The sequence below is a fragment of the Prevotella pectinovora genome, from assembly GCF_041323955.1.
GTDB lineage: Bacteria > Bacteroidota > Bacteroidia > Bacteroidales > Bacteroidaceae > Prevotella > Prevotella pectinovora.
Genome location: NZ_JBGLIV010000001.1, coordinates 461,372 through 692,057 on the forward strand (window position 1 = coordinate 461,372; position 230,686 = coordinate 692,057).

At 48.5% G+C, this 230,686-nt stretch carries 173 protein-coding genes, 1 tRNA gene, 1 other RNA gene and 8 pseudogenes (2 of these 183 cut by a window edge); 98 read left to right on the plus strand and 85 right to left on the minus strand.

All coding sequences use genetic code 11. The features are described from left to right. From ACDC99_RS01770 to ACDC99_RS01785, 4 genes are all read right to left on the minus strand, one after another. A protein-coding gene (locus ACDC99_RS01770) for a DUF6298 domain-containing protein (protein WP_370755583.1) crosses the window boundary here: on the minus strand, positions 1 to 50 show its beginning. The gene continues 3,037 nt to the left of window position 1, outside the view; the window shows 50 of its 3,087 coding nt (coding positions 1-50); it begins with the start codon at positions 48 to 50; its stop codon lies beyond the left edge, outside the window. Positions 51 to 309: 259 nt separating this feature from the next. Further along, positions 310 to 603, minus strand: a complete 294-nt coding sequence (locus ACDC99_RS01775; protein ID WP_288592191.1) for a helix-turn-helix domain-containing protein — start codon at positions 601 to 603, stop codon at positions 310 to 312. A 7-nt stretch (positions 604 to 610) separates the two neighbouring features. Next, positions 611 to 793, minus strand: a complete 183-nt coding sequence (locus ACDC99_RS01780) for a winged helix-turn-helix transcriptional regulator (protein WP_370755585.1) — start codon at positions 791 to 793, stop codon at positions 611 to 613. Positions 794 to 984: 191 nt separating this feature from the next. Further along, the gene (locus ACDC99_RS01785; protein ID WP_289064492.1) at positions 985 to 1,176 is read right to left on the minus strand and encodes a hypothetical protein; all 192 of its coding nucleotides are present in this window, start codon (positions 1,174 to 1,176) and stop codon (positions 985 to 987) included. Between the two features lie 86 nt (positions 1,177 to 1,262). On the opposite strand from ACDC99_RS01785, the pseudogene ACDC99_RS01790 reads away from it, so the two are divergent. The 7 genes and pseudogenes from ACDC99_RS01790 to ACDC99_RS01820 all read left to right on the plus strand — a co-directional run bounded on the left by ACDC99_RS01790 (position 1,263) and on the right by ACDC99_RS01820 (position 9,392). After that, positions 1,263 to 1,761: pseudogene (locus ACDC99_RS01790) on the plus strand (hypothetical protein). Between the two features lie 598 nt (positions 1,762 to 2,359). Then, a complete protein-coding gene (gene trxA / locus ACDC99_RS01795) occupies positions 2,360 to 2,656 on the plus strand; it encodes a thioredoxin (RefSeq protein WP_042519526.1) in 297 nt (98 codons plus the stop codon). A 151-nt stretch (positions 2,657 to 2,807) separates the two neighbouring features. After that, a complete protein-coding gene (locus ACDC99_RS01800) occupies positions 2,808 to 5,303 on the plus strand; it encodes an FAD-dependent oxidoreductase (protein ID WP_370755590.1) in 2,496 nt (831 codons plus the stop codon). A 46-nt stretch (positions 5,304 to 5,349) separates the two neighbouring features. Continuing rightward, positions 5,350 to 6,276 (plus strand): LysR substrate-binding domain-containing protein, encoded by a 927-nt coding sequence (locus tag ACDC99_RS01805; RefSeq protein WP_042519528.1) that lies wholly within the window; start codon positions 5,350 to 5,352, stop codon positions 6,274 to 6,276. Positions 6,277 to 6,488: 212 nt separating this feature from the next. Continuing rightward, complete coding sequence (locus ACDC99_RS01810; RefSeq protein WP_278841028.1) at positions 6,489 to 6,695, plus strand: DUF4492 domain-containing protein; 207 nt, start codon at positions 6,489 to 6,491, stop codon at positions 6,693 to 6,695. A gap of 11 nt (positions 6,696 to 6,706) precedes the next feature. Further along, a complete protein-coding gene (locus ACDC99_RS01815) occupies positions 6,707 to 8,278 on the plus strand; it encodes a cytochrome ubiquinol oxidase subunit I (RefSeq protein WP_370755593.1) in 1,572 nt (523 codons plus the stop codon). A 28-nt stretch (positions 8,279 to 8,306) separates the two neighbouring features. Then, a complete protein-coding gene (locus tag ACDC99_RS01820; protein WP_287073488.1) occupies positions 8,307 to 9,392 on the plus strand; it encodes a cytochrome d ubiquinol oxidase subunit II in 1,086 nt (361 codons plus the stop codon). A 60-nt stretch (positions 9,393 to 9,452) separates the two neighbouring features. On the opposite strand, the gene ACDC99_RS01825 is transcribed toward ACDC99_RS01820, so the two are convergent. Continuing rightward, entirely contained in the window at positions 9,453 to 13,913 is a 4,461-nt protein-coding gene (locus tag ACDC99_RS01825) for an AAA domain-containing protein (protein ID WP_370755595.1), read from the minus strand. Between the two features lie 286 nt (positions 13,914 to 14,199). Here ACDC99_RS01825 and ACDC99_RS01830 point away from each other — a divergent pair, with 286 nt between their 5' ends. Both ACDC99_RS01830 and ACDC99_RS01835 read left to right on the plus strand, forming a co-directional pair. Beyond that, positions 14,200 to 15,066 (plus strand): Rpn family recombination-promoting nuclease/putative transposase, encoded by an 867-nt coding sequence (locus ACDC99_RS01830; RefSeq protein ID WP_370755596.1) that lies wholly within the window; start codon positions 14,200 to 14,202, stop codon positions 15,064 to 15,066. A 38-nt stretch (positions 15,067 to 15,104) separates the two neighbouring features. Then, complete coding sequence (locus ACDC99_RS01835; RefSeq protein ID WP_370755598.1) at positions 15,105 to 15,323, plus strand: hypothetical protein; 219 nt, start codon at positions 15,105 to 15,107, stop codon at positions 15,321 to 15,323. A gap of 278 nt (positions 15,324 to 15,601) precedes the next feature. Here the strand turns inward: ACDC99_RS01835 and ACDC99_RS01840 are convergent, their stop codons facing one another. Both ACDC99_RS01840 and ACDC99_RS01845 read right to left on the minus strand, forming a co-directional pair. Continuing rightward, entirely contained in the window at positions 15,602 to 15,931 is a 330-nt protein-coding gene (locus ACDC99_RS01840; protein WP_370755600.1) for a HipA N-terminal domain-containing protein, read from the minus strand. Positions 15,932 to 16,116: 185 nt separating this feature from the next. After that, positions 16,117 to 17,403, minus strand: coding sequence for an IS1380-like element ISBf11 family transposase (locus tag ACDC99_RS01845; protein ID WP_346712761.1), 1,287 nt, complete (start codon positions 17,401 to 17,403; stop codon positions 16,117 to 16,119). Positions 17,404 to 17,542: 139 nt separating this feature from the next. On the opposite strand from ACDC99_RS01845, the pseudogene ACDC99_RS01850 reads away from it, so the two are divergent. Further along, positions 17,543 to 19,333: pseudogene (locus ACDC99_RS01850) on the plus strand (efflux RND transporter permease subunit); the annotation flags it as partial. A 12-nt stretch (positions 19,334 to 19,345) separates the two neighbouring features. Here ACDC99_RS01850 and ACDC99_RS01855 read toward each other — a convergent pair. Beyond that, positions 19,346 to 20,551 (minus strand): ISL3 family transposase, encoded by a 1,206-nt coding sequence (locus tag ACDC99_RS01855; protein WP_042517111.1) that lies wholly within the window; start codon positions 20,549 to 20,551, stop codon positions 19,346 to 19,348. A gap of 109 nt (positions 20,552 to 20,660) precedes the next feature. Between ACDC99_RS01855 and ACDC99_RS01860 the strand changes: the two genes are divergently transcribed. Next, a complete protein-coding gene (locus ACDC99_RS01860; RefSeq protein WP_370756897.1) occupies positions 20,661 to 22,019 on the plus strand; it encodes an efflux RND transporter permease subunit in 1,359 nt (452 codons plus the stop codon). Between the two features lie 139 nt (positions 22,020 to 22,158). Here the strand turns inward: ACDC99_RS01860 and ACDC99_RS01865 are convergent, their stop codons facing one another. Beyond that, entirely contained in the window at positions 22,159 to 22,362 is a 204-nt protein-coding gene (locus ACDC99_RS01865) for a helix-turn-helix transcriptional regulator (RefSeq protein ID WP_044066096.1), read from the minus strand. A 361-nt stretch (positions 22,363 to 22,723) separates the two neighbouring features. On the opposite strand from ACDC99_RS01865, the gene ACDC99_RS01870 reads away from it, so the two are divergent. The 3 genes from ACDC99_RS01870 (at position 22,724) to ACDC99_RS01880 (ending at position 24,939) form a co-directional block, all read left to right on the plus strand. Next, positions 22,724 to 23,416, plus strand: a complete 693-nt coding sequence (locus ACDC99_RS01870) for an NUDIX hydrolase (protein WP_370755602.1) — start codon at positions 22,724 to 22,726, stop codon at positions 23,414 to 23,416. Positions 23,417 to 23,438: 22 nt separating this feature from the next. Beyond that, positions 23,439 to 24,263: an ADP-ribosylglycohydrolase family protein gene (locus ACDC99_RS01875; RefSeq protein WP_370755603.1), complete on the plus strand. Its 825-nt coding sequence runs from the start codon at positions 23,439 to 23,441 to the stop codon at positions 24,261 to 24,263. Positions 24,264 to 24,456: 193 nt separating this feature from the next. Next, entirely contained in the window at positions 24,457 to 24,939 is a 483-nt protein-coding gene (locus ACDC99_RS01880) for a C-GCAxxG-C-C family protein (protein WP_022317015.1), read from the plus strand. Between the two features lie 133 nt (positions 24,940 to 25,072). Here the strand turns inward: ACDC99_RS01880 and ACDC99_RS01885 are convergent, their stop codons facing one another. Genes ACDC99_RS01885 through ACDC99_RS01895 form a run of 3 tightly spaced genes read right to left on the minus strand, consistent with a single transcriptional unit; the run spans position 25,073 to position 32,122 of the window. Next, a complete protein-coding gene (locus ACDC99_RS01885) occupies positions 25,073 to 27,289 on the minus strand; it encodes a RagB/SusD family nutrient uptake outer membrane protein (protein WP_288745200.1) in 2,217 nt (738 codons plus the stop codon). Between the two features lie 30 nt (positions 27,290 to 27,319). After that, positions 27,320 to 30,619, minus strand: a complete 3,300-nt coding sequence (locus tag ACDC99_RS01890) for a SusC/RagA family TonB-linked outer membrane protein (RefSeq protein WP_303221840.1) — start codon at positions 30,617 to 30,619, stop codon at positions 27,320 to 27,322. 48 nt (positions 30,620 to 30,667) lie between these two features. Next, positions 30,668 to 32,122, minus strand: a complete 1,455-nt coding sequence (locus tag ACDC99_RS01895; RefSeq protein ID WP_370755605.1) for a DUF4992 family lipoprotein — start codon at positions 32,120 to 32,122, stop codon at positions 30,668 to 30,670. Positions 32,123 to 32,276: 154 nt separating this feature from the next. Here ACDC99_RS01895 and ACDC99_RS01900 point away from each other — a divergent pair, with 154 nt between their 5' ends. Next, positions 32,277 to 33,563, plus strand: coding sequence for an IS1380-like element ISBf11 family transposase (locus ACDC99_RS01900; RefSeq protein ID WP_346712761.1), 1,287 nt, complete (start codon positions 32,277 to 32,279; stop codon positions 33,561 to 33,563). 553 nt (positions 33,564 to 34,116) lie between these two features. Here the strand turns inward: ACDC99_RS01900 and ACDC99_RS01905 are convergent. The 5 genes from ACDC99_RS01905 to ACDC99_RS01925 form a co-directional block, all read right to left on the minus strand. Beyond that, entirely contained in the window at positions 34,117 to 34,638 is a 522-nt protein-coding gene (locus ACDC99_RS01905; protein ID WP_022317011.1) for a prolyl-tRNA synthetase associated domain-containing protein, read from the minus strand. Positions 34,639 to 35,247: 609 nt separating this feature from the next. Then, a complete protein-coding gene (locus ACDC99_RS01910; RefSeq protein WP_370755607.1) occupies positions 35,248 to 37,842 on the minus strand; it encodes a glycoside hydrolase family 2 protein in 2,595 nt (864 codons plus the stop codon). A gap of 93 nt (positions 37,843 to 37,935) precedes the next feature. Beyond that, entirely contained in the window at positions 37,936 to 41,748 is a 3,813-nt protein-coding gene (locus ACDC99_RS01915; protein ID WP_370755609.1) for a family 78 glycoside hydrolase catalytic domain, read from the minus strand. A gap of 486 nt (positions 41,749 to 42,234) precedes the next feature. Further along, a complete protein-coding gene (locus tag ACDC99_RS01920) occupies positions 42,235 to 42,888 on the minus strand; it encodes a protein kinase family protein (protein ID WP_288762730.1) in 654 nt (217 codons plus the stop codon). 24 nt (positions 42,889 to 42,912) lie between these two features. After that, positions 42,913 to 44,385: an ATP-binding protein gene (locus ACDC99_RS01925; protein WP_370755611.1), complete on the minus strand. Its 1,473-nt coding sequence runs from the start codon at positions 44,383 to 44,385 to the stop codon at positions 42,913 to 42,915. A 66-nt stretch (positions 44,386 to 44,451) separates the two neighbouring features. Here ACDC99_RS01925 and ACDC99_RS01930 point away from each other — a divergent pair, with 66 nt between their 5' ends. Both ACDC99_RS01930 and ACDC99_RS01935 read left to right on the plus strand, forming a co-directional pair. After that, positions 44,452 to 45,063, plus strand: a complete 612-nt coding sequence (locus tag ACDC99_RS01930) for a master DNA invertase Mpi family serine-type recombinase (RefSeq protein ID WP_302749402.1) — start codon at positions 44,452 to 44,454, stop codon at positions 45,061 to 45,063. Positions 45,064 to 45,167: 104 nt separating this feature from the next. Continuing rightward, positions 45,168 to 45,944, plus strand: a complete 777-nt coding sequence (locus ACDC99_RS01935; RefSeq protein ID WP_370755613.1) for a TaqI-like C-terminal specificity domain-containing protein — start codon at positions 45,168 to 45,170, stop codon at positions 45,942 to 45,944. Here the strand turns inward: ACDC99_RS01935 and ACDC99_RS01940 are convergent. From ACDC99_RS01940 to ACDC99_RS01960, 5 genes are all read right to left on the minus strand, one after another. Further along, a complete protein-coding gene (locus tag ACDC99_RS01940) occupies positions 45,919 to 49,767 on the minus strand; it encodes an Eco57I restriction-modification methylase domain-containing protein (protein ID WP_370755615.1) in 3,849 nt (1,282 codons plus the stop codon). The two genes, ACDC99_RS01935 and ACDC99_RS01940, sit on opposite strands and share 26 nt — an antisense overlap. A gap of 42 nt (positions 49,768 to 49,809) precedes the next feature. Continuing rightward, on the minus strand, positions 49,810 to 52,998 hold the full coding sequence (locus ACDC99_RS01945) for a helicase-related protein (RefSeq protein WP_370755617.1): 3,189 nt from the start codon (positions 52,996 to 52,998) through the stop codon (positions 49,810 to 49,812). Positions 52,999 to 53,179: 181 nt separating this feature from the next. Further along, the gene (locus tag ACDC99_RS01950; protein ID WP_370755619.1) at positions 53,180 to 53,395 is read right to left on the minus strand and encodes a helix-turn-helix transcriptional regulator; all 216 of its coding nucleotides are present in this window, start codon (positions 53,393 to 53,395) and stop codon (positions 53,180 to 53,182) included. Between the two features lie 440 nt (positions 53,396 to 53,835). Then, complete coding sequence (locus tag ACDC99_RS01955) at positions 53,836 to 55,275, minus strand: glycoside hydrolase family 140 protein (protein ID WP_370755621.1); 1,440 nt, start codon at positions 55,273 to 55,275, stop codon at positions 53,836 to 53,838. A gap of 37 nt (positions 55,276 to 55,312) precedes the next feature. Continuing rightward, positions 55,313 to 57,784, minus strand: a complete 2,472-nt coding sequence (locus ACDC99_RS01960) for a glycoside hydrolase family 95 protein (protein WP_370755623.1) — start codon at positions 57,782 to 57,784, stop codon at positions 55,313 to 55,315. 480 nt (positions 57,785 to 58,264) lie between these two features. Between ACDC99_RS01960 and ACDC99_RS01965 the strand changes: the two genes are divergently transcribed. Further along, on the plus strand, positions 58,265 to 59,599 hold the full coding sequence (locus tag ACDC99_RS01965; RefSeq protein WP_370755625.1) for an ATP-binding protein: 1,335 nt from the start codon (positions 58,265 to 58,267) through the stop codon (positions 59,597 to 59,599). 488 nt (positions 59,600 to 60,087) lie between these two features. On the opposite strand, the gene ACDC99_RS01970 is transcribed toward ACDC99_RS01965, so the two are convergent. After that, a complete protein-coding gene (locus ACDC99_RS01970) occupies positions 60,088 to 61,662 on the minus strand; it encodes an ATP-binding protein (protein WP_288745452.1) in 1,575 nt (524 codons plus the stop codon). 443 nt (positions 61,663 to 62,105) lie between these two features. On the opposite strand from ACDC99_RS01970, the gene ACDC99_RS01975 reads away from it, so the two are divergent. Further along, positions 62,106 to 62,555, plus strand: coding sequence for a hypothetical protein (locus tag ACDC99_RS01975; RefSeq protein WP_370755627.1), 450 nt, complete (start codon positions 62,106 to 62,108; stop codon positions 62,553 to 62,555). A 120-nt stretch (positions 62,556 to 62,675) separates the two neighbouring features. Here ACDC99_RS01975 and ACDC99_RS01980 read toward each other — a convergent pair whose 3' ends face one another. The 12 genes and pseudogenes from ACDC99_RS01980 to ACDC99_RS02035 form a co-directional block, all read right to left on the minus strand. Continuing rightward, positions 62,676 to 63,158 (minus strand): hypothetical protein, encoded by a 483-nt coding sequence (locus ACDC99_RS01980; RefSeq protein ID WP_308008470.1) that lies wholly within the window; start codon positions 63,156 to 63,158, stop codon positions 62,676 to 62,678. Positions 63,159 to 63,462: 304 nt separating this feature from the next. After that, complete coding sequence (locus ACDC99_RS01985) at positions 63,463 to 64,167, minus strand: hypothetical protein (protein ID WP_308008468.1); 705 nt, start codon at positions 64,165 to 64,167, stop codon at positions 63,463 to 63,465. Between the two features lie 50 nt (positions 64,168 to 64,217). After that, a pseudogene (locus tag ACDC99_RS01990) lies at positions 64,218 to 64,691 on the minus strand (DNA-methyltransferase); the annotation flags it as partial. After that, complete coding sequence (locus tag ACDC99_RS01995) at positions 64,678 to 64,899, minus strand: hypothetical protein (RefSeq protein WP_308008466.1); 222 nt, start codon at positions 64,897 to 64,899, stop codon at positions 64,678 to 64,680. The gene ACDC99_RS01995 and the pseudogene ACDC99_RS01990, both read right to left, overlap by 14 nt. Before the next feature lie 9 nt (positions 64,900 to 64,908). Next, positions 64,909 to 65,202, minus strand: coding sequence for a hypothetical protein (locus ACDC99_RS02000; RefSeq protein WP_308008463.1), 294 nt, complete (start codon positions 65,200 to 65,202; stop codon positions 64,909 to 64,911). A gap of 10 nt (positions 65,203 to 65,212) precedes the next feature. Continuing rightward, positions 65,213 to 65,425 carry a hypothetical protein gene (locus tag ACDC99_RS02005; RefSeq protein WP_308008462.1) on the minus strand — a complete coding sequence of 71 codons (213 nt, stop codon included), beginning with the start codon at positions 65,423 to 65,425 and terminating at the stop codon, positions 65,213 to 65,215. Next, positions 65,422 to 66,195, minus strand: coding sequence for a DpnI domain-containing protein (locus tag ACDC99_RS02010; protein WP_370755630.1), 774 nt, complete (start codon positions 66,193 to 66,195; stop codon positions 65,422 to 65,424). The genes ACDC99_RS02005 and ACDC99_RS02010 overlap by 4 nt, the downstream gene beginning before the upstream one ends. A gap of 3 nt (positions 66,196 to 66,198) precedes the next feature. Continuing rightward, a complete protein-coding gene (locus tag ACDC99_RS02015; RefSeq protein ID WP_308008459.1) occupies positions 66,199 to 67,020 on the minus strand; it encodes a KilA-N domain-containing protein in 822 nt (273 codons plus the stop codon). Between the two features lie 2 nt (positions 67,021 to 67,022). Continuing rightward, positions 67,023 to 67,889, minus strand: coding sequence for a DNA adenine methylase (locus ACDC99_RS02020; RefSeq protein ID WP_370755632.1), 867 nt, complete (start codon positions 67,887 to 67,889; stop codon positions 67,023 to 67,025). 12 nt (positions 67,890 to 67,901) lie between these two features. Further along, complete coding sequence (locus ACDC99_RS02025) at positions 67,902 to 68,105, minus strand: helix-turn-helix transcriptional regulator (protein ID WP_308008456.1); 204 nt, start codon at positions 68,103 to 68,105, stop codon at positions 67,902 to 67,904. A gap of 444 nt (positions 68,106 to 68,549) precedes the next feature. Next, positions 68,550 to 69,434, minus strand: coding sequence for an IS3 family transposase (locus ACDC99_RS02030; RefSeq protein ID WP_042517742.1), 885 nt, complete (start codon positions 69,432 to 69,434; stop codon positions 68,550 to 68,552). Between the two features lie 32 nt (positions 69,435 to 69,466). Beyond that, positions 69,467 to 69,907 (minus strand): hypothetical protein, encoded by a 441-nt coding sequence (locus ACDC99_RS02035; RefSeq protein ID WP_052484576.1) that lies wholly within the window; start codon positions 69,905 to 69,907, stop codon positions 69,467 to 69,469. 141 nt (positions 69,908 to 70,048) lie between these two features. Here ACDC99_RS02035 and ACDC99_RS02040 point away from each other — a divergent pair, with 141 nt between their 5' ends. Next, entirely contained in the window at positions 70,049 to 71,608 is a 1,560-nt protein-coding gene (locus ACDC99_RS02040; RefSeq protein WP_370755634.1) for a TonB-dependent receptor, read from the plus strand. Positions 71,609 to 71,683: 75 nt separating this feature from the next. Here the strand turns inward: ACDC99_RS02040 and ACDC99_RS02045 are convergent, their stop codons facing one another. Further along, positions 71,684 to 73,516: a DNA polymerase III subunit gamma/tau gene (locus tag ACDC99_RS02045; protein ID WP_370755636.1), complete on the minus strand. Its 1,833-nt coding sequence runs from the start codon at positions 73,514 to 73,516 to the stop codon at positions 71,684 to 71,686. A 114-nt stretch (positions 73,517 to 73,630) separates the two neighbouring features. Between ACDC99_RS02045 and ACDC99_RS02050 the strand changes: the two genes are divergently transcribed. The 5 genes from ACDC99_RS02050 (at position 73,631) to ACDC99_RS02070 (ending at position 78,000) form a co-directional block, all read left to right on the plus strand. Continuing rightward, positions 73,631 to 73,966, plus strand: a complete 336-nt coding sequence (locus ACDC99_RS02050) for an FtsB family cell division protein (RefSeq protein WP_042520063.1) — start codon at positions 73,631 to 73,633, stop codon at positions 73,964 to 73,966. After that, positions 73,950 to 74,378 carry a hypothetical protein gene (locus ACDC99_RS02055; RefSeq protein ID WP_022316125.1) on the plus strand — a complete coding sequence of 143 codons (429 nt, stop codon included), beginning with the start codon at positions 73,950 to 73,952 and terminating at the stop codon, positions 74,376 to 74,378. The genes ACDC99_RS02050 and ACDC99_RS02055 overlap by 17 nt, the downstream gene beginning before the upstream one ends. 164 nt (positions 74,379 to 74,542) lie before the next feature. Then, positions 74,543 to 75,355 (plus strand): DUF4369 domain-containing protein, encoded by an 813-nt coding sequence (locus tag ACDC99_RS02060; protein ID WP_370755638.1) that lies wholly within the window; start codon positions 74,543 to 74,545, stop codon positions 75,353 to 75,355. Positions 75,356 to 75,432: 77 nt separating this feature from the next. Continuing rightward, positions 75,433 to 76,809 (plus strand): dihydroorotase, encoded by a 1,377-nt coding sequence (locus ACDC99_RS02065; protein WP_370755640.1) that lies wholly within the window; start codon positions 75,433 to 75,435, stop codon positions 76,807 to 76,809. Positions 76,810 to 76,824: 15 nt separating this feature from the next. After that, on the plus strand, positions 76,825 to 78,000 hold the full coding sequence (locus ACDC99_RS02070; RefSeq protein WP_370755642.1) for a metallophosphoesterase: 1,176 nt from the start codon (positions 76,825 to 76,827) through the stop codon (positions 77,998 to 78,000). 304 nt (positions 78,001 to 78,304) lie between these two features. Here ACDC99_RS02070 and ACDC99_RS02075 read toward each other — a convergent pair whose 3' ends face one another. Continuing rightward, positions 78,305 to 78,811: a histidine phosphatase family protein gene (locus ACDC99_RS02075; protein WP_370755644.1), complete on the minus strand. Its 507-nt coding sequence runs from the start codon at positions 78,809 to 78,811 to the stop codon at positions 78,305 to 78,307. 353 nt (positions 78,812 to 79,164) lie between these two features. Here ACDC99_RS02075 and ACDC99_RS02080 point away from each other — a divergent pair. From ACDC99_RS02080 to ACDC99_RS02090, 3 genes and pseudogenes are all read left to right on the plus strand, one after another. Next, positions 79,165 to 80,070: pseudogene (locus tag ACDC99_RS02080) on the plus strand (glycoside hydrolase family 43 protein); the annotation flags it as partial. Next, positions 80,053 to 83,301, plus strand: coding sequence for an MGH1-like glycoside hydrolase domain-containing protein (locus tag ACDC99_RS02085; RefSeq protein WP_370756898.1), 3,249 nt, complete (start codon positions 80,053 to 80,055; stop codon positions 83,299 to 83,301). The pseudogene ACDC99_RS02080 and the gene ACDC99_RS02085, both read left to right, overlap by 18 nt. Before the next feature lie 100 nt (positions 83,302 to 83,401). After that, a pseudogene (locus ACDC99_RS02090) lies at positions 83,402 to 84,691 on the plus strand (alpha/beta hydrolase family protein); the annotation flags it as partial. A 139-nt stretch (positions 84,692 to 84,830) separates the two neighbouring features. On the opposite strand, the gene ACDC99_RS02095 reads toward ACDC99_RS02090, so the two are convergent. Both ACDC99_RS02095 and ACDC99_RS02100 read right to left on the minus strand, forming a co-directional pair. Next, positions 84,831 to 85,532: a ComF family protein gene (locus ACDC99_RS02095; protein ID WP_022316139.1), complete on the minus strand. Its 702-nt coding sequence runs from the start codon at positions 85,530 to 85,532 to the stop codon at positions 84,831 to 84,833. Positions 85,533 to 85,568: 36 nt separating this feature from the next. Further along, entirely contained in the window at positions 85,569 to 86,057 is a 489-nt protein-coding gene (locus ACDC99_RS02100; protein WP_022316140.1) for a 3'-5' exonuclease, read from the minus strand. A gap of 240 nt (positions 86,058 to 86,297) precedes the next feature. On the opposite strand from ACDC99_RS02100, the gene ACDC99_RS02105 reads away from it, so the two are divergent. The 13 genes from ACDC99_RS02105 to queF all read left to right on the plus strand — a co-directional run bounded on the left by ACDC99_RS02105 (position 86,298) and on the right by queF (position 98,098). Next, positions 86,298 to 86,483, plus strand: coding sequence for a hypothetical protein (locus ACDC99_RS02105; protein ID WP_370755647.1), 186 nt, complete (start codon positions 86,298 to 86,300; stop codon positions 86,481 to 86,483). A 329-nt stretch (positions 86,484 to 86,812) separates the two neighbouring features. Next, on the plus strand, positions 86,813 to 87,337 hold the full coding sequence (locus ACDC99_RS02110; RefSeq protein WP_330071856.1) for a nitroreductase family protein: 525 nt from the start codon (positions 86,813 to 86,815) through the stop codon (positions 87,335 to 87,337). A gap of 61 nt (positions 87,338 to 87,398) precedes the next feature. After that, on the plus strand, positions 87,399 to 88,187 hold the full coding sequence (locus ACDC99_RS02115; RefSeq protein WP_370756900.1) for a Rossmann-like and DUF2520 domain-containing protein: 789 nt from the start codon (positions 87,399 to 87,401) through the stop codon (positions 88,185 to 88,187). 85 nt (positions 88,188 to 88,272) lie between these two features. Then, entirely contained in the window at positions 88,273 to 88,791 is a 519-nt protein-coding gene (locus ACDC99_RS02120; protein WP_044064701.1) for a KdsC family phosphatase, read from the plus strand. Positions 88,792 to 89,030: 239 nt separating this feature from the next. Next, positions 89,031 to 90,002 (plus strand): lipoate--protein ligase, encoded by a 972-nt coding sequence (locus ACDC99_RS02125; protein ID WP_288767960.1) that lies wholly within the window; start codon positions 89,031 to 89,033, stop codon positions 90,000 to 90,002. Between the two features lie 55 nt (positions 90,003 to 90,057). Next, positions 90,058 to 91,137, plus strand: a complete 1,080-nt coding sequence (gene gcvT, locus ACDC99_RS02130) for a glycine cleavage system aminomethyltransferase GcvT (protein ID WP_044079450.1) — start codon at positions 90,058 to 90,060, stop codon at positions 91,135 to 91,137. Positions 91,138 to 91,210: 73 nt separating this feature from the next. Further along, positions 91,211 to 91,600 carry a glycine cleavage system protein GcvH gene (gcvH, locus tag ACDC99_RS02135; RefSeq protein WP_022316147.1) on the plus strand — a complete coding sequence of 130 codons (390 nt, stop codon included), beginning with the start codon at positions 91,211 to 91,213 and terminating at the stop codon, positions 91,598 to 91,600. Between the two features lie 40 nt (positions 91,601 to 91,640). After that, positions 91,641 to 92,954 (plus strand): aminomethyl-transferring glycine dehydrogenase subunit GcvPA, encoded by a 1,314-nt coding sequence (gene gcvPA, locus ACDC99_RS02140; RefSeq protein ID WP_370755649.1) that lies wholly within the window; start codon positions 91,641 to 91,643, stop codon positions 92,952 to 92,954. A 16-nt stretch (positions 92,955 to 92,970) separates the two neighbouring features. After that, positions 92,971 to 94,389 carry an aminomethyl-transferring glycine dehydrogenase subunit GcvPB gene (gcvPB, locus tag ACDC99_RS02145; RefSeq protein WP_044064704.1) on the plus strand — a complete coding sequence of 473 codons (1,419 nt, stop codon included), beginning with the start codon at positions 92,971 to 92,973 and terminating at the stop codon, positions 94,387 to 94,389. A gap of 6 nt (positions 94,390 to 94,395) precedes the next feature. Beyond that, positions 94,396 to 95,715 carry a dihydrolipoyl dehydrogenase gene (lpdA, locus tag ACDC99_RS02150; RefSeq protein WP_370755651.1) on the plus strand — a complete coding sequence of 440 codons (1,320 nt, stop codon included), beginning with the start codon at positions 94,396 to 94,398 and terminating at the stop codon, positions 95,713 to 95,715. 136 nt (positions 95,716 to 95,851) lie between these two features. After that, on the plus strand, positions 95,852 to 96,727 hold the full coding sequence (locus ACDC99_RS02155) for a tetratricopeptide repeat protein (RefSeq protein ID WP_370755652.1): 876 nt from the start codon (positions 95,852 to 95,854) through the stop codon (positions 96,725 to 96,727). Positions 96,728 to 96,927: 200 nt separating this feature from the next. After that, positions 96,928 to 97,617: a queuosine precursor transporter gene (locus ACDC99_RS02160; RefSeq protein WP_370755653.1), complete on the plus strand. Its 690-nt coding sequence runs from the start codon at positions 96,928 to 96,930 to the stop codon at positions 97,615 to 97,617. Between the two features lie 10 nt (positions 97,618 to 97,627). After that, positions 97,628 to 98,098: a preQ(1) synthase gene (gene queF / locus ACDC99_RS02165; protein WP_022316152.1), complete on the plus strand. Its 471-nt coding sequence runs from the start codon at positions 97,628 to 97,630 to the stop codon at positions 98,096 to 98,098. A 51-nt stretch (positions 98,099 to 98,149) separates the two neighbouring features. On the opposite strand, the gene ACDC99_RS02170 is transcribed toward queF, so the two are convergent. Further along, complete coding sequence (locus tag ACDC99_RS02170) at positions 98,150 to 98,302, minus strand: hypothetical protein (RefSeq protein ID WP_022316153.1); 153 nt, start codon at positions 98,300 to 98,302, stop codon at positions 98,150 to 98,152. A 168-nt stretch (positions 98,303 to 98,470) separates the two neighbouring features. Between ACDC99_RS02170 and ACDC99_RS02175 the strand changes: the two genes are divergently transcribed. Beyond that, on the plus strand, positions 98,471 to 99,943 hold the full coding sequence (locus tag ACDC99_RS02175) for a DUF1846 domain-containing protein (RefSeq protein WP_022316154.1): 1,473 nt from the start codon (positions 98,471 to 98,473) through the stop codon (positions 99,941 to 99,943). Positions 99,944 to 100,193: 250 nt separating this feature from the next. Here ACDC99_RS02175 and ACDC99_RS02180 read toward each other — a convergent pair whose 3' ends face one another. Further along, positions 100,194 to 100,952, minus strand: coding sequence for a lysophospholipid acyltransferase family protein (locus ACDC99_RS02180; RefSeq protein WP_022316155.1), 759 nt, complete (start codon positions 100,950 to 100,952; stop codon positions 100,194 to 100,196). An 18-nt stretch (positions 100,953 to 100,970) separates the two neighbouring features. Beyond that, complete coding sequence (locus ACDC99_RS02185) at positions 100,971 to 101,720, minus strand: polyprenol monophosphomannose synthase (RefSeq protein WP_370755655.1); 750 nt, start codon at positions 101,718 to 101,720, stop codon at positions 100,971 to 100,973. Between the two features lie 272 nt (positions 101,721 to 101,992). Here ACDC99_RS02185 and mfd point away from each other — a divergent pair, with 272 nt between their 5' ends. From mfd to rd, 3 genes are all read left to right on the plus strand, one after another. Continuing rightward, complete coding sequence (mfd, locus tag ACDC99_RS02190; protein ID WP_370755657.1) at positions 101,993 to 105,436, plus strand: transcription-repair coupling factor; 3,444 nt, start codon at positions 101,993 to 101,995, stop codon at positions 105,434 to 105,436. Positions 105,437 to 105,441: 5 nt separating this feature from the next. Continuing rightward, positions 105,442 to 106,872 carry a sodium:solute symporter gene (locus tag ACDC99_RS02195; protein ID WP_370755659.1) on the plus strand — a complete coding sequence of 477 codons (1,431 nt, stop codon included), beginning with the start codon at positions 105,442 to 105,444 and terminating at the stop codon, positions 106,870 to 106,872. A 240-nt stretch (positions 106,873 to 107,112) separates the two neighbouring features. Continuing rightward, positions 107,113 to 107,274 (plus strand): rubredoxin, encoded by a 162-nt coding sequence (gene rd / locus ACDC99_RS02200; protein ID WP_022316159.1) that lies wholly within the window; start codon positions 107,113 to 107,115, stop codon positions 107,272 to 107,274. A gap of 154 nt (positions 107,275 to 107,428) precedes the next feature. On the opposite strand, the gene ACDC99_RS02205 is transcribed toward rd, so the two are convergent. After that, positions 107,429 to 108,382, minus strand: a complete 954-nt coding sequence (locus ACDC99_RS02205) for a hypothetical protein (RefSeq protein WP_370755661.1) — start codon at positions 108,380 to 108,382, stop codon at positions 107,429 to 107,431. 387 nt (positions 108,383 to 108,769) lie between these two features. Here ACDC99_RS02205 and ACDC99_RS02210 point away from each other — a divergent pair, with 387 nt between their 5' ends. Together ACDC99_RS02210 and ACDC99_RS02215 are read left to right on the plus strand one after the other, a co-directional pair. After that, a complete protein-coding gene (locus ACDC99_RS02210; RefSeq protein WP_042519051.1) occupies positions 108,770 to 109,375 on the plus strand; it encodes an HdeD family acid-resistance protein in 606 nt (201 codons plus the stop codon). A gap of 459 nt (positions 109,376 to 109,834) precedes the next feature. Further along, complete coding sequence (locus ACDC99_RS02215; protein ID WP_042517114.1) at positions 109,835 to 110,860, plus strand: IS110 family RNA-guided transposase; 1,026 nt, start codon at positions 109,835 to 109,837, stop codon at positions 110,858 to 110,860. A 68-nt stretch (positions 110,861 to 110,928) separates the two neighbouring features. Here the strand turns inward: ACDC99_RS02215 and ACDC99_RS02220 are convergent, their stop codons facing one another. Next, positions 110,929 to 112,071 carry an MraY family glycosyltransferase gene (locus tag ACDC99_RS02220; protein ID WP_022316731.1) on the minus strand — a complete coding sequence of 381 codons (1,143 nt, stop codon included), beginning with the start codon at positions 112,069 to 112,071 and terminating at the stop codon, positions 110,929 to 110,931. 372 nt (positions 112,072 to 112,443) lie between these two features. On the opposite strand from ACDC99_RS02220, the gene ACDC99_RS02225 reads away from it, so the two are divergent. After that, positions 112,444 to 113,919 carry a glycoside hydrolase family 28 protein gene (locus ACDC99_RS02225; RefSeq protein ID WP_462686418.1) on the plus strand — a complete coding sequence of 492 codons (1,476 nt, stop codon included), beginning with the start codon at positions 112,444 to 112,446 and terminating at the stop codon, positions 113,917 to 113,919. Between the two features lie 50 nt (positions 113,920 to 113,969). After that, positions 113,970 to 115,322, plus strand: a complete 1,353-nt coding sequence (locus tag ACDC99_RS02230; RefSeq protein WP_231565998.1) for a glycoside hydrolase family 28 protein — start codon at positions 113,970 to 113,972, stop codon at positions 115,320 to 115,322. 106 nt (positions 115,323 to 115,428) lie between these two features. Here the strand turns inward: ACDC99_RS02230 and ACDC99_RS02235 are convergent, their stop codons facing one another. Continuing rightward, positions 115,429 to 116,541 (minus strand): porin, encoded by a 1,113-nt coding sequence (locus ACDC99_RS02235; RefSeq protein ID WP_042519048.1) that lies wholly within the window; start codon positions 116,539 to 116,541, stop codon positions 115,429 to 115,431. A 369-nt stretch (positions 116,542 to 116,910) separates the two neighbouring features. Here ACDC99_RS02235 and ACDC99_RS02240 point away from each other — a divergent pair, with 369 nt between their 5' ends. Continuing rightward, complete coding sequence (locus ACDC99_RS02240; RefSeq protein WP_287071600.1) at positions 116,911 to 117,834, plus strand: IS982 family transposase; 924 nt, start codon at positions 116,911 to 116,913, stop codon at positions 117,832 to 117,834. 433 nt (positions 117,835 to 118,267) lie between these two features. Here ACDC99_RS02240 and ACDC99_RS02245 read toward each other — a convergent pair whose 3' ends face one another. The 4 genes from ACDC99_RS02245 to ssrA all read right to left on the minus strand — a co-directional run bounded on the left by ACDC99_RS02245 (position 118,268) and on the right by ssrA (position 121,736). Further along, positions 118,268 to 119,434 (minus strand): FprA family A-type flavoprotein, encoded by a 1,167-nt coding sequence (locus tag ACDC99_RS02245; protein WP_042519044.1) that lies wholly within the window; start codon positions 119,432 to 119,434, stop codon positions 118,268 to 118,270. A gap of 25 nt (positions 119,435 to 119,459) precedes the next feature. Next, positions 119,460 to 120,416, minus strand: a complete 957-nt coding sequence (locus ACDC99_RS02250; protein WP_288772843.1) for an Rpn family recombination-promoting nuclease/putative transposase — start codon at positions 120,414 to 120,416, stop codon at positions 119,460 to 119,462. Between the two features lie 71 nt (positions 120,417 to 120,487). Then, positions 120,488 to 121,270: a DNA alkylation repair protein gene (locus ACDC99_RS02255; protein ID WP_370755666.1), complete on the minus strand. Its 783-nt coding sequence runs from the start codon at positions 121,268 to 121,270 to the stop codon at positions 120,488 to 120,490. 66 nt (positions 121,271 to 121,336) lie between these two features. After that, positions 121,337 to 121,736: a transfer-messenger RNA gene (gene ssrA, locus ACDC99_RS02260) on the minus strand. Positions 121,737 to 122,743: 1,007 nt separating this feature from the next. Here ssrA and ACDC99_RS02265 point away from each other — a divergent pair. The 9 genes from ACDC99_RS02265 (at position 122,744) to ACDC99_RS02305 (ending at position 134,023) form a co-directional block, all read left to right on the plus strand. After that, positions 122,744 to 123,331 (plus strand): sugar transferase, encoded by a 588-nt coding sequence (locus ACDC99_RS02265; RefSeq protein WP_042519065.1) that lies wholly within the window; start codon positions 122,744 to 122,746, stop codon positions 123,329 to 123,331. 44 nt (positions 123,332 to 123,375) lie between these two features. Next, complete coding sequence (locus ACDC99_RS02270) at positions 123,376 to 125,964, plus strand: SLBB domain-containing protein (RefSeq protein ID WP_042519029.1); 2,589 nt, start codon at positions 123,376 to 123,378, stop codon at positions 125,962 to 125,964. Positions 125,965 to 126,082: 118 nt separating this feature from the next. After that, complete coding sequence (locus ACDC99_RS02275) at positions 126,083 to 127,402, plus strand: lipopolysaccharide biosynthesis protein (protein WP_370755668.1); 1,320 nt, start codon at positions 126,083 to 126,085, stop codon at positions 127,400 to 127,402. A gap of 37 nt (positions 127,403 to 127,439) precedes the next feature. After that, the gene (locus tag ACDC99_RS02280; RefSeq protein WP_370755670.1) at positions 127,440 to 128,687 is read left to right on the plus strand and encodes a glycosyltransferase; all 1,248 of its coding nucleotides are present in this window, start codon (positions 127,440 to 127,442) and stop codon (positions 128,685 to 128,687) included. A 58-nt stretch (positions 128,688 to 128,745) separates the two neighbouring features. Then, positions 128,746 to 129,792: a Wzz/FepE/Etk N-terminal domain-containing protein gene (locus tag ACDC99_RS02285; protein WP_370755672.1), complete on the plus strand. Its 1,047-nt coding sequence runs from the start codon at positions 128,746 to 128,748 to the stop codon at positions 129,790 to 129,792. Between the two features lie 19 nt (positions 129,793 to 129,811). Beyond that, entirely contained in the window at positions 129,812 to 130,969 is a 1,158-nt protein-coding gene (locus ACDC99_RS02290; RefSeq protein WP_370755674.1) for an EpsG family protein, read from the plus strand. Between the two features lie 11 nt (positions 130,970 to 130,980). Beyond that, positions 130,981 to 132,018 (plus strand): glycosyltransferase family protein, encoded by a 1,038-nt coding sequence (locus tag ACDC99_RS02295; protein WP_370755676.1) that lies wholly within the window; start codon positions 130,981 to 130,983, stop codon positions 132,016 to 132,018. Then, a complete protein-coding gene (locus ACDC99_RS02300) occupies positions 132,018 to 132,833 on the plus strand; it encodes a glycosyltransferase family 2 protein (RefSeq protein WP_370755678.1) in 816 nt (271 codons plus the stop codon). The genes ACDC99_RS02295 and ACDC99_RS02300 overlap by 1 nt, the downstream gene beginning before the upstream one ends. Before the next feature lie 17 nt (positions 132,834 to 132,850). After that, positions 132,851 to 134,023, plus strand: a complete 1,173-nt coding sequence (locus ACDC99_RS02305) for a glycosyltransferase family 4 protein (protein ID WP_370755679.1) — start codon at positions 132,851 to 132,853, stop codon at positions 134,021 to 134,023. A 119-nt stretch (positions 134,024 to 134,142) separates the two neighbouring features. On the opposite strand, the gene ACDC99_RS02310 is transcribed toward ACDC99_RS02305, so the two are convergent. From ACDC99_RS02310 to ACDC99_RS02330, 5 genes are all read right to left on the minus strand, one after another. After that, positions 134,143 to 134,598 (minus strand): lipocalin-like domain-containing protein, encoded by a 456-nt coding sequence (locus ACDC99_RS02310; RefSeq protein WP_022316750.1) that lies wholly within the window; start codon positions 134,596 to 134,598, stop codon positions 134,143 to 134,145. Positions 134,599 to 134,661: 63 nt separating this feature from the next. Beyond that, a complete protein-coding gene (locus ACDC99_RS02315; protein WP_044075255.1) occupies positions 134,662 to 136,248 on the minus strand; it encodes a capsule assembly Wzi family protein in 1,587 nt (528 codons plus the stop codon). 20 nt (positions 136,249 to 136,268) lie between these two features. After that, complete coding sequence (gene udk, locus ACDC99_RS02320) at positions 136,269 to 136,880, minus strand: uridine kinase (protein WP_022316752.1); 612 nt, start codon at positions 136,878 to 136,880, stop codon at positions 136,269 to 136,271. A 20-nt stretch (positions 136,881 to 136,900) separates the two neighbouring features. Beyond that, positions 136,901 to 137,410, minus strand: a complete 510-nt coding sequence (locus ACDC99_RS02325; RefSeq protein WP_370756901.1) for a uracil-DNA glycosylase family protein — start codon at positions 137,408 to 137,410, stop codon at positions 136,901 to 136,903. Positions 137,411 to 137,661: 251 nt separating this feature from the next. Next, on the minus strand, positions 137,662 to 138,720 hold the full coding sequence (locus ACDC99_RS02330) for an endonuclease/exonuclease/phosphatase family protein (protein WP_462686419.1): 1,059 nt from the start codon (positions 138,718 to 138,720) through the stop codon (positions 137,662 to 137,664). 211 nt (positions 138,721 to 138,931) lie between these two features. Between ACDC99_RS02330 and ACDC99_RS02335 the strand changes: the two genes are divergently transcribed. The 8 genes from ACDC99_RS02335 to trxB all read left to right on the plus strand — a co-directional run bounded on the left by ACDC99_RS02335 (position 138,932) and on the right by trxB (position 148,199). After that, positions 138,932 to 141,514 (plus strand): TonB-dependent receptor, encoded by a 2,583-nt coding sequence (locus ACDC99_RS02335; RefSeq protein ID WP_308008414.1) that lies wholly within the window; start codon positions 138,932 to 138,934, stop codon positions 141,512 to 141,514. Positions 141,515 to 141,529: 15 nt separating this feature from the next. Then, entirely contained in the window at positions 141,530 to 142,516 is a 987-nt protein-coding gene (locus ACDC99_RS02340) for a DUF5689 domain-containing protein (RefSeq protein WP_302749889.1), read from the plus strand. Positions 142,517 to 142,567: 51 nt separating this feature from the next. Beyond that, positions 142,568 to 143,980 carry a carbohydrate binding domain-containing protein gene (locus tag ACDC99_RS02345; protein WP_278840235.1) on the plus strand — a complete coding sequence of 471 codons (1,413 nt, stop codon included), beginning with the start codon at positions 142,568 to 142,570 and terminating at the stop codon, positions 143,978 to 143,980. An 87-nt stretch (positions 143,981 to 144,067) separates the two neighbouring features. Then, the gene (locus ACDC99_RS02350) at positions 144,068 to 144,637 is read left to right on the plus strand and encodes a four helix bundle suffix domain-containing protein (RefSeq protein WP_370755685.1); all 570 of its coding nucleotides are present in this window, start codon (positions 144,068 to 144,070) and stop codon (positions 144,635 to 144,637) included. A gap of 295 nt (positions 144,638 to 144,932) precedes the next feature. Continuing rightward, positions 144,933 to 145,184, plus strand: coding sequence for a type B 50S ribosomal protein L31 (locus ACDC99_RS02355; RefSeq protein ID WP_022316759.1), 252 nt, complete (start codon positions 144,933 to 144,935; stop codon positions 145,182 to 145,184). Positions 145,185 to 145,417: 233 nt separating this feature from the next. Beyond that, on the plus strand, positions 145,418 to 146,383 hold the full coding sequence (locus tag ACDC99_RS02360) for a DNA/RNA non-specific endonuclease (RefSeq protein WP_370755687.1): 966 nt from the start codon (positions 145,418 to 145,420) through the stop codon (positions 146,381 to 146,383). Positions 146,384 to 146,683: 300 nt separating this feature from the next. Next, positions 146,684 to 147,232: a glutathione peroxidase gene (locus ACDC99_RS02365; protein WP_022316761.1), complete on the plus strand. Its 549-nt coding sequence runs from the start codon at positions 146,684 to 146,686 to the stop codon at positions 147,230 to 147,232. Positions 147,233 to 147,266: 34 nt separating this feature from the next. Then, positions 147,267 to 148,199: a thioredoxin-disulfide reductase gene (trxB, locus tag ACDC99_RS02370; RefSeq protein ID WP_044079499.1), complete on the plus strand. Its 933-nt coding sequence runs from the start codon at positions 147,267 to 147,269 to the stop codon at positions 148,197 to 148,199. Positions 148,200 to 148,507: 308 nt separating this feature from the next. On the opposite strand, the gene ACDC99_RS02375 is transcribed toward trxB, so the two are convergent. Then, positions 148,508 to 149,473 carry a hypothetical protein gene (locus tag ACDC99_RS02375; RefSeq protein ID WP_370755689.1) on the minus strand — a complete coding sequence of 322 codons (966 nt, stop codon included), beginning with the start codon at positions 149,471 to 149,473 and terminating at the stop codon, positions 148,508 to 148,510. A 237-nt stretch (positions 149,474 to 149,710) separates the two neighbouring features. Between ACDC99_RS02375 and ACDC99_RS02380 the strand changes: the two genes are divergently transcribed. Continuing rightward, positions 149,711 to 149,950: a helicase associated domain-containing protein gene (locus ACDC99_RS02380; protein ID WP_022316764.1), complete on the plus strand. Its 240-nt coding sequence runs from the start codon at positions 149,711 to 149,713 to the stop codon at positions 149,948 to 149,950. Positions 149,951 to 151,778: 1,828 nt separating this feature from the next. Here ACDC99_RS02380 and ACDC99_RS02385 read toward each other — a convergent pair. From ACDC99_RS02385 to ACDC99_RS02415, 7 genes are all read right to left on the minus strand, one after another. Continuing rightward, entirely contained in the window at positions 151,779 to 153,068 is a 1,290-nt protein-coding gene (locus ACDC99_RS02385; RefSeq protein ID WP_022317640.1) for an MFS transporter, read from the minus strand. 16 nt (positions 153,069 to 153,084) lie between these two features. After that, positions 153,085 to 156,906 (minus strand): DUF4922 domain-containing protein, encoded by a 3,822-nt coding sequence (locus ACDC99_RS02390; protein ID WP_370755691.1) that lies wholly within the window; start codon positions 156,904 to 156,906, stop codon positions 153,085 to 153,087. 35 nt (positions 156,907 to 156,941) lie between these two features. Further along, positions 156,942 to 157,730: an NAD(+) diphosphatase gene (gene nudC / locus ACDC99_RS02395; protein WP_022317642.1), complete on the minus strand. Its 789-nt coding sequence runs from the start codon at positions 157,728 to 157,730 to the stop codon at positions 156,942 to 156,944. A gap of 31 nt (positions 157,731 to 157,761) precedes the next feature. Beyond that, positions 157,762 to 159,501, minus strand: coding sequence for a bifunctional metallophosphatase/5'-nucleotidase (locus ACDC99_RS02400; RefSeq protein WP_370755693.1), 1,740 nt, complete (start codon positions 159,499 to 159,501; stop codon positions 157,762 to 157,764). Between the two features lie 66 nt (positions 159,502 to 159,567). After that, on the minus strand, positions 159,568 to 159,693 hold the full coding sequence (locus ACDC99_RS02405) for a hypothetical protein (protein WP_262503099.1): 126 nt from the start codon (positions 159,691 to 159,693) through the stop codon (positions 159,568 to 159,570). 244 nt (positions 159,694 to 159,937) lie between these two features. After that, the gene (locus ACDC99_RS02410) at positions 159,938 to 160,639 is read right to left on the minus strand and encodes a hypothetical protein (RefSeq protein ID WP_370755695.1); all 702 of its coding nucleotides are present in this window, start codon (positions 160,637 to 160,639) and stop codon (positions 159,938 to 159,940) included. 428 nt (positions 160,640 to 161,067) lie between these two features. Then, on the minus strand, positions 161,068 to 162,756 hold the full coding sequence (locus ACDC99_RS02415) for a transposase (protein ID WP_042517040.1): 1,689 nt from the start codon (positions 162,754 to 162,756) through the stop codon (positions 161,068 to 161,070). Between the two features lie 439 nt (positions 162,757 to 163,195). On the opposite strand from ACDC99_RS02415, the gene rlmN reads away from it, so the two are divergent. The 9 genes from rlmN to ACDC99_RS02460 all read left to right on the plus strand — a co-directional run bounded on the left by rlmN (position 163,196) and on the right by ACDC99_RS02460 (position 171,659). Next, positions 163,196 to 164,239, plus strand: a complete 1,044-nt coding sequence (gene rlmN, locus ACDC99_RS02420) for a dual-specificity RNA methyltransferase RlmN (RefSeq protein ID WP_042518752.1) — start codon at positions 163,196 to 163,198, stop codon at positions 164,237 to 164,239. A 45-nt stretch (positions 164,240 to 164,284) separates the two neighbouring features. After that, a complete protein-coding gene (pdxA, locus tag ACDC99_RS02425) occupies positions 164,285 to 165,400 on the plus strand; it encodes a 4-hydroxythreonine-4-phosphate dehydrogenase PdxA (protein WP_370755698.1) in 1,116 nt (371 codons plus the stop codon). Positions 165,401 to 165,424: 24 nt separating this feature from the next. Next, the gene (locus ACDC99_RS02430) at positions 165,425 to 166,420 is read left to right on the plus strand and encodes a lysylphosphatidylglycerol synthase transmembrane domain-containing protein (protein ID WP_288772293.1); all 996 of its coding nucleotides are present in this window, start codon (positions 165,425 to 165,427) and stop codon (positions 166,418 to 166,420) included. Between the two features lie 68 nt (positions 166,421 to 166,488). Further along, positions 166,489 to 167,742 (plus strand): sigma-54 interaction domain-containing protein, encoded by a 1,254-nt coding sequence (locus ACDC99_RS02435; protein ID WP_044079493.1) that lies wholly within the window; start codon positions 166,489 to 166,491, stop codon positions 167,740 to 167,742. Positions 167,743 to 167,812: 70 nt separating this feature from the next. Then, positions 167,813 to 168,310, plus strand: coding sequence for an LptE family protein (locus ACDC99_RS02440; RefSeq protein ID WP_044064789.1), 498 nt, complete (start codon positions 167,813 to 167,815; stop codon positions 168,308 to 168,310). 70 nt (positions 168,311 to 168,380) lie between these two features. Beyond that, positions 168,381 to 169,136 (plus strand): hypothetical protein, encoded by a 756-nt coding sequence (locus ACDC99_RS02445; protein ID WP_044064760.1) that lies wholly within the window; start codon positions 168,381 to 168,383, stop codon positions 169,134 to 169,136. A gap of 9 nt (positions 169,137 to 169,145) precedes the next feature. Beyond that, a complete protein-coding gene (gene secG, locus ACDC99_RS02450) occupies positions 169,146 to 169,550 on the plus strand; it encodes a preprotein translocase subunit SecG (RefSeq protein WP_022317651.1) in 405 nt (134 codons plus the stop codon). 92 nt (positions 169,551 to 169,642) lie between these two features. Beyond that, positions 169,643 to 169,716 (plus strand) — tRNA-His (locus ACDC99_RS02455). A 281-nt stretch (positions 169,717 to 169,997) separates the two neighbouring features. Continuing rightward, positions 169,998 to 171,659, plus strand: coding sequence for a putative transporter (locus ACDC99_RS02460; protein WP_303221677.1), 1,662 nt, complete (start codon positions 169,998 to 170,000; stop codon positions 171,657 to 171,659). 251 nt (positions 171,660 to 171,910) lie between these two features. Here the strand turns inward: ACDC99_RS02460 and ald are convergent, their stop codons facing one another. The 3 genes from ald to ACDC99_RS02475 all read right to left on the minus strand — a co-directional run bounded on the left by ald (position 171,911) and on the right by ACDC99_RS02475 (position 175,643). Next, entirely contained in the window at positions 171,911 to 173,017 is a 1,107-nt protein-coding gene (gene ald, locus ACDC99_RS02465) for an alanine dehydrogenase (RefSeq protein ID WP_042518741.1), read from the minus strand. Between the two features lie 244 nt (positions 173,018 to 173,261). Next, entirely contained in the window at positions 173,262 to 175,244 is a 1,983-nt protein-coding gene (locus ACDC99_RS02470) for a sensor histidine kinase (RefSeq protein WP_370755702.1), read from the minus strand. 15 nt (positions 175,245 to 175,259) lie between these two features. Next, on the minus strand, positions 175,260 to 175,643 hold the full coding sequence (locus ACDC99_RS02475; RefSeq protein ID WP_370755704.1) for a response regulator: 384 nt from the start codon (positions 175,641 to 175,643) through the stop codon (positions 175,260 to 175,262). A 1,158-nt stretch (positions 175,644 to 176,801) separates the two neighbouring features. Between ACDC99_RS02475 and ACDC99_RS02480 the strand changes: the two genes are divergently transcribed. Next, positions 176,802 to 179,540, plus strand: a complete 2,739-nt coding sequence (locus ACDC99_RS02480; protein ID WP_370755705.1) for a substrate-binding domain-containing protein — start codon at positions 176,802 to 176,804, stop codon at positions 179,538 to 179,540. A gap of 957 nt (positions 179,541 to 180,497) precedes the next feature. Here the strand turns inward: ACDC99_RS02480 and ACDC99_RS02485 are convergent. Then, positions 180,498 to 181,523: an IS110 family RNA-guided transposase gene (locus tag ACDC99_RS02485; protein WP_042517114.1), complete on the minus strand. Its 1,026-nt coding sequence runs from the start codon at positions 181,521 to 181,523 to the stop codon at positions 180,498 to 180,500. Positions 181,524 to 182,012: 489 nt separating this feature from the next. Between ACDC99_RS02485 and ACDC99_RS02490 the strand changes: the two genes are divergently transcribed. The 4 genes from ACDC99_RS02490 to gluP all read left to right on the plus strand — a co-directional run bounded on the left by ACDC99_RS02490 (position 182,013) and on the right by gluP (position 186,222). After that, entirely contained in the window at positions 182,013 to 182,879 is an 867-nt protein-coding gene (locus tag ACDC99_RS02490) for a DNA/RNA non-specific endonuclease (RefSeq protein ID WP_370755706.1), read from the plus strand. A gap of 254 nt (positions 182,880 to 183,133) precedes the next feature. Continuing rightward, positions 183,134 to 183,919, plus strand: a complete 786-nt coding sequence (locus tag ACDC99_RS02495; protein ID WP_022317658.1) for a Nif3-like dinuclear metal center hexameric protein — start codon at positions 183,134 to 183,136, stop codon at positions 183,917 to 183,919. Between the two features lie 7 nt (positions 183,920 to 183,926). Beyond that, the gene (locus ACDC99_RS02500; RefSeq protein WP_044064767.1) at positions 183,927 to 184,778 is read left to right on the plus strand and encodes a zinc ribbon domain-containing protein; all 852 of its coding nucleotides are present in this window, start codon (positions 183,927 to 183,929) and stop codon (positions 184,776 to 184,778) included. Between the two features lie 196 nt (positions 184,779 to 184,974). After that, entirely contained in the window at positions 184,975 to 186,222 is a 1,248-nt protein-coding gene (gene gluP / locus ACDC99_RS02505; protein ID WP_022317660.1) for a glucose/galactose MFS transporter, read from the plus strand. Positions 186,223 to 186,374: 152 nt separating this feature from the next. Here the strand turns inward: gluP and ACDC99_RS02510 are convergent, their stop codons facing one another. The 3 genes from ACDC99_RS02510 to ACDC99_RS02520 form a co-directional block, all read right to left on the minus strand. Further along, a complete protein-coding gene (locus ACDC99_RS02510; protein WP_022317661.1) occupies positions 186,375 to 187,259 on the minus strand; it encodes a carbon-nitrogen hydrolase in 885 nt (294 codons plus the stop codon). Between the two features lie 390 nt (positions 187,260 to 187,649). Continuing rightward, positions 187,650 to 188,684, minus strand: coding sequence for an agmatine deiminase family protein (locus ACDC99_RS02515; RefSeq protein ID WP_042518729.1), 1,035 nt, complete (start codon positions 188,682 to 188,684; stop codon positions 187,650 to 187,652). Between the two features lie 31 nt (positions 188,685 to 188,715). Further along, positions 188,716 to 189,249: a peptidase associated/transthyretin-like domain-containing protein gene (locus ACDC99_RS02520; protein ID WP_370755709.1), complete on the minus strand. Its 534-nt coding sequence runs from the start codon at positions 189,247 to 189,249 to the stop codon at positions 188,716 to 188,718. Positions 189,250 to 189,297: 48 nt separating this feature from the next. Here ACDC99_RS02520 and ACDC99_RS02525 point away from each other — a divergent pair, with 48 nt between their 5' ends. Continuing rightward, entirely contained in the window at positions 189,298 to 189,480 is a 183-nt protein-coding gene (locus tag ACDC99_RS02525) for a hypothetical protein (protein WP_370755711.1), read from the plus strand. A 379-nt stretch (positions 189,481 to 189,859) separates the two neighbouring features. Here ACDC99_RS02525 and ACDC99_RS02530 read toward each other — a convergent pair whose 3' ends face one another. The 7 genes from ACDC99_RS02530 to ACDC99_RS02560 form a co-directional block, all read right to left on the minus strand. After that, entirely contained in the window at positions 189,860 to 191,902 is a 2,043-nt protein-coding gene (locus tag ACDC99_RS02530; protein WP_288745321.1) for an alpha-amylase family glycosyl hydrolase, read from the minus strand. Between the two features lie 12 nt (positions 191,903 to 191,914). After that, on the minus strand, positions 191,915 to 193,843 hold the full coding sequence (locus ACDC99_RS02535; protein WP_370755713.1) for a glycoside hydrolase family 13 protein: 1,929 nt from the start codon (positions 193,841 to 193,843) through the stop codon (positions 191,915 to 191,917). Between the two features lie 69 nt (positions 193,844 to 193,912). Continuing rightward, a complete protein-coding gene (pulA, locus tag ACDC99_RS02540) occupies positions 193,913 to 195,802 on the minus strand; it encodes a type I pullulanase (protein ID WP_197065787.1) in 1,890 nt (629 codons plus the stop codon). 37 nt (positions 195,803 to 195,839) lie between these two features. Beyond that, positions 195,840 to 197,939, minus strand: a complete 2,100-nt coding sequence (locus ACDC99_RS02545) for a glycoside hydrolase family 97 protein (protein WP_370756902.1) — start codon at positions 197,937 to 197,939, stop codon at positions 195,840 to 195,842. Positions 197,940 to 198,078: 139 nt separating this feature from the next. Then, on the minus strand, positions 198,079 to 200,748 hold the full coding sequence (locus ACDC99_RS02550) for a 4-alpha-glucanotransferase (RefSeq protein WP_370755715.1): 2,670 nt from the start codon (positions 200,746 to 200,748) through the stop codon (positions 198,079 to 198,081). A gap of 58 nt (positions 200,749 to 200,806) precedes the next feature. Beyond that, positions 200,807 to 202,123: an MFS transporter gene (locus tag ACDC99_RS02555; RefSeq protein ID WP_044064775.1), complete on the minus strand. Its 1,317-nt coding sequence runs from the start codon at positions 202,121 to 202,123 to the stop codon at positions 200,807 to 200,809. Between the two features lie 42 nt (positions 202,124 to 202,165). Next, the gene (locus tag ACDC99_RS02560; RefSeq protein ID WP_042518717.1) at positions 202,166 to 203,191 is read right to left on the minus strand and encodes a LacI family DNA-binding transcriptional regulator; all 1,026 of its coding nucleotides are present in this window, start codon (positions 203,189 to 203,191) and stop codon (positions 202,166 to 202,168) included. Between the two features lie 420 nt (positions 203,192 to 203,611). Between ACDC99_RS02560 and ACDC99_RS02565 the strand changes: the two genes are divergently transcribed. Next, on the plus strand, positions 203,612 to 203,842 hold the full coding sequence (locus tag ACDC99_RS02565; protein ID WP_370755718.1) for a hypothetical protein: 231 nt from the start codon (positions 203,612 to 203,614) through the stop codon (positions 203,840 to 203,842). Beyond that, positions 203,776 to 204,540 (plus strand): annotated as a pseudogene (locus ACDC99_RS02570) (DNA-methyltransferase); the annotation flags it as partial. The gene ACDC99_RS02565 and the pseudogene ACDC99_RS02570, both read left to right, overlap by 67 nt. Before the next feature lie 56 nt (positions 204,541 to 204,596). Here ACDC99_RS02570 and ACDC99_RS02575 read toward each other — a convergent pair. Continuing rightward, on the minus strand, positions 204,597 to 205,802 hold the full coding sequence (locus ACDC99_RS02575; RefSeq protein WP_042517111.1) for an ISL3 family transposase: 1,206 nt from the start codon (positions 205,800 to 205,802) through the stop codon (positions 204,597 to 204,599). A gap of 402 nt (positions 205,803 to 206,204) precedes the next feature. Here ACDC99_RS02575 and ACDC99_RS02580 point away from each other — a divergent pair, with 402 nt between their 5' ends. From ACDC99_RS02580 to ACDC99_RS02595, 4 genes are all read left to right on the plus strand, one after another. After that, entirely contained in the window at positions 206,205 to 209,222 is a 3,018-nt protein-coding gene (locus ACDC99_RS02580) for a SusC/RagA family TonB-linked outer membrane protein (protein ID WP_370755720.1), read from the plus strand. Between the two features lie 169 nt (positions 209,223 to 209,391). Then, entirely contained in the window at positions 209,392 to 211,101 is a 1,710-nt protein-coding gene (susD, locus tag ACDC99_RS02585; protein WP_370755722.1) for a starch-binding outer membrane lipoprotein SusD, read from the plus strand. 54 nt (positions 211,102 to 211,155) lie between these two features. Next, entirely contained in the window at positions 211,156 to 212,343 is a 1,188-nt protein-coding gene (locus tag ACDC99_RS02590) for a SusF/SusE family carbohydrate-binding protein (RefSeq protein WP_370755723.1), read from the plus strand. A 142-nt stretch (positions 212,344 to 212,485) separates the two neighbouring features. Further along, positions 212,486 to 213,943, plus strand: a complete 1,458-nt coding sequence (locus tag ACDC99_RS02595; protein ID WP_288745552.1) for an Outer membrane protein SusF domain-containing protein — start codon at positions 212,486 to 212,488, stop codon at positions 213,941 to 213,943. A 594-nt stretch (positions 213,944 to 214,537) separates the two neighbouring features. On the opposite strand, the gene ACDC99_RS02600 is transcribed toward ACDC99_RS02595, so the two are convergent. The 4 genes from ACDC99_RS02600 to ACDC99_RS02615 form a co-directional block, all read right to left on the minus strand. Then, complete coding sequence (locus tag ACDC99_RS02600) at positions 214,538 to 216,016, minus strand: L-fucose/L-arabinose isomerase family protein (RefSeq protein WP_370755725.1); 1,479 nt, start codon at positions 216,014 to 216,016, stop codon at positions 214,538 to 214,540. A 266-nt stretch (positions 216,017 to 216,282) separates the two neighbouring features. Beyond that, on the minus strand, positions 216,283 to 217,323 hold the full coding sequence (locus tag ACDC99_RS02605; protein ID WP_022315645.1) for a type I phosphomannose isomerase catalytic subunit: 1,041 nt from the start codon (positions 217,321 to 217,323) through the stop codon (positions 216,283 to 216,285). A 124-nt stretch (positions 217,324 to 217,447) separates the two neighbouring features. Further along, on the minus strand, positions 217,448 to 218,023 hold the full coding sequence (locus ACDC99_RS02610; RefSeq protein ID WP_370755727.1) for a 7-carboxy-7-deazaguanine synthase QueE: 576 nt from the start codon (positions 218,021 to 218,023) through the stop codon (positions 217,448 to 217,450). Beyond that, entirely contained in the window at positions 218,020 to 218,361 is a 342-nt protein-coding gene (locus ACDC99_RS02615) for a 6-pyruvoyl trahydropterin synthase family protein (protein ID WP_042518701.1), read from the minus strand. The genes ACDC99_RS02610 and ACDC99_RS02615 overlap by 4 nt, the downstream gene beginning before the upstream one ends. Positions 218,362 to 218,614: 253 nt before the next feature. Here ACDC99_RS02615 and ACDC99_RS02620 point away from each other — a divergent pair, with 253 nt between their 5' ends. Both ACDC99_RS02620 and ACDC99_RS02625 read left to right on the plus strand, forming a co-directional pair. Next, positions 218,615 to 219,652 carry a TerC/Alx family metal homeostasis membrane protein gene (locus ACDC99_RS02620; RefSeq protein WP_042518699.1) on the plus strand — a complete coding sequence of 346 codons (1,038 nt, stop codon included), beginning with the start codon at positions 218,615 to 218,617 and terminating at the stop codon, positions 219,650 to 219,652. A gap of 120 nt (positions 219,653 to 219,772) precedes the next feature. After that, positions 219,773 to 219,919 (plus strand): annotated as a pseudogene (locus ACDC99_RS02625) (LysO family transporter); the annotation flags it as partial. Positions 219,920 to 220,003: 84 nt separating this feature from the next. Here the strand turns inward: ACDC99_RS02625 and ACDC99_RS02630 are convergent. Both ACDC99_RS02630 and ACDC99_RS02635 read right to left on the minus strand, forming a co-directional pair. Continuing rightward, entirely contained in the window at positions 220,004 to 220,696 is a 693-nt protein-coding gene (locus ACDC99_RS02630) for a porin family protein (protein ID WP_022315649.1), read from the minus strand. Positions 220,697 to 221,583: 887 nt separating this feature from the next. Then, on the minus strand, positions 221,584 to 222,447 hold the full coding sequence (locus tag ACDC99_RS02635) for an Rpn family recombination-promoting nuclease/putative transposase (protein ID WP_042518695.1): 864 nt from the start codon (positions 222,445 to 222,447) through the stop codon (positions 221,584 to 221,586). A gap of 655 nt (positions 222,448 to 223,102) precedes the next feature. Between ACDC99_RS02635 and ACDC99_RS02640 the strand changes: the two are divergent. From ACDC99_RS02640 to ACDC99_RS02650, 3 genes and pseudogenes are all read left to right on the plus strand, one after another. Next, positions 223,103 to 223,318, plus strand: a pseudogene (locus ACDC99_RS02640) (Fic family protein); the annotation flags it as partial. A gap of 210 nt (positions 223,319 to 223,528) precedes the next feature. After that, positions 223,529 to 223,918, plus strand: a complete 390-nt coding sequence (locus tag ACDC99_RS02645; RefSeq protein ID WP_370755730.1) for a hypothetical protein — start codon at positions 223,529 to 223,531, stop codon at positions 223,916 to 223,918. Between the two features lie 2 nt (positions 223,919 to 223,920). Continuing rightward, a complete protein-coding gene (locus tag ACDC99_RS02650) occupies positions 223,921 to 224,142 on the plus strand; it encodes a GmrSD restriction endonuclease domain-containing protein (RefSeq protein ID WP_370755732.1) in 222 nt (73 codons plus the stop codon). Between the two features lie 24 nt (positions 224,143 to 224,166). Here ACDC99_RS02650 and ACDC99_RS02655 read toward each other — a convergent pair whose 3' ends face one another. Further along, positions 224,167 to 224,622: an Hsp20/alpha crystallin family protein gene (locus ACDC99_RS02655; protein WP_370756903.1), complete on the minus strand. Its 456-nt coding sequence runs from the start codon at positions 224,620 to 224,622 to the stop codon at positions 224,167 to 224,169. 340 nt (positions 224,623 to 224,962) lie between these two features. Here ACDC99_RS02655 and ACDC99_RS02660 point away from each other — a divergent pair, with 340 nt between their 5' ends. Continuing rightward, on the plus strand, positions 224,963 to 226,402 hold the full coding sequence (locus ACDC99_RS02660) for a C69 family dipeptidase (RefSeq protein WP_370755734.1): 1,440 nt from the start codon (positions 224,963 to 224,965) through the stop codon (positions 226,400 to 226,402). Between the two features lie 681 nt (positions 226,403 to 227,083). Here the strand turns inward: ACDC99_RS02660 and ACDC99_RS02665 are convergent. Continuing rightward, positions 227,084 to 227,533 (minus strand): type I restriction enzyme HsdR N-terminal domain-containing protein, encoded by a 450-nt coding sequence (locus ACDC99_RS02665; RefSeq protein WP_370755736.1) that lies wholly within the window; start codon positions 227,531 to 227,533, stop codon positions 227,084 to 227,086. Between the two features lie 356 nt (positions 227,534 to 227,889). On the opposite strand from ACDC99_RS02665, the gene holA reads away from it, so the two are divergent. The 3 genes from holA to ACDC99_RS02680 form a co-directional block, all read left to right on the plus strand. Continuing rightward, positions 227,890 to 228,921 (plus strand): DNA polymerase III subunit delta, encoded by a 1,032-nt coding sequence (holA, locus tag ACDC99_RS02670; protein ID WP_022316944.1) that lies wholly within the window; start codon positions 227,890 to 227,892, stop codon positions 228,919 to 228,921. A gap of 899 nt (positions 228,922 to 229,820) precedes the next feature. After that, entirely contained in the window at positions 229,821 to 230,303 is a 483-nt protein-coding gene (locus ACDC99_RS02675) for a helix-turn-helix domain-containing protein (protein WP_288592178.1), read from the plus strand. A gap of 156 nt (positions 230,304 to 230,459) precedes the next feature. Continuing rightward, positions 230,460 to 230,686, plus strand: the start of a protein-coding gene (locus ACDC99_RS02680; RefSeq protein WP_044073665.1) for a dihydroorotate dehydrogenase electron transfer subunit. 550 nt of this gene lie beyond the right edge of the window; only the first 227 of its 777 coding nucleotides appear in the window; the start codon lies at positions 230,460 to 230,462; its stop codon lies off the right edge, out of view.

Sequence of the window (230,686 nt, forward strand, 5' to 3'; positions counted from 1 at the left end):
AGCGTAGCGCACAGAATAGTGGTGGTCAGGATGGTCCTCGTTATTTTCATTATCGTATTTGGAATTTTGTTGTTGTCATTTTATTGTCGGATTTGTATGGCGGCAGTATTCTGCCACCTTAAGATTCAGACGCTCTTTGCGCCTTATTGTAACCTGTATCCGCACTTGAACCTGTATGTATTTTGTTAGAGCCTGTAAATCAAAAGGAACTTTACGACATCAAGCGTAAATGATACCATAAAGTTCCCTTTGCTCGCAAGAAATCAATCTTGCTTTATTTCCTCCTGAAGACGAATTGTTTGCTATAAATTAGTGATTTACATCCATTAACTTGGATTTGGCGGTTTCAATGGCTGTAAGTTTCAATTCATCTTCATCCTCCAAAGCATCCAAAACCTTGTCGGCAAGCCAAAGGGTGAGCATTTCTTTTTCGTCCACTTTGAAATATGTTGCCATTTGAATTACTTGGCTTCTCTTTGCTCGCCTGTCCCCACGTTCAATCTTACTGAACATGGGTGTGTCTATTTCTAAGTATGCAGCCACTTGACGCTGCAATATTCCTTGTTCGTCTCTTAGAGACCTTATCTTGTTTCCTAATAACATATCCGTTTTATTCTTTGTCTAATATTGCGATTTCCCAATAGCTTCCATATTTACCACCAGTTCGTTTTATTATACCTAATTCACGAAGTTTACGTATTTGCTTCTCAACTCCTCGTGAAGACATATTCAATTGCATTGCGATTTCAGCGGCTGTTATATGTGGGTCTTGTTTTATAATATCTATAATCAAGTCCTTTGTTTCCGAACTTCTTTCCGAACTTTTCGTTTTTGTTTCCGAACATCTTTCCGAACTGTTGCTATTAGTTTACGCTATAATTGGTCGCTTTCGCTATAAATTCTGTTGAATTACGACGAATTTGAAACCATTTCGACGAATTTTCGACGGAATTACGTCATTTTCGTCGAATTTCGACGGTTCTTTCACTGAAGAAACCAATTCCGTCCATCAGTTTTTATCAGTTCTTCCATTTTCATGGCTTTTAGTAAATCTCCAAGCATGCGCAACTGCTGCTCTTCCGTCTTGTTGGCAGGTAGCACATCTTTGAGGTATTCGTATATACTATCTCGCTTGGCACCTTCATCTCCTGCATTGCCGAGATATTGTAGTACCATTTGACGCAACCTCTCCTTGTCCAATCCTTACCCGTTGGCGGAATTAATTTAAGTTGATAAATATGTGTAGAAAGTTGTACAGATAGCTGATTTTTAGTAACTTATTGGTGGCCAAAACATTAAGTTCAAACCGTCGTATGTACATCCTTTACACAAAATTCGTCAAAATACTTGAGATATGCAAGCAATTCTCTGAAAATCTCGTCAATGAATCGGGTAATGTTCCACACCGTGGTCATGTTCCCAAATTTTCTGACTTGGAAGTAGTGGCACTATCCCTGACGGCTGAGGCCGAGAACATTGATAGTGAGAAGTGGTTGTTCGACTATAAATTTCAAGAGAACAAGGACAGCATTCCTAATCTCATACCAAGGAGACAATTCAATGACCGCAAAGACAAGAAAGAGGATTGAGACAATATTCCCACAACTTACAGACCTGTTCTTGGTCATCAGGAACTATGCGAAAATAACGAATGGTTTGTTTGCCAGAATCAATGGCAAAATTAGTGCACTTACCATTCTGCAATACGTAAACTTCATTAACGACAAGCCCATTGGCAGAATTAAGTATGCACTAAATTAATTCCGCCAACAGGTTCGCTATGAATCTTGTTTGTCATCAAAAATCAGTCATAGTATCATTTTCCTCCTTAATGAAGCCACTAAATCGCTATAGACTAATGACTTGACTCAATGATACTTTTCTGAATGCTTTACAGAAAAGTATCATTAAAGTATCATTAAAGTATCATGGAAAGTAAGCTTAACACTATCATCGCGGATGCGCTTTCAATTATCAGATGACATCAACTTATTGGGCAACCGCCTGGCATAAATTCTGCCCAACAGGGGCAAGCACCTTGCCCCTGTTGAGAAAGCACCTTGCCCCACATGGGCAAGCATCGTGCCCATTTTAGGGCATAAAGCTGTTGAAGCTCAAGTATCTCGTTCTGTATTGGAGATAGGTAAAAGCATGGGGTTTCTGCTGGTTTAAAACAAAATGATCATTAGGACTTGTTTGTATTTTGTTTATTCTAATTTGGGTAGACCGATTTAAGTTTATGATAGTCGTAGTCTATTATGATATAGATGTGCTCATTTGTTTGTCTATAAAAGAAGCCGTATCTTTGCATCGTCAAAATTGATGACAGACCAAGTATTAACCAATAAAAATAAAAGATATGGAAAAGCTTTCAGATATAATAAAGAGCGGTCAACTGACTCTCGTTGACTTCTTTGCCACATGGTGTGGTCCGTGCAAGACAATGCATCCCGTTTTGGAACAACTGAAGAAAGAACTCGGCGACAGCATACGCATAGTGAAAGTTGACGTAGACAAAAACGAAGCCATAGCCATGCAGATGCGCATCCAGTCCGTTCCCACCCTGATGGTTTTCAACGGAGGAGAGATGAAATGGCGACAGAGCGGTGCCATGTCGGCAAACGAACTGAAGCAAGTGATAGAGAGCGTGAAGTAGAAAAGACAGCAAACAGTAATAAAATACCCAATTGAGTAAAGGTAAAACAATAACTTGACCGACAAAAATACAGGTCAAAATTTGATCAAGTTATTCTTTCACCATTACTGAACGTCCTAATGACCGTTTGGGAAGTAAATATTTATCGGCCATGACAGCAAACAAGAAAAAATTCCTCATAGTGGGTGGAGTGGCAGGTGGAGCTACTGCAGCCGCACGCATCAGACGAATGACAGAAGATGCGGAAATCATACTCTTTGAAAAAGGAGAACATATCTCATACGCCAACTGCGGATTGCCATATTATATCGGTGGAGTGATAGAAGACCGCGACCGTCTGTTTGTGCAGACTCCAGAAGCTTTCGGCAGACGTTTCAATATCGACGTGCGCACAAGGAGTGAAGTGACGGCGATAGATGCGGCAGCCAGACAAGTGACCGTGCGCACCGCCGGCGGCAAGGAATATAGCGAATGCTACGACAAACTGTTGCTCTCACCGGGAGCGTCGCCAGTGGTGCCGCCTCTCGATGGCATCGACAGCGAAGGAATCTTCACGCTGAGAAACGTGAGCGACACCGACCGCATCAAGCGTTATATGAACGACCACAAGGTGAGGCGAGCTGTCATTGTGGGAGGCGGATTCATCGGTCTGGAGATGGCAGAGAATCTGAAGCACGCCGGCGCACAGGTGGCAGTGGTGGAGATGGCAAACCAGGTGATGGCGCCTATCGACTATTCGATGGCGGCTCTCGTTCACGACCATCTGCAGCAACAGGGCGTGAAACTGTATCTGGAACAGGCTGTGGAAGGCTTCTCTCAGGATGGAGAAGAACTGGAAGTGCATTTCAAATCAGGCATCAGTCTCAAGGCAGACCTGGTGTTGCTGAGCATCGGTGTGAGAGCGGAAACACGACTGGCACAGGCAGCAGGACTGAAACTTGGCGACATGCGCGGCATTTGGGTGAACGAGTATCTGCAGACATCAGACGAGAACATTTATGCCGTAGGCGACGCCATAGAATATCCTCATCCCATCACCGGCAAACCGTGGCTTAACTTCCTGGCAGGACCCGCCAACCGTCAGGCACGCATCGTGGCAGACAATATGGTGATGGGCAACAATGAGAGATACGAAGGGGCAATCGGCACGGCAATAGCCAAAGTGTTCGACATTACCGTGGCATCTACCGGTCTGCCGGCAAAGCGACTCAAGCAGATGGACATCCCTTATCTCTCAGCCACTATACATAATGGCGCCCACGCCGGATACTATCCCGGCAGTATGCAGATGGACATTAAGATAACCTTCTCGCCTGAAGACGGCAGACTCTATGGTGCTCAGATCGTGGGCTACGACGGGGTGGACAAGCGCATCGACGAATATGCCATGGCGATAAAGAACGGAGCCACAGTAGACGACCTCACCCGTCTGGAGCATGCCTACGCACCGCCATTCTCTTCAGCCAAAGATCCCGTGGCGATATCAGGCTATGTGGCAGGCAATATACTGAGCGGAAAGATGACTCCACTATATTGGCGCGAGTTGAAAGATATTGATACTACGAAGGTGACGCTCATCGATGTGCGCACAGCCGATGAATATGCTCTGGGGACAATAAATGGAGCCATAAACATCCCGCTGGACGATATGCGCGACAGGCTGTCTGAGATACCGAGAGACAAGCAGATATGGCTGTTCTGCGGAGTGGGACTCCGTGGCTATCTGGCTTCCAATATTCTGAAAGCCAACGGATATGAAGATGTGCGCAATCTGATAGGAGGATACAAGACATACAAGGCTGCCACTGCAAAGATAAACACGCCGGAAGGATTCGACGAAGCAGCAGATAATAGTCAGGCGAACGCTTCAGAAACGTCAGGATGCAGCGCTGATGCTCCGTCGTGTTCCGCAGACAAAGAGGTGATAAAGGTAGATGCGTGTGGCATTCAGTGTCCCGGACCAATCATGAAGATGAAACAGGCGATGGACGCATTGAGTGCAGGCCAGCAGTTGGAAATCCGTGCCACAGACGCTGCCTTCCCAAGAGATGCAGAGGCATGGTGTAATACAACAGGAAACAAGTTTCTGGGCAAACGGTCGGAGGCTGGCATACACATAGCTCTCATAGAGAAAGCCACACCATGCGCCATAGAAGCAGCCAAGCCTCAGACCAACGATTTGGGAAAGACGTTGATACTCTTCAGCGACGATCTCGACAAGACGCTCGCCACATTCGTTCTCGCCAACGGGGCGGCAGCAACAGGAAAGAAAGTCAGCATATTCTTCACGTTCTGGGGACTGAATGCAATAAAGAAGACTCACAAGCCAAAGGTGAAGAAAGACATTTTCGGACGGATGTTCAGTTGGATGCTCCCTTCAGACTCTTCCAGACTGGCACTTTCGAAGATGAACATGATGGGTATGGGCGCCAAGCTGATGCGCTATCTGATGAACAAGAAGGGAGTGGACTCTCTGGAGTCGCTTCGCCAGCAGGCAATCGACAATGGAGTGGAGTTCATAGCCTGCCAGATGTCGATGGATGTGATGGGAGTGAAGCGCGAGGAACTGCTCGACAATGTCACCGTCGGAGGTGTGGCAAGCTATATGGAGCGTGCAGACAGGGCAAACGTGAATCTTTTTATATAAGAAGAAACAGTCAACAATGTATATGCCCATTCACTAACACCGCATTATGAATCTACAACAACTCAGATACATAATCGCCGTCAACCGCTTCCGCAATTTTGCGAAAGCGGCTGACTCGTGTAATGTATCGCAGCCAACGCTCAGCGCCATGCTGCAGAAACTGGAAGAAGAACTCGACATCAGAATCTTTGACCGCACCAACAGATCGGTGACGCCTACCACCGCCGGCGAAAAGATAATCCGTCAGGCAGAGAATGCGCTGATGGAGATTGAGCGCATCGGCGAGATAGTTTCTGAAGACAAAGGACAAATAGGCGGCGGGTTCAGATTGTCGGTAGGTCCCACGATAGCGCCATACATACTGCCGAAGTTCATCAGACACTATCGGGAGATGTATCCCACAGTGGAATTGTCGATACAGGAAATGAAAGTGAACTTCATGATAGAGGCGCTGCAGCGAGGCGAACTGGATGCCGGAATGGCGATATCGGGCAATGTGTGCGATGGGGTGCTTGAGATTCCGCTCTATGCAGAGAAATTCATGGTATATCTTGCCGAGAGCTGCTGGCGCAAGTTGCCCGTATTCAAACCGGAGAATCTGGAACACGAGAACATGTGGATAATGAAGGATGCCCAGTGTCTGAGAGACAGCGCTTTCTCTTTCTGTAAAGCACGGAGCAAGGGAACCCATATCTATGAGGCTGGCAGCATCACCACCCTTGTGCATATCGTCGACGAGAATGGCGGTTTTACCATCATTCCGGAGATGCACCTTCCGTTTCTCAACGACAGGCAGCGGGAGAACGTGCGCCCGATAGAAGGCGACTATCTCTCGCAAAGGCGAGTGTCGCTGTATGTCAAGGAGGATTATGTGAGAGAGCGTATGCTCAACACCATTACCGACACCATGAAGACATTCATGCCCGCAGGGATGATAGGCGAGGGGATAATGAAATACGGCATCAGACTATGACCGTTTTGAAAAATATAGTTGCCAAAAAACAAAATCCAAGCAGCCCTGATGGCTTTTAAAGATGACAAAATCCCGTGCTGAAAAGATATTCTCTATCACGGGATAGATATTTACAATTGTTCACATGTAGAAGGAATAGTATCTTTGCAAAACTATATTATGACAACAACTCCCAACGTTCAATAGCCCGTTGGGGAGGATAAAGCAAAGATATGGAGAAATTGCGTAAAATATACCTCTTCTATTATGAAGGCTTCAGGGGGATGACGGTCGGCAAGACGCTGTGGACCATCATCCTCATAAAGCTCTTCATAATGTTTGCCGTTCTCCGCATATTCTTTTTCCAGCCCGCCCTTTCGGGCACCGACGAGGAGAAAGCAGACAAAGTGAGGGAAAATCTGATAACAACGAAACCTTAATAAAATAGCGTATGGATATAATCAACGTAGTAGAATGGTCAAGGGCACAGTTTGCCCTTACCGCATGTTACCATTGGCTTTTCGTTCCTCTGACATTGGGATTGGGAATAATAGTAGCCGTGATGGAGACAGTGTATTACCGCACCCGCAAGCAGGAATGGCTCAGTCTCACCAAGTTCTGGATGACGCTCTTTGGCGTAAACTTCGCCATCGGAGTAGCCACGGGTATTATACTGGAATTCGAATTCGGTACCAATTTCTCCAACTATTCATGGTTCGTGGGCGACATCTTCGGTGCTCCGCTTGCCATTGAGGGCATCTTTGCCTTCTTCTGCGAAAGCACTTTCTTCGCCGTGATGTTCTTTGGGTGGAAGAAGTTTTCTGCCGGCCAGCATCTCGCCGCCACCTGGCTCACTGCCTTTGGCGCGAGTCTGAGCGCATGGTGGATTCTCGTTGCCAACTCATGGATGCAGTATCCTGTGGGCATGGAGTTCTCTGCCGACCAGATGCGCAATGTGATGGTCAGCTTCCGGGATGTGGCTCTGTCGCCGGTAGCGGTAAACAAGTTCATCCATGCCGTCACCAGCGGATGGTGTCTCGCCGGTGCCTTTGTCGTATGCGTCAGCGGATGGTTCCTGATGAAGAAGCGCAACGTAGACTTTGCCGTCAAATCCATCAAGGTAGGCGGCGCAGTAGGTCTTGCAGGCATCCTGTTGTGTATGTTCTCCGGCGACGGCAGTGCTGTTGAGGTGACAAAGGTGCAGCCCATGAAGCTCGCTGCCATGGAGGGTCTGTATGAGGGCAAGGAAGGCACGTCCCTTGTGGGCTTTGGCATACTGAATACGGAAAAGCAGTGGAATGACGACAAGGATCCGATGCTGTTTGAGATAGCCATACCAAAGGGATTGAGCATACTGGGACGCCACGACGCCAATGCCTTTATTCCGGGCATCAAAGACATTATTGAGGGCAAAGACATTGTGGATGGAAAGATGGTCAATACCGTTCCGTATGCCGAACGCATCAAGCGCGGCAAGGCAGCCCAGAAGGCTCTGGCGGCATACAACGAGGCTAAGAAGGCAGGCAACGCTGCCGGAATGGCAAAGGCGGAAAAGGAACTGAAGCCAGACTACAAGTATTTTGGCTACGGCTACTTCAACGATGTGAAAGAAGCAATCCCCGATGTGGCAATGGTGTTCTATCCTTTCCATATCATGGTCGCCGTAGGCGGATGGCTGTTGGTGTTCCTCGCCGCAACGGTGTTCCTGTCGTTCAAGAGACGCGGATGGCTGAGCTGCAGATGGAAGAACATAAGTATATTCCCGCTTTTGGCATTTGTCACTTTGCCTCTGGCATATCTCTGCTCCCAGTGTGGCTGGATAGTAGCCGAAGTGGGTCGTCAGCCATGGGCAATCCAGGATATCATGCCAGTGCAGGCAGCCGTGTCAAGTCTGTCGGTAGGTCAGGTCGTCACCACATTCGTCATCTTCGGCTTGTTGTTCACCATCCTGCTGTGTGCTGAGATAAACATTATGATAAAGCAGATAAAGAAGGGTCCCGAAGTGCAGGAACACGTAAACTAATTTTGTTAAACCCACAAATATATACACTATGAACTATCAATTATTACAAGAATACTGGTGGCTTTTGATTTCCGTCTTGGGATCACTGTTGGTCTTCATGCTCTTCGTTCAGGGCGGACAGTCGATGATACCCCAGATGAAGGAGGAGCAGCGTGAGGACATGATATATACCATTGCCCACCGTTGGGAACTAACCTTCACCGTGCTCGTCACCTTTGGCGGAGCCTTCTTCGCTTCGTTTCCGCTGTTCTATTCCACCTCCTTCGGTGGAGCATACTGGATATGGATGCTTATACTCTTCGGCTTCGTCGTGCAGGCGGTGAGCTTCAAATACCGTCTTTCCGACGGAAACATCCTCGGCCGCAAGCTATATGACATCTTCCTTTTCATCAACGGCATTCTTGCGCCGCTGCTCTTGGGCGGTGCGGTGAGCACATTCTTCTTCGGAAGCGATTTCACGGTAGAGAAGACAAATCTCACAGACGCCGCAGCTCCCGTGATATCGCAGTGGGGAGACTGGCATGGACTCGAAGTCCTTCTGGATTGGCGTGTGGTGATGTTCGGATTGATGGTATTGTTCCTCACAAGGGTGCAGGCCAACCTGTGGTTTCTCAATCAGGTGAAAGACGAGAACACGGCAGAGTGGAACAGAAAACAGCTCCGTGTCAATGCTCCGGTATTTGTCGTTCTCTTTCTTGCCACAACGGCAGTATTGCTTACGACCGGCAGTTACGAAACTACCGGCCTGCATGAGTTCCAGTGGGTAGACAACAAATATCTCAACAATTTCATAGCCATGCCGGCGGCGCTCATAAGCTTCCTCTTGGGCACACTCATGGTGCTCTATGCAGTCTTTGCCGCTCTGTTTAGAAAGAGTCGCAAGGGAATATGGTTCTCCGGTTTTGGAACGGTGCTTGTGGTTCTGTCGCTCTTCTGGGTGGCAGGCTATAACGACACGCCTTACTATCCGTCTTATGCCGATATGGAGTCGTCGCTGACAATCTACAATTCGTCATCATCAGAGTTCACCCTGAAGACCATGAGTGTCGTCAGCCTTGCCATTCCGTTCGTGTTGGCATACATCGCATGGGTGTGGTATAAACTCACGAAATAAGCGGGAGATTTATATGCCCCATTGAGTCTGACCCCAAGCGGCGCTGATGGCCGTTTGGGGTTATTTTGACTTCCATATTTCATAGCAGAACGGAGGAGTCTTGGGATTTCCTTCCTGTTCATGGCTGATGGCTGAACGCTCAGTCTTTATCGTTTCCACATATTGTTCCAGCATATTCTTGAAGACAAGGAAAGAACGTATCTTCGTGTCGTGGTCTGAATGCTGGATGATGAAAACATAACGGTTTAGCGGATGCTTCCGCATCACGCTGACAATCCTGTCTGCCAGGTTTTCTGTGAAGGTGCAGTCTACATTTGAGAAGAAATACGACATATTGAAAACCACGAGGTTTGGCACTTCAGACACGGAAGTCCAATATCTGTCGTCCAATTCCATGAATGAAGTCTTGAAATCCATCAGCATCCTGTCGCCGGTAGTTTCTCCCAGCAGTTTTTCCGCCATTGCCTTCATCGCCGCAGAGATGTCAATGCCAGTATAATGAATGCCCGGAAACAGCCCCGCCATTTGCTCTGCAAACGCGATGCCGCAGGTGGCAGGTCCGCATCCGATGTCTATAAACCTTATTCTTCCGCTCATATTCTTTGCCATGGCCGACAACCAGTTGCTGTAAGACTGATACAGTCTTTTCGCACTGCGATAATACCTCTGCATGATGTAATGACAGTATAGCAATACCTGGTCGTCGGCATTCATTATCAGGTTGGCATTCAATTCCGTGCTGAATAGCGACGAGTCATTCGAGAAGTCCGACCGTCCGTAGTTGATGAGCGACATGTTGGCATCCGTCGTATTGCCGAGGATTATCTCGTGTCCTCTTGTGCGCGAATCATTTTTTATCGCATCCACGACATGCTTGCTGAATGCGGCGGCGAATCGGGATGACATGCCCGATGTTTCCTCAGCCATTGTCGTTTCATAGGCGTCAACCGTTTCGCTTACTTCAAAGTTTCCCTTGCAATAATCATCCGGAGCTACATCAAAGTATCCACCCTTGCTCCTCACGAACTCCATCAGTTTGTAGAAAGTGAAGTTCTCGTTGAGAAGAACAGGGTTTCCGATGAGAATCAGGTTCAGTCTTGCTCTGGTCATGGCAACATTCAGTTTGCGGTCTATCACCAGTCCGTCCTCTTCAAACACATTGCTCGTAAGGAAGTTGAGCTGATACGGCTGTTGGATGGTGAAACCATATATGATATAGTCACGCTGACTGCCCTGATAGCGCTCCACGGTGTCTATCGTGATGTCATGAAGACAGGGAATGCCGAACTTGTCTATCTCGTTTCTCACCGTGGATATCTGGTTGCGGTAGGGCACAATCACGCCAACCGTCTTTTCCGTGTCGAAGCAACCGGATGCCAGCTCATACACGGCGCGTACGGTGGCGGCAATCATCCTTGCCTCCACGCTGTTTGTCTTTGCCGATAGCGACCGCTTTGGCGGTTCTGCCGTGACGAAAGCTATGCGGCGTGTAGTGAGCATGGTGATGATGCCGTTGCCGGTGTTTTTGCGCACATTTGGAAGAGTCTGGTGGTCGAGCGGCACGATGTCGAGGCGGTTGCCATAGAAAGCATAGTTGGGAAACTCCGCAATGTCTCTGTGCATGCGTCCCTGCTTCGTCAGCATATACACGAAGCGGTCGTCGTAGTCGCCTCTGCCCGTCTTGAAATGTGTGAGCAGACGCTCAAAGAGCGACAACCGGCAGTCAGAGAGATGTATGTCGCACAGCTCCGGTTCAGTCACGGCAGACTCCTCCGGCGTCTGCTGCACTACGGCAGGCAACTGCTTGTGGTCGCCTATGAGCACAAACTTGTCTATCCTGCACAGGTTGTCTTTCTGTGCGCTGAGCAGTCCGATGAGATGTGGCTCGAGAATCTGCGACGACTCGTCTACAATGGCAAGACTGAAGTGCTTTATCTGCAGCAATGACACGTTGGCGTTGAGCGCGGCAGTCGTTCCGCAGAACACCCTCGTGGAGCGGATGGCCTTTCTGCCGGAATCCAGATCTTGGGATTTCAGTTTGTTGCTCAGCAGATATTGACGGTATTCCTTGGAGCAAGAGAGTTCAGAACCAATCCTCACGAAGTCGAAGTCGGGATCCTCCTCCTTCAGTTCCACAAGTTTGCTGCATATCTCGTCAACCGCCCGGTTTGTGTATGATAGCAGTAGCACGTTGGTGTCCTCCTCCAACAGTTCCTCCTTCAGCAGGTTCACCAGTCCGTAGGATGTCTTGCCCGTTCCCGGAGGACCGATGATGAGAAACAGGTCGCGCGCCTGTTTCGCACGGTCAACGAGCGTGTTGAAGTTGCCGTATTCCCCCTTGCGCCTTATCGTAGGGTCGGTCTCCGGCTGGCGCTGCAGGAGGATAAGGTCGCGTCGCTCTTTGGGAGCAGAGAGGAATGAGTGCATGGCGCTATACAGAGAGCCCGTCATCGACTCAAGCATATCGTGCTCTATTGCCCATAGCGTGTCGCCAGGTTTGTTCCCAAAAGCAGTCTTGTCCGTCTGGCTGCAGCGCAGACGCAGTTCTATACTGTCGTTGCGCATGTCGATGATAGTGGCGCGGTGTACCATTTGCGCACATGCGTCAGGCACCTTCGTGTCTTTGTTGTAATTGTATGGATAGAGCATCACGATGTCGCCGATGCGGAAATTTGTGGTGTCAGCCGACTGTGGCTCGTCAAACCGGAGCTTTATTCCTCTCACAGACGTTTCCTGCTTGTCCTCAAAGTCATATCCGGCGATGTGCAGCTTGTCGTAGATGTTGCCGGCAGCCTTCTTGTCCTCCAGCGTGTCATTCCATGTTGAGGCGAAGCCGGAATCCTCCTTCGTCTTGTTGCCAACCTTGGCAAGCAGCTGCTCGTTTTCCAGAAAGCGCAGAAACCGGAGATAATACAGACGCTCAAGCTTTGATGCAGAGGTGATGGGCGAAAGGAGTTCTGAAAGTTGAGGCCGTATGTAATCCTCCCACAACCGTCCGGTCACCTTCTTCTTGTTCAGCATGTCGGGAGTAAGACTTGTCAGGATGTCGAGTCCCTCCTTGGCATACAGTATCTCGCTCCATGCGAGCAGGTTGCGCATCCTGATGGCGCGGTGCAGCAGCTGCGGGGCATTAGGTGAGCTGACCAGTCCTTCAGAGTATTTGGAGTAGAGGAGCATGATGCCTCTGATTTCCGACGGATACTTGTCATATCCATAGGTGAGCAGCGCACCATACAATAGGGCCTGCACCCAGTGTGGTTCCCTCACTTTGGGTATGTTGGGGTTATAAGATGGCGAAGTGTAAGGCACGAAATCCCCCTTTCCTGATTTCTGCTCTATGATGATGATGTCTTTATCCTTTTGCCACAAGAAGTCAAGGCGTCCCTGAATGCCCAGCACCTCGCTGAAGAACGACGGTTCGAGAACCACGCCTTTCCTGTTGAAGTCTTTGATAGACTGTGGCAGACTGGCGCCTATCAGATGGCTGATGTTGCGCTTTTGTATCTGTGCGTCTTGCGTGAACCTGATGCGGTCCTTTGGGAGTTCCAGCCCCGGGCATGATATTATGCTCATGATATTCCTGCTTACAAACTCCCTGATGCTGTCGCTGAAGGTGATGTTGCGGTCGTGTACCACGTCATCGAGGAACTGTCCCGACAGGTTACCCAGATGTATGGGCAGCGTGTTGGGATTTGGTTTAATCTTGTTTACCAGATTCACGAACGGCGATTCGGCATAAGACTCGAAGCAGCTTGATATCGTGGTGATGTTTATGAGATAGTCTGGCTCCAGAATGATAAGCTCCGGCAGACAGATTTCGCCGTGCTCATCCATACGGATGCGCACCAGGTTCAGTCTGGCTCCCTCCCAGAGCGTTGTCTTGAGGTACGACCAGTCTGATTTCCCCTCAAGCGTGAGGATGTGGTTGCGTTTGCCGTAGGAAATCTGCAGGGTGTTGTTGTTTTTCTCTTCCGTCGCCCATATATACTCGTCATCCCAACGTTCCACAACGACCCGAAGCACCTTCTCGCTGTATCGTCCCCATGTCTTCTTCCTGTCGGCACGTGGAAAACAGGCTTTCAGCTGCTCCGGTATTTCTTCCTTGCCGCACACATGATACACCAGCAGCGTTGTGGCTTTCAGATTATGCGGAAAGAGCTTGGATAGTTCTTCTGCCGAGAGTTCCTGGTCGCTGTTGGGGCGGGGAAAGAGGTCCTTGCGACCCAGCTGTATGAGATTGGCAATATTGGATGGAATATCGTATTCCTTGATGCAATAATCCACCTTGGCGAATAGTCCCACGAAAGCAATCTGGCAGTCGAGAACGGCTTGGTCCACCGCCCGGCGGAATACCTGTTTGAGAATGGCGTATCTCTCTTCTTCCGTCATGTCGTCAGCGCAAGATTCCTTCAGTTGCATATATAGGCTTGATGCGGAGTCTACGACGATGGATTTTCCTATGCTGGCATTGACCCTCTCGCTGTTGTCAATCTTTCGTTTGGTATATGGTTTTGTCTGCATGATTATTTTCCTGTTATGGTGTCGGCAAATCTGTTTTCCTTATGGCGCTACCAGATTTTGAGCGCATGCAAATATACTCAAACTATACGAGAATAAGCCATGAAAGCACACCTTTCGAAAAATAAAGCTGTCATAAACCATATCGCCACATTTGCTAACTTGCAATGCAAAAGGGCAACGTCTTTATCAACGTTACCCCTGGTTGTTGTAATTATTTCCAGTCAACAGTGTTGTTTTATTGGTGAAAATGCCGTAAATTTGCTGATTGAATAATAAATGCAGCATTATGGCAGAGAAATTCATCAATCCACATACCGATTTCGGCTTTAAGCGCCTGTTCGGTTCTGAATGTAACACTGAATTGCTCATTAGCTTTCTGAACACCATATTTCACGGCAAACAGAATATCCAGAAAGTAACATATATAAATTCGGAATCACGTCCTGGTTTCTTCGTTGTACGTTGCGAGAATGACAAGGGAGAGAAATTCATCGTGGAGATGCAGAACGTATACCAGGAGTTCTTCAAAGACCGCACCATCTATTATTCAACGTTCCCCATCAGAGAACAGGCGCAGCGTGGAGGAGACTGGGATTTCCATCTCAATCCAGTCTACACGATTGGCTTGCTGAACTTCAACTTTGCCGACGGTCTTGAGAACGCAAAGCGCTGGCACCATGAGGTGAAGCTGATGGAGGTGGACACACACGAGGTGTTCTACGACAAACTCACATATATATACGTTGAGATACCTAAGTTTGACAAGAAAGAGAGTGAACTCGAAAGTATGTACGACAAGTGGATGTACGTGTTGAAGAATCTCTCCAACCTGATGCAACGCCCCGCAGCCCTGCAGGAGCGTGTTTTCACACGTCTGTTCGAACAGGCAGAGATATCAAAGTTCGACAAACAGGAGCTGAAACTGTATGAAGACAGCGTCAATGCATACCGCGACATCGTGAATGCCATACGGACTGCGGAAAAGAAGAAATATGCAGAAGGTCGTGCGGAAGGACGAGCAGAAGGACGTGCAGAAGGACGTGCAGAAGGAATTGTAGAGGTCGCGAAAAAAATGCTTCTCAAGGGTATTTCTGCTGAACTTGTTGCAGAAATGACGGGAATGTCACTCGATGAAGTTTCTAAATTGAAGTAATAAATTTTCCACTGCCCCAATGTAATAAATGCAGCATTATGGCAGAGAAATACATCAATCCACATACCGATTTCGACCGCGACATAGTGAATGCCATACGGACTGCGGAAAAGAAGAAATATGCGGAAGGACGAGCAGAAGGCGAGAAAAAGGCAAAAGAAAAGATAGCCTCCAATCTTCTGGCTCTTGGAGCGCCTATAGAAACTATCATGCAGGCATCGGGCTTGTCAGAAGAAGAAATAAAGAATATCCAATGAGTATAATTGTTGTATCATAGAAGTACCATAGAAGTATCATGCTTTTCGGCATCCCATATTTTCCCCACACCATGGGGAAGACATCCCCACATTAGGGGGTTCTGTTCCCCACGGCGTGGGGAGAATCCGAGGTCTGTCTTTTATGAATTACAAGTCTGTGTTTTAGAGATTTCAAGTCTATGTTTCACGAATTCCAAGTCTATGTTTTATTCATGAGTACAGCGTTATATATATAACGGATATGTGGCGTGACCACCTTTCAAATGCCAGTCTTAATGTCAATCATCTGTTGTCTTTCTTACTTGTACGGCGCCAATGAAATCCTTATCTGCCATGGCAATAAGAAGTCCGAAGAAATCACTCTCATCAATTCTCAACGAACGGCAAATGCTCCTACGGTTAGCACCTTCTGGCAGCATGTTCGTGAAGAAAGGAAACAAATATTCATTCTTATAGGATTCCTCTCTTTTGGGAAGAGTGACAGAAATGGAAGGGTTTTCAGTTGAAAGATAGTTCTCGTCATAACAGAAAGTATATTCTTTTCCAGGGGTGTTTTCAGTCAGGACACCTGCCTTGAGGTCGTTCATATAGACATACAACTGTCTCATATCATTCTATTTTACCTCAAATCCGCAACTACGCGCCTAATATGATACAGAAGCGAAAATAATCTGCATCGTTAGTAAAAAGGGGGCACAGTGCATCGAATGTCACCATAAAGACATATAAATGCCCCTTACCCCACCATACGACTTGAGGCAATACGCAAAATCACGACCATAAGTTGCCGGTGTTATCCAAAGTCATTCTGGAACACATCAGCATAAGCGTTGTTGCATGAATAGATATTCAGCACATACTGCCTTGATGTCCTGACCCATTTTGCTGGCACAGAGATGAACTTGAAGACAAACGCCTTGATGCGGCTTGTTGCTTTGAGTCCGAACCTCTTCACGTCAAGCCTCGCCATGATGAATTTATAGAAGTTGCGTATGAGTGCCGTAAGCAGAAGAAACACCGTGTTTTCTCCCATGAAGGATTTTGGAAGCCTGTTCCAGCCGAATCCGTTATTCATGTCATCGAAGATGCGTTCCTTCCCTCCACGGAGGTTATAGAATTCGACAATCTCTTTCTCGGAAGACTCGTAGTCATTTGTAAGGATGCAGCGGTAGGTGTATTCTCCTTCCCACAGGTCGAGTTCGCCGTCTATCCGCTTCTGTCTTTGAATCACAAGACGGTATGCCTTCCCTTTCCATTTCTCGATGAGAATGGAGGCCAGCTCAAACTCAATACCGCCCAATTTCACTTTCTTCCAACCTCTGAGGGCAAAGATGTCATTGTAGAGCGAACTGCATCGGTTGGCACGGATATAGAAGGTCTTGCAGTGTTTAGCAATCTCTTCCACTATCTCTTCAGAACACGAGCCGCAATCAGCTCTGAAACGGTTGATAATAAGCTTGTTCTGTTCAAACCTTTCAAAGAACCTCTTCAGCGTGTCCTTCTGGTGGAAACGGACATTTGTGTTGCCGTCGCTGTTCTCAATGCCGACAATCAAGTCGCCAATAACTGCCACGCCAGGGCGATAACCAAGGAACTTCTTGTATGTAGGCTTCGCATCATACTTCTCAGCCTCTATGAACTGGTGGTCGAAGTCAACGTCATACCCCTCGCCCTCTTTCAGCTGCCCTGTGGACAATAGGCAATTGAGGAGCAGTGTATTCAGCTTGTCTGCCGTGTTGAAGTCGTAGGTCTTGCCAGTGTCGGATGTGTAGGAAATGTTATCCTGGGTCAGTTCCTTTATGGCTCTGAGAATCGTGTCGGCACTGCATGTGCGAAGTGTCGGATGAAGCGAGAGGTGATACATCAGATGAGTGGTGACATCCTCGATGCATGAGCCGCCACAGAAATAAACGCTCATAAGCGAACGGATGATTTCGCTGTATTGATAACCATACAGCCTGCATCTCATACCGAGGGTTGAGTCGATTACAGATGAGAGCTTGGAATCAAATTGCTCCATTATTGGAAAAATACCTCCAAAAGGAGAGAGTTTCTCAGATTTTATTGCTACCTTTGCCATGTCTGTCGGGTTTGATACATATTTTGATTTGCAACACTAAGATAGGTGAAAAATCTGACATGGCAAAATCCTGAGCAACTTTTTGTTGCTCAGGTACTTATAAATAAAGTTAAATCAAAGTGTTGCGGAATTAAGGGATATGAGTATCAATACATTCATTCAGCGTCCTTTGTTGTCGGCAGTCATCTCCGTGTTGATTGTCATTGCCGGCATTGTTGGTCTCGAGAGCCTGCCTGTGGAGCAGTATCCCGACATCGCCCCGCCGACGGTCTTTGTCTTCGCCAACTATCCCGGAGCGAGTGCAGAGACGGTCATCAAGAGTGTCGTCACGCCGTTGGAGGAGAGTATCAACGGTGTGGAAGGCATGACCTATATGACCTCGTCAGCCAGCAACAGTGGTGAGGCAGATATCACGGTCTATTTCAAGAAAGGCGTTGACCCCGATATGGCAGCTGTCAATGTCCAGAACCGGGTGCAGTCGGCCCTTGCCAACCTCCCCGCAGAGGTGACGAAAGAAGGTGTGCAGACGGAGAAACAGCAGAATGCCGAACTCATGACGTTGGCTCTTTGTTCTACCGACGGGAGATTCGACGAGAATTTCCTCAACAACTACATGAACATCAATGTCATCCCGCGGTTGAAACGTATCCAGGGTATTGGCCGTGTTGAGCTCTTTGGCTCAAGCTATAACATGCGACTGTGGCTCGATCCCAACAAGATGAAAGCCTACAGTCTGGTGCCCGCAGATATCACTGCTGCCTTGGAAGCTCAGAATATAGAGGCTGCTACTGGCTCCTTCGGTCAGAACCACGCCAATGCTTTTGAGTATACAATGAAATACCGTGGTCGCTTCTCTACGCCCGAACAGTTTGGCAACATCGTTATCCGCAGTACGCAGAATGGTCAGATCCTGCGCTTGCGTGATGTGGCGCGTGTGGAATTAGGTGCCGATGCCTACAACTTCTCTACACAGCTTGACGGCAAGCCCGCAGCCACTGCCATGCTGCAGCAGACAGCTGGCAGCAACGCCTCGGAGATCATCAACACCATTGATAAGGAACTGGAGGATATGTCGGCTCAGTTGCCTCCAGGCATGAAGTTCCAGAAGATCAATGATACGAACCACTTCCTCAATGCCTCCATCAAGGTCGTGGTCCACACGCTCTTTGAGGCACTGTTGCTCGTCATCCTTGTGGTCTATGTCTTCCTCCAGGATATCCGGTCAACAGTCATTCCTTCTATCTCCATTATCGTTTCCATCATCGGCACCTTTGGTGTCTTGCAGCTCATAGGTTTCAGCATCAACCTGTTGACGCTCTTTGCCCTTGTGCTCGCCATCGGAACCGTTGTCGATGATGCTATCATCGTCGTGGAGGCTGTGCAAGCCAACTTTGACAAAGGCTACCGTTCTCCGTATCTCGCCTCCCGCGATGCCATGGGCTCGGTGACCTCCGCCTTGTTCACTTCTACGCTGATCTTCATGGCGGTGTTCATCCCCGTGAGTATGATGGGAGGAACCTCCGGTGCCTTTTACCGGCAGTTTGGCTTGACGATGGCTGTCGCTGTAGGCATCTCGTTCATCAATGCCATGACGCTCTCTCCGGCTTTATGTGCATTGCTGTTGAAGCCCTATAAAGATGAGAATGGAAACGAAAAGAATAACTTCGCAGCGCGCTTCCGCCGTGCTTTCAATGCAGTGTTCAGTGTCCTTGAGGATAAATATACACGCGCCGTGTCTGCGTTCATCCGACATAAATACGTGTCTTACGGCATCGTGGCCGCTGCTGTGGCGCTCCTTGTCTTCCTCGTCAAGATAACGCCGACGGGGCTGCTGCCTCAGGAGGACACGGGTATGGTCTACGTCAGTATGAACACCCGTCCGGGTACCTCCATGCATGACAATGCCAAGACCTTGAATACGGTGAAAAATTTGGTTCTTCCGTTAAATGCGTAGACGCTTGTCGTGTAGAGCGTATAGCTTTAACGTGAAGAATTCATCATTTCTGAATCCATACATTTGTCTTTTCAGCACTTTAATCTTGTTGTTTATACCTTCAGTAGGGCCATTTGATATCGGGTAGTCATACCATGCAAGTATATATGGCTTGTAGGCCCGCAAGGTAGCAGCCATTTTGACCAATGGCTGTATTTTTGAATCCATGGCCTGCCGCACCCATTCGTTTAGCACCAATTCTGCATCATCCTTGTTGGTTTGGTTCCATATTTCCCTCAAGTCTTCTTTCAGGTAATATGCAATCATCAACGGTTCATTCAAGTTCAGCACATTGTCAAGTCTTGTCTTGTATTTTGCGTCAAAGATGTCGTTGCCGTTTCTCAGCAATATCCAGCGCGTGCCCTTGATTACCTTACGCTTGTTAACGTCTTTCTCAGCATGCCACAACTGGCGGCGCAACTGGTCTATCCTTTCATTCATGAGCTTTACCACATGAAAATGATCCACGACAAGAGAGGCATTGGGGAGATTTGCCGTTACCGCCCCCGTATAAGCAGACGACAAGTCTGTGCATACGGCTTTTATGTCATTCTTTCTGTCTCCGAGCTTGTTCCAGAATTCCTCAAGCGAAGCCTTGCCGTTACCGTCACCTACAAAGACAATCCGCCCGGTTTCCAAGTCTACGACTATCGTCTTGTAAACTTGTCCCTTGTGGGTAGCGAACTCGTCTATGGATATGTATCTGAGGTTTGAAAGGTCAGGGCTGCCATACTCCTTTTGCAGGAACTCCATCTGTATGTTCCGCACCATGTCCCAAGATACATCCAGGAACCATGCAATGTCCTGTATAGTTGCAAAGCGCGACAAGTCTATAACCATATTGGCGAAAGCGGTCGTATGCCTGCGCTTGCCTTTTGCGAAATCGACATCCTCGTTCTTTATGCAGCCACAATCAGAACATTTGACACGTTGGATCTTCATCTCGACGAAAGTCTTTGAACAACCTATCGGCACGCTCACAAAGCGTCTGGCCGTGAAACCATTACGGACTACATTATGGCTTCCACACTCCGGACAGCAAAGTTTGTCTGATGGAGTTTGGATATTCAAAACTATTTTATTACTTTCGCAACGCATATCCAAACATTCTTGCAAGGATATGCCAAAAGCTTTATGCATTATGCTGGCATTCATTTATCATTGAGTTTGGTCACTACAAAGATAGATGATGCCAGCTTTATTTTTATCATAATATAAAATTTTTTTTTCTATCTATGCATTTAACGGAAGAACCAAAAATTTGGTGGCGAGCGTGCCCGGCGTAGCTCATGTGGCGGCTGTCAACGGCTATTCGTTCACCTCCTCCGGTTCCAACTCCGCCATGATCTTCGCTCCCTTGAAAGAGTGGAAAGACCGTAAGGATCCGTCGGAGTCGGTCGACAGCATCGTGGAGCGTATCATGGCCGTCACCTCACTGGTGAAAGATGCCGACGTGCTTGTGATGACTCCGCCGATGGTGCCGGGATTCGGTATGAGCAGTGGACTGGAGTTCAACTTGCAGGACCACACGGGTAGCTCTATCGCACAGTTTCAGCGTGTGAAAGACGCGTTTGTCGATGAGCTCTCCCGTCAGCCAGAGATTGGGCAGGCCTTCTCCGATTTCTCCGCCAGTTATCCTCAGTTCTGGCTCGATGTCGATGCCGCTAAATGTCAGCGGGCAGGAGTATCGCCGAGCGATGTCCTCTCAACGATAGCCGGTTACTATGGCGGTTCCTACATCTCCAATTTCAACCGCTTCTCCCGCCTTTATCACGTCACGATGCAGGCTGAGGCCGCCGACCGTGTCACACGGCAGTCGCTCAACAACATCTATGTGCGGCTGAGCGATGGTCAGATGGCGCCGGTCAACAATTTCGTCACACTGACTCCGACGATGGGTCCGCAAGGTCTCTCGCGATTCAATATGTTCAATTCTATCAGTGTCAATGCCGATCCCGCTCCTGGTTACAGCTCGGGTCAGGCGATGGAAGCCGTGGCACGCGTGGCTAAGCAGACGCTCCCCTCCGGCTATGGGTATGAGTATAGTGGACTGAGCCGCGAGGAAGGCAATACTAGCAACAACTTCGTCATTGTTGCAGCACTGAGTCTGTTGATCATCTATCTCGTGCTTGTGGCTCTCTACGAGAGTCTTATCCTTCCGTTTGCAATCCTGCTCGCAGTGCCTGTCGGTATTATGGGCAGTTTCCTCTTCGCGCAACTCTTTGGCTTGCAGAACAATATCTATCTTCAGACGGGTGTCGTCTTGCTCATCGGTCTGTTGTCGAAGACTGCCATCTTGCTGACGGAGTATGCCGTGAAACGGCGTGAGGCAGGCATGCGCATCACCCAGGCAGCTTTCTCTGCTGCCAAGGCCCGTCTGCGCCCGATCCTCATGACTGTCCTCGCCATGATCTTAGGTCTGTTGCCGTTGATGGCTGCTTCGGGAGTTGGAGCCAACGGAAGCCGATCTTTGGCATCGGGTGTCGTGGGTGGCATGCTGATAGGCAGTGTGGCGCTGCTCTTCCTTGTCCCCGCTTTCTTCGTCATCTTCCAATGGATGCAGGAGCACTGGATGCCCCGACGGCTCATTGATGTGCTGAGAACGCAGAAGATCACACCTTGATATCAAGGGTCGTGCCTTCTCCCTCTATAGAATGGACGGAAACTTTTCCGCCCATTTTTTTCTATGATGGCTTTGGAGAGAGCCAAGCCTACGCCGTGCCCTTTGATGCTGCGCGTGTTCTTGGCGCGGAAGAAAGGTTTTATAATATGGTTTTACGTATCTTGAAATCCATTTCCAGTCCCAACACTCCAAGAAGTTTGTTGACAGTAGACAGAGAAGGGTTGCCTTTCCCTCGTTCAATGTCTTTGACTGTAGCAAGACTCACTTCTGCCATTTCTGCAAGGTCTAACTGAGAAATAGCAAGCACCTTTCTACGAGATTTTATCACTTCATTTAATTCCATTGTCTAATATATTATACTTTTGACGCAAATATAGGAGAATTTCCTTGTTTGAGTATAAAAGTTTAATAAATTATACTTTTCTCTGAAATTTAGCCAACCATCCAGACAGTTACCCGATGGTTTTTGTGGGTGTGAAAAGGTGGAAGTATTTGTATTTCAGTAGTTTGCGTGATTGTGACCAGATGGTTGATGATTATTGTGGAAAAGTTGTAATTATCCCAAGTCGGTCATTATTTTGTTTTTTATAAGGCGTCTTTTGCTCGATTTTTACTATAACATTTGGAGCTTATACTAAAAGTGATTATCTTTGCGGCGTAAAACTTACACAAGGATGTAAGAGGAACATAAAACAATCGAGAAAATGGAAGAGAAAATGTATAGCTACAAATATCCACATCCGGCAGTCGCTACAGACTGCGTGATTTTCGGCTTCGACGGAATGAAACTCAAAATCCTGCTCATACAGCGCGGCATCGACCCATTCAAGGGGAAATGGGCGTTCCCTGGCGGTTTTCTGAAGATGGACGAGAGCGCCGAAGAGGGAGCTATGAGAGAACTGAAGGAAGAGACAAACCTGACAGCCACCTATCTGGAACAGTTCCACTGCTTCAGTTCGCCCAACCGCGACCCACGAAAGCGCGTCATCTCCATCGCCTTTCTTGCCCTGGTGAAGACGGAAGAGGTGAAGGGAGGCGATGATGCTGCCAAGGCACAGTGGTTCTCAATGGATGAAATCCCACAGTTGGCATTCGACCACGAGAGCATCCTGCGCATGGCGATGAGCAAATTGCGCGAGCGAATCCACTTCCAGCCCATAGGCTTTGACCTGCTGCCCGAAAAATTCACGCTCAAGGAACTGCAGCTGCTATACGAAGCAATCCTCGGCGTGCATTTCGACCGCCGCAACTTTGCCAAGAAGATGCTGCATCTCGACATCCTCACACAACTCGACGAGACGGTGTGGCCTACGCCAAAGCGCAAGGCTTTCCTCTTCAGTTTCAATGAGGACAAATACAAAGAATTGAAGCAGAAAGGATTCCGGCTGGAATTTTAAAATACACAACGATTAATATACTATGTTAGGAGCGATAATCGGCGACATTGTCGGTAGCCGTTGGGAGTTTTTCTCCACCAATGATTATAATTTCGAGTTGTTTTCCGACAAGAACGACTTTACCGACGATACCATCTGCACTATCGCCGTGGCAGATGCCATAATGCATCAGAAGAGCTACGGAGCGGCGCTCCATGAATGGTGCAGGCGCTATCCAAGCCCTATGGGTAGCTATGGAGGCCGTTTCAATGCGTGGGTGAGAAGCGACGAGCCACAGCCCTATGGGTCTTATGGCAATGGAGCGGCGATGAGAGTGAGTGCCATAGGGTGGGCTTTCGACGACGAAGAGAGTGTGCTTGCCAATGCAGAACAGTCGGCAGCCTGCACACACAACCATCCGGAGGGTATCAAGGGCGCACAGACCGTAGCCCTTGCCATACATCTGGCATTGAAGCTGCGCAGGTGTCATCAAGGAGAACCTGTTCTTCATGGCGAGATGATGGAGAAGGTGATAGCTCCATGCGTGGAATTCTCAGGCTACGATATCAATATACGTCGAGAGTCTGTATTGAACAGGTTTGACGAGACTTGTCAGGGAACCGTTCCAGTGGCATTATGCATCATAAGCAAGAGCGTCAACTTTGAGGATGCCATCCGCACTGCCGTTTCTCTTGGGGCGGATGCCGATACCCTCGGTGCCATAGTGGGAAGTATAGCAGAGGCAATATGGCCGATTCCCGAAGAGATGCGGAGAAAAGCTTTGGGCTATCTGCCAGACGACATGCTCAAAGTGCTGAAAGACTGGGAGCGATATTTGGTTACAGTGCCATCCCGGAAGAATATGTAGAAGGACTGATTTATCGGGAGCAGTTAGACAATGTAATAGAAAAGCTGGCAGATATTTGTATACCACAAATCGGGCATCAGACTGTTGGGGAGTAACCGGTTTTTTATAACAGACGTATAGTCTTTTCCGAAATAAGACGTTACATTTGCAGACTTTTTATAAGAAAAACAAAACTTTAAACAAAACAATAAACATGAAAGAAGAATTGGAAGCACGCGTAAATCGTGCCGTTGACTATTTTATGCAGGGCTATGGCTGCTGTCAGAGTGTGGTGGCTGCTTTTGCAGACATCTATGGACTCGACGAGAAACTGGCTCTGAAAATCGCTGCAGGATTCGGTGGCGGAGTAGGCAAGATGCGCATGATGTGTGGTGCAGTGTCGGGACTGGTGATGCTCATTGGTCTGGAAGAAGGACAGACCGAGGGCGCTGACAACGAGGGAAAATCACATTGCTACAAGATTGTGCAGCAGCTGCTCGAAGAATCAAAGCAGCAGAACGGTTCTATAATCTGTGCCGAAATCCTCGGACTGAAAGGCTACGAGAAGGCTGCAAACAGCTATGTGGCTTCGGAGCGCACGGCAGAATACTACAAGAAGCGTCCTTGTGCGGCAAAGGTGGAAAGTGCCGCAAGAATATTCGCCGACTATCTGGAGAAGAAAGGGCAAGAGGCTTAAACCCTAATCGCTCATCAGAACTTGCTTGGGTTAGACGGCCAATCTGTTTCAGCTAATGACTGGTTGGGATTCAAATAAAAATGGCACGCCGAATGATGGCGTGCCATTTTTATTTGTCGAGTTCAGACTCCTGTTATTTGCTTGTTTCAGCCAGCGGGTCGAAAGTACCGGTACCGCCGCGATTGTCGCTCCATCCGATTGTCTGCTTCAGACGAGCATCGTTGCGGTTCATTGCTCCGAGCGAGAAGCCGAGGAAGTAGTATTTTGCGCGATAGCTGATGGTGAGATCCTGATGGTAAGAGTCACGGCCGTCACCCTTGTTGTCCTTTCTCACGAGGTTCTCCTGATACCATGTCTTGAGCTGCTCCTGCTGTGTGGCGAGCGGCTGACGAAGGTCTATCGGCTGACAGCGGCTGACACCAGCCTTGATGAGAGGGTCGCTCTCGTAGGTAGTGCCGCCAACACCATATTTGTCGGCCACACGGAACTCCATGCGCTCGCGACGCTGTCCGTTGAGCGGTGTGAATCCGAGCCACTGACAGGTGTTGCCGCCCCATCCGGTGAGAGTCCAAGTGTCGGGCGCACCTGCTACCTTTGTCGCTCCACCATCGTAGAGCATCCAGCGGCGCATATCGTCGAAACGCTTGCCCTCGTATGCCAATTCTATCTGGCGCTCCAGCAGTACGGCACTCATACAAGTAGCCTGGTCGGAAGCAAGATTGGCAGGCAGACCGTAGTTGTTTTCTGCCGTGTAGCCCACTCTCGAACGAATTTTCTGCAACTGTTCTACAGCCACATCCATGTGACCGGCGCCGCATGCAGCCTCAGCATAGTTGAGGAGAACTTCGGCGTAGCGGATCTCGATGAATGGCGAAGCGCTTCTGGCAAATGCGCCACGAGAGTATCCACTGTTGTATACATAGAGCGACGAACCGAGGTCGTAGTCGCTTGTGCGCTTTCTGACGTAGAGACCCTTTTTGTTTTTCAGCAGGTTGTCGGCACCATAAGCCTCACCGCTCTCCACGTTGCCCGCATCATCCTGGTTGGTATACCATACATAGTTCCAAAGAGCATAGTTGGCACCGTCCTGAGGGTTGTTGTTCACTCCGCCCTGACTGGCATCGCCGTTGTAAGCCCAACGCACACCAGGGAAGGCGAAGGTGCGGTAGAAGCGAGGGTCACGGTTCATGAACGGATAGTTGCGGTCGTATTCAAATGAAGACTTCTCCAGCTTGTTGTATGTAGATGCCGAAGAAGGCAGCTTGCCGTCAGCCATAGGGAACATGTCGACGATCATTGCCGACGGTTCCATACCGCCGGTGCGGTTGTTGGTGTTTGCCGGACGGATATTGTTCTCCCAGTAGTTGTTCTTTCCCTTGTCGCCAGCCTCGCCGCTCTGCATAGGGTCTTCGGTGTTGAAGAGCGTAACGAATACATCTTCGCAGTTCTTCGTCTGTCCGAATATCGTGGCGAAGGCAGAAGCGTTGACATCGTTAGTACCGGTGTAGAGGTCGTATCCACAGGCGTTGAGCACTGGCAGACTCTCCTTTATAGCCTCGTAGGCATCCTTCCAGCGCTGCTGGTCGTTGGCGCGGTTGAACATCGGACTTGCCCACAACACCATTACGCGTCCTTTCAAGGCAAGCGCCGTGCCGGAAGTCACTCTGCCCCAGTTTTCTCCGCTCCATCCGCCATGTGTGGTGGCATCGGTGAGCAGTTTGGCAGAGGTGTCGAGATCGCTGATGATGAAAGAGAAGCAGTCTTTTGCCGATGAACGAGGTGTGAACGAACTTGGAGAAGTTTCCTGCACTTCCTTTATGATAGGCACACCGCCATACCATTTCACAAGCTGGTAGTAACACCATGCACGGAAGAAGTAAGCCTGTCCGAGCAACTGGTTCTTCTGGCTCTCGCTCAGTGTGCAGCCTTCCAGTCCGGCAATCACGTCGTTGATGTTGCGGATGCGTCCCCAAACGTTGGAGAGATGCTTCTGCTCATTGGTGAAATAATCAGGCACCACGTTGCCGGTAAGGGCATCAAGCTCATAGAGAGGATTCACGAAGCTCTGTTCGCTCGAACCGCTCATTCCGCAGTATTCCTCTGTAGCTTTTGCCTGTATGTCGGAAGCGAGACCCGTGCAGTTGTTGTTCCATCCCGATACCGAACTTGGGTTTGGAAGGCATTCGCCATAGATGGAGTTGACGCGCAGCTGTGCTCCGGTGAAGTCGTTGTAGACCTCCTTGTTCACGTTGTTGTTGTCTTTCTTCTCCTCGAGGAAACTGTCGCTACATGAGGCGAGAAAAGATGCTGCAAACGCGATGCTGCAAACTTTTATTATATTCTTGTTCATTGTTGTTATTCCTTGATTATGAGTTATACGTTAGAAAGTCAGGTTCACACCGATAGTCCATTTGCGGAGCTTAGGATAGCTGCCGTAGCTGCACTGAGGGTCGATGAAGTTGTCAGGGTAGGGGTTGTAGAAACTCAGCAGGTTCTGTCCTGTGATGTTCACCCTGGCGCTCTCCAGGCCGATTGTCTTGAACCATGCCATCTTAGGAATCTTGTAAGCCACGGTGAGACGGTTAAGCGAAACCCTTGTGCCGCTGACAGTCCAGAAGCTTGATGCCTGGCTGTTGATGGTGTATGATGGGTTTGGTAGCGAACCGTCGCGGTTCTGTGATACCACCACATTGCCTGCTCCGTCTGTTATGTCGTTGTATACGAACACATCGTCAGGATTCCAGAACGAAGGCATGTTCTGTGCTTCAATGCCGTAAGAAGCCTTGAGGGCAGATGTAGGAATCACAGAACGCGAACCCCAGCTGGCGCTGAGCTGAGCCGTTACAGAGAGTCCCTTCCACTCGGCATGAAGGTTGGTGGTGAATCCGTATGGGTTGCTGGCACGGTGGGAGATGCGCACCTGATCGTCGTTGGCGTTGACGATACCGTCGGGCGTTCCTGTACCGCCAGCTCCGCGCACATCCTTATAAATAAGCATACCCGGCTTGATCTGGTCTGGAGCCATTCCCATATAGTTGGTGATGTTGTATTTCTTCACATACTCCTGAATCTCCTGATAGCTGCGGAACATTCCGAGGCATTCCATTCCCCATGTTCCGATATCGAAGCGGTCGCCCTTCTGCACTGTCCTGTACACGTAGTCTGTGGCGAAGTCGCTGTTGATGACCTTGTTGTCGCTATAGCCGAAGTTCACACCGATGCGGTATTTGAAGTCTTTGCCTATCTTGTCTCTCCATGTGATGCTTGCCTCATAGCCCCAGTTGTCGATCTTGCCAAGGTTGGTAGAAGCCGACAGACAGCCCACCGTTGCCGGTACCGACTGTGACAGGTTCATGAACATCTCACGGTTCCACACCTTGTATGCCTCGAGAGTCACGGCGAGACGCTGTGAGAGCACGTTGAAGTCGATACCGAAGTTTGCCTTGTACGACTTGTCCCAATGCACGTCGTAGTTCACGTCGGCATTACCGTTGTCCATACGTATCGACTGTCCGCTGTTTGTCGTTCCTTCTCCAAACACGGCATTGTCGCTTGTCTTGTTCCAGATGCCGTAGTGCTGCATCCAGAGCCATGCTGTGGTGTTGTCGCGGCCTGTCAGACCGAATGATCCTCTGAGTTTCAGGAAGTCAACCCATGGCAGGGCATTGTTGAACCACTTCTCCTGTGACATCACCCATCCGATACTTGCTGACGGGAACACACCCCAGTAATTCTTGGGGGCGAACTTTGTGGAAGCGTCAGAACGGATGAGGAACTCGAAGAGGTACTTGTCGGCATAGGCGTAGTTCAAGCGTCCGATATATGAGAGACTTGCCGACTCGCTTCTCGACCAGCTTGGAGTCTTAGTGCCCGAAGCACCGTTAGACTGGAAGTTGGTGAATGAATAAGGTTCCGTGGCATGACCGCCCAGATCCTCGTATTCAGACTCCGACTTCTCTATTGAGAAGAGGGCATTTACGTCGTGGAGACCGAACTTGCGTCCGTAGCTTGCCGTGAAGTTTATCTGGTAGTTGTCCATGCGCGACATCGAACGAGAGATATAGTTGCCGTTGTCGAGTGTCGTTGGCTCGAAATTGTCCTGTGAGAGGTATGTGTCGTATTCCTCGCCGGCGATTGGCGTATAGAGATGTTGTCCGCTACCGGTGCGGTTCACCATCTTATATAATGTGAACTTGGAACCATACTGGTTGCCTTTGTCATTGTTGATGCTCTTAGAGTATGTCAGCCTCAGCTTCAGACCCTTGAGCACCTTGCTCCATTCAAAGTCATATTCCAGTCCGGCATTCACGGTCATGTTGTTTGTCTTCGTCTCAGCGTAGTCGCCGTTGTTCTGCATCAGACCATAAGAATATGTCTGAGAATCGTTAGTCTGGGCGTTGCTCACACCGTAGCCGAGAATCGGCATGCCGTTCACCTGTTCCGGAATGTAGCGCGGACGGTAGAGCAGGTTGCGGTAGTCGTTCTCCAGTCCTCCGTTACCGATAGAGTTGTTAGGCTTGTTCAGTTCGCTGAAGTTTCCGCTCACGTTGAGGTTGGCCTTCAGGTTGCGGCTTATCTTCACGTCGACACCCGCACGGTAGTTCCAGCGGTCGTAGTCGAGTTTGCCCAGGTTACCGTCCTGTGTGAAGTAAGAAATTCCGGCGAAGTAGTTCACCTTGTCGGTGGCTCCGCTCACGTTCACGCTGTGCTGCTGAGTCACTGCCGTATCCCAGTATTTGTCGAGCAGGTCGTAGTTCAGTCCCTTCATAGCCTCCAGCTCATCCTGCTGGAACAATGACGTGGTGCGGTTCAGCGATGTGCTTCTCGGGTCGTTGTCGGTCATGATGTCATACAGGCGGCCGTAGTTGTATGCGTTGAGCATCTTCGGTGTTGACATTGCGTCGGCGATACCGAATGTGCCGTTGTATGAAATCTTCGGTGCTCCCATCTTTCCCTTTTTCGTAGTGACGAGAATCACACCGTTTGCGGCGCGAGCTCCATATACGGCAGCCGATGCGTCTTTCAATACCGAGATGTTCTCCACTTCAGAAGGGTCGAGGTTATTGAACGCCTCCTCGCCCAGATTCTTTATATCGTTAGGATATACGTAGCCGTCGATGACGTAGAGCGGACCGGCAGCGTTTCCTGTGAAGTCACGCAATACTCCTCCGTCGCGGATGGTGATGCTCGACGATTGTCCCACCTGTCTGTCGCCGCCGCTCACGCTCACTCCGTTGATGAGTCCGGAGAGGGATGATGCGAGGCTTGCTCCAGAAAGGTCCTTGATGTCGTCTATCGGCACCGTGCCGACAGAACCGGTGAGGTGGGCCTTCTTCTGTGTGCCATAGCCCACTACCACTACCTCTTCCAGATTCTGGGCGTCTTCCTTGAGCTGTGCTTTTCCGCCGGCCACTACCGTCTGTGATAGATATCCGATGTATGAGATGTTCACTTTGCTGCCTTTCGGCGCCGTGATGCTGTAGTTACCGTCGATGTCGGTGATGACACCAGTGTTTGCTCCCTTGCTGCCCACCAGGCGCACTGTAGCGCCGATGATGGGGTCGCCGTTTTGGTCAACCACGGTGCCCTTTATTGTCTGGTTCTGCTGCTGTGCATGGATAGGTGTGGAAACCAATGCCAAGCATCCGAAGCATAAGCTGATTATCGTTTTCCTTTTCATGATTCTTGTCTTGTGTTTCATTTGTTTTCGATTGTTGCCAGTCTCTTGTTATTCAGCTGTCTTTATCCAGCGAGGGTCACCGGTCTTGTTTTCCAGCTGTGCCGAACCGCTGATGGTGAAGTCGCCGTTCTTGGCATCCTTGAAACCAGGGTCGGTTTCGAGACAGTTGCCAGTCACATCGTAGTTCTCAACGATACCACCGGTGCTTTCGAATTCTCCGTCAAACATATAGGTGTTGAATAGAGTCTTCACCACGTCGTATGACGATGCCGAGCGTCCACCCAGAATGCGTCGGATAACCTGCTTGTTTCCGCAGTCAACGAAGATGTTGCGCTCCACGTCGAAGTAAGAACACTTCTGTCCGTTGAATCCTCCATAGTTAGCCCACTGTCCAGTCTTTGCGATATTGTAGAAAGTGCAGTTCAGGAAGTTCACGTTGCTGTTGTTGTATCCGGCACGTGTGGCGCGTCCGCTGTTGTTGTATTGCACGAAGTATTTGCTGTCGCTGTCTCCAGTGTTCCATATCGTGGAGTTGCTCACTTGCAGCGTGTTGGCGAATCCGCCCTTGAAGTATATCACGGCGTTTCCGCTGACGTTTGTCTGGCTGCTCAGTGTGAGATGAGCCATGGTGTTGTTTATCACCACGCTCTCATAGCAGTATTTCTTGTTGCCGTCGTAAATGAGATTGTTGTTCACTCCCGTGATGTTGCATCCGTTGATGGTCAGTGCTCCGCGCACTATGTAGTAGTCGCCAGTGCCCTTGATGCTCTCGTCGGGAGTAGAGAGGCTTATCAGCGGGTCGAACGACTGCGATGCGTCGATGTCGAGGTTCTTCAGGGCAAAGATGGTGCCGGTCTTTATCGACACGTTGTCTGCCGTTAGCTTCAGCTTGGCATGGTTAGAGATGCTTGTAGTGCGCAGCGTCACCTGTTTGTTTCCGAAGTCTACGCTCTTCGACATCGTGTATTCTCCTCCTGGCTGAAGGTCGTAGCAGAGCATGGTGGTGAGTCCTTCGTCGGGCACTGCATTCTCTTCGAAATAAGTGGCGAGGTCGGTACCGTCAGGAATCACCTGATAGGTGGCGGTGAATGTGCTGAAAGCCTTTGTCACGGCTTCAGAACCTTTGTTGTTCAGTTTCTCGTTGTCGAGCACCGAGAGGGCTAACGTGTAGTTGGTGTCTTCGATGCGCTGTGCCGCAAATGTGATTCCGTCGATGAGTGTATCTTTCACCACCTCTCCGTTGTCCACGTTTGTCAGCACGGCATGATAGCCGCCGGCTCCCTCCACCACGGGCCACGCAATGATCTGTTGACTTCCGTCGGTGCTCGGCGTCACGCTGATCTGGTCGGCCGATGGTGCCACGAGCTGCGAATTCCTAACTCCACTGCCGAATTGCTCTCCCGTGAGGTCGTCTTGTGCACAAGACGCCATGGTGAGCGCTCCTCCTGCCAGACACATCATTCCGATGCTCTTGCAGTGTAGTGATAATTGTTTCGTTGTCATAAGGTATTTGTTTTTAAGCCTTAATTCCGCAACACTTTGATTTAACTTTATTTATAAGTACCTGAGCAACAAAAAGTTGCTCAGGATTTTGCCATGTCAGATTTTTCACCTATCTTAGTGTTGCAAATCAAAATATGTATCAAACCCGACAGACATGGCAAAGGTAGCAATAAAATCTGAGAAACTCTCTCCTTTTGGAGGTATTTTTCCAATAATGGAGCAATTTGATTCCAAGCTCTCATCTGTAATCGACTCAACCCTCGGTATGAGATGCAGGCTGTATGGTTATCAATACAGCGAAATCATCCGTTCGCTTATGAGCGTTTATTTCTGTGGCGGCTCATGCATCGAGGATGTCACCACTCATCTGATGTATCACCTCTCGCTTCATCCGACACTTCGCACATGCAGTGCCGACACGATTCTCAGAGCCATAAAGGAACTGACCCAGGATAACATTTCCTACACATCCGACACTGGCAAGACCTACGACTTCAACACGGCAGACAAGCTGAATACACTGCTCCTCAATTGCCTATTGTCCACAGGGCAGCTGAAAGAGGGCGAGGGGTATGACGTTGACTTCGACCACCAGTTCATAGAGGCTGAGAAGTATGATGCGAAGCCTACATACAAGAAGTTCCTTGGTTATCGCCCTGGCGTGGCAGTTATTGGCGACTTGATTGTCGGCATTGAGAACAGCGACGGCAACACAAATGTCCGTTTCCACCAGAAGGACACGCTGAAGAGGTTCTTTGAAAGGTTTGAACAGAACAAGCTTATTATCAACCGTTTCAGAGCTGATTGCGGCTCGTGTTCTGAAGAGATAGTGGAAGAGATTGCTAAACACTGCAAGACCTTCTATATCCGTGCCAACCGATGCAGTTCGCTCTACAATGACATCTTTGCCCTCAGAGGTTGGAAGAAAGTGAAATTGGGCGGTATTGAGTTTGAGCTGGCCTCCATTCTCATCGAGAAATGGAAAGGGAAGGCATACCGTCTTGTGATTCAAAGACAGAAGCGGATAGACGGCGAACTCGACCTGTGGGAAGGAGAATACACCTACCGCTGCATCCTTACAAATGACTACGAGTCTTCCGAGAAAGAGATTGTCGAATTCTATAACCTCCGTGGAGGGAAGGAACGCATCTTCGATGACATGAATAACGGATTCGGCTGGAACAGGCTTCCAAAATCCTTCATGGGAGAAAACACGGTGTTTCTTCTGCTTACGGCACTCATACGCAACTTCTATAAATTCATCATGGCGAGGCTTGACGTGAAGAGGTTCGGACTCAAAGCAACAAGCCGCATCAAGGCGTTTGTCTTCAAGTTCATCTCTGTGCCAGCAAAATGGGTCAGGACATCAAGGCAGTATGTGCTGAATATCTATTCATGCAACAACGCTTATGCTGATGTGTTCCAGAATGACTTTGGATAACACCGGCAACTTATGGTCGTGATTTTGCGTATTGCCTCAAGTCGTATGGTGGGGTAAGGGGCATTTATATGTCTTTATGGTGACATTCGATGCACTGTGCCCCCTTTTTACTAACGATGCAGATTATTTTCGCTTCTGTATCATATTAGGCGCGTAGTTGCGGATTTGAGGTTAAGTTGTTTTTGGTAGTCGAGTAGATGAAGGACAAGTAGACAAACTGGCCAGAAGACATGTATGTTCACATCGTCTGCTGAAAAATGTCAGTATAATACTTGCAAGTCCTTGATTAGCTTACAATTTGTTTTTTTTTGTTTGATAGATATGTTTTTTATTGTGGGGGAGGGTATGTATGTTCCCCTCCTCATCCTTTTTTGCTGTTAGCAATATTTAACCTTAAGTAAGGTTTGTAATGCAAAGTTAGTAAATGTTTCTTTACGAAAGAAATAAAAGTAAAATAAATATATGGGTAAGTGGTTTTTTTACACTCGACATGTCGCTTTGTGTAAAAAAACTATGATTTTGCAATCTACAAATGCTAAATTCCGATTGTTTGTCAATATAGTCTTATGTATTCATACGTGTTGCCCACGATGCTGAGATACCGCTCGAAATCCTCTCGCTTTATCACCACCGTTCCGCGGCAGTCGTTAGGGTGGAACGACAGGGAGTCTGCCTTCTGCAGATTCTCGTCAAGAAACAGATGCACGTGGTTTTCCGTGTCGTTTATCAGTCCGAAAGGCGACACGCTGCCTGGTTCCAGTCCCAGATACTTCATCATCCGTTCAGGAGAGGCGAACGAGAGTTTTCCGCATGAAGGCAGTCCGCGGCTCACGAGCGATTCCTTCAGCAGATGTTCCAGATCGTGTATGGCGAGGTCGTGGTCGCTGTCGAAACACACGAGATAATGCCTGTTTCCCTTGTGGTTGCGGAAGAAGAGATTCTTGCAGTGCACGCTGCCGTCATCCTTCCACCATTGTTTAGCCTCTTCGATGGTCTTTCCTTCGGGGTGGTTGTAGTTGGTGAATGGTATGTCATGTTCTCTGAGATAGTTCAATACTGTTTCTTCGCGTGTCATGATTCTAAAGTTTTTTGTCCCGTTTATTCACCGGAATGCATCAAGCTGGTGTCAATGTGCAAATATACTATTTATTTGTGTAGCCTGCAAATTTTTGATTCGCAATAGCCCGCTATTGCTCATTAAACCCAAATCGGCCATTAGGCCGTTCAATGGTAGTTTTTTACAACTGCTTGCAGTCTTTTGCTTTTTATAAGGTGCCTTTTGCCTGTTTTTAATTCGCAATAGCTCGCTATTACTCATTAAAAGACAAACAAAATCCACACTTCTAAAAATCCAAAATACAAGCAAGCCCTAATGACCGTTTTGGGTTAAAAGCCAACCCGAATCCACTTTTCTGAAATGCCCATATCCATGCAAGTCCTAATAACTGGTTTGGGTTTGGAAACCTGACATAATCCACTCTTGCAGAATAAACTCCAGACACGCTATAATGATTGATTCGGTCTTGATTCAAGTGTATTGATAGTGATGGGAAAACGGTCACGTCGCAACACCAATAGTCTCTGAATCGTTGAGACAGTCGGTGTTGCGGCGTGATGTGTATTGTACAGACTATGCAATTATCCAAAACCGGTAATTAGAACTTGCATTAATACCGTTTGGTGATTATTGTATTCCGAAGTCCATCTGCTGACGGTTCACCTCTTCGAGAGTGCGCTGGCGCTCCTCGTCGGTCATCTGTTGAGAGGCTGCCGCTGAGGCAGATGTCGTGCGGACGGTCTTGGCAGACGGTTCATCGGTGAAGCATTTCGGCATTTCGGCAGCCACACTCTCTATCGTCAACGTGGCTTCTGCAGGAGCGTACACACCAGAGAAGGCGCTGCGGGCATGGATGGTGATGCTGCCCGGTTTGTCGGTAGCCTGAACGAGAATAGGGGCGCTTCCCCATTCCACGGCACGAGGGTTGGCGAAAATCGTCTCATCACCGATGATGCGTCCTTCGCCCTCGATGCTGAACATGATATTGTCTTTTGCCAGACGCTTCACGTTGCCGTTGTCGTCGGTAATCTCTGCCACCACCACGATGAAGTCGCTGCCGTCAGCTGTCAGCTTTCTGCCCATCTCGTCGGCATAGAGACGGATTTTGGTGCTGCGGCGCGACGGCATCTTCTTTTCAGAACATACCACCTTGCCGTCTTTTATTCCTTCGGCAAGCAGACTCACCCGCTGCCAGTTGCGCTGCTTGTAGCTATATTCGCGTGCCTTCCAGAAATTCCAGAATCCCTTGAATACCACTGGTGCGCAAGGCTTGTCGCCGGCATCATGTACTACGGGCAGTGTGAGCACCTTGTCGCCCTCAAATTGTGTCAGTCTCACGCTGTCGCAGTTGGAGAACACCACCACGTCTTCGTCGGAGAACTGTGTCATCTCGTTCGCCACGAACACCATAGGCTCCTGTGTGCGGTCTTGTGAGCGGAACATCTCGAAGGCATATTTCTTCTGGCGGAAGGCGTCGTAGATACCGCCGAAGTATGGGTCGGGGTGGTAGCCGCGCTGATGGTCGAAGGGGTGCCACTGGCATCCGCCGATGAACTGGCGCTGGCCGTGGAACATCTCGCCGTAGGTGTCAGACAGAGAGAGGGCGGCGGTGAGCATTGGCTTCTCGCCCCATGAGCGGGCAGCACGGTTCAGACAGTTGTGTGCATACCAGTCGTCCACCATCTCTCCGAACTCACGGGTGAAGATGCATTTGTTTTCCGGTGTGCCCTCCTTGCCTATGTCGTCAGTCCATCCGTAGAGCACGTCGTAGTTGTCTTTCACTCCAGCCGAATTCATGTCGGCGGCGGCTACAGGACGACCAGGGTAGGGGAATTCCTCGTGTGTTATGTCGAGGGCTTTCAGTGCGAAATCCTCAGGATAACGTGTCTCGTTGAGAATCGGTTCCCACATCAGCACGCTCGTGTGGTTTCTGTCGCGACGGATTATCTGTCGGGTGTTCTCATGCACCAGTTCGCCGAACTTAGGGTCTTTGTTCCAATATTGCCATCCCGGAGTAGGTACGATGATGAAGAGTCCCAGCTCGTCGCAGGCATCCATGAATGCCGGGTCTTGAGGATAGTGGGCAGCGCGGATTATCGTCATTCCTGCATCCTTGAGTCTCTTGGCGTCACGCCATTGCTGACTGTTAGGCACCGCATTTCCCACGTAGGCGAAATCCTGGTGGCGGTTGCCGCCGATGAGCTGATGATAAGGTTTGCCGTTGAGCCAGAAACCATCTTTGCCGCAGAATTCCGCATTGCGTATTCCCATGTGCAGGATGCCGCCGTCTACTGTCTTTCCGCCGTTCACCACGCTTATCTCCACATCATACAGATATGGCGACTCAGGGCTCCAGAGATGAGGCGTCCGGAGTGTGGTGTGTGGCGTTGCCGTGGTTGCAGATTTTGGAGCAACAGAGATTTTCTGTTTCATGGTGGCCACCACCTTGCCTCCCTTGTCCTTTATCCTTACTATTACGGTAGGTGACGCAGTGGCAGTCGACTTATTGCCCACCTCCACGTTTACAAACACGTCGGCCTTCTTTTCCGAGATGTTGTCGAAGTGGAGAAATGCTCCGCCTCCGGCAACGCTGTTCTGCTCATTGGCATCGGTAATGGCAATCGGCGATTTGCCGATGAGCCAAACGTCGCGGTACATTCCGCCGTGGTAGCAGAAGTCCAGGGCCGCCTGTTTCTTGCCCGGCGGATAATTCTTGTCGTCGCTGTTGTCGGCTTTCACGGCGATGATGCACTCGTCGCCGGCCTTCACTCCGCATTGTGTCAGATTTATGATTATGGGCATATAGCCGCCGAGGTGGGATGTGGCGAGTTTGCCGTTCACGTAGATTTCCTGTTTGCCCATTATGGCTTCGAAATACAGTGTAGCATCCTTTCCCTGCATGTCTTTCGGCATCCGGAAGCGTTTGCGATACCATGCTACGCCCTGATAGTTTCTGCCGCCGCTCGCCTCAGATGGTTCGAGCCGGACGGTGTGTGGGGCGCATACCACTTCCCATTTGGAGTCGTTGAATGCGGTTGCCTCCGCTCCCTTGGCGTCGCCCAGATGGAAGCGCCAGCCTTGGTTGAAGTTATACACTATGCGTCCGCTGCCGTTGAGCGGAAAGAATCCCGCTACGGAGGTCTTGCCTTCTGTCGGTGTGGCGTTCATGCTGGCTGCATTCATTGTCAGCAGCATGAGGAGTATGGATAGTAGATGTTTCATTGGGCATTGAAGTTTGTTGTCAAATTTTCAACTTGTTTGTTTTTCAACGAGTCAAGTTATTTGACCTGTTTACTTTTCAACTTTTCTATTCGTTTACTTGTCAGTCCTCACCTCCACATGTTTTATCCTCTGTCTGCGCCATGTGTAGATGCAGTGGATATGTCCGTCGGAGGTCTGGATTATCGAGGGATATGAATACTGGCTGATTGGCGAGTCTTCGAGCGTCATCCAATGATGCCAGCTTTCGCCGTCGCTGCTTGTCATCAGCGAGAGCGGAGTGCGCAGTCCCTTGCCATTCTTTATTCCGTTGGGAATAGGCTTGTCGTTGCAGATGAGCACGTGGTTGCCGTCGGAAAGCGTCACGGCATCAAGTCCGCTGTTGTTGTTTGGCGTGTCGATGAGTTTGAGCTTCGACCATGTCTTGCCGTTGTCCTCGCTGTATGTTATGCCTATATGTTCGCTGCGTGTGCGTGCCAGAGCCGCCAGCCTGCCGTCTTTCAGCGAGATGATGCTCGGCTGTATGGCGAGGTCCTTCAGTTTCTTCTTTCCCTCAATGGTGATACTGTCAGCTTCTACGTAGTCCGTGCGCTGCCATGTCTTTCCCATGTCGTCGGAGTATTCGAAGTATAGTCTCCATCCGTTGCTCTCTATGCTCGACGGAGCAATCAGTCTGCCGCGGCTCATCACCGGCTTGTTCTTCACCGGCCCGAGAAAGTCTTTCTGCAGCGGTTCACGCTTCGACCACGTCTTTCCGCCGTCTTTCGATCTCACCATCCATCCGGACCAGTCGCTCACGTTGCTGCCGATCTTGAAATATATCACGAGGTCGCCTTGTGGAATCTGGTATACCACCGGGTTCCAGCATGCCTTGCGCAGTGTGTCGTTGATGATGCCGTCTGCCACCATCTGTGGCTTTGTCCATTCCTTGCTGCCTTTCACCTTGCGGCTTACCCATATACAGACGTCGGGGTTGCGCTCCTTTGTTCCTCCGAAGTAGGTTGCCACGAGGTCACCCTTTGTCGTCTCTGCGATGGTAGCCGAATGGCATTCCGGGAATGTAGCCTTGGTGTAGAGAAATTCGTCAGTCACGATACTGCTGTCTCTCATTGGCAGTTTCTCGGTGAACGAGTATTTTCCCGATCCCGTTTCCCTTGTCGTGCCGTCGGGCATGTGTAGTGTCGCAGTGGTGTTGGCAGGAATTTCCACTTGCCAGTGCAGCATTCCGTTCTGCTTTTTCCATTTGCTCTGGATGTTGCCGTAGATGCTCTTGTATGACGTGCTGATGTCGTCGATTTCGTCAACGCTGAAGTCCGGTTTCAGTATGATATGCTTGTAGCCCGGGTTGTCTGGGTCGCTGTTTATTCCTCCGAGGTCTTGGTATATCCACGACACGAGGTCGCCGAGCAGCATCACATGGTTTCCGCTGTTCATCTTCGGACTTGCCGTGTTGCCGTTCCATAGCTCCCAAGTCGTTGTCGCGCCGTTTTCTGCCATGTATCCCCAACTCGGGTATGCCTTGTTTGTGGCGAGCAGCCATGCCACGTCTGTGCGTCCCATGTCGCTGAGCGTATGCATTATCCATTGCACTCCGATGACGCCACACGGTATCCTGCCCTTGTTCAGGGTGATGATGTTTTTCAGGATGTTCTTCTCCACCTCAGTCTTCACATACGGGTCGTCGGTCATTCCGAAAGCGAGCGGCAGCAGGTTGGCTGTGCAGGTGTTGTTGCCGTAGAATGTGCTGTCGGGATACAGCAGTCCGCCGTAAGCCTCATGGGTATCTTTCTTTATAGTAAGGAATTTTCTGTTGAAAGCCGTCTTCACCTCTTCCGCCTTCTTGGCGAAAGCCTGTGCATCGTCGCTTTTGCCCAGGATGCCGGCAAAGCGTTCCATCATCCTGTTCAGCCTATAGTAGTATGCTGTGGCTATGAGGGTCCCGTCGGTGGTACGGTTTGTGTCTTTGCTGTGTATCATCTTGATGTCTTCTGGCGGTACACACCAGTCACCATATTTGTCACGAGGCATCAGTCCGTCTTTCTCATATTGGTAGCCCATGTGGGTTATCCATTTTTTTGCGGCTGGATAATATCTGCTGATAGCCGACAGGTCGCCGAACTGGTCATACTGCATCTCCATGGAGAAAGGCAGTGCTGCCGGCCATGTGATGTTGTCGGAGTAGTAGTTCCAGTATGCCGGTGCCACATCGGGTATGCATCCGTCTTCTCGCTGGGCTTCAGTGATGTCGCGGTCCCATTTGTTGTAGAGCAGGTTGTTGTCGAAGATAAACGATTCTCCCAGACAGCCCCTTGTCCTGTCGCCGAGCCACGGCTGTCTCTCGTCGCGCTGCGGACAGTCAACGGGCATTCCCTTGTAGTTGGCGAGTATTCCCCATTCCGCATTGTGGTAAACCTTGTTGAGAATGGTGTCTGAACAGGTGAACGTACCGGTCTTTTCCATCTCGTCGCTCACCACCTCACCTATGAAATCCTCCTTCTTCGGACTTCTCAGTCCGGTAATCTCAGCATAGCGGAACCCATGGTATACGAATGTCGGGTTCCACCATTTTCCTTTCTCAGTGCCGTCAGCCACGTAGCAGTCCGTCGTCAGCGCATGGCGCAGGTTCTCGCGGTAGAGTCTGCCGTCGGGAGTCAGTGTTTCGGCAAAGCGTATCTTTATGGAGTCGCCGCTTGCAGTATTCTCTACCCTCATCTTGAGCCATCCTGCGATATTCTGTCCGAGGTCTATTATCGCCGTGTCGCCATGCATGGTGATAGTCTGTGCCGGCATCTGCTTCATCACCTTCATGTTTGGACTCATAGCTCCGCGCAGCGTGCCGGTGGGGATAGCGGTGCGTTCGGCGTTCTCCCATTTTGAGTCGTCGTAGCCAGCCGTTGTCCATCCCTTGAACTCCTTTCGTGCGTCGTAAATCTCGCCGTCGTATTCGTTGTTGGAGCGTATTGCGCCGTCAGCGTTGAGCTTCCATTTCGTGTCGGTTGAAATGGTCTTCTTCGTGCCGTCGGCAAATTCAATGATTATGTTGGCGCGCAGCTTCGGGTATCCGAAGTTCGTTATCTTGTAAGGCTTCTTTTTCTGCTGCATGGTGTAGTATCGTCCGTTGCCCAGTGCCACGGCAATGGCATTTTCTGACTGCATCATGTCGGTAACGTCGAATGCGTTGTAAACGACCGTCTTTCGGTAGTCTGTCGGTGCCGGAGCCAATACCTGTTCGCCCACTTTCTTCCCGTTGATAAACGCCTCATACATTCCCAGTCCGCTGATGTATAGCGTAGCTTTCCTCACGGGTTTGTCCAGAGAGAATTCCCGTCTGAGATATCTCGACGACAGTTTGCTGTGAAGCTCCTCTTTGTCCCACGGTTTGGCGGCGTCGAAACCGATCCATTGTCCGCTCCAGTCGGATTCAGAAATCAGTCCCACATTCCACATCGCCACGTCGCTCCATTCAGAGTCGCCTTGTGTCGTCTCCACTTTCACTCGCCAGTAGCAGGTAGTATTGCTGCGCACTGGTTTTCCGGCATATTCCACCCATTGCGATTGGTCGCTGTCAGCCGTGGTGTCCCACAGGTCGCCGATGCCTTGCATTGCGTTGTCTTTTGATGAAGCCACGATGATGTGGTATCTTCTTTGTCTCACATCGTTCTTGTCTGCCGTGATTCGCCATCCCAGGCGAGGCGTTGTCGTGCCGATGCTCATAGGCGATACCATGCGTTCAGTCCTCAGGTCAACTACCTTTATCCCTGTCGCTTTCTTTCTCGCCGTAGTCTTCTTTCTTGTTGTCGTTTTTTGGCTTGCTGACATCATTTTGCTTGCCGATGCCATTTCTCTTGCTGTCGCTTCGCTGCCGATGACAAAGAGTGCCAAAGCCACTGTCATTATAGTCTTATTCATATCTTCTGTTGTTTCTTAGCAGTGAATGTTTCATTGCGTTTAACCCCAATTGGTCATTAGGGCTTGCATGGATTTTGCTTTTTGGGGGCGAGTGAATTTTGTTTGGCTTTTATGAGAAATAGCGGACTATTGCCAATTAAAAACAAGCAAAAGGTGCCTTATAAAAAACAGAATACTGCAAGCTGTCATGTAATACTACATTATAATGACCGTTTTGGGTTTAAGACGTTGTGAAATGGCTTTTGTAACCTGTCCCTGTTTTTTGCGGTTGCAGCATCGGGTTCTAAAAAAACAAAAGACTGCAAGCAGTTGTAAAATATTTCGGCGCATATTACAGCAGTCGCTACAAAACTTGTGTGGTGCTGGGTCTGTTGGTCTTCCTCTTTATTCTGTTCTACTGGTTCATTATACCCAAATTCCAGGGATGACCACCCTCATAAAACAACTCGGCGCAGCCCTCATGACGAGAGTTGCGCCGATGGTGTTTTATTGTATTTCAATAATCAACCCAAGGTTAAGAGTGTTTGAAACCTTTTCCAAGAACTCTTTCTTCATGCGGTTATTGCTGTGCGTAATGAGAAGCCAGCCATCTCCGAGGTCTTTCTGACTGCGTCCATACTTGGCATCCCTACGGTTAGAGATAACTGGCACCTTACAGAACTTCAGGTTCTTCTCTTCTACTACCTGTCGCACTCGCGCCACGCCAATTTTCTTAACCACTTGTACAAATGTGTCTGTCGCTTTCTTGCTGGCAATAATCGTTCCGTCGGGGAATGTTACGGACAAGTCTGTAGCAGGCCCTCGTTCAACCTTTTCTTCGGTGTGTGCAGTACGTTCCGTATGCTTCACTTCCGGGTCAAGAACAATCTCTTTTGCGTCGGGCAGTTCTGCCGTAAAGTTACGCTTGCGGCTGAGGTGTACGCTGAGCGGTTGCCCTGGCACATAGTCCACCACCAACACCAACTCGCGCTGCACAGGCTTCAATGCAGGTTCAATGGTCTTGGTCAACACCGGAAGTATCTCCTTCTTGATGATTTCTTCCTCAAGTTCGCTGGCCTTACGCTCCAAGTCTTCACCCACAGGAAGCCCTTCTTTGCGCAGGGTTTCCATTGCCTCGTATAATTTATTAAGTCGTGACATATCTTTGTTATTTTGACTTGTGACTTAGTCATTTTCTGACTTAGTCGCTACATACTTTTGCAGTCTGCTTTGTGGCTTATCTGGTATGGTCATAGCCAATTCCCCACTTTCCACAAGAGGATTGATATAGGTCTTCTTTATGTATGTAAGATGTTTTAATCCAATGTGTTCTGCAATTTCTGCCATCTTCTTCGGTGTAATGCAGAATTCTAATATTGCATTTTTAATTGCTTCTGGACTATCCAATGACTTAGTCACTGACTTAGTCACTGACTTAGTCACTTTCGCGTTTTTGACTAAGTTCTCGTCAGTGGACAATCCTACCACAACCTCAAAGGCAGTTATCTTATTGACATTGAACTGTGGTTCGGGGTTGCCATTCTCGCGTAGCGCATCGGTGACACGCTGAATGCCACGGTTGAACATGTTCACATACTTCATGTAACGCATAGCTTCGGCTATGATGGGGTTGCGATAGTCGTTCACATTCGGGAAGTTCTCAGGCCGGGCATCACCATATAATCCGCCGGCGTTGAGAATCTCTATGCGGTCTTCATACTGATATAGCCTTATAGGTGTGTTCGACTGGTAATCGCGGTGCATGCAGGCATTCATAAGCAACTCGCGTAGAGCGAAGAAAGGATAGTTGTAGACCGTCTTCTCACGTAGTATGCTCACTGGAACAGGACGCGCTGTTATGATGGCATCGCGCACAAAACTCTCCAACTGCGGCAGCATCTGGCATAGCGAGCCATGTAACTGACGCTCGTTCAGAATCTCGCTACCTCTGTCAGTGCCAGCGAAACGCACGTATTGCAAGTATGCGCCTGGCATGAAAAACTTGGGATTGCGTCCAAACAGCACGAGTGCCGCGTAGGTGGGGCAGTTGTGTGTTGGGTCGTAGAGATGCAGCGAGGCCAGTTGTTCTGTGATATCGCGTTGGTCGGAAGCCAACAACTCTGCATCAAACACAGTCGAGAGATACTCCTCTTTTATGTACTTGGTGTCAATGTCATCCATCTTGGCAGTGAAACAAGGCGTGGCATCGAATGTGGCCATATATGATGTGCGCCTCTCTGTAAGTATGCGTTCTTCTGCCTCTGTAGCAATGTCGCGACGCGGACCGATGCGTATGAATGTGCGGCCTCGGTAGCGTACGGGTGGTGCAAGCGAAGGCGTGACCTCTGCCACCAGCAAGTCACCTTCAGGGAAGTGGAATACTTCTACCGACATTACAGGTAGCGGCAGGATATTACCATCGGAGCGTATGCCCGAAATCTTCTTCATCAGGTTGTCATCGACCTTCAGCCCCGACAACTTGCCGTTGTCATGAGCACCAATTATCAGATAACCGTTCTTCTTACTGCCAGGCAAGTCGTTGGAGAAAGCACATATAGCCTCTTGAAACTTGTCCATATCGCCGGTAGATACGGTGCGCTCCACGCGAAATGTTTCCGTGGACATGAGCAGCTGTTGAAGTTCTTCTTTCGTTATCATAGCAATTTGGTATTTTGCTGCAAAGATATTAAATTATTGACTAAAAAATAAACAATCAAGAAAAAAATGATTTACGGATACATCAGAGTGAGCAGCGACAAACAGACGGTGGAGAACCAACGTTTTGAGATTAGTAAGTTTTGTACATCACACAACATTGCCATTGATGGATGGATAGAAGAAACTATCAGTGGAACCAAGTCATATAACAAGCGTGAGTTGGGTAAACTTCTCAATCGCATTGAGAAAGATGACCTAATCATCTGCGCAGAACTTTCGCGCTTAGGCCGCAACCTATTTATGATTATGGAGATTTTGAATATCTGCATGACAAAGGAGGCTAAAGTCTGGACTATCAAAGACAACTACCGACTTGGCGATGACATTCAAAGCAAGGTGTTAGCCTTCGCCTTCGGGCTGTCGGCAGAGATAGAGCGCAACCTCATCAGCCAGCGTACTAAAGAGGCCTTGGCAAGAAAGAAAGCAGAGGGTATTGTACTTGGACGACCCAAAGGACGAAAAACCACGCCAACCGTACGCAAACTATATCCTAAGGATCGACTAATTCGTGAGCTGTTACTTAATGGTACATCAAAAAGACAAATTGCCAAGATATGCCATGTTGACCGCAATACACTCGATCGCTATATTCATGACTTCATTGAAACAAACAATTGAGCGTTTTCGTGCAGCAACACCACTCTGTCTGCTCCTTCACCTCGTCGGACTCGTGGGTTATCCTCTCCGAAATCGAGCAGAGCATCAAGCGCAAGATTGAGGCTGTGGGTACACCACTCAAGGAGTGGGATATAAATATCTATCGCGGTGTTCTCACTGGGTATAACGAGGCTTTCATTATCTCTACAGAAAAGAGGAATGAGATATTGGAAAATTGTCAGACAGAAGATGAACGAAAGAGAACAGAGGAGTTAATTCGACCGATTCTTCGTGGCCGTGACATCAAACGCTACGGATATGACTGGGCAGGACTATGGTTAATCAATACTCATAATGGGGTAAAAGGGGTAATGCCACGCATAAAGATTGAAGATTATCCCGCAGTAAAGCGTCATCTTGACCAATATTGGGATAAAATTAAGAAGAGAGCAGATCAAGGAGATACCCCATATAACCTGCGAAACTGCGCTTATGTGGACGATTTTAATAGGCCAAAAGTTATCTATCCAAACATGACTAAATACATGCCTTTTGTTTACGATGATAAAGGGTATGTAACCAACCAAAAGTGCTTTATTATTACTGGTACTTACATCGCTTTTCTTACAGCTTTTTTAAATTCTTCTCTATTCAAGTATTGCTTTCGTGACTCTTTTCCTGAGTTGCAAGGTGGCACACGTGAGATGAGTAAAATCTTCTTTGATAAAATACCAGTTGTTAAGGTTGACAATTCTACTGAAAAAATATTTGAACGGCTGATAGAAAACATTCAACAGAACTATACAAAAGAAAAAGCCATTAGTATTGACCAACGGCTCTTTGATTTGTATAATCTTACAGATGAGGAACGTAGCGCTATTGGATTTGTAGAGATTCGATGAACTCTATTTCGTTTTTGGACAAATGATATGCATCGTAGATATTATTGTTTTTATCACTCGGAATAGGAATTCTCAAAACATAAATTGAAAACATTCTTACAGCAGCAGTTCCAAGTTGCACAGATAAAGTACGGTAGTACCAATCTATGATAGACGAATTGAGATACATCTGCAGATATCTTAATGTCACTTCATCGCGGCACGAAATAAAATACGTGGTATTATTACAGAACATTGTTTTTTCACAGTATGCAAAACATAGTTGCTGACTGATATCTGCATAAAACAATTTTGGCTTATTAAAATCGTCCCAATAGCTGATACTGTCTTGTGTCTCAAACCACTTGTTGTTAGTCTTTTTACGGGCTTTTATCTTCTCGCCATTTACGATATGAATCTTTCCAGTCTGTTCCAAACGCTCAATACCAAAAGAAAGGAGATAGTTCTTTACCGCTGGGTATTTTTCTATGTCATAATGACGAGATGGGAAAGTGGCGATGAGATACAGTCCTGCCCAGTCATATCCGTAGCGTTTGATGTCACGGCCACGAAGAATCGGTCGAATTAACTCCTCTGTTCTCTTTCGTTCATCTTCTGTCTGACAATTTTCCAATATCTCATTCCTCTTTTCTGTAGAGATAATGAAAGCCTCGTTATACCCAGTGAGAACACCGCGATAGATATTTATATCCCACTCCTTGAGTGGTGTACCCACAGCCTCAATCTTGCGCTTGATGCTCTGCTCGATTTCGGAGAGGATAACCCACGAGTCCGACGAGGTGAAGGAGCAGACAGAGTGGTGTTGCTGCACGAAAACGCTCAAATTTTCGATGCAACTGCGAGGCTGTTTCGCTGTTACGGCGCAAATAGTTTGCCCCATGTTTTGCTGACGTGAGAACAGCAGAATGTTTACATCTACGGTGGCCGACTCAAATATCTTTAGACCACTAAAATCTATGAGTAGTTCAGGGTTGGTGCTCTCTGAAAGGAAAGCACGCAGTTTTTCACCATAGCCTGCCCGCATCCACTTGTTTGACGTGATGAAACACAGTGAACCGCCCTCTGAGAGCATTTCCCAGCCATGCTCATAGAATAGGCAATAAATGTCACCTGTTCTTGCAAAGGATTTATAGTTAGCTCCTTCATACAATGCTGCCAATTCGCCACCATTACTTTGCAATTGAATATACGGCGGATTGCCAATCACCATATCAAACCCATCGGTGACACCGAACATCCAGTCGGCGTCGAAGAATGGTGATGAGAGATTTTGGTCGTAGGGATTCCAGTCGGTAAGTTGCTTGGCGAGGCGCATGGCTTTGTCGCGACCGCTGTTGAGCGAATCTTGCAAACGCTTGATTTCGCGATTTATATAGCTGATACGCTGATTGATGGCCTTAATCTTGTTCTGCTTGGGAGAAAATGATACGACTTCCTCTTTTTCGCCGAACAAATCCTGAGTGACAGCCTGGGTTATCACTTCATCAGACATTCGCTCGGCTATCTTCATTTCCTCTGCACATTTTGCGAGACCTGCCCTATGGCGAGCAATCTTTTCTTCCGTGCCGCGGGTATAGCAGTCACCCGTAGAGAGCATAATCTGGTCGCGGATGGTCTTATCTTTTGTCAGCAAACGCTTTTTCACATGGCTGTTCGTAACCACGAAGAGTTCGTGGCGCACACCTTTCAGTTCCTGTATGAGTTTGATGATGTCATCGTTGGCAAACAGTTCGCGTGTCTCACTGATGTTCTCCAGTTTCACCAACGTATTGGCGCAGACGAACTTCATCTCCAAGTTGGGCAACGGATGGATGCCGTAGTTATCGGCAGCATCATCAGTGGGTTGCTGTTCGCACACCAGAGATATGAAGAAACGCAGGCGGCTTATCTGTACAGCGATGGACTGCAAGTCCACGCCATAGATGCAGTTTTCAATGAGATAGAGTTTGCGGGCATAGTCAGGATAATCTACAGAGAGAGCAAATACTTTTTCTCGCTCTGCCTGGCGCTCTGCCTTTTCCTCATCGCTCATGGTGTCGATGGTGTTCTCGTAACGTATGGCGTTGTCAATGATCACCTCTTCCCAGATGCTGTTATCGCTATCTACGCGCGACAGCAGGTGCGCCATTTGCTGGAGCATACCCATAGGGAATGCACCTGAGCCGCAGGCAGGGTCGAGCACCTTGCAGCGGAAGATGGCATCTACCAACCTGCGAGTTTGCTCGCGGTCAAGAGGATTTGCGGCATCGTCGTCGGTGTAGCTCAGAAGCGAGCGCAGCGTGTCCTCGCTCACACCATCAACTTGTTTCTTCAGATAGGCTATGAGCGATTCGTCCACCATATACTGCACGATGGGACGCGGAGTGTAATAAGAGCCAGTAGACTTGCGTACAGTTTCTTTTGTCTCAGGATTATATGCAGCCAGCAGATTCTCGAAAACCTTACCCAAAAGTTCAGGGTCGAGAGCCACATCCACATCGAGCGGCGTATTTTCTTCAACCGTGAAAGTGTATTTACTCAGAATATTGATGATACCAGACACCTTGACCGATGACGCGGTAGCCCTGCCATATTCTTCACTGAGGTCGATGTAGACATCTTCGGCAAAGAACAGATAGTTAGGCACAAATGCTTGCTTCTGTGGCTTTTTGCTGTCACTGAAACCATCCCAGTTGTAAACGTGGCCGTTCTGCTCCTTGTTGTCGAGACATTCAAAGAGGCTGTTGTTCATGAATGGCACTGGGTGCAGCAATTCAATAAACTCTTCTTTGCTTACCTGCAAATCAGAGGCATGGCGCATGAATGTTTTGACATCGTGTTTGCCCTTGTTGCGGTTCATGACAAACTCGTCGGACATAAACTCGCGTTCCTCAATCTTCTTGTTGAGAGTGGCAAAGAACAGGTTCTGGAGCACAGCGCGATAGTAGGTCGATGAGTTGAGGTCTTCGGGCTTGAAGTTCTTCAACAGACGAGCCAGGCTATCACGCTTGAAGAGTTCCTTGGGAACGAGACCTTTCTGGCGCAAGAACCAAACGAAGATAAGGCGGGTGATGAGACGGATGATATTTTGCGGATTATATTTGTCATCGTCGGAGTCGCTCGCAACATCGTTGGGGAAGGATACGCGGCACTCAGGCTTAAGCGCCCAGAAGTACCAGTTCTGCAGCTCTTCATAGAACTGATTGGTGAGTACATCATTATCAAACACACCGAGCCACTTTTGATAGACGCCCTCAAAAGATTTATCTTTCTTTTCAAGGCGCATATCTTCGAGAATGCGAATGTGTCCAGTGTGAGTCTTCTGCGGATTGATACCACGGAGTATGTTCACACGTCCCACTTTCTCGCCAGTATGTCCGGCTTGCAGATAGGCGGTGCGTTCACAGAGCGAAAGTGCAAAGCGCACCTCGCCATCATCGTAGTAACGGAACACAACAACCACAGGCGCAGCCTTGGAGGCACGGTTCAGGGCACGAGTCAGCGTTGCCATCTCTGTGCGGCAGAGTTTGGTATCCTCGTGCAGGTCAACGGCAAAGACAAGCATTTGGTTGTATTTGCCGATGTTCTCTTTCACCTCGTCAAGTGTCTCGTCCTGCTCCTCGTCGCTAAAAGTGCGGTCGGAGATAGAGCACACGAGATAACTCTCACGTATCTTACGGCATATTTCTTGCACCGCCTTTGTGGGCTGTTCCGCAAGGTCGGTGATAGCCACCTGTTCTTCTGTGATGATGTCGGTGGCGATGCCAAGATAGTGAAGTAAGCCAACCGTGGCCTTTTGTATGTTTTCGGCAGTGAACCGATTCAGTATTTGATAGTCACCCATTGTTTTGTATTCGATATGAACGTGTACGCAGCGTACACTATACTATTTCTTGCTAATATACTCCCACACAACCAATTCAAGATTTTCTGGCTTGTAGTGGTCTTCCACCAGTTTACCCTGTGGCTCTTTTGCTATTTTGACACCAGCAAACAGGTCTTTGACTGCAGTCGTAGCCGCCTTGGGAGCCTTCTCCGTCATCCACCGCTGCATGATTGCACGCAGATTTGCAATGGCCTCTGTGTCTGCCTTGTCGATTGCAGAGGGAACATAACGACTGATATTCAATTTAGTTCGCAGCAATGACAGGATTTCCTGTTTGTTATACTCCTTGATTTGCACTTCGTCGCGGTTGTCCTCTACAGGGCGCAACACCAAATGCATTTCGCCAGTGTCCTTCTGACGAACAAGTGCAACGATGCTTTCGGGTATCTTTTGGAAAAGGTCATCTTCGGTGCGGAAGCCGCTATAGATGCCGTTAGGCATATCACGGTAGTATTGCTCGTTCTCTTTGAGCATATCCACCAAATCCTGGCGGAATGTTTCGAGAGAAAGATCGTGCAGACCAAAGGTCTCTTCGCCCTGCTCTTGTCCAGTCTCCATTACGTCATCGAGGAGTTTTCGGTCGTTACGTTCCAGGATGGGGTTATCGGCAATGGTTTTTACTAACTCCTCGCTCACTTCAGGAATCTCTGTGCCCATAATGGCCATAGCCGTCAAGCGGTCGTTTACACGACTGAAAAGTTTTAGATAGCCATCGTAGTTCTTGGCAGGCCAGAAGTTAACGCAGTCAATCTCTTTATTCGCAGAGCCGATACGGTCTATACGGCCTTGGCGCTGAATAAGACGAGTTGGATTCCAGTGTATATCGTAATTGACCACGGTCTGTGCATCTTGGAGGTTTTGACCTTCTGACAAGCAGTCGGTGGCGATAAGAATACGAACAGGTTCTTCGAGAGCCTGCCATGCACGACGAGCCATCTCATTAGAATCCTTGAACTGTTCTATCACCTTCTTCCACTCAGTAAAGGTCACATTCCATTTGCGCTTTTCGTAGTCGAAATGATTGTCGCCCTGTTTGAAATACTGCTTATACAGAGGCACCCAGTCCATTTCTCTATACAGCTTACTCATCGGTGAGAAGCGACAGAGCGTAGACTGGAATTTAGCCTCGTGTACTCCGCGGAACGTAGCTCCATTGCCATCCACCACAGCAACAACACCAGGGAATTCCTTGTTGAGTTGCTCGTAAAGATACTGAGCAGTATCACTATAAGAGGTAAACACAAGTACACGCTTGTGACTACGGTTTACCTTTTCGATGAGAATGTCTTTCAGACTTTCAAGCTTGCTGTCTTTTACTTTGCCTGCACGGAACTTCTCATCGTATTTCTGCATATTGTCCACAAACACGTGGAACAGGCGAATATCCTCTTCAAGGTCGCGTTTGAACCCTTCAATATCCTTGATGTCTTCCAATCGGATAGGATTCTTCTTGCCGAGTGTCACACTAGGGTCTTCGAAGTCCTCGTCTTCAAAAGCGTCCTCGTCCACAACAACATCGTCAATGGTTGTACCACCTCTTCCTTCAAGAAAAGCATTCACTTTATTTAGGGCATTCTCGTGGTGAGCCAGCACATTCTCAACAGTCGTTTTGCAAGCGACCCAACTGCTCTCCAAGCGTTTCAAGAACAAGATGAGCATCATCTTACAGAGGAAGAACTCGCGCTGACGCTGGTCGTTGATGGCTGTTACCTTTCCGTTGGGTTTTTCCATATAGGCAGAAGGCTGATATGCCACCATATTGGGAGCCATCAGAGCATCGTAGATTTCCTCAAACGTGGCGAGGTCACCAATTTCAGACAGAGCCTTGAATATGTTGGTTGGCTTGTTCTGCTTGGGAAAACGAAGGTCTGTGCCAGTGACCTTCTCAACCATCTTGCGTGTACGAGCGACCACGAGACGGTCTGTTAGATTGAAAAATGCCTCAGGAAGGTCATCAATCAAATCTTTGATACGGCGGTCTTTGTCTTTTTTGCTCCATTTCTCAAATGCCGTCTGAGCACGGCGGAACAAGTCCATGAGGCTTGGAATGCGGAAATCTTCAATATTGAAACCATTGTCGGCATCGCGCACCATCAACTTGAATTGATTGCGAACGTCCATCAAGTGATTGTTGACAGGTGTGGCTGATAGTTCAAGCACTTTTATATCGTCGTGCGGACGACCTTTGAGAAGTTCTTCTACAAGATACTTGTAACGACCCGATTTATCGTTGCGGAGGTTATGACTTTCGTCAATAACGATTAGCATCTTGGGACGTGTCTTCAGGAATGACAATGGCGCACGGCCATATGAATCTAAGCGACCTGGTTGCAGGTCGGTGTGGAAACGTACCTCATAGTCAAACTCGTCACGCTCGAAACGTGAGCCTTGGTGACTGAGGTACTGCTCCCAGTTGGCTTGCAACTTCTTGGGACAAAGCACGAGCGTAAAAAAACCCTCGCTTTGGAAATATTTAATGACAGCCAACGCCGAGAACGTCTTGCCAAGACCCACGGCATCGGCAAGGATAGCGCCATTGTATTTCGACAGCATTGATATGAGCGAGTGTACGCCTTTCTGTTGATAGTCAAAGAGGATATTCCAGATGACCGAGTCTTCAAGGCGTGTAATGCTGCGATTTGTGCCATCTGTCAGTGAGAGTTCTATATCGTCATGGAACAACTCAAAGAGAATTTTATAATATATGTCGCGAGGCATGTACTCCCTGCAGAAGTTCTCGATGCACTCAATGAAATATTGTTTTACGGTCTGTCGTGTCTTGCGGCCATCCACAAACACATCTACGGTATCCTTAGCAACGTTCTTCCAAATGCCATCAAACCACTTTAGCGCATCGCTGAAATCCTTATTATCATCACCTCTACGAGCCACATTAAATTCAATGTTGCCAGAGGATTGATAGTAACCAAGACCTTTCTCTGTGAAATTGGAAGAGCCTGCAACGAAGTAAGAATCATCGCCATCGGCAGCACGATAGATGTAGGTCTTTGCATGACAGAAGGCACTATCTATGCGCTTCAATTCTACGTTGTCTTGTTGTAATATGGCAATGGCCATCTTCGCCGTAGCTTGCAAAGCGAAAGCGTTGGTAAAGTCACTTGTACCTTGAAGGATGTCAATGATGCGCTCCTTCTGGTCGTCGTGGCCTGCGATTTCACTCAAAATCATACGAAACTTGGTCGGCTCCTCCTTGAACTGCTTTAGAAGAGACAACGCTGATATGGTAAAGAATCCAGAAACAATGTTCAGTTCTTCACCTCGCGTATATTTTTGTAAGTATTCCCAAACGGTAGTAATGCTACTATTCTCGTTGAGTTTTGATTTGTTGTCAAGTATCATGAGTAATAGGTTAACGGTCGTTTTTGTCGGTAATCAAGTCTTTGAAGTCCACATTCAAGATTTCTGCTATCCTGTAAAGGGTTGTGAGATTGGGCAGAATGCGCTGTCCGCAATATGCGTTCACCGTACAGAACTCTTTTCCAATCTGCTTTGCTAACCACGTTTGTGATATGCCTTTACTTTCCAGTACGTCTTTGATGCGATTTAGCTTAAGCCTGTTTGCCATATTTTGATTTAATCATTTTCTGCAAAAATAACGAATTATAATCAACACACAAAACAAATCCCCATTTTTTGCAGCAGTATAGCCAAATTCCCTTTCACTGGGCACTTTTGCCACATCTATTGTGTGCTATGCGACATATATCGGAACTTATGTATGCCTTTTTGTGCAGCCGTTTAAGGATCGGCAAACCCCGATACATTCTTTAATGAGAAAAGGCTCAGGAGAGGTTGTCTATCCACGGACAATCTCTCCTGAGCCAATATTACATTGGAACGGCCTAATGACCTCTAAGTTTTGTGATAAATCCAAATCATTATGATGGATTGAGTCTAACAAGAATCATCATCATGTGATTTGGATTTATATGTTGTCAGTTTACGAGTAGACAAGTTTGCGGATATACAAGTCTGCAAGCAAACGGGTAGGCAAGGGGGATAGGCTTACCATTTCTCTTCTAATTCCGTCTGAGAGGTAGAGAGGTAGTTCTTGTCGGCATCTGTTACGATGAGCACCCTGTCGCTGCTGCGCAGATAAGCACCATCGTAGGTGAAGTCGGTTACTTTATTGTCCATTTCGCCAACAAACGACAGTTTGCCGTTCTGAGGATTCATCCACCATGCATGTTTCTTGTTGCCGCTGATTTTGGTGAGGTCTATAGACATCGGCTTGCCGCTGTAGTTGTATACCAGCATAAAGTCGCTGCCGCGCAGAGCGATGACACGGTCGTAGCGTTCGCCGTTCTGACCGGCGATTACACTCTGGTCGCTCTCCGCTTCAGTGAACGGGAAGGCGAGCATAAGCCATTTCAGGTATCTCATCTGTTTGTAGCCAGGGTCGTTCATGGCTTCCCACCATGGCTTTTCGGCTCCGAACGAGGCGAGCACTCCTGGACGCATGAACTGCATCACGGAGTTATGGCCGTAGGTATGTCCGAAACATCCGGCGAATACCGCCCAGTAGGCATAGCGGCGCACGTCGTAGTCCTGCCAGCGAGGAGCGGAGAAATCGTGCAGTCCCTGCGGAATGTCCTCATACGAAGGTTCACCGTCGATTACAGGTTTCAGTGGTTTCTTCTCAAAGCTCATGTCCACATAGCGCCAGTTGTCCTCCTCGGTATTGTCCTTTATGGTGTAGTCGCCGTCACCATTGCGCTGTCCGTAGCGGCGGTGACCGCTCTGAAACATGTTGAAGTCCATCCACTCGCGGTCGTTAAACCATCTTGCCGACGTGGTTCTGCCTCTTGGGTGGAAAGTCATGATATGGCGGTTGTCGTATTTCTTTATGGCACGGGCCAGAGCGTCCCACACTTCAGGCGACTTGTCGCCGAGAATGTCTCCGCCTATCATCCAGATGATGTTCGGCTTGTCCTTGTATCTCTCACCCAGGAACTTGCCGTAGGCAGCAGCCTTCTTCACGTCCATCTGGCCGATCATAGACCCCCAGATGCAGTCCATGGCGATATATATGCCGTTGTCGGCAGCGCGGTCTATGATGTAGTCCAGGTGTTCCCAGTATCCGTAGACACCCGGCTTTGACACCTTGCTGAAGTCGAACTCCTTGTTGTTGGCCTGCTGACCATAAACGTTGAAGGTTGGAATGGCGTTGAGCACCTGTATCTGCTCCACGTTGTAGCCCAGTTCGCGCTCTTTGGCGAGGAAATATTCAGCCTCGTCGCGGTTCAGCCTTTCCGGCAGCAGCCATGCGGTGTTGCCGAGCCAGAAAAACGGTGTGCCGTTCTCGTGTATGAGATAGCGCTGGTTTGCCGATACTTTCAGTTTGCCGTTAGACCATGGTTTGTATATGGTCTTCTTGGCAGCGTTTGCCATTGTCGTGGCGAGCAGCATGAAGGCTGCGATGAATAGGGATTTCTTTATTGTCATATTGTATTCGTTATTTTTCTTATATAATAAGAGTTTGTCAGTTTTTCGCCTTCAGTTCTATCGTCTGTCCCTTCTTGGTCGGTATGTCATAGACGTAAGACTTTCTGAGTTCTGGCATCTTTTCGATCTTTTCGGGATGGTTGATCTGCTGCTTCACGTTTGTCGGTGTGACGAAGAGTGGGTTGGGATTCTTGCCTTTGGCAGTCCGGAGTCCCTTGCCTGTGAGCGGTACGGCAGACCGTATGCGTAGGTTGCCGCCGTTTTCCGACTTTATCACAGCTTTCACGATGTTGTTCTCCTTCCATGTCATGCTCACCTCAAAACCGCCGCGTGCTTTCAGTCCGCTTACCGTTCCCTCCTTCCATGCGTCGGGCAGGGCAGGGAGCAGATATATGAAACCGTCGTGGCTCTGCATCAGCATCTCGGCGATGCCGGCGGCGCATCCGAAGTTTCCGTCTATCTGGAATGGCGGATGGGCGTCGAAAAGATTGGCATAGGTACCGCCTTTCTTCTTCTCGTTGCGCACGAGGGTTAGTTGGTCGCCGATGAGCTTCAGGGCATGGTTGCCGTCGAGGAGTCTCGACCACAGACACACCTTCCATCCCATGCTCCATCCCGTAGAGGGGTCGCCGCGATGAATCAGCGATGTGCGAGCTGCCGAAGCCAGTTCCGGTGTGCGGAACGGCGAAATCAGATTGCTTGGATACAGACCGTAGAGATGCGACACGTGTCGGTGTATGTCGTCGGGATTGTCCCAGTCGTCTTTCCATTCCTGCAACTGTCCCCAGCGTCCGGTCTGCAGAGGCAGCAGTCCGTCGAGCTTCTCCTGCAGACTGTCTGTGAATGCCTTGTCACCCTTGGCTCCGAGAATCCTCGATGCCTCTATCACATGGCTGAAGAGGTCGGTCAGCAGTTCGTTGTCCATCGTCACTCCGGCCGCCGTGGTGGCCTTGTGGAGATGCGGGTTCTCTGGCGACAGCGACGGACATATCATCCAGTTCCTGCCCGATGGATTTTTCACCATTATCTGGTTGAGGAATCGTGCCGCACCGCACATTATCGGATACACGCTGCTCAGGAAGCCCTTGTCGCCGGTATATAGATAGTGTTCCCACAGATGCTGGCTCATCCATGCCCCTCCCGTTGGCCATAGTCCAGAGGGAGCCTTGTCGATGGCTCCTGTCACTCGCCATAGGTCCGTGTTGTGGTGGAGCACCCATCCGTCAGCGCCATACATTATGCGGGCAGCGTCGCGTCCCGTCTCGCTCACGTCCTTGATGAGCGAGAAGAGCGGCTGGTTCAGTTCCGTGAGATTCGCCACTTCAGCCGGCCAGTAGTTCATTTCCAGATTTATGTTGCAGGTATATTTGCTGTCCCACGACGGCATCATCTTGTCGTTCCACAGTCCTTGAAGCGTTGGCGGCTGTGTGCCGGGTTGCGATGTGGAGATGAGCAGGTAGCGTCCGAACTGGAAGTATGTCTCTACAAGGTGTTCGTCGTTGTGACTCTTGAAATTCTGTATTCTCCAGTCCGTTGTCTTGTCGGCAAACTTGTCGTTGCCCAGGTTGAGGCTCACGCGGTCAAACTGCTCCTTGTATAGTGCCACGTGCTCCTTTTTCAGTCTGTCGAAACCACTGTCGAGAGCTCTTCTCAGAGTGCTCTCCGAGAGTAGCGTGTCGTTTCCGCTGATATCGTTGTATTTCTTGAAGTTTGTGGCGATGGTGAGGAATATGGTGGCTTCGTCAGCATCCTTTATCTGCAGCACACCGTCTTTGCTTCTGATTGTTCCACCCTTTAGCTGCGCCGTGGCGCGTCCGGTGAACTGCACTTTTCCCTTCAGTCCCTCGTGCCATCCGCTGATGCCGCTGAGCACAATCTCGTCGTCTTCCGACCTCACGCTGACGTCCTGCTGTGGCGATGTCATCTGTGCGTTGCATGTTATCATTCCCCTCTTGCTGGCAGAGAGCTTCACCATGATCACGTTGCCGCTCAGCGACGATATGTATTCGCGTCGGTATGTCACGCCGTTGGCAGTAAACTGAGTCACTGCCCTTGCCGAGTCGAGACTCAGTTCGCGGCGGTAGTCAGAATACTCTTCCAGTCCGGGAAAACTTACATACAGGTCGCCGAAGGGCTGGTATGGCATTCCGGAGTTCGTCTTTGCCATGACATGAGCCGTAGCCATGTCTTGCGCCTCCTTGTATTTGCCCTGCCACACCAGTTCTCTCACCCGGGGCAGGTATTCCCGAGCCTCCGGGTTGGCGTTGTTGTTGGGGCGTCCTGCCCAGATAGTCTCTTCGTTGAGCTGCAGACGGTCGGTGGCAGGAGTGCCGTAGACCATCGCTCCCAACCGGCTGTTGCCCAGAGGCAATGCTTCCGTCCACATTGCTGCAGGCTTGTCATACCACAGTATGTGGCAGTTTCCGGTCTTTGTATCGTTGCCTTTTGCGAGTGTCGTCGTGGCGGCAAGAGTCAAGACCGCGGCTGATAGTATTATTGCTTTTTTCATCTCTTCTGGTTGGTGTTATTTCTTTTTTGTCTATGTTGCTTGTTTCCGATTATGAAGACATTATGATAATGTCTAGATAATCCATGTCTTTAATTTGACGTCGCTTCACCGCTTTTGTACCTATCGGTCTGCATCCGAGGGTATGGATAACCATGACAGACATCCCCCAAAATGGAAATTCTGAAAATTCTTCATAAACCGTCAGATCGTCAGGTTTTTGCTGTAACGCATTTATATATTGGCTGTTGGCGACCAGATGGTTGTTTTCGATTGTCTGGATGGTTCGTTGTCATAAGCTGACATAGAGCGCTCCACATCTTCGGCAACGCCACATTCCTGACAGCCACAATGTTGTAAAAGGTAAATAGTCCATCTCCCATTTCTCACGTCTTGCCCCTGATTTGAAACAAAAAATATTCTTTTTGCCCCTGATTTGAAACAAAAAAGTTGTATCTTTGCCCATGATTTGAGACAAAAGATATGTTTAAGCGCAAGATATTAAGCAAATTAGAAGCATGGAAGCGAGATGAAAGGCATAAACCACTCATCTTGAGAGGAGCCAGACAAGTAGGCAAGACAACAGTTGTCAACGAGTTTGGTTCCCAGTTCGACAACTACCTATACTTCAACCTGGAAATGAATGAGAGCGTCAGATTGTTCGAGATGGATATTCCTTTGAATGATTTGGTCAATATGCTGTTTGCCAGTTTAGGCAAATCGCAACGAGAAGGCAGCACGCTCATTTTCATCGACGAGATACAGAATTCTCCAAAGACAATCGCTCTGCTCAGATACTTCTACGAGCAGAGACCTGACCTGTATGTCATAGCAGCAGGTAGTCTGTTGGAGAATCTTGTAGACGTAAATGTAAGTTTTCCTGTAGGAAGAGTAATGTATATGGCTTTGAGTCCTTGCTCCTTTTATGAGTTTTTGGGGGCCATCGGCAAAACCAATCTTCTTGCTGTTCTCTCACAGAAACCAGAATACACCGTTGCCTTTCATGAGCAACTCATTCACCAATTCAATCAATACACCATCATTGGCGGAATGCCAGAGGCTGTGCAGCGCTATGCAGAGACTCAAGACATCGTAGCCATAGAAGATGTGTACGAGACTTTGGTACAGGCCTACAAGGATGATTCTGAGAAATATGTCAGAGGCAATAAACTGACAGAAGTCGTGCGCTTCATATTATCGTATGGTTGGGGATTTTCGGGCGAGACCATCACCTTGGGCAATTTTGCCAACTCTGGCTATAAGTCACGAGAAGTTGGCGAAGCTTTTCGTCTCTTGGAGAAGGCCATGATTCTGGAATTGGTTTATCCAGTATCTTCCACTCAGATGCCAATTATCCCTGAAACCAAGAGAATGCCCAAACTCATTTGGTTTGATACCGGTTTGGTAAACTATCAGGCAGGCATCAGAAAAGAAATCATAGGTTCAACGGATATGGTGGACAGCTGGCGGGGACATCTTGCCGAGCAAATCACGGCACAAGAGCTTCTGTCGATAGAAGACCGTGTTGGACAGCACCGCTCGTTTTGGGCCAGACCCAACAATGGCGCCGAGGTTGATTTCATTTTCACCCACAACTCCAGACTCTACCCTATAGAAGTGAAGAGTGGTACCAATGCCCGTCTGCGTTCACTTCATGTTTTCATGGACAATTCTAATATAGACACAGCCATCCGTGTTTGGTCTAATCCATACTCTGTAGATAAAGTAAAGACACCAAATGGCAAGGAATACCGATTAATCAACCTGCCGTTTTATCTGATTGGCAATCTACATCAGGTGTTGGATGAAGTTTTATGAGTAATAGTGAGCTGTTGCGAATTAAAAGCAAACGAAAAACGCTCTTATAAAGAGCAAAAGACTGCAAGCAGTATATAAAAATACAATAAACTGGCTAATGACCGATTAGGGTTTAAGCGGTCGGATGTCTCGAAAGTACATATAGCAGGCTAATGAATATTTTGGGCACGGTTTGGGCACTGGTCGTGCCCACTTGGGGCAACGTGCTTGCCCCACATGGGTAACGTGCTTGCCCCACATGGGCACGGTGCTTGCCCCATTTGTGCACAATCCGTGTCCATTTCTTGATGTTTTGTTCTCCTTGCCTATATTTGGTGTTATGGTGTTCCGATGATGATTTACCAGTGATACTTTGATGATACTTCTATGATACTTTTCTGTAAAACATTCGGAAAAGTCTCATACGTCTAACCTGTTGGTTTAGTGGGCTTAAGGTGTCTGACAGAAGTCGGAAATGATACTTTGATACTTTTCTATCTAAAAAAACACTATACCTCTTTCCAGTCAGTCAATCCCTTTCCCTTGTCGTCCAGTTCTATGGCAAGAGCAGTCACCCGGCGTTTGTCAGCCTTGAAAGGTTCGACATATTGCTTGGCTCTGATCTGTTCGGTGGCAGCGTCAATGCCGCCGTTGTTGCTAAGTTTCAATTCAAGGACATAGATGATGTTGGTAGTTTCCACCACCATGTCAATTCTGCCCGTAGCAATCATCTTCTCCACTTCCACCCGGCAGCCGATGGCATTGAATATGGTGCTCAATATCAGGCGGTAGCGTTCCTCCATATCCATGCTTGCAAGTTTCTTATTGCTGTAGGGCACATCCGCAATGAGGGCCTTCAGGCATTTCATGGCTTCGGTGAGATTGCCAAGCTTTAGGGAATACAACAACATACTTTGGGTTGTTATTACTTGTGCATTCGATTGCAACGTCAAGGCGGGCAAGACAATCTTGTATAGAGCCTTGCGGACTTCATAGTTGGGAATGCCGAGCAAATAAATGCCATCAAGATAATCCTTTATCGTAAGATATCCCGACTGATAGAGAAACAGTTCTGCTCCACCCCCTGTTACGTCAGAGGTCTCAAGGGTGTCGCGGTCTATCGGACAGTTCTCAAAATTTTTCAGTCTTATTTCCATATCATCAACAAACTTAGGAAGCAATGATGTTGCACCAGACGAAGCCCAATAGTTTCTCAACTTTGAATCAGCGAGAGAATTGATAAGACTAAACGGGTTGAAAACATCCACCATGTTGTCATGACTGAAATGGTAGCCATCATAATGAGCCGTCAACAGCGCTACAGCTTCATCGAAGGTGCAGCCCTCATATTCTGCCAGTTTGTTTATCTCGGGTCTGAAATCGCGCAGCATCTCGTCCTTGGTAATGCCGCAGAGGGCAGCATATTCTGGATCAAAACTGATGTTGCTCAGATTGTTGAGCACAGAGAAGAGCGAGATTTGAGTAAACTTGGTGATGCCTGTGATGAAGACAAACTTTTCGTATTTGTCGTCAGCTTTTAAGATAGCAAACACCTCCCTGTAGATGCTTGTGCATGCTTCGTGTTGAGGAGTTTTCCAGGAATGCTGCAATGGAGAGTCGTACTCATCGATGAGAATTGCCACTTGCTGTCCGGTCTGCTCATACGAACCAACTATTATGGCATTAAAGCGGTCGGCAAGACTGTCTGTTGGATTAGGAACCAATGAATATTCTTTTTCATATTGTCTGAAAATATTATTGAGATAAGAGCGCAAAGTGTCAGGTACTGCTCCTGCACGGCTCATATCGAGACGGATGACAGGTCGCTTCACCCATTCCGTCTCCAGTTCCATGATCTTCAACCCCTCGAAGAGTTCCTTCTTTCCTGTGAAGTAGGCTTCGAGTGTATCTACAAGCACCGACTTGCCAAAGCGGCGTGGGCGGCTCAGGTAATTATACTTTTTCCCCCTGTTGGCAAGTTGCCAGATAATGTCTGTCTTGTCAACATAAAGGAATCCTTCCTTTCTTATTTCCTCAAAAGACTGGATGCCAACTGGCAATCGTCTGTTATTCGTCTCCATCATAGTTCCGGATTTTTTGTTTCCCCTTGCAATCTTTGCCGAGGTGCAACTAATCTTTTGCAAAGATAATGCAAACCGAGAGCAGAATATTAAGCTTGCTTGAATATTATGCCGAGGTGCAGCTTATCTTCTGCAAAGATAATGCAAACCGAGAGCAGAATATTAAGCTTGCTTGAATATTATGCCGAGGTGCAGCTTATCTTCTGCAAATATACAACAGTTTTCCCGATTTTCCATGCTTTTTGCTCCTTTCTTTGAACATAATTATGCTATAATGTTTTTATATAGCAATAATTATTGCTTGTAACAATTCTAAGAATCGTGCTGCATGACTGCCATCCATATGAACATGATGAAAACTTGAAGGGAATGGGGAGCGTGGTACGGGAGAAGCCACGGCGATAACTCCCCCACATCAGCATGGGATTGCAAAACAAATCTGTGTATTGATTCACGATGCAATCAAGTCCTGTTCCTATCATCGCCGACGTTCTCGTAAGTACAATTCAGCTCAGACTGCTCTTGGCAATGCCGTTGACACTATCAGTGGTAAGGTTGACACCATCAACACCCACATCGACAATGTTCTGAAGGATGCCCCAACCAAGTTGAAGGTTTCAGTCAGAGTCGATGATGTTGACTGGAAGAAGATTCAGGACATGTTCGACAAACAACATGAATGGATGACCACTCAGATGCAGAAACATATCCGTGAGGTCAATCAAATGTTTTATGAAGAACGCAGAAGGGTTCAGGAAAGGTACAAGGAGTACGATGGAACCTACCTCGGACACTATGTGCAGTATTTCTTCTGGTTCTTCTTTGTCCTTGGACTCGTAATTTTCGGCTTGGCTATCTTCCTGATGCTCGACAGTCACTACCATTGGACGAAGTAATCTAATGTTCCCAACATGCCTTGTGGGATTCATTTTGGGAACAACAAACCCACTGACAATCGGCATTTCTGCTGAAAATCAGTGGGTCTGCTTATTTTGTTGTCAATCTTGATAAGATGATTACTTCCTTGTCTTACATAAGAACTTGATAGCCGCAAACAAAATAGTAAGAATAGCAGCAGGAATAAATGCAGTGAATTTGTCAATCCAACCAATAAACATATTAGCAAAGCCAACAAGGGTTGTTATTATCGACAAACTACCTGTGACCAATCCCAGATAATCGTTCCATTTCTGTATTCGTTCATGTCGTTCCAAGGAGTTCAGATAAGAGCGAAAGCCAATCTTTGCAACTCGTTTTCCCTTCTCTGTTATCTGGATTCCTCTTTTCCCACTTGTTCGAATCAGGCCATATTCGTTTTCAAGGCATGTTATAACACAGTCTGTATAGCGATAGTGATGAATGTTGTTGTCATCCAAATGAAATTCCTGTTCTATTCTATCCCAAACATAATCTGTGAGAGTTGCTTCACCTCTTTCAATGATTACCTTCAAGACAAAATCCTTCCAAGCATCTAAATCGTCTAATTGCTTATTGTTCATAATCTTCCTGTTAGAATCTGAAACAAACTTACTTCCTTTTTGTATATTGAATTAAGCAATACAAAAGAGGTGGAATCACACACCAACCCAGAAGCTCATACCATTCAACATATTCACCATCTTCAAGCCAATCCAATATAGATATGATTACACAAACTACCATCCACCCACCTGAGTATATCAGGCAGGTATGAAGAAATGATTTCGACTTTAAATCTATCTTGTGTAAAATATTCAGCAATATAGGCAAACCTACAAAAAGAAGTAGGATTGTTAAAAGCATAACTTTCATAGCAAAGCCTTTTTAGTCATCTACATAAGTTCCTAACAGTTCTTCTATTACTCGTTTTATCGTCTTTAGATTTTTATTATCATTCTCTTCCAACGAATATCTAAAATAGTATTGGTTCATTTCTGGGTCAAGAACATAAAGTACATCACCAAACGAAACAACTCCATTACTATTGCTTGCTCTGTATCTATGAATAACCTGCCAGCCGATAAATTTACCATCCATAGATGAATCTCGATTCTTTATTATTGCTTCTCTTTTTTCTATTTTTGGTTTTAAGTCTTTCATTTCTGCTGCAGCCTTATCCCTATTTATTGTATGGTCACGGAAAACACCAGAACCGCCAAAAACCTTAATGTTATTTACATTTTCGTCATAGGTGTCTTTTGCAGATTCATAAGACTTTCTTAAATCGATAAGTTCAAAAGCAGCTTTTACACAATCCTCGTCAGTAAGATAATTATAAAACACGCTATCCACCTTTGTACTAACAGGATCATAACTGTTAGGATAGTAAAGATTTTCACATACATATCTCCTAACAGCGTTTTCAGCAGCAGTTTGTCTTTTGTTATAGTCAGCAAAAGGAGAAACTTCTTTTGGAGATTCTTCTTCTTTTGTCGTAGAAGAAATGTTGCCTTTGAGAAGGACACACAATACGGCTACATTTATCAGCATACTGAATGCTAATGCAATGTACAATAGATTTTTTTTCATTGCTGATTATTTTGATTTATAAATTCTTATTGTCGAGTCATTTCATTGAGTTATAACCAAGGCACTCCGTAATTTATGTCAGTTTCATCTGCCACAAAGAAATTATCAGGAGGCAAAATTATCTTTGCCTTCGCCAATCTTTCAAGATAGTCGTTGCGAACGGTACTATTCTCTATTTCTTCTCTTCTTGCTTTGCTCATAGACAAGAACTCATCTTCCATTTCTAAGCCAAGGTACTTTCTGCCAAGCAAGTTAGCTGCAATACCTGTTGTCGCACTTCCATTGAAGGGGTCAAGAATCCATGCCCCTGGTTGAGTACTGGCTTGAATCAATCTTGCCAAAACTCCCAGTGGCTTTTGAGTTGGATGCTTGCCACATGACTTTTCCCATCGACTAATGGCAGGTAATTGCCAAACATCAGTCATTTGTTTGTCACCATTTAGTTGCTTCATCAAATCATAATTGTAGTAATGAGCAACCTTTTGCGACTTCCTTGCCCAGATGATAAACTCAGTCGAGTAGGTTGATTCCATATTCAGAGTATAATTCTTTCAAAACCAAATCCCAATCCGAAAAGAAGGAGCAATCCATCTGGTCATATTTGATTCCGTCTCCCCAGAATGTTATGTACTGAGTGTTAGGGTCATATTTTAAAGAGATTTCCTCGTTTGAATCCTCATAGATAATTCCTTTTGAAGGCTCTCCTGAAATTCCCAACTGATTTTGTTTCATAGAAATCTATTATTCAATTGTTTTCAGCCAATTCGTATACTCAGCAAGCTGTCTTTCATCCAATAAATTTGTGAGAAAAGATAATTTTGCCTCTGCATTGGATGTTGAAACCAATTCTTTGCAGATAGTTTCACAAGGTTCAAAACCTCTCTCTTTAATCCAAGGATTTTCCTTCAATAGATTTGATAGGGCATCATGCTTGTCTTTGCCATAAGCACGTCCAAGCAACTGACAATTCTCGATATCATTGCCATCGGGAGCTTGTGTAAAGCCTTCTGTTGTATAAAAAATGTATTCAGTCATATCGTTTGTTTTAAAATCCAAATGAATCCTCTTTGTACTCGTCAAGAGCCATCCATTGACTGTTGACTAAAGAGAAATGGTAAACTTCAGATAAAGCTTCAACCAATTCTTCCAAATCATCGCAAGATGACGCAAATTGCTTATCTTCGTCTGATAGTTTAATCTTGACAACTCTATTCTGTATAAAATCAAGGGCAACTATATAATTTGGTATCTGCTTCATAATTGATTTTTTCGATAAACACCGCTTCCTTTGAACTCAATAATTCCTTTATCTCGAAGGAATTGAAGTTGCTGACGAATTTTATCCGGGATGTGATTGTTGTCGGGATGTTTTACTTGAAGTTCATCAACGAAGGAATACATTTGCTTGAGTGTAAATGTTTCATCAAGACGCTCTACGAGGTGCAGGGTATCCATCAGCCAGCCTCGACTCTCCACCGATTTAGTTTGGAGATTGAACACTCGATGGTATTGAGAAACTACTTCTTCAACAGGAAGAGCAACGCCATTTTTAATGATAGGAATTTTCGCAGTTGTCGGTATTTCTCTCATCAGGATGTTGCATCCTTCCCAACCAGCTCGTCTTGCGGTTGTCGCTAACGCGTCACGTTTCTCTATAACGGATGGGGTAAAGAAACATTTTGGAACAATCACCAGATTATTAACTTCGTAGCGGTCATAGTGCATAAAGAAGAAGCTAGGATTGTCAAGTGAAGTGATTCTTCCTATCATTGTTCGGTAAACTCCATCTGCAACCGTAGCTTGGAAACTCTCACTATCAGACCTTTTACTTTTCAGCTCATATTGTGATTTGCATTGCTCGCACACATAATCCTTAACAGGTGCATTAGGCTCAGCTCGCCTAATAGTTACTTCACCACAAATAGGGCAATACATGTTGCGTGCCAACCAATCTTCAGTCAGTACTCTTGCTATTTGGCTAGCACTTTTGTAACCTTCTGCTAATGATGTGTTGAATCTCAAATCCATCTCTTACTTCAAATATTTACGGTTTTCAGATTCTTCAAGCACCTTCATCTGCTGAATTGCAACTTGATTTAGTTTGACAAGTCTCTCTGTCTGCGGCATGCCATCGTTGATAAACACAGCATTCAAGTTCTCCATGTTTGAGAGACAAATGAGTTCGTTGATGGTTGCATAGTCGCGTATGTTGCCTTTCTTGTTGGGATTTGCATCGCGCCACTCTTTTGCTGTCATACCGAACATAGCAACATTCAAGACATCAGCTTCCTCTGCATAGATGAGCGATTTGTGATAAGCATCAATTTCTTCTGGCACGATATTCTGTTTGATGGCATCAGTATGAATGCGATAGTTAAGTTTTGAGAGTTCACGCTTAACTGACCATCCGATTAGCTTTTGTTCCTCTTCCTTGAGACGCTGGAATTCTTTGACTAGATAAAGTTTGAATTCCACAGAAATCCAAGAAGCAAATTCAAAGGCAATATCAGTGCGAGCGTAAGTACCTCCGTAACGCCCAGCCATAGCTACAAGTCCTTTTGCATTGGTCGCCTCAATCCATCTTGATGGCGACATTGTGAAGGCATTGAGTCCTGCCTCTTTTCTAAACCCCTCGAATTCGAGGGGATTAAAACTTGGATTGAATAGTTGTTCCCAAATACCCAGGAATTCTATCGTGTTGCGATTGCGCATCCAATTTGCTATTACACCATTTGGGTCACCACTATTTTTCTGGCGTGCAATATCTGTAATACACACAAAGTCCTCTCCTTCGTGTTTAATTGTACGAACTGTTGTGTCCTTTACTTCTATATTTGTAACCTTCTTTGCCATAATCAGTTGATGTTAAAGTTCCTACATACAATATTTGGAGTGCCGTTCTGCTCGAAAATTATCGTTCTATGATATGCTCCATACAACACATCAAAGAAGTTGTCTTCTTCATTCTTGCCCTTACAATCCGAGTTGCTTAGCATGAAATGAAATCCAGCTTCATTTATACGGTCACAATACTCCTTCAAGCGAATTTGTGCTTCATCATTGAAGGCTTCTTTAGCATAGTCATTGAAACTTGATGTATCGCTCAATGGGCGATATGGAGGGTCAAAGTAGAAAAGAGTATTGCCATGTGCATGTTCAAATGTTGACTCAAAATCTCCATTTAGAATCTCCACGCGCTGCAACAATTCACTATCTTTTCTGATAGTTTCAGGGTCACATATCGTTGGATTTGAGTACTTTCCAAAAGGAACATTGAAAAGCCCCTTCTTGTTTACTCTATAAAGACCATTGAAACAAGTTCTATTCAAGAAGAAGAACTTTGTTGTATTCTCGATAGGGTCAAGATTCTTCTCATTATACCGATCGCGAGCAGCCATGAAGAAATCTTTTCTTCCTTCTTCCGTTTCAAGAGCCAAATACGCATTCTCTATATCCATCAATAACTCTATCAACTGTTCAGGATTATCCCTGACAGTTAGGTAGCATGTAGCCAAATCAGGATTTATATCATTGATAATAGCGTGTTGGATATTAGGATAACGCTGAAGCATATAGAAGAGCATTGCTCCACCACCCACAAAGGGTTCTATGTACGTTACATTCTCCCAATTACCAAAGTCAGCTGGAAGTTGTGCATCCAGTTGTTCAATGAGTTGGCTCTTTCCGCCAACCCACTTGATAAAAGGTTTTGCTTTTGCCATAATATGCTAATTTTATTTTTCAGTTGAGTTCAACAAGTCTTTTACGTCAACGTCAAGGAGTTTTGCAATCTTATCGAGGGTGTTCAGATCTGGTTGAACAACATTGTTGCACCATTTACTAACAGTACATGCAGACTTACCAACTTGTTCTGCCAACCACTTACTGGTTTTGTCCTGTTCAGCAAGAACTGCTTTGAGTCGATTTAGCTTTGCCATAATTCTTAATGATGTTAAACTTTGATGCAAAGTTAATAAATCTTTGTGAGAAAAACGTTTCTTATCCTGACTATTCCTAAAATTAGTTGACAGAATTGGATGCGATTAACTAATTAGGTTTACTACTTTTATTCAGTTCTCTGTTTTACTTTACAAGTTCTGTTAGTTGAACTGATTTGTTTTACAAGATTTCATCAGTAAACTGATTTGCTTTACTACCTTCTCGCATTCCAATTGCAAAGTTAATGATTATTCCTTTGATTAGTGCAAGAAATAAAAATATTTCGTAATTTTGCTGTCAGAAGCCGAAGAGGAAGCGAGCTCTGCTGAGGAGCAACTCGCCAGCAATAGGTTTCTGCATCACACTGAAATAGTGGTATGGGCGTTGTCTTTCGGGGCAGCGCCCATTATTTTAGGAGATGCTGTATGGCTAAGAAAAACCTATCAGCTGCCTGTGGCAGCAGGTCTGTTCCATGGATTGCACCAACACCTTTTTTGTTCTCCAACTTCTGTATGTACCGTTTCGGGAGTCTTGTATCCAATGCTCATATGCGGACGTTCTGTATTATAGAAACGTATGATACGAGTCAGTTCTTCCTTACAATTCTCTATTGACGGTATGCTCATCTTGTAGAGCCATTCTGTTTTGATGATGCCATTGGCGCGTTCTGCAATGGCATTTTCGAGAGGATCACCGCTTTGGGTCATGCTTATCATTATATTATGTGCCTTTAGCTCCTTAACGTATGCAGCACTACAGTACTGGCTTCCTCTATCAGAATGATGGATGAGACGGGATGCTGTTTCATCGTCAATTGTTGCCAGTGCCATACGCAGTGCCTCCAATGGGTATATGGTTTCCAAGGTCGGTCCTACTGCCCATCCCACAATCTTATGAGAATAGGCATCCGTGATAAGCGACAAGTAACACACACCCTCAGTTGTTTCTATGTACGTTATGTCACTGACCCATATTTCGTTAGGTCGCATGGGAACCACATCCTTTATCAAGTTGTCATACTTGTGGTAATGATGACTGGAGTCAGTTGTCTTGTAGTGACGACGTCTTTTCAACTGCACCATCAATCCATTGGCACGGAGCAATTCTATGAACGCATCTCGTCCAGGCATACGATCAGTGGATTCAAACAAGCGTTTGACGATGAGGTATAGTTTGGCACAACCAAGTCCAGGGTTATCCTTACGGTATTCTCTGGCCTTCTCCACTATCATGGTTTCTAAGGCATTATCGACAAAGTCATTGTCTGGATCTTCACGGTTGTAGAACGACTGTCTGCTATAACCAAACAGCCTGCAAAGGGTATTCATCGATGCTGGTGAAGACTCTTCGCGGAGCAGACTTACTGTTTGGTGCCAGATTTTTTTCTTATTGGAATATTGAATCGTTCTTCTGCAAGGTTAATCATTGTGTCGTAGGCATGGGCACGTAGTTTCTCTAGTTCTGCCTCTTTTCTTGCTTTCTTGAGCTCTGCTTTCAATTCTCTGATCTGCTCGTCTTTACTTTTGTTTGCCATAGTGTCATCGTTGTTCTCCTGCAAAGATACTAAACGATTTTCAGAAAGATAACGACCTACCCAAGAAAACAGCACCTGAATGTTGGAAATATGATGTTTCTCAACTAATTCCTCAGGCGTATTCTCGCCTTTAAGGAAATCAAGTGCAGCAAGTACTCGATCTTCTTCATCATGAATGTAGCGAGTGGATTCTACCCATACCCATTCATACTGACCTGTCGCTTCATTTAGGACACGATCTCTTTCACGTTTTACTTTTGTTCTCATACACTTTTGTTTTAGGCATCCAAAAGTGTCAAGTTTTTTTAGGGTAAGTCATCCTGACTATTCGTTACACGCAGGTCCGAGAGCGGCTATACTGTTGGCACAGACCTGACCACGGCACTCACCACATTGCAGGGCGATGGTATGGTTTATGGGAAATGGAACAAGGGCAAGAGTGAATGGTCTCTTTCGTATGATGTGAACGGATATAAATCCAAGGGGTCAAAGAGCAGCCAACTGGCAGAATACACCTTGACAGACGGCAGTATCTATACTATAGAACGAAACGATGTGGAGTCGCTTCGAAAATCCATTGCCCATGATGTGAAACTGACCTATAACTGGGCAGATACAACTGCCACCGTCTTTCAGACATCATTGAGCGGAGCGTTCAACGATGCCCCAGACGACTATAATATAAAGGAAATAGCAGACGGCGCCCGCCGATATAGAGCCACGAGCCGGGATGCAGACAAAAGCTATTCGCCGGTATTGGATATCTACTTCTTCCGTCAGATCACTCCACGGCAGTCAGTTACCGCCAATGCCGTGGGTACCTATATCTCCACTCAGACCAACAATTATTATGATGAGGGGAATCCATACCGGTATGATGTGGATGGTAAGACGGCTTCTCTTCTCGCTGAAATAATTTATGAGAACAGACTGAAGCCCTTCACGCTCTCGGCGGGAGGAAACTATAGTTACAAACACATCAAGAACGACTATTCCGGCGACGCTTCCTCTTTGACCAAGACGAGCAACAACCGCTTGTATGCCTTTGCTGAAATCAAGGGGACGATGCGGAAATTGCGCTACACGTTGGGAGCAGGAGCAAGCTATATCCATTACACTCAGAACGGTCATAGATATGACTTCCAGACATTCCATCCCAAGGTGTCGCTGACTTATGATATCAATAACAGCATGCAGCTGAGTTATACCTGTCAGATGCAAGACAAAGTGTCTCGCATCGCCATGACGAGCGATGTTATGGTCCGCACCAACAGTATGGAATGGACAGCAGGCAATCCCGACTTGAAGCCATCACACGATATGGACCATCGGTTGCAGTTCTCGTATAACACAAGCCGCTTGCAAACATTTGTAGAAGGCTACTACAAGCAATGCCTCAAACCGAATATGGCACATTATGAACGCACCGCCGACAACCAATTCATATATACCCAGAAAAACCAGAAGGAGATAGACGTTTTGAATGTCATGGCATACGCAGGCTATTGGATATTGCCCGAAAAACTACAGGTTGCCGCCAATGGAGGTGTGTCCAGATGCTTCAATTTCGGCAACGACTATACACATTGCTACACCTCGTGGTTTTATGCTTGCAGCATCACGGCTTACCTCGGCAACATCACTTTGCAGGGATATGCAGATAACGGCAACCGCTTTCTGGAGGGCGAGTCGAAAGGCTACAACGCAGCCTATTCGGTTCTGAAAGCATCATACACATGGCGCAACTGGCAATTCTCGTTGTCGTGGGCGAATCCCTTGAACAACAACTACAAGGCATACGAAAACGAGTTGCTCAACCGCAATCTCTATAAGCATACAGTAGGCTATTCAAAGGGCAACGGCAATCAGGTGTCTCTGAATGTGTCTTGGCGATTGAGCAGAGGCAGCAAGCATAATTCGGCAGAGAAGAGAATAAGTCTGAGTGATGCGGATAATGGTATACTGTGATTGACAAAGTGATATTATTCTGACCGATTGGGGCTGCAGCCAGAAATGAATTGCGAACCTATGCGCCGGATATGCTCAGGCGAACTCCAGATTGAGCAGTTCGCCGAGTTTCCCGACGGCATCATTCTCTTTGCAGAGCTTCAGGTAAAACTCCTTGGGGGAGAGAATACGCTTTATCTCCTCAGGACGAGCCAGACGCAGCGACAGTTCTATATCATCGTTGCGGAGCTTCTGCACGAGAGTGTTACGAACGCGGTTCTTTATTTTCTGCACGTCCTCCAGCAGCATCTTGTTGTCTATCACCACTTCAACCTTGGGGAACTCCGTGATGACAGGCGTGAGGTTTCTCATTCGCTTCGACGTGCCCAGCATGTTGGGAGGCATACGGTTGCACATCAGCAGCCATTGCTGCAGGAGCATGTCGTCGTCGAAAGTCTCGTGCAGTCCGGTGGTAGCCTTCTGCTCCGGTTCCATTTCGTAAGTCGGTTTTTCCGGTCCTTTCATCAGATTGCCGAAAGACTTTCCTATCGACCCTAATTTCAGTGCCGGTCTGTGTTGAGGCTGTGTTACCGGCTGTGTGGCAGATACCGTAGAAGCGTTGCCCGGCGTAGCCGTGACTTGTGAAGATGCTGACGGAGCATTGTCTGGTGAGGACACAGCCACTCCCTGCACAGCTTTGTTCTCACCAGGCTGTGCTTGCGACGCAGCGGCAGCCACCTGCTGGACTGCCGTGTGGCGCTGCGCCGAGGCTATGAGTTTCTTGAACAGGCTTTTCAGTCGCTTGGGGCTGCGCCCCGCGACGCCGTCTTCGTCGGGCTGTGTTATCTGTGCCACGCGGATGAGCGTTATCTCCACGAGCAGTCGCTTGTTGCTGCTCTGGCGATAGTTGATGTCGCATTCGTTGAGGATCTTCAGTGCCGAATACAAGAACTTGGTAGGACATTTCTGTGCCTGCTCCTTGTATTTCTGAGCCTGTGCCTCGCTTGTCTGCAGCAGCGGCAATGTCTGCGTGTCCTTCGCCATCAGCACGTTGCGCACGTGGCTTGCCAGTCCGCCGATGATGTTGCCACCGTCGAAGCCTCTGGCGATGACGTTGTTGAGCAACACCATCACTTCAGCAGCCTTGTTCTCCATACATAAGTCTATGATGCGGAAATAATTGTCAGAGTCGAGCACGTTGAGGTCTTCAATCACCTTGGCGTAAGTGATGTCGCCCTGACAGAAGCTCGCTGCCTGGTCGAACACCGAGAGGGCGTCTCTCATTCCGCCGTCAGCCTTTTCGGCTATCACGTTGAGAGCCTCTTCCTCATATTTTATCCCCTCCTTCTCAGCCACCATCTTCAGATGGTTCACGATGCCCGGCACCGTCATGCGCTCGAAGTCGTAAATCTGGCAGCGCGACAGGATGGTGGGCAGAATCTTGTGCTTCTCCGTTGTCGCGAGGATGAAGATGACGTGTGCCGGCGGTTCTTCGAGAGTCTTCAGAAAGGCATTGAAAGCTTGTGTGGAGAGCATGTGCACCTCGTCGATGATGAACACCTTATAGCGTCCCACCTGGGGCGGGATGCGGGTCTGGTCCATCAGCGCCTTGATGTTTTCCACCGAGTTGTTGCTTGCCGCATCGAGCTCAAAGATGTTGTATGAACGCTGTTCATTGAACGCCTTGCAGCTTTCGCATTCGTTGCAGGCCTCACCGTCGGCAGTGGGGTGCTGGCAGTTTATCGCCTTGGCGAAGATGCGGGCGCATGTGGTCTTACCCACGCCCCTCGGTCCGCAGAACAGGTAGGCATGGGCGAGCTTTCCGCTTCTCACCGCATTTTTCAGAGTGGTGGTGAGAGCCGACTGTCCCACGACGGAGTCGAACGACATGGGGCGGTATTTTCGTGCCGAAACAATGTATTCTTCCATAAATAAATATAAGATTTCGCTTATTTTCTTGCAAAGATAATGTAATTTCGTTCAATTGAGCTATCTTTGCACGAAAATTATGATACACTAATTCTATAAAATAAAACAAAGACAATGAGTCGCATCAACCCTCTGTGGAGATTTATGTCGCACAACATTTATTGGATAACAACGATAATTGGTGTGCTCATCGTTGCCGTGCTCGACGAGAACAGCTTCCTGACCCGCATGAAATATGACATGCAGATAAGCGACCTGGAGGAACAGATCGATGAATACAACAGTCAGTATGAGCGCGACGACCAGAAACTGAAGGAACTTCGCCGCAATCCAAGGGCTATCACCAAGATTGCACGCGAGAACTATATGATGAAGGCCGACGACGAGGATATCTTCGTGTTGAGCGACGACGAGAAACAAGAAACAAGCAAGAATGAAACAGCTGAATAGAACGCAAAGCGCCATGATGCTCATAGGAGCATGCCTGATGGTGGTGGGAGCTGCTCTCTATGTTTTTGGAGAGCAGACCGTGGCACCCTGTATCTTCACTCCAGGCACACTGATGTTCGCCGCCATGCAGTATATGCAGAAATATACCGGTACCGACGTCACAATGCGCCGACTGAGAAGAATCATGCTCACCGGAGCTGCATTCTTCATCATCTCAGCGCTGCTGATGGTGGAGAACGCATATCACGTGGTATTCCCTCTGTTTGCAAAGACAATCAACGGATACACATCATACGTAAAGTACATCCACAACAACTGGGTGGTGACTCTGCTGGTGGCTGCCGTGCTCCAGCTCTATTCCACACACCGCATCTCATCTGAGCTCCAGAAGAACAAACAGCGTGAGGCATAAGCGGCATGGACTTGCAGCGTTGGCGTGGAAATGACAAACATGCGGATGCTGTGTCGTAAAGACTAAAAAAAGCTAAAAACAGGGAACCTTGTTTTAAATAGAATAAACATATTTCCATACATCCGTAATACGACTTACATTTGTATGGAATTTCAAAAACAGATATGAATAAGATATTTTACTCTCTCATCGTTGCCGTGGCAATGATACTCACATCTTGTGCCGGAACATACGATATCAAGGGCACATCCAACGTGTCGGTGCTCGACGGCAAGATGCTATACCTGAAGCAATATCATGACAGCGACCTGAAGAACATTGATTCTTGCGACGTCGTTCACGGACAGTTCGGCTTCAATGGAAGACTCGACTCCGTAAGGATGGTGACACTCTTTATAGACGACGAGAACATAATGCCTGTAGTCCTGGAGTCAGGAAGCATCAACGTGAAGATTGACAATGGATCGCAGAAGGTGAGCGGCACGCCGCTCAACGACAAACTCTCTGAATTCATTGAGAAATACAACCAGCTCGAGATGCAGATGAACGACCTCGCACACAAGCAGAGCCAGGCGATAATGAACGGTGAGGACGAGAATACCATAAACCAGAAACTCGCAATCGAAGCGCAGCAGATCACTCAGAAGGAGGACAAGCTCATCACATCATTCATCTGCGACAACTTCGACAACGTGCTCGGTCCCGGAGTGTTCTTCATGATGACTATGGGATACCCGATACCGGAACTCTCGCCATGGATAGAAGACATCATGAGCAAGGCGACGGACCACTTCAAGAACGATGCCTACGTGAGGGACTACTATCAGAAGGCACAGCAGAACCAGGAAATATTGAACGGCATGGCAACGCCAGACGGACCGGCTCCGCAGCCGGCGGCAGGACCACAACCCACCGATGCTCCACAGCAGCCGATGGACGGACCTACGCCAAACCAGTTGGCACAGCCTGCTGAATAACTCCATAAGCCAAGGCTGGTCCTGAGAGGTAAAGATTCTTCAGGACAGGCCGTAAACTTTTATACCTTACTTGAATAATGAAGACATTGATTACAGGAGCTACGGTCGTGAACGAGGGAATGGCAGTCAAGGCAGACATTCTGATTGAAGACGACCGAATAGTAAGCATACTGAGCAATGGCGAAACACCCCGGGACAACTACGACGAAACAGTAGATGCCACGGGGTGTTTCGTATTGCCGGGAGTGATAGACGACCATGTGCATTTCCGTGACCCCGGACTGACACACAAGGCAGACATGCAGACGGAAAGCAGGGCAGCGGCATACGGAGGAGTGACGACATATTTCGACATGCCTAACACCAAACCTCAGACCACCACACTTGCCGACCTTGAAGATAAACTCGATATGGCACGGCAGAAGAGTCACGTGAACTATTCCTTCTTCATAGGAGCTACAAACGACAATATCGACCAGCTGCTGAAGGTGGATACAAATAAGGTGCCGGGAGTGAAACTCTTCATGGGATCGTCAACGGGAAACATGCTCGTTGACCGTGAGGAGGCGTTGCGGCAGATGTTCACCAAGGTGAAACTTCCGATAATGACACATTGTGAAGACACCGGCATCATCAACCGGAACATGGCTGAGGCAAAGAAGAAATGGGGCGAAGACCCCGATATCTGCCACCATCCGGAGATAAGGTCGGTTGAGGCATGCTGGCAATCCACAGAACTCGCCGTGAAACTGGCTAAGGAGAGCGGAGCGCGACTCCATGTGGCACATCTCACCACGGAGAAGGAGCTGGAGCTCTTTGAGAAATATTCAGAGAAGGAAGTGCTTGCCGCTGCGGGCAGCGACGGATTCCCCAAGATTACGGCAGAGGCTGTGGTGGCACATCTTGTATTCACCGATGCCGACTACAAGACTCTTGGAGCAAGGATAAAATGCAATCCGGCAGTGAAAACCGCCGCCGACCGCGATGCCCTGCGTGCCGCTCTTACAGACGGACGCATCGCTGTGGTGGGGACAGACCATGCTCCACATCTGCTGGAAGAGAAACAGGGTGGTTGCCAGAATGCCATGTCGGGAATGCCGATGCTTCAGTTCTCGCTCGTCACGATGCTCTCGCTCGTAGACCAGGGTGTGCTGACGGTGGAGAGAGTGGCAGAGCTGATGAGCCACAATCCGGCAAAGCTCTTCGGAGTGAAAGACCGCGGATTCCTGCGTCCGGGCTACAAGGCAGACATCGTGGTGGTGCGTCCAGGTGTGAAATGGACGTTGACAAGCGAAGACATACAGAGCAAGTGCAAGTGGAGTCCGTTGGAGGGCAAAACCTTCGGATGGAAGGTGGAGCATACCTTCTGCAACGGTCACCATATATATGATAATGGAAAGTTCGACGACTCGGTGCATGGCGAACAGGTGGAGTTCGACCATTCTTCCATCTAATAACGAAATAGAATAATGATAGTAAAAATACTGATTCCCATACTGCTGCTTCTGCTGGTTTCCGATGTTTACGTATATCTGCATTTCCTTCGCTACATGAAGCGCAACAAGATAGCAGCCATTACAGCTTGGGCGGCACAAAGCGTGGCGATGGTGGCATATAGCGTGGTGATGGCAGTTCAGCCGGATTTCGCTCCGGCAGACATGGATTGTCTCAACTTCTATCTCCTGCTCCTCGGAGTATGGGCAGTGCCGAAGTTCGTCTTCACGGTCTGCTCCATCCTGGGATGGGGACATTGCGTCTATCACAAGACAAAGACAAACTGGGGCAACTATGCAGGAATTCTGGCAGGGGTCTTCTTGTCTGTCGTTTGCGTATATGGTTTCACCAAGGGATTCAACAAAGTGACGGTGCGCCATGTCACCTTCGAGTCGGCAGATCTGCCAGAGGCTTTCGATGGCTACCGTATCGTGCAGTTCAGCGATGCCCACGTGGGTACATATACAGGACAGAGGGCTTTCATGCTGAAAGTCGTGGCAGACAGCATCAACAGTCAGAAGGCAGACATGATAGCCTTTACCGGAGACTTGCAGAATATGCGCCCTTCAGAACTCTATCAACACGAGAAGACCCTCGCTTCCCTCAAAGCGAAAGATGGCGTGTTCTCCGTGCTTGGCAACCACGACTATGCCTATTATGTAAAGGCAACCGAAGCAGAGCGGCGTCATAACTGTCAGGAGATGAAGGATGTGCAGCGCAGGATGGGCTGGAAACTGTTGCTCAACGACAACTGTGTGATACGTCGCGGCAACGACTCTATCGTTGTGGCTGGAATGGAGTTCGAGGGCGAGAGTCCGAGAGTGCCGAGTTTCGGCAACTTGAAGAAGACCCTCCATGGCGTCAATCAGAAAGGTGCGTTCATACTCATGCTTCAGCATGATCCGACAAGTTGGCGCACCGACATACTACCGCATTCCACTTCTCAGCTGACGCTCAGCGGACATACCCATGCCGGACAGATGAAGTTCTTCGGGTGGTCGCCAGCCTCACTGAAGTATGACGAATGGGGAGGGTTCTACACCGAGGGCAGACGATCCATCAACGTGAGCTGCGGTGTGGGAGGTTTCGTCCCATTCAGACTTGGATGTCCTGGCGAGATAGTAGTCATAGAGCTGAAAAAGCATAAATGATATTTGTGCAAATAGTGTTCTTATTGTTAAAAAAGATATAATATTCCGATGCCTTAAATAAGGTTTCGGAATATTTTTTTATCTTTGTAGCGATAAAAAATATCCCCACAATTATGATAGTATCAGTATTAGTTATAATCAGCATCTCGGTTTCCGTATTCTTCTGCATAAAGTAGAATACCGATCAGTTTCGTGTCTGAAACAGGAGACCCGTTTAATGAAGTCTGACGCTTGACGGCGTTTGACTTCAAGTATACCATTCTATGGTTTTGGAATGGCAGTGTTGGCAGGTGCTTGCAGAAAATCATAAGTCCAACACTCTGACTTCCGCATTTGCCATCTTCTGCACATCCTTCATTTCCTTGTTGTAATAAACAGCCTGTATAGCCTTGTTTATTATTCCATGTCCAACGGCAAGGACTGTCTGTCCGGGATATTCTCGCTTTATCAACTCAAGAAAATCCCGTGCCCTCGCCTTCAGCGTGTCGAGAGATTCCACATCGTCAGGCCACACTTCGTCTTTCAGGTCTGGGATATATCGTCCGGTGAAGCTTCCCCAGTCGCGTTCTCTCAGCAGTGGAGTGGTGCGCACATCCGCATGATGCGGTTCGGCGATAATCCGGCAGGTGTCTATAGACCTCTTCAGATCGCTCGACACGAAAGCGTCGAAATGCTTCTCGGCCAGTTTCTTTGCCACTTCCTTCGCCTGTTCTATGCCGTGGTCGTTGAGTCTGCCCGGTGTCTGTCCCTGCATTATCTTATTGGCGTTGTCGTAGGTTTCGCCATGCCTTGTGAGATATAGTCTTGTCATATTCCAAATGTTCTTTCTGTTTCTTCCGCAAAGATAACGCAAACCAAATGCATAATGAAATAAATGCATTTATTTCTTATGCTGAGGTGCAGCTTATCTTATGTAAAGATAGGAAAATAAAATAGAATAGCCGTAATGTAGTGCCCTTAGTGTCGTTTTATGTGCCGTTTTTTTTAGCTTTGCATCGTGCGTAGATGATGTCATAGCTTCATGACATTATCCATGTCAACGGTGATTGCCATTGGCATGATGGTTACAAAACGCCCAGTGCCGACGTCTTTGTTAATAAAGAGGGCAGTCTCCTATATATGCCCACTTTAAGAATCAGGAAATAAGAAACCACATTACACTAAATGAAGAAACTACTATTTTCAGCAGCCGCTGCCATGATGCTTGTCCCAAGGGCAGGCATGGCGACGGACATTTTCGTTTCGACCTCGTTTCATGAACCCGCCAACGAAGGACTGCGCTTCATCTATAGCCGCGACGGCATACATTGGGACAGTATTCCCGGCACCTTCCTCAAGCCGGAGGTAGGCACGCAGAAGGTGATGCGTGACCCGTCGATAGTGAAAGGTCCCGACGGCACATACCATTTCGTGTGGACCTGTAGCTGGAGAGGCGACAGAGGGTTCGGATACTCATCGTCGAAGGATTTGATACACTGGACACCGGAGCGTTTCATCGAAGTGATGAAAGACACGACCACCGTCAATGTGTGGGCGCCGGAACTCTTCTACGACGACGTGAAGAAGCAGTATATGATAATATGGGCATCCTGCATACCGGGAAAATTCCCCGACGGTATAGAGGAACACAAGAACAACCACCGTCTGTACTACTGCACTACAAAAGACTTCAATACTTTCTCTGAGACCAAACTCCTTATCGATCCCGGTTTCAGTTGTATCGACGCTACGATGGTGAAAAAGGGAAAAGACGACTATGTGATGGTGCTGAAAGACAATACCCGCAAGCAGCGCAACATCAAGGTGGCATTCTCAAAGACACCCTACGGTCCGTGGAGTGAGGCTTCAGAACCATTCACACCGATGTATAGCGAAGGTCCGTCTACGGCATACGTCAACGGATGGTGGTATATATATTACGACTGGTATCGCCAGTTTATCTATGGCGCACAGCGCACGAAGGATTTCAAACACTTCCAGGACCAGACGGGAGCCGTTTCCTTCCCAGACGGTCATAAACACGGCACCGTGTTCATGGCACCGGAGGAACTTGTGGAGAACCTTATAAAATACAACAGCAGTGCCGTTCACTACACTGGCAACGACATTTCCCTGCCATCGCGCCATGACGGCGGACTCTCCCCCGTGGTGGGAGTGCATAGCATACAGACCATGCGTGCCGAAAAGGGAGCCACATACAACCACCAGCCGATGATTGCATACTGGAAGGGAAAGTTCTATATGCACTATCTCACTGACCCACGCAGCGAGCACGAGCCGCCAGGAGTCACCATGCTGCAGACCTCTACTGACGGATACACATGGACGGACCCAGTAAAGCTGTTCCCTGAATACAAAGTGCCCGACGGCTTTGAAAAGCCTGAAAAATATCCGGGCCTGAAGGCAAAGGATCTTATGGCAATCATGCACCAGAGAGTGGGGTGGTATGTATCGAAGAAGACGGGCAAGCTCCTGGCTATGGGCAACTACGTAGTGTCGATGACACCGAAAGACAACCCCACCGACGGCAACGGCATCGGCAGAGTGGTGAGGGAGATAAAGAGCGACGGCACCTTCGGCTCCGTATACTTCATCTACTACAACCACGGTTTCAATGCCGGCAACACAGACTTCCCGTACTACAAGAAATCCAAAGACAAAGCCTTCGTCAAGGCTTGCGACGAACTGCTCGCCGACCCGATGGCACGCATGCAGTGGGCTGAAGAGGCTGACCGCGGCGATGACATACTGCCGCTGAAGACACCATATAAGGCATTCTCAGGCTACACGCTGCCAAACGGATGGAAGGTGGGACTCTGGAAACACGGCCTTACCACCATCAGCTGTGATGGCGGCAACACATGGCGCACTCCGGCAAAGCGCGCTCATGGCTTCGTGACATCCACAGGAAAGATTTGGGGACAGAGGCTCTCCGACGGAACTTATGCCACGGTATATAATCCTGCGGAATACAGATGGCCACTTGCCATCTCGCTGAGTGCCGACGGACTGGAATATACTACGCTGAATCTTGTCAACGGAGAGATAACCCCAGAGCGCCATGGCGGTAACTACAAGAACTACGGTCCGCAATACACCCGTGGCATCCAGGAGGGCAACGGCACTCCGGCAGACGGAAACATGTGGATCACCTACAGTAACAATAAGGAGGACATGTGGGTTTCGCGCATTACAGTGCCTGTACAGACTGCGGCAACATCTCATGCCGATACAGACTTCTCCGCATATTCAAAGCTTGCAGATATGGCAGACTGGAACATCTATTCTCCAAAGTGGGCACCTGTCGCTCTCGATGGGAAATGGTTGAAGCTGTCAGACAAAGACCCTTACGACTATGCCAAGGTGGAACGTATGATACCTGCCACAAAGGAGCTTACCGTAGAGTTTGATGTCCAGGCAGCACAGAACGGTCACGGAGAGCTTGATGTGGAGTTTGTCGACGCCAAAGGTCAGGCTTGCTCCCGTATAGTGCTCGACTCTCTCGGAGTGATGAAGGTGAAGGGCGGTCCGCGTTTCGGTACCATGCTCAAGAACTATAAGGCAGGAGAAACCTATCGTGTGAAGGCTGTTCTCTCTACCGACATGCATGCCGGCACATATTATATCAACGGCAAGAAAGTGTGTCAGCGCCAGTTCGACACTCCTGTGGAGGCAATAACAAGGGTGGTGTTCCGCACCGGTCCGCTCTTTGCAGAGCCAAACAACGAGACTCCGGCAGACCAGTATTTCGACATGCCGCGTGCCGACGAGTCGGATCCCGTGGCTACATTCTCTATTGCAAATGTGAAGACCTACGCTGCTGATGCTGACGGGCAGGCTGCTGTGCTGAAGTTCGACGACTACAAACACTACATCGACTACTTCAATTCGATGGAGGACGAGAACATCGCCAACGCTATCCCCAACAGCAAGGCGGCGGAATGGATGAGCAAGAACGTGCCGCTCTTCGACTGTCCGCAGGATAATTTCCGTGAGATGTATTACTACCGCTGGTGGACTCTGCGCAAACATATCAAGCGCACCCCAGTGGGCTATGGTATGACGGAATTCCTCGTGCAGCGTTCGTATGCCGACCGCTACAACCTCATTGCCTGTGCCATCGGCCACCACGTGATGGAGACCCGATGGCTGCGCGACACAACATACATCAACCAGATTCTCAACACCTGGTATCATGGCAACGACGGCAAGGCGATGCAGAAGATGGATAAATTCAGCTCCTGGAATCCTGCCGCAGTGTATGAGGCTTATAAGGTGAACGGCAACAGGTCGTTTGTCGACTCTCTGAAGCCTTCGCTCGAAGAGGAGTATGCTCGTTGGCAGAAGACCCACCGTCTTGACAACGGACTCTACTGGCAGGAGGATGTGCGCGACGGAATGGAAGAGAGTGCCAGCGGAGGTAGAAGGAAAAAGTTTGCGCGTCCTACGATAAACAGCTATATGTATGGCAACGCCATGGCGCTTGCAGAGATGAACAAGCTTGCCGGCGATGAGGCTAAAGCTGCAGAATACAGCAAGGAGGCTGCAGAACTGAAAGAGCTTGTGGAGAACAAGCTTTGGAACGGCAAACATGAGTTCTTTGAAACGTTGCAGACCGACACTCTCGCAAATGTACGCGAGGCTATAGGCTTCATTCCGTGGTATTTCAATATGCCTGACAACAAAAAGTATGATGCCGCGTGGAAGCAGGTTACCGACGAGAAAGGCTTCTCTGCCCCTTACGGTCTTACCACCTGTGAGCGTCGCTCGCCGCTCTTCCGCACCCATGGAACGGGCACCTGCGAATGGGACGGTGCCGTATGGCCTTTCGCCACGAGTCAGACGCTGACGGCAATGGCAAACTATATCAACAACTACTCGGAGCCTATTGTAGGCAGCAACGAGTTCTTCCATGATATGGAGGTGTATGTAGAAAGCCAGCACCATCGCGGCAGACCATATATCGGTGAGTATCTCGATGAGACAAACGGTGTATGGCTCATGGGTGACCGTGAGCGCAGCCGCTACTACAACCACTCTACCTTCAACGACCTGATGATAACTGGCATCATAGGCTTGCGTCCGCAGGCTGACGGCAGCATTATCGTCAATCCGCTTGTGCCGGAAGGAAAATGGGATTATTTCTGTCTTGACAACGTGATGTATCACAGCAAGAACATCTCCGTGGTCTACGACAAGACCGGTTCTCACTATCGCCACGGCAAGGGTCTCATCCTGCTTGTCAACGGCAAGAAGGTGGCACAGCGGGACACGCTCGGAAAACTTGAATATAAATTATAGTTATCGTTATTCACAATAAAATCGGAGCGCTTGTAGTTCTCTATAAAACAAAGAGAATTCCGGGCTCTCCGATTTCTTGTATTAAAATCAAAAAATAATCATGAAGAGAAATTCAATTCTTATAGCAGCCCTGTTTGCCGGCACAGTTTGCCAGGCACAGACTTTTGAGACGAAATATGCACGTCCGCTTGGTGATGTGCTCAATGACGTGGCAAAGCGTTTCGACGTTAGACTGAAGTTCAATGTAGACACCGCCGGACTGAAACTCGACTATGCCGACTTCCGTGTTCGTCCGTATTCTCTGGAGGAGACGTTTGACAATATCCTGAAGCCCTTCGACTTTTATGCCCTCAAGCAGAAGGGCAACCTCTATAAGATAAAGAAATATGAATATCCGCGCCGTCAGGCTTCCGACGGATGGAAACTCCTGCCGTATCTCGCTTCCAAATATAGCGACCGGGCGTCATGGGAGCTGCGTCGCGACTCACTGCGTCGTGAGGTGCGCCAGCGTCTCGGCATCGACCCGTTGCTCGCCCGCTGTTCCAAGGAGAAGCCTCTTGTGTCGAAAATAAGGAAATACGACGGATATACCGTTCAGAACTTCTGTATGAAGACGGTTGGCGGACATACCGTGAAGGGATCAATATATACTCCTGCCACCAAGGGCAAGCATCCGCTTATCATCTGCCCCAACGGACATTTCGTCAACGGCAGATATGGCACCGTGCAGCAGCAGCGTCTTGCCACACTCGCCCGTATGGGAGCCATCTGTGTGGATTATGACCTGTGGGGATGGGGCGAATCAGAAGATGAAGTGGGGGCAAAGGCCCATCAGACAGCCGAGGCTCATCAGATGCAGGCCCTCAACGGCATACGCATCCTCGACTGGATGATAAACCGCAAGGATGTAGACAAGACGAGAGTGGGAGTGAACGGTGGTTCGGGAGGCGGCACACAGACCGTACTTCTCACAGCTCTCGACGACCGCTATACGGCTGCCAATCCGGTGGTGAGCCTCTCGTCGTGGTTTGATGGCGGCTGTCCCTGCGAGAGCGGCATGCCGATACAGCTCGCTGGCGGCGGCACGTGTAATGCAGAAATAGCAGCCATGTTCGCTCCGAAACCGATGATGCTCGTAAGCGATGGCGGCGACTGGACCTCTACCACTCCCGAACTGGAATATCCCTATCTGCAGCGCATCTATGGATTCTATGGCAAGAAGGAGAATATAAGCAATGTCCATCTGCCGAATGAGCGTCATGACTTCGGTCCGAACAAGCGCAATGCCGTTTATGATTTCTTCATCAAGACCTTCCGTCTCGATGCCTCTAAACTCGACGAGAGTAAGGTGACGATAGAAAAAGAAGAACAGTTGAAGTTTGGAAATAAATGAGTAGACGAGTAAACAAGTGGACGGGTAAACGAGTTGACAAGTAGATATGTCCTTATCAGATAGACCATCGGCAGGCCATAGAAATTTCTTTGTCAACTTGTTTACCCGTCCACTTGTTTACTCGTCAACTCGTCTACTATTTAGTATATCCCAGCGACAACACGCTCAGAGCCTTTGCGCCGCCTTTGAGAAGTTCCTTTCCGCATTCCATTATCGTGGAACCCGTAGTCACCACATCGTCAATGATAAGCACATGCTTGTCTCTTATTTTCTTTGCGTCGCGTAGCGCAAAAGCATTCTCCACATTCTCCCTCCTTTCATATCCCCTGAGTCTTGTCTGCGACCCATTGTAGACTGTCCTCTCCACCGCCTTGTCTGCGATGGGGATTCCCGTAGCCTCACTTATTCCGAGCGCCAGATGATAACTCTGGTTGTAACCTCTTTCCCGCTTTCGCTTTTTCGTTATCGGGATAGGCACAATCACGTCGATGCCGTCGAAGAATCCCGCTTCACCGCATTCCCTTGCCATTATGTGTCCCATGTCTTCAGCCACATCCCATCTTCCCTCATATTTCATTTTCAGCATTATGCCCGACGATGGCGAGTGGGGCAGATAATAGAACAGTGCCGCAGCCTTCTCTATCGGCATCAGTCCCCAGAAACACTGTGCCATCTCATTGTCGTATGGAGAGGAGCAGAATGCGGTGCGCGGCAGATGCAGGTTGCACGCCATGCAGATGGAGTCTTCGGTTATGCCGAGCCTCTCATGACACACGGTGCAGAGCCTTGGCATCATGAGGTCGAAAATGCGTCTTGGAAAACTTATTCTCACTTGCATGTCGTTATCGTATTTTTTTTTCTGCTATGCTGATTGCTATAATATCTCCAGCGCTATGGCAGCGCAGGCTTCAGCATCTGCCAGGGCATGATGATGGTTTGTCAGGTCATAACCGCAGCGGGCGGCGATGATGTCGAGGTTGTGCCTGCCTTTTGGCCATACCCGGCGTGATGCTATGCAGGTGCAGAAGAACGGGTAGTCGGGGTAGTCCATCTGGTATACGCGGAACACGGCTTTCAGACAACTCTCGTCGAACGCCTTGTTGTGGGCAACGAGGGGCAGTCCGGCAATCTTCGGCTCTATCTGCTTCCACACTTCGGGAAAGACAGGAGCATCTTCTGTGTCGGCAGCGCACAGACCATGCACCCGCATGCACACATAACTGTAGTATTCTGGTTCGGGTTTGATTAGCGAGTAGAACTTGTCCACTATCTCACCGCCCCTGACTATCACGATGCCCACAGAGCAGACCGATGATCGCTCGCTGTTGGCAGTCTCGAAATCTATTGCTGCAAAATCCTGCATTCTTATCAGTTTTATATTATTGTCAACATCCCCTTGTTCTCTGGGATATTGCAAAAATACACAATTTCTCAGTCATATAAGCATCTCTGTTTGTTTTCTCTCTAAAAAATATTTTGATGGGCTTGACTCCTGTCTGGGAGAAAAATGTTGTTGAAATGTGTTATTCAAGCAGAATATTATGATGGTGTGAACAAAGAAGATACACCAGAGCAATATCTTTTCAGTCGAAACGTTATCTATATGAATGTAATGATAGGGGTGATGGAGAATAAAATTTTTGCAAATAACGGTTCTTCTATCGTCCTATATACGACAGACGATGGCAACACCCAACTTGAAGTAAAGTTGGAGAAAGATACCGTGTGGCTTACACAAAGTCAGATGGCTGAATTGTTCGGAAGAGACCGTACTGTACGCGCCATATAAGAAACATCTTCAAGTAGGGTGAATTGGATGAAAATATCACATGTGCAAAATTTGCACATATGGGTACAGACCAAGATCAAACTTATGAAACAAATTCTGCCCATCAGGGGCAAGGTGCTTGCCCATGTTGGGTAAGCAGCGTTCCCACTTGGGGCAAGCATCGTGCCCGTTTTCCGAAGATTTACTGTGCTTGCCCATGGTTGATTTTTTTATTTTCAGCAAATTAGCCAAATGGGAGATATGTCGCATTAAACGTATGAAAATTTCCTTATGCCATGTTTTTTGTATACTTTTGCCAAACGATAGGCAAGGAAGAGAATACAAGTGATATGAGAATAGAAGAAATACTGGCTATGGAAATTGGCGACAGACAGTTCTGCCGTACTGAGATACAGGCTGACGATGTGGAACGGGTGCTCCGGGCAGCGCTCCTTGCCACTTGTGGCAAGGGAGGGAACTCTGTGGAGCTATACCCCGTTGAAGACCCGCATCTGCTGGAACGTCTTGCAGATGCCAGAGACCATGGTGCGGAATGCATCGCTCAGGCACCGATGGCAGTGGCAGTGGTTGCCGACCGTCTCTATGATGGGGCGTGGGTGGAAAACTGTTCTGCTGTAGTGTGGACGATGTGTGCGCAGGCGGCAGAAAGGCAACTGGCTTACCATTCGGTGCAGATAAGAGGCTATCAGCTCACCGACGGCACCATGTCTGACGAGGTGGTGAGAGGAATACTCGACATTCCGGAGAGCAAGACGGTGTATGCGGTGGTGGCGATAGGCACTGCTGATAAACCTGCGTCACAGGCAGAAATAGATGATGACCAGCTCGAGTGGCAGCGAATACATATAGGTTGACTCTTCTGCTGCATGGCAAACAGGAAAATTTGCCAACCCCAAATCATAACGCAACGAAAAAATACAAGGACAGGATATGAAGATAGTTTTTGTGGGGGCAGGAAATCTTGCCACCAACGTGGCCAGGGCGTTGAAAGACGCCGGTCATGAGATAACACAGGTGTATAGTCGCACACAGGCGTCTGCCGATGCACTTGCCTCTCAGGTGGGGGCAGAAGCGGTGTCAGACCTTGACGATGTGGCAAGAGAAGCCGATATATATATAGTGTCGGTGAAAGACGGGGCGCTCAGCGATGTGGTGGCACGATTGTGCGACGGCAGCCGCCGTGGACTCTTCGTCCATACGGCAGGCAGCATCCCGATGAGCATCTTCGATGGACATGCCGGCCGCTACGGAGTGTTCTATCCCATGCAGTCGTTTTCAAAGCAGCGACAGGTGGATTTCACCGACGTTTCCATCTTCGTTGAGGCGCGCTATGAGAGCGACCTGCGGTTGCTCACAGACCTCGGCAGCAGTCTCTCGCAGCATGTCATGCAGCTGGATTCGGAAGGCCGCAAACATCTGCACCTGGCGGCAGTCTTCGCCTGCAACTTCGTGAACCACTGCTACGACCTCGCTTCAGAAGTCCTCGACAGATACGGCATCCCCTTCAGTTCGATGCTGCCGCTCATCGACGAGACGGCGGGCAAGGTGCATAGCATGTCGCCGAAGTCAGCCCAGACCGGTCCTGCCATCCGCTACGACGAGAATGTGATAGGTATGCAGAGCAGGATGCTCGCCTACGACGACCGCATCAGGCAGATATACGACATCATGAGCAAGAGCATTCATGAGAGAAACGAGAAGTGATGCCGGAGGTGACGCCCGCTTGGAGGTTTGCCCTCGGTTGGAATCCGTACCATTAATCAGTTATAGCAAACAAACAGAGAAAGATATGATAGACTACGATTTGAAGAAGATACGCGCCGTGATATTCGATGTTGACGGAGTGCTCAGTGCCAGTACGATAAACCTGCATCCGTCGGGAGAACCGATGCGCACGGTGAACATCAAGGACGGATACGCCATACAGTTGGCAGTGAAGCAAGGACTCCACATCGCCATCATGACAGGAGCCACCGTTGACAGCATCCGTATCAGATACGAGAGGCTCGGAGTGAAAGACGTGTTTACGGCGTGCTCGGTGAAGATAAAGACATACGACAAGTTCCTTTCCGACAACGGACTCACCGACGAGGAGGTGATCTTCGTGGGCGACGACATCCCCGACTATGAAGTGATGAGCCGTTCGGGCTGCCCCTGCTGCCCTTCAGACGCCTGTCCCGACATCAAGGCCATCAGCCGTTACATCTCGCAGACCATGGGCGGACATGGAGTGGGGCGCGACATCATAGAGCAGGTGCTCAGGGCGCAGGGAAAATGGCTCGCCGACAAGAAAGCCTTCGGATGGTGATGGCCCTGTGAGTTCGTTGGCAGTTCGGCAAGTGTCAGATATGCAGTATAGCTATATTATATAAGAGGTGGGATAATCAAGCGGAAAGAGTCTGCATGAGCGATGGCATGACAACAAGAGCAACCATAACCCCTGCATAAGCATCTTAAAGACAAAATAATGCGTATAAAATTTGCTGGGTTTGTTTTTTTTCGTAATTTTGTGGAAATTATGTTATTACCATAAATCTAACAGAAAAAATGTTGTATGTAGCATTGCCCGACAATACGCAGCATCGCTTGCCGTTCTATCTCGCCATGGAAGAATATGTGGCGAAAACCATTGATGAGGAAGACTGCTTCTTCATGTGGCAGGTGCAGCCTAGCGTGATATTCGGCAGGAACCAACTGGTGGAAGCCGAGGTAAATCTCGACTACTGCAGGGAACATTCGGTACAGACTTACAGAAGAAAAAGCGGTGGAGGATGCGTGTATGCGGATATGAGCAATATCATGTTCTCTTATGTCACGAAAGACGAACACGTGAACTTCACTTTCAACAAATATATAAACATGGTGGTGATGGTGCTCCAGAAACTGGGGCTCGACGCCAAGGCTACGGGGCGAAACGATGTGCTCATCGGCGACAGGAAAGTCAGCGGCAACGCCTTCTATCATGTGCCGGGACGCAGCATAGTGCATGGCACGATGCTCTTCGACACCAACATGCAGAACATGGTGGGAGCCATCACGCCGTCGGACCAGAAACTGCTCAGCAAGGGCATTCAGAGCGTGCGCCAGCGCATAGCCCTGCTCAAAGACTATCTCGACATCGACATCGAGCAGTTCAAGACCTTCGTCAGACAGAACCTCTGCGACTCGGAGATGACGCTGACAGACCACGATGTGGAACTGATAAAGGAGATAGAGAAGGAATATCTTACCGATGATTTCATTTACGGCAAAAATCCACGATATGCCGTGGTGAAGCGAGGACATATAGATAATGTAGGCGACATTGAGGTGAGGCTGGAGATGAAGAACAACATCATAAAGAGCGCCGCCATGGTGGGAGATTTCTTCATCGTGGGCGACATCGACGAGAATCTCCTCAAACCCATACGTGGCGTGGCGCTCACGGAGGGAGAACTGACAAAGGCGCTGCCCGAGAAACTCGACGAGGTGGTGATGAACCTCAAGAGGGAAAACTTCGTGGAGCTGCTGCTCAGCTGACACGCCACACCGGAAAGAATCTAAAAAAGAGAACCCTATAAAAACACATATCATTATGGAAAACAAAAGAACATGTCTCTATGACAAGCACGTGAAGCAAGGCGCGTTGATAAGCCCATTCGGTGGTTTCGACATGCCTATCCAGTATTCTACAATCATCGACGAGCATCAGGCAGTGAGAACAGACTGCGGCGTGTTCGACGTGTCACACATGGGTGAGGTGACCGTGAAGGGAGCCGACGCCGAGCGCTATGTGCAGCATATCTTCACCAACGACGTGAGCAAGATAGAGGCCGGACAGATTCTCTACGGCATGATGCTCTATGACAATGGTGGAACCGTAGATGACCTTCTCGTATACAAGATGGCCGAGAATGACTTCTTACTCGTGATAAACGCTGCCAATATCGACAAAGACTGGGAGTGGATGCAGAAACAGTCAGAGGGCTTCAACATTGAGCTTCTGAACCGTTCAGAGGACTACGGGCAGATTGCTGTTCAGGGACCTAACGCTGAAACCGTCGTTGAGGAAGTGCTCGGCATAGCTTGCAAGGAGCTGACTTTCTATACTGTCAAGACCATTGGCGACGTGATAGTTAGCCGCACGGGATATACCGGAGAAGACGGATTTGAAATCTATGCAAGCCATAATTATATTTGTGACTGCTGGGACAAACTGATGGAGAGCGGACGCTGCAAGCCTTGCGGACTCGGATGCCGCGACACTCTCAGATTTGAAGTGGGACTGCCTCTGTATGGCGATGAACTGTCGGCAGACATCTCTCCAGTGATGGCAGGGCTCTCTATGTTCTGCAAACTCGACAAAGAGGAGTTTGTGGGCAAGAATGCCCTCGTTGACCAGAAGACAAACGGCGTGGCACAGAAGCTCGTGGGAATAGAACTCGAAGGAAAGGCCATCCCACGTCACGGATACACAGTGCTGAAAGACGGTGAGCCTGTAGGCGAGGTGACCACTGGCTATCATTCCATTTCAACGGACAAGAGCGTGTGCATGGCTCTCGTAAAGGCAGAGTATGGCAAGCTCGGAACGCCGCTTGAGGTTCAGATCAGAAAGAAGACCTTCCCAGGCGTTGTGGTGAAGAAGCGTTTCTACGACAAACACTACAAGAAATAATGGCAACGGTAAATCATTGAAACTTTAGACAAATATTTTTTCATAAAACAATAATCAAATAAAATATAATACTATGGCAAAAGTAATTGAAGGACTCTACTATGCAGAGTCACACGAATATGTAAAGGTAGAAGGTGAGTTCGGCTATATCGGTATCACAGACTATGCACAGAACGCATTGGGCAACATCGTATATGTAGACATGCCTGATACAGACGACGAGGTAGAGGCAGGTGAGGATTTCGGAGCCGTTGAGAGCGTGAAGGCTGCCAGCGACCTGACTTCTCCTGTAAGTGGAACAGTGGTAGAGGTGAACGAGGCTCTTGAGGACACACCGGAGATTATCAACCAGGATGCTTTCGCCAACTGGATAATCAAGGTGGAGCTCTCTGACAAGACAGAGCTCGACAACCTTATGGACGCTGCGGCATACGCTGAGTTCTGCGAGAAGGAAGCTCACTAAGAGAACGGCACGTTTTGTATGACTCTTCATTTTCTATAATATGGAATACAAGTATTTTCCTCACACGGAAAGTGAGATAAAGGAAATGCTCGACATCGTAGGAGTAGGTTCGCTCGACGAACTCTACTCTGATGTGCCGGAGGAGATCCGCTTCAAGAAGGAATACGACCTTCCGGAGGCAATGAGCGAGATGGAGGTGAGAAGATTCTTCGAAGCTCTGGGCAATGAGAACAAGAGACTGGTATGCTTTGCCGGTGCCGGCGTTTACGACCATTACACGCCTGCCGTGGTGGAACGTATCGTGCAGCGCTCTGAGTTCCTCACATCATATACTCCATACCAGGCAGAGATATCACAGGGCACGCTCCACTACATCTTCGAATATCAGTCGATGATGGCTGAACTGACAGGCATGGATATTTCTAACGCTTCTATGTATGACGGTTCCACAGCCACTGCAGAGGCTATGATGATGGCTGTGGCTGCAGGAAAGAAGTGTGATACGGTGCTCGTTTCTGAAACCGTAGACAAGAAGGTGCTCACCGTGGTGGAGACATACGCCAAGTTCCACGGCGTGAACATCGTGATGGTGAAGGAAAACGATGGCATCACCGACAAAGCTGATTTCCAGGAGAAGATAGCGCAGAAGGGTGTTGCCGGAGTAATCGTACAGCAGCCTAACCGTTATGGCATCGTGGAAGACTATGCCGGATATGCCGACGCTGCCCACGACAACAAGGCGCTGATGATAATGAATGGAGTGGCTGCTGACTATGCCGTGCTCAAGACACCGGCAGAATGGGGAGCCGACATCGCAGTGGGCGACGGACAGAGTCTCGGAGTGCCGATGATGTTCGGTGGTCCATACGTGGGATATATGTGCTGCACAGAGAAGCTCATCCGCAAGATGCCGGGACGCATCGTAGGAATGACGGAAGACAGCCGCGGACAGCGTGCCTTCGTGCTCACATTGCAGGCCAGAGAGCAGCATATCCGCCGGCAGAAGGCTACATCCAACATATGCTCCAACCAGAGCCTCATGGCTCTTTTCGTTACCGTATACATGGCGGTGAAGGGAAAGAAGGGAGTGAAGGAAGCTGGCGAACTGTCGTATGCCGGAGCACACTACATGATGGACAAACTCGTGGAGACGGGACATTTCAAACCAACGTTCCAGAAACCGTTCTTCAATGAATTCTGCGTTGAATACGACGGAGACGTTGACGTGCTGCAGAAGAAGTTCGTTGACAACGGATTCCTCGGAGGAGTGAAGATGGGCGACCATACTATCATGTTTGCAGTGACGGAGCAGCGCTCCAAGGAAGAGATAGATAACCTTATTAAGTTAATCTGAAAAAGTTTGTCTGATTATGAATAACAAATTATACGGAAACTTGATTTTCGAACTGTCGCATCCTGGCAGAAAGGGTTACTCTCTTCCTGACAACAAATTCGGTGATTATGAGGTGCCTGCAGAGATGCGCCGGGAGAACGACGCACAGTTGCCTGAGTGTGACGAGATGACCGTGGTGAGACACTATACCAACCATAGCGGAAACAACTTCGGCGTGGACAACGGATTCTATCCGCTTGGCAGCTGCACGATGAAATACAACCCAGCCATAAACGAGGAGATTCCTGGTATGGCAGACTTCAGGGATATACATCCGCTGCAGCCTGTTGACACGGTGAAGGGATGTCTCGACGTTTGTGCCGGACTGAGAAAAGCTCTCTCAGAGATTGCCGGTCTTGCAGACTTCACTCTCAACCCGTTTGCCGGTGCTCACGGTGAGCTTACCGGACTGATGGTGATCAGAAGATATCATGAGAGCAGGGGCGACGAAAAGAGAACAAAGGTGATCGTGCCAAACTCGGCACACGGTACCAACCCGGCTTCTGCCGCGGTCTGCGGACTGGAAATCGTGGAGGTGAAGAGTACTGCCGATGGAGTGGTGGACGTTGACGACCTGAGAGGACTCCTCGACGACACTATCGCTGCCGTAATGATGACCAACCCGAATACTCTCGGACTATTCGAGAGAAACATTCCAGAGATTGCCAAGCTCGTTCATGAGTGTGGTGCACTGATGTATTACGATGGAGCGAACCTCAATCCGATGCTCGGCGCTTGTCGTCCTGGTGACATGGGATTCGACGTGATGCACATCAACCTGCACAAGACATTCTCTACACCTCACGGAGGTGGCGGACCAGGAAGCGGCCCGGTGGGAGTGAGAAAGGGACTGGAGCAGTTCCTGCCCGACAACGAGCATGACTCGACACTCAGTGTCAGTCCGTATCACGGCAATTTCGGCGTTATCCTCAAGGCATACACCTACATACTTTCTCTCGGCAAGGAGTATATCAAATATGTAGGACCGCTTGCCACACTCAATGCCAACTATATCAAGGAGTCGTTGAAGGATGTATATGAACTGCCTATCGCAGGACTCTGCAAGCATGAGTTCGTATTCAACGGCCTGGCAGACAAGTCTACAGGCATCACCACTATGGATGTGGCTAAACGCTTGCTCGACTATGGGTATCATGCGCCGACCATCTACTTCCCGCTGCTCTTCCACGAGGCAATGATGATAGAGCCTACAGAAAGCGAGAGCAAGGTGACGATAGACGGATTCATCGAGGTGATGAGGAAAATCGCCGAGGAGGCAAAGAATGAGCCAGAACTGCTGAAGTCAGCGCCACACAATACTCCTATCGGAAGAGTGGACGATGTGTTGGCAGCAAAGCATCCTGTGGTGACATATAAGAGCATGCTAAATGATTGATTCTATATGGATTTCAATTTGATAATCATCGGTGGCGGTCCTGGTGGATACAAGACCGCCACTTATGCCGCATCCAAGGGACTGACGGTATTGGTAGTGGAGAAAGACGAACTGGGAGGCACATGTCTCAACCGTGGCTGTATTCCCACCAAGACTTACGCGCGGCTCGCTGAGGTGATAGAGACGATGAAGGATGCCGGGAGCTATGCGCTCGACGGTGTGACATACAGTTTTGATTTCGCCAGGGCCTTCGTCCGCAAGCAGCAGGTGGTGGAGACTCTGCGCGGAGGCATCGCCACACTACTGTCGGCTTCAGGCATAACGCTCGTCAAAGGTATGGCTGTGATGAAAGACGCCCATACAGTGGTAGTTGACGGTAAGGATTATTCTGCCGACAACATCATCATAGCCACTGGCTCCGTGTCAAAGTCGTTGCCTATCCCAGATCTTGACAAAGAGATGGTGTGCGACTCCGACTGGCTTCTCGACACCGACGTGCTGCCGAAGCGCATCTGCATAGTTGGTGCCGGAGTGATAGGAATGGAGTTTGCAAGCATACTCAATTCTTTCGGTTGTGAGGTAACAGTAGTGGAATTCCTCAAGGAATGTCTGCCGCCAATCGACAGCGATATCGCCAAACGCCTGCGCAAATGTCTTGAGAAGAGAGGCGTTACCTTCTATATGCAGTCTGCCCTCAAGGGAGCGGCTTCCGGAAAGGTTACCTTTGAGCGCAAGGGCAAGGTGACAGAGGTGGAGGCCGACAAGGTGTTGCTTGCCGTTGGCAGAAAACCGCTTACTGATGGACTCGGTCTTGATGAGGTGGGAATAAAATACGATGCCAAGGGAATTGCCGTTGACGACAATATGCTCACCTCTGTAGAGAACGTGTATGCCATTGGCGACGTTAACGGCAGACAGATGCTTGCCCATGCAGCAGAGATGCAGGGCAAGAGGGCCGTGAACGCTATCGTAGGCTGTGGCGACGATATCCGCTTCGATGTGATGCCGGCAGCGGTATTCACATTGCCTGAGGCTGCCAGCGTGGGCAAGACGGAGGATGCCCTCAAGGCTGAAGGTGCTGATTATCGCAGCATAAAGCATTACTATCGTGCCAACGGCAAGGCCGTGGCGATGAACGAGACGGAGGGTATGCTGAAGCTTCTCACCGATGCCGGAGGCAAGGTGGTGGGCTGCCATGTATATGGAGCACATGCCGCCGACCTGGTTCAGGAGGTCAGTGCACTGATGTGTCAGGACATCACGGTGGAAAAGCTTGATGACATCACTCATATACATCCTACTCTGAGCGAGATTATAGTGGGATAATGCCTGCTTGACAATATCTTTCTGAAGTTACCGCCTCTATCGTGTGCCATGCGACATGAGAGACGGTAGCTTCTTCATTTCATAATTCAAGGGGGAAAACACAACGAGTGGAACCCTAAAGCAACGATTCTATAAAATGAATTTCTTTAAAAAACTGTTTGGCGTTGCCAAAGAAGAAAAGACTCCTACAGTGGAGGAACTGCAGCGTGCTGACGAGAAGAACTTCGACATACTGAAGTTTGACGGCGTGAAGGCACTCAAGATAAACAGTGTAGGGTATGCAATAGAATGTTTTACCCATGCCCTCAACATCAAGGAAGACCTTGAAGTGAGAGACTATCTCTCGCAAGCTTACGTGGGAGTGGGAGACTACAACAATGCGTATCAGCAACTGGAAAAGCTGGCGCAGGCACAGCCCGACAATATCGGAATATTCCTGCGTATGGCTGGCATTGCCTACGTGATGGAAAACTATGTGCTCATGTCTGCCTCTTGTGAGAAGGCGCTGCTCGTAGATTCCAAGTCTGTTGAGGCCCTCTTCCTCTATGCAAAAGCTTGCATCGGCACCGACGACATAACAAATGCCGTGGCAATGCTTACCAAGGCTATAGCGCTTAATGAGGAGTATGCTGAGGCTTACCTGCTGCGTGGAGAGGTGTATCTGTCTGACGGCAATCTTGATGATGCCGACAACGATGCGGCTTATCTCCTGAACAATTATCCCGACAACGAAGAGGCGCTGATGCTGAAGGCGAACATCGAGAACAAACGTGGAAATGCAGAACAGGCGATGGAATACTACGGAAAGGTAATCGACGTGAATCCATTCTCAAAAGAAGCGCTGGAGAACCGTGCCTTGTTGCGCAAGCAGGCCGGCGATGCCGAGGGTGCCAAGAGCGATGAGGAACGTCTCAACGAGATATTGTCTCGTGAGCAGGAAGAGGGGGAGCAGCAGGGAATAGAGTCAAAGGTGAAGGAAAGCTACAACAATATCAATCCTTTGGGAATATAAGCTTATTATTTCAAGAAAAATCATTACCTTTGCAGCCGCTTTCATCAAAAGATGATGGATGGCATAATAACAGTTCATCCCAAATCGTCTGTCAGACCTTGTCTTGATTTGACAGTTTGGGACTTAGCGAGTGCTTGACAAACCTCCATGTCCGTGTTTGCACTGGAAACAGAGCCGCCGGACTAAACAAAACAAGAATCATGAAAGTAAGCAACAATAGTGTGAGTGTGCTGTTTATGCTTTTCAGCGTGCTCTTCTGCGTCTGCCTCATTACGGCAAACGTGCTCGAAACAAAGCAGATTTCAATAGGATGGGTCAATATCACCGGCGGACTGCTGGTGTTTCCCGTGTCGTATATCATCAACGATTGCGTGTGTGAGGTGTGGGGCTATAAGAAAGCCCGACTGCTCATCTGGCTCGGTTTTCTGATGAACTTCATCTTCGTTTCCTTCGGTGCTTTGGCTGATGCCATACCAGGAGCACCATATTGGGATAATGAAGCCGGATTCCATGCCGTGTTCGGACTGGCGCCACGTATAGCCTTGGCTTCCTTCCTCGCGTTTCTCGTAGGCTCGTTCATCAACGCCTATGTGATGAGCCGCATGAAGGTGTCGTCAGGCGGGAAGCATTTCGCCCTGCGTGCCGTGATGAGCACTGTGTATGGCGAGACCGCCGATTCAATAATCTTTTTCCCGCTTGCCCTTGGTGGGGTGGTGCCACTTGCGGAATTGCCCAAACTCATTATCTCACAGATTGTGCTGAAGACGGTCTATGAGATTGTGGTGCTGCCGATAACGATGAGGGTGGTAAGGAAAACGAAGCAGATAGAGGGTGTTGACACCTACGACTGTAACATAAACTACGGTGTGTTCAAAATTGGTAATATCTAAAAATGTTCGTATGACAAATAGCGAAAACAGACAGGACGAGGGATTGCATGCCCTCGGCAAGAAGACGGAGTATAGGCAGGACTATGCGCCTGAGGTGCTTGAGACATTCGAGAACAAGCATCAGACGAATGACTATTGGGTGCAGTTCAACTGTCCTGAGTTCACTACGCTGTGTCCTATCACGGGACAGCCTGACTTCGGAGAGATAATCATAAAATACATTCCCGACGTGCGTATGGTGGAAAGCAAGAGCCTGAAGCTGTATCTCTTCAGCTTCCGCAACCATGGCGACTTTCATGAGGATTGTGTCAATATCATAATGAAAGACCTCGTGAAGCTCATGGATCCACGTTACATCGAAGTGACGGGAATATTCAAGCCCCGTGGAGGAATAAGCATATTCCCATTTGCCAACTATGGCAGACCGGGGACTAAATACGAAAAGCTGGCAGAGCAGCGCTTCATGCAGCATGCCCTGTAGCAGATTCCGTAGCTTGTCCCAAGCGCGGATGCAGCAGCATTCCGTGTGGGGTTAATCTTCAAGATATCCTTTCGTGAACATGTCATACGACAGGGCCTCAAGTTCCTTGAGAGTCATCTGTCCTAAGGCATGTTCAATTTTTTTTATCAGTTCCTCGCGCTTGTAGTCGTTGTCGTCCGAAAGACGGTCTGTGAATGTTACCATTATCGTTATTGTTGTGTTATATAAAGCCTTTTCCGGCAATCGCCAACTGAGAGCGGGGGTGATTATCGGAATGGTTCACGAATATTATTTCTGCAAAGTTACGCAAATATTTCTTCGGATGGACATAAATAGCTAACTTTGCACTGCAATTAAGTTAAGAAATCAACGATGAAGATAGGGTTTGACAATGATAAGTATCAGTCTATACAGTCTGAACACATAAAGGAGAGAATATCCCAGTTTGATGGAAAGTTGTATCTGGAGCTTGGAGGAAAGCTCTTCGATGACCATCATGCCAGTCGTGTGCTGCCTGGTTTTTTGCCAGACAGCAAGCTGCGTATGTTCCAGAAAATCAACGACAGCATAGAGATTGTCATAGTAATCAGTGCTACAGACATTGAGAAGAACAAGAAACGGGCCGACCTCGGTATCACCTACGACGAGGATGTGCTCCGGCTCAGAGGCGAATTCCAGGGCCGTGGCTTCATGGTAGGTTCTGTGGTCATCACCCACTGGGGCGGACAGCCGGCAGCCGTGGCTTTCAAGCAGCGTCTGGAACGTCTTGGCATCAGGACCTATTGCCACTATCTCATTGAGGGCTATCCTCACAACGTGGAACTGATAGCTTCTGACGAAGGCTTCGGCAAGAACGACTATGTGGAGACCGAGCGTCCGCTCGTCATCGTCACCGCTCCCGGTCCGGGCAGCGGCAAGATGGCAGTGTGTCTGAGTCAGCTCTATAATGAGAACAAGCGTGGCGTCAGGGCAGGATATGCCAAGTTTGAGACCTTCCCGGTGTGGAACCTTCCGCTCAAGCATCCTGTCAACATTGCCTATGAGGCAGCTACGGCCGACCTCAATGACGTTAACATGATAGACCCGTTCCACCTTGAAGCGTACAATAAGATTGCCATCAACTACAACCGCGACATAGAAATCTTCCCTGTGCTCAACGCTCTCTTCGAGGGTATCTATGGCACCAATCCATACAAGTCGCCAACGGACATGGGCGTCAACATGGTGGGGTTCTGCATCAGTGATGACGATGTGTGTGTGGAGGCATCGAAGAACGAGATTATCCGCCGCTATTACGCAGCCACGAATAAACTTGCGCTCGGAGCATGTAATGATGCGGAGATAAAGAAGATACAGCTCCTCATGCAGCAGGCAAAGATTTCTACCGACTTCCGTCGAGTCACCACAGCGGCAAAGGGACGTCTCAATGAAACGGGACATACGTCGGCAGCTATAGAACTGCAAGACGGCACGATAATATCCGCCAATTCCAGTCCGCTGCTTGGTTGCAGTGCCGCTCTCATTCTTAATGTCACCAAACATCTTGCTGGCATAGACCACGACCTGAAGCTCATCCCGGAGTCTATGATAGAGCCTATCCAGCACACCAAAATCAGTTACTTGGGTGGCCACAACCCTCGTTTGCACACAGATGAAGTGATTGTCGCCTTGTCTGTACTCTCTGAGCAGGACGAGAACTGCCGTCGCGCCTTGGAGCAGTTGCCTAAACTGCGCGACTGTCAGGTTCATTCCACGGTGATGCTGAGCGATGTAGACCAGCGCATATTCAAGAAGCTCGGTGTGCAGCTTACCTGTGAACCCGTGATGAAGACGGTGAAGAGATAATAAACGCCAAACGGAATATAGCCGATAGGGATAAACGCCAAGCAAGCCCTAATGATTGATTTGGGTTGAAAGAAAAAAAACGACAACCGGGTCTTGATTGAAAGGACTATATGCCTTTCGCATCAAGACCCGGTTGTCGGTTTGCTTATATTTACCAAACGATGTTTAGACAACTGTATCTTTCCGGATACAAGTATATATGGTATTTATATTGCCAATTATTGCCTTTTGTCGTAGATACAGAAAGTTGTTATTGGTCAGGGTTCTCCACAAAACCTTGGTATTTCTCTTCCAGTCCCGACATGATGGCTTTGTAGCATTCGTCCATGCGGCGGTTGATGTCCTCCGGTCCCTGTCCTTCAGGATAGATGGGTTTGTGGATGGTGAGCTTAAGCGGATGCCAGGTTACCCATTTGCAGTCTCTCATTCTCGGCATGATGTCGAAAGAACCGTTTATGGTCAGCGGCAGGATAGGCAGTTGCAGTTCGTCAGCAAGCATGAAGGCTCCTCGCTTGAACACTCCCATGTGACCGGTGAAACTCCTCGCACCCTCCGGGAACACCACAAGGCTCATACCGCCTTTCAGCGTGGCGCGAGCCTTGTCGTAGGTCTCCTTCACTTTTCGCGGTCCGCGCTTGTCTACGAAAATCTGATGCGACTTCTCACAGGCGTAGCCCACGAATGGCACTTTTCTCAACTGGTGTTTCATCATCCACTTGAACTGACGTCCGAGGAAACCGAAAATAAGGAATATGTCGAACGCCCCTTGGTGGTTGGCGGCGATGACATACGACTCGTTTTCCTTCATATTTTCACGCCCCTCTACCTTTACCGGCAGCAGTAGCAGACGGATGATGGCCCATCCCCATGATTTGCCAGGGTAATATCCCCAGAAATGTCCTCCGCCCAGCGAACATCCAATGGCTGTGGCGAGAGATATCATTATTGTCCATAGGAGCAATATTGGCAATGCGATGCATAGCTGGTAGGCTCTATACAGATATTTCATGATAGTAGTGTGTCTTCGTTATTCTTTTATTTTCGGGTATTTCCTTGTCCATCCGTCCCAGCGCAGTCTCATTACGCCGAAGAATGCCTCTCCGAAGATGCAGCCGCTCATTTTCGACACGCCTTCTCTTCTGTTTACGAATATCACCGGCACTTCCTTTATCTTGAAGCCAATCTTGTATGCCGTGTATTTCATCTCTATCTGGAAGGCATATCCCTTGAATCTGATTTTGTCGAGTTCTATGGTTTCGAGCACACGGCGTTTGTAGCATTTGAATCCGGCAGTGGTGTCGTTCACTTTGAACCCCGTTATGAAGCGCACGTATTTGGATGCGAAATAGCTCATCAATACTCTGCCGATAGGCCAGTTCACCACGTTCACTCCGCTGACATACCGTGAACCGATAGCCACATCGTATCCTTCGTCGTGGCATGCGGCATAGAGTCGCGGCAAGTCTTTCGGGTCATGGCTGAAGTCGGCGTCCATCTCGAAAATGTATTCGTAGTCGCGCTCAAGCGCCCATTTGAATCCTTTGATGTATGCCGTTCCCAAACCCAGCTTTCCGCTGCGCTCGAGCAGATGAAGTCTGCCGTTGAACTCCTGGCTCATCAGTTCCTTCACCTTCGCTGCCGTTCCGTCGGGCGAGCCGTCGTCGATGATGAGTATGTCGAATTTCTTTTCCAGTCCGAACACTGCTCGGATAATCTTCTCAATGTTCTCTATCTCGTTGTATGTCGGGATGATGACGATACTGTCACTTGTGTTCATAATGTGTGAGAATATTAATATTATGTTGTGCAAAGGTAGCAATAAAAAACTAAGTTGTATGCTTTCGCCATTACTTTTTGATATCCCATAAGATATAATATGATTTTTTTTCAGTAACTTCGCAGCGTTTTTGTGGTAAAAGACTCTTGATGCTGGAGTGAAAGGCCCGTGTAATCCTTTGTACGGCATTTGAGATCTTTTCCGTTTTGTGCCATAGCGGGATGAGCCTGTAGCGTGTCTCGTTAGGGCTATTATATGTTTTAGAAAAGAAGATGGAAATTCAGAAACTCTTGGACTTGTATAGTTCGTCACCTCATATAGAATCGATGCTGAAAGCGATTGGCGATTCAGAAGTGCGCACGATATCGCTGCGCGGACTCAATGGCTCGTCGGTGCCCATGGTGTTTGCTTCTGCCAACGGCAGGCTGCCGCGCACCTGTCTTTTTGTGCTTAATGACGCTGACGAGGCAGGGTATTTCTATCACGACCTCACCCAGTTGCTGGGCAATTCGCATGTGCTCTTCTTTCCGTCGGCTTATCGCAGACAGGTGAAGTACTGTCAGAAAGATGCTGCCAACGAGATATTGCGCACTGAGGTGTTGAGCCGGGTGAAGGAACAGGAGGCGTCACATGACGACTCGAATTCAACGCTCTACGTCGTGACTTGCCCTGAGGCGATGGCAGAACTGGTGGTCACCAACAAGCATCTGGACGACCGCACCCTCATGCTGCGCGTTGGCGAGGAGAGAGACGTGGTGGAGATAGAGAAGACGATGCGCTCATTCGGTTTCAAGGAGGTGGACTATGTTTACGAACCGGGACAGTTTGCCGTGCGCGGTAGCATTCTCGATGTATATTCGTTCAGCAATGAGTATCCGTATCGTGTGGACTTCTTTGGCGACGAGGTTGACTCAATACGCACCTTCGAGGTGCAGTCGCAGTTGTCGAGAGGTAAGGTGGACTGCATCTCTATCGTACCGGAATTGTCGGAGATCGTGGCAGACAAGATTTCTTTTCTCAAATTCCTGCCTGCCGACTCGTTGGTGGTGATAAAAGACGTTACATTCGCCCACGACGTGATAGAGAATATCTACCGTGAAGGTTTCTCCCATCAGGCTCTCACCGAGAAACTCGAGGGGGCCACGGAGATGGAACAGAAGAAGATAATGCAGGAGATGAGGTCGGAATATTCGTTGCTGCCGGCAACGGCATTCACCGAAGACATAGCAAAGTTCAAGAGAGTGGAATTCGGTAACAGTCCAACGGGACTGCCGCAGGCCACCATCACCTTCAGCACCACACAGCAACCTTTGTTCCATAAGAACTTTGAACTGCTCACCACTGCGCTCGAAGACTATATGCTGAAAGGTTACAAACTATATATCCTTGCTGACAGCCAGAAGCAGAACCAGCGCCTTCGCGACATCTTCGACGAGATGGCGCAGAACAAGAAACTGGCTGACGGCACTGTGATAAGCGTCACGCCGATAGATTTCCAGCCGGTGGAGAAAACCCTGCATTGCGGCTTTGCCGACAATGACATGAAGGTGTGCGTCTTCACCGACCATCAGATATTCGACCGCTTCCATAAATACAGTCTCCGTTCGGATGCCGCACGCAGCGGAAAGATGGCGCTCACCATGAAAGAACTGCAGGAGATGGAGCCTGGCGACTTCATCGTACATGTGGATTACGGCATCGGAAAGTTTGCCGGTCTCGTGCGTGTTCCCGTTGGCGACAGCTATCAGGAGATGATACGCATCGTGTATCAGAACAACGACAAGGTGGATGTGAGCATCCACGGCCTCTACAAAATATCCAAATACAAGCGCCGCGACAGCGAGAAACCGCCACGTCTCAGTGCACTCGGTTCTGGAGCGTGGGAGCGACTGAAAGAAAAGACAAAGAAGAAGATAAAGGACATAGCCCGCGACCTGATCAAGCTCTATGCCACACGCCGCCATGAGAAAGGCTATCAGTTCAGTGCCGATTCTTTCATGCAGCATGAGTTGGAGGCGAGCTTCCTCTATGAAGACACCCCCGACCAATTGAAAGCCACCAACGACGTGAAGGCTGATATGGAGAGCCAGCGTCCGATGGACCGTCTTGTGTGTGGCGATGTGGGTTTCGGCAAGACCGAGGTGGCTATACGTGCTGCTTTCAAGGCTGCATGCGATTCCAAACAGGTTGCCGTGATGGTGCCTACCACAGTGCTTGCATACCAGCATTACCAGACTTTCTGTGGCAGACTTAAGGATCTGCCTGTCAGGGTTGACTATCTGTCGCGTGCCCGCAGTGCGAAGAAGACACGTGAGGTACTTGCCGACCTGGAGGCTGGCAAGATAGACATCATAATTGGCACACACAAGCTCATCGGCAAGAGCGTGAAATTCAAAGACCTCGGACTTCTCATCATCGACGAGGAACAGAAGTTCGGGGTGTCTACCAAGGAAAAACTGCGCAAGATGAAAACCAATGTGGACACGCTGACCATGTCGGCGACGCCAATACCGCGCACGCTGCAGTTCTCTCTCATGGGAGCAAGAGACATGAGCATCATACAGACGCCGCCGCCAAACCGCTATCCCGTGTGCACCGAGGTGCATACCTTCGATTCAGATATCATAAAGGATGCAATAAACTTCGAGATGAGCCGCAACGGACAGGTATTCTTCGTGAACGACCGCATCAGCAACCTGCCGGAGATTGCCAATGTGATACGCCGAAACGTTCCGGATGCGCGAATAGCTATAGGTCACGGACAGATGAAACCGGAAGAACTGGAGAAGGTGGTGATGGGGTTCATGAACTACGATTATGATGTGCTCCTCTCCACAACCATCGTGGAGAACGGCATCGACATCAGCAATGCCAATACCATCATCGTGAACGATGCACACCGTTTCGGACTTTCCGACCTGCATCAGATGCGTGGACGCGTGGGAAGAAGCAACAAGAAGGCGTTCTGCTATCTCCTTGCTCCTCCGCTGTCGAATCTCTCTCAGGATGCGCGCCGCCGGTTGGAGGCACTTGAGACATTCTCAGACCTTGGCAGCGGCTTCAACCTCTCGATGCAAGACCTCGACATGCGTGGCGCCGGCAACCTTCTCGGTGCGGAACAGAGCGGATTTATGGAAGATCTCGGTTTTGAGACATACCAGAAGATTCTGTCGCAGGCCGTGACGGAGCTTAAGAACGATGAGTTTGCTGAGATGTATCAGGAGGAGATGAAAGAGGGCAGACAACTCAAAGGCGACGAGTTCGTTGACGACTGCGCCGTGGAGAGCGACCTTGAGATGTTCTTCCCAGACCAGTATGTGCCGAGCAGCAGTGAGAGAATGCTGTTGTATCGCGAGCTCGACAGCATAACCAACGACAGTGACCTCGATAGGTATAAGGCAAACCTTATCGACCGCTTCGGTGCTATACCCCGTGAGGGCGAAGAGCTGCTGCATGTAGTGCCGCTACGGCGTCTGGGCAAGTCTCTCGGATGCGAAAAGATAATACTCAAGGGCGGCGTGATGCAGATGCAGTTCGTGACAAATCCCATGAGTGCCTATTACAAGAGCGACGTCTTCGACCGTTTGCTCCAGTATATCGGCAGCAACCCCCGCCAATGCAATCTCAAGGAGAGTCGTGGCAAACGCTATATGGTGGTGTCGGGCATTGACACCGTGGAAAAGGCGGTGGAGATATTGAAAAAAATTAATGGATAACGATTATGCTTATACTTACAACAATACTGATTTACTTCTGTGTGCTCATGCTTATGGGCAGACTGACGAGTAAGAAATCCAACAACGAGACGTTCTATCGCGGTGAGCGCAAGTCGCCGTGGTATGTTCTCGCTTTCGGACTCGTTGGAGCGTCAATATCGGGTATCACTTTCGTGTCGGTGCCTGGAATGGTGATAAAGCAAGACATGACATATCTGCAGACGTGTCTTGGATTCATCCTTGGCTATTTTGTCGTAGCTTTTGTCCTGCTCCCAGTGTACTACAAACTCAATCTCACCACTATCTATTCCTTTCTGCAGAAACGGCTCGGCAACAGATCGTATAAAACGGGAGCCCTGTTCTTCCTGCTTTCCGAAATGACGGGTACGGCACTTCGCTTCTATGTGGTGTGCAGCATCCTGCAGCTATTTGTATTCGGACCTGTAGGGGTGCCGTTCGTTGTCACCGTAGTGGCGCTCGTAATGCTGATATGGGTATATACAAGGCGCGGAGGAATAAAGACCCTCGTCTGGACCGATACCTTCCAGACCTTCTGTATGATGGCGGCATTGCTGATAATAATTGTGGAGGTTATAGGAAAACTCGATATGTCGGTGGGTGATGCCGTGTGGGCAGTGGTGGCAGACAGCCACAGCCGCATATTCGTGTTCGACGACTGGGTGTCTACTCAGAATTTCTTCAAGCAGTTTCTTAGCGGAGTGTTCATCGTTGTGGTAATGACAGGTCTCGACCAACACATGATGCAGAAGAATCTCACCTGCAAGACGCTGCGTGACGCACAGAAGGATATGTGTGTGGGAGGCTTTTTCTTTGTGCCTGTCAATCTGCTCTTCCTCAGTCTTGGTGTGTTGCTTCTGCTTCTGGCTGGCAAAGAAGGGCTTGCAGTTCCAGCCGACAGCGATGAGCTGCTGCCGATGTTCGCCGCATCGGGATGGATGGGGTCACTTGTGCTCGTGCTCTTCTCCATCGGCATCGTGGCAGCGTCGTTCAGTGGTACCGACTCTGCTCTGACCGCTGTCACCACAAGCTATTGTGTTGACATCAAGGAGCGTCCCGATGATGAGACATTGCGTCGCCGTGCACATTTCGGAGTTTGTGTGTTATTCGCCGTATTCATATTGGCCTTCAGAGTGATAAATTCCACCAGTGTGATAGACGCTATATATATCGTGTTGTCATACACCTCAGGCCCGCTCCTTGGTCTCTTTGCCTATGGCATACTGACCAAGCGTGGAGTAAACGACCGTCTTGTGCCATACATCTGCGTGGCGGCACCAGTGATATGCTTTGCCATAAACCAGATTACGGTTTCGCTCACTGGATATAAGTTTGGTTATGAACTGCTGATGCTCAACGGCATGCTCGTGTTTCTCGGTATGTATCTCACGTCGCATAGAGCAGCTAAGGCTGCCTGACAGTCAGAATAGGTCTTCATCTGCATCTTTTTCGTCATTATTCTTAGGCATATACACCGTTTCCTGTAAGAAATATAGATTTCTTCTATATCAGGATAGAGTCGTTGATTTGTATGAATCTTGCATAATATGTATCTTTGCAATCGTAAAAGAGATGATAATGAAAAGACAGACGACAATGCTGGCAAGACCGGTGTCACTGTCAGAATCGTTTAACAATAATAAAACAAGGAGGCTATTATGAAAAAGTATGTTTGCGACGTTTGTGGATATGTATATGACCCTGCAGTAGGTGATCCAGACAATGGTATCGCTCCTGGCACTGCATTCGAGGATCTTCCTGCAGATTGGGCTTGTCCACTCTGTGGAGTAGGCAAGGATGAATTCAGCGAGACTGAATAACAATAGAATAAATTACAAAATAGACCGGTCATTGGCATGCATGACATAATGCACATTCCAATGACCGGTTTATGTATTTAACCCCACTCTTCTGAAAAGCAAGATTCAAGCAATACCTGATGTCTGATTGCTTTTTTTGATTTTATCAAACTCTCTATTTCAATATTTCTGCCACTTCATCTTTGCTGATTCCTGTAATTTCAGCAATCTGCAGAATGTTCATACCATTTGAATAGAGTGATCTTACTATATTATTTAGTTGCTCGCTCTTCTGCTGAAGCTGCTCGCTCTTCTGCTGGAGTTGCTCATCCTTATGCTTCAGTTCCTTGTCACGGTTCATTATTGCCGTGTCACGGTCCTCTATCGCCTTGTAATATTCATCCTCCACGTTCATGTCCTGACGCATCTCGGAGTCGGCGGCAGCGGCTGTAAGACGATGGAGCATATACATCATGTCGGCATCATCCTCATATTTGTTCTCGTCAATATTGAGAACCTGCTTGTCTTCCGCATCTTTCCTCGACTGGTCGAAAACGCTGAGCACCTTCTCAAGGCGGTTGTTCACACGGCCTTTCAATCTCGGTATCTGCACAATTATGCTGTTGTGGGTGAGACTCTCAACGAACGGGTCTTCCTTGCCCTCCTCTACCACCTCACCGTTGTAGTCGAACACGTCGTGGTTGACATAAACCACCGGCTCCTCAATGTCGCCGACTCGATGTCCGAGAAGGTAAACGGCAACCATTGGATATGCGAATCCTTTCGGCGAGTCTTTGCGGATGTTTATCTTGTTACTGTACTGCGCACCCAGATACTGGCGGAAGCGCAGGGTCTCCGTGTCGAGCCATGTCTTCTGCAGTTCTATAAGGATGACGCGGTCCTTGAATCCCTCGCCTTCAGCATCCTTCTCCCTCACGGTGGCTGCAAAGTCAATGCGGAACATTGAAAGCGTGTCTCGTGTGGTGTTCACATACTCGTGCGGGCGCATCTCCACCTTCACCACCTCTTTCTTCAGCAGTACAGAGAGGATGGTCTTTGATATGCGTTCGTCAGACATTATGTATTTGAACACGGAGTCGTAAATCGGATTGGCTACATGTAATATCATATGCGATGGCGTTTACAGGTTATTATATTTGCAAACTTACACATTTTATGTGAATTACGGACACTTACATCACTTTTTTTTAGGGACGTTCCACAGAAAAGTGTCATTCGACTTTTTATCATATAGAATTCACCCCCTAACGTGGGGAATGAACCCCCACATTAGGGGGTGATGTTCCCCACGCTGTGGGGGAAAAATCAAGGTCAGGAAATATAGTTTGAAACTTGCCAAATGTAAGGAGCAAGTTTATTCATTTCATACGATAAAACGATAACCGAAGAAAGGTATATGGTGTATTTACTCACTTGTCAACAGTAAAAGATTAGGCTTAATGGAATAAAATCGCTAACTTTGCGTTTGGAAACAATAATAAGAAAGGAAACGATTATGAAGATTTTGCAGAGTTCAGTGTTCCGTGCCATCTGTGCCATTGTTGTTGGCGGAATGCTAATCAAGAATCCGGACAGTACGGTGAAAGGCATTACGATAGCCATCGGTGTGCTTTTCCTCATCTCCGGCGTCATATCATGCGTTGTGTATTTCAATGCCCGTATGCACAGTGCCGACAATGAGGTTTACGATTCCAACGGCAGACTCCTCGTCGGCGGCAGACCGGCATTCCCTATCGTTGGTTTGGGCAGCGTGATTCTCGGTTTCATATTGGCGCTTATGCCGGGAGCTTTCGTCACATCGCTGATGTATGTGCTCAGCGGCATATTGCTGCTCGGAGCCCTCAATCAGTTTCTTGTGCTTATCCAGGCCCGCAAGTTCGCACGTCTGCCGATGTGGTATTGGGTGTGCCCTTCGCTGATATTGCTCACTGGTATATTTGTTATGGTGAAGCCGATGGAGTCGGCAGGACTGCCGTTGCTCATCATCGGATGGTGTCTGCTGTTTTATGGCGTGTCAGAGTGTATCAGTGCGTTCAAGATACATCAATACCGTCGTATGCTGTCGAAAAGCGACAAGGCAAGTGACGGTGAAAAAGAATAAACCCGAATCGGTCGTTAGGGCTTGCTTGGATTTTGTTCTTTTAGAAGAGTGGATTTTGTTTGGCTTTTAATGAGTAATAGCGAGCTATTGCGAATTAAAAACAGACAAAAGACGCCTTATAAAAAACAAAAGACTGCAAGCAGTAATTAAAAAATACAATAAACGGCCTAATGACCTCTAAGTTTGCAGAAGATTGCGACGAAGTCGCATAAACTCCAAAATAATCAAGGTAAAACTATGATTGCTAAAGACAGTTTCGTACCTTTGTTGTAAAAAGGTAGAATCGGTCTGTCGAAGAGGTAAACCAGCTAATGACCCAGCCGTAAAGCTATAAATCGTTTAGGTCCTCATCGACATAGTTGCAAAGACCAGATAGAAAGTTATCGGCTCTGAGCCTTGTTAGAGTGTTAGTCCATACAACTATTGACCAATTCTACACAATATAACTCGTACAAAGTTATGAAGAATTTATTTATCGGAGTTGATTTTTCGAAAGAAAAAGTTGATGTGGCTATCCTTTTTGCAGACGGACTGGCAGAAACCGCTGCTAGAGTGTTCAACGAGTTCAAGACAACCGTGTCTGGCTATAGGCAGTTGGTCAAGTGGGTTGAGCAGAATTCCTGCGGTATCGACTCGTCCTTGTGGCTCTTCTGTGGCGAGAACACGGGCGACTACAGCAAGGGACTGTGCAACTTCCTCTACGGTAAAGGCTACGACATGTGGCTTGAGAACGCAAAGAGCATCAAAGACGCATCTGGTCTTAGACGATTGAAGTCTGACCGTGCTGACGCCTCGATGATTGCAGAATACGCCATGAGGAATTACGATAAAGCCGTTATGTACGAGCCTCTTAGCGAGTCGCTTACACAACTGCGTGAGCTGTTCCTATACCGTCAGATGATCGTAAGACACAGATGCAGTTTCCAGGTGCGTAGAGGCGAAAAGCGACTCACTATGGAGAAGTCGCCAGTCAAGACAATGATTTCGCAGAGCGGACGGCACATCGTCTCTGAACTCAATAAGGAGATAGAGAAGATAGATAAGCGCATTGCCGATCTCATCAAGTCGGACGAGGAACTCACCGAGGTGTTCACCATCGTGACCTCGGTGCCTGGCATAGGAACGCAGAACGCTGTGTGCCTGATGGTGTACACCGACAACTTCCGGCGTTTCAACTACGACTCACGCAAGATTGCCTGCTATTACGGCCTAGCTCCATTTGGCAAAGATTCGGGAACCAGTGTGCATTCCGATCCGCATGTACATTATATGGCTAACCGCCAGATAAAGGCCATGCTGACGCAAGCGGCACTAGCTGCCGTCAACTTCAATCCCATTATGGCGAGGTACTACATGCGCCTCGTAGAACGAGGAAAGAAGAAGCAGGTTGCACTGAACAATGTCAAGAACAAACTTGTACATTTGGTCACAGCCATGGTCAGAAATCGCCAAACATTCACCCCTGAATATAAAATCTCAGCATAAATTGAAAATAATGGTCAAAACATTTGGATATTAACATAGAAAGCGATTTGGGATAAATGAATTCAGCGTCAGTTCTTTGCTGCCTGCTTCTTGTTTATGATTCTTGTCATCACCATATTTATGGCGATGAAGAGGATAATGTCGATAAGCACGATCAGCGAGATGCATACGTATGGAATCATTGCCAGATTGATGATGATGTATGCCAGCTGCAGTGAGAGTATCGAAACGAGAGTCTGATGCTGGTTCAGACCGATGGCAAGGAACTTGTGGTGTATGTGTCTCTTGTCAGGATTGAAAATCGGCGTGTGGTGTTTCATTCTTACGATTATCACGCGGAACACATCGAAGGTGGGCACTATCATCAGACTGTATGCAAAGGCGAGACACACTTTCTCGTATGGCATATCGCTGCAGAACAGCGTGATGTCGTATTTGCCGCATGGAATGAGGTCGGGACGGCTCATTGCAAATTTGATGGTGAAGAAGCTGAGCATGAAGCCGATGGTGAGGCTTCCCGAATCGCCCATGAAAATCTTCAGTCCCTTTTCAGGATTGCCGAAGATGTTGTAGTACATGTAGGCCAACAGGATTCCCATCAGTCCGGCGATGAGAATGCAGTAGATATACAGTTCTATGCAATAGAAACCATAGAGGAATCCTCCCAATGCAATGAAGGCGAGTCCTGCTGCCAGTCCGTCGATGCCGTCGATGAGGTTCATGGCGTTGTCGATGAATGCTATGCAGAGCACCGTGAGAGGGAATCCCACAGCGAACGGGATCTCATAGATGCCGCAGAATCCGTATAGATTGTTGATATATAGGCCTGAGATTGGCAGCAGACTGGCTGCTATGATCTGGAACATGAACTTTATCTTGGCCTGTACTCCCACGATGTCGTCAACTATGCCCACGGCATATATTATCAGCAGACTTATCATGCAGCTTGCCGTCCATTGGTTTATCACGATTTTCTGGTCGCCCGTGATGTTCTCGTAAGTGAGCAGCATTATGATTGCTGCCAGCAGCATGCTTGGCAGGAAGGAAATTCCGCCGAGTCGGGGGATTGCCGCATGGTGGACCTTACGTTCGTCGGGAATGTCGTAGAGCTTGTTCCTTCTGCAGAAGTTCAGAATGAATGGTATGAAGCAGAAGCCCGTGAGCATGCTTATGAGAAATGTGCCTATTAGCAGTAATGATATCGTGTTCATTGTTATATTTAAGTCTGTATTTATCCTGTGACGCGCTTGGCCGGCAGCGAAAGCCACACTATGGCGAGCGTCAATTTTTAGTATTATAACACTGAAATTCGGTTAATATTGTATAAGTAATGTCTTTTTTCTGTACTTTGCGTTACAAATCTAATAACAGAACGTCGAAAAGATATGTACCTCAGGGTGTATTGGTATTGTAAATTACAGAATAACAACATTTTCAGAAACATTATGGATATGAAACCATTATTGCCGGCTATACTTTTTGCCGTCTCTCTCGATGCAGCTTTTGCGTCAGGCGTCAGAGACGATGAAACAAAAGTTGGCTCCGGACAGGCATATGCATCAGCTGTCGCCATTTCAGACTTGATGGAAAACGGCAACATAGTGAGGTTGAGTCAGGTGGGTGCCAAGGCTATGCCGGCAGACATCGCTCCGCTGGGCAAGCTGCCGTTCAAGATGAAACAGGTAAAACGGCCAGTGTTCAAGTCAAACCGTCTGATAATCAGCGATGGCGACAAGGATTCAGCGGGCAAGGTGACCAAGGCTTTGAATGCCAAGATTGCTGAACTGTCGGCAATGGGCGGCGGACGACTCATCGTGCCTGAAGGCAGATGGCTGACGGGTAGGGTAGAGCTGCAGAGCAACGTGGAACTTTATCTTGCCGAAGGTGCTCGTCTGGAGTTTTCGGCATCGATAGCCGATTATCAGCCAGCAGTATTCACCCGCCATGAGGGTATAGAAGTTATGGGAGCAGGAGCTTTCATCTATGCCAACGGAGCGAAGAACATCGCTCTGACAGGACATGGCGTGGTGTCCGGTCCGCCGATGGACGTGGAGATGAGGACTCTGCGCAACGGCAACAGTGTGGTGGAGAAAGATGTGGACTATCGGCTGCCTGTGGCAGAGAGACTCTGCGACGGACTCGACGGCCGCACCTTTTACCGTCCGAAGTCGTTTTCGCCAATCAACTGCAAGAATGTGCTCGTAGAGGGAGTCACCTTTGAACGTAGCGTGTTGTGGAACATCAATCCCATATATTGCGATAATGTCATAATACGCGGTGTCACTGTGAATTCCGTGGGAGTTCCAAGTGGCGACGGCATCGACATCTCGTCGTGTAAGAACGTGCTGATAGAGTATTCCACTCTCAGTTGCGGCGACGACTGCTTCACGCTGAAGAGCGGAAGGGCAGAAGACGGCTTGAGAGTGGGCAGACCTACAGAGAACGTCGTCATCAGATATTGTCTTGCCGAGAAGGGACATGGCGGCATAACCTGTGGCAGCGAGACGGCGGCAGGAATAAAGAATGTGTATCTGCATCATTATGTGTTCAACGGCACACGCACAGGCTTCAGATTCAAAACGAGACGCAATCGAGGCGGTGGAATATGGGACATCGCCTACGACAATGTGCGGCTCATAGACGTGGCAGAAGCATTCACATGGGATCTCCTCGGTTCGCGCATGTATATGGGGGAATTGGCACAACGCAATCCGCCTCTTGCCGTCACTGCGCTCACTCCAGTGGTGAAAGACATCACGATAAGGAATTTCATCATCGAGTCTGCCGACCGCATGATGAGTATGAACACCATACCCGAAGTGCCCACAACGGGAGTGCTGCTGGAGAATGGAGTGGTGAGGACCAACCGCATCTTCAAGACGCTCAACGACGTCGGTTCGTTGACGCTGAGAAACATCACCATACAGGCTACCGACAACAACATCAATATCGACAACAGTCGTGGCATAACCTTTGACAACGTTACATTCTACGTGCCAGGCGATTCGCTGAGATACAACATCAAAGGCGGCAAGGCAGAGAAGCCTGTATTGAAATGAAACAGATAGAAACCAATAACGTTTGAGCAATGAGAAAAATATCATCAGTAATGTTGCTTCTGTTGTTCTGTATGGCAGTGTCAGCCGGTGGTTACGACACGGCGAAAAGGGATTCCATCCTCTCCGTCATTACAGGTGCACATATGCCAAAGAAGAAAGTGAACATTTTGAAATACGGCGCTAAGGGCGACGGAAAGAAAGATTGTCTGCCTGCATTCAAAAAGGCTATGGCGCAGTCGAAGAAGAATGGCGGACTGCACATTGTAGTGCCTGCAGGCACATACTATTTGCAGGGACCTATACATTTTGAGAGCAATACCTGTCTGGAACTGTCCGAAGGTGCCATATTGCGCTTTTCGCCAGATCCGCAGTTTTATCTCCCTATGGTGAAGACCAGTTGGGAGGGGACATTCCTTCAGAACTACTCTCCGTTCATATATGGCTATGGTCTGCATGACATATCCATTATCGGCAAGGGAACAATTGATGGCAATGCTTCAACCACCTTTGCCACATGGCGCAAAAAACAGAAACCAGCGCAGCAACTGTCGCGGAATATGAACCATAAGGAGACTCCCGTCCCTGAACGCAACTTCGGTGAAGGATCGTGGCTGCGCCCGCAGCTGATACAGTTTTTCGGATGTACCAACATTACGCTTGCCGATTTCTTTGTCACCAATTCTCCGTTCTGGTGTATTCATCTGCTCAAGAGCGAGAACATCATTTGCCGATCGCTGCGTTATGATGCCAAGCTTGTGAACAATGACGGTATAGACCCGGAGATGTCGCGAAATATACTTGTCGAAGACGTATCGTTCAATAATGGCGACGACAATGTGGCGATAAAGAGCGGACGCGACAATGACGGATGGGCGGCGGCTTCTCCGTCAGAGAACATTATTATCCGCCGCTGCCGTTTCAAGGGATTGCATGCTGTGGTGATAGGCAGCGAGATGTCGGCAGGAGTGAGAAACGTATTTGTGGAAGACTGCACCTATGCCGGATATTGCAAACGCGGCATCTTCGTGAAGACGAATCCCAACCGCGGCGGATTTGTGGAAGGGCTTTATGTCAGGAACTGTGAATTCGGTGAGGTGGAAGACCTTTTCTATGTCACGAGCATGTATGCCGGTGAGGGAATGGACGATACCCACTTCTCTGTGGTCAGAAACATCTTCGTGGACGGACTCCGATGCGACAAGGCTCGCATTGGCGGTATTATATTGCAGGGTACAGAGGCAAAGCCGATATCAGATGTCGTGTTTCGGAATGTGGATATAAAGGAAGTGAAAAACGCCCTCAGCATGGATAATACAGAGGGCGTTATGTTCGCAGGCTGTCATCTGGGCGGAAAGGCTGGTGTGCCAACACAGGTGACGGCAAAAGACAAGATTTTCAATTAGTTGACGAGTTGACGAGTAGACAAGCAGACAATGATATTGTCATTTGATATAAATATGACAATCTGGGAATATCCTTGTTCGCTTGTCTGCTTGGTAATTCGTTTTATCAGAATCTGAACTGCAGCTGGACGTCTGCCATATTATAGTTGTGCTTGTTCAGTGTGCGGTCGTTTACGAAAACATATTCGGCGGTGACTCCAATGTTCTTAGAGAACTTGTAGTCGGCGCCGATTTCATACATGGTCTTCGACTTGTCCCATTCGCCGTTGCGGCGATACATGTTGTAGCGTGCCTTCACATGGGCTTTCTTCTTCTTGATAGGGGCGATGGCGAGGGCATACAGACCGTCGGCTTTGCTGCCATAGCCGTTGAGCGTAAGGTCTGCGTTCTTCTCGTTGTCGGAAGTCTTGAAACCTTCACCCGTGCTGTGGATATATTCAGAACGGAAAGTCCAGTCGCTCTTGGTCACGTATTCCGCACTCACGGCATATCGGTGTTGCGGCAGGCTTTTTGTCACGCTGTGTTTCTGTCCCGCCTCATCGGTATAGCTCCATTTGCGGGCATAAGAACCCTCCAGGCCGAACACTCCGATGCGCATTCCCTCTACAGGCATCACCCACACGCCGCCAGCCACTGTTTTCTGCTGGTCAACGTCCTTGCGGTTTATTCCCTGACCGTTGAACACTCCTGCCTGATAGTGGAACAGAGGTCTGCCTTTGCCGACATTCAGGAAATCACCCTGCAACTGTATACCGATGTCGCGACCGTTGCTCGACTGCTGTCCTGACCGGTCGGAGAATCCAGACAGGCAGCTCACATTCTGGCTGTAGCTCATAAAGCCCTGGTCGATAGGGTGCATGGGGTTCTCAAAGGTGAATGGCAATTTGAACTGTCCTGCCTTTACTCTCAAGAATGGATATTTCTGCCATTCTGCAAATAGGTCAACGAGGCGTGGCGATGTGCCGTTGTTCGTCGTGTTGCCATTTATCTGCATCTGGGCCTTCCAGTAGAAGTCACCTTTCAACCGCCCGTCAAGCGACACTCTCACCAGGCGCAGGTCGAAAGTGTTCGACTTGTTGCCCTGTTGGCCGGAGTATTGGTATTCCACGAGACCGTAGCCCGACAGTTTGATGTTACTGAACCATGGCGTTTGTTTCGTTTCTTGAGCAAACGTCGTTGCCGCCATCATAAGGGCGGCTGCCAAAGTAAGTTTTCTCATATCTTATTTTATCTTGTGTTTTTTTCTGGGTATTTCTGTTATGCATGGTCATGTTGATCTTGCCATATTTCCGCCTTTCCTGGATAGTCAAATACCAACATTATGTCACTACAAGTGCGCAAAGGTACTTCATTTTCTCTTACTGACCAAGGTTTGTCGTCTGAATTGGTTCTTTGTAAATACACTTTGTCAATCATTCTGTGTCGTCCTGACGTATGTTCAGGAATATGAAATAGCATAACCCAAAACGGTCATTAGGAACCTGAGTTCGGGATAAGAAAGTCTTTATAAAAGTTGGTAATCTCAATAATTTTTAGTACCTTTATGGTTGTAAATCAATTAGTTATAAAGTAAAAGGATACTATAGTTATGGAGATTACCAAGGACAAAATTACTGAAATTTTCTGTATTATCGATGATTTTTGCCAAGAATATGATAAAGAGATTGCCCGCATGTCCATTTGTGAGCCTGACGGGCGTAAGCACCGCAATCGGAAATGTACTATGAGCCGGTCGGAAATCATGACAATACTCATCTGCTTTCATTTCAATACTTTCCGCAACTTCAAGCATTATTACCTCTTTTATGTCAAGGTGCACCTGCACGACTTGTTCCCAAAGCAGCTCTCATATAACCGCTTTGTTGAACTCGAGTCCAGAGTCGCGGTTGAGATGATGCTGTTCCTCCAACTGTTTTGCTTTGGCAGATGCACGGGTATAAGTTTCATTGACAGTACATGCATTCCTGTATGCCACAACAAGCGTATAACAAGGAATAAGGTGTTCCGTGGTTATGCAGAAAGAGGCAAAAGCACCATGGGATGGTATTTCGGTTTCAAGTTACACCTGATATGCAATGAGAGAGGTGAACTGCTTAACTTTATGCTTACGAAAGCGAATGTTGACGATAGAAATACAGATGTTTTTAACAGATTGAGTGATAATGTGTTCGGAAAATTATTCGCAGACAAAGGATATATTTCGCATGGCTTGTTTGAGAGATTGTTTAACGACGGTATAGAAATTGTCACTGGCTTGAAATGCAATATGAAAAACAAGCTCATGCCATTGTATGACAAGATTCTGTTGCGCAAAAGATCTGTCATAGAAACCATCAATGACGAACTTAAGAATGTTGCACAACTTGTACATTCAAGACATCGTAGCGTGTTCAATTTCGTAATGAATGTCCTTTCTGTTTTGGCTGCGTATAGCTTCTTTGAAAAGAAGCCATCCATCAACATTGACTATTGCATAGAGAATGTTGACGGACAGCTTGCTGTTATAAAGTAAACTTCATTTGGACTTTACAATTCTGCATTTTGCCATCCATATTGTTTGGAGGGCAAATGTAATATGCACCTATCGGAAATCTGGCATAGCAAGAAAAACGACTGTCGCTTATCCCGAACTCAGGTTAGGACGTTTACTTTATTTTTTTTTATGACTGCTTGCAGTCTTTTGCTTTTTATAAAGCGTCTTTTGTCAGTTTTTAATTCGCAATAGCTCGCTATTACTCATTAAAAGCCAAACAAAATCCACTCTTCTAAAAAAACAAAATCCAAGCAAGCCCTAATGGCCGATTTGGGATAAAGACGTCGCTTTGTGATGTTTTTGTTTTCTTTCTAAAAAGACAAGCCGGAATGACGATGGTCCTTTGATTTCCATCATCACTCCGACTCATTGTAGTTTGTTATTCAGCTCCGTATAGAAGTGTATAGACTTTTTATGCAAGAATTGCATCTGCAAGTGCTTCGAGGGCAGGGATGTCACCCTCTTTCATCACGCCGCGCAGTGTTACAAGGTCGCCCTTTATCGTGATGTTTTTCATCTCTTCGAGCATCTGCTTCATCACTCTGCCTGCACTCGGTGCCCAGCTGCCGTTCTCGATAATGGAAACCTCGCGCTTCTGCCAAGCCTTGATTTTGAGATGATGCAGGAAGTCGAACATCGGAGGGAAGAGACCGGCGTCGTAGCTTGATGCTGCGAGTATCACCTTGCCATATTTGAATGCGTCTTCGATGGCTTCAGCAAGGTCGTCGCGGCATAGATCGGTGATAGCCACCTTCTTGCAGCCCTTAGCCCGCAGTATGTCGGCGAGTTTCTCAGCTGCCGCTTTTGTGCATCCGTGTATTGAGGCGTGAGCGATAAGAACACCTTCTGCTTCCACTCCATAACTGCTCCATATGGTGTAGAGACGCAGTGCCTCCTGCATCTTCTCACCGCTGAGGAATGGTCCGTGTAGTGGCAGAATCATATTTATGTCGAGCTGCGATGCTTTCTTGAGCAGTGTGGAAACAGGACCTCCGTATTTTCCGCAGATATTGAAGTAGTAGCGGCGTGCCTCACAAGCCCAGTCGTCCGGGTCGGCATTCATGACACCGAATTTGCCGAATCCATCGGCAGCGAACAATACCTTGTCGAGAGCATCATATGTCACCATCACTTCAGGCCAGTGTACCATCGGTGCCATAACGAAATGCAATGTGTGTTTGCCAAGTTCAAGAGTGTCGCCTTCTTTGACGGCGATAACGCAGTCGTCCACATTCAGTTCCGGGAAGAAAAGCGGAATCATGGTCTTTGCTTTTGCTGAGCATACGATCTTTATTTCAGGGTACATCGCCTTCACCTCAGCTATGCCGCTAGCATGGTCTGGTTCGAGATGCTGCACTACGAGATAGTCTGGTTTGCGACCGTCGAGGCCTTCTGTCAGGTTCTTTTTCCATTCCTCCATAGTGCGCTTGTCAGAGGTGTCCATGATAGCCACTTTCTCATCCATGATGAGGAAAGAGTTGTAGCACATGCCCTCTGGTACGTTATACTGCGACTCAAAGAGTCGAATGTCGGCATCATCGCAACCGATATAATAAATGGTGTCTGTAACTTTTTTCATGTTTATATTATTATTGTTTTTATTTCTATAAGGTGGATAATATTCTTTTTGCCTCTTCTGCAGACAATCCTGTAGCGACGGTAATCATGTTTATATCTGCTCCTATGGCCTTCAGTCGCTTTACTGTTTCGATTTTTTCTTTCTCTATACCTTCCGCACGTCCTTCCGCACGTCCTTCCGCACGTCCTTCCGCACGTCCTTCCGCACGTCCTTCCGCACGTCCTTCCGCACGTCCTTCTGCACGTCCTTCTGCACGTCCTTCCGCCAATCCGTCTTGCTTGGCACCTTCAAGAACGGATAATGTGTCACGATATTTCCTGAGACCAACATCATATTTCATTCGCTCCTGTCTCGAAAGGGAGGCGACGTCAGCAATCTGTTCCAGTCTCTTGAAAACCGAACTTTTGGCTGCCCAAGGTAATCTTGTCAATGTCTCCATATTCTTCAGTACATATATCCATTTGTCAAAATCTGTATCACACTCGTCGGCTTCCTTGGTGAATAAAGGGAGCTGCATGAAAGTCATCCTCATCTTATCTGAGAATAGCTTGTTGTTTCCCTTGTCTGCCAATCCTATATCCGACCGGAACTTCTTGTCAAAGTCCATCGGGCAAAAATTCAGAAAGGCTACAAGATACACCGCATCGATGTTGTATTTCCAGTCTGTTCCCCTTTCTCCTTGTCTTGCTATGGCTTCACATACATAATAGATGCTCCGGTTCTTGAAATAAGGCTGTGACTTGTTTTGCATTTCCACGATGATGTTTTCTCCTTTTTCCGTTTGGCAGTATATGTCGTATATAAGCGAACGGTCGTCTTCGAAGAGGGCTGGTTGTTCTTTATCGAGGAATGTAATGTTTGTTATGCGTTCTTCGCCGAGCAGCAGACTGTTGAGAAAATCAATAATCAGCGGCTTGGATATCTCTTGTCCGAAAATCCTTTTGAATCCTATGTCTGTAAAAGGGTTGATGAATTTTGCCATAATGAGACATTTAATGAAGTTTATTTGCAAAGATAATGCTTTTTATTAAATCTGCAATTATCTTTGCTCTTTTATGAAAGGAATTTGTTGTTTTTTGAATGTGGCGTATTGGTCATCCACATCCTTCGCTCTTCTGGTTCCATCTTTTCTATGGCATATCGTAGAGTGGTACGAGGCATTGTCTCGTGGTGCTCAGACAGAAATCCACGTAGCACTTCGATATTCCTTTTCCCCACTTCTCTTAACATCCATCCCGTAGCTTTGTGTATGAGGTCGTGTGGATGGTGGAGCAGTTTTTGGGCAATGCGCAAGGTGTCGCCAAACTGTCCTTCCTTTATCAGAGCTGCGGTAGAGACTATGGATATACGCTGTTCCCACAGGTTTGAACTTGCCGACAGCGTGTCGAGAATGTTGCGATCAGGCATCGTGCCGTCGGGTAGGGGATGGAGGAGAAACGTTCCGATGATATAGCTGCAAGATAGGTCAACAAGGTCCCAATTGTTGGCTTGTATGGCATGGAGCAGATAGAAATCGGCAATCTCTTTCCTGCGGTCAGGTTGACCAGTGCCGTTCCTTTTCGGTAATGCCGCCTTCATCTCTTCAACGAGCAGAAGGAATCCGCAGAGTCTAACCTCATGCCACTCTGAATAGAGCAACTTCTCTATTTCGCTTAGTGTTATGCTGAGTCGTGCCTCTTTCACAACGAGTCGTGTCTGCGGCACTTTCAGTCCGAGGAAGCTGTCTCCCTCTCCATATTCTCCTTTGCCGGTCTTGAAAAACCGTTGCAGAATCTCTCGTTGCTTTTCGTTCTCCATGCCGCGCATGGCTTCAATGATATCTTTGGCTGTAATCATGTTTTTTCCTTCTGTGTAAATAAAAAGAAGCCGCTGAAACTCAGCGACTTCTTGTAGTAGATAATGGAGTGGAGCTGGAGGGATTCGAACCCTCGTCCAAACAGGGAAACCATATGTTTTCTACATGCTTATCTTGGACTTCATTTTCGAGCTGTGGCAAGACCCAAGCCACCAACCGCAGCCTTATCCTCTAAAATCTCATTACGTTGGCGAGGCACAACGCAACTATTTCCGATTTAACCGCACCGCTTTACCAAAGAGCCTCGGAACAACGGCCTTTGAGCGATGTCTCGTCCTGCTACCTGGTAGCGGGATAAAGCCAGTAATCTACTGTACTTCGATTAGGCAGCGAGAGCGTAGTTGTTTTCGCCAGATAAATTGTTGACTGTCGAGATTAAGGAGCCGGCAGACTGCGCTCCGCATGCTTACGTACCATTCCTACCCGCTGTCAAATCCAGTCAACCCCTAAGTGTTGTACATTACTGAAATACAACGTTTTGTGTACTGAGAAATCCTTTTTGTGGACAATATGTGGACATAAATCCTTGATTATCATCCCCATTTCAAGTGATTTCCTTCTGCAAAGATAGCGCAAATGCCTGAAACCACAAAATATAATAGCAATAATTTGCATGTGTGTGGACAACTTTTCATTGCGATTCTTTATGAAAGATGTCGGTAAGCGTATCCGCGATGCAGCTTTGTACACGTTCATTTGTCATTATATACTTTAACGGGCCGGAAAAGTGTCATAGTATCATTTTCCGGCTTGTCAAAGAATCTAAAGTTCACTAACTCAACGAGTTGACATGATGATACTTTTCTGGATTCTTTACAGAAAAGTATCATTGAAGTATCATTGAAGTATCATTGAAGTATCATCGGGGCATTAATGGCTTTTTATAGAAAAAGCTATAGGTTTTCATCGAAACATCAATCGGTTTTTCTATCGAAAACCACTCAAATTCCAATCAAATTCCATCGACACGTCATCATGGATAAACTGTTTTGCATATCCATTACGAGCGTATTCATTCTATTAAAGTTTTTGTTACTGTTTTTGCAGGAAACGTGCCCACTTGGGGCAAGCAGCGTGCCCCTATTGGGCAAGCATCGTGCCCCTATTGGGCAAGCATCGTGCCCATTTTTGTGTCTTTTTGATTTGTTTTTCTGGAAGGCTCGTTGTCTCATTATTATGGCTAATCCACAAGTTGGGCGACAGCCGTTCCGATATGCAGATTATGACACTTGTAATTTTCCCAAATGTGATGTTTTGTTACGGCAAGGTTGATTCCTTGCAAAAGATAAGACGCATGTTGCGCCAATTTTTAAATAAAAAATAGTACCTTTGCAAAAATTATGCAATAAAAGAGCCGTTTGTCGGTTTTAAAGAAAATAAGAAATAAGTAAATAAACAAAGTGAGTAATCAAAATACAGAAGAGGTGAGCGGTTTCGAAGGCAGCCATGACGCGATGGGCTGTGTTCAGCGAACCGTCAAGCGCCTGTTTGACATAGTCTTCTCTCTTGCCGGCATGATAATCCTCTCGCCGGTCTATCTGGTGATAGCCATCATGCTGAAGAGACAGAAAAACGGTCCTGCTATATTTTCGCAGGAGCGCATCGGATATAGAGGGAAGCCGTTTACCATTTACAAGTTCCGCACCATGAGCGAGCCTGAGAAGGAGCCTCAGCTTGTGGCGAAAAGCAGCATAGGGCAGTCCACAAAGACAGAGTTGTTCTTGCGTGAGCATCATCTCGACGAATTGCCCCAGCTCTGGAATGTGCTGAAGGGCGACATGTCGTTTGTAGGCCCCCGTCCGGAGCGCCGGTTTTATATCGACAAGATTATGGCCAACGACCCCAGCTATGTGCTCATCTATGAGATGAGGCCCGGACTGACGTCGGAAGCCACCCTCTATAATGGCTATACCGATACTATGGAAAAGATGCTGATCCGTCTGCATATGGATACCGACTATCTGAAGCGCAGGTCGCTGGCTCTTGATGCCAGCATCATTGCCAAGACGTTCATCAGCATCGTGAGCGGAAAAAAGTTCTAACATAAAATACATCAGAAAAACCAAATAGAAACAAATTCTTCATTATGAAAAGATTCATCATAGCAATTTTAATGTCCGTGCTCATTCCGATGAGCATCATGGCGCAGTCGTCAATGACCGATGACCAGGTTATGAAATTCATCGTAAAGGAGCACAATGCCGGAACCCCTCAGTCTCAGATCGTTACGAAACTCATGCAGAATGGCGTTAACATCGAGCAGATACGTCGTGTGAAAAAGAAATATGAGCGTGCCGCCAAGGACCAGGGATTGGGACAGGTGTCGGGCACTACCGGAAGCAAGAACGACACAAGATTGAGGTCGAACGGCAAGAAGAAAGCAAACGGCGATGCCAAAGATGATGAATATCTTGACGACAAGAAGTCGCAGTATGACTCGCAGAACCGTTTGAAGGACGGTCGCGTTAAAGACAAGCGCAGCTATGTGTTTGACGATACCAACGATGAGTGGAACGACATGCGCGACGAACTCGACGAGTTCGTGCCCGATACGGCAGCCCTTCTTGAGAAGCTCATGATGGAGAAGACCAAGAGAAAGGTGTTCGGACGTAACATCTTCAACAACAAGAACTTGTCGTTTGAACCGAATATGAACATTGCCACACCGCAGAACTATCGTCTCGGTCCTGGCGATGCCGTGTTCATCGATATCTACGGAGCTTCACAGAAGACCATTGAGTGCACGGTGTCACCGGACGGATTCGTTACGATAGACGGATATGGACCGGTGGAAGTCAGCGGACTTACGGTGAGTCAGGCGAACGCCAAATTGCGCTCCACTTTGGGATCGAGATACAGCAGCTCGCATATCAAGCTCACCGTCGGTGAGACCCGCTCGATAATGGTCAACGTCATGGGAGAAGTGAAAGCTCCTGGCACATACACTCTGTCAGCCTTCGCCACCGTGTTCCATGCCCTTTATATGGCAGGAGGAACAAACGACCTCGGTACACTTCGTAACATCAAGGTCTATCGCAATAACCGCCTTGTCACCGTAGTGGATATCTATGACTATATGCTCAACGGCAAACTGACGGGTAATGTGCGCCTTGCCGACAACGATGTCATTGTGGTCGGTCCGTACGACTGCCTGGTGAATCTTACTGGTAAGGTGAAGCGCCCTATGTGGTATGAGATGAAGAAGAACGAAAGCGTCGGCTCATTGCTGAAATATGCCGGTGGCTTCACTGGCGATGCCTATACTAAGTCGGTTAGAGTGGTGAGAAAGACCGGAAAGGAATATTCAGTATATAATGTGGACGAGTTCGACATGAGTTCATTCCAGGTGAGCGACGAAGATTCGGTAAGCGTAGACTCAATCCTCGACAGATATTCAAACATGGTCGAGATAAAGGGTGCCGTGTTCCGTCCAGGTATGTATCAGGTAGGTGGCGAGATAAACAGCGTGCGTAGTTTGCTGGAGCATGCCGACGGTCTCAGAGAGGAGGCGTTCACTGCACGTGCCGTGATGCACCGCATGAAGAAAGACCGCTCTCTGGAAGTGGTGCCGGTTGATGTGGAAGGCATCCTTGACGGTAAGGTAGCCGATGTGCCGTTGCAGCCTAACGATGTTTTGTTCATCCCTACGAAGCAGGAGATGATGGAAGAACAGACCATAACGATACACGGAGAGGTGAACTATCCTGGCATCTATAAATACGCATCCAATGAGACGCTTGAGGACTTCGTGCTTCAGGCAGGAGGTCTGAAGAACTCCGCTTCCACTGTGAAGGTCGATGTGGCGCGCCGCGTGATGAATCCAAAGGCGCTTACCAACGACTCCATCTCAGCTTATACATACAGTTTCGCATTGAAAGACGGTTTTGTGATCGACGGTACTCCAGGCTTCCACCTTATGCCATTCGACGAGGTGTATGTGCGTAAGAGCCCGGGCTTCTCAAAACAGCAGAATGTCGTTGTTGACGGTGAGGTGATGTTCAGCGGTACATATACGCTGCAAAGAAAGAACACCCGTCTGAGCGACGTCATCAAGGCGGCAGGCGGAGTGAACGACCGCGGATATGCAGCCGGTGCTACACTCGTAAGAAAGATCAACGAGAGTGAGCGCAAGCGTCTGGAGGCAGCCCGCAAGATGGCCCTTGAGCAGTATGAGCAGGTGGCTGCCGAGGAGGCAGCAAAGACCGGCAAGAGTGTTGATATCACAAACAGTGAGCGTATCAAGAAATTCCAGATCGATGACACCTATTCAGTAGGTATCGAGCTCGACAAGGCTATTGCCAACCCAGGCAGCGATGCCGACATCGTGCTTCGCGAAGGCGACCGCATCGTTGTTCCGCAGTACACCGGAACGGTGAAGATCAACGGTGAGGTGATGTATCCAAACACCGTAGGTTTTGTTAAGGGCAAGAAGGCAAGCTATTATATCGACCAGGCCGGTGGTTTCAACAACAAGGCAAAGAGAGGCCAGACCTACATTATATATATGAATGGTATGGTGGCAAAGGTTTCCCACAACGCCAAGCCGATGCCTGGTTGTGAGATTGTGGTTCCAGCCAAGGCTACCACCAAGATGAGCATCGCCGAGACGATGACCATCGGTACGTCGGTAGCGTCTATCGCCACGATGATCGCTACTTTGGCTAACATATTATAAAGGAAATACGATGTGATACGGCCCTGTCACGATAAGTGTCAATGGGCCGTATTGCTGATATAGACAATTATGACTTAATCCACTATTGAGTGGAAGACTTCGATAGACTGAAAAGCGAATGGCAAACGATAGGAACATAGTTCTGAAGAAAAACATACTGATGTCGGCGGTGCTGAAGATGGTGGGACTGGCAACGTCTCTCCTCATAGTGCCTATTACCATCGGCTATCTCGACAAGGAAGTCTATGGAGTATGGATGACCATGACGTCGGTATTGTTCTGGATAGGAACCTTCGACATCGGTCTGGGCAACGGAATGCGAAACTATCTCACCGAGGCAATCTCGAAGCAAGACTATTCGTTGGCCAGAAAATACATCTGCACCACATTCTCATTGCTCACCGTCATCGCCCTGGCATTGGGAGTGATAGGACTGCTGCCCTTGTCGCAGCTTGACTATTGCAGCTTCTTCAATACCCATGCTGTGAGCGGAGAAAGTCTTCGCAACGCCACGCTCGTGGCAATAGGTTTCACGCTCGGCAATTTCGTCTTGAAGAATGTGGGCTTCATCTTCGTTGCCATGCAGAAATATGCAGTCAACGACCTCCTCACCGTGTCGGGCAACGTCATCTCGATGGTGATAATATTCATACTTACCAAGGTGACGTCGGGCAATCTCATGTATGTCGTCCTTGCATACACGGCAACGACATGTGCAGTCTTTGCCCTTGCCACAATCCCCCTGTTCTTGCGGTATCCCGAACTCCGCCCCGCCGCCAACGACTTTGACAAGAGTCTCGGCAGACAGATTGTGGGCAAGGGAATGGGATTCTTTGTGATTCAGGTGAGCAGCTGTCTTGTCATTTTCGGTGCTGCCAACGTGTTCATAGCCCAGAACTGCGGACCGACGAATGTCACGACATACAACATCGCATACAAGTTTTTCAACCTTCTGATAATAGCCTATACCATCATCCTCTCACCAATGTGGAACGCCTATACCGACGCCTACGTGAAGGGAGACATGGCATGGATAAACGCCACTTTCAACAGAGCGTTGAAGTTCTGGGCGCTTTCCGTCGCCGGCGGAGTCTGCATGCTGGCAGTCTGCGGAGTGTTCTATCATCTGTGGGTTGGCGACAAAGTGGAGGTGCCGCTCTCCATCTCGCTGTGCACATTCGTATATGTGTGTGCCTTCAATCTCAACAACTGTGCCACGTATCTCATCAACGGACTCAACAAGATAAGAGTGCAGATACTGACATCCGTAGTCTTCACCATCCTTTATGTGGCGATGGTCAAGTTCACTGATATGGGACTGAGCGTAGAGAGTATAGTCCTGAGCATGGCAACATGCTATCTCGCCATGGCGCTTATACACATCTATCAGTGCCGCTTGCTGATCAGGCAGAAGGCAACGGGAATATGGGACAGATGACAATAAAAAGATAACAATAAAACAACAGATATAGTAGATGAGCAATAAGATAAGTGTAATCACCGTGGTCTACAATGATGTGAAGCACATCCGTGAGACGATGGAGAGCTTCTTCTCGCAGACGTGGGAAGAAAAGGAATATATCGTCATTGACGGTGGCAGCACTGACGGCACGGCAGAGGTGATAAAGGAGTATGCTGACCGTCTGGCATATTGGTGCTCAGAGAAAGACGCCGGTGTCTATGATGCCATGAACAAAGGCGTGCAGCATGCCAGCGGCGACTGGGTGAATATCCTGAACTGCGGCGACTATTATTTCTCAGACCATTCGCTTGCCGACGCCATCCGGAATTGTGATGCCGGGAATGCCGACATCATATATGGCGACAGCATGAAACTGCGCCAGGGGCACGTATTCCCGTTCCCCTCCTCAAGCAATGTGGCAGGTCTCGAATACAGACCAGTCTATCGTCACGGTTCATCACTCGTGAAAACGCAGATACACAAGGAAAACCTGTTCGCTCTTGACAAGAAGAAAGATTATGGTTTCGCTCTCGACTGGTATCTCATCTATACCCTATACAAGAAGAAATACAGGTTCGTCAGGACCGATGCCATAATAGAAGTCTTCGATGAAGAAGGAATGTCAAACCATCCCGTCAGGGGAGAATATCTGAACTACAAGATATCCATCAGCGACGGCTTCAGAATGGGTAAGCTCGTGAGCTTCCTGACAAAGGTGATGAAGATATGGTTTGTTGGAAGTCCCGTATATTCAGGAATGAGGAAATTCGTTCTCGGACCTCTCACCAATTCCATCCTGCCCAGCCTCCCGTGGTGTGTGCGCAGGTTTGCCATGAGAAAGCTCGGCATGAAGATAGGCAAAGGCACCTATGTGGACAGCCGCTGCTATATAATGAACCTCAACAAACTGTCTATAGGAAAGGATTCCCATATAAACCGCATGGTGACACTCGATGCCCGTGGTGGACTGACCATCGGCGACAGCGTGTCGGTGTCGCATGGAGTGATGATTATGACAGGCAGCCATGATGTGCAGTCACGCCATTTCCCGGTGAAGTTCTATCCCATCGAGATAGGCGACTTCGTCTGGATAGGTTGTGGAGCTATGGTTCTGCAGAATGTGAAGATAGGCAAGGGGGCAGTAGTTTCGGCAGGAGCCGTAGTCACCAAGGATGTCCCGCCATATACCATCGTCGGTGGAGTGCCGGCTAAGGTAATAGGCCACAGGACCGAAGACCTGGAATACCGCTGCACGCCATAAACAGGCAGGGGGTAGGACAGTAGACAATGATTAAGAAGTAAACGAAATACAAGATAAAATGTCAGATACAAAACACGTGAAGGAAATCGACGTGCTTTCGCTTTTGAAGAAAGTGGCGTCGAGGAAAAAGGAAATGATAATCTTCGTTTCTGTATTCTTTGTTATTGGAGTTATCGTGGCTTTGGAACAGCAGAAGAGATACACCTCTTATGTGGTGTTGGCTCCAGAGGCCACAAGTATGGGTATGTCGCAGAACCTCAGCGACATTGCCGGAGCCATAGGTATGGATATCGGTGGCGGTAAATCATCCGTCGATGCCATCTATCCCGACATCTATCCCGATGTCTTCGCATCCACAGACTTCGTGGTGAAGCTCTTCGATATTCCCGTCAAGGTGAAGGGACAGAAGAAGACATACTACAACCACATCCTGCAGGACACCAAGATACCATTCTGGGACTATCCCAAGTTGTGGCTCATCAAGATGTTCGGTAAGAAAGACACCATACCGAGCACCAATGTCGTTAACCCACATTGTCTGACAAAGATCCAGAGCGAGGTCTGCGAGGCAATAGTCGGAAGCATCGGTTGCCAGATCAACAAGGGTACCAATGTGATAACCCTTTCCGTTACCGACACCGACGCTCGTGTGGCTGCCTGCATGGCAGACTCCGTGAAGACCAGACTGCAGAACTACATCACGCTCTACCGTACGAAGAAGGCAAGACAAGACCTGGCTTACTCACAGCAGATCAATGCCGAGGCAAAGGCAGCCTATGAGAAGTCGCGTCAGAAATATGCATCATTCGCCGATGCCAACTCAGAAGTCGTTCTCATGTCGTATCAGTCTAAACTCGAGGACCTGGAGAACGATATGCAGCTGAAGTTCAACAACTATTCGCAGACCGCCCAGCAGGTGCAGAAGGCACAGGCGAAGATACAGGAGAACACTCCGGCGTTCACCGTCATTCAGAATGCCACCGTGCCATTGAAGTCGTCGAGCATGCCGCGAACGCTTATGGTAATCATATTCGTGTTTGTAGGAGTTATAGCAGACGCCCTCTGGGTGTTGGTGTTGAGTCAGGCTTTTGGCAAGAAGAAATAAAGAAAGGTAATACATATAGATGGAGTTCGCTTATCCTTATCTGCTGTTGGTCATGATCTATGGTTCTCTTGCCGTATATGCCCATTTCAACAGCGAGTCACAAATGAAGACAATGTGTGTGAACATATTGTCAGTTGTCGTATTTGTGTTCTTCTTCGGACTCAGAGGATTCGTGGCCTACGACTGGACCTCATATTATCCCGAGTATCAGAGTCTGACCGACCTGCGCACCTTGTTCACGCTTCCGTTGAACAAATGGACGTGGGAGCCGGGCTTCATGATATTCGGAGTGATATGCAAGACCATATATCCCAACTATTTTTTCTTCCAGTTTCTGTGTATCTTGATAAACGTTACATTGCTGATGATGTTCTTCAGGCGATATGTCAGCAACATACCGCTTGCGTTTATGATCATGCTGGTGATGAGCGGTTTCGAGATAAACATCAATCTGGTGCGCAACTCCATATCCATATTGCTGTTCGTCAATGCCATCGTGTTCATTGAGAAGAAGCAGTTCCTGCCCTTTTTGCTCCTTTGCTTGTTAGGCTTCACGTTCCATAGTTCGTCATTGGCATACATACCGATGTATTTCATCATCAACAGAAAGTTCAACAAATACATAATGATGGCGATATTCGCCGTTGCCAATGTGATATACCTCTTCCATATCCCCATCCTGAAGTCGTTGATACTCCTGGTGGTAGACTATATCATGCCGTCTACCAAACTCTGGGTGGAGGCATATCTCAGCATGGACCTCAGCACGGGCTCCGTGTTGAGTATCGGCTATCTCGAGCGACTGCTCACCGGAATACTTCTGTTCTGCTATATCGACAAGCTCAGAGAAGTCCGCAACGGCAACAACATCTTCGTGAACAGTATGCTCTTCTATCTGTGCACATTCCTGTTTCTCAGTGAGTTCCGCACGATAAGTCTCCGCTGTTCCTATCTTTTCATCTATGCATACTGGATAGTATGGATAGACCTGATAAAGTGCTTTACCTATCGCAACAACAAGATACTGTATCTGTCGTTCGTGGCGTTGTACAGTCTGCTGAAAGTATATTTCCTTAATACCACCGCCATGTCGGAGTATTACAACATCACCATAGAGAACAAGCCATACAACGAGAGGCTCATCCATTTCAGACAACATTTCAACGACGTTAAATAAAAAGACATACCATGAAAGGAAAAGTATTGTTCATAGATTACGTATACATGAAGGGACACGTCAACTTCAATCGTATCCATATCGACGCCATCCGCTCGGCAGGCTACGATGTGAAGATAGTGTTGCATTCAGACATAGCTTCCCAACTCGATTATCCTGACAGCGATTACGTTGCCAAGCTGCCCCGCTTCCTGAATATGCGCGGCAAGAGAGCCGTTCTCAACCGCATTATATTCACTGTCACCCTGCTGTATCTGAAATTCAAGATACGCTTCTCAGATTACACTTATGTAGTGGTGTCGAGTTGCGATGAGGTCACTTTGGGTCTGTTGCCCCTTTGCCGTAATATGTATATAATATGTCATAACACCGGCACCGTGGCATCCAGGGTGAAACTATTCTTTCTCAAGCGTCTGGCGCGCCACAACACCTTCGTTGTGTTCGACGACTATATGAAGAAACCGTTGCTTGAGAATGGCATAACAAATGTTGCCGTGGTGTCACACGGCTGCGTCAGTCCGTTTGATGAAAGCCATGCCGATACCAGCCTTCCCGAATACTTTTCCACTTTCAGGAAAGTGGTGTTCCATCCCTCTTCAAAGGCAGACGACACCTTTGTGAATTCGCTCGTAAGCAGTAGCGAACTTGCAGATTTCCTTGCCCGGAACGATGTGCTGCTGCTCATTCATGGCGACAAGAAAGAAGGCGAGAAATATCCCGACAACGTGCGCTTCATTTCAGGCTTCCTGCCAACGGCGCTCTATCGGGAGATATTCCTCCGTTCAGACATCGTGCTCCTTGCCTATCCCTCATCCTTCCAGAATCAGGTCAGTGGAGTGAGCTTCGAGTGTGTGGCAAACAGGAAGAACATGCTTGTGCTTGAGCATCCCGCCCTGCATTACTGCCGTGACTTCTATAACTACGATCCGATATTCTCCTCTACCGGCGAACTGATAGAGAAGATGCGGGCGCTGACAGGCGACAACGGTCTGCATTGTGTGGCAACCCCGGAATCGCTGACTCCAGACTATCTTAAAATCTTTGGATAATGGAAATATCTGTTATAATACCTACATACAAGCCCAGAGAATACATCTCCGACTGCCTCCGTTCTTTGGAGGAGCAGGATTTCCCCGTTTCCGATTATGAGGTGATAATCGTACTCAATGGCTGCGACATGCCATACCGGTCGATGCTCGAAGACATCATCACCGACAATGGTTATGTCAATGTGAGAGTCATTCAGACCGACGAGCCGGGTGTGTCGAACGCCAGAAATATCGGTATAGACAATGCAAAAGGCAAATATCTGCTCTTCATCGACGACGACGACTGGGTGGCAGGCAACGGCTATCTGTCGAGCATGCATGCCATGACGGATTTGCATACGGTGGTTGCCTGCAATTTTTATCTCATTGATGACAAGACCCGTGAGCACCTGCCGTATTTCCTCACATCAGCCTACAAGCGATGCATGGAATGCCCCAAGCTGACATTGTTCAATTCGCGGAGCTTCCTGTCCACGGTAACAGGGAAACTCATACCCAGAGATGTGATAGGAGACAGGCGGTTTGACACGAAGCACAAGCTCGGTGAAGACGCCCTGTTCATGTTCATCGTGTCCGACAGGATTTCCAGAATGGAGATTGTCCACAATGCCGACACCGTATATAACGTGAGGGCAAGAGAGAATTCCGCTACCCGTGCACGCCATCGGTATTCGGAAAGAATTGCCGTGGCGATGAGGCTTACGTGTAGCTATATGGGGGCATATCTGAAAAAGCCGCTGAAATACGACTTCCTTCTGTTTGCATCGAGGGTCTATGCCACGATAAGCAAGCTGCGTAAAAAAGTATATGAATAGAAAATAACTGATATCGTATGAAATACTGCATATTGACACCACGCTTCCCCTTTCCCGAAAATGGCGGAGACGTGTTGAGAATTAACAATATAGCCAAATATCTGAAGTCTGCCGGTCATGAGCTGGTCCTCGTGTCCTTCTGTGAGGGCAATCCTGACATGGCAGCCGCAAAGACCCTGTATGACAAGATATACGTAGTAAAGCGCAAGAAGACCAACTCCATGCTCTACTCGCTTGGGTATATGCTGAGCGGTCGCCCCATACAGTGTGGCTACTACTACTCTCGGGAATACTCAAAGCTGCTGGGGATGGTAATCAGCAAAGAGAAACCAGACCGTTTCGTCAGCCATCTGCTCAGGATGGTGCCATACCTCACCCAGCATGGCGTGGAGTCTCAATCCATCGTGGAGATGACCGATGCCTTGTCGAAGACCTATACTCTGTCTTCCGGTTTCAAGGGCATGTCGCTGAAGAAGGTTATTTACGCCATCGAGCGCAAGCTTATCCGAAGATATGAGCACTTTGTGATGAATAAATTCCCGAAGGTTGTACTCGTTTCACAGGCAGACATCGACTATCTCTCTGCCGGGGACGACAAGCATTCGCTGGCATTATACACCAATGGCGTGGAGTGTATGGACGAGATACCCGATTCCTACGACCATGACAAGATCTGCTTTGTAGGCAATATGCGAACCCTGCAGAACCAGGATGCGGTGTTGCATTTCGTAAACGACATCTTCCCGCTGATTCTGAAGAAGAAACCCGGAGCCAGATTCTATATCGTAGGGGCAGAGCCGCCGAGAAACATCATGGCGCTGTCTGAAAAATCCGAGAATATCGTGGTGACAGGATTTGTAGACGTCCTTTCAGATGCCGTTAAGGATTCATGCGTGGCTGTGGCGCCGGTGCAGATTGCCGCCGGCATTCAGAACAAGGTGCTTGTGGCTATGGGTATGGGAGTGCCGGTGGTGATGTCGTCGCTCATTTCAAAGGCAATTCCCGAACTTGAAAGTGGCACCAACTGCATCATCGAAGATGCCGACCAAGCCTTTGCCGACGCTTGCCTGAGGATGATGGACAACGAAGCCGACCGCAACCGCATTTCCCGTTCAGGCTATGATACCGTAAGGAAATACTATTCATGGCAGGAGAAACTCTCCGGCTACGATCATTTGAATGCTGACTAATCTTCCACAAGCGGTCATCAAACTGTTACTCTTGCCTAAGCATGGCATAGAAAAATGCTCCATGTTCCGTTATTTGGAATTATGGAGCATTTTTGCAAATTATGGAGTCTTATATTGTTTTAGAATCCCTTGAATGTCAGTTTCAGCGTTTCCGACTGCAACACCATTTTACTTCCGGTCAATTTTAATACCTGGAAATTCTCCTCCAGCTTGTTTATGCCGTATGGTGCCAGCAGGGTAGGGTCGGAGAGAGGCACGTCGCCGTTTTCGCGGTCGTAGACGTATGGTGTGTGCAGCGTGAGCTGCGTGTTTGTCTGGTTGAAGCGCATCAGAATCTTCGCTAGCTTCTCGTTTTTGTCATCCGCCTGCATCAGTTTGTTTTGGAATGCCCAGAATAACTTTTCATTCTTCAGGTCGAGCACTCCGCCAGTGGCAATCGTGTCCACACGGGTCAAATGCCACATACCGTTGAAATCTCCGGCAGCCGATGAAGTCTCTATGTCGCATGAGGCGAGAGTCATCGTGGTAAGTATCGTTGTGGCGGCTATGAGGATGCCGCATATTGTCTTTCTCATTTCTTTTCTTTTTTCGTTTTTTGTTCCCCTTGTAGATTATCGGTGAAGTTATAGTGACAGTGTCTACAGGCTGAAACTGCCCCTCTTGGCGATGGTCAGCTGGAAACCGTAGTTGTTGCCCAGTATTCCACCGAAGTCCATGGCATAACCGCCTTTCACGCTCCAGTTGCGAAGCAGAGACCTTGTGAATTTGTATTCACCCTCAACGAGGAAACTGATATTGTGGCGTAAGTCGTTGTAAGGACTGCCATAGGTCCCCAATCCCTCCTGATAAGTGGCAAGCACACGGTATCGTGTGTTGTCGCTGGGACGGCCGTCGAATCCCAGATGGAAAGCCATGAAACGGTTGTCCTGCACAAAGATGCTTCCATTCTGGTTGTAGATTGGCGAGCGGAAGAGAGGGTTTCCCATCACCTGTCCCCAGTGCTGCCATCCAGGATAGATGTTGTGGTTGTAGTAATTGTCGGTGCCGCCGATATGGTCGGGAATAGTCGTCGTATGGTCGTGGTATATAGGTCCGCTTTGATATTTTGTGTAGATATATTCCACCACGATGTTTCTCAGCCATGTACCGTATTTCATGTTGAGGTCGAAACCTATCATCCAGTCTTTGAAGTCGTAGAGCACGTAGCGTCTCTTCTTCTTCACCTGCCATTCCTCACCGCTTCCGTAACCATCGTAGTCGAGTTGGAACATCGCCGAGTGGTCTTCAAAGAATTTGTCTACGTAGAGTCCCGCTTTCCAAAGGTCTTTCTCCAAGTTCAGTCGCATCATCCAGCTGCCCAGCTGGTTGCCTTCTGCATTTTTGTAGTTTTCGCCATCGGTGATGTCTTTGCCTCCCGGCACGAAAGCGTTCCAATAACCTTTCAGACTCGTGTTACCGTTTATCACCGACACCGTTCCGTCACCGTTAGGCAGATACGATTTTCCGCCGAACTGCGATGCCATCTCCAGTCCCAGTTCCAGCGAGAGAGGGTGCATATACGGGTCGCTTCCTATTCTGATGAATCCTGCCTTGGAGTGATATAACACGTTGTCGGCATATCTGCTCCGCTTGCTGGTGAATTCGTGCTGCCATGAGTCGTCGGTCATTATTCCGTAAGCCACATGACCTTTCAGCTGCACCCATCCGCCAGTGAACGGCACCTTCCAGTAGTCTTCGAGCGCCAACCTCACCTGTGGTACGGGTCGGGCGTTTATGCCCAAAGTCTGCGAACCGCTGCTGAGCCTGTTGTCCTTCAGGTTCATCGGCCTTTCCTTTGCTCCTATGGAGAGAGTGCCATGCAGCCATCGTCCCTCCACGTATGCCTGTTGCAATACCACGTTGCTCGTATAGTTGAATGGCACGGCGGCGTCAATGCCGAATCCGTATCCCCATTTCTTTTCCATGTCGTTGCCGATGTTTCTCTGCAGCGATCCTCTGATGTAGCCGTTGTTCTCGTCGAGCGACGACAATCCGTATTTGTTGGCGTTCAGCCATAGTGGGGTCTTGCCGTGTGAGAAGCTTCCCTGGGCCTCAGCCGAATATTCAAATTCCCCTTTCTTCTGTAGCGTGGTGGTTTCGTCGTCGTAATTGCCGTTGTCTTGAGCCGTAGCGTTTAGTGTCGCTGCGGAAATCAAGGCAAGTAGAAATACCTTCTTCTGATTCATAAATGTTTTGATGTTTGTGTCTATTGTTGCATCAGTCTTTCGATGAATTTGCACACCATGTCGATACCCTTCACGTTCTCTCCGCCCTGAGGGATTATTACGTCGGCATACCTCTTTGTGGGTTCGATGAACTGTTCGTGCATAGGTTTAAGCACTTCGAGATAACGGTCTACCACCATCTTCACGTCGCGTCCACGCTCCACGATGTCCCTTTGTATGTTGCGTATCAGTCGCTCGTCGGAGTCGGCGTCAACGAATATCTTCAGGTCCATCATGTCTCTCAGCTTCTTGTTTAGCAGCGTCATGATGCCCTCGATGATTATCACAGGCTTTGGTTCCACATGGATGGTCTCCGGCAGACGGTTGCATTTGATATACGAGTATGTGGGCTGTTCGATGGCGTTTCCCTTGCGCAGTTCGTTCACCTGCTTGATGAGCAGTTTCCAGTCAAAGGCGTCGGGATGGTCGAAGTTTATGGCATGTCGTTCCTCCTCCGTCATCTCCGTCGTATCGTTGTAATATGAGTCAAGCGGTACCACCGCAACATAGTGTGGAGGCAGAGCTTCCACGATTTTCTTTACCACGGTGGTCTTGCCAGAGCCCGTACCACCAGCTATGCCGATTATTGTCATATATTCTGTTTTGATGTTTGCTATTTTCTTATCAGGACCTTGCGGTATTGTTCCGCTTTCTTCTCCAGTTTCATGGGGTAGGCTCTCGAACTGCTTGGCATGCGGAAGAGAGTCATCCTCTTGCCGTTGTTCAGAAACTCTACCGATGTGCCAACTTTAGGGACGGGGCAGCCGAAATGCGTGGCGAATACCGTAGTGGCCTTCTCTCCTGTCGTCACCACCGTGGTGCAGTGGGGGAGTCTTTCCAGAAGCGAGTCGAGATCAGTTGGTGTCACAATCTCCAGATCCTTGTCAGAAGCCGTGTTCTTCGTGCGTCTCACGGCACACGCCGTGTCGTATAGCGCCACGCCCTCTTTGGTGAGGAATTCCACTATCTGCTCTTTTCTGAACCTCTTCCTCTCCGTGTCCACGAAATGGTCTTTGTCGTCGAAAAACAGTAGCCCAAAGATTCTCCACATGTCGTTTATGAAGTTAGGATAGAAGAAATCCATGCTCCATCGCTGTTTTGATGGCGGAAAACTTCCAAGCATCAGCAGCCAGGCATTCTTGGGCAGGAAAGGCTCGAGTGGATGGCATTCTACAGGAATGTTGGCGGATGATGCCCCGGTGTCGGCACCCGCCAATCCGCCAGTCCCTCCGTTCTTCCCCATGGTAGTGGGCAGACTTGTTTTGCTTTCAGTTTTTTCGTTTGATTTCATAAAGACTTACTGTGATATAGTCTTGAACCTCGGTATTACCCATTTTGCCTTGGTTCCCTCAAATTAAGATCTATTCCATATCCCTATTTCTGCTCTTTTACCAGATACACGACTACCGGCAGGTGGTCGCTGTATCCGTCGAGCCATACGCCGCCGGCATGAGTACGCTTTGGAGCACCCTTGTATTTCCCTTCGGTCTGGAACAGGTAGTCGCGGCGGAAAATCTGGTTCTTGAAGAATTTCAGTGTAGAGAAATCCTTTGCTCCCTTTTTGTTCAGCAGGTTAGGAGTCATTACAATCTGGTCGAAGAGGTTCCACGAACCTCCATAGGTCAATGTTCCCAATCCCTCTTTCACCAGTATGTTGTACCATGGGTTATACATCTCGCCTTTGCCCACCTCGTCGATGTCTGGTTTGCATCCCAGAGCCTCCGTCATGCTGGCGTTTGTGGGGTCGTCGTTCATGTCGCCCATCACGAATACCTTCACCTTTGGGTCTTCTCTGAGCAGCGAGTCCTTCAGCGCTCTCACCTGGCGGCCGCCCGATTCACGATAGAAAGGTTTAGCCGCCCGGCTCGGCCAGTGACACACCACGAATGCCACATGCTCGCCGGCCATCTCTCCGCTCACGGTCAGGAATCCGCGGGTCAGAAACGCACTGTCCTTCTCCAGTTCCTGCACGTATGGCACGAGCTTCGTGCTCCAAACCTTGAAGAGCTGCGGATTGTAGAGCAGCGCACAGTCGATGCCACGGCGGTCCGGACCCTCTATATGTACGTATTTATAGCCACGTGCCTTCAGCGGTTCCTGTGCCGTGAGGTCGTCGAGCGCCTTGCTGTTCTCCACCTCGCTCAGTCCAATCACGGCGCATCCCACGTTCTTAGGCAGCACGTCGGTGCCCATGTCGGCAAGAGCCCTCGCCATGTTCTTCAGCTTGTGAGAATATTTCAGCCCGTTCCAGCGGTAAGACCCCGTAGGAAGGAAGTCGTAGTCTCTTTTGCCTTCGTCGTGGCAAGTATCGAAGAGATTCTCCTGGTTGTAGAATCCCACTCCGTAGCACAAATACTTTTTCTCATTTTGCGACATTGCGCCGATAGACACCATGCACAGCACTAATATCGGCAAGAAACTGATTCTTTTCATTTTCATATTGTTATAAATATTTTGTTTTTCTATACTGCCTGTCTGACAATTATCCACGTCTTTGTAATCAAAGACAAAGGTATGAATTATTTTCCATTATTTTGGCATTGCGATATTAAATGTTTGTAACATCCCGTATTTTTATCTTGTAATGTTTGTCGCTTAGTCAAAAAAGCGTTAACTTTGTGGCATACAAACATAACACTTATTTATGAAGCAGAAGAATCTGAAATTAGCCGTGATGGCATTGTGCTCCGCTTCTATGGCCCAGGCCCAGACAGTAGGTACTGACTCCATAGGACAGCGTGGCGCCGCTCTCAGTGAGTCGGCTTTCACGTTTACGGAGGCACAGCTCGGAGAAGACGATGATATGTCGCAGAACGTTACCATCGTCAATTCCAACTCCAACATGTATGCGAGTGAGGTTGGATTCCTCTTCTCGCCGGTGCGTTTCCGTTATCGTGCGTTCGACCAGAAGTATAACGATGTTTATATCAACGGACTGCCGATGAACGACATGGAGACGGGGCAGTTCCGCTATTCCCTCGTTGGCGGACTCAACCAGCAGACAAAGAACCAGGAGTTCGCCCTTCCGTTTGAAACCAACAATTTTGCCATGACGGGGATGGCAGGTTCAAACAACTATAACTTCCGTCCGGCAAGCATGCCGGCAGGCCACAGGATAACGCTCTCCGGAGCCAATCGCAGTTATACGTTGCGAGGCATGTACACCTTCAATACCGGACTCAGCAACCGTGGTTGGGCATTCTCAGGAAACCTCACATACCGCTGGGCGAACGAAGGATACGTGGAGGGGACGTTCTATAACTCCCTCTCTTACTTCCTCGGAGTGCAGAAGGTGTTCGGTGACGGAAGCCACTCTCTCTCGCTCACCACATGGGGCAACCCTACGGAGCGCGCCTCTCAGGGAGCCGGTACTGACGAGATGTACTGGATGGCAAACGACAGATACTACAACCCATACTGGGGATACCAGAACGGCAAAAAGCGCAACTCACGAGTAGTCAACGACTTTGCGCCGACAGCTCTGCTCACATGGGACTGGAAAATCTCCGACAACGACAAGCTGACGACTTCGCTCATGGGCAAGTACAGCATGTATAAGAGCACGAAGCTGAACTACAACAACGCCGACAACCCTCATCCAAACTACTGGAAGAATATGCCGAGCAGCTATTTCGATATCTGGGACGACACCAATACCTCATACCGGAACAGCGATGCGCTCGCCAACTGGCAGTCGGCATACGATTTCTGGAGCGGACCTAAGGCAAACCGCCAGATAAACTGGGACCAGCTGTATTATGCCAACAAACAGGCATCGGCACAGGGACAGGATGCCATGTATTATCTGCAGGCAAAGCACAATGATGCGCTGACAATCGCATTGGCTTCAACTTTCAACAAGCAGATAGACAAAGACAAGGCATGGAACATCGGCATTGTGGGAGCTACCAACAAGGGCATGCACTACCAGACGATGGAGGATATGCTCGGAGCAACGACATTCCACAACGTGAACACCTATGCCATCGGCACCTATTCGCCAGATGCCGACGAGGTGCAGTATGACCTCAACAACCGCAACGGCCTCGTGGGAAAAGACGACAAGTTCGGTTACAACTATAACCTGCTCGTGAACAACGGCAAACTGTGGACAAGCTACTCGGAGAACTTCGGCAACCTGCACTATGTAATCGCCGGTAAACTGGGATATACATCCATGCAGCGTGACGGAAAGATGCGCAACGGTCTCGCCAAGGACAACTCTTACGGCAAGAGCCACACGGCACAGTTCATTGACGGCGGAATGAAATTCGGAGCCAACGTTAATCTGGGCCGTGGCAACACCTTTACCCTCGGACTCGGATATGAGCACCGTGCTCCGCAGGCAAAGGCGGCCTTCATATCACCGGAGATAAACAACGACTTCGTGCGCAACCTCAAGAACGAGCGCGTATTCAGTTCAGAAATCGGATACCAGTTCCAGACCTCTTGGCTGCACGCCAACATCAACGCATACTACAGCTACCTCACCAACGTGAGCGACTGGCAGAACTTCTATATGGACGACGTGAACTCATTCACATACGTGTCGCTCACAAACATGAAGAAGGCATACTATGGCGTTGAGGCAGGATTGAAATTCCGTGTTACAAGCGCCTTCGACGTAAAACTCGTCGGACAGATAAGCGACGCCAAGATTCTCAACGACGCCTATCTCGAGTATATGCGCTCGCAGAATGCCGTGGTATATGGTGATGTGGCAGACGGACTCGTTGAAGACCATATATATAATAAAGGTATGCGCGACAACGGCACACCGCTCACGGCAGCAAGCCTCGGACTCAGCTATCACAGCGGCGGATGGTTCATCGACCTCAATGCCAACTACTACGACCGCATCTATCTCTCATACTCTCCTAACTACAGATATGAGTCAGCATGCAAAGTGCGTGGCGACATCCTAAACAACCAGCCGGTGCGCAGCGAACTCTCACAGGCTAAGGGACACGGCGGATTCATGATAGACGGTTCTATCGGAAGAAGCATATACCTGAAGCGCGGATCGCTCTCAATCAACCTCACCGTGACGAACATCCTGAACAATACCAACATCGTGACCGGAGGATACGAACAGAGCAGAAGCGACTACAGCACACCGAAGGCCGACGGAACGGCAACGACACGTGCATACAAGTTCTCTAAGAATCCAATGAAGTTCTATGCCTATGGCACCAACGGACTCCTCAATATCGCGTATAAATTCTAAAAAACTCTCATGACAATGAAAAAGACGAAATATATAAAATTCCTCGTTGCGGCAATGCTCCTCGGCGGACTTGCCACTTCTTGCATGGACGACGACTGGAACGACCCGACCGGCGAGGTGGCTCCATATGGCAACAACGACATCGTAGAGGACGATGCCAAGATGATATCCATAAAAGAACTGAAGGCAAAGACAGTAGACCTCATCCCCTCATCACAGGCAAACGACACCGTGCGCATCACGGAAGACTGGCAGTTGAAGGTGCGTGTGACCGGAAACGACATTCAGGGAAACATCTACAACCAGATTGCCGTGCAGGACGAGAGCGGAGAGGGACTCCTCATCTGCATACAGAAGGGCGGACTCTTCGGATTCCTGCCTGTAGGACAGGAAATCCTCGTAAACCTCAAGGGACTCTATATCGGCATCTATGGCAACAACGTGCAGATTGGTGTGCCATATACGAATACCAGCGGCAGGACATTCCCAAGCCGTATGAACATCAACGTGTGGAACGAGCACTTCAAGATTCTCGGTGCGGCAGACGCTTCAAAGGTGGTGCCGGAGAAGTTTGATACTGAATTGCTCTTAAATTATTTGAGTAAGAATTATAAAGTGTATAAGGATGAGAATAATGTCCCATTTAAAGAATTTGAGCAATTAGAGAAAAAGTATATTGACTACGTGAAATCTCATCGTGGAAAGCTGATGACACTGGAAAACGTGGAGATGGATGGCGCTGACGGCAAACTGGCATGGGCGCCGGAGGCTGACAAGGACGCCGGAAACGGAGTGAGCCGCACGGTGAAAATCAACGGCAAGGCACAGAGTCTGATGGTAGTGCGCAGCAGCACATACGCCGACTTCGCTGCCAAGGCGATGCCTACGGGAAAGGTGAACCTCACCGGTATCTTCACCGTATACGCCACAAATCCTTCAAAATATGGCTACACCTGGCAGATTCTCCTTCGTTCAGACAGCGACATCGAGGAGGTGAAATAAGCAAGGCTGAGAATTCAATAAAATGTAACAAAACTATAAAAAAGAAATACAATGAAAAAGATATTATATTCAGTAATGGCGATGGCTGCCCTGACATTCTCATTCGCATCGCTGACAAGCTGTGAAGACGTTCCTGCACCGTATGAAATGCCGGACGTAACACCTGATGAACCTTCAAGTCCGGAAATGGAGCCGGCAGGTACCGGTACACAGGCAGATCCGTACAACGTGGCTGCTGCCATCAAGTATATTGACAATGGTGGCGCCGAGGACAAGGACGTCTATGTAAAGGGTAAGGTAGTGTCAGTACAGTCTGGCAGTTTCGACCCGAGCTACGGCAGTCTCAAATACTACATCTCCGACGACGGTACAGCAACAAACCAGTTCCTCGTTTTCAACGGATATGCAGGGCCAAACCGAACCAAGTTCTCTGGCGAGGACGCTCTCAAGCCAGGCGATGAGGTAGTGATATGCGGTAAGCTTGTGAACTACTACGGAACAAAGGAATTCACTACCGGAAACTATATCGTTTCAATCAATGGCAATGGTGGCGGCGGTTCAGACCAGCCGGCAGCAGGTCAGCCAACCGGCGACGGTACAAAGGCAAACCCATTCAACAGCGTGGCTGCAAACCAGTATGCATCGTCTCTCGCTGCCGGCGTGGAGTCAGACAAGGACGTATATATCAAGGGAAAGGTGGTTTCAGTCAAGGAGCAGTATGGCACCCAGTTTGGCAATGCCACATTCTACATCTCCGACGATGGCAAGGCAGACAATCAGTTCTATGTGTTCCGTGCTCTTTATCTGAACAATGAGAAATACACCTCAGGCGCAACTCTCAATGTTGGTGACGAAGTGGTAGTATGCGGCAAGGTTGTCAACTATATGGGCAACACCCCAGAGACCGTTCAGGGCAAGGCTTATCTCGTTTCGCTCAAGAGCAACGGCGGCAGCGGTTCTGAAGGCGGCACTACCGGTGATGCGAGCGCTTCGAATGGCGACTTTGAGAACTGGACAAACGGTTTGCCAAATAACTGGAAGACTGCTTCTTCTGCAGGAAATGCAACACTCAGCCAGAGTACAGATGCTCACAGCGGAAAGTATTCTGTAAAGGTTGGTGGATCAAGTTCTGCCAACAAGCGCCTTGGTTACAAGGAGATAACTCTGAAGCCAGGTGAATATACTGTTACGTTCTATGCAAAAGCTGCAACATCTACAGGTGCCTCTGTTCGTCCTGGATATGTTCCGGTGAAAGATGGAGCAAACCCAACCGGAAGCGATTATAAATATGGTGACTATGTAAACGACATAACAGCCACGAAATGGGTGAAAGTCACATATACATTCACAATCGAAACAGAAGGTACTTACAGTGTTCTTGTAATGAATGCCAAAAAGCCAGGCGGAGATGTATTGATTGACGATTACACTTTGACAATGGGCTCTACCGTTATCATTAAATAAAACATTGACCTTATATATTCAGAATCCCATCATCCCTCCAGATGATGGGATTTTTCTAAGTTCTCCTAAATCTACAAAATACTTAAAATGGAAAACGACAAGGAGTTTATTCCACAGAAAGGAGGCTATCGTGATTTGATAGCATTTCAGAAGGCAACTTGCATATATGACATCACATATTATTTCGCACACAAATTCTTGGACAGGACTGACCGTACCGTAGACCAGATGATACAGGCTGCGCGCAGCGGCAGACAGAATATTGCCGAGGGCAGTGCGGCGGCAACCACCTCACGAGAAACGGAGCTGAAACTGACCAATGTGGCGAAAGCAAGTCTGCAAGAACTATTGCTGGATTATGAGGACTATCTCAGGCAAAACGGACTGGTACAGTGGGAAATATCAGATGTAAGAACTGTAAAGACGAGGGATATTTGTAAAAGACATAACGATACGGAATTTTATATGAAACAGATTCCGAGCCGTTCGGCTGAAACCATCGCAAATATTGCAATAATACTGATTCATCAAGCAGACACTCTCCTCAGACTGTTGATAGAGAGGCAAAAGGCGGATTTCCTGAAAAACGGTGGAATCAGGGAGGAAATGACGAGGGGCAGAATTGCTTATCGGCAACAGAATGGATGGAAGAAGTGAGAAAGTGAGGGAAATTATAGGAGAAATAGGAGAGATAGGACAAATAGGACTTATAGGATTAATAGCAAGGCTGTATTTGTCCTATTTGTCCTATCTGTCCTATCTGTCCTATCTGTCCTATAAGTCCTAAAACGTCCTATTTGTCTTAAAAAAGGCGTAGCCCCCTCATTTAGCCTGCTGGTTCAACATTTTTCCAAAATTTCTTGTCCATTCCACAAAAAAGCCTTACCTTTGCAGCCAAATGCTGAAAAGCATCGAAAATAATAAACAAATAAACAAACAATTTTAGATTAAAATGAAAAAAGGTATCCATCCAGAAAACTATCGCCCCGTCGTATTCAAGGATATGTCCAACGGCGATATGTTCCTTACACGTTCTACATGCAAGACTAACGATACAGTAGAATTTGAAGGAGAGACTTACCCAGTGGTAAAGGTCGAAATTTCAAGCACTTCTCACCCGTTCTATACTGGTAAGAGCAAGCTCGTTGACTCCGCAGGTCGTGTGGACAAGTTCATGAGCCGCTATGGAAAAGCCCGTAAATAATATATACTAAGATATATAATTATTCAGGAAGATATTAAAGTGTGTTCAAGCGTAGTTGCATATGCGCATGAACACACTTTTTGTTTGTATCCCAATCTGTCTTGCCCCCGAAACGGGCGTTACGCTGTTTTATGAGATGGGTTAAACCCATTTTGGGGAATAATCCTCTTGCTGCCGACAGTCAGCCAGAGGAAAAGCAAACTAAGACAATTCAAATCATTATGAAATTCATTATGAAGAACAGATTTCTTATTCGTGCTATGTATGCTGCGGCAGTTGCCCTTTTCTTCACGGCATGCGGCAGTGACAATGATGGTGGCGGTTCTTCACCGGCAAAAGAACCCAACGTAAACAGAAACACCGACTATACCGATGCTGCCGCGACAAGAACCGAAGTGCCGCATCTGCAGGGAGGCAACAGCCAGTTCATAGCCTATAGGGTGAGCGACAATACGTTCGACAAAGACGGAGTGAACTACTGTGTGGAGTGGGACCGCACTCTGAAGTCAAACCGCTGGACATGCTATGTGATGACCAAGCAGAACATAAAGAAGAATGTGCAGCGATGGTATGCCGCCGAAGGCGAGATGCAGTATCCTTTCGACGTTGTAAACCTGACAAATGACGATTATCACACTAAGAGCAACGGACAGGATTTGATATACGGATCAGGATTCGACCATGGACATCTCTGTCCGTCGAACGACCGTCTGTACAGCCTCGCCATAAACAAGCAGACGTTCTATCTCACCAATATGCAGCCGCAGTACAAGGTGTTCAACGGAAGCGACAAGAACTATAAGTACAAGGGTCTGTGGATAAACATGGAGCAGTTCCTGTATAACTTCGTGTCAGGAACAAAGTTCTCCTCCGGCGACTCCCTCTTCGTCTGCAAGGGCGGTACGATAGACAGCGAGAACCATATCCTGCAGCGTATCGGCGGCAAGATGATAGTTCCGAAGTATTTCTATGCTGCCGTGGTGTGGAAGCGTGCCAAACTCAACGTGTATTCCGGCCTCGCTTTCTGGTTTGAGCACACCAACGTATATCATGGCGACGATGCGCTGAAGGGATATGTCGTTTCCATCTCCGAACTGCAGAACAAACTTGGCAACAAGATAGACTTCTTCTGCAATCTGCCGGACAAGACTGAGGCGCAGGTAGAGAAAGTGGCAGCGACAATGGACTTCGGTTTATAAAAAATCGCAAATATTCCGCATTTATTTGGTGCCTTTTCATCAGAAATGCCTATTTTTGCAAATAGATTGGCGAGAATGCTTCTTCTGAAGCCTCTGCAAAGGAGATATTATAAGTCTGTAATCGTGGATTATCAATCTGTGGTAAGAGGATTGTCAGCCTGTAGGGGTATGGATTCCTCAACCTGTAATGCGCAGGGTATATCCTTGGCGCAGATGGCTCCGTGGCAGAAGGCGTCATTCTGACAAAAGAACAGGTTATTAAATCGGAAATATATTTTAAAACAAAAAACAAGAATAGAAATGAATACAGTATTTGACTTTTCGGTTAAGGACAGAAAAGGAAAGATGGTAGCTCTCAAGGAGTATGCCAACGAGGTATTACTGATTGTCAACACAGCCACTAAATGCGGATTCACTCCACAGTATGAAGAGTTGGAGAAGCTCTACGAGAAATATCACAGCCAGGGTTTTGAAATCCTCGACTTCCCCTGCAACCAGTTCGGACAGCAGGCGCCAGGAACCGATGAGTCTATCCATGAGTTCTGCAAATTGAATTTCGGCACAGAGTTCCCACGCTTCAAGAAGGTGAAGGTGAACGGTCCTGATGCCGATCCTCTATATAAATTCCTCACTTCGCAGAAGGGCTTCGCCGGATGGGACGAAAGTCATCCGTTGACAAAGGTTCTCGACGAGATGCTCTCACAGGCCGATCCCGACTACAAGTCAAAGGCAGACATCAAGTGGAACTTCACCAAATTCCTTGTAAACAAATACGGAATGGTGGTAGAGCGCTTCGAACCTACAGAGAATATGGAGAACGTCGAGAAGAAGATAGAAGAATTGTTGTAAAACAGAATAACGACTTTAAATACTAAATTATAATATGGAACACGTAAAATGCTTGATTATCGGTAGTGGTCCTGCAGGATACACTGCTGCTATTTATGCTTCAAGAGCAAACTTGAAGCCAGTTGAATATTGCGGTCTGCTCACCGGTGGCCAGCTCACACAGACCACTATGGTGGAGAACTTCCCCGGTTATCCTCAAGGAGTGCTTGGCGGACAGATGATGAACGACATCCGCGAGCAGGCAGAACGCTTCGGCGCTGACATCCGCGACGGCATCATCACTAAGGTGGACTTCAGCAAGGCTCCCTACAAGGTGACAACCGAAGAGGGCGTTGAGATTGAGGCGGACACCGTGATCATCGCCACTGGAGCGTCTGCAAAGTATCTCGGACTTGACGACGAGAAGAAATACAACGGTATGGGAGTGTCAGCATGTGCCACATGCGACGGATTCTTCTATCGCAAGAAGACCGTTGCCGTTGTGGGCGGTGGCGACACAGCCTGTGAGGATGCCCTCTATCTCGCCGGTCTGGCAAAGAAGGTATATCTCATCGTGCGCAAGCCATTCCTCAGAGCCTCTAAGGTGATGCAGGAGAGAGTGATGAACGCTGAGAACATCGAGGTGCTCTTTGAGCACAACACCATCGGACTCTATGGTGAGAACGGTGTAGAAGGCGCACATCTCGTGAAGCGTCGCGGCGAGGCAGACGAGGAGAAGGTTGACATCCAGATTGACGGTTTCTTCCTCGCTATCGGCCATAAGCCAAACTCTGACGTATTCAAGGAGTGGCTCGAGACCGACGAGGTGGGTTATATCAAGACCATCGACGGCACACCACGCACCAAGATTCCTGGAGTGTTCGTTGCCGGCGACGTTGCCGACCCAGTATACCGTCAGGCCATCACGGCTGCAGCAAGCGGTTGCAAGGCTGCGCTTGAGGCAGAGAGATATCTCTTGAACAAGTAATTATCTCTTTGAGAGTTTCGTGAATATGCAGCCCGTAATGGTGGGCTTGCAATAGGGTAGGAGGAAGATGAAATATTTTTCCTCCTATTTTTATGTCCTTCTGTCAGGGATTATAAGAATAAAGCAAAAGGAGCGAAGAATCAGATTCCTCACTCCTTTCTTAGGTCTGCATTACCTTAATATATCCTGATGTCTTTTATGCTTCAAAATCCTTTTACCTATCGTTTCTTTAATATAGTATGTTTAATCCTTCTTTCCAGTCAGCCTTGTGTTGTATATATGATATAAGTCTTCTTTCTTTTATCCTTTTATCTTCCGAATCTTCCACCGCCACCGGAACGTCCGCCGCCTCTTGATGAACTGTTGCCGCTGCCGACAGACCTGTTGTTCGACGAACTGCTGCGACTCGGTGTGAAGGTGTTGGCTGGGCGGGAAGAACCGCCTGCCGGACGATATATTCTCGTCGGGCTGTTGTTGAAGCTGTTGCCCCTTGATGATCTGCCTATCTCTTGGCTCACTGTCGTGCGAGAGCTGCTCAGATTCGTTGTGCCGTTGCCGGTGCCTCTCCTCGGTGTAGTGCCTCTGTAGCCGCTGTTGTTGTCGCGTCTGTTGTTGCCGCGGTCATAGCGTCCGCTGTTGTTGTCGTCGCGTCTGTTGTTTCGGTCGTAGCGTCCGCTGTTGTTGTCGTTGCGTCTGTTGTTTCGGTCATAGCGTCCGTTGTCATGTCTGCGGTCATGGCCTCTTTGTCCGCGGAAATCGCCACGGTCATATCTGTCTCTCATTCCAAAGCGGCTCTCTCCTGGGCGAGGTCCGAAGGTGCGTCCGTGATACCAGCTGCGTCCGCCGTTTCTGTGCCAGCTGTGTCCGCCGTAGTATGTGGCATAGAATGCTGGTCTGCCGAAATAGAAATATGTGCGGTTCGGGTAGCGTACATAGATGCTGAATCGCCACACGCCGTTGGTCCATATAAGCGGACGGTAGAAATATGCCGCTGAGCAGAAGGCGTTATACTGCCAGTCGAAGAGGATATAGCTGAGATCCATGTTTCTTCTCGTCCAGTATGTGCCGTAGAGGTCATCATAGGTGCTTATGCTCATCAGATAGTCGAGGTTCACCTCGTATGCTGCCTCATACTGCTCATCGTTCAGGTTCAGCTCGTAAGCCATCTTGTCGGTCAGGAAGAGTGCTCTGTCCCTTGCCTGCTCGTAGCTCATCGCCATTGTGGATAGTGCCACGGTGAGAAGCAATGCCATTGATAATATAAACCTTTTCATGATCATTGTGTTTTATGTTCGTAATGTTCTTTTCTCTGGTGCAAAGAAACAACAATTCCCGGTGCTGCCAAAGGGTTTTTCCCTAAAGTGGGAGGGAAAATCCCTATAAGTGTTTTCTCTTTTTTGAAGTGTTAGTTTATTGTTGTACTTTTGCGGTCTCCTTGTTTACTTGTATCTTGCCTGCTTGTCAACTAGCAGAGCAAGTTGAAAACTTGCGGAATATATAATATAAGGTGTATGGCAACAGTGAATGAAACCAAATGGCTGGCCAAGTATCAGCAGCTAAAGGACTATGTGGAGCAGCATCATCAGCTGCCCGACAAGAAGAAGGTGGAGAACCGGGGACTGCTCAACTGGTGGAAATACAACAAGAAACTGGCCAAGCTGGACAAACTCTCAGAAGAGAAGCTCCGGATGCTGCAGGATTTGTCTGACAGCAGGATAATAAAATCTGACAAAAAGGCATTGTTTTTGTAAATATTATGTACATAGTGTCATGCGTTTGTCATATATTTGTATATATTTCCGCTTATTTTATGTCAATTTACTAACAGCAAATATATGCTTTCTTTGATTGATATCAATAAAAAGCGTATGAAACGACTATATCCCCTCTATTTGTTGTGTGCGAACACAAAAGGCATTAACTTTGCAACTGAAAAGATAAAGATAAAAGCTGCAATAAGAGCAGCAGGTAAGAAGATTGTTTAACGATAACTAAAAAGAGAAAGGAAATTGATTATGTTGACATTTATGTTAGTAACAGCATGTGTAGTAGCTTTTGCAGTATTGGCAAGTGTTGGAATGAACATCGGCATGAAGCTCTACAAGTAAATTTTCTGAAGTATTTGAATTTTAGAAAGTATTAGAGAGAATCAGTTTATTTGTATACCCGCTCGCATGAGAGGGTGTAACCGGAGCGGTTGAATGGCGACTTCCATGTCGTTGTTCAACCGCTTTTCGTTGTTTTTGGCCCGCAGATTTAGACAAGAACCTGGATAAACCCAAGGTGGATGATTTTCCTGCCGACTTCAGCCCCCACCTGGTCTCAAACCCATCCTAACCTTCCCAGAGGGAAGGAACAGATTACTCCGGCTATCGACGACAGCCCCCACCTAGCCTCCCCCGAAGGGGAGGGATAGATACTCTTGTGTCTGATTATCAGACGGTTATCAATAGTCAGAGTAACCTACATCTCCCCTACGGGGGAGAACGAGAGGGGGCTGAAACCAGAAGATAAGCCGTTGCACAAGCACTTGCAAATCCGGCTAAATCCCAATCCCTTTCGCCCGTCCTGATTTTCCCCCACAGCGTGGGGAATGAAACCCCACATTAGGGGGTTCTGTTCCCCACGCTGTGGGGGAAAATCAGGGTCTATGTCTTAGACATCACAAGTCTATATATCAGACCATGAATACAACCGGAATATAACATCAAAACGGGCGTTAGACCATCTAAATCCCCCAAGTAGTTGATTACACCAAAGGCTCGGAAATATCGGGCAGATTACAATTTGTCAAACAATACATCCCTATGCCATTCGAGGAATTCTTTTCGTGGCATATAGTCAAGGGCTTGGTTCAATGGATTGCCGATGTATCGTATGAAGAATTGTTGATAATAGCTTTATACATGCGAATGATACTTCTATGATACTTCTGTGACACTTTTTTGTAAACAAGAAAGAAAAGTGTCATTGGGGTAATGTGCAGGAGGTCAAATGATTAGGTGCGGACGGGGACTCCAGAATGAGACTATGATACTTTTTTGTCCAAAAAATGTTTCGTGTGACTGGGATAAAGGGAGTGTCAACAGATGCTTTTTGAAAAAAACAGGGATACCTCCTGTCTGCTTGTTCTCTGATTACCTATAGACAAAAACCAGGATAAACCACAAGTCTTATGATACAACAATAATAAGTCCTTATGATGTAATATGGGAATTCATAAGACTTATGACAATATGATGCTGTAATTACAACAATGGCTGTGACAATAGAAATGAATATCAGCCCCACCTAGACTCAAACCCATCCTAACCTTCACAAAGGGAAGGAACAAGTTACTCCGGCTATTGACAACAGCCCCCACCTAGCCTCCCCCGAAGGGGAGGGACAGATACCTTTAACTGTAGATTGTTGCTTGTAGTTGCTTGATTGTCAATAGTTTGTCATTAACAATGGTAACCAGCTTCTCCCCTACGGGGGAGAATGAGAGGGGGCTGATGTGATTGTCTGAACTCATTTCGGACTAACCAGTTCCTTCCCTTTGGGAAGGTCAGGATGGGTTGTCATTTTAATGTGTTATCATTCCTCTTCAGACGTTTCCTTTCCGAAGTCAGGGTCTATCTTCAGGAATGCCGTTACGAGGAACGTGATGGTGCAGCAGAGCATCACGATGATGAAGAACGTGCGATAGCCCAGCATATCCTTCATATATCCCGACACCATGCCCGGGAGCATCAGTCCGAGATATGATATTCCGGTGCAGATGGAGTAGTGGGAGGTCTTGAACTTGCCCTGGCTGTAGAAGAGCATGTAGAGCGTGAGCACGGTGAATCCCAGTCCGTATCCGAACTGTTCCACGAAGAGACACGACGACACTACGAAGAGGTCGGAGTTGAGCGAATAGCTCAGATATATATACACCACATCAGGCAGAGTGATGGCACACACCATCGGCCACAGCCATTTCTTCATACCGTCGCGGCTCACGAGATATCCGCCGAGGATTCCGCCGAGCAGCAGACCGATCAGTCCCACCGTGCCGTTGGCGAGTCCGTATTCCTGTGGCGAGAGTCCCAGACCGCCCTGGGAGTTGGGGCGCAGGATGAATGTCTTAGTCATGGTGTTGAGCAAGGCCTCCGGAAATCTGTATAGCAGCAGGAAGAGCATTACGCAAAGCGTTTCAGAAGCCTTGAACTTGCTGAAAAACGTGGTGAACATCGTCTTTATCTCGTTAGCCACCTCTGTCATGCTGCGTTGCGTATGAGCGTCATCTGCAGGTTTCGGCATAGTGCGGCAGTGGAGCAGCCACATTCCCAGGAACAGTCCGGCGAGCCCATAGAATATCAGAGCCCACGAGAATTTTATCTGATTGCGGAACACCACCTGCAGCACTCCGGCGAGCGACACGAGAATGCCGTTGACGAAGATTATTGCGAGTCTGTAGAATGTGTTTCTGAGCCCCACGTATTTTGCCTGGTTGTGGTTGTCGAGTTCTATCATGTAGAACCCGTCGGCAGCCACGTCGTGGGTGGCGCTGCAGAAGGCGATGATGAAGAACAGGCACATGGTGGCCTGAAACCAGAATGCCGTAGGTATGCTGAACGCTATGCCAGCCAATGCGCTGCCGATGAGCATCTGCATGGCGAGCACCCACCAGCGCTTGGTCTTCAGGAGGTCGATGAACGGGCTCCACAGCGGTTTTATCACCCACGGCAGAGCCAGCCATCCGGTGAAGAGACCCACCTCAGTATCGGTGAGTCCCATTTGCATATACATCACCACGGAGAGACCCGTCACGATGGCGTTTGGCAGTCCCTCGGCGAAATATAGGGTGGGCACCCATGCCCACGGAGATGTTTTAGTCTTCATTTTTGTTTCGTTGTTTTCAATAAATATCCTTTATCTCGGCGTTGCGATAGTAGTGGAGTAGAATCTGACGGTAGTCGAAACCCTTTTCTCCCATCACGGCAGCACCTATCTGACACAGTCCCACACCGTGTCCCCATCCGGCTCCCGTGAGTTCGAACCGCTGCGGCACACCGTCGCTGCCGATGTCTTTGCGGTCTACCACGAATGCCGAGCTATAGAGGTGAGAGTCGCTCAGGGCGCGTCTTATCTCCAGTTCCTTGCCGATGGTGAACGAGCGTTCGGTGCCCACTATCAGCAGTTTGCTTATCCTGCCACTCTTTCCGCGTTCCACCGCCTTGAGGTCGATGATGTCGCCGAGGTTCATCTTCAGTTTCTCATCCAGCAGACTCTTCAGCTTCTGCTGAGTCAGAGTGACGTGCCAGCGGTAGAAGTCTGCAGTCTCCTGGTCGTAGTCGTTGAGCACCTCAGAGAGCACCTTGGCATCGCTGGTGTTGCAGAAGCTCTCCGGACTCGTCCTTATCCATTTCTCGGCATTCTCCTCGATGGTGAGGTCGGGCACGCTTTCGCCGCCGTCCTTCATTCCGCCCTCGGTATCCCTGACGGCGATGAGATATGGTTTTGACACATCCTCCCAGCAGTATTGGAACTCCTCGCTCACTCCACCGCAGCATTTCGAGAACCTGGCGTCGCAGATGTCGTTGCCGTTCATGAGAATCTGTCCTCTCGTCAGCTTTATCGCCTGTGCCACGTGAGGCGACGTCTCCTTAGTTATTCCCTGATAGCGCTGGCAGTGGTCGTCGGCACACACGTCGAATATGGTGTGGTCTTCGCGGTCGTACCAGCGGATGAGCATGTCGTCCTTCTTGACAAACGAGAAAAAGTTGTTGCCGCTCTCAGCCACTTCCATCCTCTTCTTCATCTGTGCGAGCAGCCATGAGCGGGAGATTACGGCGTGAGCCTTGAGCAGTTCCAGACTCGATGTGGCGCTCATCTCGCTTGAGATTACGCTTTCGAGATATTTCTCCACAGGCAGACTGTTTATGGCGCATATCTTGTCGGCCTCCACCACGAGGTTCAGTTCTCCCTGGAAGGTCTGTGTCTCCTTGCGCTCCCAGTGGAAGTTCACACCGATGGTCACGTCGAAGAGCGAGAACGACGCCTTGTCGGTCTTCGGTGAGAAACAGAGTTCGCGGTATTGGTTGCCGTTCCACAATATTCCACCCTCAGAGAATTCCACCACCTGTCTGCCGGTGATTATCTCACCCTTGGCAGAATACTCGCCGTTGAGCGAGAACTCAATCCTCTCGCCGCTCACTATTCCCACGTGAACGTTGGGCTCGCGGCGCTTGGGGCATATTATGCTCGCTGCCGAAGGTTTGTTGGCATTCTCCTTTATCTTCTTTATCACAGAGGCAAACTCCTCGTCGTTGAGGCTCACCTCACGCAGTATTTCTATCGCCTTCTCTGCCGTGAGGCTCTTGAAGTCGGCCTCTCGCGGCGTTATTATCATTCCAGCCATGTCGAGAGCTCCCGGACTGATCATCAGCGAACCCTCGGCCTCAGGAGCCGACAGGTCGGGATAGCATGCCGGACGGTGGCGGCGGCGAGGGAATACCACCGAGAGATATTCGTCGCCGTTTCTCCAGCTCACGATGTTCATCATCGGCTCATAGTCGTCCTTTGCCATTGGCAGCGCCTTGTAAACGAATTTGAACAGTTCGGCGTCACCCTTCAGACTCTTGCTGCGGATGAGCAGTGCCGGCGAAGGATATTCGTTTATCACGGAAATGCTCTCGCCGTCGTTGTTGGTGAATATCTCCGTCATGTTGCGGCAATAGCGTTGCCATCCCGTCTGCAGCGGCAGCAGTCCGCTCGTGCCGGCCTGGAAATGACAATGGTCGGGAGCCGACGCTCCGCATTTCGGACCGTTGTAGAACACCATCAGCTTGGGGAACAGCGTGAGCAGACGGTGTATCTCGCTGTAGTTGTGGTATATTGCCTGTGGCTGGTGGGTGAGCTTGGGAATCGTGAAATGTGCCGGCAGGATAGGGTAGGGGTTGACGAGAAGTTCGAAGTCCTTGTCGACAGTCTTAGACATCTGTTCCTCAGGACGGTTCTTGCGGCAGAGGAAGCACGGACGCTTCTCCAGACTCTTCTTGTCTATCCTTGCCCCTGTGGAGACGATGCGTGCCGGATTGAACTGCACGATGATGTTGTTGCCTTCGCTGTTGAGCTGGCGCTGCTCCACATTGTGAAGGTCGCGGAAGTTCTCCCTTGCCAGATCCCACTGCTCCATCTGTCTGTTGAAGAAGCGGTGGAGCGAACTGTCGTCGCTGAAGTCCATCATTCCCTTCTCTATCTGCTGTCTGGCAGAGAGCTCTATTGTCCTGATTCTGTCTTTATACAGGTTGTTGGCATTCACCTTCTCTATGCTCAGAGCGGCATCGCTGTTTCCGCCCCATCGGCGGCAGAGATACAGTTCGGAGAATATCCTGCCAATCCTGTAGCGGCGACAGAAGGCGAGCGCCATGGCATAGTCTTCGCCGTAGCTCGTGTTGGGGAACTGCAACTGCCGGAGCAGCGGTGTGAAGAAAGCGCGTGGCGCTCCCAGTCCGTTGATGCGCAGGGCGTTGTTGCATCCGTTGTCGTCGGTCCATTCCGCATGGTCTATCAGTCCTGGCGGCAGCGTGTTGAGGTTGAAGTCACACATGCGGTAGCTTCCGATGATCATCGCTGCATGCTGCTTGTGGAATTCGTCTACGATAGTCTGCAGCGTGTTTTCAGACGAATAGAGGTCGTCGCTGTCGAGTTGCACGGCGAATTTTCCGCATCTGCTGTCGTTCACCGCCACGTTCCAGCATCCACCGATGCCGAGGTCGGTACGCTCAGGCACGATGTGTATGAGCTGAGGCTTTGAAGGGTCAGCATGTTTTGCGGCATATTCTTCCAGAAGAGTCGTAGTGTTGTCGGTGGAGTGGTTGTCTACCACGATGACGTTGAATCTGAATTTCGTCTTCTGTGCCAATGCGCTGTCCACGGCGTCGCAAATCGTCTTCTCACGGTTTCTGACCGGTATTATCACCGATGCCTCGCATGCGAACTGCTGCTCGTTGAAGTCAGGAGTCTCATATCCGGCGGTGTCGATGAATGCTCCCACCTCCTTGAGATGCGCCGTGACGGCTTTTTCCATCTCCACCTGCACCTCACGGTTGCGCGGGTTGACATAGTCGAACTGCTTCTCGCCGCTTGTGCGGGTGTCGCTCTCCTCTTCTGTATAGAGATATTCGTTGAGATGGAAGATGGAACCGTTTCTGCTTATGAACAGGCGCAGGTCGTACAAACCGGCATACATGTAGCCGGCATCAGGGTTAGTGGCGGCATATTCCTTTATCAGCCTGCTCTTGAAGAGCATCACGCTTCCGAAGTCGAAGTCGTCGCGCAGGCTGCCCGCCTGATAGTCTATCACGGGGTGTGCCACGGTGTTGCCGTTCTCCACAGAATAGTGGTCGCTGTATACCATTGCCGCATTGGTCTCGGCAGCCACCCGGATCATCCTTCTCAGAGCATAGAGTCCGATGGTCAGCGGTGTGGACTTGGTGTATATCATCGTGTATTCGCTGTCAGTATTCTCGGCGATGCTTATCATCGTTGCCGACGACATGATATTGTCTACGACAATCATCGCACATCCCTCTGGAGCGGCGTTCTGCATGGCGAAGTCTTGCGAAACGAGCAAGTTTATGTGTTTCACTGCCCTGCATTCTCTCAGCTGGTTCACCGTAGGCATCACGGCCTCGATGTCGGCGCATGGCAGAAAACAGTCTGTCTTTATTATCATGGTGTGTATAAATTGTTTTTTTTGTTTGTTGTTCCTTATTTCATTCCGTTGTCCTTCTCTCCTTCGAGCCATGCGTCGATGAGTTTGCGGGCTATGCTCAGCTTTTCGGGGATGGTGGGCAGGTTGTCCTTGCGGAACCATGCTCCGCGGGCCAGTTCCGAGGTCTGCAGCTTTATCTCTCCGCTCACGTAGTCGGCATTGAAGCCCACCATCAGTCCGCAGGGGTAGGGCCAGGGCTGCGAACTGAAATAGCGCAGGTTTGTGATTTCGAGGTTTGTCTCCTCCTTCACTTCGCGGTGTACCGCCTCTTCGAGTGTCTCTCCCGTTTCAACGAATCCAGCCACGAGTCCCATGAAGTTGGACTTGAAGTTTCTGGCATGCACGAGCAATACCTCGTCGCCCTTGTGTATCAGCACGATAATCGCCGTGGCGAGCTGGGGCCACACCTCCTTGCCGCATTCCGTGCAGCGCTTGCTGATGTCGGTATGCATTTTCATCGGCGAACCGCATACGCCGCAGAACTTGGTGTTCTGGTCCCAATACAGCAGTTCTTCGCATTTTCCGGCCTTGAGATACAGTTCCTTGGTTATCTTGTAGTAGCTCTGGCGCAGTCCGCACATCTCATATCTCGGATTGTCGGTCACGGGATGGTCGATGGAGTATGTGCAGACCGCCGTGTCGCCCAGCGGACTCACGTTCATCATGTTTGTCCACGGTTTCGTCTCCGTGGGGGCGTTCTCGCCGTAGGGTATGGTGTAAGTGCCGTCGGGCAGTTTTTCGAGCATCAGGTCTCCTTTGCAGAAGACGAAAAACAGTTTTTCCATTCTTTTGTCTTTTGAGTAACAGTTTTCTGTTTTATCTTTTGAATATCAGTTTTCTGTCGCGTTCGAGTGCCGGCTTGGTCCATTTCTCCGGCACGAAACGCCAGTTCTTGTTAGGCTTGGCATATATCGTTCCCTCGCTCTTTATTTTTTCTGCGAGATAGTGGCGCATGTCGAGCTTGCTCTCGTATTCAGTGCGTCCCGGCAGTTCCTCCTTTGCTATTCCGGCACCTCTGGTCAGCAGTTCGCCGCCGCCGTTAGCCCGATAGCTGTTCATCACCACCCGATACCATTTCTTGGCGTTGAAACGCTTGCCGTCAGACATCCTCAGTATCTTCACCTTCTTGCCCTCCGGTTTCGTCACGTCCACCTCATAGTCTATTCCGGCGGCGGAGTCGAAGTTGAAGGTGAAGTTCTTGAATCCGAACTTCTGCATGTCACCAGTATTCCTCTCGTCGATTAGCATGATATGGTCGTCGGGCGATTTCATCTGGTTTGTCCACAGGGCATAGCTCATTTCGAGATAGTTCTTTATCTCCTCGCCCGTCATTCTCAGCACACAGATGTTGTTCTCGAATTTGTATAGCTTGAACATGTCGCTCATCAGGATTTTGCCCTTGTTGAGCTTCGTGTTGAACTGCAGCGGAGCGTTGAACGACACGTCGGCATTTGTTATCGCCAACTGCAGGTTGTGGATGAGGTCGGTGAAAGCCGAATTGCCGAAGAAGCAGTCGCGGGTGTATATCGTGTCGGCAAGTTCGCCGATGGGGGCATTGATGAATCCCTTTATCTCGTCGATTTCCTTGGCGAAGTGGGTCATATATGCCGAGTCAACGGGTTCGTTGCAGATGTCGCGCACCTCACCGGTTATCTTCTTCTCTGCCACCTTGCCGTCGCGCAGCGTTATCTCCACTTCAGCGTCGGCAATGTTCACGGCGTTGCACGAAGGGTCGAGACACAACACCTCTCTTCCTGTCGCATTCTTCACCACCGCCTTCCTTGCGTGGTGATCGTGGCCAAAGAAGAGGATGTCGAAGCCATCCACGTTTTTCGCCGTGTTCTCCGTCTCGTCCTCGGTGTAGTCAGCGTTTTCTATTCCGCCGTTCCATCCGCTGTGGAACAGTCCCACCACCACGTCGGGACGCTCCGTCTCTCTCAGTCGTGCTATCCATTCCTTTGCCGACTTCTCTATGCCGTCGAAGCGCAACCCCTTCCATAGTCTCTCGCCGAGCCAGCTCGGTATGGCAGGTGTCAGCATTCCTATCACGGCGATTTTCACTCCGTCGCGCTCTATGATGGTGTATGGTTTCACGTATGGTTTTCCTGTGGCGGTGTCGATGATATTGGCGCCCAGCACCGGTGCGTTCATCTCGCCAATCCATTTGTCATACACGCTGTGCCCGGTCTCCACGTCATGGTTGCCGAAGGTGGCGGCGTCGTATCGCATATAGTTCAGAATGTCCGACACGATGTTGCGCTTGTCGGTAGCCACATAGTTGTAGTAGTAGCATGTGGGCTGACCTTGCAGGATGTCACCGTTGTCGAGCAGTATCACGTTGTCGCCATACTCCTGTCGCAGTCTGTTCACGTATGAGCTGACCCTTGCCAGCGATCCCTTGGCGTCTCTCCGCTCTATGAAGTCGTAGGGGAAGAAGCTGCCGTGGACGTCGCTCGTCTCGAGAATTCTCAGTTTCACGGTCTTTGTCTCTTGTGCCGTTGCCGGGCAGGTGGCAGCCAGGGCGATCGCTGCCGTTATCAGTGTGCTTATTTTCATAATCTGTATTGCCGGTTGCTTGTTGCGCTTCCGGTGTTTGTTCGTTATTGTTTGTAGAAATCCTTCTTACTGCAGCAGACTTTCCCATTGGCGGGCAAGACCGTTGTGATGCGCCTTTCTGCGCCATGCTTCCATTGCCTTGGCGAAGTGTGGAGCACCTCCAGCAGCATTGTTGTAAGGATTATTATACAAAGGTAGTGTAAAACTTGCGGATAAAAAAACATTCAGCGGAATTTGTTGACAATTATAGCGGTGGGCTTTCTGTATTTGGGGTTTGGGGGTAACGGCATAATGACCGTTTTGCTGCAAGTAGTTGTCAAATATAACATCGAACGTCCTGATGACTGATTCGGGTTAAGGCAATAAACAATCAACCCAAACCAGTCATCAAGACCGATTTGGGTTGAACGATGTTTTATGAAAAAAACGGCAAGACTTATTTCCTGATCTTCTTTCCGTTCATGATATATATGCCTTTCTCAGGCTCATTCTGGAGCTTCATTCCGTTGATTGAATATTTCTCTCCGCTCTTCGTTGCGTCTTGTGAGACACCGTCGACGGACATGGGTCTGCCGAAGTCGGAATATGAGAATATCAGTTTGCCGTCATCGTAACACTCAAGAAAGTATTCCATATGGCTTGTGAGCGCACTTTCGCCAGACCATATTGCCATCGTCGCTCCAATACCCTCTACCCAACATATGTATTCGTCCGATCCACTTTCAGAGAAAGTGATACGTTTGCGGGTTACTCCGTTGACTGTGATGTAGTCAACATCGGTGACTACAGGTCCGTAAGTTACTCCTTCGTAAAGATAATCGCCCTTTTGCTTGTTGAAATCAAGCATTAAGAACGGGTTGTCGCCCAATAAGCCATAGAGCTTTCCGTCTTCCTCATAAGCTGCGGTGGTGTAGCTTGACTTATGGTCGTCTTTTTGGTAGTCTATTAATATCTTCTTCCATGTCTTGCCGTTTATTACAGTATCCCCCGAAACTGTATAAGTTTCGTATTTAGGGCGGTCACAAAACATTTCCAATACCTTCCAGCTTCTCCCTTCTTTCAGCATCCTTGTGTCTTCCTGTGCGAAGACGGTTATGCTTGTAATGAGCATAAAGATTACCGGTAAAATTCTTTTCATAATTGTTCCCTCCATATTTTATTTGTTGTTGAACGTGATATCGCTTTTCGTATTCGATAGGTGGTACTACAAGTTATGTGGTCCAGAGTGATCTTTTACGTCAGAGAGGATGACTTGTTTTGCTTGTGGCATATCTAATAAATTGGTGATGCGTTTATTTTTATGGTATGTATGGGCTTGTTTTTTGCAAATATACATTATTTTAAAGAATTATGTTCACCCCCCAGGCCGTCCGAAAACGGCACTTTGAGGCATATCACAGTTGGCAGAGCCGCTATTGCGACTCCACCTGAGCCCATTTAAGGGCATATAAGTTTTCATCTTAAAAAATCAGTTTATGTTAAACAATTCGTCATAAGGGCTAAAAATTGCCGCTACGAGCATACTTAGAGCGTGTTTTTGATGGTATATGATTCCCCTAAATAAATTTATCGGAGTGCAGCAACAAGGGCTAGCACACCTCTGAGACTTATGGCACGACGAAGGTTGTAAGATAGGCAGAAGAGGCCCATCTCAGCACTGACTTTGGCAAAGCCTTTGAGTAAGAAATAGTATTGTCCAAGAGTTCGCTTCATGGTTCCGAAAGGATGCTCGGAGAGACATTTGCGATTGTCCATTTTATTCTGGTCAAGGTGAAGGACATAGCGTACGACTTTCTTCACTACCTTCGTTCTGGGAGGTTTCGGTTTGTCCTTGTTCTCTTCCTTGAGTTGCTTGCGCTTAGCTTCGGTAGCCTTTATCAATGTATCCTTATTAAAGTCGACCTCCTTGAACCTCTGGGCAGTACACTTGCATTTGCATTTCTTGCATGCCAGTTTGTTGCAGTAGCGTATCATGCCGTTTCGTTTGATTGACTTCTGTCTGAGGATTTCACCCTGCGGGCAATAGACAAGATTACGTTCGGCATCCCTTACAAAGTATCCTTCAAGAGCCTTGGCACGCATCTGCTCGGGAGTCATCTTCAGTACTGCGGAGTCAACAACATCGGTAGCGAATTCCTTGACCTCAGCAGTCTGTGCATCGGTCAGGATTCCTTCGTAAACATCAGGTATTACGCCTGCCTCCAAGCATGCTTTCAGGTCTTCCGGCTTTGTGCTTGCCTTCTGTTCATCGGTTATGGTTGCTTCGTTGTAGTCAAATTGGACTTGCTCCGTACATCCACCATCACGCTGGATGACGTTAGGTATGATACCATTTGCCAGTGCGTCAGCATGATCCTCAGGACACTCGTAGCCTTTGTCTGCAGTGGTTTCAAGAACTGGCACATCGTAATCAGCCTTTATCTCAGAAGCAACGTTGGTTATCTGACCGTGGTCAGTAGGGTTGTTGGTTACCTGAAAACCAGCTATCATGTGGCTCTCGGCATCAACAGCAGTCTGCACGTTGTAGCCTACACAGAAACCCTCGTTGGCTTTCATCAGTCGGGAATCGGTATCGGTAAGAGAAATCTGGCTTTCGCCACTCTCCTCAAGCTGATTTCGGTAGCCCTCGTAGCGTTCCTTGCGCTCCTTGCATACATCAAGTTTGCGCTGAATCTCATCCTTTGAGAGTTTGCGTCCTTCTTCATGGTCGTAAGCGTCAAGCTCCTCCATGTAGATGGAGATGTGTTCGTCAAGACGCTTGATTCGGTCATCGAGCTTGCTCAACGTAAGATTATTGTCCTTGGCATTTACAGCCTTGAACTTACTGCCGTCAATGGAGATGTACGACTTGGAAAAGAGCTTCAGTCCCATGCAAAACTTATTGAACTCCTTATATACTTTGGTGATAGCCTCCTTGTTATCCTTGCGGAAATCAGAGATGGTGCGGAAGTCTGGAGACAGTTTGCCGAGCAGCCACATAACCTCAACGTTACACTTGCACTCACGGGCAAGCTTGCGTGAGGAGCGAACCTGATAGAAGTAACCGTAGATGTATAGCTTGAGCAGATCGCGAGGATTGTAACCAGGAGTGCCGGTCTCAGCGGGTGTACTGCGGATAAATCCCAGTTCATCCATCTTGAGACGGTCAACGAATGCATCAAAGAGTCTTACGGGAGCGTCAGCCTCCACATACTCGTCAATGCAGTCTGGGAAAAGAACCCTCTGTCGCCTGTCAGAACCTTTCTTGTATGCCATATCTTATCGTCTTAATTTACTATAAAGGTACGAAAAATACTTGAGAATAAAGACGATTCTGAGTTAAACAACTATAACAAAACAAACAAAATCACACGACTGGTAACGAATCTAACCTACGTGGCTATAGTTTTCGGACAGTCTCCCCCCAAAAAAAAACAAAAAGATGTGGATTTTCTGTATATTTTGCTATTTTGCACGAAAAATGCACCTAAAAAACACGTTTAAACATCCCCAATGTTCGTCAGATACACTTCTTTCTTCATCCGCGGAACAGGCAGTCAGGGCAGATGCCGGTAGTCTGTAGTGGAATGTTGCGCTATTGTGTTGCGCTATTCTGCCGTAAACCGATATGGATTTGTGTGAAAATCTTGTGCATGTCAGAATTTATTAGTAAGTTTGCAAATCAGAACAAGACGTAAATACACGATAAAAACAAATGGCAGAAAACAAGACACCGCTTGTCGCAATGACGCTCGACGAGCTGAAAAATGCGGCTAAGGAACTCGGGATGCCGGCATTCACCGGAGCACAGATGGCAAAATGGCTCTATGGGAAAGGAGTGCGTGACATCGACGAGATGACAAACTTATCGAAGGCTAACAGGGAGAAGCTGAAAGCCCGCTATGAGGTGGGCGGCATGGATCCGATAGACTGTCAGAAGTCTGTCGACGGAACGATAAAATACCTTTTCCCCACGGCAAGTGGAAAGTTTGTCGAGACGGTGTATATCCCCGATGGCGACAGGGCTACGCTCTGCGTGTCGTCGCAGGTGGGATGCAAGATGAACTGCCTCTTCTGCCAGACCGGAAAACAGGGTTTCGAGGGTAACCTCACCGCTGCCGACATACTGAACCAGATATATTCGCTGCCCGAAAGGGAGAAGCTGACCAACGTGGTGTTCATGGGGCAGGGAGAGCCGATGGACAATCTCGATAATGTATTGAGAGTGACGCAGGTGCTCACCGCCGACTATGGCTTCGCTTGGAGTCCGAAGAGAATCACCGTGAGCAGCGTGGGAGTGAAAAACAAACTGAAGAGATTCCTCGACGAGAGCGACTGCCATGTGGCGATAAGCATGCATTCGCCGATACCCGAACAGCGCGCCATGCTGATGCCGGCAGAGAAGGGAATGTCGATAAAAGACGTGGTGGCGCTCATGCACCAGTATGACTTCACCCACCAGCGCAGACTCTCGTTCGAATATATCGTGTTCGGAGGACTCAACGATTCTATGCTGCACGCCAGAGAGATAGTGAAACTCGTGGAAGGACTGGAATGCCGGGTCAACCTCATCCGCTTCCATCAGATACCGAATGTGGACCTGCATGGAGCGAGTGATGAGAAGATGGCATCGTTTCGCGACTATCTCACCAAACACGGCGTGTTTACCACCATTCGGGCGAGCCGCGGACAGGACATCTGGGCAGCCTGCGGACTGCTCAGCACCAAGCGCATGCAGGAAAGCGGTGAGGAGAAATAAGAAAACTACTATACCAGATACTTACAAAACAGAATATACACAGCAATGGAAGATAGAAAGATAAGAGTCGCCATAACACACGGCGATACTAACGGAATAGGATATGAGGTGATTTTCAAGACCTTCGCCGAACCGACGATGCTTGAACTCTGCACACCGATAATATACGGTTCGCCAAAGGTGGCGGCATACCATCGCAACGCACTCGGCATACAGGCAAACTTCACTATAATAAATAAGGTGGAGGATGCCGTAGACGGAAAGGTGAACCTGCTCACCGCCTTCGATGAAGACGTGAAGGTGGACATGGGAATGCCGACCAAAGAAGCTGGAATGGCTGCGCTGAAAGCCCTCGACAGGGCGATGGAAGGTTTTGCAGGCGGAGGCTACGACGTGCTCGTCACCGCACCGATAAACAAGAACGACATACAGGGCGAAGGATTCCATTTCTGCGGACATACCGAATATATCGAGGAGAAAGTGGGAGAGGGCCAGAAGGCACTCATGATTCTTGCCGGAAGACAGCTGAGAGTGGCGCTCGTCACCACCCATCTGCCGATAAAGGACATCGCACAGGCGATAACCAAGGAGGCGATAGTGGAGAAATGCACCATTTTCAACAAGGCGCTGAAGAGAGACTTCAACGTGTCGGCACCACGCATCGCCGTACTCTCGCTGAATCCTCATGCCGGTGACGGCGGAGTGATAGGCACGGAAGAAGAGACGGTAATCAAGCCGGCAATAGAAGAACTGTCAGATGCCGGTATTGACGTCTTCGGACCATTCGCCGCCGACGGATTCTTCGGTCATGGCACATACACGGCATTCGACGGAGTGCTCGCCATGTATCACGACCAGGGACTGGCTCCTTTCAAGACCATCGTGGGCGACGAGGGAGTGAACATCACTGCCGGACTGCCTATCGTGCGCACGTCGCCAGACCATGGCACGGCGTATGAAATCGCCGGAAAGGGCGTTGCCGATGAGGCGTCTTTCCGTCAGGCTGTCTACGATGCCATCGACATATTCAGAAACCGCATCAACTACGACGAACCGCTGAAGGATCCTCTCAAGAAACTGTATCATGAGAGAAGAGACGACAGCGAGAAAGTGAGATTCGCTGTGCCGAAGCAGAAACCAAAGGCTCCTGCGGCAGAGTGATAGAAGTATAGGAGAACTCCATAGATGAGCAAGAAATACCAAAACGGTTTCTTCGTCTTCGGACTCGTGGTGCTCGTCATAATGGTGACGCAGCTCGACTTCAAAGAGGTGTGGAGCGGATTGCAGAGAGCAGGATACTGGTTCTTTGCTGTCGTGGCGCTCTGGCTCGGACTATATGTCATAAACACCCTGTCGTGGTATGTCATCATTCGTCAGGGCGGCAGCGGCAAAGACAAGACACCGTTCTCATTCTGGTGGCTGTATAAGGTCACGGTGTCCGGCTTCGCCCTCAACTACGCCACACCCGGCGGACTGATGGGCGGCGAGGCATACCGCATCATGGAGCTGGCACCGAAAATCGGAACGGAGAGAGCCTCCTCGTCGGTCATCCTCTATGTGATGACCCACATCTTCAGCCACTTTTGGTTCTGGCTCCTCTCCGTGGGCATATATCTCATCACGCAGTCTCCTACGATGCCCATCGCCGTGATACTCGCTCTGACGACGGCATTCTGTATGCTCGGCATCTGGTTCTTCATGCGCGGATACAAGAAAGGTCTCGCCATGATGCTCACACGATGGCTGAGCAAGATGCCGTGGATGGGAAAATGGGCACGCCGACTGATGGAGAAGCAGGGCGACAAACTCCGGGAGATAGACACCCAGATAGCGGCGCTCCACAAGCAGAATCCCGTGTCGTTCGTTTCGGCAGTGGTTCTCGAACTGCTTTGCCGTTTCCTGTCCAGCTTCGAGATAATGTTCGTGTTGCTCGTGATAATGCCGGAGGTGAGCTATCCGTCGTGCGTCATAATCCTGGCGTTCACGTCGCTTTTCGCCAACCTCCTCTTCTTCATCCCGCTGCAGCTCGGAGGCCGTGAGGGAGGATTCATGCTCTCGGCGTCGGGACTCGCCATGGCGGCAAGCAGCGGCATCTTCGTGGCGCTGATAGTGAGGATAAGGGAGCTGATATGGACGGCAATCGGCTTGATGCTGATAAAGATGGAAAGAACAAAAAAGTAATAAAAAGACAAAAAAACAAAACACACTGCCGAAGAGTGGATTTTATTGTGTAATTTTGTCGCAATTATATGAATACATCAGATCTTCAGAAAATAAAGCAACGTTATAACGTCGTGGGAAACTGCGATGCGTTGAACCGTGCGCTCGACGTCGCCTTGCAGGTGGCGCCGACAGACTTGTCTGTGCTCATAATCGGAGAGAGCGGCGTGGGAAAGGAGATTATACCGAGGATAATTCATGACAACTCGCCACGACGACGGGAGAAATACTTCGCCATAAACTGCGGTTCCATACCGGAAGGCACCATCGACAGCGAACTCTTCGGCCATGAGAAAGGTTCCTTCACAGGAGCCATAGGAGAGAGCGAAGGATATTTCGGAGTGGCAAACAAGGGCACCATATTCCTCGACGAAGTGGGGGAGCTGCCGCTTGCCACACAGGCAAGGCTGCTGAGAGTGCTCGAAACGGGAGAGTATATCCGTGTGGGAGGTCAGAAGATAATGAAGACCGACGTGCGCATCGTAGCCGCCACCAATGTGAATATGCGCAAGGCGGTGAGCCAGGGACGCTTCAGAGAAGACCTGTACTACAGATTGAACACCATCCCGGTGCAGATGCCGCCGCTGCGCGACCGTGGCAACGACATCCTGCTGCTCTTCAGACTCTTTGCCATGCAGATGGCGGAGAAATACAACTTCCCGAAGATAACGCTCGACGAACAGGCTCAGGCTATGATGCTCAAATACAAGTGGCCCGGAAACGTGAGACAGCTGAAGAACATCACGGAACAGATGTCGGTGCTCTCGCAGCAAAGGCTGATAACGGCAGAGACTCTGCTGCATTACATCCCGCAAGACCCGGAGACGACGCAGCTCGTTGCCATGGGAGGAAACGGCGGCAGCGGAGAACAGCACTCGTATGAGAGCGAGCGCGACCTGCTGTACAAAATCCTCTATGAACTGAGAGGTACCGTGGCCGACCTCAGAAGAGAGGTGGATGAACTGAAGAAGAAAGTGGACGGAGGACATTCCGACGCACCACGCCGGCTGGAGCATTTCGGCAGTTCCGATACTGTGCCAGCCATTATTCCGCAGCAGCATGGTGATGTCAACAGCAGGCAGACAATCGAACCCTCCGTACAGGATGCCGTGGCAGAGGAGATTTCTGAACCTGAAAGCCTGAACCTGGAGAACGTGGGACGCCACATGCTGGAGAAAGCCCTCGAAAAGAACGGCGGAAACAGGAAGAAGGCGGCGCAGGAACTGGGAATCTCAGACCGCACTCTGTATAGAAGAATCAGACAGTATGGACTCGACAAATAACCATAGTGTGAAGACAATGAAATCAAGAAACAAAGAGAGCCGCAGACTCTCTGTATATAATAAAGGTGTAATGACCGTTGCCGTGGCAATCATCGCCATGGTGATCACGGCATGCAGCGTGTCGTATAAGTTCAATGGAGCGAGCATCGACTACAACAAGACCAAGACGATACAGATCGCCGACTTCCCGATACGCTCAAGCTATGTGTGGGGACCGATGGCGAGTATCTTCAACAATCAGCTGAAAGACCAGTATGCCAACCACACAAGACTCATACAGGTGAAGAGAAACGGCGACCTGAAAGTGGAGGGAGAGATTACCCAATACTCACAGCGAAACAAGGCAGTTACGGCACAGGGAGAGTCGGCACAGGTGGAACTCTCAATGACGGTAAACGTGAGGTTCACAAACAACGCCAACCATAGCGAGGACTTCGAAAGACAGTTCACTGCCACCACCACCTACGACAGCCGCCAGTCGCTCAACTCCGTACAAGAGGAATGTGTGACGCAGATGGTGAAAGACATCACCGACCAGATCTTTAACGCTACAGTGGCAAACTGGTAGGATGTGACAAACCGGCTAGATATAACAAAGACCTATATATTAACAAGATAAAACTACCGACGACAAGAATATGGATTTAGGGCAACTGATAAAACACCCGGAGATGATGGACAAGGAAACGCTGTACGACCTGCGTTCCCTCGTGGCCCTGTATCCATATTACCAGACGGCGAGGCTGCTCATGCTCCAGAATCTGTATGTGCTCCACAGCCAGTCGTTCGACGAGGAACTCAGAAAGGCATCGGTGTATTTCACCGACCGCCGTGTTGTCTTCAAACTCGTTGAGGCTGCCCACTACAAGCTGCGCAATGCCGAGGAGAAGACACAGAAAAAATACCATTCAGAGGAAGGCGAGAGCCGTACGATATCGCTCATCGACCAATTCCTCGACACCCTGCCCGACGATGGCGACGAGACGGACAACTCGGCGCCACGACGCAAGCCCACTCCGGCAGACGCTGCAGTAGACTATGTGTCATACCTGCTCGAAACAGAGAGCGAGGCGGAAAAAGAGGCAGAGAAGGCCAATCCCCACATGAAGGGACAAGACCTCATAGACAACTTCATCAACAACGAGGGAGGGAAGATAGAACTGACGGATGCTCCCGACAGTCCACCCGAAGAATACGACAAGACAGAGGAAAATGATGGCGATGAAGGGGTCTTTACCGAGACTTTGGCGCGAATTTACATAAAACAAGGACAATATTCAAAGGCTTTGGAAATTATTAAGCGATTAAATTTGAAATATCCAAAAAAAAATGTTTACTTTGCAGACCAAATTCGCTTCTTGGAGAAATTAATAATAAATAATAAATACAAATAACAAAAGAAAATGTACACATTATTCTTAATTCTTATCGTTTTGGCAGCAGTGCTGATGATAGCTATCGTCCTGATACAAGAGTCTAAGGGAGGTGGTCTGGCATCAAACTTCTCTTCATCAAATTCAATCATGGGTGTACGCAAGACCACAGACTTCGTTGAGAAGGCTACATGGGGACTGGCAATCTCATTGGTTGTTTTCAGCGTGGTTTGCGCATATACTGCTCCTCAGGCAGATGGCTCACAGAGCGTGATGGAGAACGCTACAGAGGCTCCACAGACAAATCCTAACAACGTGCAAGGCTTCGGTGCAGCCCAGAAGGCAGCTCCGGCACAGGGCGCCCAGAAGGCAGCTCCAGCAGCTCAGCAGGGTGCTCCAGCAGCAGCTCCAGTAGCTCCAGCACAGGGAAAATAAAGAAAAAAGCAAAAAAGTACGTGAAATATTTGGAAGTTTCAAATAAATCACGTACCTTTGCACTCGCTTTGAAACACTAAGCGTTTTACATGGTGGCTGTAGTTCAGTTGGTTAGAGCGTCAGATTGTGGTTCTGAATGTCGTGGGTTCGAGCCCCACCAGCCACCCAGAAGAGGAAGTCTTTAAGAGGCTTCCTTTTTTCGTTTTATAAGGTTTGTGCAACGCCACCTCGTATCTTCTCAACTCTTCTGTCCTCGTCACCTCGTATCTTGGGTCAGCGGATTTATTTGTCCTCTTCATCTTGTCATCTTGTCATCTTGTCAGCTCGTCACCATAAACCATTATTTCAAAAAGCATTACCGTTTTACACTCAAATCGGAAAATTTCCATTACCTTTGCAGCCCAGAGAGATTTCTGTTACATAACAACAGGTTTTAAGAAAGCAAAAATGGAATGGATTGAAAGTCTTTTCACGATACACTCTGCCGTGCAGAGCATTGTCGTGTTGTCCCTTATTGTGTCATTAGGACTAGCCCTCGGCAAGATCCACATCAGAGGAATATCCCTTGGTGTGGCATTTGTCTTCTTCATCGGCATCGTGGCAGGTAGTCTGCATCTCTCGGCATCCCCAGAGATGCTGAATTTTGCCGAGACGCTCGGCTTGTCGCTGTTTGTATATGCGCTCGGTCTTCATGTAGGTCCCAACTTTATCGGCATGATGCGCCATGACGGCGTGTCGCTCAATGCGTGGAGCATGGCGCTTATAGCCCTGGGCACGGTGATGGCACTCTCTTTGTGCCTCGTGCTGCCGGTCAGCGTGCCGGATATGGTGGGAATACTCTGTGGAGCCACCACCAACACCCCAGCCTTGGGAGCTGCCCAGCAGGCTCTGTCCAATGCACACCTGTCGAGTAGCGGTGCTGCCCTGGGATGCGCCGTTACATATCCCCTCGGTGTAGTGGGAGTGATTTTCGCTATGATACTGCTGCGCAAGTTCTTCGTCACTCCCGACGACCTGCAGCCTCACAATGCAAATGATGAAGACCAGACCTTTGTCGGTCAGTTCGTGGTAGTAAACCCTGCCATTGCAGGCAAGACGCTGGCTAAGGTGTCGCAGATGACCCACAACCACTTCATCGTGTCTCGTATCTGGCGTGGCGATGACGTCATCGTTCCCAATGCCTCCACTATTGTCCAGTCTGGCGACAACGTGCTCGTGGTGACAAGGCGCGACGAGGTGTCTGCCATGGAGGTGCTCTTCGGCAAGAGGGTGGAAAAGAACTGGAACCGCGACCATATCGACTGGAATGCCATCGACTCCTCGGTGGAGAGCCGTGTGGTGGTGATGACACGCACGAAGCTGAACGGCAAGCCCCTCGGTTCGCTCCACATGCGACAGATCTATGGGGTAAACATCAGCCGCGTGATGCGTGGCGACATCAAGCTCCTTGCCACCGACTCACTGCATCTGCAGTATGGCGACCGCGTAACGGTAGTAGGTACACCAGACAACATCAACCATGCCGCATCGTTCCTCGGCAACGCCATACAGGATCTCAACGAGCCAAACCTCAGTGCCATCTTCTTCGGACTGCTGCTGGGACTGGCTGTCGGCATGATACCGTTCTCCATCCCAGGCATGAGCACACCGGTGAAGCTCGGCATTGCCGGAGGTCCGATCATTATGGGAATCATTATCGGAGCGTTAGGCTCGAGAGCGCATTTCATCAGCTACACCACACGTTCGGCATCGCTCATGCTGCGCAAATTCGGACTGTCGCTCTATCTCGCCTGTCTCGGACTTGCTGCCGGCAAGGATTTCTTCGCCACGATAATCCGTCCTGAAGGACTGCTGTGGGTGGGAGTGGGATTCCTGCTCACCGTTCTGCCGCTTATCATCATTGGAGTGATAGCCCTGAAGACCAAGAAATTTGACTTCGGCACTATCTGCGGTCTGCTTTGCGGAGCCATGGCAAACCCTATGGCATTGAGCTACGCCAACGAGACCATCAAGGGCGACAGGGCATCAGTGGCCTACACTTCGGTTTATCCTCTCGGCATGTTTGTCAGGGTTATCATTGCCCAGGTGATAATAATGTTCCTGGTTTGACCCAAAGCGGTAATCAGACCATTCAATGTAATATTTTACAACTGCTTGCAGTCTTTTTTCAGAAGAACGGATTTGTCAGGCGGCTTTTCGCTTGTCATACTCCGATATCAAAAATGGAAGGGAAAGAGAATCATATCGTGATGATATGAAATCTCTTTCCCTTCTGGCTTTTTTCCGCGACGCCACATCTTATCACTACGATGCGGCATCTTTGCTTTCCCATGATGTCACATTATATGTTCTATGCTTTTTCAAAGCTCCACGGGCTCGTATTCCAGTCCGAACACGTCTGCCACAGCCTTGAATGTCACCTTGCCGTTCACGATGTTCAGTCCCCTGTATAATGCCGGGTCATCCTTGCATGCCTTTTTCCAGCCCTTGTCTGCAAGTGCGATGGCATATCTCAGCGTAGCGTTTGTCAGCGCCGTTGTTGAAGTGTTTGGCACCGCTCCCGGAATGTTGGCAACGGCATAGTGCACAATGCCGTCCACGGTGTATACAGGCTCTGAGTGGGTCGTTGGCCGGGATGTCTCGAAGCATCCGCCCTGGTCTATTGCCACGTCAACGAGCACCGTTCCCGGCTGCATGATCTTCAGCATGTCTTTTGTTATGAGGTGTGGGGCCTTGTCTCCCGGCACGAGCACGCTGCCCACCACGATGTCGGTGTCTGGCAGCATCATTCTGATGTTATGTTCAGTGGAGTATAGTGTATGTGCGTTTACCGGAAGTTCCATTTCGAGCTGGCGCAGTCTTGGCAGCGAGATATCCGTTATCCATACGTCGGCACCCAGTCCGCATGCCATTCTCGCCGCAGCCTCTCCCACGGTGCCGCCGCCCAGTATCAGCACCTTCGTGCGGTCTACTCCCGGCACACCGCTGATGAGCTTTCCCTTGCCGCCCTTGGTCTTCTGCAGATAGTAAGCGCCGTTCAGCGTAGCCATGCGTCCTGCCACCTCGCTCATAGGGATAAGCAGCGGCAGCTGATGGTTGTCGGTTTCCACAGTCTCGTATGCCAGACACACGGCACCGCTCTCAATCATGGCATCGGTGAGCCGGCGGTCGCAAGCGAAGTGGAAGTATGTGAATACCAGCTGGTCCTTCTTTATCAGTTTGTATTCAGCCTCGATAGGCTCCTTCACCTTTATTATCATCTCCGCCTCCTTATAGACCGCTTCGATGTCGGGCAGTATGGCAGCCCCCACCTTTTCGTATTGGTCGTCGCTGAATCCGCTGTTCTCTCCAGCTGTGTGCTGCACCACTACCTGATGGCCATGGCGTATCAGTTCTGCTACTCCGGCAGGTGTCATGCCGACTCTGTTCTCGTTGTTCTTGATTTCTTTTGGAATACCGATCTTCATAATGATGTGGTTTTAAGGTTAGACATCGCTTTTCCGCCGTAAATATATGAAAAAATCGGATTACTTGTATTTGTGTCGGTTAAAAAAGTAACATTTTTATATTAAAACTATACGTTTTGATTGGTTGGTTTTGCAAAATGATACAGTTGTGTAATGTGTTGTCTCTGTCCTTCGCTCATCTTGATATTCGTGACGCCTTCCTGTCAACTCGTTAACTTGTCCACTCGTTAACTCGTCAACTCGTCTATATCTCCTTCAGCACTTTTTTCAGTTTCCTCATTTTTACCCCCCCCCGACTCATTTTGCTCAGGTTGAGCGGATGTGTGAACACCATACGTGTGCCGTTGGTGTACGATGTGTCAAGCCATATCTTGCCGCCCATGCTCTCTGTCAGCACCCTGCAGAGAGGCAGTCCCAGACCGGTGCCCTGCACGTATTGGTTCAGTTTCACGAACCGTCCGAACACCACTTCCGCTTTGTCCTCAGGTATTCCGCAGCCAGTGTCAGTCACGGCGAACGTGATGTAGTCGGTGTCGTAGTCAGGGCGTATGGTGAGTTTTATGAATCCCTTCTTGGTGTATTTGCTGGCGTTCGACAGCAGGTTTATCATCACCTGTTTGAGTCGTATCGGGTCGGTGTATATCATGAGTCTCTCATCGCTGGGGAAATCCTCTATGTATTCTACATCTTCCAGTTTGCTGGCGTGTTTCACCGACAGTATGCTTGTTCGGCTAAGGGCTATCACGTCGCATTCCTCCGGACTGATAGGCAGTTTGCCTGATTCGATTTTCGATATGTCGAGGATGTCGCTTATCAGGTTGAGCAGCATGTCCGAGTTCTCCTTTATCACGTGGCAGAACTGCTTCTTCTCCTCCTCCTCGTAGTCGTCCTCTTCAAGAAGATTCGCAAATCCCACTATGGCGTTCAGCGGAGTGCGTAACTCGTGGCTCATGTTGGCGATGAACGAAGTCTTCACGTTGTTTGCTCTTTCTGCTATGTCCTTCGCTCTTTTCAGTTCCTCGCTCTGTATTTCGAGAGCGTCTCTCAGTCTTTTCATCTTCAAGAGATAGTATATTGCGAGAACCAGGGCGATGGCGAGGAAAGCGAATACAGCGAGTGTTGGCAATATTATGCTTTTGTTTGCCGAGAAGAAGTGTGTCGCTGTGTTCAGCACCACGGTGTCTTGTGGCAGTTCGGCATCTTCCTTATTGAAGGCTTCGAGCATTTTCTGGTCGAAGGTATATGTAGACGGTATGATATGGAAGAGGCTCCCTCTTGTCTTCTTGCCGTAGAGATATTCTATTGCCATGTCGGCAAGCATCTTTCCCTGTGGAGTATATTCCGGTGTGTATCCTCCTATCGCCCAGTTGTCCATTCCGGTTGACGACAGCGAGAATGCCGGAATCTGCGGGTTTGCCTTTCTCAACACGTCGTCGGTGCTTGTCAGACTATAGTTCTCGCTGCTGTCTATGCGCCATGTGCCGAGCCACAACACGGTGTTCTTCCCGTTGAGGTTCTTCAGTTTGTTGCAGATTTCAAACATCGTGTTGCTCCTTCCGTCGAGCAACACCAGTTCTATATCCTTGTGGCGCTTCATGTGTCTTATCACGTGGGTCTGCATGGCGAGTCCGCCCAGGGTGAAGTCGGTGATGAGGGCAATCCTCTTTGTGTTGGGGAACAACAGTCTGGTCAGTTCCAGATTCTTTTCTATGTCGTACTTATAGAATATGCCGCCCACGATATTGAATCCCTGTATCTCGTCGTAATAAACCGCCTTTGGCTGGATGGTCCGTATGTTGCAGCTGTCGTCCTGGCTTATCAGCGTGTTGGTGCTCACGATAGCCGGCATCACGGGAGTGCGCCTTGCAATGTCGGAATTCTGCGACAGGAACGCCGACCATGCCTCCTGTCCGAGCGGGATGATGAGGTCTGGCGGCGACAGTCTGTGTTTGTTCAGAATGCCTGCCATGCGGTATTTCCATTCGTGCCCCTCGCTTAGTCCCTTGCAGTTCAGGTTCTCTATGTCGAGTCTGATGTCGTTCTCTCCCTTATTTTTCAGCTCCTGCAGGATGTCGGATAGGGTGGTATACATCCTCTTGGTGTCGGGGTTATACGAGGTTATCACGAGAATCCTCTTGGTTTCTCGTGCGAAGGCGGCGTTGGCATGCGACAATGCCATGACGCACACGGTCAGGACCAGCAGTCCCGTTCTTATGTGTCTCGTCATTCCCCTCATGATGGGCTATCCCAGGATTATTTCCGCTTGTCGGCGAATCGTGTCGAGCAGCTTGTTCTGCAGGATAGGCTTTTCGATGAAGTCGTTCACCCCCAGATCATAGCATTCCGCCATGTTCACCTCGTCTGTTATTGCCGATGTCACGATTATCGCCACCTCGTCTTTGCCATGTTTGCTTCTCACGCTGCGAATCACGTCCCATCCGTCAACGCCCGGCATCATGAGGTCAAGGATTATGATGTCCGGGTTGAAGGATTCAATTTTTTTCAGAGCCTCCTCTCCGCTCAGAGCGGTATCGGAGTAGGCATCGAGTTTCTTCTTTATTATGGTAGAGATCAGTGTTACGTTAGTAGGAATGTCGTCAACGATCAGTATCTTGCATTTTTTCATAAATTCATTTTTTCAAGTATTCATGCAAAGGTAATTCTTTTTTCAATTAAACACTATTTGTATGTAATATTTTTTTGTAAAAACGTTTGTCATATTCTTCTTCTTTTGAGAAATTAGTTCACTTACATGGAATTGTTTTCCTGAAACAAAGTGTCAAAGTATCATTTCCAGCCATTTATTCCAGTTTATGTATCTGAAAGAGAGCGTGTTGCGTGAATGATACTTTTCCGTTATCCTTACAAAGAAGTATCATAGAAGTATCATGGAAGTATCATCAGACCATGTAGCCATTGCATTCCTTTCCTGCGGTTTCGTTCTGTGAATGTTTTGGGCACATTCCGGGCAGTATCCGTGCCCACTTGGGGCAACGTGCTTGCCCAACATGGGCAACGTGCTTGCCCCACTTGGGCACGGTGCTTGCCCATTTCGTGAAGAATTATACCGGACAACAATAAGTCTTGTTATTTCAAAGCATTATGCCGGAATGAACAAAAAGACATGACAGAGCAATATCTTTGCAGTCCGGTCGTTATCTATACCAATGAATACGGCATCTTAGAACTGCAAGTCATAAATGCAGAAAATAGATTGCTATTACAAGAGATGCAGGCACAGAAATTTCTGCCATGCCCCAATACCCCCAAAACGTTCATTAGGCCGTTTTGGCTTAAAGCAATGACACTCATCCGCATGAAGGATTTTCAGTAGCCTTGTGGCCGGCCTGTGGTCTGTCTGAAAAGAAGAAATTTTATCGGCAAATGGACTTAATGTGAAAAGAATGTCGTATATTTGCAGAGTGAATGTATTGAAAGTATAAGGATATCTACAATTATCTACGAAGCATAAGAGGAGGTCGTTGTGACGACTGTCATGAATCGGAAAATGCAATTACATTGTGATGGGCGCAATGGGATATCCCCATGTGCTGTTAAGGGGACTTTTTCGGTAAACCGGATTGACGGGTCGAAACATGCTTTTGTTCTGTCAGGGCGATAAGCGCAGAGCTTTGTAATAAGACGCAGACGGAAATCCAATGACAGACTTCCTGTGCTATATATAATAGGTATATAATTAATATAGAGATGTAACTTGATGCGTAAAAGTATTTTTGATATTATGATTCAGAATAAAACAAACTTTGGTCGGAAGTTATCCACTATGGTGGCGGCAGTAATGCTGGCATCAGTGGCGGCAATGTCTCTGGTTTGCTGTTCCGAAAAAACACATAAATATAGAATCGGCATCTCCCAATGCTCCGACGACAGCTGGCGCCAAAAGCAGAACAGTGAGTTCCGCTTCATGAGTTATATCAACGATTCCGTGGAAGTAGACATCAAGTCGGCCAAAGACAACAACGCACAGCAGGCAGCACAGATAGACAGTCTGGTGGACGAAGGCATCGACCTCCTTGTGGTGTGTCCCAACCAGCTCGACGGCGTGACCAAAGCCATTGAACGCGCCTACGACAAAGGCATTCCCGTGATATTCTTTGACAGAACGACGAACTCCAACAAATACACCGCCTTTATCGGTTGCGACAACTATCGCATCGGTTTCGACCTCGGTACATACATCGCCAACCAGCTCAACGGCAGCGGTAGGGTGGTGGAGATACGCGGTCTCGAAAATTCGTCGCCAGCCAAGGGTAGGCACGAGGGATTCATGGATGCCATGAAAAAATATCCCGGAGTGGAAGTCGTGGCGAGCGAGGGAGCCGATTGGGAGCAAAGTGGAGCCGAAAGGGCTATGGAGAAGATATTGGCTAAGACCACCGATTTCGACTATGTCTATGCCCATAACGACCGTATGGCTTATGCGGCATTCCTCACCATGAGCCGACACAATCTTGCAGGAAAGGCGAAATTCGTTGGTGTTGACGGACTGCTCGGCAAAGGTGGCGGAGTGGAAATGGTGAATGATGGCATTCTTGACGCATCGTATCTTAACCCGACAGGAGGAAAGGAAGTGATAGACCTCGCAATGAAGATACTCACAGGCAAGGACTTCAACCGCAGCAACAGCCTCTCTACCACCATCATCACGAAAAACAATGCCGAACTGACACTGATGACCGACCTGAACGCCGAGCAGCAGAGAAATATGCTCGAACAGTTGCACAACCAGGTGGACAAATACCAGAGATACAACAGCGGACAGGAACTGTTTATCAGTCTGCTGGGAGTATTACTTGTGCTCCTCATTTTAGCCGTAGTGATGATGCGGAGGAGCAGTATGGCAAAAGGCAAGCTCGCGCAGCAGCTCACCAAACGCAACGAAGAACTGAACAAGCTCAATACCGAAGTGATAGCGCTCACACAATCGCGTCTCAAGTTCTTCACCAACGTGAGCCATGAGCTGCGCACTCCGCTCACGCTCATCGTAGACCCCGTGGAGCAACTCTTCAAAGACGAAAAACTGAGTAAACACGGCAGAAACCTCCTTGTCATCGTGCGCCGCAATGCCAATGCCCTGCGGCAGCTCGTTGACGACATCATGGACTTCAGGAAGATACAGAACGGCAGCGTGAAACTGCATCTCCGCAATTTCAGTCTGGCAGAAAAGGTGAGACAATGGGTGAGCGACTTTTATCCTACGGTGGAGAAGAAAAACGTGAACCTTGAGATAAACACAGACAAATATACCGACAGCGACTTTGTTGGCGATGAGGAAAAGATAAACCGCATCGTCTTCAATCTCGTAAGCAATGCCGTGAAGTTCACTCCTGCCGGAGGAACCGTTATGGTGACGCTGCGCGACATGCCCGACAATAAGGTGCTTATCAGCGTGAGCGATACCGGCAAGGGAATACCGGAGGAAGACCGCGAAAAAGTGTTTGAGCGATTCTTCCAGACCGAAGGCACGGAGGGAGGCACAGGCATAGGACTCGCCATCGTGAAGGCATACGCCGAACTGCACGGAGGCCAAGTGATGGTGAGCAGTCATGAGGGACAGGGCTCCAATTTCATTGTGGTGATACCGAGAGAACACGGTGGCGAGCAGTTGGAAGACATGGCTGTGGAGAGTTGTTGTTACACGGTCGATGACGAAGACGCCGGCGCCGGCAATAATTATACGGCAATGCCGGCAGATGAAGATGCTGGCGTGAAACACAGTCTGGTGCAGAAAGTGATAGGCGGCGACAACAAACCGACGCTGCTCATCGCCGACGACAACAAGGAGATAAGAGATTATATGAAGGCGCTACTGTCAGACGACTATGTCATCATAGAGGCTGCCGACGGCAACGAGGCTCTAAAGATGGCGAGGACATTCCATCCAGACCTCGTCATCAGCGATGTCATGATGCCGGGAATCGATGGACTGGAACTCTGTGCGGAGCTGAAACGAAACTCCGCCACCAGTCAGACACCCGTAATCATCGTTTCGGCAAAGGCTCTCGACGAACAGAAGATAGAAGGCTATGAGAACGGTGCCGACTCGTATATCACGAAACCATTCAGTTCGAAACTTCTGAGAACGCGAATAGAAAACCTGCTGAGCAGCCGCCGGAAGCTCAAGGATTCAATCACGGGCATGCAGGATGTGACGGAAGACCCTGTAGGCATGTCAAGCTCCGACCAGGAGTTTGTGGAACGTCTGCGTCTCATCATACAGCATAATATGGGCTACAGCGAGTTTGGCGTTGAGGCTATCGGCAGAGAAATGGGACTCAGCAGAGTGCAGCTCTATCGCAAGGTGAAGGCAGTAATGGGCATCTCCGTAGTAGACCTGCTGCGCAAATCGCGTCTGCAGAGAGCGAAGTCGCAGCTGGAGCATACCGACAAGGGTATAGCCGAAATAGCATACGAGGTGGGGTTCTCCTCACCGTCATACTTCACCAAATGTTTCAAGGACGAGTATGGCATGCAGCCGAGCGATATAAGGAGCGGCAGATGATTTAATGCTGGCGCTCCGTCCTGATCCTTGTCTTATCGCGTCTTGTTTAATGTAGTCTTCTTATTGTGATGTTTTGTATTGCACTGTCACAAAACGCTGTAGATTGTCTCATTTCGCTCTATATTTGCATCGGTTATTGATAGTAATTGTGTCGTGATGTTTTATAAGTGAAAAACTATATTTCTGAATATTTCATCATAAAAAGGCTTCGGATAATTACTTTTTATAGTTATAAAATGTCCATTTTGCGCTATTTTTGATACCGTGAACGATTTTTATTATTATATGAAACAAATTTTATACTGCTTGGCGGGCTCTTACGATAACTTTGCAAGCGGAAATAAATATTGTAGATATTGGGAGCGGCAATCTGAGAAGACGCGACGCTCAGAAAAGACTCATTGGCAATCATATTCTATATGATGTAAGCCATATCGCTTTTATTCTCAATCCAATTTGATGCAGAAAAAAACGACCGCCAGTGAGTCTTTTTCAAGATGGTAACACAGCTATCCGCAACGATGATAATGCAAGGAAGGCATTAATGCGGTCGGCGACAAAGATATAGAATAGGTTTAGTTTAGTGTTGATGATGTGATAATCATCAGAAGATTGGTAAAAAGGTTAATTTTCAATAGGTAGTAAACAAATCAAGACCAATTTCTTTGGATGGTCCCTTGGCATAGAGAGCTTGCTGGGGGATCATCTTTTTTATGGTTTACAGAGTGTGACAATTCTGCTTTTTTTGCACTTCCGTCATTGGTGTATGACGATTTTCCGATTATTATCATTACCTTCGCAGTTGCAAACGAATAGAATGATGGATGTTTTTCCTTCATCCTGTGAAAATGGTGTGGCTATGCCATGGGAGAATGGCCTTTGACCAGACATTAAAGCAACTTAAACCCAAATCGCTTTCTATGTTAATATCCAAATGTTTTGACCATTATTTTCAATTTATGCTGAGATTTTATATTCAGGGGTGAATGTTTGGCGATTTCTGACCATGGCTGTGACCAAATGTACAAGTTTGTTCTTGACATTGTTCAGTGCAACCTGCTTCTTCTTTCCTCGTTCTACGAGGCGCATGTAGTACCTCGCCATAATGGGATTGAAGTTGACGGCAGCTAGTGCCGCTTGCGTCAGCATGGCCTTTATCTGGCGGTTAGCCATATAATGTACATGCGGATCGGAATGCACACTGGTTCCCGAATCTTTGCCAAATGGAGCTAGGCCGTAATAGCAGGCAATCTTGCGTGAGTCGTAGTTGAAACGCCGGAAGTTGTCGGTGTACACCATCAGGCACACAGCGTTCTGCGTTCCTATGCCAGGCACCGAGGTCACGATGGTGAACACCTCGGTGAGTTCCTCGTCCGACTTGATGAGATCGGCAATGCGCTTATCTATCTTCTCTATCTCCTTATTGAGTTCAGAGACGATGTGCCGTCCGCTCTGCGAAATCATTGTCTTGACTGGCGACTTCTCCATAGTGAGTCGCTTTTCGCCTCTACGCACCTGGAAACTGCATCTGTGTCTTACGATCATCTGACGGTATAGGAACAGCTCACGCAGTTGTGTAAGCGACTCGCTAAGAGGCTCGTACATAACGGCTTTATCGTAATTCCTCATGGCGTATTCTGCAATCATCGAGGCGTCAGCACGGTCAGACTTCAATCGTCTAAGACCAGATGCGTCTTTGATGCTCTTTGCGTTCTCAAGCCACATGTCGTAGCCTTTACCGTAGAGGAAGTTGCACAGTCCCTTGCTGTAGTCGCCCGTGTTCTCGCCACAGAAGAGCCACAAGGACGAGTCGATACCGCAGGAATTCTGCTCAACCCACTTGACCAACTGCCTATAGCCAGACACGGTTGTCTTGAACTCGTTGAACACTCTAGCAGCGGTTTCTGCCAGTCCGTCTGCAAAAAGGATAGCCACATCAACTTTTTCTTTCGAAAAATCAACTCCGATAAATAAATTCTTCATAACTTTGTACGAGTTATATTGTGTAGAATTGGTCAATAGTTGTATGGACTAACACTCTAACAAGGCTCAGAGCCGATAACTTTCTATCTGGTCTTTGCAACTATGTCGATGAGGACCTAAACGATTTATAGCTTTACGGCTGGGTCATTAGCTGGTTTACCTCTTCGACAGACCGATTCTACCTTTTTACAACAAAGGTACGAAACTGTCTTTAGCAATCATAGTTTTACCTTGATTATTTTGGAGTTTATGCGACTTCGTCGCAATCTTCTGCAAACTTAGAGGTCATTAGGGCTTGCCTGGATTTTGTTCTTTTAGAAGAGTGGATTTTGTTTGGCTTTTAATGAGTAATAGCGAGCTATTACGAATTAAAAACAAGCAAAAGACGCCTTATAAAAAACAAAAGACTGCAAGCAGTAAATATAAAATACAATAAACGGCCTAATGACCGTTTTGGGTTAAATAATACAGTTAAAGATATAATTCGAAATGAGAAAACTATTCAGGAAGCAGATACTTCTGCTCACAGTACTTGCCGTCTTCTTCGGATGCACCGCCAACGGCGGTTCGAAAGACATTGTCAAGGGGTTGATTGACGTTGCCACGAAGAGCGGTGTGGCGCAGGATAAAGCGGGGGCGTCGACTGTAGCTATTGCGGCTGCTGACCCGGACGGGTTGGAGATACCGGCTCCGCTGAAGGGAGTGAAAGAGCAGATACTCACTCGAAGAGGGTATGCCGTGTCGTATAACGCAGACACGAAACTCCCCAACTGGGTGGCATGGCGTCTCGACGCCAGCAGGCTGGAAGGCGGTGTGAAGCGTCCGCGCAAGGCATTTCATGAAGACGAAGACGTGGCAGAACCGAGAGCCACAGACTGGGACTACTACAGTTCTGGCTACGACCGCGGACACATGTGTCCGGCAGGCGACAACAAATGGGACAAAGAGGCGATGTGGGAGTCGTTTCTGTTCACCAATATCTGTCCGCAGAATCCCAGTCTGAACCGTGGCGACTGGAACGAGATGGAGAATGCCTGCCGCCGTTGGGCACAGCAATACGGCAAAGTGTACGTGGTGTGCGGTCCGGTTCTATATAAAGGCAAGCACAAGACCATCGGCAAGAATAAGGTCGTGGTGCCGGAAGCGTTCTTCAAGGTGGTGCTCTGTATGGAAGGCACTCCGAAGGCAATCGGTTTCATATACAAGAACGAGGATGGCAACCGTCCGAAAGGCGACTATGTGAACAGCGTAGACGAAGTGGAGCGCATCACAGGCATCGACTTCTTCCCGTCGCTTCCCGACGATGTGGAGAAGAAAGTGGAGAAAACCGCAAGTCCCGAAGATTGGGGAATCTGATGCGGTAGCAGATATACATCATTGCATAGAGTGTTTTTGTAACCCAAATTGGTCATCAAAACCGTGGAAATTACTTGTTTTCACCTTGTTGTTGGCTGATTTGGGTTAAAACATATTAATATATAGCGTAATTTCTTCAAGAAATCAGATAGTTTTGCTAATTTTGCACTCTAAAATATTATAATAGGTATATTCCGCATGTCAGCGGTGTGCAACAGGTAAAAGCGGAATGAACATTTTAAAGGCTGTAAAGCGTGAAAATAATAGAAGTGGTTCGTGCCCTTGAGCGTTTCGCGCCTCTGCCCTTGCAGGAGAGCTTTGATAATGCCGGCTTGCAGGTTGGATTGACAGAGGCGGAAGTTTCAGGGGCATTATTGTGTCTTGACGTGACGAGCAGCATCGTTGACGAGGCGGTAGAAAAGGGGTGCAACCTCATTGTCTCACACCATCCGCTCATCTTCCGTCCGCTGAAAAGAGTGGTGGGGGCTGACGACGTACAGAGGGCAGTGGCAAAGGCTATCAAGCATGACATCACGATCCTCTCCATGCACACCAACATGGACAATGCCCAGGGTGGCGTAAACTTCAAGATGGCAGAGAAGATGCAGCTCACCGGTGTGAAGTTCTTCACCGAGAAACAGGTGGATGGCATCACATGCGGCAGCGGAGTGATGGGAGAGTTGCCAGGTGCAATGGCGGCAGACGATTTCATCATGATGCTCAAACGGGAGTTCGATGTGGAGTGCGTGCAGTGCAACCAGCTGCTGCGACGCCCTATCCGCACGGTAGCCATCTGCGGAGGAGCAGGGTCGTTCCTCCTGCCGGAAGCGATAGCCGCCGGTGCCGACGCCTTCGTGACGGGAGAGATGCACTATCATGATTATTTCGCTCATGAGCAGGAAATACAGATTGCCGTAATCGGCCACTATCAGAGCGAACAATATACATACGAAATATTTAAATCAATAATCGAGGAGCAGTGTGAAGGAGTGAGATGCGTTGTCACAAGCCAGAACACCAATCCTATAATTTATTTGTAAAAGCAATATGGCTAAAAAAGATCCTACAGATTTGACAGTAGAAGAGAAGTTGGAGACTCTTTACAAGTTGCAGACCACATTGTCGGCCATCGACGAGAAAAGAGCCCTCAGAGGAGAGCTGCCTCTCGAGGTGCAAGACCTTGAGGACGAGATTGCCGGTCTTACCACCCGTGTGGAGAAGATCAAGGGCGAGATAGAAGACTTCCAGCAGGCTGTCACCCAGAAGAAGGCCGAGATCGCCGCTGCACAGATAAGCGTGAAGAAATACAACGAACAGCTCGACGACGTGCAGAACAACCGTGAGTATGACACGCTGAAGAAGGAGATTGAGTTCCAGACACTTGAGATAGAGCTTTGCAACAAGAAGATCCGTGAGGCTGCCACCAAGGTGGAGGAGCGCAAGAGCGACCTGAAGCGTGCTGAGGAGCAGATCGACGACCGCAAGCAGGCTCTCGAAGAGAAGAAGAACGAGCTCGACGAGATTATCGAGGAGACACGTGCCGAAGAGGAACGCCTCAGAGACAAAGCCAAGGATCTGGAGATGAAGGTGGAGCCACGTCTGCTCACAAGCTTCAAGCGTATCCGCAAGAACGCCCGCAACGGCCTCGGCATCGTTTACGTGCAGCGTGACGCCTGTGGTGGTTGCTTCAACAAGATTCCGCCTCAGAGACAGCTCGACATCAAGATGCACAAGAAGATTATCGTTTGCGAATACTGCGGACGTATCATGATAGACCCGGAACTTGCCGGAGTGAAGACTGTGGCAGAGGAGGATAAGCCGAAGCGCAAGCGTACTATCCGCAAGCGCACAGTGGTGAAGAAGGAAATGATCGGTGTGCCAGAGGACAGACTGTCGTAAAGATATCGGTTGACGGGTTGACAAATCTATGGATTGAAGAGGAGAAATCCCGGAGGTTCATGAATTTGTCAGCCCGTCAGTTCATGTTATAAACTATTGACTATTTATTATTGACCTGTGGCTCGTCAGCTCGTTTGCTTGCCAACTCGTCAATTTGTACTCAACAAACATAAATATATAAACATATTACTAACTTATGGACAATATTCAAAAGAAGCAGGCGCCTAACTATACGTTTGCGCTTATCGTGATGTTTGCCGTGATGTTTCTTATCGGCTTCATCACAACAATGAACAATTCGATGATTGAGTTCTGCAAAGAGGCTTTCGGACTGAAAGACTCTCAGGGACAGTTGGTAAACACAGCATTCTATGGAGCCTATGCTCTCTCTATTCCTCTTGGAATGATGATGAACAAGATAGGCTACAAGAAGACCCTGCTGCTCGGACTCGCCGTTGTGGGCATCGGATTCGTAATCAACTACTTTGGCATTTCGTCGCTGCTCGGTATGGAGACATCGGTGATATATTCCGTGTTCCTCGGCAGCATGTTCATCGTGGCTCTCGGTATCGTGATGCTTCAGCTCGTGGCAAATCCATACGTCATGGTGCTCGGTTCGCCGGAAAAGGGAGCTTTCCGCATGACATTGTCTAATGCCCTCAACTCCGCTGCCACTACTGTGGCACCGGTATTCATCACCTACGTAATCATCGCCGGCAAGGCCAAGACTCCCGATGCAGTGCCCGGACCATATCTCGGACTCGGCATCTTCACTCTTATCCTGTGTGTCGTGCTTTTCTTCATGAAGTTGCCGAACATCAACGAGGAGCAGCAGGCAGAAGAGGAGGGCGGTGAGCGCAAGGAGTATAAGAGCAGCGTGTTCAGCTATGCTCACGTTTGGTTCGGTATGCTCGGCATTTTCTTCTATTTGGGTATCGAGCTCGGAGTGCCATCCATGTTGCCTGCTTATTTCAAGAGCAATCCGGAATTGGCAGCCTATGGCACAGCGACAGACTTCCTTCCTTATTATTGGGGCGGAATGATGGTCGGCAGGTTCGTGGGAGCTGCTATTCTCAATAAGTTCAAACCGCGTCGTATCCTCTCCATTTGCCTTTGCTGCGGAGCCTTGTGTGTGGCAGCTTCGTTCTTCCTCACCGGCATCGCTTCTGTATGGGCAATGCTTGCCGCAGGACTCTTCCATTCTGTGATGTGGCCGTTGGTGTTCAACCTCGGTCTGCAGGAACTCGGTCCGCATACGAAGAAGGCATCCGGTATCATCAACCTTGGTGTTGTCGGTGGCGCCACTCTCCCGTTGCTTATGGGATGGATCGTTGACAACCCGGCACTTGGCGTTGGCTATGCTGTGGCAATGATGTTCATCTATTATGTATACGTGTTCTGGTTCTGCAACTTCGGCAGCAAAATAGGACTTAGCAAGAAATAAGGCAGTTTAGAATAATGGCAAAATAAATGACGGGCAGACAGGAAATGAATCCTTGTCTGCCCGTCTTGTTGGTATGCGATATATTTAACCCAAATCGGTCATTAGGACGTTTACTTTATTTTTTTATGACTGCTTGGTTGTAATCCACTTGTCTAATCAATAAACCTCTTTGTTATGTCGCCATATTCATCAATGCGGCGGTCGCGCAGGAATGGCCACCAACGGCGTACCTGCTCACTGTGGCCGAGGTCGATGTCGAGAACGAGACTCTCCTCATCGTCGTCAGAAGCCTGATAGAAGAGTTCGCCCTGTGGACCGGCAACGAACGAACTGCCCCAGAACTGTATTCCCTTTGTCTGTCCCGATGGGTCTGGCTCAAAGCCAACGCGGTTTACTGTCACTACCGGCAGTCCGTTGGCCACGGCATGTCCTCGCTGCACCGTTGTCCACGCCGTGCGCTGGCGCTGTTGCTCCTCTGGTGTGTCGCTTGTTTCATATCCGATGGCGGTAGGGTAGATGAGCAGATCAGCTCCCTGGAGCGCCATCAGGCGTGCTGCCTCAGGATACCACTGGTCCCAGCATACGAGCACTCCGAGTTTTCCCACTGAAGTCTGTATCGGATGGAATCCCAGGTCGCCGGGAGTGAAATAGAATTTCTCGTAGTATGCCGGATCGTCAGGGATGTGCATCTTGCGGTATTTGCCCGCTATCGTTCCGTCTTTCTCTATCACCACGGCGGTGTTGTGGTAGAGTCCTGCAGCTCTCTTTTCGAAGAGCGATATCACCATCACCACTCCCAGGCGGCGTGCCAGTTCACCGAAGAAGTCGGTAGACGGTCCGGGTATTGTCTCCGCGAGGTCGAAGTTGTTCACATCTTCCACCTGACAGAAATACAGGGAGTTGTGCAGCTCAGAGAGGATGATCAGTTCGGCGCCACGTCTGGCGAGGTCTGTCACGTTCTCCTCTATGGCTTTCATATTTTCAATGATGTCTGCAGTCTTCTTCTGCTGCAGAATTCCTATTCTTAGTTGGCTCATATTGTTATTTTGTATTTAGTTATCTTTTTTGTTGCCTTGTATATCCAGGGATTTTCAGAGGCATGCAAACCATTTTGTTACTTTGCATATCCAAGTACTTTCAGAGACATGCAAACCATTCCCTCCCCTACGGGGGAGGACAGGTGGGGGCTGCTGTCATAGGTATTCATTGCCTGGCAATAATTATCAGCCCCCTCTCGTTCTCCCCCGTAGGGGAGATGCAGGTTACTCCGTTGCTGTTTTCCTCTGAGGTTACTCTTCTTGTCATTTTCATCAGCTGCCTTCACCGGTCATTACTATCTGTCCCTCCCCTACGGGGGAGGTTAGGTGGGGGCTGCTGTCAGCAGAATAACATGACTTGGTTTCGCCCGTCAAAGACTCTTTCCCTGTCTATTTGAAATACTGCATTGAGCAGCAGTGCAGCGAACCATGCTGTCTCACCACCACGCTGCTGTCTATGCCAATCAGTTCCCTGTAGGGGAAAGCCTCTGCTATGACGCGTCGTGCCTCCTCGTCGTTCTCCGGTTGGTTGTATGTAGGATAAATCACGGCATCGTTTATGATGATGAAGTTGGCGTATGTGGCAGGCAGTCGTTCACCGTCCTCATACATCGCCTCCGGCATCGGCAGCTTCAGCAGACGGTATGGTCTGCCGTCGTTGGTGCGCAGCGTGGCGAGTTGTTCTTCCATGCGGTGCAGCTCGTCGTATTGCTCATCCTCCTTGTCGTCGCATCCCACATACACCAGCGTGTCGTCGGGTGCAGTGCGCACCAGCGTGTCGATATGTCCGTCGGTGTCGTCGCCTGTTAGATGTCCGTAGTCTATCCATACTATGCGGTCGGCACGTAGCGACTCCTTCAGCCGCTTCTCTATTTCCTGTCGCGAGAGAGGTTGGTTGCGGTGGGGGGCAAGCAGACAGCAGCTCGTGGTGAACACCGTTCCCTTGCCGTCGCTCTCTATCGATCCGCCTTCGAGCACGAAGTCGTTGTGGTCTTCATACCGTCCTTCCACGATGCCGTTTTCATACAGACTGCGGTTGATGGAATTGTCGAGGGACGCTTCGAATTTCTCGCCCCATCCGTTGAAGCGGAAGTCGAGCAGCGTGAGAGGGCCGTCTTCAGCATTCCTCTCCTTCAGCGAGATGAAGGCGTGGTCTCTTGCCCATGTGTCGTTGGTAGGACACTGGTGTAGCGTCACCCTTTTCATCTGCTCTTCAGAAAGTCTGCCGCATAGCATCCTCTCTACCTCCTTCGTGTCGGGTGCCACGATAATCAGCGGTTCATATCTTGTTATGGCATCCGCCATCTCCACATACGTGTTGTTTATCTCGTCGAGACAATAGTTCCAGTCCGTGTCCTTATGAGGCCACGTCAGTTGCAGTGCCCTTTGTCTTTCCCATTCAGCGGGCAGGTATAGGTTGTTCATGCAATGATGTTTTTTTCCTGTTATATATGGGTTAATAATTATCCAATATCTGTTTGCGCTTCTGTTTCTTCACCTCCTTTTTGTGTTCTATGCTTCGCTGTATAGGGTTGGTGATGAGTTTCAGCAGTCCGAGAATGTCGAAACCATTCGTCGGCTTTATGCCAAGCAATTGTTTGTCGATTGTCGTCATTCTTGTGAAATCTCTTATTTTTCCCCTCTTGCCGTATACCACCACTTCGTTGAGCATCCTTGCCGATGGCAGCATAAACACCGTGTCGGTCAACTCCTTGTGGTTCAACACCCTCTTTTCGAAGTTCGGATGATAGAATGCCACAGTCTGGAATTTCTCCGGCAGTTGGAATATACCGTCCCATGGAGTCTTTATGGTACTGTCGTTGTCGCATTTCACGAACACGTTTCTCAGCGGTTGTTTCGTTGAGGCATCTATTACGATACCCTTCCGTTGTGCCGAGGCATGACAAACGATGGTCAGCATCCATAAGGTCGTTATCCATCTCGCCACCGCCATGCCGTGTTCTGACTCAATGTTTCGTAATCCGCTCATATCTCCATCAGGTTCAGAAAAGTTGTCTACAAAGATAATGCAAACCGAATGCAAAATGAAATAAATGGATTTATTTCTTTTGCTGAGGTGCCGCTTATCTTATACAAAGATAATGCAAACCGAATGCAAAATGAAATAAATGATTTTATTTCTTTTGCTGAGGTGCAGTTTATTTTATACAAAGGTAATGACATTTCTCTATCCTTTGGCAATCCCACACCAAAGTTTTAAGCAATATTTTGGCATTTTATATCATATTATTGCTGTCCGGTGAAACTCCAAAGTGCAATAATAAAAATTACATTGAACCCAAATCGGTCATTAGACCGTTTAATGTATAATTATAATAACTGCTTGCAGTCTTTTGTTTTTTATAAGGCGCCTTTTGCTTGTTTTTAATTAGCAATAGCTCGCTATTACTCATTAAAAACCAAACAAAATCCATCTTTCTAAAAAGCAAAATCCAAGCAAGCCCTAATGACCGATTGGGGTTGAACGGCCTAATGACCGTTTGGGCATAAAATACCCCAAACCAGCTGTTGCAGCTGATTTGGGGTAATAGGAAGCCGCTTGTGAAAAAAGGCGGCAATAATTGCTACAGTAGCCAAAATCACTTCACTACCTTCTTGCCGTTCACGATGTATATTCCAGATGGAAGACCTTGGGTTGCCTCGCCGGCAGAAACATGACCGGAGAAGGAGCGCAGCGTGCGACCGTCGAGAGAGACTACGGCGGTAGACTTTGCTATAGGCATGATGGCGGTTGACGGAACCGCGATTCCGGAATACTGAGATGTCACGTCGGCAACCTTGTAGTGGCCGTTGCTGTCTTTCTCTGTCGTTATTTCGAGATAAGTGGTGGCATTGACGTTCTGGATGTTCTCAGTCTGAGACTTGCCGTTGTCGGTGCTGAACACGAAGTTCACGTAGTCGTCTATGCTGTTCATGGTATAGCCCAGTGAATACCATGTCTTTCCATTCTCCGTCACCGTTGTCGTCACATTGTCGCCAGGCCATTTTTGTATCGTTGGGTTGTGGCTTCCGTCGCCGCCCCACGACCATACGTTCATTGCGGTCCAGCCCACTTGGTCGGCATTCACGTTCACCGTTATGGCATAAGGCGAGAAAGCCTTGATGGAGTAGTGGCGCTCCGTGATGCCCGTCACGTTGCCGTCAACGAGCAGTCCAGCCTTGAGAGTTACGTCGCCCTCAGGCAGTGCCACCTCATATCCGCTTTCAGCCACGCTGCTGTTGGCTGTCGGAGCAGTACCGTCGAGAGTGTATACAATCTTGGCGTTGTCGTTTGTAGAAATGGCGCGCAGCAAAGCCTTCGGTGTGTCATGATATTCCCCCGATGGCAGGTCTATCCATGCCGTCTCTCTGTTTCTCTCCAGAAAGTAGCGATAGTGGTATCCCTCTGTGGCGAGCGCCCATGTAGTGTTGTCGGCAGTATAGCTGTTTGCCGATGTACCCACGGCAACATGAAGTCGTCCGTTAGTACCCGTGGTCGTGAACACATAGCGTGCCACGGTGCTTACGTTGCGGTTCCATGCGCTCTGGTTCGTGATGCCTGTGAGGTTGCGCAGCAGAATCATGTTCTTTATCTCCCGTTTGTGGTCAATCCAGTGTTTCATGAACACACACGGCGTTCCCGGCATGGCGAGGATATAGGCGTTGGCAGCGAGGGTGTCCTTCTTGATAGGATCCTGCTGCTCCGATTCAGACCGCTTCTCCGTGTCGTGGTTTTCAACAAATGTCACGGCATAACGGCAGTAGTCGCCATCCGTGGCAAGTCCACCGTTGTCGAGCTTTGTCCAGTTGCTGTATGCCGTGGCGTCGCGAACGGCATATCGGGTGGGGAAGTCGAATGCCGCACTCTGTATCTCACCATTCTGGGTGGTACCGTTTATCCAGTTTTCCACATTTTGCTTGTTGCCGTCGAAATATTCGCCTACCGAGAATGCAGGCTTTGCCGCAGTGTTGTAGATACCGGTGAATTTGGCGTCGTAGCCCTTAACCATATCGTAGCGCACTCCGGAATACCCCAGGTCGTTGAGTAGGAAGTCGAGATAAGCCTTGACGTTGTTCTGTACGTTGCTGCTGTTGTGGTCGAGGTCTCTGGCAAAGTCGACACCCTCTCCCGTGTCGTTGTTGTCACTCAGATTGTAGCCGTTCTCCTTAGCCCATGTAGCGGTCTTTCCGCTGCAGTCATCCTTGCAGATGTCGGTAGGCAGCAGCTGGTATGTCACTCCCTTGTAGGTTTCCTTCGGGAAGTCAACCCAGTTTGTTAGCGTCTTCCTGTGGTTTATCACCACATCGGCAATGGTGCCAAGTCCTTTCTGTTTGAAGGTGGATATCATAGAGCGCAGTTCCTCTTCAGAACCGAATGCGCTCTTGTAGTTGTCAAACCAATAGAGATCGTCGTATCCCATGGATTCACCTCCGCAGTTGCCGCTTTGCGGAATCCATATCAGGTTGAAATACTTAGACAGTTCGTCGGCCTGTGTCTCGAGTTTTTTCCAGTTTGAGGCGTCGTAGCTGTTCCAGTAGAATCCCTGGAGCATCACGCCTTGATGATTTGTAGGCCATCCCTGTGCCATGAGCATGGATGGGCATGCTATTGCGGCGATGGCAGTAATTAGTTTCTTGTTCATGGGGAATTGTGTTTATTTATTTTCAAACTCCAGAATCATTGTGCCACGGGGTGAGAGCGTTACATCCTTCGTGATGTCTATCTTTCTGTTTGTCAGGATGTTTGTGGCTGTCTGTGCTTCGTTTATCACTTCGGCATAACGCTCCACATGGAGTTTCTTTTCATGGCTTGTGCCGTTTAACACGGTCATCACCACCTTGTTGCCCAATGTGCGGGCAATGACATAGATACCGTCGTAAGGGATGAACTGAGTCTGTTTGCCTTTTGTTATCACGTCGTTGCCGTTGCGCCAGTGTAGCAGACGACTTGTCCAGTTGAACATTGCGTTCTCCTCCTTCGTGAGTCCCTCTTTGGTGAAAGCATTGCGCTTGTCGCCGGCAAAACCTCCAGGGAAGTCGCGGCGCACATTGCCGTCGGTCACCTTCTTCGAGCCGTTCATCAGCACCTCCGTACCATAGTAAAGCTGCGGAATGCGGTTGATGGTGAGCAGCAGGGCGAGAGCCTGTTTCAGTTTCAGAGTGTCCTGACCCTCTCCGAGGAATCTGTCAGTGTCGTGGTTCTCGATGAATGCCATCACGTGTGACGGGTCATTGTAGAGATAGTCGTAGCAGAGCGAGTTGTAGATGCGGTTGAAACCGTTCCACCATCCGTCGGTCTCTTCGTTTTTGGCAAGATTCAGTCTGTCGAAGAAGCTGAAGTCCATCACCGTCTTCAGATTAGAGTTGATGTCGCTGAGTTTCGAGTCCTTCTGCCATGCCGCTGTGTATGCCGGTTCTGTCACCCATGTCTCTCCCACGGTGTTGAAGTTAGGATATTCCTCGTTGAGCACCTCCATCCATTTTGCCATTGCCTTGCGGTCGGCATATGGGTAGGTGTCCATTCTGATACCGTCGATGCCCACTGTCTCTATCCACCATTCGCTGTTCTGGATGAGGTAAGTTATTACGTGGCTGTTGCGTTGGTTGAGGTCAGGCATCGAAGGCACGAACCATCCGTCAACGGTCTCCTTCATGTCCACCTGGCTGGCGTATGGGTCGAGCACCGGAGTCAGCTTATAGCTGGTCTGCAGGTATTTGTCGTTCACCTGAGCCGCACCGTCTATAGTATTCGTTTTCTTGTTGTTTGCCTGATTCTCAGGACTCAGCCATTCAGGATAGTTGAACCAGTCGGCAGAAGGCATGTCCATCACCCAAGGATGCTCGAATCCGCAGTGGTTGAAAATCATGTCCATCACCACCTTCAGTCCCTTTTTATGAGCGTCGGCAACGAGCCTGCGGTAGTCTTCGTTGGTTCCGAACCGTGGGTCCACCTTATAGTAGTCTGTCGTGGCATATCCGTGGTATGTGCTCTGTTTGCCGTGGTCGGGAGAGTTGTTCTCAAGCACCGGAGTGAACCACAGTGCCGTTACTCCCAGCTGGTTGAAATAGTCCAGATGCTGGCGAATGCCCTCCAGGTCGCCGCCATGACGGAGGCTCGGTTCGTTGCGGTTGATTGAGTAGGGATTCATACCCTTGATATTGCTGTTGTCTTTACCGCTGTTTGCGAAACGGTCTGGCATGAGCATATAGAGCACGTCGGCATTAGAGAAGCCCTTGTGGTCTTCACCATTCTGCATCCTCTCGTTGAGCGAATATTTCACGGTCTGCGCCTTGCCTTTGGCAGTCTGGAACTTCAGGTTCATCACTCCCGCCTTGGCATCCTTCACGTTCATATATATGAGGAGATAGTTAGGGCTGTCGAGGCGCACCAGACTGTCGATGCGTACACCGGGGTAGTCGGTGGATACATTGGCAGATCTCACGTCCTTGCCGTATACCATCAGTTGCACCTGTGGGTTTTTCATTCCCACGAACCAGTTTGTCGGTTCAATTCTGTCTATTTTTGAAGCCGCACTCATTGTTAATGTTGTGCCCAGCAATAGGGCTGCTATTATCTTTTTCATTAGTTTGTTTTTTTTAGTTGACGAGTTGACGAGTAAACAAGTTGACAAGTAAACGGATTTACAGGCATTCTACTTTCTGTAAATCACCATTGCCTGTTGTCCACCCACGGTAGCTTTCTGACCGGTTATGCTGCCAAGTCCGTTGACGTCCACCTTTCCGTTGTCTACTACCACGGTGTATTCCCCTTCAGGCACGTTGATGTCTGTCGGCTGCTTGTTGGCGTTCAGAATCACTATGATGTCGCGCCATGAGTCGCCACCGGCATTATCGTTGAGGCTGAAAGCCACCACTCCCTTGGGAGCATCGAGAAACGACAGATGCTTTCTCACGAGATCGGCATTGGCAAGTCTGAAAGCCGGATGACTCTTGCGTAGAGCTATCAAACCGCTGTAATAGTCGAACACCTGCGGGTATCGCTTCAGATTGTTCCAGTCGAGGTGGTTGATGCTGTCAGGCGACTTGAAACTGTTGTGTACCCCTTTCTTGTCGCGCAGCATTTCTTCACCGCAAAGAATGAACGGCACACCCTGAGAGGTGAGCACCGCAGTCTGAGCCAAGAGGTCCAGACGGATAAGCTCATCTTCCGTTATTCCCGGTATGCTCGATCTCAGTCGGTCGGTGAGACACAGGTCGTCGTGGCAGCTCACGTAGCTTACCATCTGAGTGGGGGAGTTTGTCCATGCCTCCTTGCTGTAGTTCACACGCGTCATGTCAATCTGCGGATGACTGATTGCTCCCACGATGCCAAACTTGAGGCTCTCCTCCATATCAGGCATTCCGGCAAGGAATCCACCCTTATGGTCGTCGCTGAACGGACCGCGCAGTGCGTCCCTCATATCGTCGCAGAAAGCACCGATGCCGTTCAGCTGACGTGTGTTCGCCTTCATCGCCAGTTTGTCGGTAGGGTAGGCACAGCTGCCGGCGCTCCATCCCTCACCATATATATATATGCTTGGATCTATCTGGTCTACGGCAGCACGGATATCGTTCATCGTCACGATGTCGTGTACACCCATGAGGTCGAATCTGAAACCGTCGATATGGTATTCGTTCACCCAATATTTCACGCTCTCCAGCATATACTCCCTCATCAGCGCCTTTTCAGATGCCGTCTCGTTGCCGCAGCCCGAACCGTCGGAATACTTACCGTCAGCCGTCTTGCGATAGAAGTAGTCTGGATTGACGCGCTGGAAGTTGCTGTTCTTGATGTCGAACGTGTGGTTGTATACCACGTCGAGTATCACTCTGATGCCAGCCCTGTGTAATGCCTGCACCATCTGTTTGAACTCCTTTATTCTCACCGTCGGTGAATACGGGTCGGTGGAATAGCTGCCCTCAGGCACGTTGTAGTTCTTCGGGTCGTAGCCCCAGTTGTATTGCGGCGTGTCGAGTCGTGTCTCGTCCACCGAGGCATAATCGAACGAAGGCAGGATATGGATGGCGTTCACACCGAGTCTCTTCAGATATTCTATTGCTTTAGGGTCGGTTAGCGCCAAGAACTTACCCTTGTTGCCGAGTCCCGACGACGGGTCGATGGAGAAGTCCCTGTGGTGCAGCTCGTAAATTACGAGGTCTGCCGGCGATGCCAATGCCGGTCGTCTGTCTTCGTTCCATCCTTCAGGGTCGGTAGACGGCATGTTTACCACGGCACCACGGTTTCCGTTCACTCCTACAGCCTTGGCGAAGAGTCCGGGACACTCACCGTTGCCGGTGTCGAAGGTATAGAACAATCCGTTCAGGTTGCCCTTCACTACAGCCTCCCAGACGCCATCGCCCTTGCTCTTCATCTTCACAGTCTTCATGGGTTTTCCGCCTTCTCCATCCTTGTAGATGCGCAGAGTGGTCTCATAGGGCGAGTTGAGTCTGAACACTGTCTTGTCGGCTGAGAACGACATCTCGTTGAATATCCCCTGAGCCGACATCGGCAGAGAGAGGACTCCCATAATGCAGCCCGTCATAGCAGTTCTTATATTAACCATACTTCTCGTTCTTTAGTTATTTCTTAGCCATAATAGACACGGCGAATCCGCCACCTCTGGCTTCCCTGATCTTCAACACGTCGCCACGTTTTACCGTGCGCTTGGTGATGCGGTAAGCCTTCGGATTCTTCTCATAGTCAGCGTCGGCAGCATCCTGATAGATGGTGCATTCGTATTTCTTTCCTTTGTCCAGGAAGTCGAGCTTCACCACGGCGTTGCGCGACTCTTCGCCAGTCTTGCCGCCGACAAACCAGTTGTCGGTACCTTTTGCCTTGCGGGCCACGGTGATGTATTTTGCCGGTTCGGCCTCAATGTATTTAGAGTCATCCCAGTCGCATGCCACGTCGCGGATGAACTGGAAGGCATCATCGTATTTCTCGTAGTGTTCAGGCAGGTCGGCAGCCATCTGCAGCGGACTGTACATCACGAGATACAGCGACAGCTGTCCGCAGAGCGTGGAATGTACGAAACTCTGGTTCTGGCTCCATTCAGAGAGCTTCGTCTCGAAGATGCCAGGAGTATAGTCCATCGGTCCACCCTGCAGACGGGTGAATGGCAGCATCACCGTGTGGTAAGGCACGCTTCCGCCGAAAGCTTCGTATTCAGTGCCCCTCGCACTCTCGTTGCCCACGAGGTTAGGCCATGTGCGGCATATACCCGTAGGACGTGTCGCCTCATGTGCGTTCACCATGATATGATGCTTGGCAGCCTCTTCCACCACGCGCTGGTAGTGGTTGTTCATAATCTGACTGTAGTGGTATTCGCCTCTTGGAATGATGTCGCCCACATATCCCGTCTTCACGGCGTCGTAGCCATATTTGTTCATCAGCTTGAAGGCATCCTCAAGATGACGTTCATAGTTGATTGCAGAAGCCGAAGTTTCATGGTGCATCATCAGCTTCACTCCTTTAGAATGGGCATATTCGTTGAGTTCCTTGATGTCGAAGTCAGGGTATGGCGTCACGAAGTCAAAGACGTCGAGCTTCTGATGGCCGAACCAGTCCTCCCAGCCGATGTTCCATCCCTCAACGAGAACCTCCTGCAGTCCGTTCTTTGCAGCAAAGTCTATATACCTCTTCACCTCAGCTGTGGTAGCTCCGTGAGTGCCGTTCGGCTTGCATTTGGAGTAGTCGGTTTCGCCAAGGCGCACTGAAGGATAGTCGTTGGTGTAGCTCCAGCTCTTTCTGCCGACTATCATGTCCCACCACACACCGCAGTATTTCGTAGGATGAATCCACGACGTGTCCTCAATCTTGCAAGGTTCGTTCAGGTTGAGCGTCAGTTTGCATGACAGCATGTCACGGGCGTCGTCGCTCACGAGCACCGTTCTCCACGGCGTGTTGAAAGGCGTCTGTATGAATCCCTTCATGCCCACGGCGTCAGGAGTGAGCCATGACTCGAATGTCAGCGTCTTCTCGTCGAGGTTGAGGTGCATAGTAGGATAGTCGAGGCAAGCCGCCTCGTGGATGTTGATATACAATCCGTCCTTGGTCTTCATCTGCAGCGATGTCTGCACGCCTGTATCAGAGAACACCGTGGTCGATGAGTTGCTCTTGTATTTCTCGCGGTCGCGGCGTATGATGTCCTTGATGCCGGTGAGCGGAGTGATCTGGTATTCATATTCCTGTGTGTCGTAGTCGCCGGGAATCCAGTATGCCGTGTGGTTGTCTGCCATAGCAAACTGTGTGTGCTCCTCCTTTATCACGAAATAGTTCAGTTCCTCCTGCTGCGGGAACTCATATCTGAGTCCCATACCGTAGTCATACACGCGGAAGCGTATTTTTATGTTGCGTTTCGATGAAGGCTGGTTGAGGCTCACCTCCATCTCGTTGTAGTGGTTGCGTATCGTTGCCGTTTCTCCCCACACCGGTTTCCATGTCTCGTCGAAGGTGGAAGTCTTGTGTCCGGTCTCCTTGAAACCCTTCATGAGGTCGGTCTCCTGCATTCCCTTCGAGGCATGTTTGTCTTTGGCGAGTTCCAGTCCGAGATGCGACGGCTTGCACACCGTCTTTCCCTTGTATTCCATCTCGTAAGTAGGCTGTCCGTCGTTGGTAAGCGAGAATTTCACCGTCACGTTACCGTTCGGTGAACTCACCGTCTGTGCCATTCCAATCATCGGCAATAATGCGATGGACAGCAGCGCGCTTCTCAGACCGCTGTAGTTTGATGCCGCCGGAAAGAAATCCAGCGGACTATATGTTGACTTTTTCTTTTCCATTGTTTCGTTATTGTCGTTATTCTTTTCTTTCAGATATTTATCTCAGCTTCACCAGTTCCTTAATCGCATCGTTGTATTCCTTGTCAGCGATCAGGTCTTCGATGTTGATGTGCATGCGGTAGCGCCAGTAGTGGCGGGGGTTGGCAGGGATGTTTATTCTCTCGGCGTCAGCGTCGGGCAGACGCAGTTTCTCGTCTAAGGCAAACCAGTCTTGCAGCGACAGGATGCAGAGCATCGACGGACAAGTCTGCTGGTTTGCTATTATGTCGCGTGCCAGCCATCCCGGCAGAGGATGAGGAGCAGCACCGCCACGGTAGAGCATAGAAGAATAGTAAACCTGTGTGCGCTCGTAATCCTCGTCCCACCATTGGCGCAGTGTCGGCATGTCGTGAGTAGAGAGTGTGCAGACGCTGCGATAAGGGTTGCGCGAGAGAATGCCGAACCTCACCTTCGGGTCTTTCGGCATCTGCTGCAGTTCCAGACTGAGGATGCGCAGCTGATCCATCACCCATGCCACGCAGTCTGGCACCATACCGAGATCTTCGGCACACACCAGCATTCGGGTTGCCTGCACGAGAACAGGCAGTTTCTTCATTGCCTCGTTATACCAGAAATTGTTGTTGCGGCGGTAGTAATAGTCGTTGTATAGACGGTTGAACTTCTCCTTGTCGCTGTCGTAGAGCGCTTCATACATGAAGTTGAGCTGTGCCGTGATTCTTGGATGGAACTTGTTAGGGTCGTTGTCGTCGCGGACGAAGAGCACATCGCTCACCAAAGCATACAGACCATCTCTTACCCACACATCGTCCATGCTGTCTTTACCTTTGAAGACGGCCTCAATCTTGCGCTCCGTGTCGTATTCCGGTTTCAGGGCGAAGATGTCGTCGTGTTTGTGGTCGAGGTATTTCTCCACCACCTCGTCGGCATGGATGCCGAACACACGGTCTACGACCCAACGGGCAATGAACGGAGTGGTGAACAGTTCCTCCTGGAAGTGGAGGCCATAGCCTTCAATTTCCTCTCTCGTCATTCCGAGCGACGGGGCGAATTGTCCTAGCAGTCCGTGAACACAGGTGGTAGGTATAGCCCATATACGGAAGAAACCGAGCACGTGGTCAATGCGGTAGGCATCAAAGTATTTCGCCATGTTCTGGAATCTTCTTATCCACCATTCACATCCGTCATCTATCATCCTCTGCCAGTTGTAGGTAGGGAATCCCCAGTTCTGTCCGTTTATGGAGAAAGCGTCAGGTGGAGCGCCCGCCTGCGAGTTGAGGTTGAAGTATTGAGGCTCATGCCATACGTCACATCCGTTGCGGTCCACTCCGATAGGTATGTCGCCCTTGAGAATCACACCACGCGCCATGGCATACTCATGAGCCGCACGCATCTGTCTGTCGAGCACAAACTGCACATAATAGTAGAACGCCACGTCGGCATATTCCTTCGATTTCGGATCGGTGAGTTTCTTCCGGTCAGCCTCATGCCATTGTTCGTGTCCCTTCCATGAAGAGAAGTCCACGTTTCCGAAAGAGTCTCTCAGATGACAATACTGAGCGTAGGGCACTAGCCAGTGTTCGTTTTCTTTTACGAACATCTTGAAGTCTTCGCCCTTCATCACAGCCTCGCCTTCCTGCTTGAATATTATTCTCAGATAGTCTGTCTTGGTATTGTTAACCCTCTCATAGTCAATCTGTTTCAGCTCGTTAAGTTCCTTGCGCAGAGCCTCCATCTCGCGAGCCTTCTTCTTGTCCTTTATCTCAGGCAACTGTCTGAAGTCGGCAAACTGAGGGTGCAGGGCGAAGATGCTGATGGCAGAGTAGGGGTAAGAGTCAGTCCAGGTGTGAGTTGATGTAGTGTCGTTTATCGGCAACACCTGCAATACACGCTGGTTGGTCTCGGCCACCCAGTCTATCATCATCTTCAGGTCGCCGAAGTCGCCTACTCCGAAGCTACCCTTCGACCGTAGTGAGAACACGGGGATGAGAGTGCCGGCAAGTTTCTCGTCGCATAACTCGAAGAAGGCTTGGTCCAACTCCGTCACTACAACCTCACCGTCGTTTATCGTTGGTGCATGCAGTTGGCGGTTCATGCCAGTCTCCCAGTCCACTCCGCCTTTATCGTTGAAGGCGATGAACTTGAATTCCGTTTCCTCCTTCTTCATTTCCTTAACATTGATGTCAGCCACCCATTCGTTGTAGTTGTGTTCCACCATTGAGATGGCATCATCCGGGTTCCATCTGCCCAGTGCCTTGTCTTCGCCTACGAGAGCCAGACGGCTGCCGCTCCTCAGTTGTGGAGCGCGCACAATGAGTCTCAGAGTCTGGTTGTAGTCAGAGCCTTTCGCCGGTTCCCTGTGGCGGCGGTTCACGCAGTCGGTGAATGCCGAACTGTAGAGATAGGAGTCGTAAGGGATGTCATTCCATCTGTCGTTCACGAAGTATGTCATGGCCCTCTTGGCGTTCAGCTCCAATCTGTGAGACACTGTGGTCCATTCGTGGCGCACTTCGCTGTCGCCGTTCTCCACACTGTAGTAATATTCCATCTGTGACATTCCGTTTTCGGCAGTAATCTCACAGTGCCATGACTTTCCGTCATAGGTATTCATTGAATACACCTTCTCGATGTCTTTCCCTTTGCCTACGACGTTGAGTCTGAGAATCTCACCGAACGTCGTGGCGTATTGTATATTGAAAAATATCTTCATTGTGCAGGATATTTTAAAGTTATTTCTGTTATGTTTTTATTGTATAGGTTGTTCTTTTTTATTGTATAGGTTGTTCTTTCTTGTTGATGATGCCCACGCTCAATGCTCCGAGCGCCAGCAGTACGGCAGCCACGATCATCATGTTGTATTGATGCGAGCCAACGAGCGACAGCAGCGTTCCGCCCACGGCAGCCGCTACTATCTGTGGCAGACAGATGGTGCCGTTGAACAGTCCGAGGTAAGCTCCCTTGTGGCCATATCCCTCCAAGGCGTTTGTCACGAAGGCAAACGGCATGGCGAGCATTGCAGCCCATGCACATCCGATGAGCAGGAATGGGATAACGAGGATGTTCTGGTCGTCGATGAACGGCAGCATGGCAAATCCGGCTGCACCGATGAGCAGACTCACGGCATAGGCGAATTTCTCGTTCTTTATCCTTGGCAACACCATAGCCCATGCCACACTGCCCAGCGCCTGCCAGAAGAAGAGCACTCCAACCCAGTTGCCGGCCTCCTGATAAGCCTTCGACGAAACGTCGGTGGTGTGCCATACGGTGTCGGCGATGGTGCCGTTGGTATATGTCCACATATACATGAATGCCGCCCAACAGAAGAACTGTACCAGTCCTACCTTCCAGAACATCGACGGAGCGTTCTTCAGCAGCGTCAGCCAACCGGCTTTCTGCTCCTCCGCCTCAGGCTTGCGCTCGTTGTATTCAGCATATTCCTTCGGGTTCCACTCCTTCACGGTTAGTGTGGTGTAGAGCACGCAGAGTATGAGGATAGCCGCACCGATATAGAAAGAATAAATCACGGAGTCGGGCACTACGCCCTTCGGTGCCTCGTTGGCAATACCGATTGCGGTGAAGAAGAACGGGAACACGTAGCCGATCAGTGAACCGCTGTTGCAGAGAAAGCTCTGGATAGAGTAGGCGAGCGACTTCTGCTTCTCGTTCACCATGTCGCCCACGAGCATCTTGAACGGTTGCATCGCCATGTTGATGCTCGTGTCGAGGAACATCAGCGATATCAGTCCGAACACCATCGCCGTGCTCACCGCCATACCGAAAGAACCGGCGTTTGGCAGCAGACACATCACGGCAACGGCAACTGCCGATCCGATGAAGAGATAAGGAATTCGTCTGCCGAACCTGCACCATGTGCGGTCGCTCAGAGTTCCCACTATCGGCTGCACCAATATACCCATCAGAGGCGGTAGAATCCAGAAATAGCTCAGAGAGTGTGGATCAGCGCCGAGTGTGGCGAAAATTCTTGATATGTTGGCACTTTGCAGGGCGTAGGCTATCTGCACGCCGAAAAATCCGAAGCTTAAGTTCCATAGCTTCCAAAAACTTAAATCCTGTTTCTGTTTCATTATGATTATGTTATTTGTTTCCTTATCAGTTTCCTGTTTCTTTTATCTGCTGCTTCCCCTCACCACGAGTCGTGTCCTCACCACCCGCTTCTCTATCTTGTCAGGGTCTGTCAGCCGCTCCACTTGGTCCATGAGAATCGTGGCAGCCTCTTTTCCCACCTCCACTCCGCGCTGTTCCACGGTGGTGAGCATCGGGTCGCACGCCACGGCACGGTTGCCGTTGGTGAATCCGCACACCGATATGTCGTCGGGAATATTGAATCCCATCCTCTTCGCCGTATACATCACTCCGATTGCCGTGTCGTCGTTCACGCAGAAAAATCCGTCGGGCCTGTCATTGCGCTCCAGCATCTCCGGTGTCAGCTTCTCGGCGTCCTCCCTGTTGTCGCAGGCAATGATGAGATTGTCGTCTGGTGTGATACCGGCTTTCAGCAGGGCGTCACGGTATCCGTTGTATCTGTTCTTGCCTATCTCTGCCCGGCCCTTCATACCGTAGAAGGCTATACGCTTGCATCCAGTCTCAATGAGATGCGTCACGGCCTTGAAAGCCCCCATGTAGTCGTCCACCACAACGAGGCTCGCATTGATACCCGTGCAGATGCGGTCGAAGAAAACGAGCGCTATCCCCTTGTTCTGAAGCAACTTGAAGTGGTCGTACTGCATCGTTTCCTTTGCCTGCGACACTATGACGCCACACACCTGATGAGCTTCGAACATCTGGCATATCTGCACTTCCCGTTCGTAGCTCTCTTTGCTCATCGTTATTATTATCCGGTAGCCGCGTGCTGCCGCAGCCTCCTCTATACCAGTGAGCACGGACGAGAAATAATAGTGGGTGAATTCCGGCACTATGACGCCTATTAGCTTTATTGGTTCGCGCTTTGAGTTCCTCAGTGATTTCGCGATGTTGTTTGGATAGAAGTCGTGCTGCTTGGCATATTCACAGATGGCGTCACGCTTATCCTTCCTCACCCTCGTACTTCCGTTGAGGGCGCGGGAAACGGTAGACACCGACACGCCGAATTTCTCGGCGATATCTTTCATTGTTGTAGCTTGACAGTCGTTCATAGATATTGTAAAGATAATCTTTGCTGCAAATATACGTCAAACTTTCCAATGTCGCATCTAACTCGGCACTCTTTCTTCCATGCATTTTTGCAAACGATTGCAAAAAGTGGATTGTGTGTAGGAAAATGGTGATATAGTGCAAGTTTGCCATACTTTCAAAAGAAATGGAAATGAAGGCTGCTTTTGTCTTGTCCCGATGAGAAAAACATCGGTTCCTGACAGGCAAAAGCAGCCATCCGTATTTTACAATTCCGTTACCCGTTGCGGGCTTAATCTTATCTTGAAACTTCTCTTACATCATTGCAAGATGCAGAGGCTGCTTTTGCCATCGAAAAGACAGAGGAACTTGAGATGAACATTATATTAAGATGAATATTTTAATATATAAGATGAACATTATATATAAAGAGAACAGAGCTTATGAAGAAGAGAATGATTCCTTTGTTGCTGCTTCTTTCTTCGCATTTCCTGCTTGCCGTATATGGCAGGGATAGTCAGAATGAGCAATCTTGCGTTGTAGTCATCGCCATCGACGGATTGAGATGGCAAGAGGTCTTTGAACTTATTGGGCATACGTCTGACTTGCCAACCCACCATATTTCCTCTCCAACGGTGGCATATCGTTGCAGAGCGGTAAAGTCGTGTGTGTAGATAAAGGTGAATGGGATAAGGGCAAGTCACAAGAAGACATGATGGCGTTCAATATGGAATGGCTTCGTCTGTGCCTTGACAAGCTGAAAGATAGTGGTACGATATGGATAAGCGGTACTTATCACAACATCTTTTCTGTGGCTAATTGCTTAACAGAACTTGGCTATAAGATATTGAATGTAATCACTTGGCAGAAGACAAATCCTCCTGCCAATATATCTTGCCGTTTCTTCACCTATTCCACAGAGTTTGTAATATGGGCAAGAAAGATGCAGAAAGTTCCGCATAAGTTCAATTATGACTTGATGAAAGAACTGAATGATGGTAAGCAGATGACAGGCGTGTGGCGAATGCCGGCAATCGGTAGATGGGAAAAAACTTGTGGCAAGCATCCGACCCAAAAGCCATTGCGTCTTCTCGTCCGTATGATTCTTGCCTCAACCAATCAGGGCGATTGGATTCTTGACCCATTCAGTGGCAGTTCCACGACAGGTATAGCTGCTAACCTATGTGGACGGCGATTTGCTGGACTTGAACAAGAGGAAGAATTTTGCAAGTTGAGTAAGGCAAGACGCGAGGAAATTGAGAATCTTGAAGATTATGATAATCTGATAAACCATATTGAAGATTTTCATAAATTTCGTAATTCTTTTATGGTGAAGGAAGATGCAAGTGTTTACGCACAAATGCCATTTTAAATAATCGTTTTAATTTATATGACAATATAAGTTATCCTCATTTTTAGGTTCTTCCGTTAAATGCGTAGACGCTTGTCGTGTAGAGCGTATAGCTTTAACGTGAAGAATTCATCATTTCTGAATCCATACATTTGTCTTTTCAGCACTTTAATCTTGTTGTTTATACCTTCAGTAGGGCCATTTGATATCGGGTAGTCATACCATGCAAGTATATATGGCTTGTAGGCCCGCAAGGTAGCAGCCATTTTGACCAATGGCTGTATTTTTGAATCCATGGCCTGCCGCACCCATTCGTTTAGCACCAATTCTGCATCATCCTTGTTGGTTTGGTTCCATATTTCCCTCAAGTCTTCTTTCAGGTAATATGCAATCATCAACGGTTCATTCAAGTTCAGCACATTGTCAAGTCTTGTCTTGTATTTTGCGTCAAAGATGTCGTTGCCGTTTCTCAGCAATATCCAGCGCGTGCCCTTGATTACCTTACGCTTGTTAACGTCTTTCTCAGCATGCCACAACTGGCGGCGCAACTGGTCTATCCTTTCATTCATGAGCTTTACCACATGAAAATGATCCACGACAAGAGAGGCATTGGGGAGATTTGCCGTTACCGCCCCCGTATAAGCAGACGACAAGTCTGTGCATACGGCTTTTATGTCATTCTTTCTGTCTCCGAGCTTGTTCCAGAATTCCTCAAGCGAAGCCTTGCCGTTACCGTCACCTACAAAGACAATCCGCCCGGTTTCCAAGTCTACGACTATCGTCTTGTAAACTTGTCCCTTGTGGGTAGCGAACTCGTCTATGGATATGTATCTGAGGTTTGAAAGGTCAGGGCTGCCATACTCCTTTTGCAGGAACTCCATCTGTATGTTCCGCACCATGTCCCAAGATACATCCAGGAACCATGCAATGTCCTGTATAGTTGCAAAGCGCGACAAGTCTATAACCATATTGGCGAAAGCGGTCGTATGCCTGCGCTTGCCTTTTGCGAAATCGACATCCTCGTTCTTTATGCAGCCACAATCAGAACATTTGACACGTTGGATCTTCATCTCGACGAAAGTCTTTGAACAACCTATCGGCACGCTCACAAAGCGTCTGGCCGTGAAACCATTACGGACTACATTATGGCTTCCACACTCCGGACAGCAAAGTTTGTCTGATGGAGTTTGGATATTCAAAACTATTTTATTACTTTCGCAACGCATATCCAAACATTCTTGCAAGGATATGCCAAAAGCTTTATGCATTATGCTGGCATTCATTTATCATTGAGTTTGGTCACTACAAAGATAGATGATGCCAGCTTTATTTTTATCATAATATAAAATTTTTTTTTCTATCTATGCATTTAACGGAAGAACCCATTTTTATAGGCTTATATTTATATTTATAAATTAGATAGAGTTGATTGCAGCATTACAGATACTTGTTTTAATAATTGTATGAAATACTATCATGCAAACGTTTGCACTAACAAAAATGACTTTTTCTTGTTAAAATAGTTTTAACGTATTGTAATACCTCCTATATTTGCAAGCAACTATCAAACATGAGAGAAAATTATGCCTTAAAGCAATCTACAAATGAACATCAAAGCCCGATAGAACGTTAGGGCTTTATGGATATTGGATATATAATTAGTAACATAAAAAAAACTATTAACAATGAAGCAGGTAAGATTCAGTAATGCCATGAGAGCTGCAGCCCTGACGGGAGGCTTGTTCTTGACGGCAAGTGCCTTCGGACAACAGGTTGTCGTGAAGGGACATGTGAAGGATGCCACCGGCGAGCCAATCATCGGAGCGACAATCCGAGTTGACGGTACCGATGGCGGTACCATTACCGACATTGACGGTAATTTCTCTATCAACGCAGACGCCAAGTCTACATTGAAAATCTCCTACATCGGATACGAGACGGTATCCGTGGCAGCAGGACAGAACATCAACGTCATCCTGAAGGAAGATGCCGCCACGAAGCTCGACGACGTGGTGGTGATCGGTTACGGTCGTGCGAAGAAGACCGACCTCACCGGTTCTATCACAGCCATGAAGCCAGACGAGCTGTCGAAGGGTATCACAAACAACGCCTCGGACATGCTCGTAGGTAAGGTGGCCGGTGTTGATGTGCAGACCACAGGCGGTATGCCAGGTGCAGGAGCACAGATCCGTATCCGTGGTGGTGCCTCTCTCTCAGCCAGCAACGATCCTCTGTATGTTATCGACGGACTCGTTATCGACAACAACACGGCGACTGGTATGAGTAACATCCTTGCCAATATCAACCCTAACGATATCGAGAACTTCACGGTGCTCAAGAGTGCTTCGGCAACGGCAATCTACGGTTCGCGCGCCAGCAACGGTGTCGTAATCATCACCACAAAGAAGGGCCGCAGCGGACAGAAGCCGACATTCACTTACAACGGTGACTTCACCATTTCGACGGCTCTTAAGAAATATGATGTGCTCAGCGGAGACGAGTATAGAAACCTCATCGAATCATTGGGTATGAGCCGTGACCTCCTCGGCACCGCCAACACCGACTGGCAGGACGAGATACTGCGCACCACGCTTTCTACAAACCACAGCATCAGCATGCAGGGCGGTCTGAAGAACATGCCATATCGTGTGAGCGCCGGATACAACATCGGCAACGGTATCCTGAAGACAAGCTGGATGCGCCGTTTCAATTCAAGCGTTAACATCGCACCTACCTTCCTCAACAACCACTTGAACTTCAACATCACAGCCAAGTATATGTATGAGAAAGACCGCTATGCCGACACCGGTGCCGTAGGAGCAGCCATCGCTATGGACCCGACACGTCCGGTGCGCATGTCAGACCCAGAATACAGCGTTGTGGGAGGATACTACCAGACTTTGGTAAACGCTTCGTATAACGACCCTAACTGGACAAAGACATCATACTCTCAGACTCCGCAGAACCCATTGGCTATGCTTAACAACAAGTATTGTCTGGCAAATGCCAACGACTTCAGCGGCAATGCAGAGGTGGACTACAAGATTCACGGATTCGAAGACCTCCGTCTGCATGCAAGTATCGGTGCACAGTATACAGAGACAGAACAGACCAATGACATACGCCGCACTTCATACAGCAACAACTACTATGGCTACAAGGGCCTTATGGCATACTATAAATATAATGTAGTAGGCAGTGCATACGCACAGTATATGCATGAATTCGGAAACCATGGAGTTGACATCATGGCTGGTGCAGAGCAGGCACACTACCATCGTTCAGGATTCAACGAATACGGTAAGGGAACCAACCCATTGACAGGTGAGGCTTTCGACGAGTCATTCAGAAGTGAAAAGGAGTGGGCAACACACAACTCGCTCGTGTCTTACTTCGGACGTCTGAACTACAACTTCCTCGACCGCTACCTCATTACCGCAACGTTCCGTGCCGATGGTTCTTCACGCTTCGCAAAGGGCAAGAAATGGGGATACTTCCCATCAGCTGCCGTAGCATGGAAGATCAGCAGTGAGCCGTTCATGAAGAATGCCACATGGCTCAACGACTTGAAGCTACGTTTCGACTGGGGTAAGACAGGTCAGCAGAACGGTATCGACGACTTCGTATACGCTCCTGTATACGTGACGAGCGACCAGTTCGCACAGTATCCTTTCGGAAACGACTACTATTACACCATGCGTCCTAACAAGTATAACTCAGACCTTACTTGGGAGAAGACAGAGACATGGAACGTTGGTTTGGACTTCGCGGCTCTCAACAACCGATTCACATTCACTCTCGACGGATATATCCGTAACACCAAAGACCTTCTGGCTAATGTTTCAACAAATGCCGGAGTGACACTCGGTGACGAACTTTTGCAGAATGTAGGTTCGCTGCGCAACTACGGACTTGAACTCTCATTCGATGTGAAACCAGTGGTAACAAAAGACTTCACATGGGATCTTACCTACAATGTGGGTTGGAACAAGAACAAGATAACATCCCTCAGAGCAGGAGACAGTGACTGGGTTTGGGTCAACAGCACAAAGGCTGCCCGTGGTAACAACAACAGGTTGCAGCGCAACAAGGTGGGTTATCCTATCAACTCATTCTTCGTTTATCAGCAGGTTTACGACGAGAACGGCAAACCTATCGAGGGCGTTTACGTAGACCGCGACGGCAACGGTACTATCGACGATGGCGACCGCTACTACTATAAGAGTCCGGCAGCTGACGTGATAATGGGTCTCACATCCAAGTTCCTTTACAAGAGATGGGACCTCAGCTTCTCGCTCAGAGCATCTCTCGGCAACTATGTATATTATCACAATCTTGCTAACTGTGCTATAGTTTGTGAACAGGGTCTGAAGAGACAGGCTGGAGCCTTCCAGAATGTGCTCAGCGATGCCGTATCACTCGGATTCACAGGACAGACAGTTGCCATGAACAGCATCAGCGACTACTTCATCCGCAATGCTTCCTTCCTGAAGTGTTCTAACATCACACTTGGATACTCATTCCCTGCACTCCTCAAGTATGCGGGAGAGGATTATTTCTCTGGCCGTGTATACTTCACTGTGCAGAATCCATTTATCATCACCAAGTATAAGGGACTCGATCCTGAGGTTGCAAATGGTGTAGATACCGATCCGTATCCACGTCCAATCAGCTTCCAGCTCGGTGTTAACTTTAATTTTTAAGTAGACAAGTAGACAAGATACAAGTAGACAAGATGCTGGAAAACCAACATTCTCCCTCAAAAGGGAAGGACTGGAAATTACTAAGCATCATATAGCAGAGGAAGGTAAATTTCCTTGTCAACTCGTCTGCTTGTCTCCTCGTCAACTAACAAAATAAACAACTACAATTATGAAACATATAATTTTAAAGAGTGCGGCTTTGGCTTTCCTGACATTAGGGACAATGTCATGTGCCGACGACTTGAATATATCACCAATAGACCCACAGACTTCATCATCGTATGATGTGAAGCAGCTCCTTGCCAAGCAATATGCCTCATTGGGACTCACCGGTCAGAAGGGTCCTGACGGTAACGGTGACATGAGTGGTGATGAGGGTGAGAGCGGTTTCTACCGCACGGTGTTCAACCTCAACGAACTCAACACCGACGAGATCATATGGGCATGGCAGGACAATGAAGACATGGCACCGATTACAAACATGGCATGGACATCAGCTTCTCCACGTGTGAACTGGTGCTACCAGCGCCTTGCCTATGATGTCACGCTTCACAACCAGTTTATCTCTGAGCAGACAGGCAAACTTCCTGACGACGAGATTGCAGAGATTCGTTTCCTGCGTGCTCTCAACTACTTCGAGTTCCTCGACCTCTTCCGTAGAGCACCGTTCAAACTCGAGTTCAACGGAGAACTGCCTGACGAGAAGGTAGGCATCGACCTCTACAACTGGATTGACCAGGAGCTGACAGCCATAGAGCCAATGATGAAAGAAGTGGGAGCATACTGCAACAGCAAAGACTTCGGCCGTGCCGACCGCGGTGCAGCCTACGCTCTGCATGCCCGTCTCGCACTCAACGCCATGGTATACACCGACGGACAGGTGAACGACTACCAGAAGGCAAAGGACTATTGCGACAAGATCATCTCGGCAAACGTCTACGAACTCGCCAAGGAGCCAAAGAACGGATACACCGGTTATCAGCAGCTCTTCATGGCTGACAACGACGAGAATCCGGAGGCTATGAAGGAGATTATCCTCCCTATCCGCCAGGATGGAGCAAAGGCACGTAGTCATGGTGGTTCCACAATGCTTATCAACGGAACACGCTGCAGCGGAATGCCTTACTACTATCAGTCAAACCCATGGCAGTGTATCTTTGCACGCAAAGACATGGTTGGCAAGTTCATTCCAAGCCTCGACGTGGTGAATGCCGACAACGACGCTTGCCGTAAGTCATACGACAAATATCTGAAGGACAACAACCTCGACGCATCCAAACTCACAGAGGCAGACATCCTGAAGATGGACGAGGCACTCGGCGCAAGCACTAAGGAGATGCTCCGCAAGGCTGGTGACGACCGTGCACTTCTCTACGGAGGATTCGCAGGTGGTGTGCGCCGCCTGTCGCCAGACAAGACAATCAAGAACTTCTTAGACGGACTCTCTATCGTGAAATGGTCTAACGTGCGTACCGACGGTGCTGCCGCTCATGGAGACAACTTCTGTGATACAGACATTCCTCTCTTCCGTCTTGGCGAAATCTACCTCACACGTGCTGAGGCTCTCTATCGTCTCGGCGACAAGCAAGGTGCGCTGAAGGATATCCAGAAGCTGCAGGATCGTGCCCACAGAATAAACATCGCACAGTCTGTCGACCTCAACTACATCCTCGACGAGTGGTGTCGTGAGTTCTATCTCGAAGGACGCCGCCGCAGCGACCTCGTTCGTTTCGGCCTCTTCACCAGCAGCCAGTATGTATGGAGCTTCAAGGGCGGTCAGGAAAATGGAGTAGGTGTTGATTCACATTACAACGTTTATCCAGTACCAGCCAACGAGATAGCCGGTAACGCCAACTTGCATCAGAACCCTGGTTATTAATCAGGGGGAGAGAGAATAGAAAACATGTTTTATAATCATAAAAGAAAACGTATCATGAAATATATAAATAAAATAATGATGCTTCCGTTGCTCGTCCTGCCGTTCTTGTTCGCATCCTGCGACAAAGACGACGACTGCAACCCTACGCTCGATTTGAGCCATGTGGCAGAGGGCTTCGTTCTCAACACACCGGCTTACGCTGGCAACACATACGACCTCGCCAATTCTGACGGAGTGGAGCTGACATGCACCCAGCCTAACTATGGCGACGGAGTGCCATACGTAGTGCGCTATTTCGTACAGGTATCCATCGACCCTACATTCGCTGAAGGAAACAAGGATGCCAAGTTCAAGGAGCTGTCCACTTCTTTCACAACTGCAAAGATGGCAGCCAACGCCGTGGAGATGAACAACGCATTGGTAGACCTCTATCAGGAGGCTAACCCTGATGCCGACGTTCCTTCTTCAATGCCTGTTTATATCAGACTGCGTGCCATCATCGACGGATCGATGATAGAGAATCTCGGTGAGACATATTCTAATGTCATCACTCTCTCTTCTGTACGTGCCGAATATCAGGCACCTGACGTTGAATATCCTGCTTGTCTCTATGTCGTTGGCTCTTCTATCCAGGACGCTTGGAAAAGCTGGAAACAGGTGGCTCCGGTATATGGTATAGAAGGACAGTATTACACTATGGTCTACGTACCGGATGGTGGTTCATTCAAGTGGGGCACTTTCGTTGAAGACTGCCGCGGATTCGGAAAGATCACCATCGACGACCAGGCTGAAGCAGGCGTTTCAGCCAACGACGACGACAATATCGTGCTTGCAAAGGGCGGATGGTATGCTCTGCACTTCGATGGTGTTATGTCTTCTGACAAGAAGAGCATCAACTACACTCTGCACATCTATCCTGGCAAGGCTTACGTAATTGGTGCAGCCTTCGGAAATTGGGACGAGGCAAACGATGCTCTCGCTATGCAGGCTCCTGCCGACAATTCAGGCGAATGGGTATCTCCTGCTTGTACAGCCAGCGGAGAGCTTCGTGCTTACATCCGCATCCCTGGACTGGAGTGGTGGCGCACAGAGTTCACTCTCTACAACGGCAGCCTGTTCTTCCGCAAGGACAACATCGTTGACAACTGGGCTACAAACGTAGGCGATGATTATTCAGTGAAATGCTCTGCTGGTCAGAAACTCTATGTCAACTTCGACAAGAACACCGGTGAGATGAAATAAGGTGGAATTGCCGGATCTTTATAAGACTTGAAAATCTTATATATCCGACATGTTTGATAAACTTATAATCAGAAAGAGAGTGGATGGGACTCTTTCGCTTGAGTCCTGTCTCTCTCCTTCAAACGACAAAAAACAAACAACAATGAAAAAGACATTATTATATAGCTTGGCAGCTTTGGTGGGACTCTCCTTCGCAAGCTGCAACGGCGACTATGACGACTGGACCAATCCTCAGGGATTTGGACAGGAGAACGCCATCACCATTCCTGGTTTCACAGCGACAGCTGCCGGCGACGTCAACCTTGCCAACCCTGGTGAGAACGTGAAGGTTTTCAACCTCTCTGAGGCTGCTCTGCCAGAGGGAACAGAGCTCAACAAGACCCGCATGATAATCACTCCTACTGATGAGGCTGCAACATACGACCTGCCACAGATTCTGGAGGCAAACAACGATGGTACAGTGGACAGCACGGCATTGCAGACCGCTGTGGTGAAGGCTTACGGAAAGCGTCCGGCAGTTCGTCCTTTCAAGGTTCACGTATATTCTGACGTGATGGCAAACGGACAGGCTCTGCTCGTGGATGCAGGAGAAATCAATATCAACGTGGCTCCAAAGGCTCCGTTCATCTCTAAGGCTTATTATCTTATCGGCGACTTCAACGACTGGACTACGGATGTGAACAAACTTGCCGGGTATAAGTTCTCTCGTTCTGACAAGGACGTTTATGAGGATCCTTTCTTCACATTCACCGTGACAACGACAAAGAACGACACGTACTGGAAGATTATCCCACAGGAGAATCTTGATGCCAACAACATCTGGCAGCAGGGTGTGGTCGGTACAGTCAAGGACGGTTCTACCGATGCCGAGGGTACTCTCGTTACTGATAACCCACAGGCCGGCAAGATTGCCGAGGCTGGCACATACGTCATTACGCTGAACATGATTGACTACAGCTACAGTGTGGTAAGAGCAGACTCTTATTATATGGTAGGCGGTGTGTATGGATGGAACGCAGAGTCTGCTTCTAAGGTTGCTTTCTACAACGAGAGCGGTTCTAAGGCTTCTATCACAACGCAGTGGACAGGCGACGCCAACCTGAAGATATGGAACCGTGCCGGCATCGGCAACTGGGATGTTGCATGGGGTAGCGTTTCCGACGGAGATAAAAGCATGGAGGGTGCTCTCATTAACAGTGGCGCCAATGCTTTCGTTTGTCCTGAAAAGGGTGCTTACTACACGCTGACAATCGATATGGCGGCAAAGACCTATTCATGGACAAAGCTCGACAACCAGTCTCCTGAAGCATTCAATACCGTCAGCCTTATCGGAGGCTTCAACGAATGGAAGGGTGATGTAGACATGGAGCAGACTGCACCACACAACTGGTATATCAACCACACCTTCTCTTCAGAGACAGAGTTGAAGTTCCGTTCTAACCACGAATGGACTATCAGCTGGGGTGGAAAGACTACTTCTCTCGCCGGTATGATATATACAGCAGAGGCCAATGGTGACAATATCGTTATTCCTGCCGGAACATACGACATCTACTTCAACGACATCACACATCAGTTCATGTTCGTGAAAGCGAACTGACATGATGTATCAAATGAAAATTCTCATGTTCTGATTTGTAAAAATCAATAAATGTTTATTTAGTTATCGTCAGGGCGGACAATGGTTTCAGCGGATTCCATTGTCCGCTTTTTAACCCAAATCGGTCATTAGGGCTTGCATGGATTTTGTTTTTTAGAAGAGTGGATTTTGTTTGGCTTTTAATGAGTAATAGCGGGCTATTGCGAATTAAAAACGAGCAAAAGACGCCTTATAAAAAGCAAAAGACTGCAAGCAGTTATTAAAATTATACATTAAACGGCCTAATGACCGATTTGGGTTTAATATCCCGGCAATCCCTAATGACCGATGGGGATAAACTAAAAATCCCGTTTCCGGCAAATGAAGCTAAGCTTGAGTTTTGCAGGAAACGGGATTTTCCGTATCTTGGGTTTATCTTTTCTGTCTGTGTCTTTCAGCTGACTTGCAGTATGAACTGTCATCTCGCAAATCAGAATGTTATAACAGGCAGTCTGTATCAGTTTTACTGCAAGTCACGATAACGTAGTCTTGCAGTCTGGATAACGTAGTCTTGCAGTCAGGGCCTTGTTCTTAAGCCCTGATGGCCGTTTGGGCTTATGCCCATGGATTCTCCGTTGGGTAGGGGAGAGATTTAGGCTGGTTGTAAGCGATATCCTTGATGCCGAGATATTTGAATACCTCGAAGAGCGTCTTGCCGACATGTGAGAAGGCAACGGCACCATGATGAGGATATCCTTTCTGGATGAGCACGTGGCGATAGAAACGACCCATCTCGCGGATGGCAAAGATTCCTATGCCGCCGAACGAGCGTGTAGGCACGTCGAGCACCTCGCCCTCAGCGATATAAGAGCGCAGATTGCCCTCAGAGTCACACTGCAGACGATAGAATGTGATTGGGCTGGCAGCGATGTCACCCTCCAGAGTGCCACGGGTGAAGTCGGGAGTGCCACCGTTCTCGAGCAGACGGTTCTGGATGAGCTGATATTTGATGGCACGGGCAGAACACATCTTGCACTGAGGAGTGTTGCCGCAGTGGAAGCCCATGAAGGTGTCTGTGAGCTGGTAGTCGTATTTGCCGGTGATGTCCTCGTTGTAGATATATTTAGGCACGGAGTTGTTGATGTCGAGCAGAGTCACCGTGTCGTCAGAAGCACAGATGCCGATGAACTCTGAGAGAGCACCGTAGATGTCCACCTCGCAGGCCACAGGGATGCCACGGCTTGCCAGACGGCTGTTCACGTAGCATGGCTCAAATCCGAACTGGCTTGGGAATGCAGGCCAGCATTTGTCGGCGAATGCCACATACTGGCGGGAACCCTTGTGTTGCTCTGCCCAGTCAAGGAGAGTAAGCTCAAACTGTGCCATGCGGCGGCTCAGGTCCGGGTAATATTTGCCTTCGCCCATCTCTTCTGCCATTTCCTTGCATACGGCGTCGATGCGAGGGTCGTTCTCGTGCTCCTTGTAAGCCACGAGCAGGTCGAGCTCTGAATTCTCTTCTATCTCCACACCCAGTTCATAGAGTCCCTTGATAGGAGCGTTGCAAGCGAAGAAATCCTGTGGACGAGGACCGAAGGTGATGATTTTCAGACCCTTCAGACCTATGATGGTGCGTGCCACCGGCACGAAGTCTTTGATCATCTTTGCCACTTCTTCTGCCGTTCCAACCGGATACTCAGGGATATATCCCTTCAGATGGCGCATGCCCAGATTGTATGAGCAGTTGAGCATACCGCAGTATGCGTCTCCACGGCCGTTTATCATGTCGCCGTCGCCTTCGGCAGCTGCCACAAACATCACCGGACCGTCAAACTCCTTTGCAATAAGTGTCTCCGGTGTTTCCGGACCGAAGTTGCCGAGGAACACCACGAGGGCGTTGCAGCGTTCTGCCTTCACTTCGGCAACGGCCTTGAGCATGTCCTGCTCATTCTCTACGGTGGTCTGGCAGTTGAAAATCTCACCTGTGTATTCTTTTACAATGTTCTCGCGACGCTGTGTTGACAGTGCGATAGGGAAACAGTCACGGCTGACGGCGATGATGCCCAGCTTGACCTGAGGAATGTTGTTGCTAACCATAATTGTATTTTTGAAATGTTTTTGTATGTCTGTTTCTTTGGTAAAGATGTATGCAAAGATACATTTTATATTATATATAAAAAAGAATTCATGAAGTGTATTAATAACAATTAGCATTAATTCACTCCATGGACTGCACTTGCGGCATGTCGCAAGCGGTATGCCGGCTCCTTCATGCCCTAATGACCGGTTTTGGTCAAACGGTCATTATGACCATAAGATATTGTTTCAAGCCCAATCTGTCATTAGGTTTTGTTGTGGTCGGTTTATTTGCTCGACAGGTGGAGAAAACGCGTTATGCGGTGTCCCAAATCGCGTTTCTTGTTGTCGATGAATGCGTCGAGAATCCTTGTTGTCCCGTTCAGCGGCACCACGTCGTAGTCGGCGATGGCGGCAGGGATAAGACAGCTGTATCCCTCTCTCACCGTCGTCTCTTCGCCTGTCTCTCTTATCCTTATCTTGAAGTCGCCCTTGATACACATCGTTATGATGAAACTGTCGTATTTCAGCAGGTTGCGGTGGAACGGCTCCGTCAGTTCAGCCACTCTTACGCTGAAGAACTGTGAATCCATGATGAGGTTGGCACGGTTGTCATCCTCTTTATATATAGTGCGATATTCGTCCTCCACATTGAAGTCGAGAGCTTCGGCTGCCAGTTCGGTGTGCAGCTCACGCGGTTTTCCGTCCAGTCCCGGTCTGTTGTAGTCGAAGATGCGGTAGGTGACGTCTGACGACTGCTGCACTTCGGCAAGCAGGATGCCGCTGCAGATGGCGTGTACTCTGCCTGCCGGCAGATAGAACACGTCGCCGGCCTTCACCTCATGGCGGGCAAGCACGTCGGTTATAGTGCCGTCGGCGATACGCTTCTTGTATTCGTATTCAGAGATTTTCGATTTGAATCCGGCATATAGATAGCTGCCGGGATTGGCGTCGATGACATACCACATCTCTGTCTTTCCCGATTTGCCGTGTACTCTCTTTGCCATCTCGTCGTTGGGATGCACCTGAATGCTGAGGTCTCCTTTGGCATCGATTAGTTTCACGAGCAGTGGCATCTTGCCATCATACAGCTTGTTCACCGATTCGCCCAGGATTTCCTTCGGATGTGCGTCGATAACGGTTGTCAGTTCTTTGCCTGCCCATTCGCCGTTGCTCACGATGCTTGTGCTCGACGGTACGGCGCTCACCTCCCAGCTTTCGCCGATGGGGGTATCTTGCGGCTTGAGTCCCTTATATGGGCAGAGCCTGTCGCCTCCCCATACCACGGTGTGCAGGTTGGGTTCGAATAATAGCGGATATAGTGTCATGTTCTTCTGTCTGTTGTTCAAAATAAGTTAATTACAAACTTGTCTATAAGATAATGCAAAGATACATTTTTTTTATTTATTCCTAAAAACAAACAGAAATATATTTGTTGATGCGTATTGAAACTTATCTCACGTTGATTATCTTGTGTGTCTGCAACGACAGTTTCCATTTGGGGTGCTTCAGACAATATCCTATCGCTCCCTGCAGGTTTGCCTTGTTCTGCGTCTCGTCTTTCACGTCGCATGGTTGCAGGCGGTATTCCTTTGCTTCTACATTGGCATATCTGTCCACTCCTTCGTCGTTGCCCTCATACACCACCTTCAGCTCGTCTATCCTGTGCAGCTTCAGCGGTTTCCCTTTCGGCGAACATGTTATCCAGTCTATCTGGCAGTCTTCTGGCAGTTCGTATGTGCCGTTGGTCTCCATTGCCACATAGCATCCCTCAGCATGGAGCTTCTCTATCAGCGATGCCGTGACCTGCATCGAAGGCTCTCCGCCGGTGATGACAACGAAGCGTGCCGGAAATTGCCTCACTTCTTCAACAATCTCCTCCTCTGTCATCTCCACGGATCTGGAGTGGTCGGTGTCGCAGAACGAACACTTGAGGTTGCAACCGGCAAAGCGCACGAAAACGGCTGGCGTTCCCGTGTGGCGTCCTTCTCCCTGCAGACTGTAGAATATCTCGTTTATCCGCATCATTCCTCCTCGTCCTTAACGTATGTCACCATATTGTTGGAACTCTCTTCCACGTCCACCTTGTAGCATTCCGGAATCTGGTCGCACACCCATTTGGCTATGTTCTCCGCCGTAGGGTTGAAAGGCAGCAGCTCGTTGAAGTTGCCGTGGTCAAGATAGTCGTGTATCTTGTTCTTGATATGCTTGAAATCAATCACCATCCCCACCTCGTTCAGTTCTCTGGCCTTGCAGTATACGGTAACGATCCAATTGTGACCATGCAGGTTTGTGCATTTGCTCTCGTAGGGCAGACTGAGTTTGTGGCAGCCTGCTATTTCCATCTTCTTTTTTACGTAATACATTTATTGTGAAGCTAATTCTGACTGCAAAGTTAGTGTAAAAATCCTAATTCCGGCATCTCCAATAGGTTGTTCAGGGCTTAAAACTCTTCAGACAAGCTTAAAAAGTCTAAATATCAGTGTTTTTGTAACAATTTTGTAATAAATGATAATTACTTTTGCATCCGCTTGAGAAGACAGGCTTGAGGATATTCCTCCCGCCTTTGTCAACTCGTCAACTTGTTACTCGTTACCCGTCAACTATAAATATTTAAATATGGAATTATCAGAAATGCTGTTTTTAGGAGGTTTTGTGGTTTTCATCGCCGCAATCCTTTTGCTTGACATGTTTGTAATCGACAAGAAGGCTCACGAGGTGTCCATCCGTGAGGCTGGCACCTGGACTGCCGTATGGATAGCCTTGGCGCTCCTGTTTTCCGTCTTCTTGTGGTTTCATGGTGATATGGTACATGGAATAGAGAATTTCAGCGATCTCCAGGCAGTGGCTTCGCGCTATGCCTCGCATCTGAAACTCAATCCCGACGATTTCGAGTCGAGTCTGCAGCAATACCGCCATTACATGACGGTGTCATACATCTCAGGTTATCTGATAGAGAAGACGCTCTCTGTAGACAACCTCTTCGTGATGATGATGATTTTCACATCCTTCGGAGTGGGGAAGAATGAATATCAGCATGTGTTGAACTGGGGAATACTCGGTGCCATCGTCTTGCGTTTCGTGTTCATATTCCTTGGCGCTGCCATAATAAGCCGTTTCGACTGGGTATTGCTCGTCTTCGGTGCGGTGCTTGTATATAGCGGAGTGAAGATGTATCTCAACCGCAACAAGAAAGAGGAGATGGATGTGGAGAAGCATCCGCTCGTCAGACTGCTGTCCAAGACGGGACGTATTCACCCTCAGTTCGAGGGCGACAAGTTCTTCATCCGCCGTGCCGGACGCCTGCTGTTCACTCCGCTCTTTGTCACGGTGCTCGTGATAGAGTTCAGCGACCTTATCTTTGCCTTCGACAGCATACCGGCGGTATTCTCCGTGTCGCTCGACCCCTATGTGGTGTTCTTTTCCAACATTTTTGCCATATTGGGTCTGAGAGCCATGTTCTTCCTCCTGGCAGCGATAGCCGACAGATTCCGCTATCTTAAGCTCGGTGTCTGCGTTCTCCTGGTGTTCATCGGTGTGAAGATGCTCATCCATGAGTTTTTTGAGATTGATGCCATATCGTCGCTCGTGTTCATTGTCAGCGTGCTGGTGGTGAGCATCGGAGCCTCGCTGGTGGTGAAGAGGCAGACCGTGTAGCGTATTTGCAATCCATAGACTATAGGCATGCCCCCAAAGTGCTGTTCCGTATCAGGAATGTAGCCTTTGGGGGCTTTTCATTCCCATTTCCCTCGCTTAATCGGATTCTTGGATAATCTGCATCGTGGCATTGCCGACTGCATGGCCATCAACAGCGGCTTCGCCTATTATTCCCTGTCGAGCATCTTCATCACAGAATTTCGCGGAGCTGAACTCGGCACTATAGCCCTGCTTGTCAATATCATTAGAGAGATGATCACTCTATTAGACGTTGGCATAGGCAAACGAAAAAGGCACGACCCCTCGCTTTCGAGAAGCCATGCCCGGAAATATATATTGAGATTTTGGAACTCAGAAGTTCACTCCGAAGTTCAGTGTCAGACATCCGTTGTGCGACGTGTCGAACTCATCGTGACAGATATTCGCCAGACCCACGTCATAGGTCAGGTCGGCATAAAACATGTCGTAGGCAACGCCGCAGCCCAAACGAAGTCCGCCGTCGAAGCGCTTGAAGCGGTCGCTCGAGAACGACGGGTCTGCTTCTCTCTCGCGATAGTTCTTTATCTTTCCGCCCACACCACATGCCAGGTATCCGCCGGCAAAAGGCTGAATGGAGAAGTGGTCGTCGATAGGGTAGGCATATTTCACAGTCAGCGGCACCTCCAGATAGTTCAGGTCGTAGGTCATCTTCTTGCCGTCGTCGAGTTTCTTCTTGCCGCCCTTCTCGGTATAGTATAGTCCCGTCTCGAAAAACACCGGAGCACGGTCAGACAACGCTATGCCCACCACGGCACCCACGTTGAGGCCCGTCTGCGCGTTGCCGCCATCAAGAGTCTTGTCGTCGGAGCTCACGGTAGAAAACGACGGTCCGATGCGCAGTCCGTAGTAGTTCTCGCCGCTCTGATATAGTCCCGTGCCCGGTCGGCGGGAGTAGTCCAGATGTCCAGTTCGCTGGTTGTAATATCTGCTGTTCTTATAAGCCTGAGCCTGAGCCGTGCAGCCAATAGTCATTATCGCCAGAGCTGCCAATATAAACTTCTTCATAATAGTTGTCCTTTCTTAATACGTTCTACAATAATTTTTTCTTTCCGCTGGCAAAAGTATAGTTTTCCCTCCAACTCCACTGAGGGGATATCCCTAAAATAGAATGGGGAAAACCATATTGCAGCCAAAGGGTGGTTCCTTACATTATTGTTTTGTAATAATCCCAAATCGGTCATTACATCTTGTAATACGTAACACGTATACTTTTTTCCGGAGGAAAGTGTCATAGTATCATTTTCGAGACTTTTTCCATACCTAATCTCTTGAAAGCCAGAATAATACTTCAATGATACTTTTCTTTCTTCTTTACAGAAAAGTGTCATAGAAGTGTCACAGAAGTATCATGGAAGTCTGAAAAAATATAGTAATAACCCGTTGGCGGAATTAATTAAAGTTGGTCGACATGAGCAAAAGTTGCCCATATCGCTGATTCTCAGTAAAAACCAAGAATTGCTTAAAAACTGTCAGACCATCTGGTTTTTTGCCGTAATGTTCTGACAAACAGATAGTTGGCTGTCAGGCAATTGTCAGCCTATTGTATGGATGGTTTGCTGAAGAAAAGAGAATTGTCAGATAAAAAGAATTATCAGATGAAAGGAATACAGACGACAGGAATTGTATGCGTTGGCAGAATCCTGAAAACAGGAATATGGGTGTTGCAACATTAACTTATTGGGCAGACGTCTGACAGCAAATCTGCCCAACTGGGGCAAGCACGTTGCCCATGATGGGCAAGCACGTTGCCCCAGTTGGGCAAGCAGCGTGCCCAATTCTGCCCCCAAATCGGTCATAAGTGCTTGCTTGGATTTCGTTTTTTGGAAGAGTGGATTTTGCTTTTTAATTCGCCATAACGGGCTATTGTTCATTATAGACAGGCAAAAGATGTCTTATTGGATATTCTTTATCTCTTCTTCAGACAAGCCCGATGCCTGCATGATAGTTTCTATAGGCACTCCAAGAGCCAGAAGATTGGAGGCTATTCTTTCTTTGGCCTTTTTCTCACCTTCTGCACGTCCTTCTGCATATTTCTTCTTTTCCGCAGTCCGTATGGCATTCACGATGTCGCGGTATGCATTGACGCTGTCTTCATACAGTTTCAGCTCCTGTTTGTCGAACTTTGATATCTCTGCCTGTTCGAACAGACGTGTGAAAACACGCTCTTGCAGGGCTGCGGGGCGTTGCATTAGGTTGGAGAGATTCTTCAATACGTACATCCACTTGTCGTACATACTTTCGAGTTCACTCTCTTTCTTGTCAAACTTAGGTATCTCAACGTATATATATGTGAGTTTGTCGTAGAACACCTCGTGTGTGTCCACCTCCATCAGCTTCACCTCATGGTGCCAGCGCTTTGCATTCTCAAGCCCGTCGGCAAAGTTGAAGTTCAGCAAGCCAATCGTGTAGACAGGATTGAGATGGAAATCCCAGTCTCCTCCACGCTGCGCCTGTTCTCTGATGGGGAACGTTGAATAATAGATGGTGCGGTCTTTGAAGAACTCCTGGTATACGTTCTGCATCTCCACGATGAATTTCTCTCCCTTGTCATTCTCGCAATATACGTCGAAGATGGCTCGGCGGGCATCCACACGGTCACCAAGTTGTTCGGAGTTGAGATAAGTTACGTCCTGCACGTTCTGTTCGCCATGGAACATGGCGTTCAGAAAGCTGATAAGCAACTCCTTGTTGAACTCAGAACCGAACAGGCGCTTAAAGCCGAAATCAGTATGTGGATTGATGTATTTCTCTGCCATAATGCTGCATTTATTATTCAATCAGCAAATTTACGGTATTTTTGATAATTATCCAACGGTCATGCCTGTATTTTTGCTTTTTGAAATGTTTTACTTCCTGCAGTTCCTGACATACCAAGTGTGCGGTCTATTAAGCAGACTCCCTGTAAAATCTTCAACTTTGTGGTGGAATCAACAGTATGAACAGGTATTAAATATAGGTGAAATTTGTTCCTTGTTGTATTTATCAATAATAGTTTTATACTTCATCTTATTTTCTTTGTTATGTGGAATCTTGGACAATGGTGAATATGGTTATACCTTGTATGAAATCATCAAATATCGCTTGACTATAATAATAATTTATGTAAACACACCCTATTCTCAGTAGAATTTAGTAGATTTGCAATCTAAACGGCAAATGGCTGGCAGACAAACTTGGAAAGAATCAAGCTGTCATTATCAAGAGAAATAAGCAGTAAAGATGACAATAGTATGTCAAAGAGTTTGGCGAGGGCATTGACCGTATCTGCAATGAGCTGGAAACAAAAGGCTGCACAATTCCATCGTTCCATATTGACGCTTTTATTCTAAAGGCTACATTAATGGCTGAGTGGACAACGGAAAAGGAGTTTGACCGCCCAAGTACCGCCCAAGTACCGCCCAAGTAGAAAAGTTAGTGACAGTAATGAACGATGATTACCTTGATGTTTCTGAGATAATGAAACTATGTTCAATAGTCAGACGTAAAACAATGCATGATAGTTATATCGCCCCTGCACTGGCAGATGGCAGTATTGAACGGAAATATCCAGAACATCCAAACCATCCAAAACAGATGTACCGTCTAACGGAAAAGGCGAAGAATTGGAAGAAGAGTTTGATTGAGTAATATTTACAGCAACTGCTTGCAAAAAGTGATGTTATAAATTTTTGTTCAAGAAGATAAAGATAATAACTACAGAATACGAAATAGTTTGATAACGGAATGAACAGTAGAGGCTATTAAAGAACATAGAGAATAGTTTTCAAGAATGGTATGACTGATTTTTTACCTGTTTTTTATAAACTATTAGATGTTTCTTGACTTAAAAAGACAATTATGTTGAATAATCGCACTTGGCTTGCCTTTGCCAACAGAAAAAAGGTTAGACATGCTGATGCACTCCATTGTCTTGGATTCATCAATTGGAGAATGGGAAGAGCACGTTTTTCTATTGGAGATATTGTGTATCTTTTTATGTCAGATGAGCGTTATGTACGTTTCAAAATGGTGGTAACTGCTGAAAATTACAAACGTGAAGACCAATCGTTTTGGGTCGTTACATCACCTAATGACATTACTTATAAACTTGAACTACTTGAAGAATATGAAGGCACAATGCTTTCTGAAAAAGAGCTATGTAAACATGGCTTAAAAGGAGGTAGATCTCTTGAAGTTCCTAATTGTAACAATAAAGAACTTATTGGTTACATTAAATCAATATTCTAACCATGAAAGGCGACGCACAACCCCTTATAAAATTCTTTGATGGATCGGACAAGCGATTCATCATACCTCTGTATCAGCGCAACTACGACTGGAAGGAGGAAAACTGTGAGCAGTTGTTCCAAGATTTAAATTTCTCTATTGCCAATCGTAGATTATGTATAAAACAAGCCCCATACTTTTGCCTTAATATCAAAAGTATGGGGCTTGTCCTTATCTTAACCTAAAATGTCATTTGGGCTTAAGTGGTATTACTTGACCTCTATATTCCTCATCACCTTGGCCTCCTGTTCAGGAGTAGTCTTTGGAATGGTGATTGTGAGGATGCCGTTGGCAACGCCGGCACTGATCTTGTCGCGGTCTACATCATCCGGCAGAGTGTAGCTCTGCTCGTAGTTGCCATAGGCAAACTCGCGGCGCAGGTAGTGTATGTGGCGAGACTTGTGGCTGTCCCTGTTCTCCTCCTTGTGTTCCATCTTGTTCTCGATGGCAACATGAAGAAGTCCCTCGTTGGTGACGTTAATGCGCACCCATTCCTTTTCCAGTCCAGGAACTGCCATTTCCATAATATAATCTTTGGCAGTCTCCTTCACGTTGAGTGCCGGAGCCGTAGTGTTGCGTTGCGGCATCAGCTCGGTGTCGGAAAGTGAGTCGTCAAAGAAATTGTCTAACCAATTAGAATAATTGTTTCTGCGAACCATCAACATAGTGAATACCTCCAAATTTTATTTTTCTCGTCCTCCCTTCACCATGCGGATCCGTCGGGACTTCTGATTGTTGTTTTATGTTTTTTTTGCCTCAAGCTTCAAGGCTTTCGGCTTTCATTAAGGCATATCGCAACATGTGTGCCAATGGCTTTGCAAGGGTTGGTGTCTGACAATTTGTACGTTTTACGACTCGTAAACATGAAAAAATGTCAGAATAGTGTCATGGTAGAGCAAAGTATTTCTCTATTTTATACATATTTAATATGTCTTTTTGTTTCGTATTATTCTGTTTTTTATACTTTTGCATCTATAGAACCATATATTAAAATAAACAGGGACTATGGAGAAAGAAAAGATTTCAGGAAAACTTCCTTCTGAATGTACCACGATTATCGTGGGGGAGGAACAGAGTGTGGACGGTGCGAGATATCTGTGCCGCTCAAGTGATTTCGACGCTTTGATGGCTATCAACGTGGAGGTGCACAGGGATACTGACGACGGACAGGAGGAATTCGTGGCGAAGGACAGCAAGTTCCGTTGTCCGTTGCCGAAGAAAGCACTCGGCTATACCGGTCTGCCGGACTATACATATCCGGGAGAGTGGGGTAGCGCCGGATATAACACGGCTGGAGTGGGAATGAGTTCCACGGAGACTATCTTCAGCAGCGAGAAGGCTCTTGAGGCTGACCCGTATGTGGAGGACGGACTGGCGGAGAACTGTACCTACAACATTGTTTTGCCTTATGTGCATACAGCCCGTGAGGGCGTGGAGAGACTGGGAGCGCTGATTGAGGAATACGGGTCGGCGGAAGGTTTCGGCATCGGTTTTATAGATGCCAAGGAGACCTGGTATCTGGAGAATGCCGGCGGACACAGATGGCTGGCGTGCAGGATGCCAAAGGACAAGTATTTCGTGACCGGAAACCAGAGCCGCTACCGCAAGTATGACCCCGAAGACAAGGAGAATTTCCTGGCATCGGCAGATCTGATAGAGTTTGCAGAGAAGAACGGGCTGTATAATCCTGCCGACGGTGAATTTGATTTTCATGAGGCTTATTCGAGAGACGAGAAACTCGATACTACATACAACTATCCGCGCGTGTGGGGACTGCAACGGATGTTCTCGCCGGCTATAAATAACGATGTGGCGAAAAACACTTTCCCTGTGTTTGCCGAGGCTGAAAGGAAAATATCCCTTGCAGACCTGCGCAAGGCTTTCCGCTTCCACTACGACAATACCGACCACGACCCTTACCTCCACTCCAACGGCAAGGAGCCATACCGCCCGGTAAGTATCTTCCGTACTACGCAGACGCATATCATGCAGGTGCGTCCGGAGCTGCCGACGGCTATTGGCGAAGTGACATACGTGGCGTTTGGAATGGCAGACCTGAGCGTGTTCATCCCCTTCTATCAGGGAGCTACGGAGGTGGACGAGAGGTATACATATCGTGCCAATAGCGAAAGCGACGACTATTCCGCCTATTGGACCTTCCGCAAGATTGCCGCCCTGGGTATGACAGACTACAACTATTTTGCCCCGATAATAAAGAAGGCATATCTTGAACTTGAGACTGAGTTTGACGAGACGCAGCGGAAGATAGAGAAGGAATATCTCGCCACATGCAAGGAAGCTCCCGACAATGCCGTTGAGGCTCTCACGGCTGCCGGCATCGCCATGCAGAAGCGCGCATATGACTTCAGCAAGCAGCTGCTCAACACTCTATTCACCCATCTTACGAAGAAGGTGCAGGAGGAATACTTGTTTCATGGAGCGTAAAGATTGAATTGATATTTGTGATAAACCCAAAACGGTCATTAGGACGTTTTACTTTATTTTTTTATGACTGCTTGCAGTCTTTTGCTTTTTATAAGGTGTCTTTTGTCCGTTTTTAATTCGCAATAGCTCGCTATTACTCATTAAAAGCCAAACAAAATCCACTCTTCTAAAAAATCAAAATCCAAGCAAGCCCTAATGGCCGATTTGGGATAAAAGGGAGTGCCCATGGGTACTCCCTTTGTCTTCCAGATCATACGTAAACTTTTTTTGGTGGGAAAGTTTGCCCAAACAAAACAATAAACAATGACAACCGGCATTTCATGAATAAAGCATGGACTTGTTATTCGTGAAGCATGGACTTGTTATTCGTAAAACACAAATTTGAAATCCCTAAAATACAGACTTGTAATTCGTAAAATATTGACCTCGGATTCCCCCCACGCCGTGGGGAACAGAACCCCCTAATGTGGGGATGTCTTCCCCCTGGTGTGGGGGGAAATATGGGATGCCGAAAGGCATGATACTTCTATGATACTTCTGTGATACTTTTCTGTAAAATTTCCAGAAAAGTATCATCGGGTTAAGTCGTTAGTCTATAGTGTATTAGGGGCTTGGCGGTGGCCAAGAATGATACTATGATACTTTTTTTGAGGAAAATGTTTTATGCGTGTGCGTTGTCAGTTACAGATCCTCATAGCGAGGGATGTCGCTAAGGAAGGAGTAGGAACGGTTGGTATAATCGATTTTGCAGCAGTAGTGGCTGATGCCGTTGCTCACCACCAGATAGTCGGCGTGGAGTAGGGTGTTGTAGGCGAAGATCTGGTTGAAGGTCTTCTGAGAGATGGCTATCGACGGCGCTTTGTATTCTATTATCATACGCGGCTTCAGATCCCTGGAATACAACACACTGTCGCAGCGCAGCTTCTTGCCGCCGATGGTCAGCTCCACCTCGTTGGCAAGGAGGGCAGTGGGGTAGCCCTTGTGGTCTGCAAGGAAATGGATGAAATGCTGGCGCACCCATTCTTCGGGAGTCAGCGCTATGAATTTCCTGCGCAATACGTCGAGGATATACTGTCTGCCATCTTGCTGGCGCATTTTTATTTCGTAAGGAGGTAGGTTTAATCGGTTCATTTTATTAATTTTGCAATCAGAATGCGTCTTGCTGATATCGTCGCCATGACACGACAGGACGGTTGGCCCATGACGGGAGACTTCATCCTTGTGAGACGATGACCCGCAAAGGCGGCGTCTCGTGTCTATGGCAATGCAAAAGTAATGATATTTCGTGAATCTCAAAATATGAAATGTCGGAAAAGAGCAGTGATTGACCATGCTTCAAAATTCCGTGTTCACGGGAATGGTATTGGCGACGAACAGTTTGATGGCATTCTTGAGAGGGTAAGGATGTTTTGTTATTAACATTATTATACAAATAGAAAAATGTTGCAGCGAAACTGATAATGTATAAAATAGTTAAATAATATAGTATGGCTGAGAAAACAGCGACAATGACTTTTGAGAGCGTGATGTCGGATCTGAAGGCCGGCAACTACGCACCGTCGTATCTGCTGATGGGGGAGGAGGCTTACTACATCGACCAGATCGCAGACTTCATTGCGGAGCATGCGATAAAGCCCGAAGAGAGAGATTTCAACCAGCAGATAGTGTTCGGAGCCGATGTGACGGGAGCCCAGGTGGCAGACATGGCGAGGAGCTATCCCGTGATGGCAGAGAGGCAGGTGATAATAGTGAAGGAGGCGCAGAACATAAAAAACTGGGACCAGCTGGAGCGTTATCTGGAAAAACCGGCAAAGACGACTGTGCTCGTGGTGTGTTATAAAAACGGTACTATCGACGGACGGAAGAAGATCCTGACGAGATTCAAGAATGCGGGAGTGGTGTTTGAGAGCAAGAAAAAGCGAGACTACGAGCTGCCCCCATTCATTGAGGCATATCTGAAAAAGCGCACAAAGGTGACGATAGAGAACAAGGCGGCGCAGATGCTTGCCGACCATATCGGGGCAGACCTCAGCAGGCTGACGGGAGAGATTGACAAACTGCTGCTCTCGCTGGAAGAGGGAGACACGCGCATCACGCCGCAGATGGTGGAGAAGAGGATCGGCATCAGCAAAGACTTCAATGCCTTTGAACTGAGAAGCGCCATCGCAGCGAAGGATGTGGTGAAGGCGAACCTGATATTGAAATATTTTGACAGCAATCCGAAAACAGGCGGGGCGTTCGCTCTGATACCGGTGATATTCTCGTATTTCCAGAATCTTATGCTTGCCTACTACGCTCCCAACAGACAGAATGATGCCGAGGTGGCGAGATGGCTCGACCTGCGCGGACCATGGGCCGCCAAGGAGTATATGCTGGGAATGAGAAACTACAGTGGTGGAAAAGTGATGCAGATAATAGACAAAATCCGTGAGGCTGACACCAAGTGCAAGGGGCTCGACAATCCGAATACTCCCACCGGCGAGCTGCTGCAGGAGTTGATTTTCTTTATCATGCATTGAGCAGGGAATAGAGAATTTTCTGCCAGAAATGGTTACACCTTATATATATATGTCCCCTCATCACCGTTTTTCGGGTGGTGAGGGGATGCTGTTTTATGGTATCTGCACCCCGAAATGATGCGTTTTTTTACATTTTCGGTGCAGATTTTGTAAAAAGAAATGATTTTCATGAACATAAATTTTATCCTTATTTCCGCTTGAAATCAGGGCTTTGCGTGATTTTTCCTATCATGAGAATAGCATGATTCTGACATTACTTTCCCCTCGTTCGGAATCCTTTTGTTTTTGAAAAAAACGACTCTGAAAATGACTTTAAATTCAGCGTTAACAATTGTTTTGATATATCTTTGTGAAATTCAAAGATTTAAATTTTAAAACATTGAAGTTTAATTTAGTAAATGCGATTTATACATTTGAAAACTTGAATACATTTTATTAAATCAAATTCAAATATCAATATCCGAATATTTAAATATTAAAATTCATACGAATTATTATGCAGAATAAAATAAGCCTTATAAATCACTGAAAACCAATGAGTTTTATACTTTTAAAGTAGCTGACAGGGTGAATTATACAAAATATCTTACAAAATTAATGTATATTCCCTATTTACACCCCTAAATATATATAAATAACCAAATCACAGCCAGTTAATTCCGAAAATCCCGTAAACAAAGGCTTTCCGGACGTTTAGCTCCCTAAAATTCACATTTACAAATTCAAAACCTAAAAACCTGAGTTTAAAGATTTGATTTTACGAATTTACATTTAGAAATCCAATATTTAGAAAATAAAATATATTCTACATTTGTTGTGTATTCCATTTTTTTGATTTACCTTTGTAAAGTCAAACAAAATCAGGGCTACAACCCCTATTTTTACTATAAGAGAAGAAAATGAAGGACAGAATTAGACAGCTGATGGAAGCGCAGCACATGACTCAACAGACGTTTGCAAACTTCCTCGGAATATCTCCTGCCACACTGAGTGGAATTTTTCAGGGACGTACAAAACCGACTCTGAACACCGTGGACTCTATAAAGTCGAAATTTCCGAACATCAGTCTCGACTGGCTCATGTTTGGAAAAGGAATGATGTTCGTTGACGAAGCGTCGGCGGATGACTCCTCCTCTACCCCACAGGAGAGTGGTATGGCCGGTGAGCAGATGCTCGACTTCGGTGATGCTGACGGAAATGCGGGGGCAACATCGCAGCAGAGCGCCCCGATGGGCAACGCTTTCGCTACTAACGTGAGGCAGCAGCCAAAGTCGCCCGTACACACGGACATCGTATATAAGGAGAAGGAGCGCCGGAGGATAACTGAAATAAGAGTGTTTTACGATGACCAGACGTGGGAAAGCTTCGTGCCGAAGAAGTGATTATCTCGCTCTTCTGAATAATCAGACCCCAATCACGTACTGATTATCGGTTGGGGATAATGGGCTTTTTGGCGGCTTTGCAGATAATAATGTGAGCTTATCGGTAGATATTAGGGATTTTTTGCCTAATTTTGCCGAAACTTATAAATGGAACTGATGAAAAAATACGTTTTAGACCTGATTGTTTCTTCGGTTGACCATATCAATGACAAATACGTCTTGATAAAGTTGACCCATGCGGAGAAGCTGCCCGAAATGGCACCAGGACAGTTCGTGGAGATACGCATCGACGGATCTGCAACGACATTCCTGAGACGCCCGATATCTATAAACTTCGTTGATTATCAAGCAAATGAGCTGTGGTTGCTGGTGGCTGCCATAGG

Bases quoted from the DNA above. Each gene is read 5' to 3' on its own strand.
- ACDC99_RS02280 (WP_370755670.1), top strand. From the start codon at position 127,440: ATGAGCAATAAGATAAGTGTAATCACCGTGGTCTACAATGATGTGAAG.
- ACDC99_RS02125 (WP_288767960.1), top strand. From the start codon at position 89,031: ATGTTGTATGTAGCATTGCCCGACAATACGCAGCATCGCTTGCCGTTC.
- ACDC99_RS02195 (WP_370755659.1), top strand. From the start codon at position 105,442: ATGCTTATACTTACAACAATACTGATTTACTTCTGTGTGCTCATGCTT.
- ACDC99_RS02520 (WP_370755709.1), bottom strand. From the start codon at position 189,249: ATGAGCGGATTACGAAACATTGAGTCAGAACACGGCATGGCGGTGGCG.
- ACDC99_RS01955 (WP_370755621.1), bottom strand. From the start codon at position 55,275: ATGACAATAAAGAAATCCCTATTCATCGCAGCCTTCATGCTGCTCGCC.
- gcvPB (WP_044064704.1), top strand. From the start codon at position 92,971: ATGAATAACAAATTATACGGAAACTTGATTTTCGAACTGTCGCATCCT.
- ACDC99_RS01775 (WP_288592191.1), bottom strand. From the start codon at position 603: ATGTTATTAGGAAACAAGATAAGGTCTCTAAGAGACGAACAAGGAATA.
- ACDC99_RS02385 (WP_022317640.1), bottom strand. From the start codon at position 153,068: ATGAAGACTAAAACATCTCCGTGGGCATGGGTGCCCACCCTATATTTC.
- ACDC99_RS02225 (WP_462686418.1), top strand. From the start codon at position 112,444: ATGGAAAACGGCAACATAGTGAGGTTGAGTCAGGTGGGTGCCAAGGCT.
- ACDC99_RS02265 (WP_042519065.1), top strand. From the start codon at position 122,744: ATGGGCTGTGTTCAGCGAACCGTCAAGCGCCTGTTTGACATAGTCTTC.
- ACDC99_RS02075 (WP_370755644.1), bottom strand. From the start codon at position 78,811: ATGACAAGACTATATCTCACAAGGCATGGCGAAACCTACGACAACGCC.
- ACDC99_RS02180 (WP_022316155.1), bottom strand. From the start codon at position 100,952: ATGAAATATCTGTATAGAGCCTACCAGCTATGCATCGCATTGCCAATA.
- ACDC99_RS01910 (WP_370755607.1), bottom strand. From the start codon at position 37,842: ATGAAACATCTACTATCCATACTCCTCATGCTGCTGACAATGAATGCA.
- ACDC99_RS01815 (WP_370755593.1), top strand. From the start codon at position 6,707: ATGGATATAATCAACGTAGTAGAATGGTCAAGGGCACAGTTTGCCCTT.
- trxB (WP_044079499.1), top strand. From the start codon at position 147,267: ATGGAACACGTAAAATGCTTGATTATCGGTAGTGGTCCTGCAGGATAC.
- ACDC99_RS02040 (WP_370755634.1), top strand. From the start codon at position 70,049: ATGGTTTATGGGAAATGGAACAAGGGCAAGAGTGAATGGTCTCTTTCG.
- ACDC99_RS02575 (WP_042517111.1), bottom strand. From the start codon at position 205,802: ATGAATGCCAGCATAATGCATAAAGCTTTTGGCATATCCTTGCAAGAA.
- ACDC99_RS02340 (WP_302749889.1), top strand. From the start codon at position 141,530: ATGAAAAAGACGAAATATATAAAATTCCTCGTTGCGGCAATGCTCCTC.
- ACDC99_RS02020 (WP_370755632.1), bottom strand. From the start codon at position 67,889: ATGGCAAAAGCAAAACCTTTTATCAAGTGGGTTGGCGGAAAGAGCCAA.
- ACDC99_RS02400 (WP_370755693.1), bottom strand. From the start codon at position 159,501: ATGAAAATAAGCACACTGATAACGGCAGCGATCGCCCTGGCTGCCACC.
- ACDC99_RS02430 (WP_288772293.1), top strand. From the start codon at position 165,425: ATGAGCAAGAAATACCAAAACGGTTTCTTCGTCTTCGGACTCGTGGTG.
- ACDC99_RS02160 (WP_370755653.1), top strand. From the start codon at position 96,928: ATGAAAGTAAGCAACAATAGTGTGAGTGTGCTGTTTATGCTTTTCAGC.
- ACDC99_RS02555 (WP_044064775.1), bottom strand. From the start codon at position 202,123: ATGAAACAGAAACAGGATTTAAGTTTTTGGAAGCTATGGAACTTAAGC.
- ACDC99_RS02380 (WP_022316764.1), top strand. From the start codon at position 149,711: ATGGCAACAGTGAATGAAACCAAATGGCTGGCCAAGTATCAGCAGCTA.
- ACDC99_RS02390 (WP_370755691.1), bottom strand. From the start codon at position 156,906: ATGATAATAAAGACAGACTGTTTTCTGCCATGCGCCGACATCGAGGCC.
- ACDC99_RS02435 (WP_044079493.1), top strand. From the start codon at position 166,489: ATGAATACATCAGATCTTCAGAAAATAAAGCAACGTTATAACGTCGTG.
- ACDC99_RS02330 (WP_462686419.1), bottom strand. From the start codon at position 138,720: ATGAAAAGAATCAGTTTCTTGCCGATATTAGTGCTGTGCATGGTGTCT.
- ACDC99_RS02095 (WP_022316139.1), bottom strand. From the start codon at position 85,532: ATGCAAGTGAGAATAAGTTTTCCAAGACGCATTTTCGACCTCATGATG.
- ACDC99_RS02550 (WP_370755715.1), bottom strand. From the start codon at position 200,748: ATGAAGATATTTTTCAATATACAATACGCCACGACGTTCGGTGAGATT.
- ACDC99_RS02675 (WP_288592178.1), top strand. From the start codon at position 229,821: ATGAAGGACAGAATTAGACAGCTGATGGAAGCGCAGCACATGACTCAA.
- ACDC99_RS02485 (WP_042517114.1), bottom strand. From the start codon at position 181,523: ATGAAGAATTTATTTATCGGAGTTGATTTTTCGAAAGAAAAAGTTGAT.
- ACDC99_RS02655 (WP_370756903.1), bottom strand. From the start codon at position 224,622: ATGTTGATGGTTCGCAGAAACAATTATTCTAATTGGTTAGACAATTTC.
- ACDC99_RS02305 (WP_370755679.1), top strand. From the start codon at position 132,851: ATGAAATACTGCATATTGACACCACGCTTCCCCTTTCCCGAAAATGGC.
- ACDC99_RS02350 (WP_370755685.1), top strand. From the start codon at position 144,068: ATGGAAAACGACAAGGAGTTTATTCCACAGAAAGGAGGCTATCGTGAT.
- ACDC99_RS02030 (WP_042517742.1), bottom strand. From the start codon at position 69,434: ATGAATACCCTTTGCAGGCTGTTTGGTTATAGCAGACAGTCGTTCTAC.
- ACDC99_RS02525 (WP_370755711.1), top strand. From the start codon at position 189,298: ATGCAAAATGAAATAAATGGATTTATTTCTTTTGCTGAGGTGCCGCTT.
- gluP (WP_022317660.1), top strand. From the start codon at position 184,975: ATGGACAATATTCAAAAGAAGCAGGCGCCTAACTATACGTTTGCGCTT.
- ACDC99_RS02300 (WP_370755678.1), top strand. From the start codon at position 132,018: ATGGAAATATCTGTTATAATACCTACATACAAGCCCAGAGAATACATC.
- ACDC99_RS02635 (WP_042518695.1), bottom strand. From the start codon at position 222,447: ATGGCAGAGAAATACATCAATCCACATACTGATTTCGGCTTTAAGCGC.
- gcvPA (WP_370755649.1), top strand. From the start codon at position 91,641: ATGGAATACAAGTATTTTCCTCACACGGAAAGTGAGATAAAGGAAATG.
- ACDC99_RS02605 (WP_022315645.1), bottom strand. From the start codon at position 217,323: ATGACACTATATCCGCTATTATTCGAACCCAACCTGCACACCGTGGTA.
- ACDC99_RS02055 (WP_022316125.1), top strand. From the start codon at position 73,950: ATGAAACAGCTGAATAGAACGCAAAGCGCCATGATGCTCATAGGAGCA.
- ACDC99_RS02110 (WP_330071856.1), top strand. From the start codon at position 86,813: ATGAGAATAGAAGAAATACTGGCTATGGAAATTGGCGACAGACAGTTC.
- ACDC99_RS02035 (WP_052484576.1), bottom strand. From the start codon at position 69,907: ATGAGAACAAAAGTAAAACGTGAAAGAGATCGTGTCCTAAATGAAGCG.
- ACDC99_RS02560 (WP_042518717.1), bottom strand. From the start codon at position 203,191: ATGAACGACTGTCAAGCTACAACAATGAAAGATATCGCCGAGAAATTC.
- ACDC99_RS02500 (WP_044064767.1), top strand. From the start codon at position 183,927: ATGGCTAAAAAAGATCCTACAGATTTGACAGTAGAAGAGAAGTTGGAG.
- ACDC99_RS02665 (WP_370755736.1), bottom strand. From the start codon at position 227,533: ATGAACCGATTAAACCTACCTCCTTACGAAATAAAAATGCGCCAGCAA.
- ACDC99_RS02630 (WP_022315649.1), bottom strand. From the start codon at position 220,696: ATGAAGAAGTTTATATTGGCAGCTCTGGCGATAATGACTATTGGCTGC.
- ACDC99_RS02250 (WP_288772843.1), bottom strand. From the start codon at position 120,416: ATGGCAAAATTCATCAACCCTTTTACAGACATAGGATTCAAAAGGATT.
- ald (WP_042518741.1), bottom strand. From the start codon at position 173,017: ATGAAGATCGGTATTCCAAAAGAAATCAAGAACAACGAGAACAGAGTC.
- lpdA (WP_370755651.1), top strand. From the start codon at position 94,396: ATGGATTTCAATTTGATAATCATCGGTGGCGGTCCTGGTGGATACAAG.
- ACDC99_RS02120 (WP_044064701.1), top strand. From the start codon at position 88,273: ATGATAGACTACGATTTGAAGAAGATACGCGCCGTGATATTCGATGTT.
- ACDC99_RS02415 (WP_042517040.1), bottom strand. From the start codon at position 162,756: ATGGCATACAAGAAAGGTTCTGACAGGCGACAGAGGGTTCTTTTCCCA.
- ACDC99_RS02275 (WP_370755668.1), top strand. From the start codon at position 126,083: ATGGCAAACGATAGGAACATAGTTCTGAAGAAAAACATACTGATGTCG.
- ACDC99_RS02475 (WP_370755704.1), bottom strand. From the start codon at position 175,643: ATGAAAAAATGCAAGATACTGATCGTTGACGACATTCCTACTAACGTA.
- ACDC99_RS02530 (WP_288745321.1), bottom strand. From the start codon at position 191,902: ATGAACAAGAAACTAATTACTGCCATCGCCGCAATAGCATGCCCATCC.
- ACDC99_RS02615 (WP_042518701.1), bottom strand. From the start codon at position 218,361: ATGTATTACGTAAAAAAGAAGATGGAAATAGCAGGCTGCCACAAACTC.
- ACDC99_RS02565 (WP_370755718.1), top strand. From the start codon at position 203,612: ATGAAGAAGAGAATGATTCCTTTGTTGCTGCTTCTTTCTTCGCATTTC.
- ACDC99_RS02595 (WP_288745552.1), top strand. From the start codon at position 212,486: ATGAAAAAGACATTATTATATAGCTTGGCAGCTTTGGTGGGACTCTCC.
- ACDC99_RS02290 (WP_370755674.1), top strand. From the start codon at position 129,812: ATGGAGTTCGCTTATCCTTATCTGCTGTTGGTCATGATCTATGGTTCT.
- ACDC99_RS02060 (WP_370755638.1), top strand. From the start codon at position 74,543: ATGAATAAGATATTTTACTCTCTCATCGTTGCCGTGGCAATGATACTC.
- pulA (WP_197065787.1), bottom strand. From the start codon at position 195,802: ATGACGGGCTGCATTATGGGAGTCCTCTCTCTGCCGATGTCGGCTCAG.
- ACDC99_RS02100 (WP_022316140.1), bottom strand. From the start codon at position 86,057: ATGCAGGATTTTGCAGCAATAGATTTCGAGACTGCCAACAGCGAGCGA.
- ACDC99_RS01950 (WP_370755619.1), bottom strand. From the start codon at position 53,395: ATGGCAAACAGGCTTAAGCTAAATCGCATCAAAGACGTACTGGAAAGT.
- ACDC99_RS01825 (WP_370755595.1), bottom strand. From the start codon at position 13,913: ATGCAGACAAAACCATATACCAAACGAAAGATTGACAACAGCGAGAGG.
- ACDC99_RS02335 (WP_308008414.1), top strand. From the start codon at position 138,932: ATGAAGCAGAAGAATCTGAAATTAGCCGTGATGGCATTGTGCTCCGCT.
- ACDC99_RS02010 (WP_370755630.1), bottom strand. From the start codon at position 66,195: ATGGATTTGAGATTCAACACATCATTAGCAGAAGGTTACAAAAGTGCT.
- ACDC99_RS02480 (WP_370755705.1), top strand. From the start codon at position 176,802: ATGGTGGCGGCAGTAATGCTGGCATCAGTGGCGGCAATGTCTCTGGTT.
- ACDC99_RS02220 (WP_022316731.1), bottom strand. From the start codon at position 112,071: ATGAACACGATATCATTACTGCTAATAGGCACATTTCTCATAAGCATG.
- ACDC99_RS02590 (WP_370755723.1), top strand. From the start codon at position 211,156: ATGAAATATATAAATAAAATAATGATGCTTCCGTTGCTCGTCCTGCCG.
- ACDC99_RS02470 (WP_370755702.1), bottom strand. From the start codon at position 175,244: ATGACGAGACACATAAGAACGGGACTGCTGGTCCTGACCGTGTGCGTC.
- ACDC99_RS02065 (WP_370755640.1), top strand. From the start codon at position 75,433: ATGAAGACATTGATTACAGGAGCTACGGTCGTGAACGAGGGAATGGCA.
- ACDC99_RS02245 (WP_042519044.1), bottom strand. From the start codon at position 119,434: ATGAAAAAAGTTACAGACACCATTTATTATATCGGTTGCGATGATGCC.
- ACDC99_RS01925 (WP_370755611.1), bottom strand. From the start codon at position 44,385: ATGATAACGAAAGAAGAACTTCAACAGCTGCTCATGTCCACGGAAACA.
- ACDC99_RS02070 (WP_370755642.1), top strand. From the start codon at position 76,825: ATGATAGTAAAAATACTGATTCCCATACTGCTGCTTCTGCTGGTTTCC.
- ACDC99_RS02205 (WP_370755661.1), bottom strand. From the start codon at position 108,382: ATGATATTACATGTAGCCAATCCGATTTACGACTCCGTGTTCAAATAC.
- ACDC99_RS01960 (WP_370755623.1), bottom strand. From the start codon at position 57,784: ATGAAAAAAGCAATAATACTATCAGCCGCGGTCTTGACTCTTGCCGCC.
- ACDC99_RS02295 (WP_370755676.1), top strand. From the start codon at position 130,981: ATGAAAGGAAAAGTATTGTTCATAGATTACGTATACATGAAGGGACAC.
- ACDC99_RS02005 (WP_308008462.1), bottom strand. From the start codon at position 65,425: ATGAAGCAGATACCAAATTATATAGTTGCCCTTGATTTTATACAGAAT.
- mfd (WP_370755657.1), top strand. From the start codon at position 101,993: ATGGAAATTCAGAAACTCTTGGACTTGTATAGTTCGTCACCTCATATA.
- ACDC99_RS02155 (WP_370755652.1), top strand. From the start codon at position 95,852: ATGAATTTCTTTAAAAAACTGTTTGGCGTTGCCAAAGAAGAAAAGACT.
- ACDC99_RS01895 (WP_370755605.1), bottom strand. From the start codon at position 32,122: ATGACAACGAAACAATTATCACTACACTGCAAGAGCATCGGAATGATG.
- ACDC99_RS02355 (WP_022316759.1), top strand. From the start codon at position 144,933: ATGAAAAAAGGTATCCATCCAGAAAACTATCGCCCCGTCGTATTCAAG.
- ACDC99_RS02375 (WP_370755689.1), bottom strand. From the start codon at position 149,473: ATGAAAAGGTTTATATTATCAATGGCATTGCTTCTCACCGTGGCACTA.
- ACDC99_RS02240 (WP_287071600.1), top strand. From the start codon at position 116,911: ATGGAGATTACCAAGGACAAAATTACTGAAATTTTCTGTATTATCGAT.
- ACDC99_RS01930 (WP_302749402.1), top strand. From the start codon at position 44,452: ATGATTTACGGATACATCAGAGTGAGCAGCGACAAACAGACGGTGGAG.
- ACDC99_RS02215 (WP_042517114.1), top strand. From the start codon at position 109,835: ATGAAGAATTTATTTATCGGAGTTGATTTTTCGAAAGAAAAAGTTGAT.
- ACDC99_RS02580 (WP_370755720.1), top strand. From the start codon at position 206,205: ATGAAGCAGGTAAGATTCAGTAATGCCATGAGAGCTGCAGCCCTGACG.
- ACDC99_RS01980 (WP_308008470.1), bottom strand. From the start codon at position 63,158: ATGAACAATAAGCAATTAGACGATTTAGATGCTTGGAAGGATTTTGTC.
- ACDC99_RS02015 (WP_308008459.1), bottom strand. From the start codon at position 67,020: ATGGCAAAGAAGGTTACAAATATAGAAGTAAAGGACACAACAGTTCGT.
- nudC (WP_022317642.1), bottom strand. From the start codon at position 157,730: ATGGAAAAACTGTTTTTCGTCTTCTGCAAAGGAGACCTGATGCTCGAA.
- ACDC99_RS02360 (WP_370755687.1), top strand. From the start codon at position 145,418: ATGAAGAACAGATTTCTTATTCGTGCTATGTATGCTGCGGCAGTTGCC.
- gcvH (WP_022316147.1), top strand. From the start codon at position 91,211: ATGGCAAAAGTAATTGAAGGACTCTACTATGCAGAGTCACACGAATAT.
- ACDC99_RS02445 (WP_044064760.1), top strand. From the start codon at position 168,381: ATGGATTTAGGGCAACTGATAAAACACCCGGAGATGATGGACAAGGAA.
- ACDC99_RS02310 (WP_022316750.1), bottom strand. From the start codon at position 134,598: ATGAGAAAGACAATATGCGGCATCCTCATAGCCGCCACAACGATACTT.
- udk (WP_022316752.1), bottom strand. From the start codon at position 136,880: ATGACAATAATCGGCATAGCTGGTGGTACGGGCTCTGGCAAGACCACC.
- ACDC99_RS02230 (WP_231565998.1), top strand. From the start codon at position 113,970: ATGTTGCTTCTGTTGTTCTGTATGGCAGTGTCAGCCGGTGGTTACGAC.
- ACDC99_RS02025 (WP_308008456.1), bottom strand. From the start codon at position 68,105: ATGGCAAAGCTAAATCGACTCAAAGCAGTTCTTGCTGAACAGGACAAA.
- ACDC99_RS01810 (WP_278841028.1), top strand. From the start codon at position 6,489: ATGGAGAAATTGCGTAAAATATACCTCTTCTATTATGAAGGCTTCAGG.
- ACDC99_RS02545 (WP_370756902.1), bottom strand. From the start codon at position 197,939: ATGATTGGAATGGCACAGACGGTGAGTTCACCGAACGGTAACGTGACG.
- ACDC99_RS01920 (WP_288762730.1), bottom strand. From the start codon at position 42,888: ATGTCACGACTTAATAAATTATACGAGGCAATGGAAACCCTGCGCAAA.
- ACDC99_RS01845 (WP_346712761.1), bottom strand. From the start codon at position 17,403: ATGGCAAAGGTAGCAATAAAATCTGAGAAACTCTCTCCTTTTGGAGGT.
- ACDC99_RS01855 (WP_042517111.1), bottom strand. From the start codon at position 20,551: ATGAATGCCAGCATAATGCATAAAGCTTTTGGCATATCCTTGCAAGAA.
- ACDC99_RS02270 (WP_042519029.1), top strand. From the start codon at position 123,376: ATGAAAAGATTCATCATAGCAATTTTAATGTCCGTGCTCATTCCGATG.
- ACDC99_RS01875 (WP_370755603.1), top strand. From the start codon at position 23,439: ATGTTAGGAGCGATAATCGGCGACATTGTCGGTAGCCGTTGGGAGTTT.
- ACDC99_RS02325 (WP_370756901.1), bottom strand. From the start codon at position 137,410: ATGCTTGGAAGTTTTCCGCCATCAAAACAGCGATGGAGCATGGATTTC.
- ACDC99_RS01995 (WP_308008466.1), bottom strand. From the start codon at position 64,899: ATGAAACAAAATCAGTTGGGAATTTCAGGAGAGCCTTCAAAAGGAATT.
- ACDC99_RS01945 (WP_370755617.1), bottom strand. From the start codon at position 52,998: ATGATTTTGAGTGAAATCGCAGGCCACGACGACCAGAAGGAGCGCATC.
- ACDC99_RS01805 (WP_042519528.1), top strand. From the start codon at position 5,350: ATGAATCTACAACAACTCAGATACATAATCGCCGTCAACCGCTTCCGC.
- susD (WP_370755722.1), top strand. From the start codon at position 209,392: ATGAAACATATAATTTTAAAGAGTGCGGCTTTGGCTTTCCTGACATTA.
- ACDC99_RS02660 (WP_370755734.1), top strand. From the start codon at position 224,963: ATGGAGAAAGAAAAGATTTCAGGAAAACTTCCTTCTGAATGTACCACG.
- ACDC99_RS02510 (WP_022317661.1), bottom strand. From the start codon at position 187,259: ATGAGCCAACTAAGAATAGGAATTCTGCAGCAGAAGAAGACTGCAGAC.
- ACDC99_RS01885 (WP_288745200.1), bottom strand. From the start codon at position 27,289: ATGAACAAGAATATAATAAAAGTTTGCAGCATCGCGTTTGCAGCATCT.
- ACDC99_RS02410 (WP_370755695.1), bottom strand. From the start codon at position 160,639: ATGAAAAGAATTTTACCGGTAATCTTTATGCTCATTACAAGCATAACC.
- ACDC99_RS02235 (WP_042519048.1), bottom strand. From the start codon at position 116,541: ATGAGAAAACTTACTTTGGCAGCCGCCCTTATGATGGCGGCAACGACG.
- queF (WP_022316152.1), top strand. From the start codon at position 97,628: ATGACAAATAGCGAAAACAGACAGGACGAGGGATTGCATGCCCTCGGC.
- ACDC99_RS01840 (WP_370755600.1), bottom strand. From the start codon at position 15,931: ATGAGACAGTTGTATGTCTATATGAACGACCTCAAGGCAGGTGTCCTG.
- ACDC99_RS02600 (WP_370755725.1), bottom strand. From the start codon at position 216,016: ATGGTTAGCAACAACATTCCTCAGGTCAAGCTGGGCATCATCGCCGTC.
- ACDC99_RS01940 (WP_370755615.1), bottom strand. From the start codon at position 49,767: ATGGGTGACTATCAAATACTGAATCGGTTCACTGCCGAAAACATACAA.
- ACDC99_RS01900 (WP_346712761.1), top strand. From the start codon at position 32,277: ATGGCAAAGGTAGCAATAAAATCTGAGAAACTCTCTCCTTTTGGAGGT.
- ACDC99_RS02490 (WP_370755706.1), top strand. From the start codon at position 182,013: ATGAGAAAACTATTCAGGAAGCAGATACTTCTGCTCACAGTACTTGCC.
- ACDC99_RS02185 (WP_370755655.1), bottom strand. From the start codon at position 101,720: ATGAACACAAGTGACAGTATCGTCATCATCCCGACATACAACGAGATA.
- ACDC99_RS02345 (WP_278840235.1), top strand. From the start codon at position 142,568: ATGAAAAAGATATTATATTCAGTAATGGCGATGGCTGCCCTGACATTC.
- ACDC99_RS01905 (WP_022317011.1), bottom strand. From the start codon at position 34,638: ATGACACGCGAAGAAACAGTATTGAACTATCTCAGAGAACATGACATA.
- ACDC99_RS01985 (WP_308008468.1), bottom strand. From the start codon at position 64,167: ATGAAAAAAAATCTATTGTACATTGCATTAGCATTCAGTATGCTGATA.
- ACDC99_RS02210 (WP_042519051.1), top strand. From the start codon at position 108,770: ATGAAGATTTTGCAGAGTTCAGTGTTCCGTGCCATCTGTGCCATTGTT.
- ACDC99_RS01785 (WP_289064492.1), bottom strand. From the start codon at position 1,176: ATGGTACTACAATATCTCGGCAATGCAGGAGATGAAGGTGCCAAGCGA.
- secG (WP_022317651.1), top strand. From the start codon at position 169,146: ATGTACACATTATTCTTAATTCTTATCGTTTTGGCAGCAGTGCTGATG.
- ACDC99_RS02365 (WP_022316761.1), top strand. From the start codon at position 146,684: ATGAATACAGTATTTGACTTTTCGGTTAAGGACAGAAAAGGAAAGATG.
- ACDC99_RS02460 (WP_303221677.1), top strand. From the start codon at position 169,998: ATGGAATGGATTGAAAGTCTTTTCACGATACACTCTGCCGTGCAGAGC.
- ACDC99_RS01800 (WP_370755590.1), top strand. From the start codon at position 2,808: ATGACAGCAAACAAGAAAAAATTCCTCATAGTGGGTGGAGTGGCAGGT.
- ACDC99_RS01820 (WP_287073488.1), top strand. From the start codon at position 8,307: ATGAACTATCAATTATTACAAGAATACTGGTGGCTTTTGATTTCCGTC.
- ACDC99_RS02645 (WP_370755730.1), top strand. From the start codon at position 223,529: ATGTTGAATAATCGCACTTGGCTTGCCTTTGCCAACAGAAAAAAGGTT.
- pdxA (WP_370755698.1), top strand. From the start codon at position 164,285: ATGGAAGATAGAAAGATAAGAGTCGCCATAACACACGGCGATACTAAC.
- ACDC99_RS02170 (WP_022316153.1), bottom strand. From the start codon at position 98,302: ATGGTAACATTCACAGACCGTCTTTCGGACGACAACGACTACAAGCGC.
- ACDC99_RS02175 (WP_022316154.1), top strand. From the start codon at position 98,471: ATGAAGATAGGGTTTGACAATGATAAGTATCAGTCTATACAGTCTGAA.
- ACDC99_RS02105 (WP_370755647.1), top strand. From the start codon at position 86,298: ATGAATGTAATGATAGGGGTGATGGAGAATAAAATTTTTGCAAATAAC.
- ACDC99_RS02285 (WP_370755672.1), top strand. From the start codon at position 128,746: ATGTCAGATACAAAACACGTGAAGGAAATCGACGTGCTTTCGCTTTTG.
- ACDC99_RS01830 (WP_370755596.1), top strand. From the start codon at position 14,200: ATGGCAGAGAAATTCATCAATCCACATACCGATTTCGGCTTTAAGCGC.
- ACDC99_RS02315 (WP_044075255.1), bottom strand. From the start codon at position 136,248: ATGAATCAGAAGAAGGTATTTCTACTTGCCTTGATTTCCGCAGCGACA.
- rd (WP_022316159.1), top strand. From the start codon at position 107,113: ATGAAAAAGTATGTTTGCGACGTTTGTGGATATGTATATGACCCTGCA.
- ACDC99_RS01965 (WP_370755625.1), top strand. From the start codon at position 58,265: ATGTTTAAGCGCAAGATATTAAGCAAATTAGAAGCATGGAAGCGAGAT.
- ACDC99_RS02000 (WP_308008463.1), bottom strand. From the start codon at position 65,202: ATGACTGAATACATTTTTTATACAACAGAAGGCTTTACACAAGCTCCC.
- ACDC99_RS02620 (WP_042518699.1), top strand. From the start codon at position 218,615: ATGGAATTATCAGAAATGCTGTTTTTAGGAGGTTTTGTGGTTTTCATC.
- ACDC99_RS02650 (WP_370755732.1), top strand. From the start codon at position 223,921: ATGAAAGGCGACGCACAACCCCTTATAAAATTCTTTGATGGATCGGAC.
- ACDC99_RS02440 (WP_044064789.1), top strand. From the start codon at position 167,813: ATGACCGTTGCCGTGGCAATCATCGCCATGGTGATCACGGCATGCAGC.
- ACDC99_RS02535 (WP_370755713.1), bottom strand. From the start codon at position 193,843: ATGAAAAAGATAATAGCAGCCCTATTGCTGGGCACAACATTAACAATG.
- ACDC99_RS02255 (WP_370755666.1), bottom strand. From the start codon at position 121,270: ATGATTACAGCCAAAGATATCATTGAAGCCATGCGCGGCATGGAGAAC.
- ACDC99_RS01865 (WP_044066096.1), bottom strand. From the start codon at position 22,362: ATGGAATTAAATGAAGTGATAAAATCTCGTAGAAAGGTGCTTGCTATT.
- ACDC99_RS01835 (WP_370755598.1), top strand. From the start codon at position 15,105: ATGGCAGAGAAATACATCAATCCACATACCGATTTCGACCGCGACATA.
- ACDC99_RS02515 (WP_042518729.1), bottom strand. From the start codon at position 188,684: ATGAACAACCTATACCTGCCCGCTGAATGGGAAAGACAAAGGGCACTG.
- ACDC99_RS02610 (WP_370755727.1), bottom strand. From the start codon at position 218,023: ATGATGCGGATAAACGAGATATTCTACAGTCTGCAGGGAGAAGGACGC.
- trxA (WP_042519526.1), top strand. From the start codon at position 2,360: ATGGAAAAGCTTTCAGATATAATAAAGAGCGGTCAACTGACTCTCGTT.
- holA (WP_022316944.1), top strand. From the start codon at position 227,890: ATGGCTGAGAAAACAGCGACAATGACTTTTGAGAGCGTGATGTCGGAT.
- ACDC99_RS02045 (WP_370755636.1), bottom strand. From the start codon at position 73,516: ATGGAAGAATACATTGTTTCGGCACGAAAATACCGCCCCATGTCGTTC.
- ACDC99_RS01880 (WP_022317015.1), top strand. From the start codon at position 24,457: ATGAAAGAAGAATTGGAAGCACGCGTAAATCGTGCCGTTGACTATTTT.
- ACDC99_RS01915 (WP_370755609.1), bottom strand. From the start codon at position 41,748: ATGAATAAGACTATAATGACAGTGGCTTTGGCACTCTTTGTCATCGGC.
- ACDC99_RS01870 (WP_370755602.1), top strand. From the start codon at position 22,724: ATGGAAGAGAAAATGTATAGCTACAAATATCCACATCCGGCAGTCGCT.
- gcvT (WP_044079450.1), top strand. From the start codon at position 90,058: ATGGAAAACAAAAGAACATGTCTCTATGACAAGCACGTGAAGCAAGGC.
- rlmN (WP_042518752.1), top strand. From the start codon at position 163,196: ATGGCAGAAAACAAGACACCGCTTGTCGCAATGACGCTCGACGAGCTG.
- ACDC99_RS01890 (WP_303221840.1), bottom strand. From the start codon at position 30,619: ATGAAAAGGAAAACGATAATCAGCTTATGCTTCGGATGCTTGGCATTG.
- ACDC99_RS01970 (WP_288745452.1), bottom strand. From the start codon at position 61,662: ATGATGGAGACGAATAACAGACGATTGCCAGTTGGCATCCAGTCTTTT.
- ACDC99_RS02050 (WP_042520063.1), top strand. From the start codon at position 73,631: ATGAGTCGCATCAACCCTCTGTGGAGATTTATGTCGCACAACATTTAT.